At 58.4% G+C, this 230,686-nt stretch carries 211 protein-coding genes and 1 pseudogene (2 of these 212 only partly in view); 126 read left to right on the forward strand and 86 right to left on the reverse strand.

What is annotated here, in order from left to right; all coding sequences use genetic code 11:
* Both ABVN21_RS22730 and ABVN21_RS22735 read right to left on the reverse strand, forming a co-directional pair.
* Positions 1–364 carry the 5' end (the start) of a CaiB/BaiF CoA-transferase family protein gene (locus tag ABVN21_RS22730; protein WP_339556736.1) on the reverse strand. It extends 857 nt beyond the left edge of the window, so 364 of the gene's 1,221 nt are visible here — the first part of the coding sequence; the start codon lies at positions 362–364; the stop codon falls past the left edge of the window.
* Between the two features lie 13 nt (positions 365–377).
* Positions 378–1,559, reverse strand: a complete 1,182-nt coding sequence (locus ABVN21_RS22735; protein WP_339556735.1) for an acyl-CoA dehydrogenase — start codon at positions 1,557–1,559, stop codon at positions 378–380.
* Positions 1,560–1,716: 157 nt separating this feature from the next.
* On the opposite strand from ABVN21_RS22735, the gene ABVN21_RS22740 reads away from it, so the two are divergent.
* From ABVN21_RS22740 to ABVN21_RS22785, 10 genes are all read left to right on the forward strand, one after another.
* Positions 1,717–2,616 carry a LysR family transcriptional regulator gene (locus tag ABVN21_RS22740; protein ID WP_339556734.1) on the forward strand — a complete coding sequence of 300 codons (900 nt, stop codon included), beginning with the start codon at positions 1,717–1,719 and terminating at the stop codon, positions 2,614–2,616.
* A gap of 435 nt (positions 2,617–3,051) precedes the next feature.
* The gene (locus tag ABVN21_RS22745; RefSeq protein ID WP_339556733.1) at positions 3,052–4,173 is read left to right on the forward strand and encodes a Re/Si-specific NAD(P)(+) transhydrogenase subunit alpha; all 1,122 of its coding nucleotides are present in this window, start codon (positions 3,052–3,054) and stop codon (positions 4,171–4,173) included.
* Positions 4,174–4,184: 11 nt separating this feature from the next.
* Positions 4,185–4,541, forward strand: coding sequence for an NAD(P) transhydrogenase subunit alpha (locus tag ABVN21_RS22750; protein ID WP_034149499.1), 357 nt, complete (start codon positions 4,185–4,187; stop codon positions 4,539–4,541).
* Positions 4,538–5,971 (forward strand): NAD(P)(+) transhydrogenase (Re/Si-specific) subunit beta, encoded by a 1,434-nt coding sequence (locus ABVN21_RS22755; protein ID WP_339556732.1) that lies wholly within the window; start codon positions 4,538–4,540, stop codon positions 5,969–5,971. The genes ABVN21_RS22750 and ABVN21_RS22755 overlap by 4 nt, the downstream gene beginning before the upstream one ends.
* A 215-nt stretch (positions 5,972–6,186) precedes the next feature.
* The gene (locus ABVN21_RS22760; protein ID WP_339556731.1) at positions 6,187–7,680 is read left to right on the forward strand and encodes an acetyl-CoA hydrolase/transferase family protein; all 1,494 of its coding nucleotides are present in this window, start codon (positions 6,187–6,189) and stop codon (positions 7,678–7,680) included.
* A gap of 319 nt (positions 7,681–7,999) precedes the next feature.
* Positions 8,000–8,215, forward strand: coding sequence for a DUF1127 domain-containing protein (locus ABVN21_RS22765; RefSeq protein ID WP_007947887.1), 216 nt, complete (start codon positions 8,000–8,002; stop codon positions 8,213–8,215).
* A gap of 336 nt (positions 8,216–8,551) precedes the next feature.
* Positions 8,552–8,869, forward strand: coding sequence for a DUF2388 domain-containing protein (locus tag ABVN21_RS22770; protein WP_339556730.1), 318 nt, complete (start codon positions 8,552–8,554; stop codon positions 8,867–8,869).
* Positions 8,870–8,977: 108 nt separating this feature from the next.
* Positions 8,978–9,295 carry a DUF2388 domain-containing protein gene (locus tag ABVN21_RS22775; RefSeq protein ID WP_339556729.1) on the forward strand — a complete coding sequence of 106 codons (318 nt, stop codon included), beginning with the start codon at positions 8,978–8,980 and terminating at the stop codon, positions 9,293–9,295.
* A gap of 28 nt (positions 9,296–9,323) precedes the next feature.
* Positions 9,324–9,644, forward strand: a complete 321-nt coding sequence (locus ABVN21_RS22780) for a DUF2388 domain-containing protein (protein ID WP_339556728.1) — start codon at positions 9,324–9,326, stop codon at positions 9,642–9,644.
* The gene (locus ABVN21_RS22785) at positions 9,641–11,602 is read left to right on the forward strand and encodes a DUF4105 domain-containing protein (protein WP_339556727.1); all 1,962 of its coding nucleotides are present in this window, start codon (positions 9,641–9,643) and stop codon (positions 11,600–11,602) included. The genes ABVN21_RS22780 and ABVN21_RS22785 overlap by 4 nt, the downstream gene beginning before the upstream one ends.
* Positions 11,603–11,656: 54 nt before the next feature.
* On the opposite strand, the gene ABVN21_RS22790 is transcribed toward ABVN21_RS22785, so the two are convergent.
* The 3 genes from ABVN21_RS22790 to trpB all read right to left on the reverse strand — a co-directional run bounded on the left by ABVN21_RS22790 (position 11,657) and on the right by trpB (position 14,271).
* Complete coding sequence (locus ABVN21_RS22790; RefSeq protein ID WP_339556726.1) at positions 11,657–12,103, reverse strand: anti-virulence regulator CigR family protein; 447 nt, start codon at positions 12,101–12,103, stop codon at positions 11,657–11,659.
* A 120-nt stretch (positions 12,104–12,223) separates the two neighbouring features.
* Positions 12,224–13,036 carry a tryptophan synthase subunit alpha gene (trpA, locus tag ABVN21_RS22795; RefSeq protein ID WP_339556725.1) on the reverse strand — a complete coding sequence of 271 codons (813 nt, stop codon included), beginning with the start codon at positions 13,034–13,036 and terminating at the stop codon, positions 12,224–12,226.
* Positions 13,036–14,271 carry a tryptophan synthase subunit beta gene (gene trpB / locus ABVN21_RS22800; RefSeq protein ID WP_339556724.1) on the reverse strand — a complete coding sequence of 412 codons (1,236 nt, stop codon included), beginning with the start codon at positions 14,269–14,271 and terminating at the stop codon, positions 13,036–13,038. Before trpB ends, trpA begins: the two co-directional genes overlap by 1 nt.
* Positions 14,272–14,383: 112 nt before the next feature.
* On the opposite strand from trpB, the gene ABVN21_RS22805 reads away from it, so the two are divergent.
* Positions 14,384–15,277, forward strand: coding sequence for a LysR family transcriptional regulator (locus ABVN21_RS22805; RefSeq protein ID WP_339556723.1), 894 nt, complete (start codon positions 14,384–14,386; stop codon positions 15,275–15,277).
* Here ABVN21_RS22805 and ABVN21_RS22810 read toward each other — a convergent pair.
* Positions 15,274–15,600, reverse strand: a complete 327-nt coding sequence (locus ABVN21_RS22810; protein ID WP_339556722.1) for a DUF883 family protein — start codon at positions 15,598–15,600, stop codon at positions 15,274–15,276. The two genes, ABVN21_RS22805 and ABVN21_RS22810, sit on opposite strands and share 4 nt — an antisense overlap.
* A gap of 157 nt (positions 15,601–15,757) precedes the next feature.
* Here ABVN21_RS22810 and ABVN21_RS22815 point away from each other — a divergent pair, with 157 nt between their 5' ends.
* Positions 15,758–15,973, forward strand: a complete 216-nt coding sequence (locus ABVN21_RS22815) for a dodecin (RefSeq protein ID WP_007902773.1) — start codon at positions 15,758–15,760, stop codon at positions 15,971–15,973.
* A gap of 125 nt (positions 15,974–16,098) precedes the next feature.
* Positions 16,099–16,320 (forward strand): DUF1161 domain-containing protein, encoded by a 222-nt coding sequence (locus tag ABVN21_RS22820; RefSeq protein ID WP_339556721.1) that lies wholly within the window; start codon positions 16,099–16,101, stop codon positions 16,318–16,320.
* Between the two features lie 65 nt (positions 16,321–16,385).
* Here the strand turns inward: ABVN21_RS22820 and ABVN21_RS22825 are convergent, their stop codons facing one another.
* On the reverse strand, positions 16,386–17,387 hold the full coding sequence (locus tag ABVN21_RS22825; protein ID WP_339556720.1) for an LLM class flavin-dependent oxidoreductase: 1,002 nt from the start codon (positions 17,385–17,387) through the stop codon (positions 16,386–16,388).
* Between the two features lie 240 nt (positions 17,388–17,627).
* On the opposite strand from ABVN21_RS22825, the gene ABVN21_RS22830 reads away from it, so the two are divergent.
* A complete protein-coding gene (locus ABVN21_RS22830; protein WP_339556719.1) occupies positions 17,628–18,059 on the forward strand; it encodes an OsmC family protein in 432 nt (143 codons plus the stop codon).
* A gap of 182 nt (positions 18,060–18,241) precedes the next feature.
* Positions 18,242–18,475 carry a DUF1161 domain-containing protein gene (locus ABVN21_RS22835; protein ID WP_339556718.1) on the forward strand — a complete coding sequence of 78 codons (234 nt, stop codon included), beginning with the start codon at positions 18,242–18,244 and terminating at the stop codon, positions 18,473–18,475.
* A 6-nt stretch (positions 18,476–18,481) separates the two neighbouring features.
* Here the strand turns inward: ABVN21_RS22835 and ABVN21_RS22840 are convergent, their stop codons facing one another.
* Positions 18,482–18,901: a hypothetical protein gene (locus tag ABVN21_RS22840; RefSeq protein WP_339556717.1), complete on the reverse strand. Its 420-nt coding sequence runs from the start codon at positions 18,899–18,901 to the stop codon at positions 18,482–18,484.
* Positions 18,902–18,941: 40 nt separating this feature from the next.
* Positions 18,942–19,364 (reverse strand): hypothetical protein, encoded by a 423-nt coding sequence (locus tag ABVN21_RS22845; RefSeq protein WP_339556716.1) that lies wholly within the window; start codon positions 19,362–19,364, stop codon positions 18,942–18,944.
* Positions 19,365–19,423: 59 nt separating this feature from the next.
* On the opposite strand from ABVN21_RS22845, the gene ABVN21_RS22850 reads away from it, so the two are divergent.
* The gene (locus tag ABVN21_RS22850; protein WP_339556715.1) at positions 19,424–20,500 is read left to right on the forward strand and encodes an aminopeptidase; all 1,077 of its coding nucleotides are present in this window, start codon (positions 19,424–19,426) and stop codon (positions 20,498–20,500) included.
* A 123-nt stretch (positions 20,501–20,623) separates the two neighbouring features.
* Here ABVN21_RS22850 and ABVN21_RS22855 read toward each other — a convergent pair whose 3' ends face one another.
* A complete protein-coding gene (locus tag ABVN21_RS22855) occupies positions 20,624–21,274 on the reverse strand; it encodes an HAD family hydrolase (protein WP_339556789.1) in 651 nt (216 codons plus the stop codon).
* Positions 21,275–21,302: 28 nt separating this feature from the next.
* The gene (locus ABVN21_RS22860; RefSeq protein ID WP_339556788.1) at positions 21,303–21,848 is read right to left on the reverse strand and encodes a gamma carbonic anhydrase family protein; all 546 of its coding nucleotides are present in this window, start codon (positions 21,846–21,848) and stop codon (positions 21,303–21,305) included.
* 62 nt (positions 21,849–21,910) lie between these two features.
* Here ABVN21_RS22860 and prlC point away from each other — a divergent pair, with 62 nt between their 5' ends.
* A complete protein-coding gene (prlC, locus tag ABVN21_RS22865) occupies positions 21,911–23,989 on the forward strand; it encodes an oligopeptidase A (RefSeq protein WP_353637213.1) in 2,079 nt (692 codons plus the stop codon).
* A complete protein-coding gene (locus ABVN21_RS22870; RefSeq protein WP_034149478.1) occupies positions 23,986–24,273 on the forward strand; it encodes a YheV family putative zinc ribbon protein in 288 nt (95 codons plus the stop codon). Before prlC ends, ABVN21_RS22870 begins: the two co-directional genes overlap by 4 nt.
* A 45-nt stretch (positions 24,274–24,318) precedes the next feature.
* Here ABVN21_RS22870 and ABVN21_RS22875 read toward each other — a convergent pair whose 3' ends face one another.
* From ABVN21_RS22875 to ABVN21_RS22885, 3 genes are all read right to left on the reverse strand, one after another.
* Complete coding sequence (locus ABVN21_RS22875; protein WP_339556786.1) at positions 24,319–24,963, reverse strand: tyrosine-protein phosphatase; 645 nt, start codon at positions 24,961–24,963, stop codon at positions 24,319–24,321.
* A gap of 470 nt (positions 24,964–25,433) precedes the next feature.
* Positions 25,434–25,712 carry a hypothetical protein gene (locus ABVN21_RS22880; RefSeq protein ID WP_339556785.1) on the reverse strand — a complete coding sequence of 93 codons (279 nt, stop codon included), beginning with the start codon at positions 25,710–25,712 and terminating at the stop codon, positions 25,434–25,436.
* Between the two features lie 46 nt (positions 25,713–25,758).
* Positions 25,759–26,043, reverse strand: a complete 285-nt coding sequence (locus tag ABVN21_RS22885) for a hypothetical protein (RefSeq protein ID WP_339556784.1) — start codon at positions 26,041–26,043, stop codon at positions 25,759–25,761.
* 196 nt (positions 26,044–26,239) lie between these two features.
* Between ABVN21_RS22885 and ABVN21_RS22890 the strand changes: the two genes are divergently transcribed.
* The 3 genes from ABVN21_RS22890 to ABVN21_RS22900 all read left to right on the forward strand — a co-directional run bounded on the left by ABVN21_RS22890 (position 26,240) and on the right by ABVN21_RS22900 (position 29,893).
* Positions 26,240–27,298 (forward strand): PA0069 family radical SAM protein, encoded by a 1,059-nt coding sequence (locus ABVN21_RS22890; RefSeq protein ID WP_339556783.1) that lies wholly within the window; start codon positions 26,240–26,242, stop codon positions 27,296–27,298.
* 243 nt (positions 27,299–27,541) lie between these two features.
* Positions 27,542–28,273 (forward strand): carbonic anhydrase, encoded by a 732-nt coding sequence (locus ABVN21_RS22895; protein ID WP_090327154.1) that lies wholly within the window; start codon positions 27,542–27,544, stop codon positions 28,271–28,273.
* Between the two features lie 93 nt (positions 28,274–28,366).
* The gene (locus ABVN21_RS22900; RefSeq protein ID WP_339556782.1) at positions 28,367–29,893 is read left to right on the forward strand and encodes a SulP family inorganic anion transporter; all 1,527 of its coding nucleotides are present in this window, start codon (positions 28,367–28,369) and stop codon (positions 29,891–29,893) included.
* A gap of 101 nt (positions 29,894–29,994) precedes the next feature.
* Here ABVN21_RS22900 and ABVN21_RS22905 read toward each other — a convergent pair whose 3' ends face one another.
* Complete coding sequence (locus tag ABVN21_RS22905) at positions 29,995–30,645, reverse strand: hypothetical protein (protein ID WP_339556781.1); 651 nt, start codon at positions 30,643–30,645, stop codon at positions 29,995–29,997.
* 370 nt (positions 30,646–31,015) lie between these two features.
* Here ABVN21_RS22905 and coxB point away from each other — a divergent pair, with 370 nt between their 5' ends.
* The 4 genes from coxB to ABVN21_RS22925 all read left to right on the forward strand — a co-directional run bounded on the left by coxB (position 31,016) and on the right by ABVN21_RS22925 (position 35,406).
* A complete protein-coding gene (gene coxB / locus ABVN21_RS22910) occupies positions 31,016–32,143 on the forward strand; it encodes a cytochrome c oxidase subunit II (protein ID WP_339556780.1) in 1,128 nt (375 codons plus the stop codon).
* Between the two features lie 82 nt (positions 32,144–32,225).
* Positions 32,226–33,812 carry a cytochrome c oxidase subunit I gene (gene ctaD, locus ABVN21_RS22915; RefSeq protein WP_034149470.1) on the forward strand — a complete coding sequence of 529 codons (1,587 nt, stop codon included), beginning with the start codon at positions 32,226–32,228 and terminating at the stop codon, positions 33,810–33,812.
* A 129-nt stretch (positions 33,813–33,941) separates the two neighbouring features.
* Positions 33,942–34,493 carry a cytochrome c oxidase assembly protein gene (locus tag ABVN21_RS22920; RefSeq protein WP_339556779.1) on the forward strand — a complete coding sequence of 184 codons (552 nt, stop codon included), beginning with the start codon at positions 33,942–33,944 and terminating at the stop codon, positions 34,491–34,493.
* A 25-nt stretch (positions 34,494–34,518) separates the two neighbouring features.
* Entirely contained in the window at positions 34,519–35,406 is an 888-nt protein-coding gene (locus ABVN21_RS22925; protein WP_339556778.1) for a cytochrome c oxidase subunit 3, read from the forward strand.
* Between the two features lie 3 nt (positions 35,407–35,409).
* On the opposite strand, the gene ABVN21_RS22930 is transcribed toward ABVN21_RS22925, so the two are convergent.
* The gene (locus tag ABVN21_RS22930) at positions 35,410–35,613 is read right to left on the reverse strand and encodes a twin transmembrane helix small protein (RefSeq protein WP_008064738.1); all 204 of its coding nucleotides are present in this window, start codon (positions 35,611–35,613) and stop codon (positions 35,410–35,412) included.
* A 70-nt stretch (positions 35,614–35,683) separates the two neighbouring features.
* Between ABVN21_RS22930 and ABVN21_RS22935 the strand changes: the two genes are divergently transcribed.
* The 5 genes from ABVN21_RS22935 to ABVN21_RS22955 are packed head-to-tail and all read left to right on the forward strand — an operon-like array spanning position 35,684 to position 39,586.
* Positions 35,684–36,424 (forward strand): SURF1 family protein, encoded by a 741-nt coding sequence (locus tag ABVN21_RS22935; RefSeq protein WP_339556777.1) that lies wholly within the window; start codon positions 35,684–35,686, stop codon positions 36,422–36,424.
* Positions 36,390–36,983, forward strand: coding sequence for a hypothetical protein (locus ABVN21_RS22940; protein WP_339556776.1), 594 nt, complete (start codon positions 36,390–36,392; stop codon positions 36,981–36,983). The genes ABVN21_RS22935 and ABVN21_RS22940 overlap by 35 nt, the downstream gene beginning before the upstream one ends.
* A gap of 10 nt (positions 36,984–36,993) precedes the next feature.
* On the forward strand, positions 36,994–38,067 hold the full coding sequence (locus tag ABVN21_RS22945; protein ID WP_339556775.1) for a COX15/CtaA family protein: 1,074 nt from the start codon (positions 36,994–36,996) through the stop codon (positions 38,065–38,067).
* Positions 38,055–38,954, forward strand: a complete 900-nt coding sequence (gene cyoE / locus ABVN21_RS22950) for a heme o synthase (protein WP_339556774.1) — start codon at positions 38,055–38,057, stop codon at positions 38,952–38,954. Before ABVN21_RS22945 ends, cyoE begins: the two co-directional genes overlap by 13 nt.
* Entirely contained in the window at positions 38,951–39,586 is a 636-nt protein-coding gene (locus ABVN21_RS22955; RefSeq protein WP_223506533.1) for an SCO family protein, read from the forward strand. Before cyoE ends, ABVN21_RS22955 begins: the two co-directional genes overlap by 4 nt.
* A gap of 150 nt (positions 39,587–39,736) precedes the next feature.
* On the opposite strand, the gene ABVN21_RS22960 is transcribed toward ABVN21_RS22955, so the two are convergent.
* From ABVN21_RS22960 to ABVN21_RS22970, 3 genes are all read right to left on the reverse strand, one after another.
* A complete protein-coding gene (locus ABVN21_RS22960) occupies positions 39,737–40,507 on the reverse strand; it encodes a MetQ/NlpA family ABC transporter substrate-binding protein (protein ID WP_339552395.1) in 771 nt (256 codons plus the stop codon).
* Between the two features lie 72 nt (positions 40,508–40,579).
* On the reverse strand, positions 40,580–41,254 hold the full coding sequence (locus ABVN21_RS22965; RefSeq protein ID WP_034149461.1) for a methionine ABC transporter permease: 675 nt from the start codon (positions 41,252–41,254) through the stop codon (positions 40,580–40,582).
* Complete coding sequence (locus ABVN21_RS22970) at positions 41,254–42,261, reverse strand: methionine ABC transporter ATP-binding protein (RefSeq protein ID WP_339552396.1); 1,008 nt, start codon at positions 42,259–42,261, stop codon at positions 41,254–41,256. Before ABVN21_RS22970 ends, ABVN21_RS22965 begins: the two co-directional genes overlap by 1 nt.
* A 209-nt stretch (positions 42,262–42,470) precedes the next feature.
* Between ABVN21_RS22970 and katE the strand changes: the two genes are divergently transcribed.
* Positions 42,471–44,609 carry a catalase HPII gene (katE, locus tag ABVN21_RS22975; protein WP_339552397.1) on the forward strand — a complete coding sequence of 713 codons (2,139 nt, stop codon included), beginning with the start codon at positions 42,471–42,473 and terminating at the stop codon, positions 44,607–44,609.
* 87 nt (positions 44,610–44,696) lie between these two features.
* On the opposite strand, the gene ABVN21_RS22980 is transcribed toward katE, so the two are convergent.
* From ABVN21_RS22980 to ABVN21_RS22995, 4 genes are read right to left on the reverse strand one after another with little or no spacing between them, the layout of a single operon-like run.
* Positions 44,697–45,410: a PA5502 family lipoprotein gene (locus ABVN21_RS22980; RefSeq protein ID WP_339552398.1), complete on the reverse strand. Its 714-nt coding sequence runs from the start codon at positions 45,408–45,410 to the stop codon at positions 44,697–44,699.
* A 37-nt stretch (positions 45,411–45,447) separates the two neighbouring features.
* A complete protein-coding gene (gene znuB / locus ABVN21_RS22985; protein ID WP_090327107.1) occupies positions 45,448–46,236 on the reverse strand; it encodes a zinc ABC transporter permease subunit ZnuB in 789 nt (262 codons plus the stop codon).
* On the reverse strand, positions 46,229–47,014 hold the full coding sequence (znuC, locus tag ABVN21_RS22990) for a zinc ABC transporter ATP-binding protein ZnuC (RefSeq protein ID WP_339552399.1): 786 nt from the start codon (positions 47,012–47,014) through the stop codon (positions 46,229–46,231). Before znuC ends, znuB begins: the two co-directional genes overlap by 8 nt.
* Entirely contained in the window at positions 47,014–47,496 is a 483-nt protein-coding gene (locus ABVN21_RS22995; protein ID WP_339552400.1) for a Fur family transcriptional regulator, read from the reverse strand. Before ABVN21_RS22995 ends, znuC begins: the two co-directional genes overlap by 1 nt.
* Before the next feature lie 66 nt (positions 47,497–47,562).
* Between ABVN21_RS22995 and ABVN21_RS23000 the strand changes: the two genes are divergently transcribed.
* Entirely contained in the window at positions 47,563–48,483 is a 921-nt protein-coding gene (locus ABVN21_RS23000; RefSeq protein WP_339552401.1) for a zinc ABC transporter substrate-binding protein, read from the forward strand.
* 151 nt (positions 48,484–48,634) lie between these two features.
* On the opposite strand, the gene ABVN21_RS23005 is transcribed toward ABVN21_RS23000, so the two are convergent.
* The gene (locus ABVN21_RS23005) at positions 48,635–49,588 is read right to left on the reverse strand and encodes a homoserine kinase (protein WP_339552402.1); all 954 of its coding nucleotides are present in this window, start codon (positions 49,586–49,588) and stop codon (positions 48,635–48,637) included.
* A 57-nt stretch (positions 49,589–49,645) separates the two neighbouring features.
* Positions 49,646–49,936 (reverse strand): DUF2782 domain-containing protein, encoded by a 291-nt coding sequence (locus ABVN21_RS23010; RefSeq protein ID WP_339552403.1) that lies wholly within the window; start codon positions 49,934–49,936, stop codon positions 49,646–49,648.
* A gap of 74 nt (positions 49,937–50,010) precedes the next feature.
* Between ABVN21_RS23010 and polA the strand changes: the two genes are divergently transcribed.
* On the forward strand, positions 50,011–52,815 hold the full coding sequence (polA, locus tag ABVN21_RS23015) for a DNA polymerase I (protein ID WP_339552404.1): 2,805 nt from the start codon (positions 50,011–50,013) through the stop codon (positions 52,813–52,815).
* A gap of 286 nt (positions 52,816–53,101) precedes the next feature.
* Here polA and yihA read toward each other — a convergent pair whose 3' ends face one another.
* A complete protein-coding gene (gene yihA / locus ABVN21_RS23020; protein WP_339552405.1) occupies positions 53,102–53,743 on the reverse strand; it encodes a ribosome biogenesis GTP-binding protein YihA/YsxC in 642 nt (213 codons plus the stop codon).
* A 191-nt stretch (positions 53,744–53,934) separates the two neighbouring features.
* Here yihA and ABVN21_RS23025 point away from each other — a divergent pair, with 191 nt between their 5' ends.
* The 7 genes from ABVN21_RS23025 (at position 53,935) to ABVN21_RS23055 (ending at position 61,262) form a co-directional block, all read left to right on the forward strand.
* The gene (locus ABVN21_RS23025) at positions 53,935–54,225 is read left to right on the forward strand and encodes a c-type cytochrome (RefSeq protein WP_034149449.1); all 291 of its coding nucleotides are present in this window, start codon (positions 53,935–53,937) and stop codon (positions 54,223–54,225) included.
* A 46-nt stretch (positions 54,226–54,271) separates the two neighbouring features.
* Positions 54,272–54,901, forward strand: a complete 630-nt coding sequence (locus ABVN21_RS23030; RefSeq protein ID WP_339552406.1) for a c-type cytochrome — start codon at positions 54,272–54,274, stop codon at positions 54,899–54,901.
* Positions 54,902–55,101: 200 nt separating this feature from the next.
* The gene (gene dsbA / locus ABVN21_RS23035; RefSeq protein WP_339552407.1) at positions 55,102–55,743 is read left to right on the forward strand and encodes a thiol:disulfide interchange protein DsbA; all 642 of its coding nucleotides are present in this window, start codon (positions 55,102–55,104) and stop codon (positions 55,741–55,743) included.
* A 14-nt stretch (positions 55,744–55,757) separates the two neighbouring features.
* On the forward strand, positions 55,758–56,636 hold the full coding sequence (locus ABVN21_RS23040; RefSeq protein ID WP_339552408.1) for an endonuclease/exonuclease/phosphatase family protein: 879 nt from the start codon (positions 55,758–55,760) through the stop codon (positions 56,634–56,636).
* Positions 56,633–58,690, forward strand: a complete 2,058-nt coding sequence (locus ABVN21_RS23045; protein ID WP_339552409.1) for a diguanylate cyclase — start codon at positions 56,633–56,635, stop codon at positions 58,688–58,690. The genes ABVN21_RS23040 and ABVN21_RS23045 overlap by 4 nt, the downstream gene beginning before the upstream one ends.
* Positions 58,691–58,793: 103 nt before the next feature.
* Positions 58,794–59,573, forward strand: a complete 780-nt coding sequence (locus ABVN21_RS23050) for an N-acetylmuramoyl-L-alanine amidase (protein ID WP_339552410.1) — start codon at positions 58,794–58,796, stop codon at positions 59,571–59,573.
* A 75-nt stretch (positions 59,574–59,648) separates the two neighbouring features.
* Positions 59,649–61,262: an EAL domain-containing protein gene (locus ABVN21_RS23055; RefSeq protein ID WP_339552411.1), complete on the forward strand. Its 1,614-nt coding sequence runs from the start codon at positions 59,649–59,651 to the stop codon at positions 61,260–61,262.
* 7 nt (positions 61,263–61,269) lie between these two features.
* On the opposite strand, the gene ABVN21_RS23060 is transcribed toward ABVN21_RS23055, so the two are convergent.
* Positions 61,270–63,060, reverse strand: coding sequence for a KinB sensor domain-containing domain (locus ABVN21_RS23060; protein WP_339552412.1), 1,791 nt, complete (start codon positions 63,058–63,060; stop codon positions 61,270–61,272).
* A gap of 10 nt (positions 63,061–63,070) precedes the next feature.
* Entirely contained in the window at positions 63,071–64,417 is a 1,347-nt protein-coding gene (gene algB, locus ABVN21_RS23065; protein WP_339552413.1) for a sigma-54-dependent response regulator transcription factor AlgB, read from the reverse strand.
* Positions 64,418–64,849: 432 nt separating this feature from the next.
* On the opposite strand from algB, the gene ABVN21_RS23070 reads away from it, so the two are divergent.
* From ABVN21_RS23070 to ABVN21_RS23090, 5 genes are all read left to right on the forward strand, one after another.
* Positions 64,850–65,137 (forward strand): hypothetical protein, encoded by a 288-nt coding sequence (locus tag ABVN21_RS23070; RefSeq protein WP_339552414.1) that lies wholly within the window; start codon positions 64,850–64,852, stop codon positions 65,135–65,137.
* A gap of 72 nt (positions 65,138–65,209) precedes the next feature.
* On the forward strand, positions 65,210–65,374 hold the full coding sequence (locus ABVN21_RS23075) for a DUF1328 domain-containing protein (protein WP_003170804.1): 165 nt from the start codon (positions 65,210–65,212) through the stop codon (positions 65,372–65,374).
* A gap of 2 nt (positions 65,375–65,376) precedes the next feature.
* Entirely contained in the window at positions 65,377–65,841 is a 465-nt protein-coding gene (locus ABVN21_RS23080) for an inhibitor of vertebrate lysozyme family protein (RefSeq protein WP_339552415.1), read from the forward strand.
* A gap of 695 nt (positions 65,842–66,536) precedes the next feature.
* Positions 66,537–67,868: a glutamate/aspartate:proton symporter GltP gene (gltP, locus tag ABVN21_RS23085; protein ID WP_034149439.1), complete on the forward strand. Its 1,332-nt coding sequence runs from the start codon at positions 66,537–66,539 to the stop codon at positions 67,866–67,868.
* 189 nt (positions 67,869–68,057) lie between these two features.
* Positions 68,058–69,287 (forward strand): nucleoside recognition domain-containing protein, encoded by a 1,230-nt coding sequence (locus ABVN21_RS23090; RefSeq protein ID WP_339552416.1) that lies wholly within the window; start codon positions 68,058–68,060, stop codon positions 69,285–69,287.
* Between the two features lie 92 nt (positions 69,288–69,379).
* On the opposite strand, the gene ABVN21_RS23095 is transcribed toward ABVN21_RS23090, so the two are convergent.
* From ABVN21_RS23095 to ABVN21_RS23135, 9 genes are all read right to left on the reverse strand, one after another.
* Positions 69,380–70,006 (reverse strand): ABC-type transport auxiliary lipoprotein family protein, encoded by a 627-nt coding sequence (locus ABVN21_RS23095; protein ID WP_339552417.1) that lies wholly within the window; start codon positions 70,004–70,006, stop codon positions 69,380–69,382.
* Positions 70,003–70,941 (reverse strand): MlaD family protein, encoded by a 939-nt coding sequence (locus ABVN21_RS23100; RefSeq protein ID WP_339552418.1) that lies wholly within the window; start codon positions 70,939–70,941, stop codon positions 70,003–70,005. Before ABVN21_RS23100 ends, ABVN21_RS23095 begins: the two co-directional genes overlap by 4 nt.
* A 1-nt stretch (position 70,942) precedes the next feature.
* Complete coding sequence (locus ABVN21_RS23105; RefSeq protein ID WP_339552419.1) at positions 70,943–71,746, reverse strand: ATP-binding cassette domain-containing protein; 804 nt, start codon at positions 71,744–71,746, stop codon at positions 70,943–70,945.
* Entirely contained in the window at positions 71,743–72,891 is a 1,149-nt protein-coding gene (locus ABVN21_RS23110; protein WP_339552420.1) for an ABC transporter permease, read from the reverse strand. The genes ABVN21_RS23105 and ABVN21_RS23110 overlap by 4 nt, the downstream gene beginning before the upstream one ends.
* Positions 72,892–72,945: 54 nt before the next feature.
* A complete protein-coding gene (locus tag ABVN21_RS23115; RefSeq protein ID WP_339552421.1) occupies positions 72,946–73,974 on the reverse strand; it encodes a DUF5924 family protein in 1,029 nt (342 codons plus the stop codon).
* 131 nt (positions 73,975–74,105) lie between these two features.
* Entirely contained in the window at positions 74,106–75,482 is a 1,377-nt protein-coding gene (locus tag ABVN21_RS23120) for an insulinase family protein (RefSeq protein ID WP_339552422.1), read from the reverse strand.
* Between the two features lie 162 nt (positions 75,483–75,644).
* Entirely contained in the window at positions 75,645–77,303 is a 1,659-nt protein-coding gene (locus tag ABVN21_RS23125; RefSeq protein ID WP_339552423.1) for a Na/Pi cotransporter family protein, read from the reverse strand.
* 352 nt (positions 77,304–77,655) lie between these two features.
* Positions 77,656–78,423: a TerC family protein gene (locus ABVN21_RS23130; RefSeq protein ID WP_339552424.1), complete on the reverse strand. Its 768-nt coding sequence runs from the start codon at positions 78,421–78,423 to the stop codon at positions 77,656–77,658.
* 85 nt (positions 78,424–78,508) lie between these two features.
* Positions 78,509–79,816 (reverse strand): CitMHS family transporter, encoded by a 1,308-nt coding sequence (locus tag ABVN21_RS23135; protein ID WP_339552425.1) that lies wholly within the window; start codon positions 79,814–79,816, stop codon positions 78,509–78,511.
* A gap of 350 nt (positions 79,817–80,166) precedes the next feature.
* Here ABVN21_RS23135 and ABVN21_RS23140 point away from each other — a divergent pair, with 350 nt between their 5' ends.
* Positions 80,167–80,568, forward strand: a complete 402-nt coding sequence (locus ABVN21_RS23140) for a GFA family protein (RefSeq protein ID WP_339552426.1) — start codon at positions 80,167–80,169, stop codon at positions 80,566–80,568.
* Here the strand turns inward: ABVN21_RS23140 and ABVN21_RS23145 are convergent, their stop codons facing one another.
* On the reverse strand, positions 80,569–80,895 hold the full coding sequence (locus ABVN21_RS23145; protein ID WP_339552427.1) for a DOPA 4,5-dioxygenase family protein: 327 nt from the start codon (positions 80,893–80,895) through the stop codon (positions 80,569–80,571).
* 85 nt (positions 80,896–80,980) lie between these two features.
* Here ABVN21_RS23145 and ABVN21_RS23150 point away from each other — a divergent pair, with 85 nt between their 5' ends.
* A complete protein-coding gene (locus ABVN21_RS23150) occupies positions 80,981–81,643 on the forward strand; it encodes an NAD(P)H-binding protein (RefSeq protein WP_339552428.1) in 663 nt (220 codons plus the stop codon).
* On the opposite strand, the gene ABVN21_RS23155 is transcribed toward ABVN21_RS23150, so the two are convergent.
* Positions 81,640–82,590, reverse strand: a complete 951-nt coding sequence (locus tag ABVN21_RS23155; RefSeq protein ID WP_339552429.1) for a LysR family transcriptional regulator — start codon at positions 82,588–82,590, stop codon at positions 81,640–81,642. The two genes, ABVN21_RS23150 and ABVN21_RS23155, sit on opposite strands and share 4 nt — an antisense overlap.
* A 114-nt stretch (positions 82,591–82,704) precedes the next feature.
* On the opposite strand from ABVN21_RS23155, the gene betC reads away from it, so the two are divergent.
* From betC to ABVN21_RS23170, 3 genes are all read left to right on the forward strand, one after another.
* A complete protein-coding gene (gene betC, locus ABVN21_RS23160) occupies positions 82,705–84,219 on the forward strand; it encodes a choline-sulfatase (RefSeq protein ID WP_339552430.1) in 1,515 nt (504 codons plus the stop codon).
* 16 nt (positions 84,220–84,235) lie between these two features.
* On the forward strand, positions 84,236–85,156 hold the full coding sequence (choX, locus tag ABVN21_RS23165; RefSeq protein WP_339552431.1) for a choline ABC transporter substrate-binding protein: 921 nt from the start codon (positions 84,236–84,238) through the stop codon (positions 85,154–85,156).
* Between the two features lie 147 nt (positions 85,157–85,303).
* On the forward strand, positions 85,304–86,872 hold the full coding sequence (locus tag ABVN21_RS23170) for a SulP family inorganic anion transporter (protein WP_339552432.1): 1,569 nt from the start codon (positions 85,304–85,306) through the stop codon (positions 86,870–86,872).
* A gap of 69 nt (positions 86,873–86,941) precedes the next feature.
* Here the strand turns inward: ABVN21_RS23170 and aroE are convergent, their stop codons facing one another.
* Both aroE and hemF read right to left on the reverse strand, forming a co-directional pair.
* Entirely contained in the window at positions 86,942–87,763 is an 822-nt protein-coding gene (gene aroE, locus ABVN21_RS23175) for a shikimate dehydrogenase (protein ID WP_339552433.1), read from the reverse strand.
* 13 nt (positions 87,764–87,776) lie between these two features.
* The gene (gene hemF, locus ABVN21_RS23180; RefSeq protein WP_339552434.1) at positions 87,777–88,691 is read right to left on the reverse strand and encodes an oxygen-dependent coproporphyrinogen oxidase; all 915 of its coding nucleotides are present in this window, start codon (positions 88,689–88,691) and stop codon (positions 87,777–87,779) included.
* Between the two features lie 164 nt (positions 88,692–88,855).
* Here hemF and ABVN21_RS23185 point away from each other — a divergent pair, with 164 nt between their 5' ends.
* A complete protein-coding gene (locus ABVN21_RS23185; RefSeq protein WP_339552435.1) occupies positions 88,856–89,833 on the forward strand; it encodes an NADPH:quinone reductase in 978 nt (325 codons plus the stop codon).
* A 131-nt stretch (positions 89,834–89,964) separates the two neighbouring features.
* On the opposite strand, the gene ABVN21_RS23190 is transcribed toward ABVN21_RS23185, so the two are convergent.
* From ABVN21_RS23190 to ABVN21_RS23200, 3 genes are all read right to left on the reverse strand, one after another.
* Positions 89,965–90,522: an L-threonylcarbamoyladenylate synthase gene (locus ABVN21_RS23190; protein ID WP_339552436.1), complete on the reverse strand. Its 558-nt coding sequence runs from the start codon at positions 90,520–90,522 to the stop codon at positions 89,965–89,967.
* 55 nt (positions 90,523–90,577) lie between these two features.
* Complete coding sequence (gene dprA, locus ABVN21_RS23195; RefSeq protein ID WP_339552437.1) at positions 90,578–91,684, reverse strand: DNA-processing protein DprA; 1,107 nt, start codon at positions 91,682–91,684, stop codon at positions 90,578–90,580.
* Between the two features lie 80 nt (positions 91,685–91,764).
* Positions 91,765–92,790: a LysM domain-containing protein gene (locus tag ABVN21_RS23200; protein ID WP_339552438.1), complete on the reverse strand. Its 1,026-nt coding sequence runs from the start codon at positions 92,788–92,790 to the stop codon at positions 91,765–91,767.
* A 171-nt stretch (positions 92,791–92,961) separates the two neighbouring features.
* On the opposite strand from ABVN21_RS23200, the gene def reads away from it, so the two are divergent.
* The 5 genes from def to ABVN21_RS23225 all read left to right on the forward strand — a co-directional run bounded on the left by def (position 92,962) and on the right by ABVN21_RS23225 (position 97,616).
* Positions 92,962–93,468, forward strand: coding sequence for a peptide deformylase (gene def / locus ABVN21_RS23205; protein WP_034149418.1), 507 nt, complete (start codon positions 92,962–92,964; stop codon positions 93,466–93,468).
* Positions 93,469–93,525: 57 nt separating this feature from the next.
* Positions 93,526–94,485, forward strand: coding sequence for a methionyl-tRNA formyltransferase (gene fmt / locus ABVN21_RS23210; RefSeq protein WP_339552439.1), 960 nt, complete (start codon positions 93,526–93,528; stop codon positions 94,483–94,485).
* Positions 94,482–95,792 (forward strand): 16S rRNA (cytosine(967)-C(5))-methyltransferase RsmB, encoded by a 1,311-nt coding sequence (gene rsmB, locus ABVN21_RS23215; protein WP_339552440.1) that lies wholly within the window; start codon positions 94,482–94,484, stop codon positions 95,790–95,792. The genes fmt and rsmB overlap by 4 nt, the downstream gene beginning before the upstream one ends.
* Before the next feature lie 22 nt (positions 95,793–95,814).
* Positions 95,815–97,188 carry a Trk system potassium transporter TrkA gene (gene trkA, locus ABVN21_RS23220; RefSeq protein ID WP_339552441.1) on the forward strand — a complete coding sequence of 458 codons (1,374 nt, stop codon included), beginning with the start codon at positions 95,815–95,817 and terminating at the stop codon, positions 97,186–97,188.
* A gap of 113 nt (positions 97,189–97,301) precedes the next feature.
* On the forward strand, positions 97,302–97,616 hold the full coding sequence (locus tag ABVN21_RS23225; RefSeq protein WP_339552442.1) for a tetratricopeptide repeat protein: 315 nt from the start codon (positions 97,302–97,304) through the stop codon (positions 97,614–97,616).
* Here the strand turns inward: ABVN21_RS23225 and ABVN21_RS23230 are convergent, their stop codons facing one another.
* The 3 genes from ABVN21_RS23230 to ABVN21_RS23240 form a co-directional block, all read right to left on the reverse strand.
* Positions 97,617–97,856: a PilZ domain-containing protein gene (locus ABVN21_RS23230; protein WP_339552443.1), complete on the reverse strand. Its 240-nt coding sequence runs from the start codon at positions 97,854–97,856 to the stop codon at positions 97,617–97,619.
* A 73-nt stretch (positions 97,857–97,929) separates the two neighbouring features.
* The gene (locus ABVN21_RS23235) at positions 97,930–98,817 is read right to left on the reverse strand and encodes a lysophospholipid acyltransferase (RefSeq protein ID WP_339552444.1); all 888 of its coding nucleotides are present in this window, start codon (positions 98,815–98,817) and stop codon (positions 97,930–97,932) included.
* A 40-nt stretch (positions 98,818–98,857) separates the two neighbouring features.
* Positions 98,858–99,415 (reverse strand): DNA-3-methyladenine glycosylase I, encoded by a 558-nt coding sequence (locus ABVN21_RS23240; protein ID WP_339552445.1) that lies wholly within the window; start codon positions 99,413–99,415, stop codon positions 98,858–98,860.
* 81 nt (positions 99,416–99,496) lie between these two features.
* Between ABVN21_RS23240 and glyQ the strand changes: the two genes are divergently transcribed.
* The 4 genes from glyQ (at position 99,497) to ABVN21_RS23260 (ending at position 103,905) form a co-directional block, all read left to right on the forward strand.
* Positions 99,497–100,450 carry a glycine--tRNA ligase subunit alpha gene (gene glyQ, locus ABVN21_RS23245; protein WP_003213601.1) on the forward strand — a complete coding sequence of 318 codons (954 nt, stop codon included), beginning with the start codon at positions 99,497–99,499 and terminating at the stop codon, positions 100,448–100,450.
* On the forward strand, positions 100,447–102,501 hold the full coding sequence (glyS, locus tag ABVN21_RS23250; protein ID WP_339552446.1) for a glycine--tRNA ligase subunit beta: 2,055 nt from the start codon (positions 100,447–100,449) through the stop codon (positions 102,499–102,501). Before glyQ ends, glyS begins: the two co-directional genes overlap by 4 nt.
* A gap of 6 nt (positions 102,502–102,507) precedes the next feature.
* Positions 102,508–103,041, forward strand: a complete 534-nt coding sequence (gene gmhB, locus ABVN21_RS23255; protein ID WP_339552447.1) for a D-glycero-beta-D-manno-heptose 1,7-bisphosphate 7-phosphatase — start codon at positions 102,508–102,510, stop codon at positions 103,039–103,041.
* A gap of 84 nt (positions 103,042–103,125) precedes the next feature.
* Entirely contained in the window at positions 103,126–103,905 is a 780-nt protein-coding gene (locus tag ABVN21_RS23260; RefSeq protein WP_339552448.1) for a lysophospholipid acyltransferase family protein, read from the forward strand.
* A gap of 180 nt (positions 103,906–104,085) precedes the next feature.
* Here ABVN21_RS23260 and ABVN21_RS23265 read toward each other — a convergent pair whose 3' ends face one another.
* Entirely contained in the window at positions 104,086–105,615 is a 1,530-nt protein-coding gene (locus tag ABVN21_RS23265) for an ATP-binding protein (protein ID WP_339552449.1), read from the reverse strand.
* A 169-nt stretch (positions 105,616–105,784) separates the two neighbouring features.
* Here ABVN21_RS23265 and ABVN21_RS23270 point away from each other — a divergent pair, with 169 nt between their 5' ends.
* Positions 105,785–106,498: a response regulator transcription factor gene (locus ABVN21_RS23270; protein ID WP_339552450.1), complete on the forward strand. Its 714-nt coding sequence runs from the start codon at positions 105,785–105,787 to the stop codon at positions 106,496–106,498.
* Positions 106,499–106,551: 53 nt separating this feature from the next.
* Here ABVN21_RS23270 and gyrB read toward each other — a convergent pair whose 3' ends face one another.
* Genes gyrB through dnaA form a run of 4 tightly spaced genes read right to left on the reverse strand, consistent with a single transcriptional unit; the run spans position 106,552 to position 112,768 of the window.
* The gene (gene gyrB / locus ABVN21_RS23275) at positions 106,552–108,969 is read right to left on the reverse strand and encodes a DNA topoisomerase (ATP-hydrolyzing) subunit B (RefSeq protein WP_034149505.1); all 2,418 of its coding nucleotides are present in this window, start codon (positions 108,967–108,969) and stop codon (positions 106,552–106,554) included.
* A 5-nt stretch (positions 108,970–108,974) separates the two neighbouring features.
* On the reverse strand, positions 108,975–110,078 hold the full coding sequence (gene recF / locus ABVN21_RS23280) for a DNA replication/repair protein RecF (RefSeq protein WP_339552451.1): 1,104 nt from the start codon (positions 110,076–110,078) through the stop codon (positions 108,975–108,977).
* 20 nt (positions 110,079–110,098) lie between these two features.
* Positions 110,099–111,202, reverse strand: a complete 1,104-nt coding sequence (gene dnaN, locus ABVN21_RS23285; RefSeq protein WP_034149405.1) for a DNA polymerase III subunit beta — start codon at positions 111,200–111,202, stop codon at positions 110,099–110,101.
* A gap of 39 nt (positions 111,203–111,241) precedes the next feature.
* Positions 111,242–112,768 carry a chromosomal replication initiator protein DnaA gene (dnaA, locus tag ABVN21_RS23290; RefSeq protein ID WP_339552452.1) on the reverse strand — a complete coding sequence of 509 codons (1,527 nt, stop codon included), beginning with the start codon at positions 112,766–112,768 and terminating at the stop codon, positions 111,242–111,244.
* Between the two features lie 567 nt (positions 112,769–113,335).
* Here dnaA and rpmH point away from each other — a divergent pair.
* From rpmH to ABVN21_RS23420, 26 genes are all read left to right on the forward strand, one after another.
* A complete protein-coding gene (gene rpmH / locus ABVN21_RS23295; RefSeq protein WP_003213577.1) occupies positions 113,336–113,470 on the forward strand; it encodes a 50S ribosomal protein L34 in 135 nt (44 codons plus the stop codon).
* A gap of 16 nt (positions 113,471–113,486) precedes the next feature.
* Positions 113,487–113,888 (forward strand): ribonuclease P protein component, encoded by a 402-nt coding sequence (gene rnpA, locus ABVN21_RS23300; RefSeq protein ID WP_028620331.1) that lies wholly within the window; start codon positions 113,487–113,489, stop codon positions 113,886–113,888.
* Positions 113,881–114,126, forward strand: a complete 246-nt coding sequence (yidD, locus tag ABVN21_RS23305; RefSeq protein WP_003213574.1) for a membrane protein insertion efficiency factor YidD — start codon at positions 113,881–113,883, stop codon at positions 114,124–114,126. Before rnpA ends, yidD begins: the two co-directional genes overlap by 8 nt.
* A gap of 2 nt (positions 114,127–114,128) precedes the next feature.
* Entirely contained in the window at positions 114,129–115,808 is a 1,680-nt protein-coding gene (yidC, locus tag ABVN21_RS23310) for a membrane protein insertase YidC (RefSeq protein ID WP_339552453.1), read from the forward strand.
* A 79-nt stretch (positions 115,809–115,887) separates the two neighbouring features.
* On the forward strand, positions 115,888–117,258 hold the full coding sequence (mnmE, locus tag ABVN21_RS23315; RefSeq protein ID WP_339552454.1) for a tRNA uridine-5-carboxymethylaminomethyl(34) synthesis GTPase MnmE: 1,371 nt from the start codon (positions 115,888–115,890) through the stop codon (positions 117,256–117,258).
* Positions 117,259–117,809: 551 nt separating this feature from the next.
* Entirely contained in the window at positions 117,810–119,708 is a 1,899-nt protein-coding gene (gene mnmG, locus ABVN21_RS23320) for a tRNA uridine-5-carboxymethylaminomethyl(34) synthesis enzyme MnmG (protein WP_339552455.1), read from the forward strand.
* Complete coding sequence (rsmG, locus tag ABVN21_RS23325; RefSeq protein WP_339552456.1) at positions 119,705–120,349, forward strand: 16S rRNA (guanine(527)-N(7))-methyltransferase RsmG; 645 nt, start codon at positions 119,705–119,707, stop codon at positions 120,347–120,349. The genes mnmG and rsmG overlap by 4 nt, the downstream gene beginning before the upstream one ends.
* Positions 120,350–120,367: 18 nt before the next feature.
* A complete protein-coding gene (locus tag ABVN21_RS23330) occupies positions 120,368–121,165 on the forward strand; it encodes a ParA family protein (RefSeq protein ID WP_034149399.1) in 798 nt (265 codons plus the stop codon).
* A gap of 9 nt (positions 121,166–121,174) precedes the next feature.
* The gene (locus tag ABVN21_RS23335) at positions 121,175–122,047 is read left to right on the forward strand and encodes a ParB/RepB/Spo0J family partition protein (protein WP_034149398.1); all 873 of its coding nucleotides are present in this window, start codon (positions 121,175–121,177) and stop codon (positions 122,045–122,047) included.
* 148 nt (positions 122,048–122,195) lie between these two features.
* Positions 122,196–122,603, forward strand: coding sequence for a F0F1 ATP synthase subunit I (locus ABVN21_RS23340; protein WP_047535609.1), 408 nt, complete (start codon positions 122,196–122,198; stop codon positions 122,601–122,603).
* 16 nt (positions 122,604–122,619) lie between these two features.
* Entirely contained in the window at positions 122,620–123,489 is an 870-nt protein-coding gene (gene atpB / locus ABVN21_RS23345) for a F0F1 ATP synthase subunit A (protein WP_007969902.1), read from the forward strand.
* A gap of 133 nt (positions 123,490–123,622) precedes the next feature.
* A complete protein-coding gene (atpE, locus tag ABVN21_RS23350) occupies positions 123,623–123,880 on the forward strand; it encodes a F0F1 ATP synthase subunit C (RefSeq protein WP_003097235.1) in 258 nt (85 codons plus the stop codon).
* Between the two features lie 58 nt (positions 123,881–123,938).
* The gene (locus ABVN21_RS23355; protein WP_034149395.1) at positions 123,939–124,409 is read left to right on the forward strand and encodes a F0F1 ATP synthase subunit B; all 471 of its coding nucleotides are present in this window, start codon (positions 123,939–123,941) and stop codon (positions 124,407–124,409) included.
* Between the two features lie 12 nt (positions 124,410–124,421).
* Positions 124,422–124,958: a F0F1 ATP synthase subunit delta gene (locus ABVN21_RS23360; protein WP_201146557.1), complete on the forward strand. Its 537-nt coding sequence runs from the start codon at positions 124,422–124,424 to the stop codon at positions 124,956–124,958.
* A 21-nt stretch (positions 124,959–124,979) separates the two neighbouring features.
* A complete protein-coding gene (gene atpA, locus ABVN21_RS23365; protein WP_339552457.1) occupies positions 124,980–126,524 on the forward strand; it encodes a F0F1 ATP synthase subunit alpha in 1,545 nt (514 codons plus the stop codon).
* A gap of 50 nt (positions 126,525–126,574) precedes the next feature.
* Positions 126,575–127,435 (forward strand): F0F1 ATP synthase subunit gamma, encoded by an 861-nt coding sequence (gene atpG / locus ABVN21_RS23370; RefSeq protein ID WP_339552458.1) that lies wholly within the window; start codon positions 126,575–126,577, stop codon positions 127,433–127,435.
* Between the two features lie 27 nt (positions 127,436–127,462).
* On the forward strand, positions 127,463–128,842 hold the full coding sequence (atpD, locus tag ABVN21_RS23375; RefSeq protein ID WP_007911961.1) for a F0F1 ATP synthase subunit beta: 1,380 nt from the start codon (positions 127,463–127,465) through the stop codon (positions 128,840–128,842).
* A 45-nt stretch (positions 128,843–128,887) separates the two neighbouring features.
* The gene (locus ABVN21_RS23380) at positions 128,888–129,313 is read left to right on the forward strand and encodes a F0F1 ATP synthase subunit epsilon (RefSeq protein ID WP_007969909.1); all 426 of its coding nucleotides are present in this window, start codon (positions 128,888–128,890) and stop codon (positions 129,311–129,313) included.
* 114 nt (positions 129,314–129,427) lie between these two features.
* Positions 129,428–130,795 (forward strand): bifunctional UDP-N-acetylglucosamine diphosphorylase/glucosamine-1-phosphate N-acetyltransferase GlmU, encoded by a 1,368-nt coding sequence (gene glmU / locus ABVN21_RS23385; protein WP_339552459.1) that lies wholly within the window; start codon positions 129,428–129,430, stop codon positions 130,793–130,795.
* A gap of 191 nt (positions 130,796–130,986) precedes the next feature.
* The gene (locus tag ABVN21_RS23390) at positions 130,987–131,763 is read left to right on the forward strand and encodes a DeoR family transcriptional regulator (protein WP_339552460.1); all 777 of its coding nucleotides are present in this window, start codon (positions 130,987–130,989) and stop codon (positions 131,761–131,763) included.
* A 1-nt stretch (position 131,764) separates the two neighbouring features.
* Positions 131,765–133,597, forward strand: a complete 1,833-nt coding sequence (glmS, locus tag ABVN21_RS23395; protein WP_339552461.1) for a glutamine--fructose-6-phosphate transaminase (isomerizing) — start codon at positions 131,765–131,767, stop codon at positions 133,595–133,597.
* Between the two features lie 124 nt (positions 133,598–133,721).
* Positions 133,722–134,624 (forward strand): LysR family transcriptional regulator, encoded by a 903-nt coding sequence (locus ABVN21_RS23400; protein ID WP_339552462.1) that lies wholly within the window; start codon positions 133,722–133,724, stop codon positions 134,622–134,624.
* A gap of 130 nt (positions 134,625–134,754) precedes the next feature.
* Positions 134,755–135,381 carry a glutathione S-transferase gene (locus ABVN21_RS23405; protein WP_339552463.1) on the forward strand — a complete coding sequence of 209 codons (627 nt, stop codon included), beginning with the start codon at positions 134,755–134,757 and terminating at the stop codon, positions 135,379–135,381.
* 63 nt (positions 135,382–135,444) lie between these two features.
* A complete protein-coding gene (locus ABVN21_RS23410) occupies positions 135,445–137,475 on the forward strand; it encodes a pyridoxamine 5'-phosphate oxidase family protein (RefSeq protein ID WP_339552464.1) in 2,031 nt (676 codons plus the stop codon).
* A gap of 113 nt (positions 137,476–137,588) precedes the next feature.
* A complete protein-coding gene (locus tag ABVN21_RS23415; RefSeq protein ID WP_339552465.1) occupies positions 137,589–138,785 on the forward strand; it encodes a DUF3142 domain-containing protein in 1,197 nt (398 codons plus the stop codon).
* Positions 138,772–140,892: a hypothetical protein gene (locus ABVN21_RS23420; RefSeq protein WP_339552466.1), complete on the forward strand. Its 2,121-nt coding sequence runs from the start codon at positions 138,772–138,774 to the stop codon at positions 140,890–140,892. Before ABVN21_RS23415 ends, ABVN21_RS23420 begins: the two co-directional genes overlap by 14 nt.
* Here ABVN21_RS23420 and ABVN21_RS23425 read toward each other — a convergent pair.
* Positions 140,893–140,973 (reverse strand): annotated as a pseudogene (locus tag ABVN21_RS23425) (LysE family translocator); the annotation flags it as partial.
* Between the two features lie 165 nt (positions 140,974–141,138).
* Here ABVN21_RS23425 and ABVN21_RS23430 point away from each other — a divergent pair.
* Positions 141,139–141,612 carry an Lrp/AsnC family transcriptional regulator gene (locus ABVN21_RS23430; RefSeq protein ID WP_339552467.1) on the forward strand — a complete coding sequence of 158 codons (474 nt, stop codon included), beginning with the start codon at positions 141,139–141,141 and terminating at the stop codon, positions 141,610–141,612.
* Positions 141,613–141,671: 59 nt separating this feature from the next.
* Here the strand turns inward: ABVN21_RS23430 and lpdA are convergent, their stop codons facing one another.
* A complete protein-coding gene (gene lpdA / locus ABVN21_RS23435; protein WP_339552468.1) occupies positions 141,672–143,072 on the reverse strand; it encodes a dihydrolipoyl dehydrogenase in 1,401 nt (466 codons plus the stop codon).
* A 215-nt stretch (positions 143,073–143,287) separates the two neighbouring features.
* Here lpdA and ABVN21_RS23440 point away from each other — a divergent pair, with 215 nt between their 5' ends.
* The 5 genes from ABVN21_RS23440 (at position 143,288) to cfaB (ending at position 150,612) form a co-directional block, all read left to right on the forward strand.
* Complete coding sequence (locus ABVN21_RS23440) at positions 143,288–145,246, forward strand: protease modulator HflK (protein WP_339552684.1); 1,959 nt, start codon at positions 143,288–143,290, stop codon at positions 145,244–145,246.
* Positions 145,243–146,283: a protease modulator HflC gene (locus tag ABVN21_RS23445; protein ID WP_339552469.1), complete on the forward strand. Its 1,041-nt coding sequence runs from the start codon at positions 145,243–145,245 to the stop codon at positions 146,281–146,283. Before ABVN21_RS23440 ends, ABVN21_RS23445 begins: the two co-directional genes overlap by 4 nt.
* On the forward strand, positions 146,280–147,338 hold the full coding sequence (locus tag ABVN21_RS23450; RefSeq protein WP_339552470.1) for a protease modulator HflK: 1,059 nt from the start codon (positions 146,280–146,282) through the stop codon (positions 147,336–147,338). The genes ABVN21_RS23445 and ABVN21_RS23450 overlap by 4 nt, the downstream gene beginning before the upstream one ends.
* Positions 147,335–149,245, forward strand: coding sequence for a cation-translocating P-type ATPase (locus ABVN21_RS23455; RefSeq protein WP_339552471.1), 1,911 nt, complete (start codon positions 147,335–147,337; stop codon positions 149,243–149,245). Before ABVN21_RS23450 ends, ABVN21_RS23455 begins: the two co-directional genes overlap by 4 nt.
* Positions 149,246–149,424: 179 nt before the next feature.
* Positions 149,425–150,612: a C17 cyclopropane fatty acid synthase CfaB gene (cfaB, locus tag ABVN21_RS23460; protein ID WP_339552472.1), complete on the forward strand. Its 1,188-nt coding sequence runs from the start codon at positions 149,425–149,427 to the stop codon at positions 150,610–150,612.
* Here cfaB and cls read toward each other — a convergent pair.
* Positions 150,609–152,048, reverse strand: a complete 1,440-nt coding sequence (cls, locus tag ABVN21_RS23465) for a cardiolipin synthase (protein WP_339552473.1) — start codon at positions 152,046–152,048, stop codon at positions 150,609–150,611. The two genes, cfaB and cls, sit on opposite strands and share 4 nt — an antisense overlap.
* A gap of 132 nt (positions 152,049–152,180) precedes the next feature.
* On the opposite strand from cls, the gene ABVN21_RS23470 reads away from it, so the two are divergent.
* Positions 152,181–152,702: a DUF3617 domain-containing protein gene (locus ABVN21_RS23470; protein WP_020797958.1), complete on the forward strand. Its 522-nt coding sequence runs from the start codon at positions 152,181–152,183 to the stop codon at positions 152,700–152,702.
* 247 nt (positions 152,703–152,949) lie between these two features.
* Positions 152,950–154,155 (forward strand): zinc metallochaperone GTPase ZigA, encoded by a 1,206-nt coding sequence (gene zigA, locus ABVN21_RS23475; RefSeq protein ID WP_339552474.1) that lies wholly within the window; start codon positions 152,950–152,952, stop codon positions 154,153–154,155.
* Positions 154,156–154,159: 4 nt separating this feature from the next.
* Here the strand turns inward: zigA and ABVN21_RS23480 are convergent, their stop codons facing one another.
* Positions 154,160–154,516 (reverse strand): NADH:ubiquinone oxidoreductase, encoded by a 357-nt coding sequence (locus tag ABVN21_RS23480; protein WP_339552475.1) that lies wholly within the window; start codon positions 154,514–154,516, stop codon positions 154,160–154,162.
* 29 nt (positions 154,517–154,545) lie between these two features.
* Here ABVN21_RS23480 and ABVN21_RS23485 point away from each other — a divergent pair, with 29 nt between their 5' ends.
* On the forward strand, positions 154,546–155,511 hold the full coding sequence (locus tag ABVN21_RS23485) for a CobW-like GTP-binding protein (protein WP_339552476.1): 966 nt from the start codon (positions 154,546–154,548) through the stop codon (positions 155,509–155,511).
* A 19-nt stretch (positions 155,512–155,530) separates the two neighbouring features.
* Here the strand turns inward: ABVN21_RS23485 and ABVN21_RS23490 are convergent, their stop codons facing one another.
* The gene (locus ABVN21_RS23490; RefSeq protein WP_339552477.1) at positions 155,531–155,944 is read right to left on the reverse strand and encodes a DUF3301 domain-containing protein; all 414 of its coding nucleotides are present in this window, start codon (positions 155,942–155,944) and stop codon (positions 155,531–155,533) included.
* A gap of 120 nt (positions 155,945–156,064) precedes the next feature.
* Between ABVN21_RS23490 and pdxY the strand changes: the two genes are divergently transcribed.
* Positions 156,065–156,937 (forward strand): pyridoxal kinase PdxY, encoded by an 873-nt coding sequence (gene pdxY / locus ABVN21_RS23495; protein ID WP_339552478.1) that lies wholly within the window; start codon positions 156,065–156,067, stop codon positions 156,935–156,937.
* A gap of 70 nt (positions 156,938–157,007) precedes the next feature.
* Here pdxY and ABVN21_RS23500 read toward each other — a convergent pair whose 3' ends face one another.
* Positions 157,008–157,490 carry an acyl-CoA thioesterase gene (locus tag ABVN21_RS23500; RefSeq protein WP_339552479.1) on the reverse strand — a complete coding sequence of 161 codons (483 nt, stop codon included), beginning with the start codon at positions 157,488–157,490 and terminating at the stop codon, positions 157,008–157,010.
* 290 nt (positions 157,491–157,780) lie between these two features.
* On the opposite strand from ABVN21_RS23500, the gene ABVN21_RS23505 reads away from it, so the two are divergent.
* Positions 157,781–159,544: a cation:proton antiporter gene (locus ABVN21_RS23505; protein WP_339552480.1), complete on the forward strand. Its 1,764-nt coding sequence runs from the start codon at positions 157,781–157,783 to the stop codon at positions 159,542–159,544.
* Positions 159,545–159,565: 21 nt separating this feature from the next.
* On the opposite strand, the gene ABVN21_RS23510 is transcribed toward ABVN21_RS23505, so the two are convergent.
* The 3 genes from ABVN21_RS23510 to uvrD all read right to left on the reverse strand — a co-directional run bounded on the left by ABVN21_RS23510 (position 159,566) and on the right by uvrD (position 163,502).
* Complete coding sequence (locus ABVN21_RS23510) at positions 159,566–159,973, reverse strand: SMI1/KNR4 family protein (protein WP_034149364.1); 408 nt, start codon at positions 159,971–159,973, stop codon at positions 159,566–159,568.
* A gap of 138 nt (positions 159,974–160,111) precedes the next feature.
* Positions 160,112–160,990 carry a Tim44 domain-containing protein gene (locus tag ABVN21_RS23515; protein ID WP_339552481.1) on the reverse strand — a complete coding sequence of 293 codons (879 nt, stop codon included), beginning with the start codon at positions 160,988–160,990 and terminating at the stop codon, positions 160,112–160,114.
* 328 nt (positions 160,991–161,318) lie between these two features.
* Entirely contained in the window at positions 161,319–163,502 is a 2,184-nt protein-coding gene (gene uvrD / locus ABVN21_RS23520; RefSeq protein WP_339552482.1) for a DNA helicase II, read from the reverse strand.
* A gap of 258 nt (positions 163,503–163,760) precedes the next feature.
* Here uvrD and ABVN21_RS23525 point away from each other — a divergent pair, with 258 nt between their 5' ends.
* A complete protein-coding gene (locus tag ABVN21_RS23525) occupies positions 163,761–166,631 on the forward strand; it encodes an EAL domain-containing protein (protein WP_339552483.1) in 2,871 nt (956 codons plus the stop codon).
* 62 nt (positions 166,632–166,693) lie between these two features.
* Here the strand turns inward: ABVN21_RS23525 and ABVN21_RS23530 are convergent, their stop codons facing one another.
* Complete coding sequence (locus ABVN21_RS23530) at positions 166,694–167,008, reverse strand: hypothetical protein (RefSeq protein WP_339552484.1); 315 nt, start codon at positions 167,006–167,008, stop codon at positions 166,694–166,696.
* Positions 167,009–167,358: 350 nt separating this feature from the next.
* Here ABVN21_RS23530 and hexR point away from each other — a divergent pair, with 350 nt between their 5' ends.
* Complete coding sequence (gene hexR / locus ABVN21_RS23535; protein ID WP_025131545.1) at positions 167,359–168,225, forward strand: transcriptional regulator HexR; 867 nt, start codon at positions 167,359–167,361, stop codon at positions 168,223–168,225.
* 211 nt (positions 168,226–168,436) lie between these two features.
* On the forward strand, positions 168,437–168,649 hold the full coding sequence (locus tag ABVN21_RS23540) for a hypothetical protein (protein WP_339552485.1): 213 nt from the start codon (positions 168,437–168,439) through the stop codon (positions 168,647–168,649).
* Here ABVN21_RS23540 and ABVN21_RS23545 read toward each other — a convergent pair.
* On the reverse strand, positions 168,591–169,553 hold the full coding sequence (locus ABVN21_RS23545; protein WP_339552486.1) for a LysR family transcriptional regulator: 963 nt from the start codon (positions 169,551–169,553) through the stop codon (positions 168,591–168,593). The genes ABVN21_RS23540 and ABVN21_RS23545 overlap by 59 nt on opposite strands.
* A 190-nt stretch (positions 169,554–169,743) precedes the next feature.
* Here ABVN21_RS23545 and ABVN21_RS23550 point away from each other — a divergent pair, with 190 nt between their 5' ends.
* Positions 169,744–171,159: an acetyl-CoA carboxylase biotin carboxylase subunit gene (locus ABVN21_RS23550; protein WP_131108079.1), complete on the forward strand. Its 1,416-nt coding sequence runs from the start codon at positions 169,744–169,746 to the stop codon at positions 171,157–171,159.
* 11 nt (positions 171,160–171,170) lie between these two features.
* Entirely contained in the window at positions 171,171–172,979 is a 1,809-nt protein-coding gene (oadA, locus tag ABVN21_RS23555) for a sodium-extruding oxaloacetate decarboxylase subunit alpha (RefSeq protein WP_339552487.1), read from the forward strand.
* A gap of 115 nt (positions 172,980–173,094) precedes the next feature.
* Here the strand turns inward: oadA and ABVN21_RS23560 are convergent, their stop codons facing one another.
* The 4 genes from ABVN21_RS23560 to ABVN21_RS23575 form a co-directional block, all read right to left on the reverse strand.
* Complete coding sequence (locus tag ABVN21_RS23560) at positions 173,095–175,332, reverse strand: autotransporter outer membrane beta-barrel domain-containing protein (protein ID WP_339552488.1); 2,238 nt, start codon at positions 175,330–175,332, stop codon at positions 173,095–173,097.
* A 211-nt stretch (positions 175,333–175,543) separates the two neighbouring features.
* Positions 175,544–176,215, reverse strand: a complete 672-nt coding sequence (locus tag ABVN21_RS23565) for a GNAT family protein (RefSeq protein WP_339552489.1) — start codon at positions 176,213–176,215, stop codon at positions 175,544–175,546.
* A gap of 17 nt (positions 176,216–176,232) precedes the next feature.
* A complete protein-coding gene (locus ABVN21_RS23570; protein WP_339552490.1) occupies positions 176,233–176,679 on the reverse strand; it encodes a GNAT family N-acetyltransferase in 447 nt (148 codons plus the stop codon).
* Positions 176,680–176,689: 10 nt separating this feature from the next.
* Positions 176,690–177,313 (reverse strand): FMN-binding negative transcriptional regulator, encoded by a 624-nt coding sequence (locus ABVN21_RS23575; protein WP_339552491.1) that lies wholly within the window; start codon positions 177,311–177,313, stop codon positions 176,690–176,692.
* A gap of 92 nt (positions 177,314–177,405) precedes the next feature.
* Between ABVN21_RS23575 and ABVN21_RS23580 the strand changes: the two genes are divergently transcribed.
* Positions 177,406–178,971: a PLP-dependent aminotransferase family protein gene (locus tag ABVN21_RS23580; RefSeq protein WP_339552492.1), complete on the forward strand. Its 1,566-nt coding sequence runs from the start codon at positions 177,406–177,408 to the stop codon at positions 178,969–178,971.
* A 22-nt stretch (positions 178,972–178,993) separates the two neighbouring features.
* Here ABVN21_RS23580 and ABVN21_RS23585 read toward each other — a convergent pair whose 3' ends face one another.
* The 7 genes from ABVN21_RS23585 to aspA form a co-directional block, all read right to left on the reverse strand.
* Entirely contained in the window at positions 178,994–182,224 is a 3,231-nt protein-coding gene (locus ABVN21_RS23585) for a DUF6543 domain-containing protein (protein ID WP_339552493.1), read from the reverse strand.
* A complete protein-coding gene (locus ABVN21_RS23590; protein WP_339552494.1) occupies positions 182,214–183,539 on the reverse strand; it encodes a DUF6543 domain-containing protein in 1,326 nt (441 codons plus the stop codon). The genes ABVN21_RS23585 and ABVN21_RS23590 overlap by 11 nt, the downstream gene beginning before the upstream one ends.
* A 28-nt stretch (positions 183,540–183,567) precedes the next feature.
* Positions 183,568–188,151 (reverse strand): hypothetical protein, encoded by a 4,584-nt coding sequence (locus ABVN21_RS23595; RefSeq protein WP_339552495.1) that lies wholly within the window; start codon positions 188,149–188,151, stop codon positions 183,568–183,570.
* Positions 188,152–188,334: 183 nt separating this feature from the next.
* Positions 188,335–189,366: a histone deacetylase family protein gene (locus ABVN21_RS23600; protein ID WP_339552496.1), complete on the reverse strand. Its 1,032-nt coding sequence runs from the start codon at positions 189,364–189,366 to the stop codon at positions 188,335–188,337.
* A gap of 189 nt (positions 189,367–189,555) precedes the next feature.
* The gene (locus tag ABVN21_RS23605; protein WP_339552497.1) at positions 189,556–190,563 is read right to left on the reverse strand and encodes an AraC family transcriptional regulator; all 1,008 of its coding nucleotides are present in this window, start codon (positions 190,561–190,563) and stop codon (positions 189,556–189,558) included.
* A gap of 196 nt (positions 190,564–190,759) precedes the next feature.
* Positions 190,760–191,764, reverse strand: a complete 1,005-nt coding sequence (locus ABVN21_RS23610; RefSeq protein WP_339552498.1) for an asparaginase — start codon at positions 191,762–191,764, stop codon at positions 190,760–190,762.
* A 225-nt stretch (positions 191,765–191,989) separates the two neighbouring features.
* A complete protein-coding gene (gene aspA, locus ABVN21_RS23615; RefSeq protein WP_020797941.1) occupies positions 191,990–193,414 on the reverse strand; it encodes an aspartate ammonia-lyase in 1,425 nt (474 codons plus the stop codon).
* Positions 193,415–193,594: 180 nt separating this feature from the next.
* Between aspA and ABVN21_RS23620 the strand changes: the two genes are divergently transcribed.
* From ABVN21_RS23620 to ABVN21_RS23640, 5 genes are all read left to right on the forward strand, one after another.
* Positions 193,595–194,512, forward strand: coding sequence for a LysR substrate-binding domain-containing protein (locus ABVN21_RS23620; protein WP_339552499.1), 918 nt, complete (start codon positions 193,595–193,597; stop codon positions 194,510–194,512).
* A gap of 307 nt (positions 194,513–194,819) precedes the next feature.
* The gene (gene purE / locus ABVN21_RS23625; protein WP_017341565.1) at positions 194,820–195,311 is read left to right on the forward strand and encodes a 5-(carboxyamino)imidazole ribonucleotide mutase; all 492 of its coding nucleotides are present in this window, start codon (positions 194,820–194,822) and stop codon (positions 195,309–195,311) included.
* Positions 195,312–195,322: 11 nt separating this feature from the next.
* The gene (locus ABVN21_RS23630) at positions 195,323–196,405 is read left to right on the forward strand and encodes a 5-(carboxyamino)imidazole ribonucleotide synthase (RefSeq protein ID WP_339552500.1); all 1,083 of its coding nucleotides are present in this window, start codon (positions 195,323–195,325) and stop codon (positions 196,403–196,405) included.
* Between the two features lie 111 nt (positions 196,406–196,516).
* Positions 196,517–196,762 carry a GlsB/YeaQ/YmgE family stress response membrane protein gene (locus ABVN21_RS23635; protein ID WP_033059272.1) on the forward strand — a complete coding sequence of 82 codons (246 nt, stop codon included), beginning with the start codon at positions 196,517–196,519 and terminating at the stop codon, positions 196,760–196,762.
* An 87-nt stretch (positions 196,763–196,849) separates the two neighbouring features.
* Positions 196,850–197,386 carry a DUF3299 domain-containing protein gene (locus ABVN21_RS23640; RefSeq protein ID WP_339552501.1) on the forward strand — a complete coding sequence of 179 codons (537 nt, stop codon included), beginning with the start codon at positions 196,850–196,852 and terminating at the stop codon, positions 197,384–197,386.
* 75 nt (positions 197,387–197,461) lie between these two features.
* On the opposite strand, the gene ABVN21_RS23645 is transcribed toward ABVN21_RS23640, so the two are convergent.
* Together ABVN21_RS23645 and ABVN21_RS23650 are read right to left on the reverse strand one after the other, a co-directional pair.
* The gene (locus ABVN21_RS23645; RefSeq protein WP_339552502.1) at positions 197,462–198,361 is read right to left on the reverse strand and encodes a D-hexose-6-phosphate mutarotase; all 900 of its coding nucleotides are present in this window, start codon (positions 198,359–198,361) and stop codon (positions 197,462–197,464) included.
* A gap of 72 nt (positions 198,362–198,433) precedes the next feature.
* Positions 198,434–198,838 (reverse strand): hotdog domain-containing protein, encoded by a 405-nt coding sequence (locus ABVN21_RS23650; protein ID WP_007942704.1) that lies wholly within the window; start codon positions 198,836–198,838, stop codon positions 198,434–198,436.
* Between the two features lie 362 nt (positions 198,839–199,200).
* Here ABVN21_RS23650 and ABVN21_RS23655 point away from each other — a divergent pair, with 362 nt between their 5' ends.
* The 8 genes from ABVN21_RS23655 (at position 199,201) to ABVN21_RS23690 (ending at position 209,918) form a co-directional block, all read left to right on the forward strand.
* The gene (locus ABVN21_RS23655) at positions 199,201–200,499 is read left to right on the forward strand and encodes an MFS transporter (protein ID WP_339552503.1); all 1,299 of its coding nucleotides are present in this window, start codon (positions 199,201–199,203) and stop codon (positions 200,497–200,499) included.
* A 232-nt stretch (positions 200,500–200,731) separates the two neighbouring features.
* On the forward strand, positions 200,732–201,733 hold the full coding sequence (locus ABVN21_RS23660; protein ID WP_219094666.1) for a phosphate ABC transporter substrate-binding protein PstS: 1,002 nt from the start codon (positions 200,732–200,734) through the stop codon (positions 201,731–201,733).
* 465 nt (positions 201,734–202,198) lie between these two features.
* Complete coding sequence (locus tag ABVN21_RS23665) at positions 202,199–204,232, forward strand: ABC transporter permease subunit (RefSeq protein WP_339552685.1); 2,034 nt, start codon at positions 202,199–202,201, stop codon at positions 204,230–204,232.
* 15 nt (positions 204,233–204,247) lie between these two features.
* Entirely contained in the window at positions 204,248–205,918 is a 1,671-nt protein-coding gene (gene pstA, locus ABVN21_RS23670; protein ID WP_339552504.1) for a phosphate ABC transporter permease PstA, read from the forward strand.
* 163 nt (positions 205,919–206,081) lie between these two features.
* Positions 206,082–206,915, forward strand: a complete 834-nt coding sequence (gene pstB, locus ABVN21_RS23675) for a phosphate ABC transporter ATP-binding protein PstB (protein WP_007934504.1) — start codon at positions 206,082–206,084, stop codon at positions 206,913–206,915.
* Positions 206,916–206,986: 71 nt separating this feature from the next.
* Positions 206,987–207,748 (forward strand): phosphate signaling complex protein PhoU, encoded by a 762-nt coding sequence (phoU, locus tag ABVN21_RS23680; RefSeq protein ID WP_008064514.1) that lies wholly within the window; start codon positions 206,987–206,989, stop codon positions 207,746–207,748.
* A gap of 168 nt (positions 207,749–207,916) precedes the next feature.
* Entirely contained in the window at positions 207,917–208,813 is an 897-nt protein-coding gene (locus ABVN21_RS23685; protein WP_339552505.1) for a response regulator, read from the forward strand.
* 208 nt (positions 208,814–209,021) lie between these two features.
* Complete coding sequence (locus ABVN21_RS23690; protein ID WP_339552506.1) at positions 209,022–209,918, forward strand: M23 family metallopeptidase; 897 nt, start codon at positions 209,022–209,024, stop codon at positions 209,916–209,918.
* Between the two features lie 68 nt (positions 209,919–209,986).
* On the opposite strand, the gene ABVN21_RS23695 is transcribed toward ABVN21_RS23690, so the two are convergent.
* From ABVN21_RS23695 to phoB, 3 genes are all read right to left on the reverse strand, one after another.
* Positions 209,987–211,327: a hemolysin family protein gene (locus ABVN21_RS23695; RefSeq protein ID WP_339552507.1), complete on the reverse strand. Its 1,341-nt coding sequence runs from the start codon at positions 211,325–211,327 to the stop codon at positions 209,987–209,989.
* 123 nt (positions 211,328–211,450) lie between these two features.
* The gene (gene phoR / locus ABVN21_RS23700) at positions 211,451–212,737 is read right to left on the reverse strand and encodes a phosphate regulon sensor histidine kinase PhoR (protein ID WP_339552686.1); all 1,287 of its coding nucleotides are present in this window, start codon (positions 212,735–212,737) and stop codon (positions 211,451–211,453) included.
* Between the two features lie 81 nt (positions 212,738–212,818).
* Complete coding sequence (phoB, locus tag ABVN21_RS23705) at positions 212,819–213,508, reverse strand: phosphate regulon transcriptional regulator PhoB (protein WP_034149326.1); 690 nt, start codon at positions 213,506–213,508, stop codon at positions 212,819–212,821.
* 152 nt (positions 213,509–213,660) lie between these two features.
* Between phoB and ABVN21_RS23710 the strand changes: the two genes are divergently transcribed.
* Entirely contained in the window at positions 213,661–214,047 is a 387-nt protein-coding gene (locus ABVN21_RS23710; RefSeq protein ID WP_339552508.1) for a hypothetical protein, read from the forward strand.
* A 45-nt stretch (positions 214,048–214,092) separates the two neighbouring features.
* Here ABVN21_RS23710 and ubiA read toward each other — a convergent pair whose 3' ends face one another.
* Both ubiA and ABVN21_RS23720 read right to left on the reverse strand, forming a co-directional pair.
* A complete protein-coding gene (gene ubiA, locus ABVN21_RS23715) occupies positions 214,093–214,983 on the reverse strand; it encodes a 4-hydroxybenzoate octaprenyltransferase (RefSeq protein WP_339552509.1) in 891 nt (296 codons plus the stop codon).
* The gene (locus ABVN21_RS23720; protein WP_339552510.1) at positions 214,983–215,546 is read right to left on the reverse strand and encodes a chorismate lyase; all 564 of its coding nucleotides are present in this window, start codon (positions 215,544–215,546) and stop codon (positions 214,983–214,985) included. The genes ubiA and ABVN21_RS23720 overlap by 1 nt, the downstream gene beginning before the upstream one ends.
* A gap of 199 nt (positions 215,547–215,745) precedes the next feature.
* On the opposite strand from ABVN21_RS23720, the gene ABVN21_RS23725 reads away from it, so the two are divergent.
* From ABVN21_RS23725 to ABVN21_RS23735, 3 genes are all read left to right on the forward strand, one after another.
* A complete protein-coding gene (locus ABVN21_RS23725) occupies positions 215,746–215,913 on the forward strand; it encodes a rubredoxin (protein WP_007954349.1) in 168 nt (55 codons plus the stop codon).
* Between the two features lie 20 nt (positions 215,914–215,933).
* Positions 215,934–217,082, forward strand: a complete 1,149-nt coding sequence (locus tag ABVN21_RS23730) for an FAD-dependent oxidoreductase (protein WP_339552511.1) — start codon at positions 215,934–215,936, stop codon at positions 217,080–217,082.
* Positions 217,083–217,276: 194 nt separating this feature from the next.
* A complete protein-coding gene (locus ABVN21_RS23735; RefSeq protein WP_003213368.1) occupies positions 217,277–217,552 on the forward strand; it encodes an HU family DNA-binding protein in 276 nt (91 codons plus the stop codon).
* Positions 217,553–217,726: 174 nt separating this feature from the next.
* Here the strand turns inward: ABVN21_RS23735 and ABVN21_RS23740 are convergent, their stop codons facing one another.
* The 5 genes from ABVN21_RS23740 to tssI all read right to left on the reverse strand — a co-directional run bounded on the left by ABVN21_RS23740 (position 217,727) and on the right by tssI (position 224,496).
* Positions 217,727–218,125 carry a DUF2388 domain-containing protein gene (locus ABVN21_RS23740; protein WP_339552512.1) on the reverse strand — a complete coding sequence of 133 codons (399 nt, stop codon included), beginning with the start codon at positions 218,123–218,125 and terminating at the stop codon, positions 217,727–217,729.
* A gap of 113 nt (positions 218,126–218,238) precedes the next feature.
* Positions 218,239–219,318, reverse strand: a complete 1,080-nt coding sequence (locus ABVN21_RS23745; protein ID WP_339552513.1) for a hypothetical protein — start codon at positions 219,316–219,318, stop codon at positions 218,239–218,241.
* Between the two features lie 257 nt (positions 219,319–219,575).
* Positions 219,576–219,971, reverse strand: a complete 396-nt coding sequence (locus tag ABVN21_RS23750) for a DUF6124 family protein (RefSeq protein WP_339552514.1) — start codon at positions 219,969–219,971, stop codon at positions 219,576–219,578.
* A 423-nt stretch (positions 219,972–220,394) separates the two neighbouring features.
* Positions 220,395–221,066 (reverse strand): DUF2931 family protein, encoded by a 672-nt coding sequence (locus tag ABVN21_RS23755; protein WP_339552515.1) that lies wholly within the window; start codon positions 221,064–221,066, stop codon positions 220,395–220,397.
* Entirely contained in the window at positions 221,059–224,496 is a 3,438-nt protein-coding gene (gene tssI, locus ABVN21_RS23760; RefSeq protein ID WP_339552516.1) for a type VI secretion system tip protein TssI/VgrG, read from the reverse strand. The genes ABVN21_RS23755 and tssI overlap by 8 nt, the downstream gene beginning before the upstream one ends.
* 479 nt (positions 224,497–224,975) lie before the next feature.
* Between tssI and tssA the strand changes: the two genes are divergently transcribed.
* The 5 genes in view from tssA to tssF are tightly spaced (at most 32 nt apart) and all read left to right on the forward strand, a layout consistent with a single transcriptional unit that may run on beyond the window.
* Entirely contained in the window at positions 224,976–226,532 is a 1,557-nt protein-coding gene (gene tssA, locus ABVN21_RS23765) for a type VI secretion system protein TssA (protein ID WP_339552517.1), read from the forward strand.
* Positions 226,533–226,564: 32 nt separating this feature from the next.
* The gene (gene tssB / locus ABVN21_RS23770) at positions 226,565–227,068 is read left to right on the forward strand and encodes a type VI secretion system contractile sheath small subunit (RefSeq protein WP_339552518.1); all 504 of its coding nucleotides are present in this window, start codon (positions 226,565–226,567) and stop codon (positions 227,066–227,068) included.
* A 28-nt stretch (positions 227,069–227,096) separates the two neighbouring features.
* Complete coding sequence (tssC, locus tag ABVN21_RS23775) at positions 227,097–228,572, forward strand: type VI secretion system contractile sheath large subunit (protein ID WP_339552519.1); 1,476 nt, start codon at positions 227,097–227,099, stop codon at positions 228,570–228,572.
* A gap of 13 nt (positions 228,573–228,585) precedes the next feature.
* Entirely contained in the window at positions 228,586–229,005 is a 420-nt protein-coding gene (gene tssE, locus ABVN21_RS23780; protein WP_339552520.1) for a type VI secretion system baseplate subunit TssE, read from the forward strand.
* A gap of 6 nt (positions 229,006–229,011) precedes the next feature.
* Positions 229,012–230,686, forward strand: the 5' portion of a protein-coding gene (gene tssF, locus ABVN21_RS23785; RefSeq protein ID WP_339552521.1) for a type VI secretion system baseplate subunit TssF. It continues 113 nt past the right edge of the window; 1,675 of the gene's 1,788 nt are visible here — the first part of the coding sequence; the start codon lies at positions 229,012–229,014; its stop codon lies off the right edge, out of view.

Raw genomic sequence — 230,686 nt, forward strand, 5'->3', positions numbered from 1 at the left:
TGATCGCCCTCAACGATTCGTAGTCCAGCCCATAAGCAGCCAAACCACCGACCTTGAAGTTTTCGATCAGGATGTCCGACTTGGACGCCAACTCACGCACCAGCTTCTGACCCTCCGGACGCGTGAAATCGATGGTGACCGATTGCTTGTTGCGGTTGGCCGACAAGTAATAGGCGGCCTCGCTGGTGTTCTCGCCATAAGCGTCTTTAAGGAACGGTGGGCCCCAGGCGCGCGTGTCATCGCCATTGCCCGGGCGCTCGACCTTGATCACTTCGGCACCAAGGTCGGCAAGGATCTGCCCAGCCCACGGCCCGGCCAATACCCGCGATAAATCTAGAACCCGCAGATGCGAAAGCGCGCCCATGGCCGTTCTCCTATTAATAGAACGCCTGGATGCCGGTCTGCGCGCGACCGAGGATCAGCGCATGGACGTCATGTGTACCTTCATAGGTATTGACCACTTCCAGGTTGACCAGGTGGCGAGCAACGCCGAACTCATCGGAGATACCGTTGCCGCCCAGCATGTCACGGGCCATGCGAGCGATGTCCAGAGACTTGCCACAGGAATTGCGCTTCATCATCGATGTGATTTCAACCGCCGCAGTGCCTTCGTCTTTCATGCGACCCAGACGCAGGCAGCCTTGCAGCGCCATGGTGATTTCGGTCTGCATGTCAGCCAGCTTCTTCTGGATCAGCTGAGTGGCGGCCAATGGGCGACCGAACTGCTGACGATCAAGGGTGTACTGGCGAGCGGTGTGCCAGCAGAACTCGGCAGCACCCAGAGCACCCCAGGAAATGCCATAACGGGCCGAGTTGAGGCAAGTAAATGGACCTTTGAGGCCGCGGACATCCGGGAAGATGTTCTCTTCCGGCACAAATACGTTGTCCATGACGATCTCACCGGTGATCGATGCACGCAGGCCGACCTTGCCGTGAATCGCCGGAGCGCTCAGGCCTTTCCATCCCTTCTCCAGAACGAAGCCACGAATGTCGCCAGCGTCATCCTTGCCCCAGACCACGAACACATCGGCGATCGGACTGTTGGTGATCCACATCTTGTTGCCGGTCAGGCTGTAGCCGCCTTCGACTTTACGTGCACGAGTAATCATCGCGCCTGGGTCGGAACCGTGGTTTGGCTCGGTCAGGCCGAAGCAGCCGATCCACTCGCCCGAAGCCAGTTTTGGCAGGTATTTCTGTTTCTGGGCTTCAGTACCGAATTCATTGATCGGCACCATCACCAGCGAGGACTGCACGCTCATCATCGACCGATAGCCCGAGTCAACACGCTCCACTTCACGGGCAATCAGGCCGTAGCTGACATAGTTCAGGCCGCTACCGCCGTACTGCTCAGGGATGGTCGCACCCAGCAGACCTACTTCACCCATCTCGCGGAAGATCGCCGGATCGGTCTTTTCATGGCGGAAAGCTTCGAGCACGCGCGGCGCTAGCTTCTGCTGAGCGAACTGCGCAGCGGTGTCGCGGATCATGCGCTCTTCTTCGGTGAGCTGTTGATCCATCAGCAGGGGATCAATCCAGTTGAAGCTAGCTTTACCGGCCATGAGTGTGTCCTCTCGAAACGGGTCAAATAACGTGGACTGATCCTAGGCCGGGTTCATCTTCTGGGCAAACGAGGATTTCGCATACTGTTGTGCTAATTTCTCACTCCGAAACGTCGCAAAACGCACTTAATGCGATGTATTAGTGAGGTTGATGTACATGCGCAGAAAGATACCCAGTACAACCGCCCTCATTAGCTTCGAGGCAGCTGCGCGCCATGAAAGCTTTACCAAGGCAGCGCAGGAGCTTTCGCTGACACAGGGGGCGATTTGCCGACAGATCGCCAGCCTTGAGGACTTCCTGAGCGTGGAGCTGTTTCGACGCTCCCGGCGCGGCGTCAAGTTGACGGAAGCCGGTCTGTCCTACAGCCGCCGTGTAGCGACGCAACTTGACGCAGTCGAACGGGATACCTTGTCCGTAATGGGTCAACAAGGTGCCAACGTGATCGAACTCGCGGTGGTTCCGACCTTTGGCACCCAGTGGCTCCTGCCTCGGCTTAAGGATTTCCAGCAGAAACACCCGGAAGTGACGGTCAACCTGACCAACCGCACGCGCCCCTTCCTGTTTGCCGATACCGACTTCGATGCCGCGATCTATTTCGGCGATGCGGACTGGTCGGGTACAGAATCGCACCGCCTGATGGGCGAGCATCCGCTACCCGTATGCAGTCCTGACGTATTGGGGAAAAGGACCATTCTGACTGCCGGCGAAATCGCCGAGTTGCCGCTCCTGCAGCAGACCACTCGCCCCTACGCCTGGCGACAATGGTTCGACTCCCAAAACTTGAATGTCCCTCGCGACATGACAGGGCCACGCTACGAGCTATTCTCAATGCTGGCCCAGGCGGCGATGCACGACATGGGCATCGCACTGATTCCGCCGTTCCTGATTCAGCGTGAATTGGCAGAGAAGCGCCTGGTTATTGCGAATCCTCAGACGCTGACCAGCATTAAAGCCTATTACTTGATGATTCCTGAACGAAAGGTCGAATCTGCGTCTTTAAAGGCTTTTCGCGACTGGTTGATAACCCAAGCTCATAGCTACAGCCTAGAAGGATAAAGGCCTAGCACCATTACTTGACCTCGTAGTCAGTAAAATAAAAACCCTACAGATATAAGTATTTGTCGCATTTTGGCAGACTGTATCTGGAAACTGTACAAACGTCCCACAAGCGCCTGACCACGTGGCTTTGAGCCTCTATTTCAATGCGATGCCACATCATTCATATGGCCGATGTGTAAATTGTTGAATTTCGGCCAGACTCCTTGCAAGGCACGGCCTACAAGGGTTTTCTCAGTTTTGTTGCGACATTCGGTCACAGGGTGACTTGTAGTTAATTTTCCGTCACCCGTCATAATCCCTTGAAGGGCGTAAAGTTCGCCTGCAAAATGCCGCGCCCCGCCTGAATTTGGCGGGGTCGTGCTGATCGGCCGCCCCAGCCGCACCATCCGTAGTGCATGGGTTTACTCAATAAGATCACGCAGGAGATTTGACGTGCACATTGGTGTTCCTCTCGAAACCCAGACCGGTGAAACACGGGTTGCTGCAACCCCCGAAACCATCAAGAAGCTAATCGGCCAGGGTCATAAGGTCACTGTACAAAGCGGCGCCGGCGTCAATGCCAGCGTTGTCGACAGTGCCTATGAAGCTGCTGGTGCAGCCATTGGCAGCGCCAGTGACGCATTTGGTGCAGAGCTGATTTTGAAGGTTGTCGCCCCCAGCGACAGCGAGCTTGCGCTGATAAAGAGCGGCACCGTTGTGGTGGGGATGCTCAATCCGTTCAATAACGAAACCATCGCCAAGATGGCCGAGTGCGGCATTACCGCCTTTGCCCTGGAGGCCGCGCCTCGCACTTCCCGCGCCCAAAGCTTGGATGTGCTGTCCTCGCAAGCCAACATTGCCGGCTATAAAGCTGTGCTGCTGGCCGCTCATTACTATCCGCGTTTCATGCCGATGCTGATGACCGCTGCGGGCACCGTTAAAGCGGCGCGCGTGCTGATTCTCGGCGCGGGCGTAGCCGGCTTGCAGGCGATTGCTACGGCGAAGCGCCTGGGTGCGGTTATCGAAGCGTCTGATGTGCGCCCTGCGGTAAAGGAGCAGATCGAATCTCTTGGCGCCAAGTTCGTCGACGTGCCTTACGAGACCGATGAAGAGCGTGAATGCGCCGTCGGTGTCGGCGGTTATGCGCGCCCTATGCCAGCGAGCTGGATGCAGCGCCAGGCCGTGGCCGTGCACGAACGCGCCAAGCAGGCAGATATCGTCATCACCACGGCACTGATTCCGGGTCGCAAGGCACCGACGCTGCTCAGCGCGGAAACCGTGGCACAGATGAAACCCGGCTCGGTGGTCATCGACCTTGCCGCAGCCCAGGGTGGCAACTGCCCGCTGACCGTGGCCGATCAGGTGGTTGTCGAAAACGGCGTGACGATCGTTGGTCCGACCAATCTGGCTGCCGCGGTTGGCGCCGATGCTTCGGCCCTGTATGCCCGCAACCTGCTGGACTTCATGAAACTGTTGTTCGATAAAGAAGGACAACTGGTGATCAACCTTGAAGACGATATCGTCGCCGCGTGCCTGATGTGCCGCGATGGCCAGATCGTGCGCAAGAACGGCTGAGGATAAAAACAATGGAAGACATGCTGATCTCTCACGGTATCTACAACCTGATCATCTTTGTGCTGGCTATCTATGTCGGCTACCACGTGGTCTGGAACGTGACACCTGCACTGCACACCCCGCTGATGGCCGTTACCAACGCCATTTCGGCCATCGTCATTGTGGGCGCCATGCTCGCTGCCGCCCTCACCGTGACCCCGCTGGGCAAGACCATGGGCACCCTGGCCGTGGCACTGGCCGCGGTCAACGTGTTTGGTGGCTTCCTGGTCACCCGGCGCATGCTGGAAATGTTCAAGAAGAAAGCGGCTTCAGCAAAAGCTCCGGCAGCCAAGGCCGAAGCAGTCAAGGCTGAGGTGCAGCAAGCATGAGCATGAATCTGGTTACTTCCCTGTATTTGATCGCCTCGGTCTGCTTTATCCAGGCGCTCAAGGGACTCTCGCACCCAACTACCTCGCGTCGCGGCAATCTGTTCGGCATGCTCGGAATGGGTCTGGCGATCCTCACTACCGTCGGCCTAATCTACAAGCTTGGTTCCGAACTGGCCCATGACGGGATCGTCTACGTGATCGTCGGTCTGCTGATCGGCGGCACCGCCGGTTCGATCATGGCCAAACGCGTTGAAATGACCAAGATGCCCGAGCTGGTCGCCTTCATGCACAGCATGATCGGCCTGGCCGCAGTGTTCATCGCCGTGGCGGCCGTGGTCGAGCCACAGTCGCTGGGCATCGTCCAGCAACTCGGTGACGCCATTCCGGCTGGTAACCGTCTGGAACTGTTCCTCGGTGCAGCCATCGGTGCGATCACCTTCTCCGGTTCGGTGATTGCATTCGGCAAACTGGCTGGCAAGTACAAGTTCCGCCTGTTTCAGGGTGCACCGGTACAGTTTGGCGGTCAGCACAAGCTGAACCTGCTGTTGGGCCTGGCAACACTGGCCCTGGGCGTGACCTTCATGCTCACCGGCGACTACACCGCTTTCGGCGTGATGCTGGCACTGGCCTTCGTACTCGGCGTGCTGATCATCATCCCTATCGGCGGCGCGGACATGCCGGTTGTGGTGTCGATGCTCAACAGTTACTCAGGCTGGGCGGCAGCGGGTATCGGCTTCTCGCTGAACAACTCGATGCTGATCATCGCCGGTTCGCTGGTGGGTTCGTCCGGCGCGATCCTCTCGTACATCATGTGCAAGGCAATGAACCGCTCCTTCTTTAATGTACTGCTCGGCGGTTTCGGCAATACAGCCGAAGCAGGTCCCGCGGGTGCCAAAGAAGCTCGCCCAGTGAAATCCGGTTCGGCTGACGACGCGACGTTCCTGCTGACCAACGCCGACACCGTGATCATCGTTCCGGGCTACGGCCTGGCGGTAGCGCGGGCACAGCATGCGCTGAAGGAACTGACTGAGAAGCTGACCCATCGCGGCGTGACCGTGAAGTACGCCATCCACCCGGTTGCCGGTCGTATGCCGGGCCACATGAACGTCCTGCTGGCCGAGGCCGAAGTGCCTTACGACCAGGTGTTCGAGATGGACGACATCAACTCCGAGTTCGGCCAGGCCGACGTGGTGCTGGTGCTGGGCGCCAACGACGTGGTCAACCCGGCCGCCAAAAACGATCCGAAATCGCCGATTGCCGGCATGCCGATCCTCGAAGCGTTCAAGGCCAAGACTATCATCGTCAACAAGCGCTCGATGGCCAGCGGCTACGCGGGCCTGGACAACGAACTGTTCTATCTGGACAAAACCATGATGGTGTTCGGCGACGCTAAAAAGGTCATCGAAGACATGGTCAAAGCCGTCGAATAAGACCGGCTGGCAACAACAAAACGCCCCGTCTTGTCGGGGCGTTTTTGTTTGCGCAATTAGTAGGGCAATCTATTCTTTTATTACCGATCCGGTAACGGTGTTTTGCTTTATAGGCCCGGAATAGACGCCTCTATTGCGACCTTGGTAGCGGGACAGAACTCGGCGTAATTCACTAGACTGCACGTCCTGCTACCTGCTGCCCGAGATAACAACCCATGTACCGTGACCGTATTCGCCTGACTTCGTTGTTGGACAAAGTGATGAGTGCTGCCGACGCTGCCGCTTTGATTGAGGACGGCATGACCGTCGGCATGAGTGGCTTTACTCGCGCCGGCGAAGCCAAGGCCGTCCCTCAGGCATTGGCCGAGCGTGCCAAGGTCACGCCGCTGAAGATCAGCCTGATGACTGGCGCAAGTCTGGGCAACGACCTCGACAAGCAGCTGACCGAAGCTGGCGTGCTGTCGCGGCGCATGCCGTTCCAGGTCGATAGCACCCTGCGCAAGGCGATCAATGCCGGTGAAGTCATGTTCATTGACCAGCACTTATCGGAAACCGTGGAACAACTGCGCAACCAGCAATTGAAGCTGCCGGACATTGCTGTTATTGAAGCCGTTGCAATCACCGAGCAAGGGCATATCGTGCCAACCACCTCGGTAGGCAACTCGGCCAGCTTCGCGATTTTCGCCAAGCATGTGATCGTCGAGATCAATATGGCGCACAACCCGAATCTCGAAGGTCTGCACGACATCTACATCCCGACCTATCGCCCGACCCGCACGCCGATTCCGCTGGTCAAGGTCGACGATCGCATTGGCAGCACTGCCATCCCGATTCCACCTGAAAAAATCGTTGCCATCGTGGTCACCAACCAGGCTGACTCTCCTTCTACGGTGCTGGCACCGGACGCCGAGACCCAAGCCATTGCCGACCACCTGATCGACTTCTTCAAACAGGAAGTCGCCGCCGGGCGCATGACCAACAAACTAGGTCCGTTGCAAGCCGGCATTGGCACCATCGCCAACTCGGTAATGTGTGGCCTGATCGACTCTCCGTTCGAAGACCTGACGATGTACTCCGAAGTGCTGCAGGACTCGACCTTCGACCTGATCGACGCAGGCAAGCTGAGCTTTGCGTCTGGCAGCTCGATCACCTTGTCGAGCCGGCGCAATGCCGACGTGTTCGGTAATCTGGAACGTTACAAGGACAAACTGGTTTTGCGCCCGCAGGAGATTTCCAATCACCCTGAAGTCGTGCGTCGTCTCGGTATTATCGGTATCAACACGGCGCTGGAGTTCGACATCTATGGCAACGTCAACTCCACTCACGTCTGCGGCACGCGGATGATGAACGGCATCGGCGGCTCGGGCGACTTCGCGCGCAACGCGCACCTGTCCGTGTTCGTGACCAAGTCGATCGCCAAGGGCGGCGCGATCTCCAGCGTGGTGCCGATGGTCAGCCATGTTGACCACACCGAACATGATGTTGACATCCTCGTGACCGAAGTGGGCCTGGCAGACTTGCGAGGTCTGGCGCCCCGGGAGCGGGCCCGGGTCATCATCGATAAATGCGTACACCCGGATTACCGCCAGGCGCTGAATGATTACTTCACTGCTGCATGCGCCATGGGCGGCCACACCCCCCACATCCTGCGTGATGCCCTCAGCTGGCACATCAATCTGGAAGAAACCGGGAAAATGCTGACAAAGTAATTGATACAGATAGCCGCTGACGCAAACACAGTTTCGTCAGCGAACTATTGCCACGCGAGAATGTGGAAAAAACTGTACTGCTGTACTGGTCATTTCCTACAGAAAACTCCTACGCTCAGCTGTGAAAATCACGATATCGCACCATATTAGTGCGCATAGGTACAGTTGCCTCAATTTAGACCAGTACACCCCCTATAAACAGTTAACTGAGCCCTCACAATACAGATGAACTGTATCTACTGAGACTAGGCAAACGAGAGGATCATGGGCACCAGTTAAACCACTACCTAATCCCGCCACAAGCGGAAGGATGAAAACCATGGAACGTACACTCAGTTCCGATCTGTTCTTCGAAGACACCGCTGCAAAAACCCAGGCTTCCATGCCTCTGCGCGTTATCGCCAACCTGATGCTGTGGCAGCGCCGCATCTCCAGCCGCCATCAACTGGCTCGTCTGGATTCGCGTCTGCTGGCTGACGCCGGGATTAGCGAAGCACAACGCTACGAAGAGCTGAGCAAGCCGTTCTGGCGCTAAGTTAGCGTCGCTGGCCCTGACCTTAAGGTCCACCGCCAGCAACCCGAATTGAACAAGCAAAACCCGTCGTGGGAAACCGCGACGGGTTTTGTCGTTTTAAACACAGAAAAAACATAAGCAGTACAGTTTTAATAAATTCAAATTTGACCTTAACAGTTTTGTCGGCAGTCATAACATCACCGGAACTAAACCGCAGCGTTTTTCACTGCCAGGGCTGTCGAAGCGTCACACACACGCCTACTATCAATGCAGAACGTGGCGCGTTCAGCGTGTCTGGCGTCTGACTCTCCAGACACTGCACCACCTTTCAATCGGTTTACCCAAAGGAGTTACACCATGTCCCGTCTTCGTCTGCTCAGCGCTGCAGCCCTGCTTGCCGTGGCTGCCAATTCCCACGCCACCAGCTTCATCGTGACCACCGATGCGGTCGTTGGAGCACTCAAATCCAGTTCCGACGCAACTTCGGATGTCACGTCTTCATTTCATGACGACAAAATCGTGCTCGCCGCCCGAGATGACGCAGCCAGCTTCGTCGCCAGCGAAGGCGCCATCCGCGGTGTGAAACTCGAGAGCGCGCTGGACCATATTCGTCATCAGGCGCCACAGCTGAACGCAACCGACGCACAACTGGCCCAGGCCATCCTGACCATCTAAGCGACGGCTCCGAAAGCGGGACACGCCAAAGGTGTCCCCATATTTCGACGCTGGCTCTAAACCGGGCCTTGCGCTAGCCTTGGGACTCACATTCAACTGTCGAGTCCCATGGGTTTTCCTACACGCCTGCTCACCACTTCAATGATTCTTGCGGCCAGCTACTGCGGTCAGGTCCAGGCTTTCGACGCCTTTAACCTATCCACGCAAGGCACTGTCGCCAGCGGATACGCCACAAGTATGGTGACCTCTGCACCCTTCGACCATAAACTGCTGCTCGCCGCCCAGGATGACGCTGCGGCGTTCATCGCCACTGACGGCCAACTGAGAGGCGCTCGACTGGAATCGGCACTGAATTATCTGCGCCGGACCCAGCCAAAACTTCATGCCAGCGACCTTGAACTGGCACAGGCAATTCTCGTCCAATAGTCATCCCAAGTTTCTCCGGAGTCGTTCCATGCGTAACCCGCTGATTGCCGCCACCCTTGGCCTGCTTTTGTTGGCCGATATGGCCCAGGCCCACACCCTGGTCGCCACCAGTAACATCCTCATTCGCGCCACCCAGCGCACCCTGGATTTCACTTCCGATACCACCACGTCGATCCGCGACTCGAAAATCGTTCGGGAAGCTCAGGACGATGCGGCCAGTTTTGTGGCCAGCGATGGCGACATTCGTGGCGCGCACCTGGAATCGGCTTTTAATCTGCTGCGCACACGAGTCCCGGAAGCTCGCGATGCCAGTGATCAGGATCTCGCCGAAGCCATCCTCGCCCTGTGAAGTCTTCATCTGCCTGGCTATTGGCCGGGGCGCTGTTGCTGCTTGGCAATAGCGCCCACGCCGGCCTTGAACTGCATCTCAAAACCGAAGGCCTGAGCCCGGCGCAACAGCAGGCCAGCCAGGCCCTGCTCGATGAAGCCATGCAGGCGCTGCCACCGCGCTTCATCGAGAAACTCGACCGGCGCATCGACGTCGGTTGGACCGACAACATGCCAAGCAATGCCTACGGCCAGGCGTCGCTGGTGTCCGAGCTCGACCTGAATCGCAACCTGCTGGCAAGTCTCACGGACGGCAGCGCTGCGACCAGGAAAACCTATCGCCCCCACGGCACTGTACGCCGGGAAATGCTGGCGACGGTGCTACACGAACTGACCCATATTTATGACCGCTCGCGACTTTGGCCGGACGCCGAGCGCAAGTTGATCCAGCGTTGTACCCGGCGCAATGCCAGCTCTGGACTGATCGGTATTCCCGACGAATGCCGCAGCCAGTCCGACCGACGCTTTACCCTCAGCGACGATCCGCGCCTGCTCGACCTTGCCGGCTGGCAACAATACGTAGGCCGTCGTGGCGAGCGCGAACAGCACAACCGTCAGATCGCCCGCACCCCGGACATCTACGAGACAAGCAGCGCGAAAGAATTCGTCGCGGTCAACATGGAGTATTTCCTCCTCGACCCAAGCTACGCCTGCCGCCGTCCGGCGCTGTATCGCTATTACAAGGAACACTTTGGCTGGGCGCCCGCCGCCAAGGACGAATGCGGCAAAACCTTCGCCTTCCTCAATGCCGGCAATGACTTTGCCAAAACCCCACTGGGCCAGGTCGATCCGGAACGGGTTTATGCCGTCGATTATCTGCTGGCCGAGGCTAACCAGAATTGGGTCAGTCGCTGGGGCCACAGCATGTTGCGGCTGGTGATCTGCGCCCCGGGCCGACCACGTGGACCGGATTGCCGGCTGGATCTCGATCAGCACTTGGTGCTTTCTTACCGCGCATTCGTCGGCGACGTACAACTGTCGAGTTGGGATGGCTTGGTGGGCAAGTACCCGTCACGCCTGTTCGTGTTGCCATTGGCCCAGGTGATCGACGAATACACCAAGACCGAGTTACGCAGTCTCGCCTCCGTGCCGCTGAACCTGTCACGCGACGAGATCGAAAACCTGGTTGAACGCGCCGCCGAGATGCACTGGAGTTACGACGGCAGCTACTTTTTTCTCTCCAACAACTGCGCCGTGGAAGAGCTGAAGTTACTGCGTAGCGGCACCAACAATTCCAAACTGGTTGCTCTCGACAACATCATGCCCAATGGTTTGCTGGAAGTGCTGAAGGGTCGCGGGCTGGCGGACACCAGCGTGCTGGACAATCCCCGTGAAGCGCTGCGCCTGGGTTATCGGTTCGACTCTTTCCGGGAGCGTTACCAGGCGATGTTCGAGGTTTTGAGAAAGCGCCTGCCGATCAAACAGGAGAAGGTCGAAGACTGGTTGTCCCTGACAGCAGCCGAGCGTCGCCAATGGTTCGATCAGGCTGATTTGCGAGCCAGCGCGGCATTGCTCCTGCTGGAACAGGCAAGTTTTCGCCAGCAGTTGCTCTTGGCTCAGGACGAGGTGAAGCAGCGTTATCTGGGTGCCCGAGAGCTGAAAAATGGCGGGATGGACAAAGCCAACGCGACACTGCGGCAGATTCTCGATAACAGCGGTTTCCTGAGTCGTCCGGCCGAACTTCTCGGCAGCGGCGGGTATGGTCTGCCGCAACCGGCGGAATGGCAACGTCTGGAGTCGGAAAGCAGCCTGCGACAGAAACAGCTTCAGGCATTGACCGGGGATCTGGACAAAGAAGTGAGAGCGCTGCTTGAACCGAGCCGTGCGGCGGAAATGGCCGCCAACGAGGCCAACGTGAAACAGATTGGCGAGCATCTGCGCAAGTTGCACAAGGCCGCCGGTGGGTTGGAATTGCCTTAGATAGAGTCGTTTGTGGCGAGGAGCTGCTCCCTCGCCACAGTTAACCAGTGAGAATCAGTACAGCACCCCCTGCAAGATCTCATAAACAACCCCTGTTGCCGCCGCAATCAACACAACATCGCCGCCTGCGCGGCGCCATTCATAACCCGGGTAATACGGCAGTCGCTCCAGCGCCCGGTTATCCAGGCGCTCGCCGTAATAGCCGTGAGGCAACGGCTGCCCACGCATCAGATGCATTCCTGGCGGCGGCGGCGCACCTCGGACGAAATAGTCGCGGTTATCGTGAATAGTCTGCCGTACAGGGCTGAAGTCACGCGGCGGTGGACCGCCACGGCGATTGTCCTGCCCGCCACGATGATCATCACCGTGGTTATCATAATGGCCCTGCTGCGGGCCGCCGTGGTCGTGATCGTCGCGCTGGTCGGCGCTGGCGTGCAGCAACGGGGTGGCACTGAGCATCAGCACACCCAGGCTGGCAATCAGACGTTTCGGCATTTTCATCAGGTCTTTCCTCACAAACACACAGCAAAAAGGGCTTCAGAACGTAGTCCTGAAGCCCTCGGTCTTGCTGATTAGTCTGTGTTGAGAGGCTCTAATTCCTCTGTATCAGGAACTTTACCTTCAGCTGACGCGAGCCTTACGCACGCCTTCGGACAATGCCGAGCAAAGGCTCAACACGCCATCGATGGCCTGATCCGGCGTCGTGGCATTGGCGATGTGATCAATTAGCGCGGAACCCACCACCACACCATCGGCCAGACGCGCGATGGCGGCTGCTTGTTCTGGCGTACGAATGCCGAAACCGATACTGATCGGCAGATCGGTATGACGACGCAGACGGGCAACCGCCTCTTCGACGTGTTCCAGCGTTGCCGCACCGGCACCGGTCACACCGGCCACCGACACGTAATACACAAACCCGGAGCTGCCATTCAAAACGGTCGGCAGGCGCACATCGTCGGTGGTCGGGGTGGTCAGGCGGATGAAGTCCAGACCGGCAGCCTGGGCCGGGTCGCACAGTTCGCCGTTATGCTCTGGCGGCAGATCCACCACGATCAGCCCGTCAACACCCGCTTCTTTGGCTTCGGCAATGAAACGTGGCACGCCGTACTTGTGGATCGGGTTGAAGTAACCCATCAGCACCAGCGGTGTCTCGTTGTTGTCCTTGCGGAACTCGCGAACCATTTCCAGGGTTTTCGCCAGATTCTGCTTGGCCTCCAACGCACGAATGTTGGCCAGTTGAATCGCCGGGCCGTCGGCCATCGGATCGGTGAACGGCATGCCCAGTTCGATCACGTCGGCACCCGCCGCCGGCAAACCCTTGAGGATCGCCAGGGACGTGTCATAACCCGGGTCGCCGGCAGTGACGAAAGTCACCAGGGCGGCGCGATTCTGTTGCTTGAGTTCGGCAAAACGTGTTTGCAGGCGGCTCATCAGTGTTTCTCCTGCTTGGATTGCTCTGGTTGAGAGTGTTCCATGTGATGCATCACGGTTTGCATGTCTTTGTCGCCACGGCCGGACAGATTGACCACCATCAGGTGATCTTTCGGCAGGCTCGGTGCGCGCTTGAACACTTCAGCCAGGGCATGGGCGCTTTCCAGTGCAGGAATAATCCCTTCCAGACGGCAGCATTTGTGGAACGCGTCGAGCGCTTCGTCGTCGGTTACCGAGGTGTATTGAACGCGACCGATGTCATGCAACCACGCATGTTCCGGGCCGATACCTGGATAGTCGAGGCCAGCGGAGATCGAGTGGGCGTCGATGATCTGACCATCGTCGTCCTGCAGCAGGAACGTACGGTTGCCATGCAGCACACCCGGTACGCCGCCGTTCAGGCTGGCCGCGTGCTTGCCGGTTTCGATGCCATAGCCGGCCGCTTCCACGCCGATGATCTCGACGCTCTTGTCGTCGAGGAACGGGTGGAACAGGCCCATGGCGTTGGAGCCGCCGCCGATGCACGCCACCAGGCTGTCAGGCAGGCGGCCTTCCTGGGCTTGCAACTGGTCACGGGTTTCCTTGCCAATCACGGCCTGGAAGTCGCGAACCATCGCTGGGTAAGGGTGCGGGCCGGCCACGGTGCCGATCAAGTAGAAGGTGCTGTCGACGTTGGTTACCCAATCGCGCAGGGCTTCGTTCATCGCATCTTTCAGGGTACCGGTACCGGCCACGACCGGAATTACTTCGGCGCCCAGCAGCTTCATCCGGAACACGTTGGCCTGCTGACGTTCGATGTCAGTGGTGCCCATGTAGATCACGCAGTCCAGACCAAATCGCGCGGCAACGGTGGCGGTCGCCACGCCATGCATGCCGGCGCCGGTCTCGGCGATGATGCGTTTCTTGCCCATGCGCCGCGCCAGCAGGATCTGGCCGATGCAGTTGTTGATCTTGTGCGCGCCGGTGTGGTTCAGCTCTTCGCGCTTGAGATAGATCTTGGCGCCGCCGCAGAACTCGGTCAGACGCTCAGCGAAATAGAGCGGGCTCGGACGTCCGACGTAGTCACGCTGGAAGTAGGCCAATTCTTCTTTGAATGCAGGATCTTCCTTGGCCGCTTCGTATTCACGGGCCAGTTCAAGGATCAACGGCATCAGGGTTTCGGCGACGTAACGGCCGCCGAACGCGCCAAACAGGCCGTTGGCGTCAGGGCCGTTGCGCAGATTTGTCTCGGTCATGGGGCGCTCCAGTTGAGTGCGTGAACTGATAATGGGGTCCACTCTACCCCTGACGTGCTTGACTGAAAACCGATAAGATCGCTGCAACCTGTCAGGAAAACTCACAGATCCTATGAGCCACGACCTCCCACCGCTGAACGCCCTTCGTGCCTTCGAAGCCACGGCTCGCTTGAACAGCGTCAGTCAGGCCGCCGAACAGCTGCATGTGACTCACGGCGCAGTCAGCCGGCAATTGAAGGTGCTTGAAGAACATCTTGGCGTGAGCCTGTTCGTCAAGGAAGGTCGCGGCCTGAAACTCACAGAAGCCGGCATGCGCTTGCGCGACGCCAGCGCTGAAGCCTTCGAGCGCTTGCGTACTGTCTGCGCAGAACTCACACAAAGCACCGTCGATGCACCGTTCGTGCTCGGCTGCTCGGGAAGTCTGCTGGCGCGCTGGTTTATTCCGCGCCTGGGTCGGTTGAATGCCGATCTGCCTGATCTGCGCCTTCACCTCTCGGCGGGCGAAGGCGATCTTGATCCGCGCCGTCCCGGCCTGGATGCTCTGCTGGTTTTCGCCGAACCACCGTGGCCGGCGGACATGCAGGTGTTCGAACTGGCGAGTGAGCGAATCGGCCCGGTGATGAGCCCTCGATTCATCGGCTACGAACGATTAAAAACCGCGCCCGCCGAGGCCCTGCTGAATGAGCCAGTGCTCCACACCACCTCCCGCCCGCAAGCCTGGCCTGTTTGGGCGCAGCAAAAAGGCCTCGACGCCGGGGCGTTGAAGTTCGGTCAAGGTTTCGAGCATTTGTATTATTTACTGGAAGCCGCCGTAGCCGGGCTGGGGGTGGCGATTGCGCCAGAACCGCTGGTGATCGAGGACTTGAAGGCCGGGCGGCTGGTTGCGCCATGGGGCTTCAGTGAAACCCCGGCGCAACTGGCGTTGTGGCTACCCAAACGCGCCGCTGACGGACGCGCTCGGCAACTGGCGCAATGGCTTAAAAACGAGCTGCGCCAGACGGATTAGTCACCGCGTTTGCATAGCAGGTAAGCCGCTAGCAAACCCAGCGCACCCACAGCGACACCCGCTGTAGTCCAAGGGTGTGCCTGGGCGTAGTCCCGCGTAGCAATCCCGGTTTCGCGGGTTTTGACCTTCACCTCTTCATAGGCATCGCTGAGCAGATGACGCGAATGTTTCAACGCGTTTTCGGCATTGCCTTTGAGCACCTTGAGGGTTTTACGCGACTCGTCCGAGGCGTCGTCCTTCAGGCTTTCCAAGGATTTGAGCAGGCTCTCGATTTCCGCTTCCATGCTTTGCAATGAGGCTTTACGTAACGAACTGTTGGCCATGGTGGCTCTCCTGCATTGTTGATGAGTGGCGTGTGTTGGTTGGGACTTCAGAGGTTCGAGAAAGTGCAGTAAATGTGAACTTCCATGTCGGATCGACCGACAGAAGTAAGAAGGAAAATCACTGCTAGTCTGTATTTCACACCCCAAGGAGAACGCCATGACTGACCATCACACCTACAAGAAAGTCGAACTGGTCGGCTCGTCCACCACCAGCATTGAAGACGCGATCAACAACGCACTGGCCGAGGCCAACAAAAGTCTAAAGTACATGGAGTGGTTTGAAGTGACCGAAACCCGCGGGCACATCAAGGACGGCAAGGCTGCGCATTTCCAGGTGACGCTCAAGGTAGGGTTCCGGATTGCCAGCAGCTGAGTTCGAGATCCTCTTCTGAACTTGCGCGCTGGCCGAGTGCCATAGGGAATGGCAAAGCGCTACCCGAGTGCATCCGGCCAATAGCCGGATGCCCACCCTATTGATCCGACCAGAGATTGCGACCGATGAAGAAGTTTATTTTGGCGGTAGGTCTGTTGAGCCTTGCGGGAGCCGCCTTTGCGGATGGCAAATCGTGTGAAGAGCTTAAAGCCGAAATCGCTGCAAAGCTTGATGCCAAGGGCGTTTCAGGCTACTCGCTGGAAATCGTCGACAAAGGCACCGCTGCCGGCGGTAAAGTCGTCGGCACCTGTGAGAAGGGCTCCAAGGAAATCGTCTACAAGCGCTAGGCTGATTCCATTTTTTATAAAAAAGCCGACACCAAGGGGTCGGCTTTTTATAGTCTTTTTCAGCGTCAGCCCTTCATGACCTGCGCCAGTAACTCGTAGGAATGCAGGCGATCCGAGTGTTCATACAGGTCGCAGGTAAAAATCAATTCATCGGCCTGGGTCTGTTCGATCAGCACTTCCAGCCGGGCGCGGATTTTCTGCGGGCTGCCGATCATCGCCAAACCAAGGAAATCACTGACAGCCTCTTTTTCATGGGGCAGCCACAGACCGTCCATGGTTTTCACTGGCGGGCGCTGCACCAGGCTTTGGCCACGCATCAACGCGAGAATGCGCTGGAACACCGAGGTCGCCAGATAATCTGCTTGTTCATCCGTATCCGCAGCGACCAGCGGCACGCCGAGCATGACGTAAGGCTTGTCCAATACCGCTGAAGGCTTGAAGTGATTGCGGTAGACGCGAATCGCCTCATGCATGAAGCGCGGTGCGAAATGTGATGCGAAGGCGTAGGGCAAACCGCGTTCACCAGCCAGTTGCGCACTGAACAGACTGGAGCCCAGTAACCAGATCGGAACATTGGTCCCTGTACCCGGCATCGCAATAATGCGTTGATCCGGAGTTCGCGGGCCGAGGTAACGCATCAGTTCCGCAACGTCTTCCGGGAAATCATCGGCACTGCCGGAGCGTTCGCGACGCAGCGCACGGGCGGTCATCTGATCGGAACCGGGTGCACGTCCAAGGCCCAGGTCAATCCGTCCCGGATAAAGGCTTTCGAGCGTGCCGAACTGCTCGGCGATCACTAGCGGCGCGTGGTTGGGCAACATCACTCCGCCGGAACCGACACGAATGGTCGACGTGCCGCCGGCCAGGTAGCCGAGCAGAACCGAGGTCGCGGAACTGGCGATGCCGTCCATGTTGTGATGTTCGGCGACCCAAAAGCGGTTATAGCCGAGCTTCTCGACATGCTGCGCCAGGTCCAGCGAATTGCGCAGCGACTGGGCTGGGCTGCCGTTTTCCCGCACGGGGACCAGATCGAGGGTCGAAAACTTGATATCGGACAGTCGTTTCATAAACCTGCTTCTCCAATTGAGGGCGCAGGTTTTTTCTCGTGAACGAAAACCTGCCGAATCTATAAGCGTGTTTCATGCAATGAGGGCATATACCCGAGTTTCAATAGCACGGGGAAAATTCCTACGAAATTGCCGGACCGATCAGATGAGGTGAACTTTGCGCCAGCGTCTATCCTCAGAACCCTAGCAAGCGAAAACCACCCAGGCGCGACGCTCGCGCCGGATTTTGAGGAGACAGGCATGGCTATCATCAAGAAAGCATCGGCTCATTGGGAAGGTGACCTGAAAACCGGCATCGGTTCGATTTCCACGGAAACCGGCGTACTCAGAGAAGCCCCCTACGGCTTCAAGGCGCGCTTCGAAGGCGGAAAAGGCACCAATCCGGAAGAGCTGATTGGCGCAGCGCATGCCGGTTGTTTTTCCATGGCGTTTTCAATGATTCTCGGCGATGCCGGCCTTAAAGCTGACAGCATCGACACCAATGCCGAAGTGACGCTCGACCAGGTCGATGGTGGTTTTGCTATTACGGCGGTGAAATTGATCCTCAAGGCGAAAATCCCTGGCGCCAGCCAGGCGCAGTTCGAGGAGCTGAGCAACAAGGCCAAGGAAGGGTGCCCTGTTTCCAAGGTGCTTAATGCGAAAATCAGCCTGGATGCGACGTTGTTGAGTTAAGTTCGCATTGAAACGAAAAGATCGCAGCCTTCGGCAGCTCCTACCGGGAACGATCCGTAGGAACTGCCGAAGACTGCGATCTTTTTTGATGTACGACAGATTTGCCCAGCCTGTTTGTGGTCGAATAAATGACAGCAGCCAAAATGCAGAATCCTGCATGCTGCCTCAAGGGAGCTTCAACCATGAAACGTTTTGCCTTGGCGGTTATCTGTTGCGCACTGGCCACTTCGGCCCTGGCAGCACCGAAACCCTGCGAAGAACTCAAGGCCGAAATCGAAGCCAAGATCCAGGCCCAAAAGGTTGCGTCCTACACCCTAGAAATCGTCACTAATGACGAAGTGCACGATCAGAACATGGTCGTAGGCTCGTGCGATGGCGGCACCAAGAAAATCATTTACCAGAAGAACGATCGCTGACAGGCCTTACGGCACACAGTTGATCTGGCTTTCTTCGGCAACGATTTGGCGTTTGGCGTTATACAGCCGCGCCTCCGGAGTGAACGCCATGGAACGGGCTTGCAGCAGATAACGCTGACCGGCTTCGAAGTGATCGTACTTGATGATCATGTAGCACAGCCGCTCAGTAGTCCCGCCGAACAAGTCCGAGCCCCCGCCCGGTACTTCAAAATCGAAGCGCACGGTCAGCTCGTGTTTACCCGGCGTGACCTGGAAATAACGCCCGTCACGTAAGCGCTGGTTGTCCAGTCTCTCTGCCATCAACGTTTTATCGTTGGGGAAGGGTGTCGAAAAGTCGACCCAGGCCATCTGCGGATTGACCGCCGGCAATGGACTCGCACAGCCAGTCACCGTGCTTGCAGCGAGCAACAGCATCAACTTGCGCATGATGAATGTCCTGACTAATGAACAATCAGAATAGCGCCGATCAGGTACGTTGACAGCCTGCCGGTGTGCCCTGCCCAATTACTTTTCGCTGCTGATTGTAAAGCTTGGCCCAAGGCCGGAAACCAATATTCCCGGCTTGCAGCTGATATCGCTCACCGGCATTGAACTCGCTGAATTTCACATTCATCTGGCAATCACGCCACAACGGTTCGGCATCGGGACCAATGTTGGTGGGCTGAACCGGGAACTGGTAGCGAACCGTAAGCTCATGACTACCGGGTTGCACCTCGAAATAGCGTTTGTCGGTGGCAGCTTGATTGTCCACCTCCAAGGCTTGCAGGGCCGTGTCTTCCTGCTTCGAATCCAGATCGATCCAGGCTTGCGATGGATCATGGTGAGGTATTCCGAATCCAGCACAACCGGCCAGCATCAGCAGGCCTCCCGTCAGCATCAACTTGCGCATAGCGGAGCTCCAGTCAAGCGGGATAGTCTTGCGAGCAGACTCTCCAGGAATTTTTTATTGTGATCAGGCCGCGTCCAAGCCTTGGGTTACTTGATCGCGTTTTGCGCGTTTTGTTTCCGGGTGTGTTGTTTTTGTTGCTCAACGGTTGCTCCAGCGTCAGCTATTACAGCCAACTGGCCAGTGGTCAGCTGCAATTGCTGCGAGCTCGAGAGCCGGTGTCCAGCGTTGTTGCCGACCCACAGCGCGATGTAAAATTGCGAGCCCATCTGGCTCAATCGCAAAAAGCCCGGACATTCGCCAGCCAACACCTGCACCTGCCGGACAATCAAAGCTACCGCTTGTACGCCGACATTGGCCGCCCTTTCGTCGTGTGGAACGTGTTTGTCACGCCGGAATTTTCCCTGAAGCCACAGAACCACTGTTTTCCCATCGCCGGTTGCGTGGCCTATCGCGGTTATTACAGCCAGAGCGCGGCCCGTGGAGAGGCGGCGCTGCAACGCCTGAAAGGCATGGACGTGTCGATCGGCGGAGTCGAGGCGTATTCGACGCTGGGCTGGTTCAATGACCCGATCATGAATTCGATGATGGGCTGGGGCGATGAGCGGCTGGCCACGCTGATCTTTCACGAACTCGCGCATCAACGTGTTTATGTGAAGGACGACACTGAGTTCAACGAATCATTTGCCACCTTCGTCGAACAGGAAGGCACCCGTCAGTGGTGTGCATTCCGTAATCTTCCTCCGGATAACGGTGCTGAGGCGCAGCGACGGGATCAATTCATTCAGTTGGTGCTCAATACCCGCACACGACTTGAAAAGCTTTACGCCCTGCCACTGCCGCCCGAGCAAATGCGTCAACGCAAAGCCGCCGAATTCGAGCGCTTGCGGGTTGAATACCGAGAGCTGCGCGACAGCCAATGGGCTGGGGATAAACGTTATGACAACTGGATAAACGCCACGATGAACAATGCACGATTGTTGCCGTTTGGGCTGTACGACCAGTGGGTGCCGGCGTTTGCGGCGCTATTCAAGCAAGAGGGGGGGGATTGGGTGAGGTTTTATGCAAAAGTCGAGAAGCTAGGTGCGTTGACCATCGATCAGCGGAAGACGGCGCTACGTAAACTGGTGGAGAAATAAGTCTGTGGCGAGGGAGCTTGCTCCCGCTGGGCCGCGAAGCGGCCCCAGACTATTTTCCAGATAGACATCGTCGATGATTGGCGGCTGCTACGCAGCCGAACGGGAGCAAGCTCCCTCGCCAAATCAACCCTGCAAAAACGCCTGATGCAGCTCTTCCAGCGTTTCGAAATGATAGGCCGGAGCTTCAGCGCTCAACTCTTCCCGACTGCCAAAACCGTACCCCACCGCCGCCGCATCCAGCCCGTTGCTGCGTGCACCGATCAAATCGTGTTTGCGATCGCCAATCATCAGGGTATGGGCCGGGTCCAGGCCTTCTTCGGCGATCAAGTGCGCGATCAGCTCGACTTTATTGGTTCGGGTGCCGTCGAGTTCGCTGCCGTAAATCACTTTGAAGTGTTTGGCGAAATCGAAATGCCGGGCGATCTCACGGGCGAATACCCAAGGTTTGGAGGTCGCGATGAACAGCTGCCGTCCTTGTCCGCCAAGGGTTTCCAATAGCGGTGTAACACCGTCGAACACGCGGTTTTCATACAGCCCGGTGACTTTGAAGCGTTCGCGATAGAAATTCACCGCGTCCCAGGCCTTCGGCTCGTCGAAGTCATAGAACTGCATGAACGCCTGCAACAATGGCGGACCGATGAAGTGTTCGAGCTTGGTCAGGTCGGGTTCATCGATACCCAGTTTACTCAAAGCAAACTGAATCGAGCGTGTGATGCCTTCGCGTGGGTCGGTCAGGGTGCCATCGAGGTCGAACAAAACGGTTTGGTAATGCATGAAAATTCCTGAGCAGTAGCGGGACACTTCAGATCTGGTCGTAGCCTTCGGCCAGATGCAGATCCTTGAGCTTCACGTAGTTCGCCGCGCTGTAGGTGAAAAAGGCTTGCTCCTTGTCCGACAGCGGCCGAATCTGCTTCACCGGACTACCGACATAAAGGAAACCGCTTTCCAGGCGTTTGCCGGGCGGCACCAGACTACCGGCACCGATAATTACGTCATCCGCAACCACGGCGCCATCCATGACGATGCTGCCCATGCCGATCAGCACCCGGCTACCCACGGTGCAACCATGCAACATGACTTTGTGCGCGATGGTCACGTCATCGCCGATCAGCAACGGGAAACCGTCAGGGTTGAACGGCCCGGCGTGGGTGATGTGCAACACGCAGCCATCCTGCACGCTGGTGCGCGCACCGATGCGGATACGGTGCATGTCGCCGCGAATCACCGTCAGTGGCCACACTGAGCTGTCTTCGCCGACCTCGACATCACCGATCACCACCGCCGAACGGTCGACAAAAACGCCTTTGCCGAGCAAGGGTGTGTGGTTCTGATACTTGCGAAGGTTCACGATAGGGTTTCTCTCTGTTGCTGATAGCTGCGGTGAACGTCGATTGTAATTAAGATGGCCGCATGTTTCTTCCAGCCAAGGTGCCAACCGTGAGCGTGAACAACCCTCTTTTGCAGTCCTACGACCTGCCGCCGTTCTCCGCGATCCGTGCCGAGCATGTGCAACCGGCCATTGAACAGATCCTGGCTGACAACCGCGCCGCCATTATCGAGATCCTCAAGACCCAAGGCAAACAGCCAACGTGGGCCGGTCTGGTACTGGCGATGGACGAACTCAACGACCGCCTGGGCGCCGCGTGGAGCCCGGTCAGCCATCTGAACGCCGTGTGCAACAGCGCCGAATTGCGCGAAGCCTACGAGTCTTGCCTGCCAGCACTGAGCGCCTATTCCACCGAACTCGGCCAGAATCGGGAACTCTTCCAAGCCTTCGAAGCCCTGGCGAACAGTCCGGAAGCTGCCGGATTCGATGTAGCGCAGAAAACTATCCTGGAACACTCCCTGCGGGACTTCCGTCTGTCGGGTATTGACCTGCCGGAAGCCGAGCAAAAGCGCTACGCCGAAGTGCAGAGCAAATTGTCCGAACTGGGCAGCCGCTTCTCCAATCAATTGCTCGACGCGACTCAAGCCTGGACCAAGCACATTACCGATGAAGCGGTCCTCGCCGGCCTGACTGACTCGGCCAAGGCGCAAATGGCTGCCGCTGCCCAGGCTAAAGATCTGGAAGGCTGGTTGATCACCCTGGAATTCCCGAGCTACTTCGCGGTGATGACTTACGCCCACGACCGTGCGCTGCGCGAAGAAGTCTACGCCGCCTACTGCACCCGTGCGTCGGACCAGGGCCCGAATGCCGGTCAGAACGATAACGGCCCGGTCATGGAAGAAATCCTCGACCTGCGTCAAGAGCTGGCGAAACTGCTGGGCTTCACCAGTTTCTCGGAGCTGAGCCTGGCCACCAAAATGGCCGAATCCAGCGATCAGGTGCTGAGTTTCCTGCGCGATCTGGCCAAACGCAGCAAGCCGTTTGCAGCCCAGGATCTGGAACAGCTCAAGGCTTACGCCGCCGAGCAAGGCTGCCCGGACCTGCAAAGCTGGGACAGCGGTTTCTATGGCGAAAAACTTCGCGAGCAACGTTACAGCGTTGCCCAGGAAGCCCTGCGTGCCTACTTCCCTATCGATAAAGTGCTGAGTGGTCTGTTCGCCATCGTGCAACGCCTGTACGGCATCGAGATTGCTGAGCAAAAAGGCTTCGACACCTGGCACCCGGATGTCCGCCTGTTCGAAATCAAGGAAAATGGTCAGCACGTCGGACGCTTCTTCTTCGACCTCTACGCCCGCGCCAACAAGCGTGGCGGTGCCTGGATGGACGGCGCCCGCGACCGTCGTCGCACCGCCGAAGGCGTACTGCAAAACCCGGTGGCCAACCTGGTCTGCAATTTCACCCCGGCTGACAGCGGCAAGCCTGCGCTGCTGACACACGATGAAGTGACCACCCTGTTCCACGAGTTCGGCCATGGCCTGCATCATTTGCTGACCCGCGTCGAACACGCCGGGGTTTCAGGCATCAACGGCGTGGCTTGGGATGCGGTCGAGTTGCCAAGCCAGTTCATGGAAAACTGGTGCTGGGAGCCGGAAGGCCTGGCGCTGATTTCCGGTCATTACGAAACCGGCGAACCACTGCCGCAGGACCTGTTGGGCAAAATGCTCGCGGCGAAAAACTTCCAGTCCGGCCTGATGATGGTCCGCCAACTGGAGTTCTCGCTGTTCGACTTCGAGCTGCACGCCACCCACGGCGACGGTCGCAGTGTGCTGCAAGTGCTTGAAGGCGTGCGTGACGAGGTTTCGGTCATGCGTCCGCCGGCCTACAACCGTTTCCCCAACAGCTTCGCCCACATCTTCGCCGGTGGTTATGCGGCGGGTTACTACAGCTACAAATGGGCTGAAGTGCTGTCGGCTGACGCCTTTTCGAAGTTCGAAGAGGAAGGCGTGCTCAACGCCGACACCGGTCGTGCGTTCCGCGAAGCGATCCTGGCACGCGGCGGTTCCCAGGAGCCGATGGTGCTGTTCGTCGACTTCCGTGGCCGTGAGCCATCGATTGACGCACTCTTGCGCCACAGCGGCCTGAGTGAGGACGAAGCAGCATGAGCGAGGGTCCTGTGATTACCAAACGACGCTTTATCGCCGGTGCTGTTTGCCCGGCGTGCAGCGAGCCGGACAAGTTGATGATGTGGAGCGAAGACGACGTGCCGCATCGCGAGTGCGTGGCTTGCGGTTATTCCGACACGCTGAATGAACAAGGTCTGTCTGTGCCCAAGGAATTGGGCACCCGAGTCAACACCGCCGCGCTGAAGGTGCCAGACGCCAAGGTTCAAGCTGTGCAGTTTTTCCCGAACCCTAAGCTGAAGAAAAAGCCTGACGAGCAACACTGAGTAGCGAAATTTGCCTTCCACTGCGCAATGCAGTGGAAGGCATTGCTACTGGACATTCGCCGAGTTGAACCAATTTTTCATCGAACAGGCCGCGAACGGGCTTGTGCTGCAATCTCCATTGGCCAGCGCAGTGCGCAGCTTGTCGACATCAGCCTGCATCATGTAACGAACACCATCCCTGAAATGCGTGCTGTCCCCAAAGCCACCCTGGGTCATTTCACTCAGCGCATCTTCCTTGCTCCAGCCCTGCACGATCACCCGGTACATCGCCGCGATAAGACCGGTTCGGTCGGACCCGTGTTTGCAATGCATCAGAACCGGGCCATTGGCTTCGGCGGATTGAATGGTGCGCAGGGCTTTGAGTATGTCGGCGTCATCCACATGATTAGTACGATACGGCAGTTGAACCAAGGCAATTCCAGGTGTGGACAACCAACTCGAATCCGACTCCGGAAGAAAACTGATCACCGTTCCGACCTTGAGTTTTTCCAGTAGCGAAACCGCTCCACTGTCCGGCAGTGCACTGCGATAAAGCGTCGGCGACATTTGAAACAGGTTGTATTGCACCTCGATCGGTTGCGCCCACTCTGCCGGGCGGGGCGACGCAGTGTCGTCGGCGAGAACGGATGTCAGGGTGAAAATCGCGACCAGCGACAGGCACATCGCAGGGATAAAGCGCGGTAAGGACATACTCGGTTGGCCGTTGAGGAATAGGTTGGATGTTGGCGTTCAGCTTCAACCCCGAGCGGTCAAAGGTCTGTCAGGCAGGCGTGAATGAAATGTGAAACGCTGCTGCCGGGACCACATGACAGAATCAACAGGGCACCCGGCAGACTTCAGGCGACGCAGGCTTACAATTTCAGCTTGAAGAACGCTTTAGCAAGGTCTTCCAGACCAGGCGATTCTTCGGAATTGTAGGCGTTGGAGAGAATTTTCCTGACTGAAAAACTAGCCCCCTCATCGAAAGACTCGGCATTGAATGACGAGTCGATTTCCGGCTCCTGACTATCCTCCAGATCCAGTACTTCAATTCGAACGACGTGTCTCAACGGCGCGACAGGTTTAATTGGTTTCTCAGGATCAAAAACCTCGACGAGCTCGACGCAACCTAGCGAAAGAAAAGCTGCAAATTCCGGGCGTATTATTGACTGACGGTAAAATTAAAGCCCAACTTCAGTGATCGCATTGATATCTTTTTCATCAATGCTTCCGTCCGGAATAACATTTATGTCCGACCATGGATCGAAATCGAGCCTGTACTCTTCGGCACCACCGACCTTTATGTGCAAGACCATGACTGTAACTTTGTCAAAGCGATCTGACCATTTCAGATTATCCGCCTCTTCAGTTTGCGCCCTTACCAATTTAATAATTATTTTATTACTTTCATTGGTTTTTACTCGCTGAAGGTAAACGCCTTTTGTATGGGGCTCCCACATGATTTTACCTGTCTACCATCCCTTTTGCGTTTATTCGGAAAGGCCATTATGGATTGACGATACTCGCATAGGCCTTGGCCAGCGCCAGCATCCTGGCCTTGTCTTCATTATCGATATCGCCATCATCATCTACATCCTTCGCCTTGCTAATACTGAAAGACTTACCACCATCGTAAGACGACGCAATGTAGATACTGGAGTCCAACAACTTGTCACCATCCTCACCTGGTTCTTTCAGAGCGAATTGCATCGAAACCAATACTTCATTTGGATCAACGATGGTAGGACCAAGCTTTTGAAGAAAGATGCCACGACGATTAAAATACGACATTGTAAAATCCTTTTAATTAAACTTATATTTAGGTTTGCTGCGAGAAAAGAATACCGGCATTTTCAACATATAAACCAGTTCTTATATGTTTCTCTTAATTGCCTCGCCAATATATAAAGTAAAAAGGTGCCGAACGGCAGTAGCACGTCGACGGATCTCACGATACTGTATGTGCATACAGCATCAGGATTATCCCATGCAGACGACTTTGCCCCCTCGCGGTCGCGGCACCGCGACCAACCCGCACAACCGCTTCGCCCCCAATCATTCGGTGGCCGAGGACGACGGCTGGTATCAGGAAGTGCCGATGACCCAAGGCACCGAGGTGCGCATCGAGACGGCGAAAACCATCATCACCCGTAACAACTCGCCGGACCTTCCCTTTGACCGCTCGATCAATCCCTATCGCGGTTGCGAGCATGGGTGCATTTATTGTTATGCACGACCCAGCCATGCTTATTGGGACATGTCGCCGGGGCTGGATTTCGAAACCCGATTGATCGCCAAGACCAACGCGACGGATGTGCTGGAACAACAGCTGTCCAAACGCGGTTATCAATGCGCGCCAATCAACCTCGGTTCCAACACCGATCCTTATCAGCCGATCGAACGCGAATACAAAATCATCCGACAAACCCTCGAAGTACTGCTGCGATACCGCCATCCCGTGACCATCGTCACCAAAGGCTCGCTGATCCTTCGCGATCTGGACTTGCTGACCGAACTGGCACAGCAAAATCTGGTGGCGGTGATGATCAGCCTGACCACCCTGGACGACGAACTCAAACGCACCCTCGAGCCTCGCGCCGCAGCGCCCAAGGCACGACTGCGAGCGATCCGGGTAATGCGCGAGTCAGGGATACCGGTGGGGGTGCTGTGTTCTCCGATGATTCCAATGATCAACGACAGCGAACTCGAAAGCCTGCTCACCGAGGCCCATGCAGCCGGGGCGCAGAGCGCTGCCTACATGATGCTGCGCTTACCGCTGGAAGTGGCACCGTTGTTCGAGGAATGGCTGGCTGCCCACTATCCGCAACGTGCCGCTCATGTCCTGAGCCTGATTCGCCAGAGCCGTGGTGGTGAGCTCTACGACAGTCGCTTTGGCGCCCGGATGCGCGGCGAAGGGCCTTTTGCAGACCTGTTGGCGCAGCGCTTTGCCAAAACCATCAAGCGGCTGGGGCTCAACCATCGGGAAGGTTTCAACCTGGACTGCGAAGCCTTCTGTCCGCCGGGTCGCCAAATGTCGTTGATTTGAGGACAATTGGCCTATGGTTGAGTATTGGGCAACGCGCCCAAGACTTAAGCTGGTCACGTTTTTTGTGACCTGGAACACACGTTCTAGAGCGATTGATTCAGTTTGAATTAAGATTCGGCCGCTACCTTGTTCATCGAGTGACTGACGGGTCGAGACCATTGACCTGGATGTTTTTTAACCAGCCACTGGCTTCACACCGGACAAACGGGAAAATTCCCCTGACTCCGCCAAAGAGGATGAATCATGAGTGACAAGGATAAACAGCCGTTGGCTGCGTCGGCTTCAGCCCAACCCGAGGCGGAAACCGCCGATGCAGCGCTGCAGCATATCGTTGACGGCTTTTTGCATTTTCATCACGAGATCTTTCCGCAACAGGAAGAACTCTTCAAAAAACTCGCCACCGCCCAGCGGCCGCGGGCCATGTTCATCGCCTGCGCCGACTCGCGCATCGTTCCTGAGTTAATCACTCAAAGCGCCCCCGGCGACTTGTTCGTCACTCGCAACGTTGGCAACGTCGTGCCGCCGTATGGGCAAATGAACGGTGGTGTTTCCACAGCTATCGAGTACGCCGTGCTGGCCCTCGGCGTGCATCACATCATCATTTGCGGGCATTCCGACTGTGGCGCGATGCGCGCAGTACTCAACCCGCAAAGCCTGGAAAAAATGCCCACGGTCAAAGCCTGGCTGCGGCATGCCGAAGTGGCGAAAACCATGGTCCAGGACAACTGCAACTGCGCGAACGAAAGCGAAAGCATGCACATCCTCACCGAAGAGAATGTGATCGCCCAATTGCAGCATTTGCGCACTCACCCATCGGTGGCTTCGCGCATGGCCAATGGTCAGTTGTTTATCCATGGTTGGGTCTACAACATCGAAACCAGCGAAATCAAAGCCTACGACGCTGATCAAGGTTGTTTCCTGCCGCTCAATGGCAGTCTGCCAATACCGGTGGCGACGCCTAAAGCGCGCTTCTAAATACTCCTAAAAATCCCCCGTGTGGGTTAGCCGTGGCTGCCGATCAGGCAGCCTGGCTTTGCCATGCCTGAAGAAAACTTCGGGAGAATCATTATGCGTGCTTCGCAACTCAAAGCTGTTCTGCCACGGGAGTTATTGGCTTCGGTGGTTGTGTTTCTGGTCGCCCTGCCCTTGTGCATGGGCATCGCGATCGCTTCGGGACTTCCCCCGGCAAAAGGCCTGATCACCGGGATCATCGGTGGTTTGGTAGTGGGCTGGTTGGCCGGTTCGCCTCTGCAAGTCAGCGGCCCTGCGGCGGGACTCGCGGTGCTGGTGTTCGAACTGGTGCGCCTGCATGGTGTGGTCATGCTCGGGCCGATCCTGCTGCTGGCGGGCTTTCTGCAATTGGTGGCCGGCCGGTTGAAACTGGGCTGCTGGTTTCGAGTGACGGCGCCAGCCGTTGTTTACGGCATGCTCGCTGGTATTGGCGTGCTGATCATCTTGTCCCAGGTGCACGTGATGCTCGACGCCGCGCCGAAACCTTCGGGGATGGATAACCTTGCAGCGTTCCCGAGTGCCGTGGCTCAAGCCTTGCCTTCGTTAGGTTGGCAGGCCGGTCTGCTCGGGCTGGGGACGATCGCCGTGATGTGGCTGTGGGAAAAATTGCGCCCACATGCCCTGCGTTTCGTCCCCGGCGCGCTGCTTGGGGTCGGGCTCGCCACTGTCGCCAGCCTGGCCCTGGCGTTGCAGGTTAACCGAGTGGAAGTCCCGGCCAACCTGGCCGAAGCGATTGACTGGCTGAAACCGGCGGACTTGCTGAACCTGGCTGACCCCACATTGCTGATCGCAGCGTTCGCAGTGGCCTTTATCGCCAGCGCAGAAACCCTGCTTTCGGCCGCCGCAGTTGACCGTATGCACAGCGGCGAGCGTTCAGATTTTGATCGCGAACTGTCAGCCCAAGGGGTCGGCAATATGCTCTGCGGATTGCTCGGAGCGTTGCCGATGACCGGTGTGATCGTGCGCAGTTCGGCCAACGTGCAGGCCGGTGCCACTACCCGGTACTCGACGATTTTCCACGGGTTGTGGCTGCTGGCGTTCGTGCTGTTGCTGTCGAGTGTGCTGCAAAGCATTCCGGTGGCGAGCCTGGCCGGCGTGTTGGTGTACACGGGATTCAAACTGGTGGATCTCAAGGTCTTTCGGGGGTTGGGGCGTTACGGCCGGATGCCGATGTTCACTTACGCCGCGACGGCGCTGGCGATCATATTCACTGACTTGCTGACCGGCGTGCTGATCGGCTTCGGCCTGACCCTGGCCAAACTGGCGTGGAAAGCCTCGCGATTGAAGATAAGTCTGATCGACTTGCCACAGGACGGCGAAATGGAGTTGCGGCTTGTGGGTGCAGCGACCTTTCTCAAGGTGCCGGCGTTGACACAGGTACTGGGCAGCATTCCTGCCGGCGCGACGGTGCATGTGCCGCTCAATAATCTGAGCTACATCGATCATGCGTGCCTGGAGTTGCTGGAGGAATGGGGGCGGGCGAATGCGGCGAAGGGGTCGAAGCTGTTGATTGAGGCGCGGGGGTTGAAACGTCGGCTTGAAGGGCGGATGCGCACCACCGCCGGAGTGGGTTCAATCGGATAAGCCTTGCAGGAGCCCGACTTGCCGACGATGAACGATAACGCGGTTGACCTGAAAACCACATCGTTCATCGCCGGCAAGCCAGCTCCCACAGAAATCTGCGCTTATGCTACCGGCTGATCCAGCTCCAGGCCTACGCCCAGACGGCGTGACATGCACGGCCAACGCTTCCACGCGGCGCCGGTGTCCGGGCTGCTGAGCTTCTCGCGGTAGGCTTCCACCGACTCCAGTGCAAAGCTGTCTTCGTCGAGCATCTCGTCAATGGCGTGATGCACCGCCTCGTCCAGTTGGTTGGCAAATTCCTCACCGATCAATTGGTGGGCAATCAGGTTGGCGACAGTCATGTCCAAGGGGATCAGTGGCTGGCCGAAATGCTTGATGTACAGGTCGTTGACCTCTTCGACAAAACGGTGCGCCAGATAGGCTTCGTCCAGCAGGCTGTCGAGCCCGACGTGCCCGGCCATGATGGCGGGCGGCTGGAGGAAGTACTGTTCGGCGATTTTCAGCACCGGTTTGATCTGTGACTCGATACCCGCTTCCCTGGCGACTTCATTGGCTGCATCCAGCAGATCAGGAACTTCATCGATATAAGCGGCGACAAAACGCGTCAGCACGCCATTGGCGTCGTTCTCCGGCAATTGGATCGCCGGGTGTAAATGAGGCAGTTTGCTTTCCAGCTGACGAGTCAGCAGTCCGGTTTCGGCTTCGTGTTGTTGGGCTTTTTGGATCTGCTCGCGCAATGCGGCGGTGTTCATGAAAACTCCAGGAAACAAGGCAATGAAATAGGGAAGACATAACTTAGCTGGCTTACGAAATTTGCTAAGACGCTTTTGTCATAATTATTTCATCCTTGAGACGTCGTCGTTATATCCATTAGCCACCACTCGTCTGCATCCTTCTCCATTCGTGACCTGCAATGCAAGTTAATGCTGTTTCATTTGATTTACGCCTTCACATTGCGAGGTGAGAGTCGCTGTCTATACTCGGGTTGGAATGGAGTTAGCTGATGACGCCCGACTGCATATGCAGCAAGGCCCGGCGATTCAAGTTCGTAGTCTGAAACAGCCGCTCCCTTGCCGCAGGTGAAAGCCGGCGGGATAACAAGAACGATAAGGGGAACCCGCAATGATGCGACATCCACATGTCTGGATGGGCCTCCTGTTGTGGTCGATTTTCAGCCAGGCGCAAGCGGCCTGGACTGTGAATATGGCGCCTGGAGCGACTGAAATCAGTCACGCTGTTTTTGACCTGCACATGACCATTTTCTGGATCTGTGTAGTGATCGGCATCATCGTCTTTGGCGCGATGTTCTGGTCGATGATCCTGCACCGCCGCTCGACCGGGCAGGTGGCGGCAAAATTTCATGAAAGCACCACCGTCGAAATCATGTGGACCATCGTGCCCTTCATCATTCTGGTGGCCATGGCGGTGCCCGCGACGGCGACCCTGATCAAGATGTACGACGCCAGTGAGCCGGATATCGATATCCAGGTCACCGGCTACCAGTGGAAGTGGCATTACAAATACCTGGGCCAGGACGTCGAGTTTTTCAGCAACCTGGCCACGCCCGCCGACCAGATCCACAACAAGGAAGCCAAGAACGAGCACTATTTGCTCGAGGTCGACAAGCCTTTGGTGCTGCCGATTGGCGCCAAGGTGCGCTTCCTGGTGACGTCCGCCGACGTGATCCACTCCTGGTGGGTGCCGGCCTTCGCGGTCAAGCGTGATGCGATCCCGGGGTTCGTCAACGAAGCCTGGACCCGCATCGAAAAGCCCGGCATTTACCGTGGCCAGTGCGCCGAGCTGTGCGGCAAGGACCACGGCTTCATGCCGATCGTGGTCGAGGTCAAGGAAAAGGCCGATTACGAAAAATGGCTGGGTGAGCGCAAGGCGGAAGCCGCGCAGCTCAAGGAGCTCACCAGCAAGGAATGGACCCTCGACGAACTCAAAGAGCGCGGCGACAAGATCTATCACACCACGTGCGTGGCCTGTCACCAGTCCGAAGGCCAGGGCTTGCCGCCGATGTTCCCGGCACTCAAGGGCTCCAAAATCGCCACCGGGCCAAAAGAAGGCCACCTGAGCATTGTCTTCCACGGCAAGCCTGGCACCGCGATGGCGGCGTTCGGCAAGCAGCTCTCGGAAGTCGATATCGCGGCGGTCGTGACCTACGAACGTAACGCCTGGGGCAACAACAAGGGCGACATGGTCACTCCGAAAGAAGTGCTGGAGCTGAAACAGGCGGAAAGCAAATGACCCGGTCTATTGCGCACGTAAGCAACCGGCCGGGGCAGTATGCCCCGGCCCGCCGAGCCCATTCGTTGACAGGAGAAAGGCCATGAGCGCCGTCATCGATGACCATGGTCATGCCGACCACGCCCACGGCCCCGCCAAAGGCCTGATGCGCTGGGTGCTGACCACTAACCACAAGGACATCGGCACGCTGTACCTTTGGTTCGCGTTTTCCATGTTCCTGCTCGGCGGCTCGTTCGCGATGGTGATTCGCGCCGAGCTGTTCCAGCCGGGACTGCAAATCGTCCAGCCGGAATTCTTCAATCAGATGACCACCATGCACGGTCTGGTGATGGTGTTCGGTGCGGTGATGCCAGCCTTCGTCGGCCTCGCCAACTGGATGATCCCGCTGATGATCGGCGCGCCGGACATGGCCCTGCCACGGATGAACAACTTCAGCTTCTGGCTGTTGCCGGCGGCGTTCATCCTGTTGGTGTCGACCCTGTTCACCCCCGGCGGCGGTCCTAACTTCGGCTGGACGTTCTACGCGCCACTGTCGACGACCTACGCGCCGGAAAGCGTGACCTTTTTCATCTTCGCCATCCACTTGATGGGGATCAGTTCGATCATGGGTGCGATCAACGTGATCGCGACCATCCTCAACTTGCGCGCCCCCGGCATGACGCTGATGAAAATGCCGCTGTTCGTCTGGACCTGGCTGATCACCGCGTTCCTGCTGATCGCGGTGATGCCGGTACTGGCCGGGTGCGTGACGATGATGCTGATGGACATCCACTTCGGTACCAGTTTCTTCAGTGCTGCTGGTGGTGGCGACCCGGTGCTGTTCCAGCATGTGTTCTGGTTCTTCGGCCACCCCGAGGTGTACATCATGATCCTGCCGGCCTTCGGTGCCGTCAGCTCGATCATCCCGACCTTCTCGCGCAAGCCGCTGTTCGGCTACACCTCGATGGTCTACGCCACGGCGAGCATCGCGTTCCTGTCGTTCATCGTCTGGGCGCACCACATGTTCGTGGTCGGCATTCCGCTGGTGGGTGAGCTGTTCTTCATGTACGCCACGCTGCTGATCGCAGTGCCGACGGGCGTGAAGGTGTTCAACTGGGCCAGCACCATGTGGCAAGGCTCGCTGACCTTCGAAACGCCAATGCTGTTCGCCGTGGCGTTCGTGATCCTGTTCTCCATCGGCGGTTTCTCCGGGTTGATGCTGGCCATCGCTCCGGCGGACTTCCAGTACCAGGACACCTACTTCGTGGTTGCGCACTTCCACTACGTGCTGGTGCCGGGCGCGATCTTCGGGATCTTCGCCTCGGCCTACTACTGGCTGCCGAAATGGACCGGCCACATGTACGACGAAACCCTCGGCAAGCTGCACTTCTGGCTGTCGTTCATCGGCATGAACATGGCCTTCTTCCCGATGCACTTCGTGGGGCTGGCGGGGATGCCACGGCGGATTCCGGACTACAACCTGCAATTCGCCGACTTCAACATGGTGTCGTCGATTGGCGCGTTCATGTTTGGCACCACGCAGCTGTTCTTCCTGTTCATCGTGATCAAGACCATTCGCGGCGGCCCGCCCGCACCGGCCAAACCGTGGGATGGGGCTGAAGGCCTGGAGTGGAGCATTCCGTCACCGGCGCCGTATCACACCTTCACCACGCCGCCGGAAGTGAAATGAACACTTTCTGCCTTGTGGAAATTCCTGTGGGAGCTGGCTTGCCAGCGATGGGATCACCGCGGTGTGTCAGGCATGCAGCCATCGCTGGCAAGCCAGCTCCCACAGGGTTCTCGGTAGAGGGCATAGGTCATGGCTGATTCAATTTCGATGAAGAAGCTGGTCACTCGTCTGTTGCTGGTGGTGGTGGCGATGTTTGTGTTCGGGTTTGCCCTGGTGCCGATCTACGACGTGATGTGCAAGGCGTTCGGCATCAACGGCAAGACTGCCGGGCAGTACGAGGGTGAGCAAACGGTCGATACCTCACGTCAGGTTCGCGTGCAGTTCCTGTCGACCAACTCCGCCGACATGTCCTGGGATTTCTATCCCAGGCACGATGAGCTGACAGCCAACCCCGGGGCGGTGAACGAGATGATCTTCATTGCCCACAACCCCACCAACAAACCGATGAGTGCCCAGGCAGTGCCAAGCATCGCACCGAGCGCGGCGGCGGCTTATTTCCACAAGACCGAATGTTTCTGTTTTACCCAGCAAGTGCTGCAGCCCGGTGAACGGATTGAGATGCCGGTACGTTTCATCGTTGACCGTGACATGCCCAAGGATGTGAAGCACCTGACGCTGTCCTACACGCTGTTCGATATCACCGCCCGACATCCACCGGTCGCTGTAAACACTGGCGGTTGAGCGTGCCCGATAAGGAGAACAATAAATGGCAACTCATGAACACTATTACGTCCCGGCCCAGAGCAAATGGCCGATCATCGCCACGGTCGGGATGTTCGTCACCGTATTCGGCCTGGCCACCTGGTTCAACGATCTGAAAGCGGCGCGGCCGGAATCCCACGGCCCGCTGATCTTTTTCGTCGGTGGCCTGCTGCTGGCCTACATGCTGTTTGGCTGGTTCGGCACGGTGATCAAGGAAAGTCGCGGCGGCTTGTACAGCGCCCAGATGGACCGCTCGTTCCGCTGGGGCATGAGCTGGTTCATCTTCTCGGAGGTGATGTTCTTCATCGCCTTCTTCGGCGCGCTGTTTTATGTGCGTCACGTCTCCGGCCCGGCACTTGGCGGTGAAGGCGCCAAAGGCATTGCGCATATGCTGTGGCCGAGCTTCGAGTTCACCTGGCCACTGCTGAACAACCCGGATTCCAAACTATTCCCGCCCCCCAAAGACGTCATCAGCCCCTGGGGCCTGCCGCTGCTCAACACCGTGCTGCTGGTGAGTTCCAGCGTCACCGTGACCATCGCCCACCACGCGCTGAAAAAGGGCCATCGCGGCGCGTTGAAACTCTGGCTGGCGATCACTGTTTTGCTGGGCTGCGCGTTCCTCGGCTTTCAGGCTGAAGAGTACATGCACGCCTATCACGAACTGGGCCTGACCCTTGGTTCGGGCATCTACGGCGCGACGTTCTTCATGCTTACCGGGTTCCACGGCGCCCACGTGACCATTGGCACCATCATCCTGTTCGTGATGCTGATGCGGATCATGCGCGGGCACTTCGACAACGAGCACCAGTTCGGTTTCGAGGCGGCGAGTTGGTACTGGCACTTTGTGGATGTGGTGTGGATCGGGCTGTTCGTTTTCGTCTACGTACTCTGAGCGCTACCACGGCGCATGTGACACCAACTGGCCGCTGAAAAAACCCCAGGCAATCAAGCCGACGGTAATGGCGGCCAGAGCGACACGGACACTCAAGGCAATGACGAGGCGGTTCGAGCTGCTGTCGTCCTTGACCAGAAAAAACAGGCCGCTGAACAGGCTGACAACCGTGGCAATCAGCATCAGGACGATGGCTGCTTTGAGCATGGTGAGACTCCGGGGGAAAAGCGATGCACTTGAGTATAGCTATCGCGATGACCGACTTTCTGGCGACGCCATGAAGCGCTTTCGGCCGGGCATTGTGCCGACGCTGGTGGTAGCGCTGTTGCTGCCGTTGCTGGTGTCACTCGGGTTCTGGCAATTAAGTCGGGGCGCGGAAAAAAGCGCGCTGCTGCAAAGCTACGCCGAGCGTCGGGCAGCCGAACCGATGGCCAGCACCGAGCTGCAACACACCGCAGACCCAGCCTTCCGCCGGGTACGCCTGCACGGCCAGTTCGACGCCGCCCACAGTCTGTTGCTGGATAACCGCCAGCGCGACGGCAAGGTCGGGGTCGAGTTGCTACAACCGTTTCAGGATCAAGCCACCGGGTTGTGGCTGCTGGTCAATCGCGGCTGGCTGCCATGGCCGGACCGTCGCACTCCCCCGCAATTCACCACGCCGACCAACGCCTTGAGCCTCGACGCCTGGGTCTACGTGTCTCCAGGTGCGACTTTTCAATTGCATGCGGACCCGAGCACTACGGCCTGGCCTCAACTGATTACCGCCGTCGAACCGGCCAAGCTTTGGACCGCCCTCGACCGCGAAGGCTTCGCCTACGAATTACGCGCAGAAACCGGAGCCGCTACCTATCAGGCGGATTGGCCTGTGGTCGCCATGGGCCCGGAAAAACACATCGCTTATGCCGTGCAGTGGTTCGCCATGTCGATCGCCCTGCTCGGTCTTTATCTCTACCTCGGCTGGCACAACGCAAAGGAGAAACACCATGGGAGCGGCCATGAATCCACCCAGCATGTCTGAGGCGAAAACGCCGGCGAACCGGCGCAAGGGCCGTTTGCAGCTGCTGTTGATTCTGCTCGGGGTGATCGGTCCGATGATCCTCGCCACCGGCATGTACAAATTGCAGTTCTGGGTGCCGGAAGGCCGCAGTTATCACGGCGAACTGATCGGCAACGGCCAGACCCGCGCCGACCTTGGGGTGCAAGCCGAGGAACAGCGCTGGCAATTGCTGGTGACGGCGCCCAAGGATTGTTCGGTGGACTGCCAGCAACTGGTGTACCTGGCACGGCAGGTCCAGATCGGTCTCGGTCGCGATGCCGGGCGGGCCAGTCACGCATTGGCGGCGGCACAACCTCTGAGCACTGTTTACGACGCCAAGCTCACTCGTGAATATCCGCAATTGCAACGCTATCCCATGGACCTGACCACTTTCAGCAAGGCCACAGGTGACCAGGCCGTGCCGCAGCTGTGGATCATCGACCCCCACGGCAACCTGGTGCTGCGCTACGACCCGTCGGTCAAGGGCAAGGACCTGCTCAACGACCTGCGTCACCTGCTGAAACTGTCGAACATCGGATAAGGGCATCGTCATGGCCAAACCTGGATTTCGCCTCGCGCTGTTTGCCACCTTGCTGGCACTGATTGTGGTGTTGCTCGGCGCCTACACTCGCCTGACCCACGCCGGCCTCGGTTGCCCGGATTGGCCGGGCTGCTACGGCTTCATCAGCGTGCCGAAAAGCGAAGCCCAACTGGCCCATGCCGAACTGCATTTTCCGGATACGCCCGTTGAAGCGCACAAGGGCTGGAACGAGATGATCCACCGCTACTTCGCCGGTACGCTCGGGTTGCTGATCTCGGTGTTGGCCGGGCGGGCCTGGGTTCATCGTCGGCATCCAGGACAACCGGTGAAATTGCCGTTGTTCCTGCTAGGGGTGGTGTTCGGCCAAGCCGCGTTCGGCATGTGGACGGTGACGCTCAAGCTATGGCCGCAAGTGGTTACCGGGCACTTACTCGGCGGATTCGCCACGTTGAGCCTGCTGTTTCTGCTCACCCTGCGCCTGTCCGGCGTGCTGCCGGCGCTGACCGTTCCACGGCGTTTGCAGTATTGGGCGACTGCCGGGCTGTTGCTGGTGATCGGACAAATCGCCCTCGGTGGCTGGGTCAGCTCCAACTACGCCGCCGTAGCCTGCATCGACTTTCCCACCTGCCACGGCCAATGGCTGCCGCCTGCCGATTTCGCGAATGGTTTTCATCTGACCCAACACATCGGCCCGAATTACCTCGGCGGACAACTGGACAGCGATGCCCGCACCGCGATTCACCTGACTCACCGCATTGGCGCACTGCTGGTAACCCTTGTGCTGCTCGGTCTGGCCTGGCAACTGAAAGTCGTCGGCATGACGCGCCTGGCGGGCCTGGTACTGATTGCCCTCGCCGCGCAAATCACCCTGGGTATCAGCAACGTGCTGTTCCATCTGCCGCTGCCAGTGGCCGTCGCGCACAACGCCGGTGGCGCCGCGCTGCTGCTGACGATGGTGCTGGTCAATTATCACGCGCGAACCAGCCTGGTTCGGGTCAAGCAGCCGACACGCTGGCGCTTCAGCCCGCGTAAACATTCAGCCGGGCCCATAACAATAAAAGGAGAGATGCCATGGCGATTCTGATCGGCGAACGTCACAGTCAGGCGATCTGGCGTGATTACCTGGAACTGACCAAACCGAAAGTGGTGGTGCTGATGCTCATCACCTCGCTGGTGGGGATGTTCCTCGCGACCCGCGCCGGGGTGCCATGGACCGTGCTGGTATTCGGCAACCTGGGGATAGGCCTGTGCGCCGGTGGCGCGGCAGCGGTCAATCATGTGGTGGACAGGCGGATCGATGCCGTCATGGCCCGCACCCATAAACGGCCACTGGCCGAAGGTCGGGTGTCACCGGCCGCCGCACTGACCTTTGCCCTGGTGCTGGCGTTGCTTGGTCAGGCCTTGTTGCTGGCGTTCACCAATCCGCTGACCGCATGGCTGACCCTCGCCTCACTGCTCGGTTACGCGGTGGTCTACACCGGTTTTCTCAAACGCGCGACGCCACAGAACATCGTCATCGGTGGCCTGGCCGGTGCCGCCCCGCCGCTGCTCGGCTGGACCGCCGCGACCGGACACGTCAGCGCCGAACCATTGCTGCTAGTGCTGATCATCTTCGCCTGGACCCCGCCGCACTTCTGGGCACTGGCGATCCACCGCAAAGAGGAATATGCAAAGGCCGACATTCCGATGCTGCCGGTCACACACGGCGAGCATTACACCAAGGTCCATATCCTGCTTTATACCGGCGCGTTGCTGGCCGTCAGCCTGATGCCGTACGTAATCCATATGAGTGGCCTGCTCTACTTGATTTGCGCCATCGGCCTGGGCGCGAGGTTTCTGCAATGGGCCGTGGTGCTGTACCGTGGCACTCGGCCGCACGCGGCGATCAACACGTTCAAGTACTCTATTTATTACTTGTTCCTGCTGTTCATCGCCCTGCTCGTAGACCACTACTTATTGTTGAACCTATGACCCGAACCCAGAAAACCGTCTTCATTCTCGTCGCCCTGATCGCGCTGGTCCTGGGCCTGACCATCAATAAAGTGCTCTCAGGCAAAGGCCAGGGCGATCCGACGGCTCTGATCGACGCGGGCATCATCCTGCTGCCACAAAGCCGCAACCTGCCGGACGTGACGATGACCGATCAGGACGGCAAGCCTGTGGCTATCAACGAACTGAAAGGCAAGTGGAGCCTGCTGTTCTTCGGCTACACCTTCTGTCCGGACATCTGCCCGACCACCCTCGCCCAACTGCGCCAGATCAAAAGCGAGTTGCCGCCTGAGGCTGTGGACAAGTTGCAGATCGTGCTGGTCAGCGTCGACCCGAATCGCGATACGCCCAAGCAACTCAAGCAATACCTGGGCTACTTCGATCCGCAGTTCATCGGCCTGACACCGACGTCTATCGAAGAACTGCAAAAAGTCGCCAATGCCGTGAGCATTCCGTTCATTCCGGCGGACACCAGCAAGCCGAATTACACCGTCGACCACAGCGGCAATCTTGCGGTGATCGGACCGGACGGCACCCAGCGAGGATTCATTCGCGCGCCGTTGAACAATGTGAAGTTGGTGGCGCAGTTGCCGGTGATGCTCAAGCGTCAGTAAAAACACCGCGAAACCTGTAGCAGCCCGGCTTGCCGGCGATGGCGATCTCAAGGACGCCATCGCCGGCAAGCCGGGCCCCTACAGGGTCCGTATTTCAGGCAAAAAAAAGGGGCGCATTCAATGCGCCCCATTTTTTGTTACAGCGTCAGATCAGAACGCCGGCACGACCGCGCCTTTGTACTTCTCAAGAATGAACGCCTTCACTTCCGGGCTGTGCAGCGCAGCAATCAGTTTCTGCATCGCGGCACTGTCCTTGTCGTCCGGGCGGGCAACCAGGATGTTCACGTAAGGCGAGTCGCTGCCCTCGATGACCAGCGCATCCTTGGCCGGATCAAGCTTGGCTTCCAGCGCGTAGTTGGTGTTGATCAGCGCCAGGTCGACCTGGGTCAGCACGCGCGGGATAGTGGCGGCTTCCAGTTCACGGAACTTGAGGTTCTTCGGGTTGACGGTGATGTCCTTGACGGTCGACAGGATGTTGTTCGCATCCTTCAACTGGATCACGCCAGCCTTGGCCAGCAACAACAGCGCACGACCGCCGTTGGTGGCGTCGTTCGGGATCACCACGGTGGCAGTGCTTGGCAGCTCTTCCAGGGTCTTGTACTTGCTGGAATAAGCACCCAGCGGTTCCAGGTGCACGCCAGCGACGGAAACGAGGTTGGTGCCCTTGGCCTTGTTGAATTCATCAAGGTATGGCTGGTGCTGGAAGAAGTTGGCGTCCAGGCGTTTCTCGGCAACCTGCACGTTCGGCTGGATGTAGTCGGTGAAGACTTTGACATTCAGGTCGACGCCTTCTTTGGCCAGCGTCGGTTTCACGAATTCGAGGATTTCCGCGTGTGGGACCGGGGTCGCCGCGACAGTCAGGGTGTCGGCGTGGGCGGAAAAGGCTGCAACAGCAGCGAATGCGACGAGTAGTTTTTTCATTCAGCTAACTCCTTGTGGGTGCCCGCTTGCGGCGCCCGTTTGGCGCCCGCCAGCGAATGGCCGGCTCATTTGTCATTTACGAGAAAAGTGGACAACCAGTTTGTCGCCGACGGTTTGCAGAACCTGCACCAGCACCAGTAGCAATACCACCGTGACCACCATTACGTCAGTCTGGAAACGCTGGTAACCAAAACGGATTGCCAGGTCACCCAGACCGCCCGCGCCGACTACACCGGCCATTGCCGTGTAGGAAACCAGTGTAATGGCTGTCACCGTAATCGCCGCGAAGATGCCTGGACGGGCTTCAGGCAGCAAGGCATTGGTGATGATCTGCCGCGTCGTTGCGCCCATGGACTGGGTCGCTTCAATAATGCCGCGATCCACTTCACGCAACGCGGTTTCCACCAGTCGTGCGAAGAATGGCGTAGCGCCTACTACCAGCGGCGGGATCGCGCCCGCGACACCGAGGGACGTGCCGGTGATCAGGACAGTGAACGGAATCATCACGATCAGCAAAATGATGAACGGCAGCGAACGCAGGATGTTCACCACCAGCGACAGCATCGCGTAGACGCCTTTGGCCTCGAGCAACTGACGCGGGCTACAGAGGAACAGCAACACGCCGAGCGGCAGGCCCAGCAATACGGTGAATAACAGCGAACCGCCGAGCATCAGCAAAGTGTCGCCGGTGGCCAGCCAGATCTCGAACCAGTCGATGTTGGCGAAGAATGTGGTCAGGGCTTCCATTATCGCAGCACCTCCATGTGGACGTCGGCTGCGGTGAAGCGGGCGAAGGCCGCTTCCATGTCACCGCCGGTCACGGCCAGGGTCAGTTGGCCGTAAGGGATGTCTTTGATGCGGTCGATACGACCGGCCAGGATGCTGTAGTCCACACCCGTTTCGCGAGCGACGGTGCCCAGCAGCGGCGCGTAGGTCGCTTCGCCCTGGAAGGTCAGACGTACGATGCGACCCGGCACGTGAGCGAAGTCATCGCGCTGTTCGCCTTCGTCGATCTGCTCGTCTTCTTGTACGAAGCGCTTGGTGGTCGGGTGTTTCGGATGCAGGAACACATCGGCCACCGAACCGAGCTCGACGATCACGCCAGCGTCCATCACCCCGACCCGGTCGCAGACCCGGCGGATCACGTCCATTTCATGGGTGATCAGCACGATGGTCAGCTTCAGCTCACGATTGATCTCAGCCAGCAATTGCAGGACCGACGCCGTGGTTTGCGGGTCGAGGGCGCTGGTGGCTTCATCGCACAGCAGAATTTTCGGCTTGGTCGCCAGGGCGCGGGCAATGCCGACGCGCTGCTTTTGCCCGCCGGACAGTTGCGCCGGATACTTGTTGGCGTGGTCGGACAAACCCACCCGCGCCAGCAATTCGGCAACGCGCTGGTCGATTTCTGCGCGGGACATTTCACCGGCCAGCGTCAGCGGCAGCGCGACGTTGTCGGCAACGGTCTTGGACGCCAGCAGGTTGAAGTGCTGGAAGATCATCCCGACCTGTTGACGAAAACGGCGCAGGCCGTTGGCATCGAGCGCGGTGACTTCTTCGCCGTCGACGAAGATCTTGCCGCCACTGGAGTTCTCCAGGCGATTGATCAGACGCAGCAGGGTACTTTTTCCCGCACCGGAATGGCCGATCAGGCCGAACACCTGACCGTTCTCAATCGTCAGACTGGTCGGGTGCAGGGCGGGGATATCCTTACCGGCGACGCGGTAGGTTTTATGGACGTTTTGAAACTCGATCACGTAGCGAACCTTGTGGGGCGCGTTGGAAAAGGATCAGCGGTTAGCCGGGCGCGCATTTTAGCCTGTCCGTATAGAGGTTCTTAGCATTTATTTCGCATTCATCCAGTCATTTGGCAATAACGCGATCAAAGGTCAGATAAAAGGAACGGCTAAAAACCTCATCAGTCACTACATAAGCATCTCGAAAATACCCCGAGGAGTTACGCCTGATGAGCACGAAAAAGCCTGCCGCCCCCAAGAGCGCACTGGCCGGGACCGATACCCCGGACCGCAGCAACACCAACACCAAACTCGAAAGCCTGGAAAATTTCCGCTCCGACGCCACCGGCCAGGCCTTGCGCACCAACCAGGGCGTGAAGGTTGCGGATAACCAAAACACCTTGAAAGTAGGTGCCCGCGGGCCGTCACTGCTGGAAGATTTCATCATGCGTGAAAAGATCACGCATTTTGACCATGAACGCATTCCCGAGCGAATCGTCCATGCCCGCGGTACCGGTGCCCATGGTTTCTTCCAGTCCTACGAGAATCATTCCGTACTGACCAAAGCAGGTTTCCTACAAGATCCAGGCAAGCAAACACCAGTATTCGTACGCTTTTCTACTGTGCAAGGTCCCCGTGGTTCAGGCGATACCGTGCGCGATGTACGAGGGTTTGCCGTGAAGTTCTTCACCGACGAAGGCAACTTCGACTTGGTGGGCAACAACATGCCGGTATTTTTCATCCAGGACGCCATCAAGTTTCCGGATTTCGTCCACGCGGTAAAACCCGAACCGCACAACGAAATTCCTACCGGCGGCTCGGCCCACGATACGTTCTGGGACTTTGTCTCTCTGGTCCCGGAATCAGCGCACATGGTGATCTGGGCCATGTCCGACCGGGCCATCCCGAAAAGCCTGCGCAGCATGCAAGGCTTTGGCGTGCATACCTTCCGCTTGATCAATGCCGAAGGTAAATCGCGTTTCGTCAAATTCCACTGGCGTCCTACAGCCGGCACTTGCTCTCTCGTGTGGGACGAAGCGCAGAAACTGGCGGGTAAAGACACTGATTACCACCGTCGTGATCTCTGGGAAGCCATCGAGATGGGGGACTATCCGGAATGGGAACTGGGCGTCCAGGTGATCGAGGAGGAAAACGAACACGCCTTCGACTTCGACATCCTCGACCCCACCAAGCTTATTCCCGAAGAGCTCGTTCCCATTACGCCGCTGGGGAAAATGACGCTCAACCGCAACCCGGACAACTTCTTCGCTGAAACCGAGCAGGTCGCCTTTTGCCCGGGGCATATCGTGCCGGGGATCGATTTCTCCAACGATCCGCTGCTGCAAGGCCGGCTGTTTTCCTACACCGATACGCAGATCAGCCGACTCGGTGGACCGAATTTTCACGAAATTCCGATCAACCGTCCGGTGGCGCCGTTCCACAATGGACAGCGGGATGCGTTGCACCGCACCACCATCGATAAGGGCCGCGCCTCCTACGAACCGAATTCCATCGACGGCGGCTGGCCGAAAGAAACGCCGGCCGCTGCCCAGGACGGCGGCTTCGAGAGTTATCCGGAACGTATTGACGCCAACAAGATCCGCCAGCGCAGTGAGTCGTTCAGCGACCACTTCTCCCAGGCGCGGCTGTTCTTCCACAGCATGAGCAAGCATGAGCAAGAGCACATCATTTCCGCCTATAGCTTTGAGCTGGGCAAAGTTGAGCGGGAGTTCATCCGTGCGCGTGAAGTGAACGAGATCCTCGCCAACATTGATTTGGAATTGGCCAAGCGCGTGGCGCAGAACCTCGGCTTGCCCGCACCAAAAGCCGGAACCGTCGACGTACCGAAGATTTCTCTGGAGCGTTCGCCCGCCCTGAGCCAGGCCAACTTGCTGCCGGGCGATATCAAAACCCGGAAAGTGGCCATACTGGCGGCCAATGGCGTTGATGGTGCAGCGATTGATGCAATGAAAAAAGCGCTGGAAGCCGAAGGTGCGCACGCCAAATTGCTCGGCCCTACCTCGGCGCCGGTCACCACTGCTGACGGCAAAATGTTGCCGGTAGATGCATCGATGGAGGGCATGCCGTCCATTGCCTTCGACGCGGTGTTCGTACCCGGTGGCGCGGCGTCGATCAAGGCGCTGAGCGCCGATGGCGTGGCGTTGCACTACCTGCTTGAGGCCTACAAACACTTGAAAGCGATCGCACTGCATGGCGAAGCGAAGCAGTTGCTGGATGTGTTGAAGCTGGAGGCTGATGCGGGGTTGATCGTGGGCACGAATGGCAAGTTGACCAAGCCGTTTTTCGCGGCGATCGGGCAGCATCGTGTTTGGGATCGGGAGCCGAAGGCTAAAGCGATTCCGGCTTAATAAAGCAAAAGATCGCGGCCTGCGGCAGCTCCTACAGAGTAATTACCACACTCTGTAGGAACTGCCGCAGGCCGCGATCTTTTCTTTTTAAGGTTTACGCCGACTCAACACCATCTGCGCTGGAACGCTGCGAATAATCTGCCGCTCCAGCTTCAGATCAAACTCAGGATCAAGCTTCTTCACCCGCTTGGTCAGCAAGTTGGCCAACCACGGATAGTCGTCCGTACGCGGCGCTTGAATGCTCACATCACATTGAAAATTCACCACATCGGCGGCGATGGCATCCAGTTGTCGACGCAGCTTGGCCATATCGTTGATGTTCAAAGCAACCGTGGTGCTTTCGGCCGTCAGGTCAATGACCTTGGCCTTTGGCTGGGCTTCTGCAGCTTTGAGGGCGGCTTCGGCTTTTTCCAGCTCAGCCTTGCGGGCTTGAGCGATTGAGCCGTTGACTCCACCGGTCAGCGCCGGAGCTTTGGGCATCAGCGCACGGGCACGAGCCAGGGCCGTGGCGGCGGCATTCACATCGCCTTTTTGCAACACGATCTGGCTGCGCATCAAATAGGCTTCGGCCAGTTGACGCTGGTATTGCTCAAGGGATTGATCATTCGGCGACTCGGCCTGCAACGCCGCCAGCTGACCTTCGGCCGTGGCCAATTCGCTGCTGGCGAGGCTTTGCTCAAGCTGTGCAATGGCCGTGGCCCGCGCATCCGGGACCTCGGTGGCCGCCGGTGGCGTGCTTTGGCAAGCGCCCAGCAGCAAAGAAAATGCGACAAGGAGCAGATAACGGGAGGCAAACTTCATTCCTGCGACTCTCTATTTGCGCAAAAAACGAGCAAGTCTACACCCCTCGACGGGGCAGAACAAAACTCAGCAGAAACAGTGCGGCGGCGGCCACCACGATCGATGGACCAGCCGGGGTGTCCTTGAACCAGGACAGCGCCAGCCCGCCGCATACGGCGAGTATGCCCAACAGGCTCGCGCCCAGTGCCATCTGCTCCGGCGAGCGAGCGTGACGTTGTGCCGCAGCCGCCGGAATGATCAGTAACGAAGTAATCAGTAATACACCGACGATTTTCATCGCTACGGCAATCACCACGGCAATCAGCAGCATCAACGCCATGCGCAACCCGGCCACGGGCAGGCCTTCGACCCGGGCCAGTTCTTCGTGCACGGTGATGGCCAGCAACGGTCGCCACAACGCAACCAGCAACGCCAGGACGGCCGCGCTGCCGCCGAGAATCCAGGCCAGATCAGTCGGGCTGATCGCCAGCAGGTCGCCGAACAGATAGGCCATCAGGTCGATCCGCACTTCGTGCATGAAGCTTAGTACCACTAGCCCCAAAGAGAGGGTGCTCGGTGCGAGAATTCCCAAAAGCGTGTCAGACGCCAGCGGCTGGCGCTGTTGCAATGTCACCAGCAACACCGCCAGGAGCAAGCAGCCTACAGTGACCGCGACGGTCGGGCTGACATCCAGCAGGAAGCCCAGCGCCACACCCAGCAACGCCGCGTGGGACAGGGTGTCGCCGAAATAGGCCATGCGCCGCCAGACCACGAAAGAACCCAGCGGTCCCGCGACCACCGCCAGAGCCAGACCTGCAAGCAGGGCGTAAAGCAGAAAATCAGCCATGCTTGCAGCTATCTCCGTGGACATGGTTATGGCCCGACGCGGGCGCCTTGACCACCGAACCGTGCAGATCGTGGGCGTGGTCGTGATGGTGGTGATAGATCGCCAGGCTCTGTGCGTTTTTTCCGAACAACTCGACGAAGGCCGGATCGCCGCTGACCTGCTCAGGGTGGCCGGAGCAGCAGACGTGGCGATTCAGGCACACCACCTGGTCGGTAGTGCTCATCACCAGATGCAAATCGTGGGAAACCATCAATACTCCGCAACCATGGCGGTCACGCAGCCGGGTGATCAGGCTGTAGAGCTCGGCCTGGCCGGCCACGTCGACGCCTTGCACAGGCTCGTCGAGCACCAACAGTTCAGGCTCGCGCAGCAAGGCGCGGGCGAGCAACACACGTTGCATTTCACCACCGGAAACACTTTGCACCGGGCTGTCGATCACCTGCTCGGCGCCGACTTCCTTGAGTGCCGACAACGCCATCGCACGGTCGACCCCGGGTACGAGGCGCAAGAAGCGCAGCACCGAGAGTGGCAGGGTCGGATCGACGTGAAGTTTTTGCGGCATGTAGCCGATGCGCAGTTTCGGCTTGCGCCAGACAGTGCCGCTGTCCGGTTTCAACAGGCCGAGTACGGCGCGCACCAGGGTGGTCTTGCCAGCGCCGTTGGGGCCGATCAGGGTGACGATCTGCCCCGGCTCGACGCTCAACCCGATGTTATCCAGCACACTTTGCCCGGCAAACGTGACGGCAACCTGCTCGAGACGGATCAGCGCATTGCTCATCAAGCCCCCTGGCAACCGGAGCAGAGACCAATCACCTCGACGGTCTGGGCTTCGACGATAAACCCGACATCCCTGGCGCTGTGGATGATCGCGTCGCTGATGGATTTCTGTTCGAGTTCAATGGCGGCGTGGCAGTCACGGCAAATCAGGAATTGCCCCTGATGCGCGTGCTCCGGGTGATTGCAGCCGATGAAGGCGTTGAGCGAGGAAATGCGGTGAACGAGGCCGTTGTCCAGGAGGAAATCCAGCGCGCGGTACACGGTCGGCGGCGCGGCGCGGCGGCCGTCCTGCTCGCTGAGCACGGCGAGGATGTCATAGGCGCCCAACGGTTTGTGGCTTTGCCACACCAGTTCCAGCACCCGCCGACGCAAAGCGGTCAGACGCAGCCCTTGGCGTGCGCACAGGGCATCGGCCTCGGACAAAGCGCTGTGGACGCAATGAGAGTGGTCGTGAGGACGGCTGGCAATCGGTGTTTTAGGCATGGGCGGCGACGAGTTTTGTGAGAGACGTTATTATGTTACCCGTTCTCGCCTCTTCGAGTAGTCATCGTGCCCCGACTTTTTCCTATCTTTGTCGCATTTTTCGCAAGTTTTCTGCTGATCGGTTCAGCCCAAGCCGAGGTCAAGGTCCTCACCAGTATCAAGCCCCTGCAGCTGATCGCTGCCGCGGTGCAGGACGGCGTGGCGATTCCGGAAGTCTTGCTTCCACCCGGCGCCTCACCTCACAACTACGCCTTGCGCCCGTCCGACGTACGGAAGGTGCAATCGGTGGATTTGCTGTACTGGATCGGACCGGACATGGAAGGTTTCCTGCCGCGCGTGCTCAATGGTCGTACGCTGCCAAGCGTTGCCGTGCAGGATCTACCCGGCCTCAAGCTTCGCCATTTCGCCGAAGACAACCATTCCCATGCCGAAGAAGCCGACGAGCATGACCACGATCACCGTCCGGGCACCCTCGATGCGCATTTGTGGTTGTCACCGATCAATGCCCGCGTCATCGCCACGAAAATGGCAGCCGACCTGAGTGCGGCCGATCCGGAAAATGCCGTGCGCTATCAGAGCAACCTCAAAGCCTTCGATGAACGTCTGGATGCGCTCGATTTGCGACTGAAGAAACGTCTGGCTGGAATTGAGGGCAAACCCTACTTCGTGTTCCACGAAGCCTTCGACTATTTCGAAGACGCCTACGGCCTCAAGCACGCCGGCGTGTTCAGTGTCGCGGCCGAAGTGCAACCCGGCGCCCAACACGTGGCGGCCATGCGCGCGCGTTTGCAGGAAGTGGGCAAGACTTGCGTGTTCAGCGAACCACCGCTGCGCCCACGCCTGGCGGAAACCCTGGTGGCAGGCCTGCCGGTGAAACTGGCGGAACTGGATGCGCTGGGTGGTTACACGCCAGCGACTGCCCAGGGCTACGAGCAGGTATTGGAAAAATTGGGGAATGATTTGGCGGGATGCCTGGAGTCGTTGTAACCCCCAAAAAAGATTACAGCCCTTGTAGGAGCCGGCTTGCTGGCGATGGACTCAAGGGCGCTGCGTTTATCCGTGTCCCTACGCGTTATCGCTAACGGCCATCGCCAGCAAGCCGGCTCCTACAGAGTTACGCATATCTGATTTTTTGCGTTTAGAGCGCGAAAGGCAGCGGTGTATTGACCTTCTGCCGCTGCGCCAGGCGCAACTGAAACTCCATCGGATCGTGAATCAACACGTCCTGCCCTGCAAAAGACTCCGCCGCAATCAAGCGTGACAACCAGAACCGCACGCATGCCACCCGCAGCATGGTCGGCCACAACTCTGCCTCGGCAGCGGTGAACGGACGCAGTGCCGCATAAGCTCCCAGCAACGCCCGAGCCCGTGGCCCGTCGATCAAACCATCGTCGTCCGAACACCAGTCATTCAAGGCAATCGCCACGTCGTAGAGCATTGGCCCCGAGCAGGCGTTGTAGAAATCGATCAACCCGGTCAGGTGCGTGCCTTCGAACATCGCGTTATCGCGGAACAGGTCGGCGTGAATATTTGCCCGTGGCAGCGCCAGAATTTTTTCTTTCTGCTGAGTGATTTCGTCCAGCGCCCGCTGCAGCAGCGCTCGCGGTTCGTCATTCAAGTGCGACAGAAACTGCGTGCCCTCTTCCAGCATCCAGTCCAGACCGCGATCGGTTTTGCGCTTGATCATGTTTCCGGCCTGGGTGGCCAGGTGCAGATGTGCCAGCAAATCGCCCACCTGCGCGCAATGTTGCGCGTTGGCCTGCTTGATGTGTTTGCCAGCCAGGCGTGGCTGCAACAGCGCAGGCTTGCCAGCCAGTTCGCGCAAGGCCACGCCGTCGGTGGTGCGCAGGGCGTACGGCACCGGCAGGTCGGCTTCATGCAGCACATCGAGCAGTTCGATGAAGAACGGCATCTCCTGAACCGGGCCGCGCTCAACCAGCGTCAGGACGAATTCGCCCTGCTCCAGGCTGATAAAGAAATTGGTGTTTTCGCTACCGGCGGCAATCCCCTGGAAATCAAGCAGGCGGCCGAGGCCATAAGGGGCGAGAAAAGCTTCCAGCTCGGGCCGAGCCAGGGGGGTGAACACAGACATGATTAAACTGCCAGTACGGGCGCCGCTCTAGGGCCAGCGCCGATTGAAATTAAGAAACTATTTCCACTCAAAGATCTTCCACGACGGAATCAGCATATCCGGCTGATCCGAGCGGATAAAGTTTGCATCGGTTCCGTCCGCACGTACCAGAAAGTACGGTTTGCCGCCCTTGGGAGTGACCTGGATGGCGTACAGGAAGCCATTCTGGCGGTACTCCTTGATCGTATTGTCGCCTTCCGTGCGAATGGTTACATCCGGTTCCGGTGATGGCGCATCGTCCGCCGCCATCACGGCCAACGGTGTGATTGCAAACAAGCCAGCCAGCAACAGGCGATTTAGTGTGCGCATGATAACCTTGTCCCTTTGTCGTCAACGGTCCCGCTATTCTAGCGCCGGACCCGCCGAAAAGGTTGATCCTGCTCATGAGCCAAGCCCCCCTCGTCCTGGTGGACGGTTCTTCTTACCTCTACCGCGCCTTTCACGCGCTGCCACCGCTGACCACCTCCAAAGGCCTGCCGACCGGTGCGGTCAAGGGCGTGTTGAACATGCTCAAGAGCCTGCGCAAGCAGTATCCGGACAGTCCGTTCGCCGTGGTGTTCGACGCCAAGGGTGGGACTTTTCGCGATGACATGTACGCCGAATACAAGGCCAACCGTCCGAGCATGCCAGACGACATGCGCGTGCAAATCGAACCCTTGCACCAGAGCGTGATCGCGCTGGGCTTCCCGCTGCTGTGCGTCGAAGGCGTCGAGGCCGATGATGTGATCGGCACCCTGGCCCGCAGCAGCGCGGCTGCCGATCGCCCGGTGATCATCTCCACCGGCGACAAAGACATGGCGCAACTGGTCGACGGCCACATTACCTTGGTCAATACCATGACCGGTAGCAGCATGGACGTGGAGGGCGTGAAGGAGAAATTCGGCGTCGCTCCCGAGCAGATCATCGATTATCTGGCACTCATGGGCGATTCTTCGGACAACATTCCGGGCGTTCCGGGTATCGGTCCTAAGACCGCTTCCGGTTTATTGGTGGGGGTGAATGGCGGTCTGACCGAGCTCTATGCGCAACTCGACATCGTACCAACCCTGCCGATTCGCGGCGCCAAGACCCTGCCGGCCAAGCTCGAAGAACACAAGGAAATGGCGTTCCTGTCCTATCAATTGGCGACCATCAAGGTCGACGTGCCGTTGGACATCGGCCTCGATGACCTGCAAATGGGTGCGGAAGATCCGGACAAGCTCTACGAGCTGTATACCCTGCTGGAATTCAAGAGCTGGCTGAACGACCTCGATCGCGACGCCAAGCGTCTCGAGCTGAGCAGTGCCGCCGAGCCTGCGCCAGTCGCTGATTTGTTCAGCGCAACCGAGGCCGAAACGCCGGTTGCCGTTGCTGAGGCCGCTTATGAAACCATCCTCGACCAGGCTCGTTTCGACGTCTGGCTGGAGAAACTGAACAACGCCAAGCTGTTCGCCTTCGACACCGAAACCACCGGCATCGACGCGCAGCAGGCGCAATTGGTGGGTCTTTCTTTCGCCGTGCAGGCCAATGAAGCGGCTTACATTCCGCTGACGCACTCCTACATCGGTGTACCCGAGCAACTGGATCGTGACACCGTATTGCGCGCCCTCAAGCCGATTCTGGAAGATCCGAACAAGCTCAAGGTCGGCCAACATGCCAAGTTCGACATGAACATACTGGCCAACTGCGCCATCGGCGGCGATCAGGCCAACGGCATCACCGTGCGCGGCATTGCCTTTGACACCATGCTTGAGTCCTACGTGCTCAACTCCACGGCCACTCGCCATGACATGGACAGCCTGGCTCTGAAGTACCTGGATCACACCACCGTGAGTTTCCAGGACATCGCCGGCAAGGGCGCGAAACAGCTGACGTTCGACCAGATCGCCCTGGAACAGGCCGGCCCGTATGCCGCCGAAGACGCCGACATCACTTTGCGTCTGCATCAGACACTCTTCGAAAAGCTGAACGCGATCCCGAGCCTCGCCAGTGTGCTGACCGACATCGAAATTCCTCTGGTGCCAGTGCTGGCGCGTATCGAGCGCCAGGGCGCTTTCGTCGATGCTGCCCTGCTCGGCGTGCAAAGTATCGAACTGGGCGACAAGATGGTCGCGCTTGAGCGCGAAGCCTTCGAAATTGCCGGTGAAGAATTCAACCTGGGTTCGCCCAAGCAGCTCGGCGTCATTCTCTACGAGAAGCTTGGTTTGCCGGTGCTGAAGAAAACCGCCAAGGGCCAGCCGTCCACCGCCGAAGAGGTGCTGGCCAAACTCGCCGAGGACGATTACCGCTTGCCTAAAGTGCTCATGGAATACCGTTCCATGAGCAAGCTGAAAAGCACGTACACCGATCGCTTGCCGGAACAGATCAATCCGCGCACCGGGCGCATCCACACTTCGTACCACCAAGCCGTGGCGTCCACCGGTCGTCTGTCCTCCAGCGATCCGAACCTGCAGAACATCCCGGTACGCACCGCTGAAGGGCGTCGCATCCGTCAGGCATTCGTCGCACCGACCGGCTACAAACTGCTGGCGGCGGACTATTCGCAGATCGAATTGCGGATCATGGCGCACCTGTCCAAGGATGAAGGCCTGATGAACGCCTTCCGCCACAATCTGGACGTGCACACCGCAACCGCCGCCGAGGTGTTCAAGGTCGAACTCACTGAAGTGACCTCCGACCAGCGCCGCAGCGCCAAGGCGATCAACTTCGGCCTGATCTACGGCATGGGCGCGCAGAAGCTCGGCAAAGACATCGGGGTCGACACCAAGACCGCCAAGGCCTATATCGATACGTACTTCGCCCGTTATCCCGGCGTGCGCGAGTACATGGACCGCACCCGTGCGCAGGCGGCAGATCAGGGCTTCGTCGAAACCTTCTTCGGCCGCCGGTTGTACCTGCCGGAGATCAACTCCAACAAACCGCAAGAGCGCGCCGCTGCCGAGCGCACGGCGATCAACGCCCCGATGCAGGGCACCGCGGCGGACATCATCAAGAAAGCCATGGTCGCAGTGGATAACTGGCTGACCTCTTCCGGCCTCGATGCCAAGGTCATCCTGCAAGTGCACGATGAATTGGTACTTGAGGTGCGTGAAGACCTTGTCGACCAGGTCAGCGAGGAAATTCGTCTGCACATGAGCGGCGCGGCGAAGCTGGATGTTCCGCTGCTGGTTGAGGTTGGTGTTGGAAATAATTGGGATGAGGCGCACTAAACCGTCTGAAATGCGCGCTCTGCTGCGGCAAAGTGCCGCGGCGGAAGAGGCATAAGGCATTTAGTCCAGTAAACGCTTTGGCTTATTCCAAAGACGTTAGAAAATATTCTGAACTAATCCGGGGTTTCGCTACTCAGAGTTACTGAATGGCTGGTGAAGCCCTTCGATGCTCCTATGTTGTGTTAAGTGTTGGCAGATATCTGGACCCCGCCCTAGCGGTCTAGAACTTGGACCCCGAACTTCCCCCTCCCCATAAGAAGTCCGGGGTTTTTTTTGCCTGTAGCTTTTACTCGCCCACCTCGGCGCCCTTGTCCGCCAGTTCCATCCAGCCTGCCAATACAGTGTAGGCGTCTTCCAGACCCATGCGTTTTGGCGCCGAAAAAAGCTGAATCGTGACGGCATCGCCCCAACCCTTGCGAATTTCCGACTGAACCTTGAGCAGCGTATTCTTGGCCGCGCCGTAAGTCAGCTTGTCCGCTTTGGTCAGCAGAATGTGCATCGGCATACCGCTGGCAACCGCCCAATCGAGCATCAACAAGTCGAAGTCGGTCATTGGATGACGGATGTCCATCATCAAAATCAGACCCTTCAAACTCTCGCGGCTTCCCAGATACGCTTCCAGGTGGCGCTGCCAGTGTTGCTTGAGCGGAATCGGTACTTTTGCATAACCGTAACCCGGCAGGTCGACCAGACGACGTTCATCGTCTAGCTTGAAGAAGTTCAACAGCTGAGTGCGACCCGGAGTTTTCGAGGTACGCGCCAGGCTGGCATGGGTCAGTGTGTTAAGCGCACTGGACTTGCCGGCGTTGGAACGCCCGGCGAAGGCGACTTCGAAACCTTCGTCATCCGGACATTGGTCGACTTTGGCGGCGCTGAGCATGAAGGTGGACTGTTGGCACAGACCGAGGATGGGATTCTTGAGTTGCATGGGATTTCCGATGTGGGAGGCGCCGGGAATGGGCGCGGCAAGCAGTGTCGCTTCCGTTTCAGTGACGCCAGTATATAATGCCGCAGATTTTGTGTGCGCTTTGTCCCAGCGTAGGATGAAGTTCACGAGAGCGACAGACCTTGATTGCGCATTAGAACGCAGCACGCTCTCAACCCTGAAAAGGTCGTTTTATGACGAAATGGCTGCTAGCTGCCGGTGTCTTGATGCCGCTTTACAGCGCTCAGGCTACACAGGATCCGGAAGCTGTGTACAACCGTGTTTGTGGTGCCTGTCATTCCGGCCAACTACCCATGGCGCCCCGCAAGGGCGATCAGGAAGCTTGGACGCCGAGGTTGGCGAAAGGTATGGAGACGCTGGTGCAACACGTGACCCAGGGTTTCAAGGCGATGCCGCCGCGTGGTTTGTGCATGGACTGCAGTGCCGAGGATTACCAGGCCATCATCCACTGGATGAGCGAGTGATCCCGGTCCATAACTCTTTAACCCTTAGCCGTAGTTGGATTAGCTGATGAACAAATTGATCGTGAGTCTGCTGTTGACCGTGGGAATCTCCGGCATTGCCCATGCTGCAGGTGAGCCAGTAAAACCTGGTGACGCCGCCGCAGGCCAGGCAAAAGCCGCCGTATGTGGTGCCTGCCATGGCCCGGATGGCAACAGCATGGCGCCAAACTTTCCAAAACTGGCAGGGCAAGGTGAACGCTACCTGACCAAGCAGCTGCACGACATCAAGTCGGGCAAGCGCACCGTTCTGGAAATGACGGGCCTGTTGACCAACCTGAGCGACCAGGATCTGGCGGACATCGCCGCCTATTTCGCCAGCCAGAAAGGCAGCGTCGGCGCCGCCGACCCGAAAATCGTGGCTCGCGGTGAAGCCCTGTTCCGCGGCGGCAACCTTGCCGAAGGCCTGCCATCGTGCACCGGTTGCCACTCGCCAAACGGCGCAGGCAACGCGGCCGCCGGCTTCCCGCATCTCGGTGGACAACACGCTCAATACGTCGCCAAGCAACTCACCGACTTCCGCAAGGAAGAAGGGGGTCGCAACAACGACGGCGATACCAAACCAATGCAAAGCATTGCCAAAAAGCTGAGCGACGAAGACATCGCCGCACTGTCCAGCTACATTCAGGGCCTGCACTAAGATCGGCGAATCGGGCGTTGATCGGGACGTACATCTCCTGCAACGTTAACGCTCGATTAATCCGTCGCAGCAAGTATAAAAAGGGTGGCTTTGGCCGCCCTTTTTTGTGGCCGCTGCCGTTACACTACAGAACTCAGGCCCGCCATGACCTGTCTGAAAACAGGTCGCGCGAGGCGATAAAATTTGTCCAGGAGTAAAGCATGCGTAATCTGATCATCAGCGCCGCACTCGTCGCTGCCAGCCTGTTCGGCATGACTGCCCAGGCCGCCGAAGCACCCGCTGCCCCTTATGTTGAACTGAGCAATCCGGTTCCGGTTGCCGTGCCTGGCAAGATCGAAGTAGTAGAGCTGTTCTGGTACGGCTGCCCGCACTGCTACGCGTTCGAACCAGTGATCAATCCTTGGGTCGAGAAGCTGCCTTCCGACGTGAATTTCGTTCGCATCCCTGCCATGTTCGGCGGCCCTTGGGACGCGCACGGCCAAATGTTCCTGACCCTCGAAGCCATGGGTGTCGAGCACAAGGTGCACGCTGCGGTGTTCAATGCCATTCAGAAAGAACACAAGAAGCTGGTCGACAAGAACGAAATGGCGGACTTCCTGGCTACTCAGGGCGTAGACAAGGACAAGTTCCTGGCCACGTTCGACTCCTTCGCCATCAAGGGCCAGATCAACAAGGCCCGCGAACTGGCCAAGAAATATGAAATCACCGGGGTTCCGACCATGATCGTCAACGGCAAATACCGTTTTGACGTGGGTTCTGCCGGCGGAGCTGAACAAGCCCTGCAACTGGCCGATAAACTGGTCGATCAAGAGCGAGCGGCTAACAAGGCTGCCGCCAACTAAGCGAGACGCCTGCCATGCGCCGCTGGGGAACTGAACGCGTCGTTGGCCTGCATGATCCGCGGGTCAACGAACATCACCTGGAATCCACGGGCCTGCCCGCAGATAGCCGTCTGCGCTTGCTCAGTTTCAACATCCAGGTCGGTATCAGTACCGAGCGCTATCGGCATTACCTGACCCGAAGCTGGCAACACTTGTTACCGCATATCGGGCGCGGGGACAATCTGCAAAAAATCGGCAGCCTGCTGGGCGACTTCGATCTGGTCGCCTTGCAGGAAGCCGATGGCGGCAGTCTGCGTTCCGGCTACGTCAATCAGGTCGAACACCTGGCGCAGCTCGGCGCTTTTCCCTACTGGTATCAACAACTCAATCGCAATCTCGGTCGACTCGGCCAGCACAGCAATGGCGTGCTCAGCCGCCTGCGTCCGTGGGCGATTGAAGATCATCCGTTGCCGGGGCCCAAGGGTCGCGGGGCGATTCTGGTGCGCTTCGGCGAAGGCCCGGAAGCCTTGGTCGTGGTGATGATGCACCTCGCACTGGGCGCTCGCGCCCGTAGCCTGCAACTGGCTTACATCCGCGAATTGATTGGTGGCTACAAACACCAAGTGTTGATGGGCGACATGAACACCCATGCCAGTGACCTGCTGCAAAACTCTCCGTTGCGCGACCTCGGCCTGCTGGCCCCGCAACTGGAAGCGACATTCCCCAGCTGGCGCCCACAGCGTTGCCTGGACCACATTCTTCTGAGCCCGAGTCTGACCCTTGAAAAGGTCGAGGTGCTGGCCCAACCCATTTCCGATCACCTGCCGGTCGCGGTAGAGATACGTCTGCCGGGTTCGCTCACGGCTGATGCATTCCCCGCGTTGAGTCCTGCCCTTCGCGGAACCCCTGAATGAGCGACGAAACACAGCGCTGGAAAGAGAAATACCTCAAAAGCATCGAACAACAGGAAAAACTCGAACGTCGCTGGGATGCCCGGCTCGACTTGTTGCGTCGTGGGCTGGTGCGTAGCACCCTGGCTGCGGAAGGTACGGACCGCGCGGTTGACCAATGCATGAAGGAAATGCGCGAAGTCGTGCGCACCGACGACATGGATGCCGGCCTGGCCGCCCTGCTCCCGCGCCTGGAAAAGGCCGTCCTGGATTCCGAGCAGCGTCGTGAAACCCGAGTTAATCAGACCAGCGCCGCGCTGACCGCCCTGGTCACTCAGCTGCAAAAATTACCGCTACCGCGAGAAGTGCGCCGCCCCCTCAAGAACTTCGCCAAACAGCTGGATAACCGCGTCAGCCAGGCTCGCGAGATCCCATTGCTGCTCAGTGAACTGAGCGGGTTGCAAGGCAAAGCCCTGAGTCAACTGGAGAGCCCGGCGGAATCCAGTCGACCAGGCTTGTTGCAGCGGTTGTTCGGGCACCGTGATTCCGAGGAGGAGACAACTCCAGCCGCCGCCCCATCGGCGCAACCCTCCCTCGCCCAGTCTGCTGAAGGCCTTACGGCTGGCGAGACATCGCCCTCCATCGTCGATCTTCAACCAATCGCGCATGAGCCTCACACGAAGCCTGCGGCCGAACACCCTGCCGCTATCGAACATCACTCGCCGCAATCATTGCCCGAGGCGCCAGAGCCTCCCGTTGCTGCGGTATTTGCTCCACCCGTTCCAGAACCTCAGCCGGACCCTGCCCCAACACTTGAGCCACTGGCTCAACTGGAAACCCAGCAACCCAAGGACGCGGCGCACTCTCCATCCACTTCAGCGCCTACGACTGAAGGCATTAACCCCGATGAACTGACTCGAACCGTCATACTGGACAGCCTGCCTGTTCCCTCCGTGATGGCCGTGGACACCATCCATCCAGAGCAATCCGACCACGATGTGCTGTATGCCTTGCCGGACTCGCCTGAGCCTTCTTATAGCTCGGTGGCCAAACACATCGAAGAAACACTGTTGGGTCTACTCGACGACCTGGCGCTGCCCGAGCGTCATCGCCCGCAAGCTGAATCGATGCGCGATCGCCTGAAAAATGGCTTGAACTGGTACGAACTGCTGCCGATTCTCGATGACCTTGCGACGTTGATGCTGGCGATCTCAGACAGCGGTCAGCACGAATTCGAGGCTTACTTGCAGCGGCTCAACGAACGCCTCGAGTCGTTCCAGAGCAATTTGCAAGCCGCCAGTGCCGGTCACGCCGACAATCGCTCTGCCGCACAGGCGATGGATACACAAATCCGCGAGCAGGTCGACGGTCTGCAGAACAGCATGCACGAAGCCGCTGACCTGGACGACCTCAAGCATGTGTTGGAAAACCATCTCGAAGGCCTGCTTGGCACCATGGATCAACACCGCCAGCAGCGGGATGAGCGTGAGCAAGAGGTCGCGGCCCGCCTGCAGAGCCTGGCCGAACGCGTTGCCCACATGGAGCAGGAAGCCCTGGGCTTTCGCGAACATCTTGAGGAGCAGCGCCAGAAAGCCTTGATCGATCCGCTGACCGGCCTGCCCAATCGTGCAGCCTGGAGCGAACGCCTTGATCATGAAATCAACGAGTGGCAGCAACACGGCAACACGCTGATGCTGGCCATGCTCGACCTCGATCACTTCAAGCGTATCAATGATAACTATGGTCACCTCGCGGGCGACAAGGTCCTGAAAATCATTGCTACCGTTGTGCGCAAGCGCTTGCGCGGGACAGATTTCATTGCCCGGTTCGGCGGTGAAGAGTTTGTGCTGTTGATGCCCTGCACGGTGCCGGCCGCAGGCATGAAACTGCTCGAAACCCTGCGCGCCGCCGTTGAAGCGTGCCCTTTCCACTTCAAGGGTGAGCCGGTGACGATCACGGTGTCCATGGGGCTGACCACTTTCAAAGCCGGTGAACACAGCGATGTGACGCTGAAAAGAGCCGATCAGGCGCTATATCGAGCAAAAAATGCCGGACGCAACCGGGTCGAACTGGGCTGATCGGCAATTGTTCCATTTTGTTTAAATCATCGCGATAGACCTACGTGCGCGGAGCAGTACGTTACACTGTTGCATTACTGTCCTGCGTGTATTGCCTTCCGCCATGAAATATTTCGCTCTCATCGTGTCACTGATGCTGCTGGCCGGTTGCGCCAGCGGTCCCCGTATCGACACCAGTCACGTTTCGGCCAATCACGACAGCCGCATACAGTTCGTGGTGATGCATTACACAAATGCATCTCTTGAACGCTCGTTGCAGTTGTTGACCCACGGCGAGGTCAGCAGCCATTACCTGATCGGCGACGACAAGAACGCAACCATCTACAAGTTAATGGACGAAAACCTGCGCGCCTGGCATGCCGGTGAAAGCCAATGGCAAGGTCGGACGTGGCTGAACTCCAGCTCTATCGGCATCGAAATCGTCAACCCGGGTTTCACCGACACGCCAACCGGGCGCCTCTGGTATCCCTACAGCGATGCGCAAGTCCAATCCATGATCTTCTTGCTAAAGGACATCAGCAAACGCTACGCCATCAACCCTCGCAGCATCATCGGCCACAGTGACATTGCACCACTGCGCAAGCTGGACCCGGGGCCGTTGTTCCCCTGGAAGCGCCTCGCGGAAGAGGGCATTGGCATCTGGCCAAACGAGCAAAGCGTCGCGCGACAACAGGCACAGTTCCAAACACAACTGCCCAGCATCAGCTGGTTTCAAACACAGTTGGCCCGCTTTGGTTATGACACACCGCAAACCGGTGAACTGGACGTAGCCACCCGACATGTCATCGCAGCCTTTCAGATGCACTTTCGACCATCCCGTTTCGACGGTACGCCGGACGCGCAAACGGCAGCATTGCTACAGGTGTTGAATCAGACAAAATAATGACGACCGCTCGACGGTGCGGGCGTTTTCTCAACCAGCAGCTATAACTCATTGGTAATTCGCCGGATATTCCATATGACTGCTGCTCGAGTGAGGATTCGTAGTTGGTTCTATCGCCCTTGGTTTCTGGCGATGCTGGCTGCTGCCTTGAGCGCATCACTGCTGTTGGCCGGCAGCCTGTTCGTCGCGATACACCAGGTCGAGCAGAACGAAAGCCAGGAAATGAATGCCCAGGGCGAACGCTTTCTCGCCCGCCTGGAGCAACTTTTCGGCCAGTTGCGCGAAAGCCTCGACGATCTGGAGGCTCAGCCGCTGCGAGGCTGCGACGACGAAATGATCGCGACCTTGCAGCAGGTCAGCTTCAATTACCGCTTTGTTTACGAAGCGGCTTATATGGACGCCTCGCGAATCTGTTCCAATCGGCCGCGCCAGGAAGGCTTGTCTCTCGCACGACCGCCAGACATCAAAGGTCCCACCTACAGTTACTGGCTGAACACCACCACCGAACCCGATGAAAATCGCGCCGCCCTGATGCTCGGGCGCGGCAATTTTCGCGTGGCGACATCTCGCGGGCACCTGACCGACATGGTCGACCTGTCACCGGGAAGCAGCCTGCTGGTGGTACTCGATCACGGTACCCGGGCGATTCCGGTATTAGGCGTCGAGCAAGCCTGGCCGCCAACCGAGGCCTGGCCACCGAAAAGCCGCGATGCGTTGCAAGTCACCCATCGTCGGTTGATTTACCGCATGCCCACTGACAACCCGGAGTACCAACTGGTGCTCATCACTCCGCGCAGCGGTGCGCATATTCCGCCGATGTGGTGGTGGTTGCTGCCGGCCAGCCTGGTGTTGGCCGCGTGCGTGGGCTTTCTGGTGTTTCTGCTGGTGCGTCAGCGCCAGTCGCTGGATGCTGAGCTGACAGGCGCGATACGTCGCGGCGAGTTACAGGTGTTGTATCAACCGATTTTCGACCTCGACAGCCGCAACTGCGTGGGGGCCGAGGCCTTGCTGCGCTGGCGAAGGCCGGACGGCACCCTGACCAGTCCCGATCTGTTCATTCCGATGGCGGAGAACACCGGACAAATCCGCCAGATGACCGACTTCGTCCTGCAACGCCTGCTTGAGCAGCTGGGGCAATTACTGCGGGCGAATCCGCAGTTGTACATTTCGGTCAACCTCGCGGCGTGTGATGTCATGGTCCCGCGCATCGGCCAGGTGATGGCGCGCCTGCTGACCCTGCACCGGGTCGCGGCGAAGCAAATTGCCTTTGAGGTCACCGAACGGGGCTTGATCGATGTAGTGGTGGCACGGGAAAACCTGCAAGCCTTGCGTGACGTCGGGCATCAGGTGCTGATCGATGACTTTGGCACCGGTTATTGCAGCCTCGCCTATCTGCAAACCCTGCCGGTGGATTGCCTGAAAATCGACAAAGCCTTTATCGATGCTTTGGGCCATGACGCCGCAAGCAGTGGCGTGGCGCCGCACATCATTCACATGGCGCAGTCACTGCATCTCAAGGTGATTGCCGAGGGCATCGAGCATGAAGCCCAGGCAGCACTACTGAGCAGTGAAGGAGTGAAGTTTGGTCAGGGCTGGTTGTTTGCCCATGCCTTGAGCGCGGTGCAGTTCATCGAACTGATTACCCGTGGTCGCCGGTTAGCCCAGCGACGTCTGGATGACGAAGCGTAAACGTGCGCTATACCGTCAACGCCATGTAGAACTGAGTACCCTGCCCCGGCCGGGAATAGACGCCCATCCGCCCGCCGTGCAATTGCACGATTTCCTTGCACAACGCCAGGCCAAGCCCGGCGCCACCTTTCTTGCGACCGACCTGCACAAAAGGCTCGAAAATCCGCCCCTGTTGCCCGTAGGCGATGCCTTCGCCATTGTCCTCGACGCTGATGATCACCCGGTCGCCATGGCGCCGGGCCTGCAAGCGTATCAGCCCTCCTGGCGAGGTGTGACGCAGGGCGTTGTCGATCAGGTTGTCGAGCACCCGGTCCAACTGCGGTTGATCGGCCTGCAAACGCGGCAAAGGCCCCTGCGCTTCCACCAACAGATCGATACCCTGCACTGCCGCAGCGTCGGCAAAACGTAATTGTGCCTGCTCGAGCAAGTCCTCGATGGAGCACGGCGCCAGCGTCAGTTTTTGCAGGCCATTCTGATAACGAGAGAAATTCAGCAGGTCGTTGATCAACTGCATCAAGCGCTGCATTTCTTCGTTTACCGTGTCCAGCAGATCGGCTTCACGAGAGTCTTGGGGAAAATGCGCGCGTTCGCGGAAGAGGCCGAACGCCATGTGCATGCCGGTGACCGGTGTGCGCAACTCATGGGAGGCACGCAGCACGAACTCGCTGCGCACCCGTTCGAAGGCGCGCTGTTCAGTGACGTCGTGCAACACCATCACCGCACCGAGAATATGGCCTTGGGTATGACTGACCGGCGTCAGGCTATAGGTCAACAAGCGCGACTCACCATCGACTTCGATGCTCAGGTCCTCCGGCGCTCGCTCCAGCGTGCCGCCACGCAGCACCAGCTGCAGCTGTTCATCGAGCTCGGGACGCTCCAACGCCGTGCCCAGCCCTTGCCCGAGTCGATCGCTGTCCCATCCCAACTGGCGCTGCGCCACCGGGTTGAGGTGCTCCAGATGACCTTCACGATCGATCATCAGCAATCCGTCATCGATGCTATCGAGCACCGCTTGCAGACGCTGCTGCCCCGCGAGCAGCTCATCGACATTGGTCGCCTGATGCTCGCGCAGGGCCTCGGCCATGATTCCGAAGCGCCGGGTCAGCTGATTCAATTCCACCGCCGAAGAGATCGGCAACGTGACGTCGAATTTGCCCTGGCCGATATGGTCCGCCGCCTGCGCCAAGGCCTCAATGGGCTCCCCAAAGCGCCGTGCGATGGCATGAGCGGTGACGAAACCGATGATCAATACCGCCAACCCGACCATGCCGAGCAACCCGGCAATCAGCAGCGCGCGCTCACGGGCGCGCCGTTCGATGTCGTTGATGTTGTCCAGTGCACGCTTGTGTTCGGCGATCAAACCACTGCGCAGCGCATTAAATTTTTCGGTGAGCTCGTCGTTGCCGCTCAGCACATGTTTGGGGTCAGGCGACACCTCATACGCCTGAATAAAGCTCAGGTAATCCGCCTTGGCTTTCTTGAAACCGTATTCGCTGCCGATGCCCGATGGCTCTTGGGCAATGCCCTCCTCCAGCAGTTCGAAGTATCGCTTTTTGGACGCGTCGAAGGCAGCGGAATCCGGTTGTTCGCTGAGCATGAGGATCAGCTGATCACCCAGTGTCTGGCGCAGTTTCAAGCCCACGTCCAGGGTAACGAAGTTGTTGCGCACCAGCGCTTCTTGCGTCCCGGCCATCTGCATGACGCTGACGAGCCCAAGCAGAAGCCCGAGCAGTGCGACGGTGATCAGCGCGGAAATACTGAGAAACAGCCGGGTCCGCAACTTCATCGCCAGTTTCATCGCTGGCGACTCACAAGTTGTACTGTTTGCGTTTGCGGTACAGCGTCGATGCGTCGATACCCAAGGTCTTGGCGGCCTGGTCCAGCGTGCCGGCGGTGGCGAGCACTGCGCCGATGTGGGCTTTTTCCAGCTCATCGAGACTCAGGGCGGCGCCGATGCGTGGAGCGTTATTGATCGGGGCTTCGGACATGCCCAAATGGCTGATTTCAACCCGTTCCTGCGGACAGATGATGCTCGCCCGCTCGACCACGTTGCGCAGCTCACGAATATTTCCCGGCCAACGATAGCCAAGCAGCGCTTCACGGGCTTCGTCACTGAAACCCCGAGCCGGGCGGGCGTATTCCTTGACGAACCGGGCCAGAAAACGGTCGGCCAGGTTGAGAATGTCTTCCCGGCGTTCGCGCAGTGGTGGCAGGTGCAAGGTGATGACGTTCAGGCGATACAGCAGGTCTTCGCGAAAACGGCCGTCGCGAACCATGTCTTCCAGGTTCTGGTTAGTCGCCGCGAGAATGCGCACATCGGCGCGGCGGGTAACCGGATCCCCTACCCGCTCGTATTCTTTGTCCTGAATAAAACGTAGCAATTTTGGCTGCAAAATCAGCGGAAAGTCGCCGATTTCGTCGAGAAACAGTGTGCCGCCATCGGCTTGATTGACACGACCCAAGGTACTTTCGCTAGCCCCGGTAAACGCGCCACGACTGTGGCCAAACAGCTCGCTTTCCATGAGTTCGGCAGTTAGCGACGGACAGTTAATGGTGATGCATGACTTCTTCGCCCGCTTGCTCCAGCCGTGAATCGCCTGGGACAGCTCGCCTTTACCGGTGCCGGATTCGCCGAGAATTAAAATGTTGGCATCAGTCGTGGCGACCTGGCGTGCCGTTTCCAGCACCACTTTCATCGCCGGGCTATGCGAGTCGAGGCCATCCTTGGGTTTGCGCACCTCGCCTTCCAGCGCTTCCAGGCGCGCCGATAGTTGCCGCACTTCCAGCTGCTTGGCGGTAGCCAGGCGCAGTTGATCCGGGCTGCATGGCTTGACCAGATAATCGGCAGCTCCCGCCTGGATTGCATCTACGGCAGTGTCTACGGCTGAGTGAGCGGTGACGATCACCACGCGCATCCACGGCGCTTGAATGCGCATCTGCGCCAGCACGTCGAGGCCATTGTCTTCACCCAGGCGCAAATCGAGGAAGCACAGGTCGAAGACCTGGCGTTGCAACAACGCATCGGCTTGCGTAGCGCTGTTGGCCGTCGCCACGCTGTAGCCTTCGTCCTCAAGGCAATAACGAAAGGTTCGCAGGATGGCGGACTCATCATCCACCAAAAGAATACGGCCTTGGTGCTCAGTGGCAGATTCCATTTTCCTACGCTCCTTTATATGAATGATGTTGGTTAGCCCCGGAAAAATCGGGCAAGTTGCATGGTTTATTCTGATGCATTCCCGCCATGCCAGGGTAGCTATCTGTAGCCCTTCGGAAATCGCCTAATTTTTTGAGCTTTTCAAAGCAAGCCTCTCATCTGCAGACGCCTTACGTTCATCTCTGACATCTGCGCCCTCCTCTCAATTCAAAAATATTGCGACACCCCTGCGATAGATCGTGCATATCGCACGACCGCGCGAGGGCCCATCGTGCAGGATGCGTACGAAGCGTTTTGCACAACATCTGTAACAGATTGATTTACAAGGGTTTTTTAATCTAAAAAATCTGGCATGACGGCTGCAATACCTTGGATAACGCAGGGCAAAAACAAATGCCCCCAACCGATTTCCCCGCGTGGGAGGAGCTCCAGGATGATTCGCCAACGTGCCGCCCAATTGCATCTTTCATCACTGCATTTGCAGCAAGGGCTTTTTGCTGTTTTTGCCCTGCTGGTCACTTTGTTTGGCGGTCAGCAATTCCTGCGCTGGGAGCAGAGTCAACAGCAAGAAGCCCCGCGCATCTCATTTGAGCGCCCAGTCCAGACTCACTTCAGCGCTGCAAAAAGCGGCGTGGCCGATAGTGCCGCCATGCGAATGATGGATGTCGACCAGGCTCAGCCTGCGGATCAGATGCCTCGTCAGGAACGCTGGGTTTTTTAAATTCAAACACTTGGCGCGCTCGTTGCGCCGGGATATGCAACACCTCTAAATAGAAGCGTAAGGAGAATCACCATGTTGAGCTGGGCAATCACATTCTTGATCATTGCCATTGTCGCTGCCGTTCTGGGCTTCGGTGGTATCGCGGGCACCGCCACGGGTATCGCCAAGATTCTCTTTGTCGTGTTCCTGGTGATGTTCATTGCTTCCTTCTTCTTTGGCCGTCGCGGTCGAGGTTAGACATGAGCGGTTCGTTAAGAACAATGGCAGCCGCCCTGCTACTGGGCGGTAGTGCCATGGCAGTCGCTGCCAATGATGGGCAGGCTCGGGTCAACGAGTTGCTGAACGCAGACCCGCAATACAGGGAAACCTGGCAAGGCGTTGTGAAGAAGGAAGAGCGCTTGCCGGAATGGGTGATGAATTTGTCCGGTGATGCCGAACAGATGAATGCCGTTGAAGAGGATGGCGACAAGTATCTGGTGGGCCCGCTCTGCGAGTCGCAAAAGAGCTGCCTCAATGAACGCTTGATCGTCGCCGTCAGTTTCGACAAAAAGGACGCCTACGCCATGCTGGTCGAAGTACCGACAGGGTTACCGGCCGACAAGTCGCCGACCCGGCACGCCAACTATCGTTTTATCGGCCAACCGGATCAGGGCATGCAGGATTTGCTAATGCAACAGCTGAAAAAAGATCCAAACTGGTATTGAACTGAATTGAAACTACGAAAGAAGCGTTGCTTCTTTCACAGTGCGCCACCCGAGGAAGGCAAGGCGCATGACCAAGGGGTCGGGACGTTCTACCTGTTTCAGGGGTGGAGTGACCTACGGGTACAGGGAGTGCCTGCGCAAGGGCCGGGTCAGGAAAAAGCTGCGACGCAAGTTCGCCAGTCATCATGATTTGACGAACTTGCGAAGAGCTTGTGCGCGCAAAGCGCCGAGCTAAAAAGGTTACTCTTTCAATCCTCCCTCCTGCGTAAACCCGCCAGATACCGTTTCTTAACAAACCGTATATCGAGAAATGGGGTCTTTTTGCGGCCGCGACTTCTCTTCGTCCGTTGTAGGATTTTCCCGAAATATCTCGTCTATTCTCTTGATCAAAAAACAATCAACCTGCTCTGTGATGGCCGGTTCACGGCACTTATGCCTGCTGAAATGTCATATTCGAACTGTTTGCGACGTCACTTTCTGCAAAATAGCCTCATGCCGATTCGGCATAGGGTAGTCGTTTACGGCATTAGACGTCACTCTCTTGCATCGGAATAGTTGCGCCTTTTTTCGCCTGCCAGAGAGCCACTAACAAGCGCTCCGGGGCTCCTTATACGGGGGCAGATGCACAGGACTTTTCGCCACAAGCGATGCGTTTCGTGCCACTGCTCGAGTCAAACTGAAGTAAGGGTAAAGATATGAAGAAGGCAAAGCTTAGCCTCGCCTGGCAGATCCTCATCGGTCTGGTATTGGGGATTGCAATTGGTGCGCTGCTCAACCATTTCAGTGCCGAAAAAGCCTGGTGGATCAGTAACGTCCTGCAACCGGCGGGCGATATCTTTATCCGTCTGATCAAGATGATCGTGATCCCGATCGTGATCTCGTCGCTGATCGTCGGCATTGCTGGCGTCGGCGACGCGAAGAAACTCGGGCGCATTGGCCTGAAAACCATCATCTATTTCGAAATCGTCACCACCATCGCCATTCTGGTCGGTCTGGTGCTGGCCAACGTGTTCCACCCGGGCTCAGGCATCGACATGAGCACCCTGGGTACTGTGGACATCTCCAAGTACCAGGCGACTGCCGCCGAGGTTCAGCATGAACACGCGTTCATCGAAACCATCCTCAACCTGATCCCGTCCAACATCTTCGCGGCCATGGCCCGCGGCGAGATGCTGCCGATCATCTTCTTCTCCGTACTGTTCGGCCTCGGTCTATCGAGCCTGCAAGCGGATCTGCGCGAGCCGCTGGTGAAGATGTTCCAGGGCGTGTCGGAAAGCATGTTCAAAGTTACCCACATGATCATGAACTACGCCCCGATCGGCGTTTTCGCACTGATCGCGGTGACCGTGGCCAACTTCGGCTTCGCCTCCCTGCTGCCGCTGGCGAAACTGGTGATCCTGGTTTACGTCGCCATCGCCTTCTTCGCCTTCGTGGTGCTGGGCCTGATCGCCCGCCTGTTTGGCTTCTCGGTGATCAAGCTGATGCGCATCTTCAAAGATGAGCTGGTGCTGGCCTACTCCACCGCCTCCTCCGAAACCGTGCTGCCACGTGTGATCGAGAAGATGGAAGCCTACGGCGCGCCGAAAGCCATTTGCAGCTTCGTGGTACCGACCGGTTACTCGTTCAACCTCGACGGTTCGACCCTGTACCAGAGCATCGCGGCAATCTTCATTGCCCAGCTGTACGGCATCGACCTGTCGATCAGCCAACAATTGCTGCTGGTGCTGACCCTGATGGTTACTTCCAAAGGCATTGCCGGTGTACCGGGCGTGTCCTTCGTGGTACTGCTGGCGACTCTGGGCAGCGTCGGAATTCCGCTGGAAGGCCTGGCGTTCATCGCCGGTGTCGACCGCATTATGGACATGGCGCGTACCGCACTGAACGTCATTGGTAACGCTTTGGCCGTACTGGTCATCGCGCGTTGGGAAGGCATGTACGACGATGCCAAGGGCCAGCGCTACTGGAACTCGCTGCCGCACTGGCGCAGCAAGGAAAAACTGCCGGCTGGCGAGATTTCCAAGAACTGACGACCGCTGAATGAGCCGGCTTGCTGGCGATGAACGATAACGCGGTGTGACAGCTACACCGCGACGCGACAATCGCCAGCATGCCGGCTCCTACAGTTGGTAGCGCATAGATAAACCCCGGAGAAATCCGGGGTTTGTCGTTTCTGGCCACCCCGCTATCATTCGCGCATCTTTTGGGGGATTTGACTGATGCTTAATGGCCTGTGGCTTGGCTTTTTCATCGTGGCTGCCGTGTCGGCACTGGCGCAATGGTTGATCGGCGGCAACGCCGGGATCTTCGCGGCGATGGTAGAAAGCATCTTCGCTATGGCCAAATTGTCGGTCGAAGTCATGGTGTTGCTGTTCGGCACCCTCACCCTCTGGCTGGGTTTTCTGCGGATCGCCGAGAAAGCCGGGATCGTCGAATGGCTGGCCAAGGCCCTCGGTCCGCTGTTTTTGCGCCTGATGCCGGAAGTCCCGCCCGGCCACCCTGCCATCGGCCTGATCACCCTGAACTTTGCCGCCAACGGCCTGGGCCTGGACAACGCCGCCACGCCAATCGGCCTCAAGGCCATGAAAGCCCTGCAGGAGCTCAACCCCAGCGCCACCATCGCCAGTAACGCGCAGATCCTGTTCCTGGTGCTCAACGCGTCCTCCCTGACCCTGCTGCCGGTGACGATCTTCATGTACCGCGCCCAGCAAGGCGCGCCCGACCCGACGCTGGTGTTCTTGCCGATCCTGCTCGCCACCAGTAGCTCAACCATCGTTGGCTTTCTCTCGGTGGCGTTCATGCAACGCCTGCGCGTCTGGGACCCGGTGGTGCTGGCGTATCTAATTCCCGGCGCCCTCGCCCTCGGTGGATTCATGGCGCTGCTGGGGACAATGTCAGCCGCCGCGCTGGCGGGTTTGTCGTCGATCCTCGGAAATTTGACGCTATTTGGCTTGATCATGCTGTTTTTGATCATTGGCGCGCTGCGCAAAGTGAAGGTTTATGAAGCATTCGTCGAAGGTGCCAAGGAAGGCTTCGACGTGGCGAAGAATCTGCTGCCGTATCTGGTAGCAATGCTTTGCGCTGTGGGCGTGTTGCGGGCATCGGGGGCGCTGGATTTCGGCCTGGACGGGATTCGTCATCTGGTGGAGTGGGCCGGTTGGGACACGCGCTTCGTCGATGCGCTGCCGACCGCGATGGTCAAACCGTTTTCCGGCAGCGCCGCCCGGGCGATGCTGATCGAAACCATGAAGACCTCCGGCGTGGACAGCTTCCCGGCATTGGTCGCGGCGACGGTGCAGGGCAGTACCGAAACCACGTTCTATGTGCTGGCGGTGTACTTCGGTGCCGTGGGTATTCAGAGGGCGCGGCATGCGGTGGGGTGTGCGTTGTTGGCCGAGTTGGCCGGCGTTCTGGGCGCCATCGGGGTTTGCTACTGGTTCTTTGGGTGAATCCAGAATTTATCGCTGGCAAGCCAGCTCCTACAGGTTACAGCGCGGTCTCTGTGGGAGCTGGCATGCCAGCGATAAGGTCCGCAGGACCTTCAAGGTCTCGCCGGCGGCGCTAACTTTTGCCCTTGCTCAACCGCCCAACCTACCACCTGCGACGTCAACTGATCACTGGCCTGGCCAAACCCCGTCACTACCGCCGGCACCTTCACGTCACTCAACGGTTGGCGCACTTCAAAGCGTTTGCTGGCGAGGATTCGCTGGTCATATCCCCGAACCAATAAAGCATCCAGGCGCACGACCACGCTGGCGCTGGTGCCCTGATACTCGGTCTGAAACGCCTGCAAACCGCCGCCTAATTCCAAGTCCGCCTGGAAGTTGCTGTCGTCGGTGCTGAGCAAAGTCACTCGACCATCACGCTGAAAACCATCAAGCAGGCGATTGCGCAGCAAAATGGGCGCCGGGTCGCTCCAGCGCGAGGCCTTGTAACTGATCATCACGTCGCCCTGGGGGATAACGGCAATGTTCGGGCTGTTCAACGCTTCGCTGGCCTGAAGTTTGTTCAGGCGCAATGACCAGCGCTGCGGCGTGCCGTGACTGGCTGCCGCGCTGTTCTGAGCCGAAGGCAATCGATAGACATCGAACGGCTCGGGTTTGGGCAGGATTGAGCAAGCAGCGAGCAGCGTGAAGCTGGCGAGGAGGGCGAGGTGAGTCAGCTTCATGGGGTAAATTCCTTGTTCTTGTCACTGCCCAGCAAGTAACCGCTGGGGTTGGCCTCCAATCGTTCGGAAATGGCGCGCAACGAGCTCAAAGTCTCGCGAAACTCCCGTACCGCCGGCGCCAGGCCATTGAGGCCCTGCATGCCGTTGTTGAGCGAGTCCTGATTGGCGGCGAGCAGCTTGTTGATGGTCGCACTGCTTTGCTCCAGCGACTTCATGGCCTGCTCGGCGCTGCCGAACATCTGTTTGCCCTGGTCATTGAGCAAACCGTTGGCGTTGCGCATCAGCGCCGATGTCTGTTCCATCATGGTGCTGGCCTGCTTGCCCACCGATGCCAGTTGCTTCATCGCCTGACTCAGGTCGTCGCGCTGATCGGCAATGGTCCCGGTGGTGACTTCCAGATGCTCCAAGGTCTTGCTGACGCGCTCGATGTTTTCGGTGGAAAACATCAGGTTGACGTTGTGCATCAGCGTGTTCACACCGGCCATCAAGTCGTTGCTGTCGTTAAGCAAACGGGCGATGGGCGAGGGCGATGCGACGATCAGCGGCAGTTTGCCGTCCTTGCCCTTGAGTGGCGGACTTTGCGGCGTACCACCGCTGAGCTGGATGATCGACGTCCCGGTCACGCCGGTCAGCGCCAGTTTGGCCTGGGTGTCTTCCTTGACCGGCGTATCGCCACCCAGGCGAATCCGCGCCAGCACCCGGCGCGGGTCTTTCGGGTCCAGGCGCAGCAACACCACGTCGCCGACCTTGATCCCGCTGTACTGCACGGAGCTGCCCTTGGACAGGCCGCTGACCGCTTCATTGAAGACGACTTCGTAGTCCTTGAATTCGGTGTCGACGCTGGACTTGGCCAGCCACAGGCCGAAGAGCAGGGCGCCCGTCACCACAATCACGGTGAACAGGCCGATCAATACATGATGGGCTCGGGTTTCCATGTCAGACCTCGTTGAGCTGTTGAGCGGCACTCAGCGCCGCGCGGCCGCGAGGGCCATGGAAGTATTCGTGGATCCACGCGTCGTCGGTTTCCGAGACGACATCGATGGCATCCGCCACCAGCACTTTCTTCTGCGCCAGCACCGCCACCCGGTCAGTGATGGTGTAGAGCGTATCGAGGTCGTGGGTCACCAGGAACACACTCAGGCCCAGAGCATCGCGCAGGGTCAGGATCAATTGGTCGAACGCTGCGGCGCCAATCGGATCGAGCCCGGCGGTGGGTTCGTCGAGAAACAGGATGTCCGGGTCCAGCGCCAAGGCCCGCGCCAGCGCCGCACGCTTGATCATGCCGCCGGACAGGGACGCGGGGTATTTGTCCGCCGCCGACAAAGGCAATCCAGCCAGGGCCAGTTTCACCGCCGCCAGGTGCTCGGCATCGTCGCGACTCAGGCCGGCGTGTTCGATCAGGGGCAGGGCGACGTTCTCGGTCACGGTCAGCGAAGAGAACAGGGCGCCTTTCTGGAACAGCACGCCGAAGCGCCGTTCGATCAGGGAGCGTTCGTGTTCGGGCAGGGTCGGCAGGTTTTTGCCAAAGACCTTCACCTCACCTTCGCTGGGCTGGCGCAAGCCGACAATGCTGCGCAGCAGCACCGACTTGCCGCTGCCCGAGCCACCGACCACGGCGAGGATTTCACCTTTGTACAAATCCAGATCGAGGTTCTCGTGCACGCTCTGACTGCCGAAGCGATTGCACAGCCCACGGACTTCGATCACCGCCTCGGCGGGCACTCGGGGTAGACGACTCACCAGCCCATCTCCATGAAAAACAGCGCGGCCACGGCGTCGAGTACGATCACCACGAAAATCGACTGCACCACGCTCGATGTGGTGTGCGCGCCGACGGACTCGGCGCTGCCGCTGACCTTGAAGCCTTCCAGGCAACCGATCGCGGCAATCAGGAAAGCGAAGATCGGCGCTTTGACGATCCCCACCAGAAAATGCTGAACGCCGATGTCCGATTGCAGCAGCGACAAAAACATCGCCGGCGAAATATCCAGCGACACGGCGCAGACCACGCCACCGCCGACAATCCCGGAAAGCATCGCCATAAAAGTCAGCATCGGTAACGCGACCAGCAGGGCCAGCACGCGCGGCACCACCAGCAATTCAATGGGGTCGAGGCCCAAGGTGCGAATGGCGTCGATTTCTTCGTTGGCCTTCATCGAGCCGATCTGTGCGGTGAACGCACTGGCAGTACGGCCGGCCATCAGGATTGCGGTGAGCAGCACGGCGAATTCGCGCAGAAAGGAAAATGCTACCAGGTCCACGGTGAACACCGTGGCGCCAAAACTGGCCAGCACCGTTGCGCCGAGAAACGCCACCACGGCGCCCACCAGGAAGGTCAGCAGGGCAACGATGGGCGCGGCGTCGAGGCCGGTCTGTTCGATGTGCGCGACCATCGGCGTGATGCGCCAGCGCTTGGGCTGGAACAGCCCGCGGACGATGGTTTCCAGTATCAGGCCGACAAAACCGAGCAGCTGCAGCGTGTCTTGCCAGACCGTATCCACCGCACGACCGATGCGGGTCAGCAGTTGAATGCCGACGCTGATTTCCGGTTCCTTGATCGGGACGCAGAAGTCAGTCAGAGAGCGGTAGACCGTTTGCAGCAATGCGCGGTCGGCGGAGGAAATGGTGCAATCGGGGTGCTCGGCGGACCGACCGAGACGCTCGGAGCCCAGGAGTTCCACCAACAGCGAGGCGCCCGCGGTGTCGAGGGCGCCGAGACCGTTGAGATCAATGCGGGTGCTGTCGTCGTATTGGCCTTCGAGCTTTTCGCTCAAAAGCTTGAGGTCGGCGTAATGGACGAGCGTCCAGTCCCCGGTGACCCGGATCTGAGGCGGGGTGAGCGAGGTGTCCAATTGGGCATTACCGGCCACTGTGCTGCTGGTCATAAGCTCCGTGCTTTTTCGGCTGTTACGCAGATCTACGTAATAGCACGAACTGCCTTACTTTTCTTTGACCGGTGTGCTGTCGGTAATCTTGAAACGCAGAACGCCGATCAACTGGCCATCTTCGGTCAACACTCGCACCTGCCATTTGCCCGCCGGGTTGCCGGGGAAGTTCTGCTTGTGGGTCCAGGCGCGGTAGCCTTCCTTGCGCCCGCCGTGGATATCGAGCGGAATGCGGTCGACCTCTTTGCCGTTGAACTGCCAGACGTGATAAATCCGCTCGTCCAGGCCACGGGGGGCATTGATCGCGGTATAGGCGTACAGGCCGCCACCGCGAATCTGCTCGGCGCTGACTTCTTCGAGGCTGTCGCCGGGGGTGCGATCCTGCATTTGCGTGCTGATCGCCACGTTGGTCATCCACAGGGTCGCCGGAGGCACCCACGAACGCAGCACCCAGCCGACGCCGCCAATGCCGAGGGTGATACTCAGGATCGCCACGGCGTTGCGCACGGTGCGGATCGGGAAGATCGACGCCAGGCTCGGGAATGACAGCAAAACGGCGATGCCCAGTGCCCATTTGAAACTTTGCGCGGTGGTCAGGTGCATGATTACCGGCAACGCGGTGAGCAGGGCGGCGAACAACGTCAGGGTATGCAGCGCGAGGAACGCCCAGCGCCGTGGCGCGAGCCATTTGTAGTAGAGCGGATCGATGATCGAGATCAGCGCCGCGATGGCCAACAGCCCGGTGAAAAACAACTGGCCGCTGTTCCACGTGGTGGTGATGAAAAAGAACGGCAGGACGAAGAACAGGCTTTCCTGGTGAATCATCTGCGTCGCGTAACGCAGCAGGGGCTGGGGAATTTCCCGTTTGAAGATTCGGGTGAACAGCTTGGTCAGGCTGTTTTCCAGCATCAGCCAGATCCAGCTGATCAGCATGATCGTGGTGATCCAGCTCGCGAGGCCTTGTTGGCGATCGACCAGAATGAAACTGCCGATCCCGGAGATGAAACCACCGAGCGCAATGACCCCCGGATAGCGCTTCATCAATTCGAGGATTCGCTGTACGAACAGGGTCAGGGTTTGCATTCGGGCGGTTCACAATAGTCGTAGGAAAAATCCTCGACAGGTTACCGCTGGCGCGTTGGCGTGGCGAGGGTGCCGGTCATTTCCGTTAAACACAGCCCTTCAGAGAATAGGGGCTTTTTGTGGCGAGGTTGCTATCGCCTGCGGTAAATCTGCCAGCCCAATAGCGCTAAAACCAACGCCCCCAACACTCCACCAATCGACCACATCAACTGGTCATAACTCATCAACGGCTTCTCGATTCGGACATATCCCGGTTGCAGGAGCAATTCGCGCATGGCTTTGTTCGCTTCCGCCAGCGTCACCCCTTGCAACTCTTTGACCGGGTTGGCGAAGCGACCGTCTTCGTAGTCACCCAGGGCGCTCCAGTAATAATCGGCCAGCGCGCTATTGCCTTGCACGGCCCAGGACTGGCGGGCGATGGCGGCCTGTTTGAGGCGGTTAAAGGTCTCGGCATTGAGCCCCTCTTTGAGCAAATCGGCCTTCAATTCGTCAAGCACCTTTTGTGCTTCGCCTACGTCGTCGCGCTCCAGGTCGGCGTTCAGGCTCATGAAACCAACGCCGCCGAACACCTCGCGCTCGGCCCAGGGGCCATAGGACAAGCCGTGCTCCAGGCGCAACCGGCGATAAAGCGCCCAGTCCAGGTAGTCCTTGAGCAGGTCGAACGTTTCGTCGTGCTGATCCTCCAGCACCGGTTCCGGCACCAGCCAGTGCAGCTTGGCACTGCCGCCGACCAAGCCATGAATCAAGTTGCGCTCATGGGCGGCACTGGCCTGGATTTGCGGCAGGGGCGGGTGCTCGGACGGGTTGATGGCGGTCAGCGCGCCATACGCCCGATCCAGATAGGCCGGCAGCAAACGTTCGAGGTCGCCGACAATGATCAGCGTCATGTTGTTGGGGGCGTACCAGTCCTTGCGCACATTCTCCAGCTGTTCGCGGGTCAGGTGATCGACTTCCGCGCGCTCGGGGCATTTGAGGCCCAATTCCACGGCCAGTTGTTTGCTGGCGGTGTTGCCCAGGTCCTGGCGATCCAGCCAGCGTTGCAGGTGCGTGTAGTGACCGCCGTCTTCACGCTCGACCACTTGCTTGGCGGCGTTGATGGCGTCTTCGTCGAAATGGGTCTGGGTCAGCAGAGCCAAAAGCAGATCAAGCACCTTGCGCTGGTTTTTCGCCGGCGCTTCGATCACGAACGTGGTGTCGGCGTTGCTGGTAAAGGCATTCCACTCGCCCCCAAGCTCCTGCATGCGTTCTTCCAGGCCACCTTCACCGCTGGCGTCGATGCCGCTGAAAAGCAAGTGTTCCAGCAGGTGCGGAAGCTCTTTATCGGCGCAACTGAAATCATCCAGACCGACTCCGACCACCAGCCGAATCGCCACGTGACCGCGTTCAGTGCCGGGCTTGAGCAGCAATTGCAAACCGTTGCGCAGCGTGTAGCCCTCGACCTGGAAGCGGTCCAGGGCAAACGAAGGGAGTGAGCCAAGCAACAGACAGGCGAATAACAGACAACGCATAACGAGCTTCCCGGCAACCAATCGGAGATCCGTTTCGTCCTTCAGACCGCCATCGCGGGCAAGCCCGCTCCTACAGATCTTCGCGGACCTGTGGGAGCGAGCCTGCTCGCGATGATTGTGAGCCCGAAACCAATGTTACTGACTGACCACCGTGCCAGACGTTCAAGGCGAATGCGTGATGTCAGCCAAATCGTCCACAGCCAGCGCGCCGGTGTCGGACGTTTCCAATACCACGTAGGCACTGCTGCAAAACAGCGAATTCAGACGCTTCATGTCAGCGATCAACTCCAGGTGCAGCGAACTGGTCTCCAGACTTTGCACGATCTTACGTTGCAAACGGCTGACATGAGCGTGGGCCAGGCGGCGTTCCTGTGCGCGAAAACGACGTTTTTCACGTAGCAACTGGCGGGCACTTTCCTTGTCAGCACTGAGGAATACCGACAAACCCAGGCGCAGGTTGGAGATCAACTGGCTGTGCAACCCGGCCAACTCCTCCACACCCACCTCGGAAAACGACCGGCGTTGCGAAGTTTTCTGCTGCTGCACCTTGCGCAGCATGCGTTCGATCAAGTCGCTGGCGAGTTTGAGGTTGATCGCCAGCTCAATGATTTCCGCCCAGCGCCGGCTGTCCTGATCGCTGAGGTCTTCCCGGGGCATTTGCGCCAGATACAGCTTGATCGCGCTGTAGAGCGCCTCGACATCGTCGGTCAGACGGCGCATTTCCTGGGTCACGGCTGTTTGCTTGCCGTGCAGCACGTCGAGCATGGCCTCGAGCATGTTGTCGATCAGATCGCCCATGCGCAGGGTTTCCCGGGCCGCGTTGGCCAGCGCCAGGCTTGGCGTGACCAACGCCGTCGCATCAAGGTGCCGGGGTTTGGCCATGCCGTTGGTCTGCGGGCGCTCCGGCAATATCCACGCGCAGAACCTGGCCATCGGCCCGACGCTGGGCAACAGGATCAGGCAGCGTGCGGTGTTGTAGAGCAGGTGAAAGCCGATGACCATTTCCTGAGGGCTGTAGTCGAGGCTGTCGATCCAGTGCACCAACGGGTCGAGCACTGGAATGATCAGCAGCAGCCCGATCAGTTTGTACAACAGGCTGCCCAGCGCGACCTGGCGCCCGGCGGCGTTCTGCATGCTGGTGCTGAGGAACGCGAGGATGCCGCTGCCGATGTTGGCACCGATCACCAGACCGATGGCCACCGGCAGGCTGATCACGCTGGCGCCGGCCAGGGTCGCAGTCAGCAGGACCGCCGCCAGGCTGGAGTAGGAAACCATCGCGAACACGGCGCCGACCAGGGCGTCGAGCAAAATGTCGCCGGTGAGCGAGGCGAAAATCACTTTCACCCCTTGAGCGTGGGTGATCGGCGTGGCTGCCTCGACGATCAGTTGCAACGCCAGAATGATCAACCCCAGGCCGATGCTGACGCGGCCCATTTGCCCGAGCCGCGTCTGCTTGCGCGAAAGGAAGAAAATCACCCCGAGAAAGATCAGCAGTGGCGACAGCCAGGACAGGTCGAAAGTCAGCACTCGCGCCATCAGCGCCGTACCGACGTCGGCCCCGAGCATGGTCGCCAGCGCCGGAGTCAGCGCCATCAGGCCTTGACCGACAAACGATGTGACGAGCATCGCCGTGGCGTTACTGCTTTGGACCATCGCGGTCACGACGATCCCCGCGATAAACGCCAGCCAGCGCTTGGACATGTTCTGGCCGATGACGTGGCGCAGGTTGGAACCGTAGACCCGCAAGATGCCGGTTCGGACGATGTGCGTGCCCCAGATCAGCAAGGCCACGGCTGAGAGCAGATTGAGCAGGGTGAGCATACTGGCCCCCTGTGGTGGTAGCGCCCCAAAGGAGCAAGTTGACGGTGCCGCGCGACTTTCTACGTTCTGTACTTAAGCTGTAGTTGGCTAACGGTCTGGGCGCCAGCATCGCATAGCTAAAGAAGTGATTGAAACAAAACTGTCATGAAATCAGCTCCGTGCGGAAAATGAACAAGGGACCCGAAGGTCCCTTGTTCACTGCATGACTGTGGCGAGGGAGATTGCTCCCGCCGGGTCGCGTAACGGCCCCGTTACCGGCAGGTCCGATACGTTTACGCCTGCTGCGCAGTCGAGCGGGAGCAAGCTCCCTCGCCACAAAGCTCGTTTACCACAGAGCTTTTTCTCCTCCGGGTTACTGGCCCGGAATGTCCTTGCGCAGTTTCACCGGGTCTTGCTGCTTTTTCTTTTTCGCAATCGCGGTGCGCATTTTGATGTTGATCGCCTCTACCGCCAGCGAGAACGCCATGGCGAAGTAGACGTAGCCTTTTGGTACATGCACGTCCAAAGATTCGGCAATCAGCACCATACCGACGATCAAGAGGAACGACAGCGCCAGCATCTTCAGCGAAGGGTGCTTGTCGATGAACGCGCTGATCGTGCCCGAGGCCAGCATCATCACCAGTACCGCTACGACGATCGCCGCGACCATGACCGGTACATGGGAGACCATGCCGACGGCGGTGATCACCGAATCCAGCGAGAACACGATGTCGATGATCGCGATCTGGATGATGGTGTAAAGGAAGTTGCCGCCCTTGAGGTTTGGCTCGTCGTCGGTCTCGTCTTCACCTTCCAGCGCGTGGTACATCTCTTGCGAGCTCTTCCACAGCAGGAACAGACCACCGAAGAACAGGATCAGGTCACGCCCGGAGATACCCTGGCCGAACACTTCGAACAAGTCGGCAGTGAGGCGCATGACCCAAGTGATCGACAACAGCAACAGGATCCGCGTGACCATGGCCAGCGCCAGGCCGAAAATCCGGGTGCGCTGTTGCATGTGCTTGGGCATGCGGCTGACCAGGATCGAAATCATGATGATGTTATCGATACCCAGGACGATTTCCAGGGCGGTCAGGGTAAAGAAGGCAACCCAGATTTCAGGGTTGGTCAGCCATTCCATGTGTATTCCTTTGAGCGAGTGTTAAACCACAAAGGGTCCGGGCTTCAAACCGCGAAGCCTGGACCCGAAGTGGTGAGTCTTGGGCTTATAGAGTGCTGAACAGCGGAAAAATCCCCATCAGCAATGCAGCAATCAGTATGCACATGCAAACCAGCACGGCCCATTTCAGGGTGAAGCGCTGGTGATCACCAAAATCAATGCCGGCCAGGGCCACCAACAAGTAAGTCGAGGGTACCAGCGGGCTCAACAAGTGGACGGGCTGACCGACGATCGAGGCACGTGCCATTTCCACCGAGGTTATACCGTAGTGGCTGGCGGCTTCCGCAAGTACCGGTAACACGCCGTAATAAAATGCGTCGTTGGACATGAAGAAGGTGAACGGCATGCTCACCAACGCCGTGATCACAGCCAGGTACGGGCCGAGGAAATCCGGGATCACCGCCAACAGACTTTTCGACATGGCATCGACCATGCCGGTGCCCGACAGGATACCGGTGAAGATACCCGCGGCAAAGATTAGTCCGACAACCGCCAGCACGCTACCGGCGTGGGCCGCGACGCGATCCTTCTGCTGTTGCAGGCACGGGTAGTTGACGATCATCGCGATACTGAAAGCCACCATGAACAGCACTGGCAACGGCAACAGGCCGGCGATCAGGGTGCACATCAGGCCCAGGGTCAAGGCGCCGTTGAACCAGATCAGTTTCGGACGACGGGCGTCCGGGAACTGCGACACGCTGATTTCGCTGTGATCGATTTCGTCGCCGACCAGGTGCAGCTCACCCAGACGCGCACGCTCACGTTTACCGTAGAAAAAAGCAATGGCCAGGATCGCCACCACACCGGCCGCCATCGCCGGAATCATCGGCACGAAGATGTGCGACGGGTCCACGTGCAGCGCACTGGCGGCGCGGGCGGTCGGGCCGCCCCATGGCGTCATGTTCATCACGCCACCGGCGAGGATGATCAGGCCGGCCATGATCCGCGGACTCATGCCGATGCGGCTGTAGAGCGGCAGCATGGCGGCCACGCAGATCATGTAGGTGGTCGCGCCGTCACCATCGAGGGAAACGACCAGCGCCAGTACGGCGGTGCCGACCGACACTTTCAACGGGTCGCCCTTGACCATTTTGAGGATCTTGCGCACGGCCGGGTCGAACAGGCCGGAGTCGATCATCAAGGCGAAGTACAGAATGGCGAACATCAGCATCACGCCGGTCGGCGCGAGCTTGGTGATGCCTTCGAGCATCATCGGGCCGATTTTCGGGCCGAAACCGCCAAACAGGGCAAAGACGATTGGAATGATGATCAAGGCGATCAGCGCGGACAGGCGCTTGGTCATGATCAGGAACATGAACGTGATGACCATGGCGAAGCCAAGGAAAGTCAGCATGGGAATACTCCAGGCGTAGCGCGGCTAGGGAATGGGCGGACCGGGCGAGATCAGCGCAGAACGGGAAGCACGAAGCGTACGGGCGGAGTTGCAGCGAAGCGGCGGATAGAAGAGGACATCAGAATCACCATTGTTGTTGTTAAATGGGCTGTGCGAGCGATATAGCGCTGGCATTGGCCAACCGGTCTGTTGCCGGCAGTGAGGGGATCCTAATCGGGGAAGCTTTCAGCCAGCTTTCGCTGGTGAAAGCATTGACCGGATGTGCGACCGGTCGTCGGAGCGCGTTGAGGCCTTCGCGCACATTGCGGCACGGATCATCCCTGTAGGAGCACGGATCAGGAGGAACAGGCATGGTCAAATTTCATACAGGCGGCTGTCACTGCGGGCAACTGCGCTATCAATTCAGCGGGCCTCTGCACGATATCGCCCACTGCCATTGCTCGATTTGCCGGCGGGTCAGCGGCGGAATCGTGACGACATGGATCACCGTTCCAGCATCGGCGTTTCAATGGCTGGCCGGGACGCCAGCGCGGTACGACTCTTCACCAACCTGCGCGCGATATTTCTGCGGCCACTGTGGGGCGCAACTGGCGCTGGTGACACACCTGAGCCCAGAAAGCATCGACGTCACCATCGCCACCCTCGATCAGCCCGAACAGGCGCCCGCCGAGCGGCACATCTGGACCGACAACCGCTTGCCGTGGCTGCACCTGGACGAGCACTTGCCGGGTGAGGCCGAAGAAACGATTTGATCAAAAAATAGACAGGTTCAGCGGCCGAACCGCACCCATCCAGATCGCGTGCTCGCTGTGGTCCAGCAAATCGTCGCCAGTGTCCGGGTGCAGGAACACCACTAAACCCTTGCGATTGAGCGCCAGCCACGGCAGTACATCGCCGATCAGCTCCGGGCCGAAGGCCAGTTGGCAGCTCCAGTCCGGGTGCGGGCCGACCGGGCGTTCATGAACGCGGCCCATCTTCAGCGGGAACAACTGCGCCGCTTGCTCACACAAAGACCGTGCCTGATCAATCGTGCTGGCATCGAAATAGACATGAGCGTGATAGCCCTTGATCCGGTGCATGTGAATCCCTCTAAATCTCAGTCGAACCCTTATCGTTCCGTGCATGTCACACGACATATACGCAGAAAAACAAGGGAGTTCAGCCATGAAAAACGCCGAAACGCCGGTGGTGAAAGTGGTGCTTTATGGTGCCATGAGTAGCCTGGGGAGTGCGCTAATGGCTGAAATGCTTCGGCGCCAACATGAAGTGATCGCCATTCTCGATGACCTGACCGCGCTGGCACCGCGTCCGGGTTTGCGTACCAAGACGGGTGATCTGTTCGAGGCAGAGCGGGTGAAGCAAAGTGTGGCCGGAAGTTCGGTTGTCATTTGTTTACTGGACGCACCAGGGCTGCCATTCAACAGTGAGTACGTGGAGAAAACCATCGTGCCCGGCCCGGTCGAGCAGGTGCTGGCGGTGGACGCGTTGATTGAAGGCATGCAAGCGGCGGGTATCGCGCGGTTGTTTCTGGTGGGGGATTTTGAGGTTCTGGACGATCCAGAGATAGAAGACGGGTTGCAACGCCACGCCGCCGAAGAAATCCGCGAAGCGCTGCAAAGCAGTGCCTTGCACTGGACGATGGTAAACGCCCCACGCGGCGTGCCGGGTTTGACCATTGAGCACTTCAGTCAGATTGGCGGCAATCTTGAGCCGGGTCTCGCCGAACCGCTCGCTCGCCTGGCGCGTACGGCGGTGGGAATCGCTGATGAGCTGCAGTTGAACCTGCATATCGGTGACCACGTCAATTTCATCGCGACCGACAGCTAAACCGCAATGGAGGGTAGCGCCATACCGGCCAGCGATTGCGCACTGCTGGCCTGTTCAGCCATCAACCAATCGACAAATTGCTGAATCAACGCGCCCCGTCGTTTGCGCTGTGGCAGTACTACGTAGTATCCCAGCCTGGAAATCACCGTTTCGGCAATCGGTCGACACAACAAGCCTTGCGCCAGCAAGTTATCCACAAGGTGCCGCCAACCGATAGCCACACCCTGACCGCCAATCGCGGCCTGAATCAGCAAAGTGTAATTGTCGAAGCGCAACTGGCCCGGGGCCGGTGGCGACGTGATGCCCAACTCGCGAAACACGCCGCTCCAGTCGAACCAGTTACTGCTGTTCTCCCCGCGCAGGTGCAGCAGTGGCAGCTCCAGCAAAGTCTTGGCAGGCAAGGGCAGGGGACGTTCGGTCAACAGTTGCGGACTGCAAACCGGGAACACTTCTTCGCTGAACAACCAATGGCTTTCACCCTGTTTGAAGCGGCCATCACCGAACAATACGGCCACGTCGATATCGGTACGCAGCATGTTGTGGCTGCGCTCGCTGGTCACCAGACTGACATCCACTTGCGGATTGGCCGCGTGAAAGCGATGCAGGCGAGGCATCAGCCAATAAGCGGCGAAGGCGAAATCGGTAGCGACTTGCAGCACTTCATGCTGATTCTGAGTACTGATTGCGTTCAAACCTGCGTCGATATTCTGCAAACCGAGCTGAACCTGTTCGAAAAGAATCGTTCCGGCCTCGGTTAATTCGATGCCACGATAGATGCGGTCGAATAATCGCGTTGCCAGTTGTTCTTCCAGCCGTTTGATCTGCTGGCTGATGGCCGGTTGCGTCGTACCCAACTCAACGGCCGCCGCCGTGAAGCTTCGTTGGCGCGCGGCGGCTTCAAAAGCACGAAGCAAATCCAGGGACAGGTCACCGAGGGCGTCATACATAAGCTGTGCTTATCCTAGTCATTGCTACGCATGGGCTTTACCGCAAACTGTGCGGAATCCATGCTCGATCGCAGCACTTTCGCATAAATATTCACTATGGAATGCCGCGATCACATGAAGCGCAAGAATATTCTTTTCATCATGGCCGATCAGATGGCCGCGCCAATGTTGCCGTTCTACGGTCCTTCGCCCATCAAATTACCCAATCTCAGCCGCCTCGCCGCCGAAGGCGTGGTGTTCGACGCCGCTTATTGCAACAGCCCACTGTGCGCGCCGTCGCGTTTTACCCTGGTCAGCGGCCAATTGCCGAGCAAGATCGGCGCCTATGACAACGCGGCCGATTTCCCTGCGGATGTGCCGACTTATGCCCATTACCTGCGTCGCCTCGGCTATCGCACGGCACTGTCGGGCAAGATGCATTTCTGCGGCCCCGACCAATTGCATGGCTACGAAGAACGCCTGACCAGCGACATCTACCCGGCCGATTATGGCTGGGCGGTAAATTGGGATGAACCGGATGTGCGCCCGACCTGGTATCACAACATGTCGTCGGTGCTGCAAGCAGGCCCGTGCGTGCGCACCAACCAGCTGGATTTCGACGAAGAGGTGGTGTTCAAGGCCCAGCAATACTTGTTCGATCACATCCGCGAGGACGGCGATCAGCCGTTTTGCCTGACTGTTTCGATGACGCACCCGCACGACCCGTACACCATTCCCAAGGCATTCTGGGATATGTACGACGACGCCGACATCCCTTTGCCCACAACCCCCGACCAGCACGACCTCGATCCCCATTCCCAGCGCCTACTCAAGGTTTACGACCTGTGGGATAAACCGCTGCCTGTGGATAAGATTCGTGATGCGCGCCGCGCTTATTTCGGAGCATGCAGCTATATCGACAGTCACGTCGGCAAACTCCTGCAAACGCTCGAAGAAACCGGGCTGATCGATGACACCATCATCGCGTTCTCTGGCGATCATGGCGACATGCTCGGTGAGCGGGGCCTCTGGTACAAAATGCACTGGTACGAGATGGCCGCTCGCGTCCCCCTGTTGATAAGTGCACCAGGGCAGTTCGGCGCCGGCCGGGTCAGCGCCTCGGTGTCCACTGCCGACCTGTTGCCAACCTTCGTTGAACTGGCCGGCGGCTCTCTGGACCCGGGTCTGCCGCTGGACGGACGTTCTTTGGTGCCACACCTGCAAGGGCAGGGTGGTCACGACGAAGTATTCGGCGAGTACATGGCCGAAGGCACTATCAGCCCATTGATGATGATTCGCCGCGGCCCATACAAATTCATCTACAGCGAAGACGACCCTTGCCTACTCTTCAATGTACACAACGACCCGCGCGAACTGGAAGAACTCAGCCAGTCACCGCAACATCGCCAGCTATTCGACGATTTTCTCGCCGAAGCGCGGGCCAAATGGGACATTCCGGCGATCCACCAACAGGTGCTCGCGAGCCAGCGGCGTCGGCGCTTCGTTGCCGATGCCCTGACCATCGGCAAGCTGAAGAGCTGGGATCACCAGCCATTGGTGGACGCCAGTCAGCAATACATGCGCAACCACATCGACCTTGATGACCTGGAGCGCAAAGCACGTTATCCACAACCCTGCCAAAACCAATAATGTTAAGGGGAAGTCCATGCAAAGGTTATCCACAGTACTGACGATCGGGCTTTTGGCTCTGGGCAGCGCGTCGGCGAATGCCGATCAAAGCTGCGATACGGTGAAAATGGCCGATCCAGGCTGGAGCGACATCGCCGCGACGAACGCCATCACCGGGTTTCTGCTGGACGGCATGGGCTACAAGGCCAAGGTCGACACCCTCGCGGTGCCGATCACCTTTGGCGGGTTGAAGGACGGTCAGGTCGATGTGTTCCTGGGTAACTGGATGCCGGCACAACAGGGCTTCTACGATAAATTCGTGGCCACGGGCGACGTTACTCAGCTGGCGAAAAACCTCGATGGCACCGAATTCACTCTCGCCGTTCCGGACTACGTGTGGGACGCGGGTGTGCATAACTTTGCCGACCTGAACAAGTTCGCCGACAAGTTCGATCACAAGATCTACGGCATCGGCTCCGGGGCACCGGCGAACATCTCGCTGCAGGAAATCATCAAGAAAAACGATTTCGACATGGGCCAGTGGAAATTGGTCGAGTCCAGCGAGCAGGCGATGCTGGCCGAAGTCTCCCGCGCGGTGAAAAAACAGAAGTTCGTGACCTTCCTCGGCTGGACCCCGCACCCGATGAACGTGCAGCTGAAAATGCATTATCTGAAGGGCGGAGAAAAATACTTCGGCGACACCGGAAGCGTTCACACCCTGACCCGCAAAGGTTATGCACAGGCCTGCCCGAACGTCGGCAAGCTGCTGACCAACCTGAGTTTCACCCAAGAGATGGAGAACAGCATCATGGCCGAAGTGGTGAACAAGAAAGTCAGCAATGCCGATGCGGCCAAGGCGTGGATCAAGGCCAACCCGGCGGTGCTGGATAAATGGCTGGATGGCGTGAAGACCGTGGATGGCAAGGATGCGTTGCCGGCAGTCAAAGCCAAGCTCTGACGCGATCTGCTGATCGTTCCCACGCTTCACGTTCGGCTTTGGATGGGGCGCGGGCCCTGGGAACGATCACATCTGTAGGCGCCGGCTTGCTCAACTCCGTGCTTCGTCCTGTTACCCTTGCGCCCAAACCCCACCCGAGAGGACCCAATGGCCCTTCCCAGCCGCCATTCACTCTTCCCCTTTCTCACCTGGCTACCCCGGCAAACCCGTGCCAGCGTCGGTCGTGACCTGATCGTCGGCCTCAGCGGCGCGATTCTCGCGTTGCCGCAATCCATTGCCTACGCCCTGATTGCCGGTCTCCCACCTGAGTACGGCTTGTACGCGGCGATCATCCCGGTGTTGATCGCTTGTCTCTGGGGCTCGTCGTGGCATTTGATCTGCGGTCCTACAGCCGCCATCTCCATTGTCCTCTACGCCAGCGTCAGTCCTCTGGCCGTTCCCGCGACACAGGATTACGTCACCCTGATTCTGTTGCTGACGTTGCTGGCCGGGATTTTCCAGTGGCTGCTGGGTTTGCTGCGCTTTGGCGCGCTGGTGAATTTCGTATCTCATTCGGTGGTGCTCGGCTTCACCCTCGGTGCAGCGGTGGTGATTGCCATCGGCCAATTGCCTAATTTGCTGGGTCTGGATTTGCCCAGCCAGGCCACTGCCCTGGATAGTTTTATTGCCCTGTTCCAGCACCTTGGCGAGGTGGACAAGCCTTCGCTGATCCTGGGCCTGGCTACCGTGGTGGTCGGCGTAATCCTGAAGCTGATGTTGCCGCGCTGGCCGACACTGTTAATGACACTGGTGCTGGGCGCGTTGCTGGTCTGGATCTGGCCCTCGATGTTCGGACACGTGCAATTGGTCAGCGCGTTCGCCGGCAAGTTGCCGCCGTTCAGTCCGCTGCCGCTGGACCTGGACATGATCCTGCGCCTGCTGCCCAGTGCCGTGGCGGTCGGCATGCTCGGGCTGGTGACCAGCCTGTCGATTGCCCGTTCCTTGTCGGCGCGTTCTCAACAGTTGCTCGATGCCAATCAGGAAGTGCGCGCCCAGGGACTATCGAACATCGTCGGGGCGTTTTTTTCCGGATCATTGTCGGCCGGGTCTTTCACCCGTTCGGGCCTGAGTTACGACGCGGGTGCCTGTTCGCCATTGGCGGGGATTTTTTCGGCGTTATGGGTGGCGCTGTTTGCGGTTTTCGGCGCAAGCCTGATCGCACACATTCCGATCCCGGCCATGGCTGGCAGTATTTTATTGATCGCTTGGGGCTTGATTGACCATCGCGGTATCCGCGCGTTATTGCGGGTCAGCCGCGCTGAATTCGTGGTGATGGCCCTGACGTGTGTCGCCACGTTGCTGTTGGAGTTGCAAACGGCAATCTATGCCGGCGTACTGGCTTCGCTGTTCTTCTACCTCAAGCGCACCTCGCAACCGCGGGTTCAGCATGTGCGCGACGGCGATGACGACATCCTGCGGGTTGGCGGCTCGATATTTTTCGGCGCCAGCCATTACCTGCAAGTACGCCTGCAACGGATGCACGGTGCGCGCGTGGTGATCGAAGCGCAGCAGATCAACTTCATCGACTATTCGGGGGTGGAGATGCTGCATCAGGAAGCGCGGCGGCTGTTGCGCCAGGATCGCAGTTTGACCTTGCGCCGGGCGAGGCCGCAGGTGGTGGAGGAATTGCGCAAGCTCGAAGGTGCCGAGAAATGTCCGATCCGGTTTGAGGATTGATTCATCACACTGCGCCATACGCGCCGAACCACTGTGGCGAGGGAGCTTGCTCCCTCGCCACAAAAAAGCTTATAGCGCCAGCTGCCGGCGCAGTTCGGCCAGTACCGGCGCCGTATCCGGGCGCACGCCGCGCCACAGGAAGAACGCCTCCGCCGCTTGCTCGGCGAGCATCCCCAAGCCATCCATCGCCACCGCCGCCCCATTCTCGCTGGCCCAGCGACAGAACGAAGTCGGCTCCTTGCCGTACATCATGTCGTAACACAGCGTCTTGCCCGGTTCGATCAGGCTGGTGGCAATCGGCGGGACATCGCCCGATAAACTGGCGGACGTCGCGTTGATGATCAGGTCCACCGACTCCTGCAACCAGTCGTAACCACTGGCCGACACCGGTCCCAGATCGCAGAACAGTTCCGCCAGCAACTCGGCCTTGTCCACAGTGCGGTTGGCGATGACCACCGACGCCGGTTGCTCGGCCAGCAAAGGCTCCAGCGCCCCGCGTACCGCGCCGCCAGCGCCGAGCAGCAGGATGCGTTTGCCCTTGAGGCTGAAACCGGCGTTCACCGTAAGGTCCCGCACCAGACCGGCACCGTCGGTGTTATCGCCCAACAACGTGCCATCTTCGAGCTTGCTCAGGGTATTCACCGCCCCGGCCCGCTGCGCCCGCGCAGTCAGGCTATCGGCCAGGCGATAGGCTTCTTCCTTGAAGGGCACCGTCACATTCGCCCCGCAACCTTCGAGGAAAAACGCCCGGGCGCAGCCGGAAAAGTCGTCGAGGGGTGCCAGCGAAGTGCTGTAGTCGAGTTTCTGCGCGGTCTGCTCGGCAAACAGGCGATGAATCAACGGCGATTTGCTGTGGCCAATCGGGTTACCGAATACGACGTAACGGTCCATCAGGATTCCTCGTTCAGGCCTCGGCCAACCAATCGCGATCTTGCAGGAAGTAATCAGTCAGGCGCGCTTCTTCGCTGCCAGGCTCGGCTTTCCAGTCATAACCCCAGCGCACTTGTGGCGGCAGGGACATCAGGATCGACTCGGTACGCCCACCCGATTGCAGGCCGAACAAGGTGCCACGGTCGTAAACCAGGTTGAACTCGACGTAACGCCCACGGCGGAATTCCTGGAACTCCCGCTGCTTGGCGGTGAACGCATCGTTCTTGCGACGCTGCACGATCGGCAGATATGCCTCGATGTACGCGTCGCCGATGGCGCGCATGAAGGCGAAACTGGTGTCGAAATCCCACTCGTTCAGGTCATCGAAAAACAGGCCACCGATGCCCCGTGGTTCGTGGCGATGCTTGATGTGGAAATAGCTGTCGCACCAGGCTTTGTAGCGCGAATAGACATCGGGACCGAACGGCGCGCAGGCCTGCTCGGCGACGCGGTGCCAGTGCACGCAGTCTTCTTCGTTGCCGTAATAAGGAGTCAGGTCGAAACCGCCGCCGAACCACCAGACCGGTTCTTCGCCTTCTTTTTCGGCGATGAAAAAACGCACGTTGGCGTGGGAAGTCGGTACATGCGGGTTGTGCGGGTGGATCACCAGCGACACGCCCAGGGCTTCGAAGCCGCGCCCGGCCAGTTCCGGCCGATGGGCGCTGGCGGATGGTGGCAAACCACTGCCGAAGACGTGGGAAAAGTTGACGCCACCCTTTTCGATGACCGTGCCGTTCTCGATCACCCGCGTACGGCCGCCTCCGCCGGCAGGCCGGGTCCAGGCGTCTTCGACGAAGCGCGTGCCACCGTCTTCGGCTTCCAGGGCAGCACAAATGCGGTCTTGCAGGTCGAGCAGATAGGCTTTTACGGCCTCGGTGCGGGTAGTCATGGCATCACCTTGGATCGGGCAAAACTACGCGGCGCTCCATTGGAGCTCTGCCTGCGCAAATGGGCGCGTAGCATACCACCGCCGATGCACTCGTCGCAGTTGACGAAGGTCAAGGTTAGGAGTCCGATAGGGCGCTTCGTATCGACGAATCAAGGAGAAGGCAGATGGCAAAGCGAATTCAGTTCCGCGCCCATGGCGGTCCCGATGTACTCGAGTATGTGGATTACCAACCCGCCGAGCCCGGCTCCAAGGAAGTGCGCCTGAGCAACAAGGCCATCGGCCTGAACTTCATCGACACGTACTATCGCAGCGGCCTCTATCCACCACCGTCCCTGCCATCGGGCGTGGGCTCGGAAGGTGCGGGCGTGGTCGAGGCGGTGGGCAGCGAAGTGACCCGGTTCAAGGTTGGCGATCGCGTGGCTTATGGCAGCGGTCCGTTGGGCGCCTATAGCGATGTTCACGTTTTGCCCGAGGCCAACCTGGTGCATCTGCCGGACGCCATCAGCTTCGAAACGGCAGCCGGGGTGATGCTTAAAGGCCTGACGGTGCAGTATCTGCTGCGCCAGACCTATGAGCTCAAGGGTGGCGAAACCATTCTTTTCCACGCTGCAGCTGGTGGTGTCGGCTCTTTAGCCTGCCAATGGGCCAAGGCCCTGGGCGTCAAGCTGATCGGTACGGTGAGCTCAGCGGAAAAAGCCGCACTGGCCAAGGCCAACGGTGCGTGGGCGACCATCGACTACAGTCATGAAAACGTCGCACAACGTGTACTGGAATTGACTGACGGCAAAAAAGTCCCGGTGGTGTACGACGGCGTCGGCAAGGACACCTGGCTGACCTCGCTCGACAGCGCAGCGCCGCGTGGGCTGGTGGTGAGTTTCGGCAATGCGTCGGGCGCGGTGGACGGGGTGAACTTGGGGATTCTGGCGGGGAAAGGCTCGCTGTATGTCACCCGGCCGACCCTGGGGACGTACGCCAACAATGCGGAAAACCTGCAGCGGATGGCGGACGAACTGTTCGAGATGATCATCAGCGGCAAGCTGATTGTGGATATCAGCCAGCGTTATCCATTGGCTGATGCGGCGAAGGCGCAGACCGAGTTGTCGGCGCGGCGCACGACGGGGTCGGTCATTCTGTTGCCTTAAGATTTTCCGCGCTTGCCGGGGCCTCATCGCTGGCAAGCCAGCCCCCACAGTGATTTATGGTGTTCACAATATTTGTATTCACCGCCGAAACCTGTGGGAGCTGGCTTGCCAGCGATTGCGACGACGCGGTCTTAATCCGGCCGCACGACATGCCCGGTCGCCAGATCCCGAATCACGCTCGGGTTCTTGCGCCCACCCAGATTCCCGCCCAGCACCAGATCAATCTGTCCACGAAAATACTGCTCGACACGAATCCGTGTGCGCGCCGCCGGCCGGCCCTGCGGATTGGCGGACGTCGACACCAGCGGCCCGACCAGTGCGCACAAGTCCCGTACTTGCGGGTGATCGCTGACCCGCAGCGCCACGGTTTCATGCACGCCGGTAATCCACTGCGGCAACATGTTCTGATGCGGCACCAGCCAGGTGTTCGGTCCCGGCCAGGTACTGGCCATGCGGTCCATCCACAGCTCGGGAAAATCTTCGAACAGGAAGTCGAACTGGCGAATGTTGTCGGCAACCAGGATCAGGCCCTTATCCACAGACCGGCCCTTGATCATCAGCAAACGATCCACTGCCTCTTCGTCCCACGGGTCGCACCCCAGACCCCAGACAGCTTCGGTTGGGTAGGCAATCACCGCCCCGGCGCGAACTGCTTGCGCGGCTTGTTGCACACGCCAACTGTTGACCATGAATAAACTCTCCAGAATAAGGCTCTGCGCAGTTTACCGATCTTCCTTATAAAACCTAGCTCACCCGCGCAAACCAGCGACCGTTTTCGCACACGGCTCGGCCGTCCATTTCCAGCTCCGTCAACGCCGCCAGCACTTTGGGCAAGGTCCAACCACTGGCGTCGGCCAGCATTTCACTGGTTTGGGGTGCGGCGTGGAGCAATTTCAGCAACGGATGGCTCACCACTCCCACCGATGCATTGGTGGAAAGCGGCAGCCGTTGCCAGCCTCGCAACGCTTCGAGTATGTGATCGATGGTTTCCACCAACACCGCGCCATCGCGTATCAACTGGTGGCAACCCTTCGCGCCCGGGTGATGGATCGATCCCGGAATCGCATACACCTCGCGCCCTTGTTCCGCCGCCAGCCTCGCGGTGATCAATGAACCGCTGGCGATACTGGCCTCGACCACCAACACACCGAGGGACAAACCGCTGATGATTCGGTTGCGTCGGGGGAAGTTGCTGGCGGTCGGCCCGGCGTCCAGCGGGAACTCCGAAAGAACCGCGCTACCAGAGGCAATCATCGTATCGGCCAGCCGTCTATTACGCTGTGGATAAAACTTTTCAAGTCCCGTGCCAAGTACACCGATCGTTTGCCCGCCAACGTCCAGCGCCGCCTGATGCGCGGCGGCGTCGATACCGAGCGCCAGACCGCTGGTGATGACAAAACCGGCGCCGGCCAGGCTGCGGGAGAACGACGCGGCGGTATCCATCCCAGGCCGGGAAGCACGACGACTGCCCACCATCGCCAGTTGCGGTTTTTCCAGGATGCCGGGGTCGCCAGCCACGAATAACAACGGCGGTGCATCGCTGATTTCCTTCAGCAGCGCCGGGTAATCGTGTTGGTCAAACATCAGCAAATGCTGGCCCCGATGCTCTAGCCACTCCAACGCGTGACTCGCGCCATCGCGGATTTCTGCGCTGCGCCGAGCCTCGGCGCAAGACAGCGGCAGGCCCAACGCACACCAGGCGCTGGCCGGTGCGCTGATGGCTTTGGACGCGGATCCAAAGGCTTCCAGCAGTTTTTTGAAACGCGCCGGGCCAAGTTCAGGTAACCGGTGAAGACGTAGACGAGCTTCCAGTTCCGCAGGGGAAACCGGTGTAACAGCAGGCATCGACATGGATCATCCTTGATCGTTATGAGCACCCGTACAAACGGGAATAAGCTGTGGATAACTCTGTTGGTAACTTGTGAAGACAGCTAAGGGTTTCGCACCTTGTCCATGACCGCCAGCGAACGTGACGCGGTCAGCACCAACCCGTAGCTGAGCTTGTCGTAGGTGCGGAAAACCATCAGCAACCCGGCGCGCTCATCGGGAATTTTCAGCGGATGACCGGAAATCCGGTCGCGCACGGTCTCACCGGTTTTCATCACCACCAGTACATTGCCCTCGGCCAGACCGTCGCGCTGACCCTTGTTCAGCGTAACGACGTCCAGCGCGCCAATCTGGGTAACCCCGCGCGGCACATCGATGATCAAGCCATTGATGTCGGTTTTTGGCGCACTGGGCATGAAGGTCGAGTTGATCGAACGCTCTTCACCGCTGAACAAACGGTCGCCGAGGCGCACTTCCTGTGTAGTGCGTTGCAGCGCCAGCGTGGCAACGTCGCCTTCGGTCGCGACAATTTCGCCGCCGCCGATGTCATCGGCGTTGATCCCCAGAAATTCCTGGGTTTGCGGATCGGTGTAGACCTTGCCCTGACGGAAGATGCCGTAGACCGGATGCGCCGGGTCGAAGTGGCCACGGGCGAAGATCCGGTCACCGATGCCGCTGAGGACCCGTTCGGCATCGCCCGCGACGATGTAAGGCGCCTTGTCGAAATCCTCAACCTTGTCGACGATGCGATTGCTCAGCAGGAAGCTGTTGATGGATTTCAGTGGAATGCTCGGGATCGCCTCGGCCACCGGACTACTGCGCACGCGCGGTGAGAGCTTGATGGTGCCTCGGGACGCGCCGCGATTGAGGGTAAGCCGCGGTTGGCCGTTGACGTAGACCAGCGACAGCGAATCGCCGGGATAGATGAGGTTGGGGTTTTCGATCTGCGGATTGGCTTGCCAGAGCTCCGGCCACTGCCACGGTTCGCGGAGGAATTTCCCCGAGACACCCCAGAGTGTATCGCCCGCTATAACGGTGTATTGCTGCGGAAAACCTTCCTTGAGTTGCACTTGCCCGTGCGCCAAACCGGCCGAGGCCAGAAGGAGCAAGGCGAGTAGTGATTTCCTCATGCGGTGAATCCCTTTATTATGTACGTTCGCGTGAAACGTCAGAGCCGTCAGTGGCTCGCTCCCGGCTTGCTTTTGAAAAGAAGGGAGCTACGTTTTACAACGGTAGCCTGCATCTTCGGACCCGCCAGGCCATCGACCCGACCTTACTTCACACGTGCAGTCATCAAGCTTATGGCCATTTTGAACATCCTCGAATTCCCTGACCCGCGCCTGCGCACTATCGCCAAACCGGTGGCCGTAGTGGACGACGAAGTGCGTCAGTTGGTCGATGACATGTTTGAAACAATGTATGAAGCACCGGGCATCGGCCTCGCCGCGACCCAGGTCAACGTGCACAAACGTATCGTCGTGATGGACCTCTCCGAAGACCGCACCGAGCCGCGAGTGTTCATCAACCCCGAGCTCGAACCGCTGACCGACGACATGGGCCAATACCAGGAAGGCTGTCTGTCGGTACCGGGCTTCTACGAAAACGTCGATCGCCCGCAACGGGTCAAGGTCAAGGCTCTGGACCGCGACGGCCAGCCTTACGAACTGATCGCCGAGGATTTGCTCGCGGTGTGCATCCAGCACGAATGCGACCACCTCAATGGCAAATTGTTCGTCGACTACCTGTCTACGCTCAAACGCGACCGCATCAAGAAGAAACTGGAAAAGCTCCATCGCCAGAACGCCTGATGCCCATCTTCAAAGGCTTGCTGCGGCAAGCCTTTTTCTTTTCAAGAGACTTCATGAATGACTGAGCCACTGCGCATCGTCTTTGCCGGCACCCCGGAATTCGCCGCCGAACACCTCAAGGCCTTGCTCGACAGCCCTTACGAGATCGTCGCCGTCTACACCCAACCGGACCGCCCGGCAGGTCGTGGGCAGAAGCTGATGCCGAGCCCGGTCAAGCAGCTTGCTCTGGAGAACAACATTGCGGTGTTGCAACCGCCAACGTTGCGCAACGAAGAGGCTCAGGCCGAATTGGCCGCGCTGAAGCCGGACTTAATGGTGGTAGTCGCCTACGGCCTGATCCTGCCACAAGTGGTGCTGGATATTCCGCGCCTGGGCTGCATCAACAGCCACGCTTCGCTGCTGCCGCGCTGGCGCGGTGCGGCGCCGATCCAGCGCGCTGTCGAAGCGGGCGACGCCGAAAGCGGCGTGACCGTGATGCGCATGGAAGCGGGGCTCGACACCGGGCCGATGCTGCTCAAGGTCACCACGCCAATCAGCGCTGAAGACACTGGCGGCAGCCTGCACGACCGTTTGGCCGAAATGGGGCCGCCCGCCGTCATTCAGGCCATCGCCGGCCTGGCTGCCGGAACGCTGGAAGGCGAAGTGCAGGACGACAGCCTCGCCACTTACGCGCACAAATTGAACAAGGACGAAGCCCGCATCGACTGGACCCGTCCGGCAGTTGAACTAGAGCGTCTGGTCCGTGCCTTCAACCCGTGGCCGATCACCCACAGCACCTTGAACGGCGAAGCCCTGAAAGTCCTGGCCGCGAATCTTGCCGACGGCAAGGGCGCGCCAGGTGAAATCCTCGGCGCAAGTAAGGATGGCCTGATTGTCGCCTGTGGTGAGCAGGCGCTGTGTTTGACCCGTCTGCAATTGCCCGGCGGCAAGGCGCTGAATTTCAGCGATTTGTTCAACAGCCGCCGTGAGAAATTCGCCCTCGGCACCTTGCTCGGTCAAGCGGCGGACGCTCAATGAATCCGCGTCTGGCCGCCGCCAAGGCACTGGCTGCTGTTCTCAGCGGTAAAGCCTCACTCAACAGTTCACTGCCGACGCAATTGGACAAGGTCGAAGACCGCGATCGCGGGTTCACCCAAGACCTGGCCTTCGGCACCGCGCGCTGGCAGCCGCGTTTGTCGGCGCTGGCGGCCAAGCTGTTGCAGAAGCCGTTCAAGGCTGCGGACGCTGATGTCGAAGCGCTGCTGCTGGTCGGCCTCTATCAATTGCTCTACACCCGTGTCCCGGCCCACGCCGCCATCGGTGAAACCGTCGGTTGCGCCGACAAGCTGAAAAAGCCTTGGGCCAAGGGTTTGCTCAACGCCGTGTTGCGTAACGCGCAGCGCGAGAGCGAAACGATTTTCGCCGAGCTGGAACGCGACCCTGTGGTGCGCACCGCTCACCCGCGCTGGCTGCAAAAATCCCTCAAGGCCTTCTGGCCTGAGCAGTGGGAAGCCATTTGCGCGGCGAATAATGCGCACCCGCCGATGATTCTGCGGGTCAACCGTCGCCATCACAGCCGTGATGCCTATCTCGGATTGCTGAGCGAAGCGGGCATCGCCGCCACGCCGTGCGTTTACAGCCGTGACGGCATCATTCTCGACGCCGCCGCCGATGTACGCAGCCTGCCGGGCTTCGCCGAGGGCTGGATCAGCGTGCAGGACGAAGCTGCGCAACTCGCCGCAGATTTACTGGATCTGGCGCCTGGCCAACGGGTACTCGACGCCTGCTGCGCTCCCGGCGGCAAGACCTGCCATATCCTCGAAGCCGAACCTGCACTGGCCGGTGTAGTGGCCGTGGACCTGGAAGCCAAGCGTCTCGTGCGCGTGCGGGAAAACCTCGAACGCCTGGGCCTGAGCGCCGAACTGATCGCCGCCGACGGTCGCGACACGCAGGCTTGGTGGGACGGCAAACCATTCCAGCGCATCCTGTTGGACGCTCCGTGCTCGGCCACCGGCGTGATTCGCCGTCACCCGGACATCAAACTCACCCGCCAACCGGATGACATCGCCGCATTGGCATTGCTGCAAGGCGAGTTGCTGGATGCCATGTGGATAACTCTGGAAGTGGGGGGCATCTTGCTCTACGCCACCTGTTCCACGCTGCCGACCGAAAACACCGAAGTCATCGAAGCCTTCCTCGCCCGCACACCGGGCGCCCGTGAACTGGACCTCGCTACCCAGGCCGGCATCAAGCAGCCCCATGGTCGTCAATTGCTGGCCCAGGAAGGCGGGCACGACGGCTTCTACTACGCCAAGCTGATCAAGATCGCCGCCGCGCGCGGCTAAACGGATTCAATGGAGTGACTGGATGAAAATCATCATCCTCGGAGCAGGGCAGGTCGGCGGTTCGCTGGCGGAACACCTGGCCAGCGAGGCCAACGACATCACCGTGGTCGACACCGATGGCGAGCGCCTGCGCGACCTCGGCGATCGGCTGGACATCCGCACGGTGCAAGGTCGTGGCTCGCTGCCGACGATTCTGCGCCAGGCCGGCGCAGACGACGCCGACATGCTGGTCGCCGTGACCAGCAGCGACGAAACCAACATGGTGGCCTGCCAGGTCGCCCACACCCTGTTCCACACGCCTACCAAGATCGCCCGGGTCCGTGAAGCCTCCTACCTGACCAAGACCGAACTCTTCGACAACGAAGCGATTCCGGTGGACGTATTGATCAGCCCGGAACAAGTGGTCACCAACTACATCAAGCGCCTTATCCAGCATCCGGGCGCCTTGCAGGTGATCGACTTCGCCGAAGGCAAGGCGCAACTGGTCGCGGTGCGCGCCTATTACGGCGGGCCGCTGGTAGGCCAGCAACTGCGGCAGTTGCGCGAACACATGCCGAATGTCGAAACCCGCGTCGCGGCGATATTTCGTCGTGACCGGCCGATCCTGCCGCAAGGCGATACGGTGATCGAGGCGGATGACGAAGTGTTCTTCATCGCCGCCCGAGCGAATATTCGTGCAGTCATGAGTGAAATGCGCCGCCTCGACGAGACTTACAAACGCATCGTTATCGCTGGCGGCGGGCAAATCGGCGAACGCTTGGCCGAGGCCATCGAAAGCCGTTACCAGGTGAAGATCATCGAGATGAACCCGGCGCGCTGCCGCCATCTCTCGGACACCCTCGACAGCACCGTGGTATTGCAGGGCAGCGCCTCGGACCGCGACCTGCTGCTGGAAGAGAATATCGCCGATGCCGATATTTTCCTGGCCCTGACCAACGACGACGAAGCCAACATCATGTCGTCGCTGCTGGCCAAGCGGCTGGGCGCGAAAAAGGTGATGACCATCATCAACAACCCGGCCTACGTCGATCTGATCCAGGGTGGCGATATCGACATCGCCATCAGCCCGCAGCTGGCGACCATCGGCACCTTACTGGCCCACGTGCGGCGTGGCGATATCGTCAGCGTGCACTCACTGCGCCGGGGCGCGGCAGAGGCTATCGAGGCGATTGCCCATGGTGATGCGAAATCCAGTAAGGTCATCGGCAAGGCCATCGAGAACATCGGCTTGCCGCCGGGTACCACCATCGGCGCGATTATTCGGGATGAAGAAGTGATCATCGCCCACGATGACACCGTGATCCAAACGGGCGACCACGTGATTCTGTTCCTTGTGGATAAAAAGCATATTCGGGATGTGGAAAAGCTGTTCCATGTGGGGTTGAGCTTTTTCTGAATGCTTTAGACCGGCATCGCTGGCAAGCCAGCTCCTGCAAGATCGCGAACCCGTAGGAGCCGGCTTGCTGGCGATGCTACTTCGAAAAACGACACTGACCTGGAAACGTTTCCATGATCGAATCCCTGGAAAAAATGCTCGCCAAGGGTGTGGATAACTCATTGCTGCGCTTTGGCCTGGGCAAGGGTTATCTGGATCTGGGGGACAACGCCAAGGCTGTGGAGCATTTCCAGCGTTGCGTGGAAATCGATCCAAAGTATTCGGCGGCGTGGAAGCTGTTGGGCAAGGCTCACCTGGCGATGGCGAACCATGCAGGTGCGCGTCAAGCCTGGGAGCAAGGCCTGGAAGCCGCCAAAATCCATGGCGACAAGCAGGCCGAGAAGGAAATGACGGTATTCCTTAAGAAACTCGACCGTCAGGCGCCCTGATCAGAGGTAGCGCAAATCAATGCCTTCGGCATCCACTTGCACCACTTCCATACGCACCCGCGGCGCGCTTGTGGGTAAGTCCTGCACCTGGCCGTAGACCACCGCGCCCCTGGGCAGGGCCGACAAAGCCGGATGCTTGACGTAGACACCCGTGGTCGAGAGATTGCGAGTCTGGCCGAGGCAATCGCCGAAGCTTTCGTGACTGATCTTGATGCGAAATGACTTGCGGTGTTCGGACATCTTCTGCGCCCTTTAATGAACGGTTGTGAATAACCCCGAGATTTGAGGTTATCCACAGATCATGCCAATCGACTTAGTACCAGCGCTCTTCGCCCGGCGGACGCTTCTTGAAGCGCTTCATGCTCCACATATACTGGCTCGGATACGCTCGCACATAGCGCTCGACCACTTGGCTCATGGCCGCGCAGGAAGTCTCGGTATCCGTGCTGTACATGGCTTCTGGCGCAGCTTCGAGGATCACTTTGTAACCGGAACCATCGGGCAGGCGCAGGGCATGCAGGAACACGCCGACCGCCTTTCCGCCAGCGAGCATGTTTGGCACAAATTTACTGGTCAGCGCCTGAGTGGCGAAGAACGGCACGAAGATCCCGGCGGATTCAGCCGGTTCCGGGTCAGCGGGAATGCCGACTGCACCACCTTTGCGCACTTCCTTGATGACGCTGAGGATGCCTTCCTTGGTGGACGCGGCAACCTTGTTGCCCAGTTGCACCCGTTGCTTTTGCAGCAACTCATCCACCGCTTTCAATTTCGGCGGGCGGTAGAAGATGATCGGTTTGCACTGGCTGCAATAGAAGTGGTTGAGCACTTCCCAGTTGCCCAGGTGGCTGGTGATGCCAACGACGCCTTTGCCGGAGGCAAGGGCTTCCTTCAATACGTCGAGGCCTTCGACTTCTCGCACGAGATCGATGGAGCGTTGGGCGGGCCAGATCCAGGCGCAGGCGCTTTCGGTCAGTGACTTGCCGATGTCCTTCAGGCTCTGGCCGACCAGGCGCTCACGCTCGGCGGGGTCCATTTCCGGAAAGCATTTGGCGAGGTTGATCCGCACCACATCGCGGGAGCGGTTGGGAAATTTCCACATACACCAGCCAATCGCCGAACCGGCCGCCTGCACCGCCCGCCACGGGAGCAGGGCAAACAGCCGCAGAGCGCCTACCAGCAAGGCGCCTTTTAACTTATCCACAGGTCACTCCTGATCTTGTGCTGTGCGCGAGGCGGCTATTCTAACCGCCGTTCGCCAGCAGCGCGTAGCGGTCGCAATCCTGCGTGTGGTCCATGACCATGCCCGAGGCCTGCATCAACGCATAGCAAATGGTCGGGCCGACGAAAGTGAAGCCGGCCTTTTTCAGGCCTTTGCTCATTTCGATCGCCTCGGGCGTGATGGCCGGGACTTCGGTGCGATCCTTGAAATGATTGATCTTCGGCACACCGCCGACAAACGACCAAAGAAACGTCACCGGATCTTCCAGCGCCAGCCAGGCCTGGGCATTGCGCCGGGCCGCATTGAGTTTGAGGCGATTGCGGATGATGCCGGGGTCGAGCATCAATTCATCGATTTCGGCGTCGCTCATCTGCGCCACGCGCTGCACGTCGAAACCGTACATCACCTGGCGATAATGCTCGCGTTTGCGCAACACGGTGATCCAGGAAAGCCCGGCCTGGAACCCTTCGAGCAAAAGCAACTCGAACAAACCCTGCGCATCGCGTAGCGGAGTGCCCCACTCCTGATCGTGATAAGCCATGTACAGCGGATCTTCGGAACACCAAAAGCAGCGTGGCATAAGGCTCCAGGGGGCGTGCGCAGCAATGAATCGGGTATACTCCCGCTCTTTAAATCGCAGCCCAAGAAACAGGTGAATTTCGTGAGCCAGCCTACGCCAGCCGTGCGTACCTTCCAAGACTTGATCCTCGCCCTCCAGCAATACTGGGCCGAGCAAGGTTGTGTGGTACTTCAGCCCTACGATATGGAAGTAGGCGCCGGCACTTTCCACACTGCTACATTCCTGCGCGCCATTGGCCCGGAAACCTGGAACGCCGCCTACGTGCAGCCAAGCCGTCGTCCAACTGACGGCCGCTACGGCGAAAACCCGAACCGCCTGCAGCATTACTACCAGTTCCAGGTAGTGCTCAAGCCGAACCCGGACAACTTCCAGGAACTGTACCTGGGCTCCCTCAAGCACGTTGGTCTGGACCCGCTGGTCCACGACATCCGCTTCGTCGAAGACAACTGGGAATCGCCGACCCTCGGCGCCTGGGGTCTGGGCTGGGAAGTCTGGCTCAACGGCATGGAAGTGACGCAGTTCACTTACTTCCAGCAAGCGGGCGGCATCGAGTGCTACCCGGTGACCGGCGAGATCACCTACGGTCTTGAGCGTCTGGCCATGTACCTGCAAGGCGTGGACTCGGTCTACGACCTGGTCTGGGCTGACGGTCCGTTCGGCAAAGTGACCTACGGCGACGTGTTCCACCAGAACGAAGTGGAGCAGTCGACCTACAACTTCGAACACGCCAACGTCGAGAAGCTGTTCGAGCTGTTCGATTTCTACGAAAGCGAAGCCAAGCGCCTGATCGAACTCGACCAGCCGCTGCCGTTGCCGAGCTACGAAATGGTGTTGAAGGCGTCCCATACCTTCAACCTGCTGGATGCACGCCGGGCGATCTCGGTGACCGCGCGTCAGCAATACATTCTGCGTGTGCGCACCCTGGCGCGTTCCGTTGCGCAAGCCTACCTGCTGGCTCGCGCCAAGCTGGGCTTCCCGATGGCGACCCCGGACCTGCGTGACGAAGTACTGGCCAAGCTGGAGGCTGCACAATGAGTGCTCTGGATTTTCTGGTTGAACTGGGCACTGAAGAACTGCCACCCAAGGCCCTGAACACCCTGGCCGAGGCGTTCCTTGCCGGTATCGACAAGGGCCTGCAAGCCGCCGGCCTGAACTACGAGACCAAAACCGTTTATGCCGCGCCGCGCCGTCTGGCGGTGCTGATCACCTCGCTGGCGACCCAGCAGCCGGATCGCAGCATCAACCTCGATGGCCCGCCACGTCAGGCCGCTTTCGATGCCGAAGGCAACCCGACCCAAGCGGCACTGGGTTTTGCCAAGAAGTGCGGCGTCGACCTGAGCGAAATCGATCAGAGCGGCCCGAAACTGCGCTACAGCCAGAGCATCGCCGGCAAGCCGACCGCGAGCCTGTTGCCGACCATCGTCGAAGATTCCCTGAACGACCTGCCGATTCCCAAGCGCATGCGCTGGGGCGCACGCAAGGAAGAGTTCGTTCGCCCGACCCAATGGCTGGTAATGCTGCTCGGTGACCAGGTCATCGACTGCACCATCCTCGCCCAGAAGTCCGGCCGCGATTCCCGTGGTCACCGCTTCCATCACCCGGAAAGCGTGCGTATCAGTTCGCCGTCCAGCTACCTGGCCGACCTGCGTGCCGCTTATGTGTTGGCCGATGCCAACGAGCGTCGCGAGATCATCAGCAAGCGCACCGAAGAACTGGCGACCCGTCAGGAAGGCACCGCGATCGTGCCACCAGATCTGCTCGACGAAGTGACCGCGCTGGTCGAGTGGCCAGTGCCGCTGGTGTGCTCGTTCGAGGAACGCTTCCTTGACGTGCCACAAGAAGCGCTGATCACCACCATGCAGGACAACCAGAAGTACTTCTGCCTGCTGGATGCCGACGGCAAGTTGCTGCCACGTTTCATTACCGTGGCCAACATCGAAAGCAAAGACCCACAGCAGATCATCGCCGGTAACGAGAAGGTGGTTCGCCCACGCCTGACCGACGCCGAGTTCTTCTTCAAGCAAGACAAGAAGCAGAAACTCGAAGACTTCAACCAGCGCCTGCAAAACGTGGTGTTCCAGGAAAAACTCGGCAGCGTCTATGACAAGGCTGAACGTGTTTCCAAACTGGCCGCGTTCATTGCACAGCGCATCGGCGGCAACGCTGCATGGGCTGCTCGTGCAGGCTTGTTGTCCAAGTGCGACCTGTCGACCGAGATGGTCGGCGAGTTCCCGGAGATGCAAGGCGTCGCCGGTTACTACTACGCCCTCAACGACGGCGAGCCGGAAGATGTTGCACTGGCACTGAACGAGCAATACATGCCGCGCGGTGCCGGCGCTGAACTGCCGTCCACCCTGACCGGTGCGGCCGTGGCCATCGCCGACAAGCTCGACACGCTGGTCGGCATTTTCGGCATCGGCATGTTGCCGACCGGCAGCAAAGACCCGTACGCACTGCGCCGTGCTGCGCTGGGTGTGCTGCGTATCCTGATCGAGAAACAACTTGATCTGGACCTGAACGACGCCGTGGCTTTCGCCGTGAATGCGTTCGGCGCCAAGGTCAAGGCCACCGGCCTGAACGATGCGGTGCTGGAATTCATCTTCGACCGTCTGCGTGCCCGTTATGAAGACGAAGGCGTCGATGTCGCGACTTACCTGTCGGTACGTGCCCTGAAGCCGGGTTCAGCTTTGGACTTCGACCAGCGCGTACAAGCGGTACAAGCCTTCCGCAAATTGCCGGAAGCCGCGGCCCTGGCAGCGGTGAACAAGCGCGTATCGAACTTGCTGAGCAAGGTTGAAGGCTCCGTTCCGACCGTCGTCGAAGCCAAGTACTTCGACAATGCCAACGAGTTCTCCCTGTACTCGGCGATCCAGCAAGCCGACCAGGCTGTTCAGCCAATGGCTGCTGCCCGTCAGTACAGCGAGTCGCTGGCACGCCTGGCTGCCTTGCGCGAGCCGGTGGATGCGTTCTTTGAAGCGGTGATGGTCAACGCGGATGACGCCAATGTGCGCGCCAACCGTTATGCACTGCTGGCGCGTCTGCGTGGCTTGTTCCTCGGCGTCGCCGATATTTCGTTGCTGGGGTAAGACTGTTTGAAACTGCTGATACTCGATCGGGACGGGGTGATCAACTTTGACTCCGACGCTTACATCAAGTCGGTGGAGGAGTGGATTCCACTTCCAGGTTCGATCGAAGCCATCGCGCAGTTGAGCAAGGCCGGCTGGACGGTAGCGGTCGCTACCAACCAGTCCGGCATCGCTCGCGGCTATTACGACATCGCCACCCTGGACGCCATGCACGAGCGCTTGCGCTCGCTGGTGGCGGAGCAGGGCGGCGAAGTCGGGCTGATCGTCTACTGCCCCCATGGGCCGGACGAGGGTTGTGATTGCCGCAAGCCAAAACCCGGGATGCTGAAAAGCATCGCCGCTCATTACAACGTATCGCTGACCAGTCTCTGGTTCGTCGGCGATAGTCTCGGTGACCTGGAAGCCGCCAAAGCCGTCGATTCACAGCCAGTTTTGGTAAAGACCGGGAAAGGCGAAAAGACTTTGGGCAAGACCCTTCCGGCTGGCACATTGATTTTTGACGATCTGGCGGCGATTGCCGCAGAACTTATCCACAATTAGAGTGCTTCTGATATTTCCTGATAAAGGATTGGTCAGGAGTGCGCTTTATACAGGCGGGTGTTGCCCGCAACGGTAAACGTCACCATGTCGATATTGCAGGCCATCAGAACCTTTCTCTTTTACCTGCTGCTGGGCACCAGCTCCTTGCTGTGGTGCAGCCTGAGTTTTTTTATCGCGCCCTTTTTGCCGTTCAAGGCGCGTTATCGCTTCATCAACGTTTACTGGTGCCGATGCGCCTTGTGGTTGAGCAAGGTGTTCCTGGGTATCCGCTACGAAGTGAAGGGCGAGCACAACGTGCCGGCTCGTCCCTGCGTGATCCAGTCGAACCATCAAAGCACCTGGGAGACGTTTTTCCTCTCCGCCTATTTCTCACCGCTGAGCCAGGTGCTCAAGCGTGAATTGCTCTACGTTCCGTTCTTTGGTTGGGCCATGGCCATGCTGCGGCCGATCGCCATCGACCGTGACAACCCGAAAGCCGCTCTCAAGCACGTAGCGAAGAAGGGCGACGAGCTGCTCAAGGACAACGTTTGGGTGCTGATCTTCCCCGAAGGCACACGCGTTCCCTACGGCACCATCGGCAAATTCTCCCGGGGCGGCACCGCATTAGCGGTCAATGCCGATCTGCCGGTGCTACCGATTGCACACAATGCCGGCAAGTTCTGGCCGAAAACCGGTTGGAAGAAGAACCAAGGTGTCATCACCGTGATCATCGGCGAACCAATGTATGCCGAAGGCAGCGGCCCTCGAGCCATCGCCGATTTGAATGATCGGGTCCAGGCCTGGAACGAACAAATGCAACGGGAAATGGGCTCTCTCCCACCGGCTCCGCAAGCCCCGGTTGCCAACGACCAAGTGGTTGTCTGAGGTTCTGTGGATAACCTGTGTACCGTTTGTGAGAAAAGCGCTGCAATTTGTAGTTATGATATTGATTTATATACATATTTCTTAAACAGATAAATTTCCGAAAAACGTGCATAAGTTTTTTTCGGGTGTAAAAAAACCGGCTGATATAGCCGGTTTTTTTATACCTGCGATTTGGGCGAATCACTCTTCGAATAGTGGGAACCGAAGCTTGAAACAAGTACCTTCACCCACCACGCTGCAGCATTCGATCTGCCCACCGTGACGATCCATTACAGCCTTAACCATGGACAGTCCCAAGCCCACTCCATCAATGCCTTGAGCGGAGGAAAAGCGTCGGTACTGGCTGAACAACTCGGGTAGTTCATTGGGGGCGATGCCCTTACCCTGATCGATCAGTTCACAGCACAGCCAGCCTTCGCTGCAGTTGACCGTTAAACTGACACGGGTGCCGCAGGCGCTGTACTTGATGGCGTTTTCCAGCAGATTGAACAACGCTCGGGTCAGTAAGGCCTGATCCGCCATGATCAAACTTTCCTGCGCCTCTTCATCTATTTGCTGGACCAGTTCGATCCGCTTCTGCTGGGCAATGGGCAACGCCTGGTCGAAGACATCCAGCACCATCATCGCAAACAGGCTCGGTTGAAACTCATACGCTTCGGATTCGGCCTTCGCCAGTTGCACGAAGCCGTCGGTAAGATCCAGTGCCCGGCGCACTTGAAGCTCGATCTGATCAAACAACTGCAAGTCACCCCCGACCTGGTGGCGATGCACATCCAGCAGGGCGAGAATCGCCGAATGGGGTGCCCGCAGGTCGTGTGACAGGAAGCGCAACAACACACCGCGTTGTTCTTCAGCGTCGCGTTCGACGCTAAGGTCAGTCAGATTCAACAACCAACCCACTGGCGTTTCCCCGTCTACCGGCAGCAACGGCGCGCGCTCTAGACGCAAACTGCGATCATTGAAGTCGCGGAACTCCAGCAGCGATAGTTCGGATAAAAGAGCCGGTGCCCCTTGAAGCAATTCCGGATAGCCCAATCGTGCCAGTTGCTCAAGAACGTCCCCGCCCACCAAATCACTACTGAACAGTTCGCGCGCCTTGCCGTTGCCCAATAGAATCCGGCCCATCGGGTCACTGATCAAGGTGGCCACCGGGAGGTATTCCAAGCTGTCCGCAATAAAGCGATGGGTGTCGCGAGCGCGGCTCATGGCTTGCTCCAGCGCCATGATCTGTCCCTGTAAGCGATCGCCGGTGGGGAACGGCGTGCGCCGACGTTCAGGGAATATTTTCGGTTCAACGTCCAGGCGCGCCAATTCCCATCCGAAGTAGGTCAATACCACACTGAGACGCCGCCAATTCCAGATCAGGTAGGCCAACAGCATCCCCAACACGCTCGGAATCGGTGACCACCAAGGTTGCAATTCTGCCAGACCGAAATCGACTAGCAACGCACAAGCCATGCCCCCTAGGGTCATCCACAGCTTCATACGCGGCAACCACAGCAGCAGCCCCAATACGCACATCACCAGCACAACCGAGAGTGCGACCCCCAACGTCGGAGTGCCATCGTGCAAGTTAACTTGCGCGCGGTAGGAGAGCAGTGCAGTCAACGGTAATAGCAGAAGACTTATCCACATCCATTCGCGCAGCAATTGCTTGAAGAGCCGCTGCACCTGCGTCGGTTTACGGCTTCCCCGCCGGCGATCATTCATTATTGGTATCACTGACGTAGCAGGAAAATTCGTCCATGGTTCACCGGTTCGAATGAATGATCGAAATCATAGCGGACGCCGACCAACGGCGGGCTGCTTTTACTTTCGTTATCCGAGTAGCTATTGTCTGTTCACAACGGACCGCCCCAGAGCCAAGGAATTACCGCACATGCGTGTCGCGATACTGGACGATGAACCGGCTGAACTGCGCCGGGTTGAACAGACCCTTCATCAGATGGCCGAACCGGGGGATGATGCCTGGTCCTTGCACAGTTTCGAGAGGGGAGAAGACCTGTTGCGCCAGCTGCGCCGGGAAACGTTCGATCTGCTTATCCTCGACTGGCAATTGCCTGATCTGAGCGGTCTCGAACTGCTGCGCTGGACCCGCGAACACATGGAAGTGCCGCCAGCGGCCATCATGCTCACCAGTCGCGATACCGAGAGTGACATCGTCCAGGCCTTGAATGCCGGTGCCGATGACTATGTCAGCAAACCTTTCCGACCCAATGAACTAAAAGCACGTGTCGCGGCGGTACTGCGTCGGCACAGTCAGCAACGCAACGCAGCGGTCGACGTGCTGAGTTTCAACGACCTGGTATTCGATGATGGCGAGTTGACCGTCAAGCGAGGCGGCAGCCCCATTGTCATGACGGAACGGGAGTATCGATTGGCGCGCTGCCTGTTTACCAATCTCGGACGGCCGTTGTCCCGGGAATACCTCTATCAACGATTCTGGACGCACGAAGAAATGGATTCTTCGCGACCGCTGGACACGCACATTTATCGCCTGCGCAACAAACTTGGGCTGACCGCCGACCGTGGTTGGCAGCTGCTGACGATTTATGGGTATGGGTATCGGTTGGAGAGTGTGTCCAGCGCATAAAAAAAGGCCAACGCATGAGCGTTGGCCTTTTTTCGTTTGGCGGGCTTACCGGATCAGAAGTCCAGGTTGGAAACCGCCAATGCGTTGCTTTCGATGAAGTCACGACGAGGTTCGACCGCATCACCCATCAGGGTGTTGAAGATCTGGTCCGCGCCAATGGCGTCTTCGATGGTTACTTTGAGCATGCGACGCGAGCCTGGGTCCATGGTGGTTTCCCACAGCTGATCCGGGTTCATCTCACCCAGACCTTTGTATCGCTGGATGGTGTGGCGCTTGGTGCTTTCGGCCATCAGCCACTCAAGGGCTTCCTTGAACTCGGTGACCTGTTTCTTGCGTTCGCCACGCTGGATGTACGCGCCGTCGTCCAGCAAGGTGCTCAGCTGAGCGCCCAGGGAAACCACGGTTTTGTAGTCGTTACTGCCGAAGAAGTCGCGGTTGAAGGTGACATAGTTCGACAGGCCGTGGGAAATCAGCTCGACCTCTGGCAGCCAGACGTTTCGTTCACGGTCTTCACGCAGGCTAGCCTTGTAGACCAGACCCGACTTCTCGACGGTGCGCAGGCGCACTTCGTACTGGGCCAGCCAATCCTGCATGGCTGCGTGATCAGATAGCTGCTCCAGGCTCACGGCTGGCAGGTAGATGAAGTGCTCGGTCAGTTCCTGTGGGTACAGGCGCGACAGGCGCTTGAGGGTCTTCATCACCAGGCGGAAATCATTCACCAGGCGCTCGAGGGCTTCGCCGGAGATCCCCGGGGCTTCCTCGTTCAGGTGCAGGCTCGCATCTTCCAAGGCCGACTGCGTCATGTACTCTTCCATGGCGTCGTCGTCTTTGATGTATTGCTCTTGCTTGCCCTTCTTGACCTTATACAGCGGCGGTTGAGCGATGTAGATGTAGCCACGCTCGATCAGCTCCGGCAGCTGACGGAAGAAGAAGGTCAGCAGCAGGGTACGGATGTGAGAACCGTCGACGTCGGCATCGGTCATGATGATGATGTTGTGATAGCGCAACTTGTCGATGTTGTACTCGTCGCGGCCGATGCCGCAACCCAGCGCAGTGATCAAGGTGCCTACTTCCTGGGAAGAGATCATCTTGTCGAAGCGTGCTTTCTCGACGTTCAGGATTTTACCCTTGAGGGGCAGAATGGCCTGGGTCTTGCGGTTACGTCCCTGCTTGGCGGAGCCGCCAGCAGAGTCACCTTCCACGAGATACAGTTCGGAAAGAGCAGGGTCCTTTTCCTGGCAGTCAGCCAGTTTGCCCGGCAGGCCAGCGATGTCCAGCGCGCCTTTACGGCGAGTCATCTCGCGGGCCTTGCGCGCTGCTTCACGGGCACGGGCCGCGTCGATCATCTTGCCGACAACCAGTTTGGCTTCGTTCGGGTTCTCCAGCAGGAAGTCGGAGAAGTACTTGCCCATTTCCTGTTCGACCGCGGTCTTCACTTCGGAAGAAACCAGCTTGTCTTTGGTTTGGGAGCTGAACTTCGGATCCGGCACCTTCACCGAAATAATCGCGGTCAGGCCTTCACGGGCATCGTCACCAGTGGTCGCGACTTTGTGCTTCTTCGCCAGACCTTCTGCTTCGATGTAGGTGTTCAGGTTTCGCGTCAGTGCAGATCGGAAACCCACCAGGTGAGTACCGCCATCGCGCTGTGGAATGTTGTTGGTGAAGCACAACAGGTTCTCGTTAAAGCTGTCGTTCCACTGCAGGGCGATTTCTACGCCGATGCCGTCTTCGCGCTGGATGTTGAAGTGGAACACCTGGTTGACCGGGGTCTTGTTGGTGTTCAGGTATTCAACGAACGCGCGCAGGCCGCCTTCATATTTGAACAGCTCTTCCTTACCGCTGCGCTCATCCTTGAGGACGATGCCGACACCGGAGTTGAGGAACGACAGCTCACGAATCCGCTTGGCCAGTATGTCCCAGCTGAAGTGGATGTTCTTGAAGGTTTCGCTGGAAGCCTTGAAGTGAATCTGGGTACCGGTGGTTTCGCTGTCGCCCACGATTTTCATCGGCTCTTGCGGAACACCGTGAACGTAGGTCTGTTCCCAAATCTTGCCGCTACGACGTACAGTCAGGACCAGTTGTTCGGACAGGGCGTTAACTACGGAAACACCTACACCGTGCAGGCCGCCGGAAACTTTATAGGAGTTGTCGTCGAACTTACCGCCGGCGTGCAGCACGGTCATGATGACCTCGGCTGCGGAGACACCTTCTTCTTTGTGCACGTCTACCGGGATACCACGACCGTTGTCGCGAACGGTGATGGATTCATCCGGGTGGATGATGATGCTGATGTCGTCGCAGTGGCCGGCGAGAGCTTCGTCGATCGAGTTATCGACCACTTCGAACACCATGTGGTGCAGGCCGCTACCATCGTCGGTGTCGCCAATGTACATACCGGGACGTTTGCGTACGGCATCCAGGCCTTTCAGCACTTTAATGCTCGTTGAGTCGTACGTATTTTCTTCGCTCAATGCCTTCACTCCCGATGGTCGTGGGTCTGGGTGATACGGCCCTGTTCCACGTGGAACAGAGCGACTGGCGTTTCCGTCTGCCAGCCTTCCCTCAATAATTCGTGATCTACACAGGTGATAAACACCTGGCAGCGTAAGTCTTCCAGCAAGCGGCAAAGCGCGCGGCGGTGCTGCTCGTCCAGTTCCGACGGCAAGTCATCCACCAGATAAATACACTGACCGCGACGGGCTTGGCTGACCAAGTGCCCTTGGGCAATCCTCAATGCACAGACCACCAACTTCTGCTGTCCGCGGGACAAGATGTCCGCGGCATTGTGTGCGCCCAATCTAAGACGCAAATCAGCCCGTTGTGGTCCGGCCTGGGTGTGACCCATTTGCTGATCCCGCTGCAGGGCCCCGGCGAGCACAGCGCTCAGCTCACGGTCTTTGTCCCAACCTCGGTAATAGCTGAGCGTTAAGCCCTCGAGCTCAACCAGTTCGCTCAAGGTCTGTTCAAAGACTGGTTTCAAAGCCTTTATGTAAGCGCGGCGGTATTCATCAATTTCGGCGCTGGCCTGGCACAGTTCCCTGTCCCAAACCGCTTGCGAAACGGCGTCAAGTGTACCATGCCGCAGCCAAGAGTTTCTCTGACGCAGGGCCTTCTGCAAGCGTTGCCAGGTGGACATGAATCGTGGTTCCACGTGGAACACGCCCCAATCGAGAAACTGCCGGCGAATCTTTGGTGCACCTTCCAGCAAGCGGAAGCTGTCAGGGTTGATCAACTGCAAGGGCAGGATCTCTGCCAACTGCGCGGCGCTGCGGGCGTTCTGCCCGTCAATGCGGATCTGGAACTCGCCCTGACGGTCCCGGGAGATACCCAGGGCGCTGTGTCCACCTTCGGCCAACTCGACCTGCCCGAATACCGTGCACGCCAATTGCTCGTATTGAATGACCGGTAGCAGACGGGTACTACGGAAGGAACGCGCAAGCCCCAGCAGGTGGATGGCTTCCAGAACACTGGTTTTGCCGCTGCCGTTAGCGCCGTAAAGAATGTTGATTCGGGGAGAGGGGGAGAAGGTCACCGGGTGCAGATTGCGCACCGCGGTGACCGAGACGCGACTTAAAGACATCTAGCTTCTGCTGAGCATGATTACAGACGCATCGGCATGACAACGTAGGCCGAATCGTCATTGTCGGACTCTTGTACGAGCGCACTGCTGTTCGAGTCGGACAGGATCAGACGAACCTGCTCGGTGGTCATCACGCCCAGTACGTCGAGCAAGTAGCTCACGTTGAAGCCGATTTCCAGAGAACCGCCGTTGTACTCAACGCCCACTTCTTCTTCCGCTTCTTCCTGCTCCGGGTTGTTTGCCTGGATTTTCAGTTGACCATTGGCCAACTGCAGACGGATGCCACGATACTTCTCGTTGGACAGAATCGCAGTACGGCTGAACGCTTCGCGCAAAGCCTGGCGATCGCCGAGTACCAATTTGTCGCCACCTTTAGGCAGAACACGCTCGTAATCCGGGAATTTGCCGTCCACCAGTTTCGAGGTGAAGGTGAACTCACCGGTGGTCGCACGAATGTGATGCTGACCCAGGACGATGCTAACTATACCGTCCGGTTCCGTCAGCAGACGCGCAAGCTCAAGAATGCCTTTACGCGGCACGATGACCTGATGGCGATCCGGCTGGCCGATATCTGCCTGCATCGAGCACATCGCCAGACGGTGACCGTCGGTGGCTACCGCGCGGATGATGCCTGCGGAAACTTCCAGCAACATACCGTTCAGGTAGTAACGCACGTCCTGCTGGGCCATGGCGAAACTGGTACGTTCGATCAGGCGACGCAGCTTGCTTTGCTCGAGGCTACAAGTCAGCGAGCCCGGGCCTTCTTCCACAGTCGGGAAATCGTTGGCCGGCAGCGTCGACAAGGTGAAACGGCTACGGCCAGCCTTGACCACCAGCTTCTGCTCGTCGACCTTGATGTCGATCAGCGCATCGTTCGGCAAGCTTTTGCAGATATCCATCAGCTTTCGCGCAGGCACGGTGATGGAACCTGGCTCGGCAGGCTCTTCGAGTTGAACACGACCGACCAGCTCGACTTCCAGGTCAGTACCGGTCAGCGACAGTTGCTGGCCTTCGACAACCAGCAGCACGTTGGAGAGCACCGGCAAGGTCTGGCGGCGCTCGACGACGCCTGCGACCAGTTGCAGGGGTTTCAACAGGGCTTCGCGTTGAATGGTGAAATGCATGGTCTAGTCCCTTGCCTTAATAAGCTGCGCTGGTGTTCATCAAGTGGTCAGTGTACGCAGCAGGTTCTTGTAGTCCTCGCGGATGTCCGCGTCGGATTCCTTAAGTTCATTGATCTTGCGGCAGGCGTGCAAAACAGTCGTATGGTCGCGCCCGCCAAACACGTCGCCGATTTCCGGCAGGCTGTGGTTGGTCAGTTCCTTGGACAACGCCATGGCGACCTGACGCGGACGAGCAACCGAACGCGAACGACGTTTGGATAACAGGTCGGAGATCTTGATCTTGTAGTACTCGGCGACCGTGCGCTGAATGTTATCCACAGAGACCAGTTTGTCTTGCAGCGCCAACAAATCTTTCAGGGACTCGCGAATCAGCTCGATGGTGATATCGCGGCCCATGAAGTGCGAGTGGGCAATCACGCGTTTGAGCGCGCCTTCCAGTTCACGAACGTTGGAGCGAATGCGCTGGGCAATGAAGAACGCCGCATCGTGGGGCAGTTCGACCTTGGCCTGATCGGCCTTTTTCATCAGGATCGCCACACGGGTTTCCAGCTCTGGCGGTTCGACAGCAACCGTCAGGCCCCAGCCGAAGCGGGATTTAAGGCGTTCTTCAAGGCCTTCGATTTCTTTTGGGTAGCGGTCACTCGTGAGAATGACCTGCTGTCCGCCTTCGAGCAGAGCGTTGAAGGTGTGGAAAAACTCTTCCTGGGAACGTTCCTTGCGAGCGAAGAACTGAATGTCGTCGATCAGCAAAGCGTCTACCGAACGGTAGAAACGTTTGAATTCGTTGATCGCGTTCAGCTGCAACGCCTTGACCATATCCGCTACGAAGCGCTCGGAATGCAGGTACACGACCTTGGCGTTCGGGTTCTTCTTTAACAGGTGGTTGCCCACGGCATGCATCAAGTGGGTTTTACCCAGGCCCACGCCACCATAAAGGAAGAGCGGGTTATAGCCATGCTTGGGGTTATCCGCCACTTGCCAGGCCGCAGCCCGGGCCAGTTGGTTGGACTTACCCTCGACGAAGTTTTCGAAGGTGAAGGTGCGGTTGAGATAGCTGGTGTGCTTGAGCGCGCCTTCAACCTGCACGGTGCGTTGCTCCGAGCGAACCGGAGCCTGCTGGGAGCTGGCGCCGGCCATTGGGTCGAAGCTGTCACGGGAAGGTTCTTCCTCGGTGACGTCGGCAACTTTCTGAGTGGCTCGCTTGGTCGATGTAGCCGATGGCGTTGGTGCTGGCGTGCTGGCCGGTGCCGAAGAAGCTTGGGCCTGATTGGCTGCCGCAGCGGCCAATGGAGCGTTCGGTGCGGCGCGCGGTGCCGAACTGCGTTTGCTGCCTATTAATAAGGAGAGCGCTGGCGCCATGCCATTGCCGTGCTCATCCAGCAGCTCAATCACGCGACCGAGGTATTTTTCGTTGACCCAGTCCAGAACAAAACGATTGGGTGCGTAAACACGCAACTCGTCGCCTTCGGCTTCGACCTGTAGTGGACGGATCCAAGTGTTGAATTGTTGGGCAGGCAGCTCATCGCGCAAAAGCTCCACGCACTGCTGCCAAAGTTCCACTGACACGGATATCCCCTAAGTTGAAAGCCGGTGAGGCAAAAACAAGCGGCCATTGTAGCGACCAGACGCTGACTTATCCACACGAAGGTTGCGCATCAACCGGGATGAATCAACGATTTATACGCAAAAAAGACGACCAATGGTCTGTGCATAAGCTCTGTGGATAACCGGGGCTGAGCTCATTGCACAACTGGGGGTGAAACTCGGTGGATAACCTGGCTGTGGATAACCGACCGTTTCACACACAGGTTATCCGACAGCACAGCACAGGCTGAACACGGTTTTCCACTGTAGTTGTCATTCTCTGTACATCAGGATAAATAAGGGCTGCTGGTAGTTATCCACAGACAACAGTGTCTCTAGCTTTTATAAGCTTTACAGAAAAGCTTTAAATACTCTCCTTCTTTATTTTTATGTTTAGCGACGGAGCTGCACGGCGCAAAACCGCTGGAGATCTATTTAGAAGGAAACGTTGGTTGGAAATTGACCTAGAGGCTTGCTTTCTCTAGAATCCCCGGTCTCTTAAAACGGGGGCCATTCCGGCCCGTTGTGGACGAACCAGGTAACACGACAATGAAACGTACTTTCCAACCAAGCACTATCAAACGCGCTCGTACCCACGGTTTCCGTGCTCGCATGGCTACCAAGAACGGTCGTGCCGTCCTGTCGCGTCGTCGCGCCAAAGGTCGTGCGCGTCTGGCAGTTTGATAATCCGGCACTGGAGGTGAGTCAGGACTTCAGTCGGGAAAAGCGTCTGCTTACCCCCCGGCATTTCAAGGCAGTCTTTGACTCCCCTACCGGCAAGGTTCCGGGGAAAAATCTCCTGCTCCTTGCGCGCAACAACGATCTTGATCACCCCCGTCTCGGGCTGGTTATCGGCAAAAAGAGCGTAAAGCTCTCCGTCGAGCGCAATCGCCTCAAACGTCTGATGCGCGAATCGTTTCGTCTGAACCAGGATTCTCTGGTCGGCTGGGACATTGTTATCGTCGCGCGCAAAGGTTTGGGCGACGTAGAAAACCCCGAATTGATTCAGCATTTCGGCAAACTCTGGAAGCGTCTGGCACGCAGCACGCCGGTACCAGCAGTCAAAACCGAAACTGTAGGGGTAGACAGTCCAGATGCGTAAACTGGCACTCGTTCCGATCCAGTTTTACCGCTATGCCATTAGTCCCCTGATGGCCAACCACTGTCGTTTCTACCCCAGTTGTTCCTGCTACGCGTTAGAAGCCATCGAAAATCATGGCCTTCTGCGCGGTGGCTGGCTGACCTTTCGTCGTTTAGGTCGCTGTCATCCGTGGAATCCCGGTGGTTATGACCCGGTTCCACCTATCCCTACCTCCCGTTCTTCTTCGATGGCCGAGTAATCATGGATATCAAACGCACGATCCTGATCGTCGCCCTGGCAATCGTGTCCTACGTTATGGTTCTTAAATGGAACCAGGACTATGGCCAGGCTGCCCTGCCGACTCAGAATGTTGCTTCCAGTACGACCGCACCGGGCCTTCCGGATACGGCAACTGGCAATAAAGCGTCCGTCAGTGACGACATTCCACACGCCGCAAACGATACCAGCGCACCTGCCGAAACTCCGGTAGCCGTGAGCACCGACCTCATCCAGATCAAAACGGATGTGCTCGATCTGTCCATCGACCCACAAGGTGGTGATGTCGCCCAGCTGAAATTGCCGCTGTATCCACGTCGCCAGGACCATCCGGAAATTCCATTCCAGTTGTTCGACAACGGCAACGAGCGCACTTATCTGGCTCAAAGTGGCCTGATCGGCAGCAACGGTCCGGACGCAAGTCCAGCCGGTCGTCCGGTTTACTCCTCGGAGAAGAAGGTTTATCAACTGGCTGACGGTCAGGACCAATTGGTCGTAGACCTGAAATTCAGTAAGGACGGCGTCAACTACATCAAGCGTTTCACCCTGAAACGCGGCCTGTACGACGTAACCGTTTCCTACCTGATCGACAACCAGAGTGCTCAGCCTTGGTCCGGTGCGATGTTCGCGCAACTGAAGCGTGACGCCAGTTCCGATCCTTCATCCAGCACCGCCACCGGCACGGCGACTTACCTGGGCGCTGCCCTGTGGACAAGTTCCGAGCCGTACAAGAAAGTGTCCATGAAGGACATGGACAAGGCGCAGCTGAAAGAAACCGTTACCGGTGGTTGGGTAGCCTGGCTGCAGCACTACTTTGTGACCGCGTGGATTCCGGCGAAGGGCGAAAACAACGTCGTCCAGACCCGTAAAGACAGCAAAGGCTACTACATCATTGGTTACACCGGCCCGTCTTTGACTGTTGCGCCAGGTGCCAAAGCTGAAACCAGTGCTGTTCTGTACGCCGGTCCGAAAAGCCAGGCTGTGCTGAAAGAGTTGTCCCCAGGTCTGGAGTTGACCGTTGACTACGGCATCCTGTGGTTCATCGCTCAACCGATCTTCTGGTTGCTGCAACATATCCACGCCATTGTGGGTAACTGGGGTTGGTCGATCATCTTCCTGACCATGCTGATCAAAGGGATCTTCTTCCCATTGTCGGCCGCCAGCTACAAATCCATGGCGCGCATGCGTGCAGTAGCTCCGAAACTGGCTGCACTGAAAGAGCAACATGGCGACGACCGGCAGAAAATGTCGCAAGCCATGATGGAGCTCTACAAGAAAGAGAAGATCAATCCGCTGGGTGGTTGCTTGCCAATCCTCGTGCAGATGCCGGTTTTCCTCTCGCTGTACTGGGTTCTGCTGGAAAGCGTCGAAATGCGCCAAGCGCCGTTCATGCTTTGGATTACTGACCTGTCGATCAAGGATCCGTTCTTCATTCTGCCGATCATCATGGGTGCAACCATGTTCATCCAGCAGCAGTTGAACCCGACTCCACCGGATCCGATGCAGGCCAAGGTGATGAAGCTGATGCCAATCATCTTCACCTTTTTCTTCCTGTGGTTCCCGGCTGGTCTGGTGCTGTACTGGGTAGTGAACAACTGCCTGTCGATCGCCCAACAGTGGTACATCACTCGTAAGATCGAAGCGGCTACTAAAGCGGCTGCCTGATTTACACTGTGGATAACCACTCAAAACGCCCCCTAGTGGGGCGTTTTGCTATCTGTCACTTTTGTCTGGATACCGGTTTATGAGCGCTCCTCGTGAAACCATTGCCGCTGTCGCCACCGCACAAGGTCGCGGCGGTGTTGGCATCGTCCGTATTTCGGGACCGTTGGCCAGCGTTGCGGCCAACGCCTTCAGTGGTCGAGAACTCAAGCCGCGATTTGCCCACTATGGTGAGTTTTTCGGTGAAAACGATGAGGTGCTGGACCAGGGCATCGCCCTGTATTTCCCCGGTCCTAACTCGTTTACTGGCGAGGACGTACTGGAACTGCAAGGTCATGGCGGACCGATTGTTCTGGATATGTTGCTCAAACGCTGCCTGGAACTGGGCTGCCGTCTGGCTCGGCCGGGAGAATTCAGCGAACGCGCTTTTCTCAATGACAAGCTCGACTTGGCTCAAGCCGAAGCAATTGCCGACTTGATCGAAGCCAGTTCGGCACAGGCCGCCAGAAATGCCCTTCGTTCCTTGCAAGGCGCATTTTCGACACGTGTGCATAACCTCACCGAGCAACTGATCGGCTTGCGTATCTATGTCGAGGCGGCGATCGACTTCCCTGAAGAGGAAATCGATTTCCTCGCCGATGGCCATGTGTTGAGCATGCTCGACAAAGTTCGCGTCGAGTTATCCACCGTCATCCACGAAGCCGGGCAGGGTGCTTTGCTGCGTGATGGCATGACCGTGGTCATCGCCGGTCGTCCGAATGCCGGTAAATCCAGCTTGCTCAACGCGTTAGCTGGTCGCGAAGCGGCCATCGTGACCGAGATTGCCGGTACCACCCGTGACGTTCTTCGTGAACATATTCACATCGACGGAATGCCCCTGCACGTCGTCGATACAGCGGGTCTGCGCGATACCGACGACCATGTGGAAAAGATTGGCGTCGAGCGGGCATTGAAAGCCATTGGCGAAGCCGATCGCGTGCTTCTGGTAGTTGATGCGACGGCACCCGAAGCGCTTGATCCCTTTGCTTTGTGGCCGGAATTCCTTGAAACCCGCCCTGATCCGGCAAAGGTCACACTGATCCGCAACAAGGCTGATCTGACAGGCGAAGCGATGGCCCTGGAAGTCAGTGACGATGGCCACGTCACCATCAGCCTGAGCGCCAAGTCTGCAGGTGTCGGTCTGGACCTGCTGCGCGAGCATCTCAAAGCCTGCATGGGTTATGAACAGACCTCGGAAAGCAGCTTCAGCGCCCGCAGGCGTCACCTTGAGGCGCTGCGTCATGCCAGTGCATCCCTTGAACACGGTCGCGCGCAGCTGACGCTGGCTGGTGCCGGCGAGTTACTCGCTGAAGATTTGCGCCAAGCTCAACAATCCCTGGGTGAAATCACCGGCGCATTCAGCTCCGATGATCTGTTGGGCCGGATCTTTTCCAGCTTCTGCATCGGTAAATAGCTTTCCCGCTGTCCACAGACAGGCCATTCGTGCCTGTCTGTCCTCTCCTTTTCCTGAAATATACCTCCAGTGCTGAGCCGATAGATTCTGCTTGAGCGGATTTTGCGTGCCGGGAATTCGTTCATCCGGCGCTTTTCTGTGAATTAAGCCCTGTGAATAACCGTGGCTAAGGGCAGTTGATAACAGGGCCTAAAAACTGAATATAACCGCCCTTGTGGATAACCATCACTTTAATCCACAGGCTTACATCGGTTATCCAAGGGCCTCATTGGCACATGACCACAGGGTTTTGAATCTCTGTACATATTGAATATAAAGGGCTGTATCAATCTATCCACAGAAAGTCGTGTCAGTAGAAATAAACATAAAAACAAAGATTTAATAAATTTCTTTCTTTTTAATTTCTATAACCCCGACTTCTCCACAGCTGGTTAAATTTTGTGCAAAGGGTTCTTTAGGAAGGGCGAAGTCCCTATACTTGCCGACCAGGTCCAAAAACCTGAGCTCAAACTATTCCTGAATTACCTACTTAAGCAGGCACGAGGTGCGTGGTGGATTTCCCTTCCCGTTTTGAAGTGATCGTCATCGGCGGCGGTCATGCCGGTACCGAGGCAGCACTGGCCTCAGCACGTATGGGGGTCAAAACCCTGTTGCTGACGCATAACGTGGAAACCCTCGGTGCCATGAGTTGCAATCCGGCCATTGGCGGGATCGGCAAAAGCCATCTGGTCAAGGAAATCGATGCCCTCGGCGGCGCGATGGCCATCGCCACCGACAAGGGTGGTATCCAATTTCGCGTGTTGAACAGCCGTAAAGGCCCGGCCGTGCGCGCAACCCGTGCTCAGGCAGACCGGATTCTGTACAAGGCTGCTGTCCGCGAAATCCTGGAAAACCAGCCGAACCTGTGGATATTTCAACAGGCCGCTGACGACCTGATCGTCGAGCAAGAACAAGTGCGCGGTGTCGTCACGCAGATGGGTCTGCGTTTCTTGGCTGATTCGGTGGTTTTGACCACTGGCACGTTCCTTGGTGGACTTATCCACATAGGTTTGCAGAACTTTTCCGGCGGGCGTGCTGGTGATCCGCCATCGATTGCTTTGGCTCATCGTCTGCGTGAATTGCCATTGCGAGTCGGTCGCTTGAAAACCGGAACACCGCCGCGAATCGACGCCCGGTCTGTGGATTTCTCGGTGATGACCGAGCAAGCCGGCGATACGCCAATCCCGGTAATGTCGTTCATGGGCTCCAAAGAGCAGCATCCGCGGCAAATCAGTTGCTGGATTACCCACACCAACGCCCGCACCCACGAAATCATTGCCGCGAACCTCGACCGTTCGCCAATGTATTCCGCAGCAGGTGAAATCGAAGGCATCGGCCCGCGCTACTGCCCGTCGATCGAAGACAAGATCCATCGTTTTGCCGACAAGGAAAGCCATCAGGTCTTTATCGAACCGGAAGGTTTGACGACGAATGAGCTTTATCCGAACGGGATATCCACATCCCTGCCGTTCGACGTGCAGTTGCAGATCGTGCAATCGATCCGTGGCATGGAAAACGCGCACATCGTGCGTCCGGGTTACGCCATCGAGTACGACTACTTCGATCCGAGGGACTTGAAGTACAGCCTGGAGACCAAAGTCATCGGCGGTCTGTTCTTCGCAGGGCAAATCAACGGCACCACCGGTTACGAAGAAGCCGGCGCCCAAGGTTTGCTGGCCGGGACCAACGCGGCACTGCGTGCACAGGGCAAAGATGCCTGGTGTCCGCGTCGCGATGAAGCGTACATCGGGGTGTTGGTCGACGACCTGATCACCCTCGGTACCCAAGAGCCGTACCGGATGTTTACATCTCGTGCCGAATACCGCCTTATCCTGCGCGAGGACAACGCTGACCTGCGCTTGACCGAAAAAGGTCGCGAACTGGGTCTGGTGGACGACGTGCGTTGGGCGGCTTTCTGCAAGAAACGCGAAAGTATTGAACTGGAAGAGCAACGACTGAAAGGAACCTGGGTTCGCCCCGGCACTGAGCAGGGCGATGCGATTTCGGAAAAATTCGGTACGCCGCTGACCCATGAATACAACTTGCTCAATCTCCTGAGCCGTCCGGAAATCGACTACGCTGGTCTGATCGCCGTGACTGGCGGCGGTGCAGAAGATCCACAGGTCGCCGAGCAGATCGAAATCAAGACCAAATACGCCGGCTACATCGATCGTCAACAGGATGAAATTGCTCGTCTGCGGGCCAGCGAAAATACAAAACTGCCTGTGGATATCGATTACACAAACATTTCCGGTCTCTCCAAAGAAATCCAGAGCAAGCTTGGTGCGACCCGTCCGGAAACCCTGGGCCAGGCGTCGCGGATCCCGGGTGTTACGCCGGCCGCCATTTCGCTGTTGATGATTCATTTGAAAAAACGCGGCGCGGGCCGTCAGTTGGAGCAAAGCGCTTGAGTTCGTTGGTCACCTCGCAACATGCAGAAGAGTTATCCACAGGCGCTCGCCAGCTCGGTGTCACTCTGACTGAAACCCAGCACTCACAGCTGCTGGGTTATCTGGCCCTGTTGATCAAATGGAACAAGGCCTACAACCTGACTGCCGTCCGTGATCCCGATGAAATGGTCTCTCGCCATTTGCTCGATAGTCTCAGCGTGATGTCGTTCGTCGAAAATGGTCGCTGGCTCGATGTGGGCAGCGGTGGCGGCATGCCGGGTATTCCTTTGGCCATCCTGTTTCCAGAGTCCCAAGTGACGTGCCTGGATAGCAATGGCAAGAAAACTCGCTTCCTGACTCAGGTCAAACTCGAACTCAAACTGGATAATCTGCAAGTTATCCACAGTCGCGTCGAAGCGTTCCAGCCTGCGCAGCCGTTCAACGGGATTATTTCCCGGGCGTTCAGCAGCATGGAGAACTTCAGCAACTGGACTCGCCATCTTGGCGACACCGATACACGTTGGCTGGCAATGAAGGGCGTTCATCCCGCCGATGAGCTGGTAGCATTGCCGGCAGACTTCCACCTCGATAGCGAACACGCCCTGGCCGTACCCGGTTGCCAAGGCCAACGCCATCTGCTGATACTGCGCCGCACGGCATGATTGGGAACACAAGCAAGAATGGCTAAGGTATTCGCGATAGCGAACCAAAAGGGTGGTGTGGGCAAGACCACCACCTGCATCAACCTCGCAGCATCCCTGGTCGCGACCAAGCGTCGGGTATTGCTGATCGATCTCGATCCACAGGGCAACGCCACCATGGGCAGCGGTGTGGATAAGCACGGCCTGGAAAACTCGGTCTACGACCTGTTGATCGGCGAATGCGATCTGGCTCAGGCCATGCATTACTCCGAACACGGCGGTTACCAGTTGTTGCCGGCCAACCGCGACCTGACCGCCGCCGAAGTGGTTCTGCTGGAAATGCAGATGAAGGAAAGCCGCCTGCGCAGCGCGTTGGCGCCGATCCGGGAAAACTACGATTACATCTTGATCGACTGCCCGCCGTCGCTGTCGATGCTGACATTGAATGCGCTCGTCGCGGCCGACGGGGTAATTATCCCCATGCAGTGCGAGTACTTCGCACTTGAAGGTCTGAGTGACCTTGTGGATAACATCAAGCGCATCGCTGAACTGCTGAACCCGAACCTCAAGGTCGAAGGCCTGCTGCGGACGATGTACGACCCGCGTCTGAGCTTGATGAACGACGTCTCGGCGCAGCTCAAGGAACATTTTGGCGATCAGCTTTACGACACCGTCATTCCACGCAACATCCGTCTGGCCGAAGCTCCAAGCTATGGCATGCCGGCGCTGGCGTACGACAAATCATCGCGCGGAGCTGTTGCCTACCTGGCACTGGCGGGCGAAATGGTTCGTCGTCAACGCAAAAACTCACGCATCGCCGCTGCCCAGCCAACTTAAGGAATCCCCATGGCCGTCAAGAAACGAGGTCTCGGACGTGGACTGGATGCACTGCTGAGTGGTCCGACTGTCAGCTCGCTCGAAGAACAAGCGGTGCAAGCCGATCAGCGTGAGTTGCAACACTTGCCACTGGACTTGCTCCAACGCGGCAAGTATCAACCACGTCGCGACATGGACACCCAGGCGCTCGAAGAACTGGCACAGTCGATCAAGGCCCAGGGCGTCATGCAGCCGATTGTGGTCCGTCCTATCGGCAGCGGTCGTTTCGAAATCATTGCCGGTGAGCGCCGCTGGCGTGCCAGCCAGCAAGCGGGCCAGGAAACCATCCCGGCGATGGTTCGCGATGTCTCGGATGAAACCGCGATCGCCATGGCATTGATCGAGAACATCCAGCGCGAAGACCTCAATCCGATCGAAGAAGCCGTAGCCTTGCAGCGTTTGCAGCAGGAATTCCAGCTGACCCAGCAACAAGTCGCCGAAGCGGTCGGTAAGTCACGGGTGACCGTGGCCAACCTGTTGCGGTTGATTTCGTTGCCGGAAGTCATCAAGACCATGCTGTCCCACGGCGACCTGGAAATGGGACATGCCCGTGCTTTGCTCGGTTTGCCGGATAATCAACAGGTTGAAGGGGCGCGACATGTTGTCGCACGTGGCCTTACCGTGCGCCAAACTGAGGCACTCGTTCGGCAGTGGTTGAGTGGTAAACCGGAGCCTGTCGAAGCGGCAAAACCAGACCCGGATATTGCCCGTCTTGAACAGCGTCTGGCTGAGCGCCTAGGCTCTGCGGTGCAGATTCGCCATGGGAAGAAAGGAAAAGGTCAGTTGGTGATTGGCTACAACTCCCTGGATGAACTTCAAGGTGTGCTCGCACATATCCGCTGAAACATTTCCTCATGTAGCGCGCAGTCGGAAATCACTACCTGACAGTTGAATAGGGGCTGAACCGCCCCTATACTCTGCGCGCATTTTGTCGGCACAAATTATGCCAAGTTATTGAATTCTGGCAGCCGACCATTGGAGAGCAATAGTGATGGAAACCCGCACGCCAAACCGCTTGCCGTTCCATCGTTTGGCAGTTTTTCCGGTGTTAATGGCTCAGTTTGTCATTTTGCTGATTGCCGCTTTGGCGCTCTGGCAATGGTATGGAGTCGTTGCCGGGTACTCGGGACTCTGCGGAGGCCTGATAGCCTTGCTGCCCAATGTTTATTTCGCTCACAGGGCATTTCGGTTTTCCGGCGCCCGAGCAGCTCAAGCCATCGTCCGGTCATTTTATGCTGGCGAGGCGGGCAAACTGATTTTGACGGCAGTGCTCTTTGCATTGACGTTTGCAGGTGTGAAGCCATTGGCGCCGTTAGCAGTATTCGGCGTCTTCGTTCTGACCCAACTGGTCAGCTGGTTCGCGCCCCTGCTGATGAGAACAAGACTTTCGAGACCTTAGGGCGTTTGAGGCAACCATGGCAGAAACAACCGCTTCGGGCTATATCCAGCACCACTTGCAGAACCTGACTTTCGGTCAGCACCCTACCGGCGGCTGGGGCTTTGCCCACACCGCAGCAGAAGCCAAAGAAATGGGCTTCTGGGCTTTCCACGTCGATACTCTCGGCTGGTCGGTCGCATTGGGTCTGATCTTCGTTCTTCTTTTCCGCATGGCGGCGAAGAAAGCGACTTCGGGTCAACCAGGTGCATTGCAGAACTTCGTTGAAGTATTGGTCGAATTCGTCGATGGCAGCGTGAAAGACAGCTTCCATGGCCGTAGCCCGGTGATTGCACCGCTGGCACTGACCATCTTCGTCTGGGTGTTTCTGATGAACGCCGTCGACCTGGTACCGGTCGACTGGATTCCTCAGCTGGCCATCCTGATCTCCGGCGACCACCACATCCCGTTCCGTGCCGTGTCGACTACCGACCCGAACGCGACCCTGGGCATGGCGTTCTCGGTTTTCGCACTGATCATTTTCTATAGCATCAAGGTCAAGGGCCTCGGCGGCTTCATCGGCGAGCTGACCCTGCACCCGTTCGGCAGCAAGAACATCTTCGTTCAGGCCCTGCTGATCCCGGTGAACTTCCTGCTGGAATTTGTGACCCTGATCGCCAAACCGATTTCCCTGGCTCTGCGTCTGTTCGGCAACATGTATGCCGGCGAGCTGGTGTTCATTCTGATCGCCGTGATGTTCGGCAGCGGTCTGCTCTGGCTTAGTGGCCTGGGCGTAGTTCTGCAGTGGGCGTGGGCTGTGTTCCACATCCTGATCATCACTCTGCAGGCGTTCATCTTCATGATGCTGACCATCGTTTACCTGTCGATGGCGCACGAAGAAAACCATTAAGACCAGTCTCGACTAGTCTGATGTCCTTCCCGGTCAAACGGGAAGGGGCTCCTCACGGGGCATCTGAAACGATTTGTTTTACCGCTTTAATCTAAAAAACCTAAACCATACGACGTAAAAGTCGGGAGGAAAGATGGAAACTGTAGTTGGTCTAACCGCTATCGCTGTTGCACTGTTGATCGGCCTGGGCGCACTGGGTACCGCAATTGGTTTCGGCCTGCTGGGCGGCAAGTTCCTGGAAGGCGCAGCGCGTCAGCCAGAAATGGTTCCAATGCTGCAAGTTAAAATGTTCATCGTTGCCGGTCTGCTCGACGCCGTAACCATGATCGGTGTTGGTATCGCTCTGTTCTTCACCTTTGCGAACCCGTTCGTTGGTCAGATCGCTGGCTAATTACTCGGATCTTCCGGGTAATTTGGTGTGATGGACAACGTAACTGCGAGGTGTTGGCGTGAACATTAATGCGACCCTGATTGGCCAGTCCGTTGCGTTCCTGATTTTTGTACTGTTCTGCATGAAGTTCGTATGGCCTCCGGTCATCGCGGCACTGCACGAACGTCAAAAGAAGATCGCGGATGGACTGGACGCTGCCAGCCGAGCAGCTCGCGACCTGGAGTTGGCCCAAGAGAAAGCGGGTCAACAACTGCGCGAAGCGAAAGCTCAGGCAGCTGAAATCATCGAGCAAGCCAAGAAACGCGGTAACCAGATCGTTGAAGAGGCTGTTGAAAAAGCCCGTATCGACGCTGACCGTGTGAAGGTTCAGGCTCAGGCCGAGATCGAACAGGAACTGAACAGTGTCAAAGACGCGCTGCGTGCCCAAGTGGGCTTGCTGGCAGTCGGCGGCGCCGAGAAGATCCTGGGTGCCACAATCGATCAAAACGCGCACGCAGAGCTGGTAAACAAACTGGCTACTGAAATCTAAGCGAGGGCGATCATGGCAGAACTGACCACGTTGGCCCGACCTTACGCTAAGGCGGCCTTCGAGCACGCTCAGGCCCACCAGCAACTGGCCAATTGGTCAGCCATGCTCGGCCTGGCAGCAGCGGTGTCGCAAGACGACACCATGCAGCGCGTGCTCAAGGCCCCGCGACTGACGAGCGCAGAAAAGGCCGCCACGTTCATTGACGTGTGCGGCGACAAGTTTGATGTGAAGGCACAGAACTTCATCAACGTCGTTGCCGAAAACGACCGTCTCCCGCTTCTGCCGGAGATCGCCGCTCTTTTCGACCTGTACAAGGCCGAACAAGAGAAATCGGTAGACGTTGAAGTGACCAGTGCTTTCGCATTGAACCAAGAACAGCAAGACAAACTCGCCAAGGTTCTCAGTGCACGACTCAACCGGGAAGTGCGCCTGCAAGTCGAGGAAGACAAATCCCTTATTGGGGGCGTTGTCATCCGCGCCGGCGACCTGGTTATCGATGGCTCGATTCGCGGCAAAATCGCGAAACTTGCCGAAGCATTGAAATCTTGAGTTTGAAGGGGCAGCAGAGCAATGCAGCAACTCAATCCTTCCGAAATAAGTGAAATTATCAAGGGCCGCATCGACAAGCTCGATGTGACCTCCCAAGCCCGTAACGAAGGCACTGTCGTCAGCGTATCTGACGGTATCGTGCGGATTCACGGTCTGGCCGACGTTATGTACGGCGAGATGATCGAGTTTCCGGGCGGCGTCTACGGTATGGCCCTCAACCTGGAGCAAGACTCCGTAGGTGCTGTTGTACTGGGCGCTTACCAGTCTCTGGCTGAAGGCATGAGCGCCAAGTGCACCGGCCGCATCCTCGAAGTTCCGGTTGGTAAGGAACTGCTGGGTCGCGTAGTCGACGCACTGGGTAACCCTGTTGATGGCAAAGGTCCGCTGAACAACACCGAGACCGACGCGGTCGAGAAAGTTGCTCCAGGCGTGATCTGGCGTAAGTCGGTAGACCAGCCTGTACAGACTGGCTACAAGGCTGTCGATGCCATGATCCCTGTCGGCCGTGGCCAGCGTGAGCTGATCATCGGTGACCGTCAGATCGGTAAAACCGCTCTGGCGATCGACGCGATCATCAACCAGAAAGACAGCGGCATTTTCTGCGTCTACGTCGCGATCGGTCAGAAACAATCGACCATCGCCAACGTGGTTCGCAAGCTGGAAGAAAACGGCGCCCTGGCCAACACGATCATCGTGGCTGCCAGTGCTTCGGAATCTCCTGCGCTGCAGTTCCTGGCACCGTACTCCGGTTGCACCATGGGCGAATACTTCCGCGACCGCGGTGAAGACGCGCTGATCGTTTATGACGATCTGTCCAAGCAAGCAGTGGCTTACCGCCAGATTTCCCTGCTGCTGCGCCGTCCACCAGGCCGTGAAGCTTACCCAGGCGACGTGTTCTATCTCCACTCCCGTCTGCTGGAGCGCGCATCCCGCGTTTCGGAAGAGTATGTAGAGAAGTTCACCAACGGCGCAGTGACCGGCAAAACCGGTTCCCTGACCGCACTGCCGATCATCGAAACCCAGGCTGGCGACGTTTCCGCGTTCGTTCCGACCAACGTGATTTCCATCACCGACGGTCAGATCTTCCTGGAATCGGCCATGTTCAACTCGGGCATCCGCCCTGCAGTGAACGCCGGTGTTTCGGTATCCCGTGTGGGTGGTGCCGCTCAGACCAAGATCATCAAGAAGCTGTCCGGTGGTATCCGTACCGCTCTGGCTCAGTACCGTGAACTGGCGGCATTCGCTCAGTTCGCTTCTGACCTGGACGAAGCGACCCGTAAGCAACTTGAGCATGGTCAGCGCGTTACCGAGCTGATGAAGCAGAAGCAATACGCACCAATGTCGATCGCTGACATGGCGCTGTCGCTGTATGCCGCTGAGCGTGGGTTCCTGACTGACGTTGAAATCGCCAAAATCGGCAGCTTCGAGCAAGCGCTGATTGCTTTCTTCAACCGCGATCACGCCGATTTGATGGCGAAGATCAACGTGAAGGGTGACTTCAATGACGAAATCGACGCTGGCATGAAAGCCGGTATCGAGAAGTTCAAGGCCACCCAAACCTGGTAAGCCGCAGCGGGAGCCGCAAGGCTCCCGCTTGCTAACCTGATAGGTGTTACATGGCAGGCGCAAAAGAGATTCGCAGTAAGATTGCGAGCATCAAAAGCACGCAAAAGATTACCAGCGCCATGGAAAAAGTGGCGGTCAGCAAAATGCGCAAGGCACAAATGCGCATGGCTGCTAGCCGTCCTTATGCGGAGCGTATCCGACAGGTAATTGGGCATCTGGCCAACGCCAACCCGGAATACCGCCATCCATTCATGATCGACCGCGAAGTTAAGCGTGTCGGTTATGTCGTGGTGAGCAGTGACCGTGGTCTGTGCGGCGGCTTGAACACCAACCTGTTCAAGGCCCTGGTCAAGGACATGGCGGTAAACCGCGAAAACGGCGTCGAGATTGATCTGTGTGTGATTGGTAGCAAGGGTGCGGCTTTCTTCCGCAACTTCGGCGGTAACGTCGTAGCAGCTATCAGCCACCTGGGTGAAGAGCCGTCGATCAATGATCTGATCGGCAGCGTCAAGGTGATGCTGGATGCCTACCTGGAGGGCCGTATTGACCGCCTGTCCGTGGTGTCCAACAAGTTCATCAACACCATGACGCAACAGCCTACTGTGGAACAATTGGTTCCGCTGGTGGCAACCCCGGATCAAGAACTCAAGCACCACTGGGACTATCTCTACGAACCGGACGCCAAAGAGCTGCTTGACGGCCTGATGGTGCGTTACGTGGAGTCGCAGGTGTACCAGGCGGTGGTCGAGAACAACGCGGCTGAACAGGCTGCGCGGATGATCGCAATGAAGAACGCTACCGACAACGCCGGTGATTTGATCAGCGATTTGCAGCTGGTCTACAACAAGGCGCGTCAGGCTGCGATCACCCAAGAGATCTCGGAAATCGTCGGCGGCGCTGCCGCGGTTTAACGGTTCAAATATTCAGAGGATCCAGCTATGAGTAGCGGACGTATCGTTCAAATCATCGGCGCCGTTATCGACGTGGAATTTCCACGCGACAGCGTACCGAGCATCTACAACGCGCTGAAAGTAGTGAGCGCGGCTGAAACCACCCTGGAAGTTCAGCAGCAGCTGGGCGACGGCGTGGTTCGCACCATTGCGATGGGTTCCACCGAAGGCTTGAAGCGCGGTCTGGAAGTTACCGATTCTGGCGCAGCCATCTCCGTACCGGTCGGTAAAGCGACTCTGGGCCGGATCATGGACGTCCTCGGTAATCCGATCGACGAAGCTGGCCCGATCGACACCGAAGAGCGTTGGGGCATTCACCGTCCAGCGCCTTCGTTCGCTGAACAGGCAGGCGGCAACGACCTGCTGGAAACCGGCATCAAGGTTATCGACCTGGTTTGCCCGTTTGCCAAAGGCGGTAAAGTTGGTCTGTTCGGTGGTGCCGGTGTAGGCAAAACCGTAAACATGATGGAACTGATCCGTAACATCGCCATCGAGCACAGCGGTTATTCCGTGTTCGCCGGTGTGGGTGAGCGTACTCGTGAGGGTAACGACTTCTACCACGAGATGAAGGACTCCAACGTTCTGGACAAAGTGGCACTGGTTTACGGTCAGATGAACGAGCCGCCGGGAAACCGTCTGCGCGTAGCTCTGACCGGCCTGACCATGGCCGAGAAGTTCCGTGACGAAGGTAACGACGTTCTGCTGTTCGTCGACAACATCTATCGTTACACCCTGGCCGGTACTGAAGTATCCGCACTGCTGGGCCGTATGCCTTCCGCAGTAGGTTACCAGCCGACCCTGGCTGAAGAGATGGGCGTTCTGCAAGAACGTATCACTTCGACCAAGGAAGGTTCGATCACTTCGATCCAAGCGGTATACGTACCTGCGGACGACTTGACCGACCCGTCGCCAGCGACCACCTTCGCCCACTTGGACGCTACCGTCGTTCTGTCCCGTGACATCGCTTCCCTGGGTATCTACCCAGCGGTCGATCCACTCGACTCGACTTCGCGCCAGCTGGATCCGAACGTAATCGGCCAGGATCACTACGACACCGCTCGCGGCGTCCAGTACGTTCTGCAACGTTACAAAGAGCTGAAAGACATCATCGCGATCCTGGGTATGGACGAGCTGTCGGAAGCCGACAAACAGTTGGTAAACCGTGCTCGTAAGATCCAGCGCTTCTTGTCGCAGCCGTTCTTCGTGGCTGAAGTCTTCACCGGTGCTTCGGGTAAATACGTTTCCCTGAAAGACACCATTGCTGGCTTCAAAGGCATCCTCAACGGTGACTACGACCACCTGCCAGAACAAGCGTTCTACATGGTTGGCGGCATCGAAGAAGCGATCGAGAAAGCCAAGAAACTGTAATCCCGGCGCCCGGCAACGGGCGCTAATTTAGGTTGAGGCAATCAGATGGCTATGACAGTCCATTGCGATATCGTCAGCGCGGAAGGGGAAATCTTTTCCGGTCTGGTCGAGATGGTGATTGCGCACGGTGCACTGGGTGATCTTGGTATCGCTCTGGGTCACGCGCCGCTGATCACTAATCTGAAGCCAGGTCCGATCCGCCTGGTCAAGCAGGGCGGGGAAGAGGAGGTGTATTACATCTCCGGCGGTTTCCTCGAGGTTCAGCCGAACATGGTCAAGGTTCTTGCCGACACCGTGCAACGTGCTGCCGACCTGGACGAAGCCTCCGCTCAGGAAGCCGTAAAGGCTGCCGAGAAGGCCTTGCATGAGCGGGGAGCGGAATTCGATTACGGTTCTGCTGCCGCACGTCTGGCCGAGGCCGCAGCTCAGCTGCGCACCGTCCAGCAGATCCGCAAGAAGTTTGGCCACTAAGCCAGCGCTTGTTGTGTGATTGATTAAAAAGGGTAGCCTCGGCTACCCTTTTTTCTTTTACGACGTTCATCACTCTGGTCGCAGTTGTTGACCACCCAGGATTGGTAGCCTGCCATGTCTCTCGAAATCGTTATCCTCGCTGCTGGTCAAGGCACGCGTATGCGCTCGGCGTTGCCGAAAGTCCTGCACCCGATTGCCGGCAACTCGATGCTTGGCCATGTTATCCACAGCGCCCGGCAACTTAATCCACAGCGCATCCATGTGGTGATAGGTCACGGCGCCGACGCCGTACGTGAACGTCTGGCCGCTGATGATCTGAATTTCGTCCTTCAGGACAAACAACTCGGCACAGGCCATGCGGTGGCCCAAGCCGTACCTTTCATTAAATCCGACACGGTGCTGATCCTTTATGGCGACGTACCGTTGATCGAAGTGGAAACCCTTCAACGTCTGCTCAAGAAGGTCGAGCCTCGGCAATTGGGCTTGCTCACTGTCGAGCTGGACGATCCAACCGGGTATGGCCGTATCGTGCGCGACGGGGCTGGCAACGTGGTCGCTATCGTCGAACAGAAAGACGCCAGTGAGGCCGAGCGTGCGATCACCGAAGGCAACACCGGTATTCTGGCCCTGCCTTTCGAAAGTCTTGGCGACTGGATGAGCCGCCTCTCCAACAACAATGCCCAAGGCGAGTATTACCTCACTGACGTGATTGCCATGGCGGTGAGCGACGGCCTGGTGGTAGCCACCGAGCAACCTCACGATGCAATGGAAGTACAGGGCGCCAATGATCGCAAGCAGCTTTCCGAGCTTGAGCGCCACTATCAATTGCGCGCAGGTCGCCGTTTGATGGCTCAGGGCGTGACCCTGCGCGATCCGGCCCGTTTCGATGTCCGCGGTGAGGTCACTGTTGGTCGCGACGTGCTGATCGATATCAACGTGATTCTCGAAGGCAAAGTTGTCATTGAAGACGACGTGGTGATTGGTCCGAACTGCGTGATCAAGGACAGCACCCTGCGTAAAGGTGTGGTGATCAAGGCGAACAGCCATATCGAAGGCGCCATTCTCGGTGAGGGCAGCGATGCCGGTCCGTTCGCCCGCTTGCGTCCAGGCTCTGTGTTGGAAGCGCGGGCACATGTGGGTAACTTCGTCGAACTGAAAAACGCGCACATGGGCGAAGGCGCCAAGGCCGGACACCTGGCCTATTTGGGCGATGCCGAAATTGGCGCAAGAACCAACATTGGTGCCGGCACCATCACCTGCAATTACGATGGCGCCAACAAGTGGAAAACGGTGCTGGGTGCAGATGTGTTCATCGGTTCGAACAATTCGTTGGTGGCGCCTGTGGATATCCTCGATGGTGCAACCACTGCAGCAGGTTCGACCATCACCTCGACTGTGGATAAATCCCAGTTGGCCGTAGGTCGTGCTCGTCAGAAAAACATCGATGGCTGGAAGCGGCCGGAAAAGATCAAGAAGACCTGAGTTATCCACAGACCCTGTAGGATCTGGCTTGCCAGCGATAGTGACTTGCCTGATTTCCGAGTCGTTCCCATCGCCAGCATGCCGGTTCCTACTCGTTATCCACCGTACTTTTTATCGTCCCACGCTTGACGAAGTTTCGCTGATAGGTTTTGATTGATTACGTTATCTTTCGAATCGAAACTTACCAAACCATGTCGAAACGCAATACGCCACAACGCCGCCACAACATCCTCGCCTTGCTCATTGAGCAGGGCGAAGTCAGTGTGGATGAGTTGGCCAAGCGCTTCGAAACTTCGGAAGTTACGATTCGCAAGGATCTGGCGGCACTTGAAACCAACGGTCTGTTGCTGCGTCGTTATGGTGGCGCAATCACCATGCCTCAAGAACTGGTGGCTGACGTCGGTCTGCCAGTCTCCAAGTACAAGCAGGCTATCGCCCGTGCTGCCGTGGCGCGAATTCGCGAACATGCGCGGATCATCATCGATAGCGGCAGCACCACTGCTTCGATGATCCCGGAACTTGGTCAACAGCCGGGACTGGTGGTTATGACCAATTCCCTTCACGTTGCCAACGCGTTGAGCGAACTGGAGCATGAGCCGGTGCTTTTAATGACTGGCGGTACTTGGGACCCGCATTCCGAATCCTTCCAGGGTCAGGTTGCCGAGCAGGTACTACGCTCCTACGACTTTGATCAGTTATTCATTGGGGCCGATGGCATCGATCTGGTTCGTGGGACAACTACCTTCAATGAGTTGCTGGGTTTGAGCCGGGTCATGGCTGAAGTCGCCCGCGAAGTAGTCGTCATGGTCGAGGCCGACAAGATCGGCCGCAAGATTCCCAATCTGGAGCTGCCCTGGAGTAGCGTCCATACCCTCATTACCGATGATCGCCTGCCGCTCGAGGCCCGCGATCAGATTCAAGCCCGCGGCATCACTTTGATATGCGCGGCTGTCAGTCAGGAGAAATAGTATGTGTGGCATTGTCGGCGCAGTCGCAGAACGTAACATCACCGCCATCCTGGTCGAAGGCCTGAAGCGTCTGGAATACCGTGGGTATGACAGCGCTGGCGTGGCGGTCTACACCAATGACGCAACACTCGAACGCGTGCGTCGACCGGGTAAAGTCAGTGAGCTGGAACTGGCGTTGGCTGAAACGCCGCTGGTTGGTCGTCTGGGCATTGCTCATACCCGCTGGGCGACTCACGGTGCGCCGTGCGAGCGCAACGCACACCCGCATTTGTCCGGTGATTTGGCAGTTGTGCACAACGGCATCATCGAAAACCATGAAGCCCTGCGCGAACAACTCCAGGCGCTGGGTTACGTGTTCACCTCGGACACCGATACTGAAGTCATCGCCCATCTGCTGAACCACAAACTCAAGGATTTACCTGACCTGACTCTGGCTCTCAAAGCGGCGGTCAAAGAGTTGCATGGCGCTTATGGCTTGGCAGTGATCAGTGGTCAGCAGCCCGATCGCCTGGTGGCAGCCCGCAGTGGTAGCCCGCTGGTGATCGGCCTGGGCCTGGGTGAAAACTTCCTCGCCTCGGATCAGTTAGCCCTGCGCCAGGTCACCGACCGCTTTATCTACCTGGAAGAGGGCGATATCGCCGAAATCCGTCGTGACAGCGCGCAAATCTGGGACGTTAACGGCCAAGTCGTCGAGCGCGAAATCGTGCAGTACCGCGACAGTGCCGAAGCGACGGAAAAAGGTACGTTCCGCCACTTCATGCTCAAGGAAATCCACGAACAACCGTCCGTAGTTCAGCGCACTTTGGAAGGTCGCCTTAGCCAGGATCAAGTGTTGGTGCAGGCGTTCGGCCCGCAAGCAGCCGAGCTGTTTGCCAAGGTGCGTAATGTGCAAATCGTGGCGTGTGGCACCAGTTATCACGCCGGCATGGTTGCCCGTTACTGGCTTGAAGAACTGGCCGGCATTCCGTGCCAGGTCGAAGTCGCCAGCGAATTCCGCTACCGCAAAGTGGTGGTGCAGCCCGACACTCTGTTCGTCACCATCTCCCAATCCGGCGAAACCGCTGACACGCTGGCTGCCCTGCGCAACGCCAAGGAACTGGGTTTCCTCGCCAGCCTTGCCATTTGCAACGTTGGTATCAGCTCCCTGGTGCGCGAATCCGACTTGACGCTGTTGACCCAGGCCGGTCGCGAAATCGGTGTGGCCTCGACCAAAGCCTTCACCACCCAATTGGTTGGCCTGTTGTTGCTGACCCTGTCCTTGGGTCAGGTTCACGGCACGCTGGGCGAAGGCGTTGAAGCAACGCTGGTAGAAGAGCTTCGCCGCCTGCCGACCCGTCTGGGTGAAGCATTGGCAATGGACAGCACTGTGGAGAAAATCGCCGAGCTGTTCGCCGAGAAGAATCACACCCTGTTTCTCGGTCGTGGTGCGCAATTCCCGGTAGCGATGGAAGGAGCACTCAAGCTTAAAGAGATTTCCTACATTCACGCCGAAGCTTACCCGGCGGGCGAGCTGAAACATGGTCCGTTGGCCCTTGTGGATAACGACATGCCAGTGGTGACCGTTGCGCCGAATAACGAGCTGCTCGAGAAGCTGAAGTCCAACCTTCAGGAAGTCCGCGCCCGTGGTGGTCAGTTGGTGGTCTTTGCTGACGAGAAGGCCGGCATGAGTAATGGTGAGGGCACGCACGTTGTGCACATGCCGCACATCCACGACATCCTGTCGCCGATCCTCTACACCATTCCGCTGCAATTGCTTTCGTATTACGTGGCGGTGTTGAAAGGTACGGACGTTGACCAGCCGCGCAACCTGGCGAAGTCGGTGACTGTGGAATAAGTTATCCACAGATAGCCGAAAGTAAAAAAGATCGCAGCCTGCGGCAGCTCCTATAGGGAATTGATATACACCTGTAGGAGCTGCCGCAGGCTGCGATCTTTTGATTTTTAACGAGGGTTCCTTAATGGACCGCTTCCAGGAAATGCAGGTCTTCGCCGCTGTCGCCCAAGACCAGGGCTTCTCTGCTGCGGCTCGACGTTTGGGCCTGTCGGCGGCCAGCGTTACCCGGGCGGTTGCGGCGTTGGAGAAGCGGATTGGCACGCCGTTGCTTACTCGCACCACGCGCAGCGTTCATTTGAGCGAGGCGGGCCAGCGTTACCTGGAGGATTGTCGGAGAATTCTCGCCGAGGTGCAGGAAGCCGAGGATTCGGCAGCGGGCAGTCACGCCCAACCCCGTGGGCAACTGACAATCACTGCACCGGTGTTGTTTGGTGAGTTGTTTATCACGCCGCTGATGGTGAGTTTTCTGACGCAATTCCCCGACGTGACGATCAATGCGCTGCTGGTTGATCGGGTGGTGAGCGTGGTCGAGGAGGGCGTTGATGTCGCCATTCGTATCGGTGAACTTCCGGATAGCAACCAGCATGCGATCCAAGTTGGCGAAGTTCGGCGGGTGATCTGTGCATCACCAGAATTTTTGGCAACCCATGGACGGCCAAAGCATCCGCAAGAACTGGCCGAAGCGCCGATCATTGCGACATCCGCGATCGGCCAGTTGAAAAGCTGGCCGTTCCTTGAAAGTGGCGAGCTAATGAGTGTCCGGGCTGAACCGAGACTGACCGTGACGGCGAATCAAGCGGCCATTACCGCCGCAGCCCTCGGTTTGGGTTTCACTCGAGTGTTGTCTTATCAGACGGCGAGCAAAGTAGCGGCCGGGGAGCTGGAAATCGTTCTGGCGAATTTCGAAATGCCGCCCTTGCCTATCCATGTGGTCTATCAGGGAGGGCGCAAAGCTGCGGCGCGGGTTCGCAGTTTTGTCGACTTTACCGTTAAGGCGCTTCGAGAGCACCCGGCGTTGCAGAGCTGATTGATTGTTTCATCGGAAGAAATAATGGATTGCGCTTGTTGGCTATTCTGTTGTTTTGGTGAGTGGCGGAAGATGGCCGCCACAGGTGCTGATCTATCCCGAACGGCACTAATCACCCGCGGAGTCGACTATGCAAGCCATCAAACTCTACAACTTTCCTCGTTCCGGCCACGCTCACCGTGTGGAACTGATGCTCTCACTGTTGCAACTTCCAACCGAGTTGATCTTCGTAGACTTGGCCAAGGGTGAGCACAAGTTGCCGGAATTCCTGGCACTCAATGCGTTTGGCCAAGTGCCCGTGCTGGATGACAACGGTGTGGTGTTGGCGGACTCCAACGCGATCCTGGTTTATCTGGCGCAAAAATACGGCAACGGTCGCTGGTTGCCAGCCGATCCGGTTGGCGCGGCAAGAGTGCAGCGCTGGTTGTCCGCCGCCGCGGGCCCCATCGCTTTCGGCCCGGCCAGGGCGAGACTGATCACCGTGTTTGGGGCGCCATACAAAGCTGAAGAAGTGATTCCTTACGCCCACTCCGTCCTCAAGGTAATCGACCAGGAACTGGCCAACACGCCTTATCTGGCCGGCAACGAGCCAACCATTGCCGACGTCGCGGCCTATAGCTACATCGCCCACGCGCCAGAAGGCAATGTTTCGCTCGATGACTACGCCAACATCCGTGCCTGGCTGGGTCGTGTCGAAGCCTTGTCTGGTTTCGTCGGCATGCCGCGCACCGTTGCTGGCCTGCAAACAACTGCCTGATGCCTTCGGCCCGATTATGTCGGGCCTTTCATGCTGTGCCATTGGCGCAGGGGAGAAGCCGTAATGGATTATTCACCGTGGCATGCCGGCGAAAAACAGTTGCAGGCGCATGTAGGTGTTGTCGAGCGAATGGAGTCGTTAGGCCGTAGGGTTATTCGCCGCGAAATGCCTGACCAGCACCGCAAGTTCTATCAGCAACTGCCGTTCATGCTTTACGGCGCGGTGGATGCGGACGGTAATCCCTGGGCCAGTGTGCTGGAAGGTGAGCCGGGTTTTGCTCATTCACCTGAGCCGGGGCTGTTGCATTTCAGCAGCCTGCCAGGTGCCGATGATCCCGCGCATTTGAGCGATGGTGCGGCAATTGGCCTTCTGGGAATCGAACTGCACACCCGGCGGCGCAACCGGATCAATGGGCGAGTCGGTGCGATGACGGCAAGTGGATTCGAGGTGACGGTGGATCAGTCCTACGGCAATTGTCCGCAGTACATCCAATTGCGGCAGTTTCGTTCGGCTCCGTTGGCAGACCCGGCGACGCGGATCGTACAGCACCTCAGCGAACTGGATGACGCGGCTACTGCAGTGATCGCCAAGGCTGACACATTTTTTGTCGCCAGCTACGTAGATGTGGAGGGCGAGCGTTCGGTGGATGTTTCACACCGCGGCGGCCAGGCAGGTTTCGTTCAGGTTGAGGGGAATTGCCTGACCATCCCGGATTTCGCCGGCAACCTGTTCTTCAATACCTTGGGCAACCTGTTAATTAATCCGAAGGCCGGTTTGTTGTTCATCGATTTCAATTCCGGTGACCTGCTACACCTTAGCGGGCGCACCGAAATTATCCTTGAAGGTCCTCAGGTCGAGGCCTTTCAAGGCGCTGAACGTTTGTGGAAGTTCCACGTGGAACAATTAGTGCGTAGACCTGCTTCATTGTCTTTGCGCTGGCGCTTCGACGGCGTGTCACCCACCAGTTTGCTCACCGGCACCTGGGACCAAACGAAGGCGCGCCTGCAAGCCAAAGCCTTGGGCGATCAATGGCGGCCATTGCGAGTGGTGCGCATAGAAGCGGAGAGTCATAACATCCGCTCGATCTATATGGAACCTGCCGACGGAGCTGGTTTGCCGTTGTTCCAGGCCGGGCAGCATTTGCCGCTGCGATTCAATATTGATGGCGAGGTGCATATACGCACCTACAGTTTGTCGAGCGCGCCGTCCGATGATTTTTTCCGCATCAGCGTGAAGCGTGGAGGGCGCGTGTCTTCGCACCTGCATGAGCAGATTTCTGTGGGTGATTTGTTGGAAGCTCGCCCGCCTCAAGGGCATTTCACTGTGGCGCCGCATGAGCGTCGACCATTGGTATTGCTGGCTGCTGGTGTTGGCATTACGCCGCTGCTGTCGATGTTGCGTGAGGTGGTTTATCAAGGGTTGCGTACCCGGCGTATTCGGCCGACCTGGTTTGTGCAAAGTTCACGGACTTTGGCCGACCAGCCGTTTCGTCCCGAACTGGATCGCCTGCTTGAGAGTGCCGGTGATGCCATCAGGGTCGTGCGCCTGCTCAGCCAGCCGGAGGCGGATACCCGAGAGGGCGAAGATTTCGATTTGACCGGGCGTATCGATGTCGCATTGCTTCAGGATTTGCTTGAGGTCGACGACTACGATCAGCTGGACTTTGTTCTATGTGGTCCCGGCAGTTTTACTCAGGCGATGTATGACGGCCTTCGGGAACTCGATATCCGTGACGCAAGGATTCATGCTGAAACGTTCGGTCCATCGACACTGCGCCGACAACCTGATCCCGATGCGGTGGTTATCGATCAACCGCCCGCCGCAATAACGTCTGTGCCGGTGGTGTTTCAGCGTTCGGCAAAGGAAGCACGCTGGCAACCCGGTGGCGGGAGTTTGCTGGAGTTGGCGGAAAGCCGTGGGATGCATCCTGAATTCAGTTGTCGCGGCGGTTCTTGTGGGACGTGCACGACCCGACTCATAAGCGGCCAGGTGAACTATCCACAGCCCCCTGCGGAAATGCCGGATAAAGGGCAAGTTCTGATTTGTTGTGCGATTCCGGCTCAAGGAACGCAGCCCTTGGTCCTGGATATCTGAGGGATCGCAGCGAGCCGGCATTGCCCATTGGTCGATGGCTGAGTAGGGTGTGCGCAGAACGAAAAAGGGCCTTAAAAGGCCCTTTCTGCATTTCAGGGACAGGCGTTTTCAGAATGGTTTCTTTCACCCGATTGATCGTTTCGTTGTCGGCTCTTGTGCTGCTCAATGGTTGCGAGCGACAGGACGGGCCAGCGCTCGATCAACAACTCTACATCTGGCAGCGACAGTGGACGCCAGGCCATGACGCCGCGCTGAGGGATAGTCGTGCAGACTTTTCGACCCTGCGTGTGCTGGCGTTACAGGCTTTCCCGCAAGCGGGTTGGAGTCGGGCGAGAATTGATCCTCTGCTGCTCAAGCGTGATGGGCGGCCGCTGATTGCGGTGATTCGCCTTGATGGTCAGCTGCCATTGCTGAATAAAGACGAAGTGACGGTACAGATTCAGCAGGTGATCAGCGATTGGCAGGCACAAGGACTGACCCTCGCCGGTGTAGAAATCGACCACGATGCGGGTAACGCTCGGCTCACTGCCTATCGCGAATTTCTCACGCACTTGCGCGTGCTTTTACCCTCCACTTTGCCGTTGAGCATTACTGCTTTACCGGCCTGGCTCGACAGTTCGGAATTGCCTGCGTTGTTATCCACAGTCGATAGCAGCGTGTTACAGGTGCATGCGGTGAACGATCCGCGTCGCGGTTTGTTTGATGCGCATCAGGCTCAGCGATGGGCCGAGGCCTGGAGCCGCATTACAACGAAACCTTTCTATCTGGCACTGCCCGCCTATGGCGTGGCGTTGTTGCCAGGCGCCAGCGGAGCGCCGATTGTGGAAAGCGAAGTGGTGCTCGACCGTGGTGGCGAGCGCCGGGAACTACTGGCCGACCCGCAGCAGTTAAGCAAACTCGGAAAAGAGTTGCGCAACGATCCGCCAGCTCACCTGGCCGGGCTGATCTGGTTTCGCCTGCCACTGTCCAATGACCGTAGAGCCTGGAGCCTGACAACATTGCGCGCGGTGGCTCGTGGTGATGTGTTGCATAGCCGGTTGGCGCTGAAACTCTCGTCGCAGGGCGACCTCTATGACATCGCCATCAGGAACGAGGGCAACCTCGACAGTGCCTGGCCCAAGCGCCTGACCCTGGTAGTGCAGGGTTGTGAAGGTGCCGATGCGCTGGCCGGTTATGCATTGCAACAGCAACCGGGTCTGCTTACCTTCACCCGCCAACGCGATGGCAGGATAGCGGCCGGTGCGCAGCGTGCCATCGGTTGGGCCCGCTGCGAAAAAATTGATCAAGGAGCGTCAAATGTTTACCCGTAACTGGCCGCGTCATTTTCTTTGCCTGAGCCTCAGCCTGCCGCTGGGTTCGGCGGTGGCCTGCGGGCCGGATTTCCCCATCCGGCTGTTGGACAACCGTGGCCAATCGCTGGCGGAACTGCCGGAAGGCAATTTCAGTTTCGAGGTCAGCCGTCTCGGCCACGCGATTGCTGGTTTGAAGAATGTCTCGTCAGGCGCTTACAGCAGGGAAGCGTCCGAATATGTGACGCAACGGGACGAGGCCGAGCAGGCCGGTTTGACGGCGGATCAGCAAGCACAGGTGAAACAGTTGCGTGGTCTGACCGATGCGCGTCTGGTTGAAGTGCAGGGCGCAAGTTTGCCTGCCGAGCTAAATCTTTACCTGGCCGGAGCCGTGGGGTTCCGCTCCGGTGATTACGCACTGGCGGCAGAATACTTCCAGAAAGTGCTGGCACTACCGGCCGAACAACGCCGGTCGCGCAGCACCTGGGCCGCGTACTCGATGGGCCGGTCGTTGTTCGCCATGAGTGCGGAGGCGGGCGCGGCTCCCGACCTGCTGGCGCAGTCACGCAAGGCCTTCGAGCAAACACGTCAATTGAGTCTCGACGGTTTCAGCGATCCGCTTGAACTGGGTGTTGCCAGTCTCGGTGAAGAGGCTCGCGCTGCCCGTACCGAGGGTGACTGGAACAGCGCGATTGAGCTCTACGCCACGCAGAACATTCATGGTTCGGCGGTGGGTTACTCCTCGCTGAAGCTGTTGATGACCGAACTGGCGGCGATGCCAGAGGATCAACTGCGCGAGTTGCTCAAAGGCAAGCAGGTACAGCAATTGGTCACCGCGTCGTTGATCAGTCGACTCGGTTGGTCATTCGGTGATCAACCGTCGAATGAACAGAAGTTGATCAAACGCCTGCAAAGCAGCACGCGCGGTAGCCTCGATAATGCAGATCGACTGGCAGCGATGAATTATCAACAGGGTGATTACGCCAGTGCCAAGGCTTTCCTCGAACATGCTGGGGATGGCGGTCTGGCGTGGTGGCTGCGGGCCAAACTGGCCATGCGCGACGGCGATAAAAGTGCTGCGACGGCCGCTTATGCGAAGGCGGCTCAGGCCTTCCCGCAGAGTGAATCCTGGGGCGATCGGAGAACGCCGGACTACGATTACGAAACGCTGCAGCCCAAGTGTCGGGTCGAAGGTGAAAGCGCGATCCTGGCCCTGCAACGCGGCGATTACCTGCAAGCTTTTGATCAGCTGTATCGCAGCAACGACATTTACTGGTTCGATGCCGCAACGGTCGCCGAGCGTGTGTTGACCGTCGATGAGCTCAAGCATTACGTCGACACCCAAGTGCCGTCGCCGCCGTCACTGACTCAGCAGGATCGCGATAACTATGTGCCGTTACCGGTCGCTGCCAAGCTACGCAACTTGCTCGGGCGGCGCTTGTTGCGCGAAGGTCGATACGACGAGGCTCCAGCGTATTTCGACAACGATCAGTTACAACACAAGGCTACGTGGTACGGGCAGCTACGCCACGATGCAGAAACCAAATGGTGGCCGACCAAGCGCGCTTTTGCTTATTTCTATGCTGCCCAAGTGGCCCGTTTCGACGGAATGGAGCTGTTGGGTTACGAGATGGCCCCGGATTACGCGACTTTTGGGGGAAATTACAGTCTCGAAAGTAGCGAACTCCAGGTCGGGCCATTAGTGGCTGAAGAGGAAGTCAAACGTCAGCAGGCCAGCGCGGCTCAACCCGATCAGCGTTACCACTACCGATACGTCGCAAACGCATTGGCCAGCCACGTTGCCGACAACTTGCCCCACACCAGCCAGGCTTTTGCGGCGGTACTGTGTGCGGCGGCGGGATGGAATGGCGGCGCGCAAGAAAAGGGCGCTTTTTACCAGCGTTACGTCAAACAGGGACCGTACGTGGATTGGGCATCGTCCTTTGGTGAGCGATGCCCGTCCCCGGATTTCCAGAATGCTGACAAGCGTTACGTGACACAAGCTGTAGCTCCCGTCCGATCGGCACTTCGTCCTTACAAGAAGCCGTTGCAGTACGGCACCGTGATTGGGGTAGCGGGCTTGGCGTTGCTACTGATTCATCGTCGCAAGCGCAAAAAATTGGTGTAATCAGGCCTGTTCAACAAAGGTCAGGCGAACGGCAAAACCGATTAACAAGCTGCCAAATAGCCACTGCTGCAGGCGTTGCGCAAAAACAGCCACAGTCCAGCCATGTTGCACCCCGTTCGTTGTCGATTTGGTATGACCAGTCTATTGCGCCAACGCAGGGGGGCTTGCGTTGTTTGCTTCTAATACGAGGATAGTTGGCATAACCTGCTACTAATCGAACGCTGGACTAACGGGATCTGCCAAACCATGAAACTGGATGCCTACGACCGGAAAATTCTGGCCGCGCTGCAACGGGACGGACGCCTGAGCAATGTGCAACTGGCAGAGCAAATCGGACTGTCGGCTTCACCCTGTTTGCGTCGGGTACGGATGCTTGAAGACGCCGGGGTGATTCGTGGCTATCAGGCCAATCTGGATCGCGATGAGGTCGGGCTGGGATTGACCGTATTTGTCGGGGTCAAGGTGGAACGCCACAACGATGAGCAGGCAGAATCTTTTCGTTTGGCCGTAACGGCGTTGCCAGAGGTGATTTCGGCGTTTCTGGTATCAGGGGAATCGGATTTTCTTTTGCAGGTGGTGGTGCCGGATCTACGCGCCTACGACCGTTTTCTCACGGGATGCTTGTTGAAGCTGCCCGGAGTGAGCGATATCCGCAGCAACTTTGCCATTCACACCGTGAAGACGCCGGGGGCGTTGCCTTTGGGGCACTTGCCAAGCTGAAAGTCGAAAAGACCGCAGCCTTGCAGGCGCTGCCGAAGGCTGTGGTCTTTTGATTTTTATTACATCTGCGTCGCCATCCCCTCTACGTTCATCGCCGCCTGGCGCAAGGCCTCGGAGCGGGTTGGGTGTGGGTGGCAGGTCAGGGCAATGTCCTCGGCGGAAGCACTGAATTCCATCGCCACGCAATATTCGCCAATCATTTCACTGACGCTCGGGCCCACCAGATGCACGCCGAGGATTTCGTCAGTGCGTTCATCGGCCAGCACTTTGGCGAAGCCTTCTGTTTCGTGATTGATCTTCGCCCGGCTGTTGGCGGTGAATGGGAATTTGCCGACTTTGAATGCGCGACCCTCGGCCTTCAGTTGTTCTTCGGTCTTGCCGACGCTGGCCAGCTCGGGTTTGGTGTAGATCACGTTGGGAATCAGATCGTAATTGACCTCGCCAGCCTTGCCGACGATCTGCTCGACGCAGGCCATGGCTTCGTCTTCCGCCTTGTGGGCGAGCATGGGGCCCGACGTTACGTCGCCGATTACCCAGACACCGGAGGCTTCGGTGCGGTGACCCTTGTTGGCGAGCATGCCGCGTTTGTCGGTGGCGAGGTCGACGTTCTCCAGCCCCAGGCCCTGTGTATAAGGTCGACGTCCGATGGCCACCAGCACGTAATCGGCTTCGAGTATTTCGGCGGCACCACCCGCAGCGGGCTCCACGCTGAGCTGGACGCCGGTGGTGGAGGTGGTGGCGCTGGTCACTTTCGAACTCAGCTTGAAGCTGATGCCTTGCTTGGCTAGCGAGCGCTGGAGGGTTTTGCCTGCTTCACCGTCCACACCGGGGCAGATGCGATCGAGAAACTCGACCACCGTCACTTGTGCGCCAAGGCGTCGCCACACCGAGCCCAGCTCCAGTCCGATCACGCCTGCACCAATCACCACCAGATGTTTGGGGACTTCCGTCAGCGATAGTGCGCCGGTGGAGTCAAGGATGCGCTGGTTATCGATGTCCACGCCGGGCAGGGGAGTGGGTTCGGAACCCGTTGCGATGATGATGTCCTTGGCGTTGAGTTCGGTCTTGCCACCGGCGTCGTCCGTCACCGTGACTTTGCCTAGCCCGTCGATATGACCCCAACCCTTGATCCAGTCGACTTTGTTTTTGCGAAACAGAAACTCGATGCCCTTGGTCAGCCCGGTCACGCTTTCATCTTTCTGTTTCATCATTTGCGCGAGGTTGAGCGTGGGTTTGACCTCGATCCCCAGGTTAGCGAATTCCGCACCCATGGCCGCATCGTAAAGTTCGGAGGCGTGCAGCAATGCTTTGGACGGCATGCAGCCGACGTTCAGACAGGTGCCGCCGAGGGTGGCGCGTCCTTCTACACAGGCCGCTTTCAAACCCAATTGGCCGGCACGGATCGCTGCGTTGTAACCACCGGGGCCACCGCCGAGTATCACGACGTCATAAGTGCTCATGGATTGACTCCTGGATTGAAGAGGATCGGAAGGGGTAAAAGTAGTCTTTGGCTAAAATTACGAGCGTAATATGTAGGTTTCCGCGTATTTCGGTCAAGGCTTCAGCCAAGCGACAGGTTGGGCGTTTTTAGATAGCGCATTGAATACGAAAATTTCATTGTTTGCGTTATATCGTAACGAATTGCGATGTGAGCGAAGTTAAGTGCCGGGGTGGTATGCAAGTCGATCTCGATGTTGATGGAACCGAGGTATCCGCGCTGCCGCGGTTCCAGCAGGCGGTTTTCCAAGGGCGACGGTTGCTCCGGTTGGCCATTGTCTTGGGTGCGCTGGCGGCGTTGGGGCTGGTATCGGGTTTTTTTGTCGGCCTGTTTGCTCCGCAATCACTTTTGCCTGCCTTGCTGTTCAATCAGAGCGCCGGGTTGCTGGTGGTGGTCGGTGGCCTGCAATCCGCCTGGTGGGTGACGAAATGGCGTGCGCGAGCAATAAATCCCGTGATGCCGGTGGACATGGCTGAAGAAATTGAAGCCCCGGTCGGCTGGTATGAACGGTTGCTGGATCGGCTCGTCCAGCGCTGGCGCAGAATGCTCAGGCAGATAGGGGCTCCTACGTTGTGGTTGGGCGGCTGGGCGTTGTTGGCCCTGCTGTGCGTCGATCAGGCTTGGAATCCTGCTTTAACGCCCGCTGCGCTGGGTTTGTCGGCGACTGTTGGCGCGTCTTTCGCGTTATTGCTTGCATTCGGTTTGTTGGTGCTGGAGCGACAACTGGCCCAGGAAAACACCGCGCAATGGCCCGAAGCCGCAGCGTTGGCGCAATTGACGCGGGTCGCCATCATCAGCTTGGCGCTCGGCGCGTTGTGCCTGTTGTTTGGCAATGAAACCTCGGTCTGGCCTGTGCGTTTAGCCGTGTTGATCGGCCTGCTGCCCGGACTCGTCGCGGTCGAGTTGTTACTGCGTGCGGTGCTGTCTTTGTTCAGCCCTCGCCAAGAACAAATGGAACCGGCCTTGCTCGCGCGCAGTTTTGTCGCCGATACCTTGCGCTGGCCGCCGCAACCGCTACTCGCGTTGCAGCACGAATTGCACAATCACTTCGGTATCGACCTGCGGCAGATCTGGGCTTTTACTTACATGCGCCGGGCGTTTTTACCGGTGCTGGGCGTTGTCGCGATCGTTGGTTGGGCACTGACCGGAATGCACGAAATTCCGCTGCAAGGGCGCGGCATCTACGAACGCTTTGGCAAACCCGTGGCGGTGCTCGGCCCGGGTTTGCACGCCGGTCTACCGTGGCCATTGGGTCGGGTACTCAGCGTCGAGAACGGCGTAGTTCATGAGTTGACCACCAGCGTTGGTGAAATGTCGGCACCCGCGCAGCTCGATCCTGCGGAAGGCCCGGCGCCGATCACCGCCAATCGGTTGTGGGACGCGAGCCACGGGAACGACAAGTCCCAAGTGATCGCCAGCAGCCGTGCCGACAAGCAGAGCTTTCAGATCGTCAACATGGATGTGCGCTTCGTCTATCGCATCGGCCTCAGCGATCAGGCCGCGTTGGCCGCGACCTACAACAGCGCCGACGTGCCTACGCTGATCCGCAGCACAGCCAGCCGAATTCTGGTGCACGACTTTGCTTCGCGAACCCTCGACGGTTTGCTCGGCGAGGACAGGGTAGGGCTCGCTGAAGAGATCGGCCGGGCTGTTCAGGCCGATCTGAACACCCTCGACAGCGGCGTGGAAATTCTCGCCACGGTGATTGAAGCGATTCATCCACCGGCAGGTGCAGCCAATGCTTATCACGGTGTACAAGCGGCGCAGATCGGCGCGCAAGCGTTGATTTCCCGTGAGCGCGGCGCCGCTGCCCAAGTGACCAACCAGGCGCAATTGCAGGCCAGCGTTGCACAGGATCAAGCCACCGCTAGCGCCCATGAAATCAATGCAAACGCACAAGCGGCAGCGCTCAAATTCAACGCCGAACAAAAAGCTTATGCCAGCGCCGGGCAGGCTTTTGTGCTGGAGCAATACCTCAGTCAACTTTCCCAAGGCCTGGCCAATGCCAGGTTGCTGGTGCTCGATCACCGTCTCGGTGGCAGCAGCAATGCGCCGACCATCGACCTCCGTACATTCACGTTTCCGGTTGACCCTGCGCCGTCCCGTCAAACCGCTCAGCCTGGAGCCGCCCATTGAGCCAGCTATCTACCCACGATCACGATGACCACAGTGACCACGATCATGGTCATGGTGGGCATCACCACCACGGCCATCACCATCATCACGGCGATCCGCTAGAGGCCGGCCCATTCCCTTGGCGACGTATGGGATGGGCGGTTTTGCTGGTGGCGTTTGCGGTGGCAGCCGCGAGCCTTGTGCAAGTGCGTTCGGGCGAAGCCACGGTGATCACGCGCTTCGGCAACCCATCACGCGTTTTGCTGGAACCGGGCCTGGGTTGGCGCTGGCCGGCACCGTTCGAAGCGGCGATCCCGGTGGATCTGCGGCTGCGCACCACGTCCAGCGGTTTGCAGGATGTGGGCACGCGGGACGGGTTGCGCATCATCGTCCAGGCGTATGTTGCCTGGCAGGTGCAGGGCGATCCGGACAACGTCCAGCGCTTCATGCGCGCCGTGCAGAATCAGCCGGATGAAGCGGCGCGACAAATTCGCACGTTTATCGGCTCGGCGCTCGAGACCACGGCCAGCAGTTTCGACCTGGCCAACCTGGTGAACACCGACGCCAGTCAGGTGCACATCGCAGATTTCGAAGCGCAACTGCGTCAGCAAATCGATCAGCAATTGCTCACGACTTATGGTGTGCGCGTGCTGCAAGTGGGCATTGAGCGTTTGACCTTGCCTTCGGTCACCCTCACGGCAACGGTTGATCGAATGCGCGCCGAGCGTGAAACCATCGCCACCGAACGCACCGCCATTGGCAAACGCGAAGCCGCGCAAATTCGTTCCGCGGCAGAACGTGATGCGCGGATCGTGCAAGCCGATGCCACGGTGAAATCGGCTGAAATCGAAGCGCAATCCCGAGTCGAAGCCGCGCAGATTTATGGTCGCGCTTATGCCGGTTCGCCGCAGCTCTACAACTTGCTCCGTTCCCTCGACACCTTGGGCACGATTGTCACGCCGGGTACGAAAATGATTCTGCGCACCGATGCCGCGCCATTCCGGGTGTTGGTGGACGGTCCACCAAGTCTGGAAAATAAGCCCGGATCGCAGCCATGAGTCTGGTTCCACGTGGAACAAATGATTTGAGCAGTCCATGGATTCAGGCCGGACGCTTGGCGTTTCTAGCGCTGTACGCGGTTACGGTATTGGCCGCTTTGGTTTGGGCGTTCTCCAACGTACGGCAAATCGAGCCTCAAAATCGCGCAGTGGTTTTGCATTTCGGCGCGCTGGATCGCATTCAAAATGCCGGGTTGTTGCTGGCGTGGCCGCGACCGTTTGAGCAGGTGATTTTGTTGCCGGCGGCAGATCGGGTAATTGAACGTCGAGTGGAAAATCTGCTGCGCAGTGATGCCGCATTACAAGCCGATCGCGTGGCCGGTTTCGCCACGCCAATCAGTGATGCACTGGCGGGCTCCGGTTATCTGCTGACCGGCGATGCCGGAGTGGTGCAGCTGGATGTGCGTGTTTTCTACAAAGTCACTGAGCCGTACGCGTTTGTGCTCCAAGGCGAACACGTGCTGCCGGCGCTGGATCGACTCGTCACCCGAAGCGCCGTGGCACTGACTGCTGCACGGGACCTCGACACTATTCTGGTCGCACGACCGGAACTGATCGGCGCGGATAATAACGCCGCCGAACGACGGGAACGTCTGCGTGGTGATTTGGCGCAAGGCATTAACCAACGGCTATCCGAACTGGCGGCGACAGGGCAGGGACTTGGGATTGAAGTGGCTCGGGTCGATGTGCAATCAAGTTTGCCCGGCCCGGCAGTGAACGCCTTTAACGCCGTTCTGACCGCCAGTCAGCAAGCGGATAAAGCTGTGGCCAACGCGCGTACTGAAGCCGAGAAACTGAGCCAGAACGCCAACGAGCAAGCCGACCGCACAGTGCAAGTTGCCCATGCCCAAGCGAGCGAACGGCTGGCGAAAGCCTCGGCGGATACCGCCACGGTATTGAGTCTGGCCAAAGCGCAACAACAAGGCACTGATCCGCAAATGTTGCTGCGCATCTACCGTGAACGGATGCCGAAAATTCTCGGCCAGGCCGGCTCGGTGACCACGGTTGATCCGAAAGACGATTCCCGCCTGATCATTCAGGGAGCTGCCCAATGACCACGCAAACCACCGTTGCACCGAGCCTGTTGTCGTCGGCCGAACAACGCCGTGCTGCCCGTGAACTGACCTTGGCCATGCTTGCGCTAGGATTGCTCGCACTCGGTCTTGTATGGCGCTGGTTGTCTGCGGAGCAGATGAGTGTCAGTCAAATGCTGCTGGGTTTTGCGTCCTTGTTGGTGGCCGTGCCAGTGATGCGTTCGGCTTGGTACAGCCTGCGGTATCCAAGCCTGCATGGCATCACCGATCAGTTGATCGCCCTGGCGATGCTCGGTGCCTGGGCGACCGGCGATCTGCTCACGGCGGCGTTGCTGCCTATCATCATGATCTTCGGCCACGTGTTGGAAGAACGCAGTGTGATCGGTTCGCAGGAGGCCATTCGCGCGCTCGGCAAATTGACACGCAGCCAGGCACGAAAGATCCAGGCGGACGGCTCCATCGTCGAAGTCGACAACGGAACGCTCATGGCTGGCGACCGGGTGGAGGTGCGCGCCGGTGATCGTGTGCCGGCGGATGGTCGCGTGTTGTCCGGTCAGGCGAGCCTGGACACAGCGTCCATTACCGGTGAATCAGTGCCGTTGGAGGCGGTAGTCGGTATGCCAGTGTTCGGTGGCGCCATCAACCTTGACGGCCTGCTGCGTATCGAGGTTACGCGCACCGGTCGTGAGTCGACCCTCGGCAAAGTCATCGCCCTGATGCAAAACGCCGAGCGCTCCAAGCCGCCAATCACCCGGTTGCTCGAACGCTACGCGGGTAGCTACATGGTGCTGGTGTTGCTGCTGGCCGCGGTGACCTGGTTCGTCACCAACGACGCGCAAGCCATGCTCGCGGTGTTGGTGGCGGCGTGTCCTTGTGCGTTGGTGCTGTCCGCACCGGCCACGGCGATTGCCGGGGTGGCCGTGGCGGCGCGGCACGGCATTCTGATTCGCAGTTCGGCGTTTCTTGAGGAATTGGCTGACCTGACCTCACTGGTGGTCGACAAGACCGGAACCCTGACCTTCGGCACTTTGCGCCTGCAATCCATCGAGAGCCCGTTGGAAGATCGCAGTCATGTGATGAAACTCGCCGCCAGTCTTGGCTCTGCCAGCAGTCATCCGGTCAGCCGAGCGTTGGCGGAGTTGGTGACGCAGGAGCATTTTTTGCTGCTCACGGACATTCATGAGCGTCAGGGCCTGGGCGTGGTCGCGATGACCGAGCAGGGCGAGGCTGCGCTTGGAGGACCTGAGTTGTTCGCCCAGTTGAACATCCCCACTTCAGCCGTTCCTGACCACGATGGGCCCATTGCCGGCCTCGCGCTCAACGGCGAATTCCTCGCTTGGCTGTTGCTGGCGGACAGTGTCAAACCGGAAGCCAGATTCGCCTTGAGTGAGTTGCGTGAGCTCGGATTGAACCGCCAGCTGTTGCTCACAGGGGACCGACGAAGTGTCGCGCATACACTCGCACGTGATGTCGGGATCAGCGATGTCGAGGCTCAGGCGTTGCCCGAGGACAAGCTCAATCGCGTGCTGAAAGAAATCGGTAACGGCTTTCGTCCTATGGTGGTGGGCGACGGCATCAATGATTCTCTGGCGCTTAAGGCCGGGGTGGTCGGCGTGGCCATGGGCGCCGGCGGGGCGGACATTGCGCTCGCCTCGGCGGACATCGTGCTCATTGGCAGCGACCTGCGCCGTCTCGGGACGTGTGTGCGGTTGAGCCGTCAATGTCGGCGGACCTTGCAGATCAACGTCATCATCGGTCTGGGCTGGACACTGGCGATTGTTGCATTCGCCGCGTTCGGCTGGCTCGGTGCGGCAGGGGCGATGATTGCGGCGTTATTGCATAACCTCAGCACATTGCTGGTGCTGGGTAACGCCGGCCGCCTGCTGCGGTTTCAAGAGCCGCTACTCAAGCTCAACGACGAGTTTTGACAGGACCTACATTTATAGAACTGTGCGCTGCTATTGCAGTCATCTAGGGTAACAGCGGTCACTTCTGTGAATTTGGAACACCCTTGGACTTATAGAAAGACGCTATTAATTCGATAGTCAGCTATTTTTCCAGGATGGTCTAACCTCTCCTCAGACGTCTGAAACAAGGGGGATTTTCCATGCTCGCGCAACTTCCACCGGCCTTACAGAATCTGCAGTTACCGCTACGCCTGCGACTCTGGGACGGCCATGAATTTAATCTGGGGCCGACGCCCAGCGTTACGATTGTGGTCAAGGACCCACAAATGGTTACCCAGTTCACCCATCCAAGCCTGGATGCGCTCGGTGCGGCGTTTGTCGAAGGCAAACTGGAGCTCGAAGGTTCCATCAGCGACGTGATCCGCGTCTGCGATGAATGGAGCCAGGCGTTGCTCAAGGAAGACGGCGACAACCAGCCAGTGCGTACCGTTCACGACAAGGAGACCGACGCCAAGGCGATCTCTTACCACTACGACCTCTCCAATTCGTTCTATCAGCTGTGGCTCGACAGTGACATGGCGTATTCCTGCGCCTATTTCGAGACCGGCAGTGAAAGCCTTGAACAAGCCCAACAGGCTAAATTCCGCCATTTGTGTCGCAAGCTGCGCCTGCAACCGGGCGAATATTTGCTGGATGTAGGCTGCGGTTGGGGTGGGTTGGCGCGCTACGCGGCGCGCGAGTTCGGCGCGAAGGTTTTCGGCATCACTCTTAGTAAGGAGCAATTGGACTTGGCCCGGGAACGGGTTAAAGCAGAGGGCCTGGAGGACTTGGTTGAGCTGCAGTTGCTCGACTATCGGGACCTGCCTCAAGACGGTCGCTTCGACAAAGTGGTCAGTGTCGGCATGTTCGAACACGTCGGCCACGCTAATCTGGCTGAGTACTGCAAAACGCTGTTCGGCGCGGTGAAAGAGGGTGGCCTGGTGATGAATCACGGGATCACCGCCAAGCACACCGATGGCCGTCCAGTAGGTCGCGGTGCTGGCGATTTCATCGAGAAGTACGTATTCCCCAACGGCGAGCTGCCGCACCTGTCGATGATCTCTGCCGAGATTAGCGAAGCAGGGCTTGAGATCGTCGATGTGGAGAGTCTGCGCCTTCATTACGCACGCACCCTGGATCATTGGAGCGAACGACTGGAGGATAACCTCGACGCCGCTTCTAAATTGGTACCGGAACAAGCGTTGCGCATCTGGCGCCTCTACCTCGCCGGTTGTGCTTATGCGTTTGCCAGGGGCTGGATCAACTTGCACCAGATTCTCGCAGTGAAAGCTCACGCCGATGGCAGCCATGAACTGCCATGGACCCGCGACGACATCTACACGCCTTAAAGAATCGGCGAAATAAGCCGGGCGACTCGCATGCCCACCTGTTGCAGGCGTGCGGTCTCCCGGCCTTCTTCCTTGGCGATTTCGTGAGCCTGGTCGAAGTCATTGTTGAGCATCTGCGCCACTTCGGCGGCAAACGCGCTGTCGACCGTCAGCAACATCACCTCAAAATTCAGGCGGAATGAGCGGTTGTCCATATTGGCGCTGCCGATCGCGCTGATCTCGCTGTCGATCAACACGACTTTCTGATGCAGAAATCCGGGGTTGTAACGGAACACCCTCACCCCGGCGCGCACGGCGTCGAAGGCGTACAGGCTGGAGGCAGCGTAGACGATTCTGTGATCAGGCCGAGAGGGCAGCAGAATCCGCACATCCACCCCGCGCAGAACCGCGAGCCGCAGTGCAGCGAGAACGGCTTCATCGGGAATAAAATACGGAGTGGTGATCCATACCCGTTCCGTCGCTGCGTGGATGGCTTCGACGAAGAATAACGAACAGGTCTCGTAGGAATCTGCCGGGCCACTGGCGAGCAATTGGCAAAGCACGCCGTCTTCCGGGTAGACCTCCGGCAGGATCAACGGCGGTAGCGAGCGGGCTGCCCAAAACCAGTCTTCGGCAAATGACTCCTGCATGCAGGCCACCACTGGGCCACGAACTCGCACATGGGTATCGCGCCAGGGTGCCAGTGGGGGTTTCTCACCCATGTATTCGTCGCCGACGTTATGCCCGCCAACGAAGCCGAGGATGCCGTCGACCACCACGATCTTGCGGTGATTGCGGAAGTTGACCTGGAAACGATTGAGCCAGCCACTGCGTGTGGCGAAAGCTTTGACCTCGACGCCGCCATCACGCAAAGGTTGTACATAGCTGTGGGGTAGGGAATGGCTGCCGATTCGATCGTAGAGCAGATAAATCGCCACGCCTTCGGCGGCTTTTTCCAACAAAAGTTTATGCAGACGCTGGCCGAGGCGATCATCGTGGATGATGAAAAACTGAATCAGCACCGCTTCTTTGGCATGGCGGATAGCGTCGAAAATGGCATCGAAGGTGGCTTGGCCGTTGATTAACAATTGCACTTCGTTGTTGGCCAGGCATGGCATGCGCCCCAACTTTGGCATGGCCCGCAAGGACGCATAAGCAGTGGAGGCGCGAGCCGTCAGAGCTTCTTCAACCCAAGGTCGCCAGTTGAGCTCGGAGATGGCCTTGCGCATTTCCTCGTTGGCCTGGCGTCGAGCCTTGATGTAGCCATCGAAGGTACTGCGGCCAAATACCAGATAGGGAATGAGCGTCAGGTAGGGCATGAAAAACAGCGACAAGGCCCAGGCTATCGAGCCTTGGGCAGTGCGAACCGTCAACACGGCATGAATCGCTGCGATCATGCCCAGAGAGTGCAGAAGTGCGATGGTGTAGCCGAAGATGTGCGGTCCAAAATAATCCATGGGGGCAGCCTTGCTCCTGAAGATTCAATGCTTAAAAGACCATGTTCCGGGCAGAATGTCGCTAATTAATTGGCCCATGAACCGAAGCCAACGGCTGACGTCTAACGGCCACTACTGATCAGGAGTTACACGATGAATGTTCGTCTGCTGGGTTTGGCCATGGCATTTGGTTTAGCACTTCCTGTGGCTGCTCAGGCGCAGATGCTCCAGCCAGGTTTGTGGGAATTGACCTCGAGCAACATGAAAGTCGACGACCAGAACCTGCCGGACCTGCAACTGATCCTCGGCCAGATACAGAGCCAGATGACCCCTGAACAGCGTGCGCAACTGGAAAAACAGGGCATCACCATGGGCGGTAAGGGAATACGGGCGTGTCTCACGCCTGAGCAGGTCAAGTCCGACAATATTCCGCTGACCGACCCGCAGTCGGGTTGCAAACAGGAAATCACCGAGCGCACCGGCAACCAGTGGAAATTCCGCTTCAGTTGCCCGAAAGCTCAAGGGGCGGGTGTGGCGACGTTCCTGAGTGACCGCGAGTTCACCACCAAGGTTAACGGTACCTTCAACGCTACCGGTATTCAGCAGAAAGGTAGCCTCGATACTCGCGCTGTTTGGTTGGGTCAGGACTGCGGCACGGTCAAACCAAGAGCTTAAAAGATTCGCGGGCGGGCTCGCTCCCACGGGTTAGGTACTTATCCTGGGGCGCGAGCCTGACTGCGAACGCGGCGCCATACATCCGCACATGGAACCTCTAGGAATAAGCAACATTGATTTTTAGTTCCACGTGGAACATAGCGTTAGTGGGTTTGATTCGGTGTGTTATGGTATAACAATATAGTTATAACATAACACTAATCGAGCCCGACGACCGCACCGGGCATCCCCAGTGAGGAAATACCTGATGCCCAATCGCCTTCCCGTTACTGTTCTGTCTGGCTTTCTCGGCGCTGGAAAAAGCACGCTGCTCAACTACGTGTTGCGTAACCGCGAGGACTTGCGGGTCGCTGTAATCGTCAATGACATGAGTGAAATCAATATTGACGGCGAGGAAGTCCAGCGCGATGTCAGCCTGAACCGCGCTGAGGAAAAACTCGTGGAAATGAGCAACGGCTGCATCTGCTGCACATTGCGCGAAGACTTGCTGGTGGAGGTGGGGAAGCTCGCCAGAGACGGTCGCTATGACTACTTATTGATCGAATCCACAGGAATTTCAGAACCACTGCCCGTGGCGGAAACCTTCACTTTCCGCGATGAGAACGGTCAGGGCCTCGCGGACATCGCCCGGCTCGACACCATGGTCACCGTGGTCGATGGCATGAACTTCCTGCTCGACTACCAGGCCGCCGAAAGCCTCGCGTCCCGTGGCGAAACCCTCGGAGTAGAGGACGAACGTTCGATCACCGACCTGCTGATCGAGCAGATCGAATTCGCAGACGTCATCCTGATCAGCAAAATCGACCTGATCAGCAGTCGTGAACGTGAAGAGCTGATCGCGATACTCGAACGGCTCAATGCCCAGGCTGAAATCATCCCGATGGTCATGGGCGAAGTGCCGCTCAGGAGGATCCTCAACACCGGTCGATTCAACTTCGAAAAAGCCGCCGAAGCGCCGGGCTGGTTACAGGAAATGCGCGGCGAACATTCGCCCGAAACCGAAGAGTACGGCATCGCCTCCAGCGCATACCGCGCGCGCCGACCCTTCCATCCGCAGCGCTTTTTCAGCTTCATCAATCAGTCGTGGGTGAACGGCAAACTGCTACGCTCCAAAGGATTTTTCTGGTTGGCGAACAAACACTCGGACGCCGGCAATTGGTCCCAGGCCGGAGGCTTGATGCGCTACGGTTTCGCCGGGCACTGGTGGCGTTTCGTGCCGAAATCCCAGTGGCCGCAAGACGAAGAAAGCACCGCCGCGATCATGAAAAACTGGGTGGCTGCCACCGGTGATTGTCGCCAGGAACTGGTGTTTATCGGCCAGCACATTGACTTCGCGCAACTGACTGCAGAGCTCGACAACTGCCTGCTGACCGATGACGAAATGGCGTTGGGCGAGGAAGGATGGCAGCTAATGCCGGACCCGTTCGGCCTTTGGTATGAAGAAGCGAGCTAACAACTCACGGCTTGAGCCAGGAACCCTGGCTCTGGTTTTCGCAAAACGGTTTCAAATACGCCGTGTCCGTGGCGATACCGTAATAGTGAATATCCTGACGGTAAGGCATATTGGCGACTTGAGCGTTGCTACACACGCCGAATGCGCCGCTGGGGCACTGGTCGACGTACTGCACCTCGACCGTCTGCCCGGCAAGGCTCGGCTGGCAGAAACCGTCAGCGAAGAGTTTTTCCGGGATGTTGCGGTTCTGCTGGCATACTTTTACGTCGAGTCTTTCCGCTGTGCTATGTACTACGCAGGCTTGGGCCAGCGCTTGCGTCGAAACGAGCGCCAGTAGCAACGACAGTCCCATACACCTCATTCTTCCTACCTCCTCAGATAACGTCGACCATGCTGCAGAACATTCCAACCCACGTCATCGCCGGGCCTTTGGGCGCCGGCAAGACCAGCCTGATCAAACATCTGCTGGCGCAACGCCCGGACAGTGAGCGTTGGGCGGTGCTGATCAATGAGTTCGGCCAGATCGGTATCGATGCTGCGCTGCTGACCCGTGATGCCGATGGTATCTCACTGGGCGAAGTGGCCGGCGGCTGTTTGTGTTGCGTCAACGGCGCGCCGTTTCAGATCGGACTCGGCCGTTTGCTGCGCAAGGCGAAACCGGATCGGCTGTTCATTGAACCGTCCGGGCTGGGGCATCCGGCGCAGTTACTGAGACAGTTAAGCGAGGCGCCGTGGCAAGGTGTACTGAGCGTTCAGCTATGTGTACTGGTGCTGGATTCCCAGGCGCTGGCCGTTGGCAAACCGTTGCCTGAAGCTCAAGAGGAGGCACTTGAAAGTGCCGGGCTATTGCTGATGAACAAGTCTGAAGGTCTCGACGATGCTGATCGCCGGCGGATAGCGGCGAAGTTGCCGATACGCCCGGTGTACTGGACGCAGCAAGCTGTTCTGCCGTTGAGCGAGTTGCCCGGTCTTGATGCTAAGGCGGTGGTGGGTGTGGATAACTTCATCCCACCCAAAGGACTGGCACAGATTCCGGCAATCTGGACTGACCCGGCTTTGCCGATTTGTGTGAGTCAGAGACAGGAAGGTGGCTGGAGCATTGGCTGGCGCTGGCATCCGAGTCAGATATTCGATGCAACGCTTGTCGGCCGATGGCTTGAAAGCCTCGCTTGGCGGCGGGCTAAACTGGTTATCCACAGCGTCGAGGGCTGGGTCTCGGCGAATGCGCTGGATAATTCTGCCCCGCAATGGCAGTCCAGCGAATGGCGACAGGATTCGCGAATTGAACTGATATTCGGTGAGCCGCAAGATGTTGAAGTGTTGCAAGTAGATCTGGCTGACTGCCGGGTAGGCTAAAAATCAAAAGATCGCAGCCTCAAGGCCGCCACTTGGTGTGTTCCTGCCGCCAATGGCTCAGTTCGATGATTTCCGCGCTGGGCTTCGCTACATCGACGACCGCAGGTGTGTCGTCGAACGGCATTGGGTAGGGAGCCAGTTCGATCTGCGCACTGTGGGCTCCAAATTGCGTGATCGTGCCGTTGTGACGGGATTCGCCGGTCACGGTGAATTCGAAGTTATACACTCGGGCCAGACGTCGACGACCGTTGGCATCCTTGATCAAGGCGATTTTTTTCAGTGCCACGTTGCCATCCAGCAACTCGATCCCGAGTTTGCTGCAATGCTGCTTGACCCTCTCCAGTGCACGTTCGCGCAAGCCGTGGTTGTGCCAAAGCCAGGCGCCGCCGGTGGCGAGCAGCATCAGCACGAAAATATTTCCAAGGGTCAGCATTAACAGGGTGCTCCAACAAGATAGTGTCAGCTTAACTGCGTCGCCGGTCTGTCGTACAGGCTGCGTTTAGTCGCATACTGCGTGGCTCGAATTTCAATCGTTTTACGGATAACTCACCGCATGAAACGTACGCCCCATCTGCTCGCTATCCAGTCCCACGTGGTGTTCGGTCACGCCGGCAACAGTGCCGCGGTTTTCCCGATGCAGCGGGTTGGAGTGAATGTCTGGCCGCTCAATACCGTACAGTTCTCCAACCATACCCAGTACGGCCAATGGACGGGAGAGGTGTTGGCACCCCACCAGATTCCGGATCTGGTTGAAGGCATTGCGGCGATTGGCGAGTTGGGCAATTGCGATGCGGTGTTGTCGGGCTATCTGGGTAGTGCTGCCCAAGGTCGGGCCATTCTCACGGGGGTGGCGCGGATCAAGTCGATGAATCCCAAAGCGCTGTATTTGTGCGACCCGGTAATGGGGCATCCGGAGAAGGGCTGCAGCGTACCGGCGGAAGTCAGCGATTTCCTGCTGGAAGAGGCTGCCGCCGTGGCCGACTTCATGTGCCCTAATCAACTGGAACTCGACAGCTTCTCGGGACGCAAGCCTCAGTCGCTTTTCGATTGCCTGGCGATGGCGCGAGCGCTGCTGGCGCGTGGCCCGAAAGCGATACTGGTCAAGCACCTGGACTATCCTGGAAAAACCCCGGACGTCTTCGAAATGCTGCTGGTGACGACCGAAGGCAGTTGGCTTCTGCAGCGTCCGATGCTGGCATTTCCGCGGCAGCCGGTGGGCGTGGGCGACCTGACTTCCGGGCTGTTCCTGGCTCGCGTGTTATTGGGCGATAGCCTGGTGGCTGCTTTTGAATTCGCCGCGTCGGCGGTGCATGAGGTGTTGTTGGAAACTCAGGCCTGCGCCAGTTATGAACTGGAACTGGTGCGCGCTCAGGATCGGATTGCCCACCCGCGGGTGCGGTTCGAGGCGGTGGCAATCAGTTTGTAATCAGGTCACGGCGAAGAGATCGTAGTCTGCGGCTGTTCCAAAGAGCTGCCGCAGGCTGCGATCTTTTGCTTTAAGCGTCGCCCTTGATTTCCTGATAGCGCTTTTCCAGTTCCTGACGAATCTGGCGACGCTGCTGCGCCTGGATAAAGCGGCGCTTGTCTTCGCTGTTCTGCGGTTGCAACGGCGGCACGGAGGCGGGTTTGCGCTGGTCATCCACCGCCACCATCGTAAAGAAGCAACTGTTGGTGTGGCGCACCGAGCGCTCACGGATATTTTCAGTCACCACCTTGATACCCACCTCCATCGAGGTATTGCCGGTGTAATTGACCGAAGCGAGGAAGGTCACCAGTTCGCCGACATGGATCGGCTCACGGAAGATCACCTGATCCACCGACAGGGTTACCACATATCGGCCGGCATAACGGCTGGCGCAGGCGTAAGCAACTTCGTCGAGGTATTTGAGCAGGGTCCCGCCGTGAACATTGCCAGAGAAGTTGGCCATGTCGGGGGTCATCAATACCGTCATCGACAGTTGGGCGTTTCCGGGTTCCATAGCGTTCTCACGGATCAAGGCAAGGTTTGAGGGACGCACCTCTGCGGGTGCCTGCGCGGTTTTTTCAAACCAACAGTTATCGGGACGCCGGGCGATTGATCGCCGTCACGCCGGATCGATCTGTTTCCATATATTGCACCGCCTTTCTGCCGGAAGTCGCGGTGTTACCCTGCAAAAGCCCAGCCCAAAGGGCAAATTCCTACGCGGAATGCGGATTTTTTACTCTGCTCGATCGGACATTTCCCTCGTTCGGCGGTTGAGCGTTTGTCACCCAAAAAGGAGCCGACACCATGCATGCCATCAGTTTCATTCAGGATCTGGCAGTGATCATGTTGGTCGCAGGTGTGGTGACGGTGCTTTTCCACCGCCTCAAACAGCCAGTGGTCCTGGGTTACATCGTGGCCGGCTTCATCATTGGCCCGCATACCCCGCCGTTCGGCCTGATCCACGACGAAGAAACCATCAAGACCCTGGCCGAACTCGGGGTGATTTTCCTGATGTTCTGCCTCGGTCTGGAGTTCAGCCTGCGCAAGCTGTTCAAGGTCGGCGCTACAGCGTTTATCGCGGCGTTCCTGGAAATCGTGCTGATGATCTGGATCGGCTATGAAATCGGCCGCTGGTTTGAATGGAATACCATGGATTCGCTGTTCCTCGGCGCGATTCTGGCGATTTCCTCGACCACCATCATCGTCAAGGCACTCAACGATCTGAAGATGAAGAATCAGCGATTTGCGCAGTTGATCTTCGGTGTACTGATCGTCGAAGACATCCTGGGTATCGGCATCATCGCCTTGCTATCAAGCATCGCAGTCAGCGGCACCGTAAGCTCCGGCGAAGTGTTTTCCACCGTTGGCAAACTTTCACTATTCATGATCGTCGCGCTGGTCATTGGCATTTTGTTGGTGCCGCGTTTGCTGGCCTACGTGGCCAAATTCGAAAGCAACGAAATGCTGCTGATCACGGTGCTGGGCCTGTGTTTCGGCTTCTGCCTGCTGGTGGTCAAACTCGAATACAGCATGGTGCTCGGCGCGTTTTTGATTGGCGCGATCATGGCCGAATCCCGACAGTTGCTGAAGATCGAGCGCTTGATCGAACCGGTTCGCGACTTGTTCAGCGCCATTTTCTTTGTCGCCATCGGATTGATGCTCGATCCGATGATCCTCCTGCAATACGCTTGGCCGATTGCGGTGATCACCGTAGCCGTAGTGCTGGGCAAAATGCTGTCCTGCGGCCTGGGTGCTTTTATCGCTGGCAATGACGGACGCACCTCACTGCGCGTCGGCATGGGTCTTTCACAGATTGGCGAATTTTCTTTCATCATTGCTGCGTTGGGCATGACCCTGCAGGTCACCAGTAACTTCTTGTATCCGGTGGCCGTGGCGGTTTCTGTGATCACCACGTTGCTCACGCCCTACTTGATTCGTGCCGCAGACCCGTTGTCGATCAAGCTTGCCGCCGTGATGCCGCAGCGACTGGGCCGAGTGTTGGGGATGTATGGTGAATGGCTGCGCAGTATCCAGCCGCAAGGTGAGGGTGCTTTGCTGGCTTCGATGATTCGACGCATTTTGCTGCAGGTGGGCGTCAATCTGGCGCTGGTGATTGCGATCTTCTTCGCAGGCGCCTACTTCGCCGAACGCATGTCCAGTTACCTTCAAGGCTGGATCAGCGACCCGAGCTGGCAGAAAGCGTTGATCTGGGGTGGAGCGCTGCTGTTGTCACTGCCATTCCTGATTGCCGCGTATCGAAAGCTCAAGGCGCTGTCGATGTTGCTGGCGGAAATGGGTGTGAAGCCGGAGATGGCCGGCCGCCACACACAGCGAGTGCGTCGGGTGATTTCGGAAGTAATCCCGATCCTTTCGCTGCTGGTGATTTTCCTGCTGTTGGCAGCCTTGTCGGCCAGTATTCTGCCGACCAACAAGTTACTGGTGCTGATCGCCGTAGTCGCGGCCGCCGTGGCGGCGCTGCTATGGCGCTGGTTTATCCGCGTTCACACGCGGATGCAGGTGGCTTTGCTGGATACCCTGGACAACCACAAGGATTCCCCGGGGCATTGACCCGATGGGCCGTCAGCTGACTTAACTTTCCAGCCAGACGTCCCGCGCCCAGTGCCACACCGACTCCCAGGTTTCTTCGGCGATCAGCTCTTCTTCGGCCTGCCAAAGCACCACGGTGCCGTCTTCTTCGACGCAGTAGTAATCATCACCGTCCTGACAGATCGGGATCAGGCTGCGATCAACGCCAGCGTCCCACGCATTGGCTGCAACGTCCGGCAAATAGGTATGGGATTGCGGGTCGGTGACGGTCACCGGCTCCAGGCTGCCGTAGACCACGTCGCTGACAGTCAGCAAAAACTCTCTGAAGACGAACGGAATGTCGATGAACAGTTGTTCTTCGATTTCTACCAGCATGTCTTCGTCAGGCAGCTCCAAGGGGACCGGTACCGGTTCGTTGGCTTCACGCAGTTGTTCGATGATTTCTTCCACGTCCGGGATCCTCTTGCTTGTATGGCGCGGTTTATATGGGGCGGTTTATACAGTAGCTCGCTATAGATGCAACCGCGAAATAGAAAACCCCGGCCGAGGCCGGGGTTTTTATTACAGCAAATGAAGCGCGGAGGGGAATCAGCCGTTCTGGCGGATACCGGCGACCAGCCAAGGCTGGTTCTCGCCTTGTGCACGCTCCATGTTCCAGCTTTCGCTGAACACTTCGCCCTGATCGAAACGCGAGGTTTTCGACACACCGCTGAAGGTCAGGGTGGCGATGGTCTTGTCGGCACGATCATCCACGCCGTCCAGTTGTACAACAAGGTTATCGATGTAGGTGGACTGGAAGCCGTCGCCCAGATCGGCACGTTCGCGTTTCAGGAACTCCAGCATCTGCGGGGTCACGAACTCGGAAATCTTGTCCATTTCGTTGGCGTCCCAGTGTTGCTGCAGGGACTGGAAGTGGTTGCGGGCTGCTTCGACAAAATTCTTTTCATTGAACCAGGCCGGAGCATTGATGACCGGACGAGCGGCAACCGGTGCAGCCGAACCACCGAAGATCGAACCGCCTGCAGGCTTGTGTTCGAAAGCTTCACGCTGCATCGGCGCATGGCCAGCCGGAGCGTATTGCTCGTGCTGCTTGCGACGACGTGCGGCGATGAAACGGAAGACCAGGAAGGCGATGACCGCCATGATCAGGATGTCGAAGATCTGCATGCCCTGGAAACCGTCGCCCATGAACATGGACGCCAGCAACCCACCGGCGGCGATACCGGCCAGAGGGCCGAGCCAGCGCGAAGCGCCACCGGCCTTGGCTGCGGCGCCAGCGGCACCGGCTGCACCAGCGGTCGCCGCAGCGCCGCCCATGCCTGGAGAAGAAGGAGCCATCTGGCTGGTTTGGTGAGTCGGCGCAGCGCCGGCGCTTTTGCCACCACCGAAGCGCTTGGCGGCATTGACGTCGAGACTCATCGTCAGGCCGATGCACAACGCCATGGCGATGCTAAGAAAACGTTTCATAAAGGGAATTCCCATTTGTGGAAGGCACGCGCGCCATGTTGCACAGCTGAAGTGTTACTGGCTAGCGGCAGAGTGTTTCGGGCTTTTGCCTGACAGGTCGCATTCAGCTTCAGTCAGAGCAATAAGGCTTGTTAACTTTGGTCTGTAGGATGAGTGGATAAGTTCTGTAGGAGGGATGAGTAGCGGCACAGCGCCAACAGGATCATGTCGGATTAACTGTGTGAGCGAGTCTGCTCGCGATGACGGATTCTCGATCAAAAAATAATATCGACTGATTGTGCGCTATCGCCAGCAGGCTCGCTTCCACAGAAGGACGACCCGGCAGCCCTTAGATCGCTTCCAGCTTCGCATAACCCAGCATCAGCCACTTGCTGCCTTCGCTGAAATTCACCTGCACCCGAGCCGCCGCCCCGGCGCCTTCGAAGTTGAGGATCACGCCGTCACCGAATATCGAGTGGCGCACGGTCTGTCCCAAGCTGAAGCCGGTTTGCGGGATTTCGCTGCCGCTGAACAGGCTGCCACCGCTCATCGACTGGTTACCACCAAACGGACGACTGACGCTGTTAGAGAGTCGAACTTCCTGAATCAGGCCTTTCGGCACTTCGCGTACGAAGCGCGACACCTTGTTGTAGGTCTCGCTGCCATAAAGGCGTCGGGTTTCAGCATAGGTCATCACCAGGTTCTGCATGGCCCGGGTAATGCCGACATAGGCGAGACGGCGCTCTTCCTCAAGACGGCCGGGTTCTTCCAGGCTCATCTTGTGCGGGAACAGGCCTTCTTCCATGCCCACCAGGAACACGTAAGGGAATTCCAGGCCTTTGGCACTGTGCAGGGTCATCAACTGAATGCTGTCTTCGTGCTCGTCGGCCTGGGTATCACCGGCTTCAAGCGAAGCGTGTCCGAGGAACGCCGCCAATGGCGTCAGATCCTCGTCTTCTTCGCTGTTTTCGAAGTTGCGCGCGGCGCTGACCAATTCCTCAAGGTTTTCTACTCGCGCCTGACCTTTCTCGCCTTTTTCCGCTTCGTGGTAGGCGATCAAACCTGACTGCTCGATGACAGTCTGGGTCATCAGGTGCAGCGGCATCTCCATGCACTTGGCGGCGAGGTTTTCGATCAGCTCGATAAACGCCCCCAGCGCACTGGCTGCGCGGCCGGTAACGCCCTTGTTGGCCACCAGTTGACGCATCGCTTCCCACATCGACAGATCGCTGTGGCGCGCATGGTCGCGAATCGCTTCGACGGTTTTCTCTCCGATGCCACGGGCCGGTACGTTGATCACCCGTTCCAGCGCGGCATCGTTGCCACGGCCTTCGAGCAAGCGCAGGTAGGCCATGGCGTTTTTGATTTCAGCCCGTTCGAAGAAGCGCTGACCGCCATAGATGCGGTACGGGATGCGTTCGCGCAGCAAGGCTTCTTCCAAAACCCGAGATTGGGCGTTGGAGCGGTACAAAATCGCGATATCGCTGCGAGCCAGGCCAGTTTTCAGCGCGCTTTCGATGGTTTCGACAACGTAGCGAGCCTCATCGTGTTCGTTGAAAGCGGCGTACAGATTGATCGCTTCACCGTCGCCGCCATCGGTCCACAACTCTTTGCCCATGCGGCCGGTGTTGTTAGCAATCAAGGCGTTGGCGGCTTTCAGGATGCCAGCCGTAGAGCGGTAGTTTTGCTCCAGGCGAATGATCTCTGCATCCGGGAAATCGTCGGAATACTGATAAATGTTCTCGATTTTCGCGCCACGCCAGCCGTAGATCGACTGATCGTCATCGCCGACCACCATCAGGCTGTCGCCGCCCTTGGCCAGTAGCCGCAACCAGGCGTACTGCACGGCGTTGGTGTCCTGGAACTCGTCCACCAGAATGTGACGGAAGCGTTTCTGATAGTGCGCCAGCAAGCCTGGGTGATCGCGCCACAGATCAAGAGCACGCAACAACAGTTCGGAGAAGTCGATGACGCCGGCGCGCAAGCACGCGGCCTCGTAGGCTTCATAGATGCTGCGCATGGTCGCCAGGAACAAATCGCCACTGGCTTGAATGTGTTGCGGGCGCAGACCTTCGTCTTTCTGCCCATTGATGAACCACTGGGCTTGACGGGCCGGCCAGCGTTGCTCGTCCAGCCCAAGCTCGCGGATCACCCGCTTGACCAGCCGTTGCTGGTCATCGCTGTCGAGGATCTGGAAGGTCTGGCTCAGCCCGGCTTCCTGCCAGTGCGCCCGCAACAAGCGGTGCGCCAGGCCGTGGAAGGTGCCGACCCACATGCCGGCCGGGTTGATACCCATCAACTGCTCGATGCGATGACGCATCTCGGCGGCAGCCTTGTTGGTGAACGTCACCGACAGGATGGAGTGGGGGGAGGCGTTCTCGACCTGGATCAACCAGGCGATACGGTGCACCAGCACTCGGGTTTTACCGGAGCCAGCACCGGCCAGGACCAACTGACGACCCACGGCGGCAGCTACGGCCTGGCGTTGGGCATCGTTGAGGGAGTTCAGCAGAAGGGAGAGATCATCGCGCATCGGGGCATTCTAGGGGGCCGCGCCACACCGGGCAAACATCGCTTTGCTTTAGCCGATGAAAGATACGCGAGGGACGACCGGTCAGTCATTGGCTGCAAACATTGATGGGGCTCGTCCGGCGGGTTTTGTGCACGGTCCGGGGGTCGAAACTTTTGTCTGTTTTTTGATCGGGAGCAGTTTGGTCCGGGCACTTGCTTGTGTATGCTCCGTCGACGTTTCGGGCCCATGCTCATCATTATAAGAACAAGAACATTGCCTATGACCCTCAGCTTCGACCTGTCGGGCCCTACTGTGGAGCCCCGGGTTATCCGCAAGCAATACGCCATGGAAATGGCGGTTGAACGCACGCGCCTGCTTTATCAGGGCTCATTGCTGCCCACCCTGTTCATGTTGATCAATGGTCTTGTCTGTGCCGGATTACTCTGGAGTCCGCAGCGTTATTTCCTGGTCACCGTTTGGCTGGTGTGGTTGCTGTCGCTGGTGGCGTTGCGTGTGATCCAGGTGGCGGCCTTCGACTCGGCGATTCCCAACCGTCAGGCCCATCCGATCTGGCGACGGATGTTTCTGCTGGGTTCCGGGCTCACTGGCCTGACCCTGGCCGGCGCCGGCATCGCGCTGGTGCCCGCCGACAATTTCATCCAGCAAGCCTGGGTTTTCGGCCTGATCGGCGCGGCGGCCCTTTCGGCCAGCGTGGCCTACGCGGTCAGCCTGCCGGCATTCCTGTCGTTTACCTTGCCCTGCCTGTTGCCGGCCATTGCTTATATGTTCTGGGGTGGTGACGAACAACAGCAGGGATGGGGCTGGTTCGGCCTGATTTTGCTGGGCGCGTTGAGTGTCGTGGCCTGGCAAGTCAATCGGCTGATCGACAGGGGCTTGATGCGACGCTTTCAGAATCAGTCACTGATCGAACATTTGCAGCAAGCGCAGAACCGCAGCGACCAGCTCAATCAGAAATTGGCAGAAGAAGTCGAGCAGCGGCGGCGCGCCGAGGACGAATTGCGCGAAATCCAGGTCGATCTGGAAAACCGGGTCGCCCAGCGCAGTCTGGAGCTGGATGCCGCCAACCAGGCGCTAAGCAAAAGTGAGGCGCGTCTTGGGCTGGCGTTGAAGGCCAGTGAGCTGGGGCTGTGGGACTGGAACCTGCAAACCGACGAGGTCCATCACACACAGATTCAGGAATTGTTCGGCCTGGAGCCGGAATTCGTGACGGCAATGCTCCGCCACCTAAAGCCACGCCTGCATCCCGAAGATCTTCCGGTATTGAGAAGAGCGCTGGTTGATCATTTGAAAGGGCGTACCGAGGATTATCAGGTCGAGTACCGCGTGCGTCATAGCGACGGCCATTGGGTGTGGATCGAGGACCGGGGGCGAGCGGTCGAGCGCGACGAAAACGGCCGGGTGATCCGCATGGTCGGCACCCGCCGCGACATCAGTGTCAGCAAGGCGCTGGAGGAGCAGCGGCAATTGGCAGCCACCGTATTCGAGGCGGCCAGCGAAGGCATCGTGATTTTCGATCCGAATTACGCCCTGATCGCGGTCAATCAGGCGTTCAGTCGTGTGACCGGCTACGACATCGAGGACATGCTCGGACGCAGCGTGGTCGAGCTGCCATGCAGCCGTGATGCCCGCCGGCACTACGCAGTGATTCATCAGGCACTGGAACAGCATGGCAGCTGGCAGGGCGAACTGGTGGAAACCCGCAAGAACGGCGAGATGTATCCGCAATGGCTACAGTTGAGCGCGGTGCGCGATACGCGAGGGAAAGTGAGCCATATCGTCGGCTTCTTCGCCGATCTTTCTGCCCGGCGCGAGTCCGAGGAGCGCATGCGCTACCTGACCCATTACGACGAACTCACGGGCCTGGCCAACCGATCGATGTTTCGTGAACGGCTTAACGAAGCACATCAGCGCGTGCGCCAGGGCGGCTATCGCAGCCTGGCGTTGCTGCACATCAACCTGGATCGATTCAAACAACTCAACGACAGCCTCGGCCATGAAGTCGCCGATCAGCTGTTGCAGAAAATGGCCCGGCGATTGATCAACGCGTTGCCCGAGGCCGACACCATCGCGCGTTTGTCGGGCGACGAGTTTGCCGTGCTGTTCAATTCGTACGGCAACCTTTCGAGTCTGGCGCGTGTAGCGACACGCCTGGCCACGAAATTGCGTTTGCCGGTGACTGTCGAGGGGCATGAACTGGTGATCAGCGCCTCCATGGGCATCAGCCTGTTGCCGGACAACGCGCGGGAAATCTCCGCGTTGGTCAGCCAGTCGAACATGGCCATGCAACACGCCAAGCATTTGGGTGGCGACAATTTCCAGTTCTACACCGATAGCCTGCAAGCCAGCACGCTGGAGCGATTGCAGTTGGAAAACCACCTGCGCAAAGCTATTGAAGAGAAACAGTTGAAGGTGTTTTACCAACCGAAACTTTGCCTCGTCACGGGCAAGCTGAACGCCGCCGAGGCGTTGGTACGCTGGGACCACCCGACCATGGGTCGCGTGCCGCCGGGAGATTTTATCGGTCTGGCGGAGGAAACGGGGTTGATCGGGCCGATCGGCGAGTTCGTGTTGCGCCAGGCCTGCTGGCAAGCCTGTGAGTGGCAGCGCCAGGGGCTTGAGCCGATTCGCGTTTCGGTCAATTTGTCGGTGCATCAGTTGCGTCAGGGCAAATTGGTCAGCCTTGTACGTCAGGTGCTGGAAGAAACCGGGCTTGCGCCGCATTACCTGGAATTGGAACTCACGGAAAGCCAGTTGCTGGACAGCGTCGAACACATTATCGCGACGTTCCAACAGTTGCGTGATCTGGGGGTGAAACTGGCTATCGACGATTTTGGTACCGGTTATTCGTCCTTGAGCTACCTGAAACGAATTCCTGTCGATTACGTGAAGATCGATCAGGCGTTCATTCGTGGCTTGGGCGAGGGCAGTGAAGACGCGGCGATTACGCGGGCAATCATTGCCATGGCTCACGGTTTATCGCTGAAGGTAGTGGCTGAAGGGGTAGAACGGCCGGAGCAGCTTGAATTCCTTAAAAACGAGCGCTGCGACGAGGTGCAGGGGTATTTGATCAGTCGACCCATCGAGGCTGAGGGATTGGCGACTCTGCTTAGGGCACAGTGCTCAGATTAGCGGGAAAATTTCCCGTCGGACTCATTTGAAAGCCGACGGGAAGTCAGGAAGCAGCAGTGTTATTAGTGAGTAATTAGAACTTTATCAATATGGTGAATCAATTCGCCTTCGTAGAAAATGCTGACGCCAGTAACATTGGAGTTACCGATCGCTTTGTATTCTACAAATTTTTCGGTTTCTACTTGTATTGCAACTTCGTCGGTTGTTTCCATAGTCAGGATCAGCCGCAGATCAAAGGATTTATCCTGTAGCGGACTAAATTCCAGTTTTGGCGCAATGCCCGCGTGGGCAACCGTTACGGTGCCATAGGTGCGGAAAGATGGGGCGCCAGGCATGCGGTCGATTTGTGCAATCCAGTCTTTTGTTTTAATGCTCATAGTGTGTAGATCCTTTAATTAAGATTATTGCTTCCTGCGGTTGAATATAACTATCTTAGTTGCTTCGTGGGTGAGTTAATTTTATTGGAGTTGTAAGGTTATATATGTTGTTTGTTGGAGGGTGCATAGATAGCGCTCGTTTTGAGCGAAGTGATTAATGGACAAGACGTTTATTGAAGGATTTGTGAAGGTGGCCCGCCGGCGCGATGAAAACGACTGCTACATGAGGTGCGGGCACCTGAAATCGAGGGATATGGTTACGCATTGAGCAGGCAAAAAGCCGATTCATGTAGTATAACTACAAGCGTGCTACATCCCCGGCAACTGCCAATAACAAAGAGTCCAGCCCTTTGAATCTGCTGCAACACATCGCCCAGTCACGTCACCTGTTACGCAAGTCGGAGCTCAAGGTCGCCGATCATGTGCTGCTTGACCCGGCGGCTGTGATGCACAGTTCCATGGCCGACCTGGCCCACAGCGTGGGCATCAGCGAACCGACGATCGTGCGTTTTTGCCGCGCCATCGGTTGTTCCGGGTTTCAGGACCTGAAGTTGAAGCTGGCCCAGAGCCTCGCAGCCGGCGCCAGCTTCGGCCAGTTTGCGATCCATGAAGATGATTCGGTCGCCGACTACAGCCTGAAAATTTTCGACACCACTCTGCACACCCTGATGGAGGTTCGCGAGAAACTCGATCCGGTGGAATTGCAGCGAGCAGTGACGCTGATGTCCCAGGCCCAGCGTGTCGAGTTTTATGGTTTCGGCGCGTCGGGCGCGGTAGCGGCGGATGCCCAGCACAAGTTCTTCCGATTGCTGCTGACCGCTGCAGCGTATTCCGATCCACACATGCAGGCGATGTCGGCCGTCACCTTGAAGCCGAGCGATGTAGCGATCTGCATTTCCCAGTCCGGGCGCTCCAAGGACCTGCTGATCACCGCTAACCTGGTACGTGAAAGCGGGGCCTCGCTAATCACTCTTTGCCCGAGCCAGACTCCGTTAGCGGAGCTGTCGACCGTTAACCTGGCAATCGATGTGCACGAAGACACCGAAATCTATACGCCGCTGACCTCGCGTATCGCTCACCTGGTGGTGATCGACGTGTTGGCGATGGGCGTGGCCATGGCGCGCGGGCCGAGCCTGGTCAACCACCTCAAGAGCGTCAAGCGCAGCCTGCGCAGCTTGCGGTTGTCACCTAAGTCGGTGAAAGCGCTCGACGACTGATCCAAGATTGACGCGGACGTTGTGGCGAGGGAGCTTGCTCCCGCTGGACTGCTCAGCAGGCCCATTTTTTGGGCCGCTACGTGCCCAGCGGGAGCAAGCTCCCTCGCCACAGTACCCAACAAACTTTCATCAGTCTGTAACGCTTGAGCCGCCAAACCGTCATCCCCCGCGCCTATCGTGAAACTCCCGTACTCGTCTTGGGAGACTCGAAATGGCCCTGCCTTACGAAGAACGCAACAGCGCTGTCAAAACCCGTCGTCAGCAAGAAGACCAGCGCCGCATGGAATTCCGCCGTGCTATCGAAGATCGCTGCGAGCGCCGTCAACTTCTGGCCGAGATTGGCGATTATCCTGACGAGCTCGAACTCAATTACTGGCAGGCCGCACCGACAGCTTCCCGTCGAAACGCTCAACCAGGCCGCTGATCTGCACTCGCTCGCTGCGCACAAACGCAAGGAATGCGTGGGCCACCGGTGACAATCGTTTGGCCTTGGCCTGAACCAGGCACCAACTGCGGAACAGCGGCAGCTCTTCGACCGGTAACTCGATCAACCCGCCGGTCGCCAGTTCCAGGTTCAGGGCGTGGCGCGTCAACAGCGCAACGCCCAGGCCTGCCAGCACGCACTCACGCTGAGCTTCGGCTGACGAGACTTCCTGGGTCTGGTTGAAGTGCACGCGCTTCTCTTTGAAGTACTCCTCGCAAGCCATCCGCGTCCCGGAACCGGGTTCGCGCAACAACAGCGTATAAGGTTCAAGATCCTGCAAGCGCAGCGGTCCCATGTGGCACAGCGGATGATTCGGCGGGGCGACCGCGACAATCGGATTGTTGAGAAACGGCAGGAATTCCAGCCCCATGTCCTGCGGCACCATGGACATGATCACCAAGTCATCGCGGTTGTCCGACAGGCGTCGAATCACTTGCCCGCGATTGACCACTGTCAGTTGCAGGTTCACTTCCGGATGCTGGCGCTTGAACGCGGCGAACAGGTGCGGTACGAAATACTTGGCGCTGGATTCCACCGCCAGTTTCAATTGGCCCTGCAACGACCCTTGCATGTCCGACAGCTGCATATCGAGGTTTTCCAGGCGCCCGAAAATGTCTCGACTGGCGCGCTGTAACGCTTCAGCGGCTTCCGTCATGTAGAGCTTTTTGCCAACGTAATCGAACAAAGGCTGACCAATCAGCTCTTCAAGTTGACGAATCTGTAGGCTGACGGCGGGTTGCGTGAGCGACATTTCGTCGGCTGCTCGGCTGTAGGAACGCAAATCACAGACTTCGTTGAAAATTTGCAGCTGACGCAATGTCATACGCATCAATGACTTACGCATTATCTGAACGCTCCCACCTTAGGCTGACGCATCAACTATAAGTCTTTACTTATGCATGACCCAATAATTATTCATTTTTGTTAATTCCTTGTGGGCGCTAGTGTTGAGCCGCGACCAAATTGAAACATTTGGTCACGCGTCGACCTGGTCTAGCAGGTCGTGGGTACCACCGGCTCAAGGGAAACTCCAAGTGATAACAAAGATCCTGATCGCCAACCGTGGTGAGATTGCCGTACGAATCGTGCGTGCCTGCGCCGAAATGGGCATTCGCTCGGTCGCGATCTATTCCGACGCCGACCGTCATGCCTTGCATGTGAAGCGTGCGGATGAGGCCCACAGCATTGGTGCCGAGCCACTGGCCGGCTACCTGAACCCGCGCAAGCTGGTGAACCTGGCGGTGGAAACCGGTTGCGATGCGCTGCACCCTGGCTACGGCTTCCTTTCGGAAAACGCCGAGCTCGCAGACATCTGCGCCGAACGCGGAATCAAATTCATCGGTCCATCGGCTGAAGTGATTCGCCGCATGGGCGACAAGACCGAAGCGCGCCGCAGCATGATCAAGGCTGGCGTGCCGGTGACCCCGGGCACCGAAGGCAACGTGTCTGGCATCGAAGAAGCGCTGACCGAAGGCGACCGTATCGGTTACCCGGTCATGCTCAAGGCCACCTCCGGTGGTGGCGGTCGCGGCATCCGTCGCTGCAACAGCCGCGAAGAACTCGAACAAGCTTTCCCTCGCGTGATCTCCGAAGCCACCAAGGCGTTCGGTTCCGCGGAAGTGTTCCTGGAAAAATGCATCGTCAATCCAAAGCACATTGAAGCGCAGATCCTCGGCGACAGCTTTGGCAACGTGGTTCACCTGTTCGAGCGCGACTGCTCGATCCAGCGCCGTAACCAGAAGTTGATCGAGATCGCCCCGAGCCCGCAACTGACCCCGGAACAGCGCGCCTACATCGGCGACCTGTCGGTGCGTGCAGCCAAGGCTGTGGGTTACGAGAACGCCGGTACCGTGGAGTTCCTGCTCGCCGAGGGCGAGGTGTACTTCATGGAGATGAACACCCGGGTGCAGGTGGAACACACCATCACCGAAGAAATCACCGGCATCGACATCGTTCGCGAGCAGATTCGCATCGCGTCCGGCCTGCCGCTTTCGGTGAAACAGGAAGACATTCATCACCGTGGTTTCGCCCTGCAATTCCGCATCAATGCCGAAGACCCGAAAAACAACTTCCTGCCGAGTTTCGGCAAGATCACCCGTTACTACGCACCCGGCGGCCCCGGTGTTCGTACTGACACAGCGATCTACACCGGCTACACCATCCCGCCATTCTACGACTCCATGTGTCTGAAACTGGTGGTGTGGGCGTTGACCTGGGAAGAGGCGATGGACCGTGGCTTGCGTGCCCTCGATGACATGCGTCTGCAGGGGGTCAAGACCACCGCCGCGTACTACCAGGAAATCCTGCGTAACCCGGAATTCCGTAGCGGCCAGTTCAACACCAGCTTCGTTGAAAGCCACCCTGAACTGACCAACTACTCGATCAAGCGCAAACCCGAAGAGCTGGCCCTGGCCATCGCCGCCGCCATCGCCGCCCACGCAGGCCTGTGAGGAATAGAACAATGAGCAAGAAAATCCACGTTACCGACACGATCCTGCGCGACGCCCACCAATCGCTGCTCGCCACCCGCATGCGCACCGAAGACATGCTGCCGATCTGCGACAAGCTCGACAAAGTCGGCTACTGGTCGCTGGAATGCTGGGGCGGCGCAACCTTCGACGCCTGCGTACGCTTCCTCAAAGAAGATCCGTGGGAGCGTCTGCGCCAACTGCGCGCGGCGCTGCCTAACACCCGTCTGCAAATGCTCCTGCGTGGACAGAACCTGCTGGGCTACCGTCACTACAGCGACGACGTGGTCAGAGCCTTCGTCGCCAAGGCTGCGGTCAACGGCATCGACGTGTTCCGCATCTTCGACGCCATGAACGACGTGCGTAACCTGCGCGTGGCCATCGAAGCGGTGAAAGCGGCCGGCAAGCATGCCCAGGGCACCATCGCCTACACCACCAGCCCGGTGCACACCATCGACGCGTTCGTAGCGCAAGCCAAACAGATGGAAGCCATGGGTTGCGACTCGGTGGCGATCAAGGACATGGCCGGTCTGCTGACCCCGTACGCCACCGGCGAACTGGTCCGTGCGTTGAAAGCCGAGCAGTCGCTGCCTGTGTTCATCCACTCGCACGACACCGCTGGCCTGGCCACGATGTGCCAACTCAAGGCGATCGAGAACGGCGCCGACCACATCGACACTGCGATCTCCAGCTTCGCCTCGGGTACCAGCCACCCGGGTACCGAATCGATGGTTGCTGCCCTTAAAGGCACCGAGTTCGATACCGGCCTCAACCTGGAACTGCTGCAAGAGATCGGCCTGTATTTCTACGCCGTGCGTAAGAAGTACCACCAGTTCGAAAGCGAATTCACCGCCGTCGACACCCGTGTTCAAGTCAACCAGGTACCGGGCGGGATGATTTCCAACCTGGCCAACCAGTTGAAAGAGCAGGGCGCCCTGAACCGAATGAGTGAAGTGCTGGCGGAAATCCCGCGCGTTCGTGAAGACCTTGGCTTCCCGCCGCTGGTGACCCCGACCTCGCAGATCGTCGGCACCCAGGCGTTCTTCAACGTGCTGGCTGGCGAACGCTACAAGACCATCACCAACGAAGTGAAGCTGTACCTGCAAGGCGGCTACGGCAAGGCGCCGGCCCCGGTGAACGAGCAACTGCGTCGCCAGGCCATCGGCAGCGAAGAAGTCATTGACGTGCGCCCGGCCGACCTGCTCAAGCCGGAAATGGCCAAGCTGCGTGCCGACATCGGCGCCCTGGCCAAGTCCGAAGAAGACGTGCTGACCTTCGCCATGTTCCCGGACATCGGTCGCAAGTTCCTCGAAGAGCGCGCTGCGGGCACCCTGACGCCAGAAGTGCTGTTGCCGATTCCAGAAGCCGGCGGCGTCGCCTCGGCCGGTGGTGAAGGCGTGCCGACCGAGTTCGTCATCGACGTCCACGGCGAAACCTACCGCGTCGATATCACCGGTGTCGGCGTCAAGGCCGAAGGCAAGCGTCACTTCTACCTGTCCATCGACGGCATGCCGGAAGAAGTGGTGTTCGAACCGCTCAACGAATTCGTCAGCGGCGGCAGCAGCAAGCGCAAGCAAGCCACTGCGCCGGGCCACGTCAGCACCACCATGCCGGGCAACATCGTCGACGTGCTGGTCAAGGAAGGCGATACCGTCAAGGCTGGCCAGGCTGTCCTGATCACCGAAGCGATGAAGATGGAGACCGAAGTCCAGGCAGCCATTGCCGGCAAGGTAACCGCCATCCACGTTGCGAAGGGCGACCGGGTGAACCCGGGCGAAATCCTGATCGAGATCGAAGGCTGAGTTAACAGCCTCGATACAACGCTTTAAACCTCGGGGGGGCATGTGCTCCCCTTTTTTTTGCCTGAAAATTCGTTCCTGAAACGCCTCACACAGGGTGGGTTGGGTCAGTGGCTAATCAGAATGCCATCCGCCATTGACCCGTCACGCCGTGGCTGCGGTTGTCACTCGCGATTTCGCCGTTATAGCCGACACCCAAGGTATGCCGAGGCGAAAGCCTCAGGTCCAGACCTGCATCCACCATCAGGCTGTCACGGTCCAGAGGTGCACCGGTGACGGTGTAGTTGCGCCCGCCGGTGATCAAGCGTTGGTGGGTTTCAGTGGCGACCTCGCCGTACGTGTGTTTCCAACTGGCGCTGAAACGGGGTGTCAGCTGCATTCCGTTTTCCAGCCTGTTGATTTTTGCCAGGCGCAGGCCAAATGTGCTGCTGAGGATGTTCTGCGATTGGTCATGGACTTTCAGCACGGCGGCACCGCCATTTTCCGTGTAGCCATTGCGCTGATAGCGTTGAAAGCCGAGGCCTGCAAAGGGCTCGATGCTGACGTTGGCCCGGCCTAGGTTGTACCCGGCTTCAGCGAATGCTTGCCGAGTGCTGGCGTCGTACCTGCCTTTGGGCCGGTCACTGAAACCATTGAAGGCCACCTGACGTTGGGTCTTGCCGTCGTGATTGCTGTAGCTGGCACCAAGACGCAAAGACATTGGGCCGTTCTGACGCAAGGCATATGCCCCCAAATGCCAGCTATCGAGGTCGCCATCGAGGTCACGGCTGTTCAGGCGAGTCTGTGATTTAGCGCCCATCACACCGATGCGCCATTCTTCGCCAATTGCCCAGTCCGCTCCCAAAACCAGACCTTGGGTCGCGTATTTCAAGGCGTCGTAGTCGCGATCCAGTGTGCCGTCATAGTTCAACGCTTGGAGCCAGACTCGGTGATCACGTTCGTTGCCCGCTGCCTGGCGGGGTCCCCGTTTCTGACTGCTGGAGTCTGCGTCACTGCCTAACTGGCGCATCGCCGAGAGCATCGTGGCGCTCACGGAACTGTCACTGTTCAGCGTCGCTTTGGCGAGGTTGGCGGTGGTGCCTGCGGCCAACCGCTCGATCGCGTGAGAGGCGGTGCTTTTGTCGGTGCCGAGCAAGGCTGCGACAGCTGCGTTCGCGGGATTGGGTGGTTTGGGAGTGCTGGCTGTCGGGCTTGAAGGCGTTGGTGATACCGGAGGGGTCAACGTTGTTTTGGTGAGGGTGTTGGATGTTGAAGGCAAAGTAGAAGACTCAGTTGTCGCCGGCGGTGTGGAAGCGGTTTCGGGAGCCGCGGGGGTTGCTGGCGGATTCTGAACGATAGCGTCGGGAGTCACCCCGTCAGATGATGCCTGGGTCAACGGTGACTCGGCATGTTCATCAATGCTTTGAGTGAGCTCCTTCCCGTTTTCAGTGATCGCGAGATCCCCGAACGGTACGTCGTTACGTGCATAGGTGAGCTCGACGGTTTTTACTTCGTAATGCGCCTTTGGCGTCATGAACGCGAGGTTGTTTTCGACCTTGGCAAATCGCCCTTCGACCTTACCGGCTTCGATAACGGTGTAATGGCTCCCAGGTGGGTATTCACTGTCTATGGCGAGGACTTTCAGGGTCGCGCCCTCAACATTGGCTATACCATCGACCTTGATTGTTTCACCACGACCCGCCGCGTTGATCTCATAAGTCAGCACGGCCTTGTCGTGCAGCTTCAGGTCGCCCGCGACGGTCGGCGCACCGTGCAAATGATTGGCGACGAGAGCGCCGTGTACGTTCAGCGAACCCACACGACCTGCGCCGCTGAAGGTGCCTGATTCGTCCACCTCGACGCTGCCGTCAATCGACCCGTGGTTGACCAACGAACCCTGAACGACGGCACGCCCCTCGATGTGTCCGTTATTGGTCAGCGCTGCCTTTGGGCGTATCAAAGCGGCTTCGCTAAAGTCTCTGGAACCCGCCAGGGTCCAGGAGCCCTGTCTGACATCCAGTCGCTGGAATTGACGGGTGTCTCCCAGGTTGCCACCTCTAGCGGCATCGAGTTGCAGAACGTTTTGACCTCCCCCGCCGTCCAGCAGGCCGGTGAGATTGCCGCGAGGGCTGATCGTGATCCAGTCATTGCGATCGTCCAGTTGCAGGCTTGTGCCGTTCGTGGCTCTTTTGATCTGGAACGGTACGGTGTCTGCGGCTTTGATGAAGGCATCCAGATCGGCGATCAGAGCGGCCGATACCGTGTGCGCCGGGGTGGATGTCTCGGGTTGTTGGGCTGTTGCAACGTCAGCGCAACCCAAGGCCAGTGCAATCGCCAAGGTGAGTTGTTGCGGTGGGTGTTTGTGTTGAATGGGCATGGGTTTGGCCTCGTTTTACGGAAGACCAAACTCTAAGAGGAGGGCTGTCGGCACCGATGTCAGGCGGTTCCTGCGGTGGTGCGGGGAGTGTCAGATAGCTATGCGGAAAACGCCCGTCCGCTCGAAGAAGACAGCTTTTTGTCGCTTCGAACAGACGTTTTTTCTTACAACAAATCGGGATCGGGACGGCTGTCGCAGGCCTGGAAGCAATTTACCCGCGACACTCCACCAACCCTTTCACCTGTCCGGATTCCGCCTGGTTCTCATCGCTCAACCAGCGCTCGAAACCTGCCCCAATCGCCGGCCACTCCGAGTCAAGGATCGAGTACCACGCGGTGTCACGGTTCTGGCCCTTGACCACCATGTGTTGGCGAAACACACCTTCAAAACTGAATCCCAAGCGCTCGGCCGCGTATTTGGAGCGGGCGTTGCCGTTGTTGCATTTCCATTCCAGGCGGCGGTAGCCGAGGGCGAACGACTCTTTGGCCAGCAGGTAAACCGCTTCGGTGCTTTTTGGTGAGCGCTGCATCGGCGCGCCGAAGGTGACGTGGCCAATTTCGATGCGGCCCTGGGCCGGGACGATCGACATCAGGCTGAGGATGCCTTGCACGTCGCCGCTGGCACGGTCGATCACGCTGAAGAAGTACGGATCGCTATTGGCCGCATGATTGTTCAGCCAGTCATGGAAAGCGCTGCGCTCCGGGAAGGGACCATAAGGCAAATAGTCCCAGAGCTTTGGATCGGCGCCGGGGCCTTGCAGGGCATTCCACAAACCGTCGCCGTGACGCGCCGGGTCGAGTTTTTCCAGGCGGATGAAACGCCCTTCGATCGTTTTAACCGTCGGGGCCGGGACGCCTTTCCAGTCCGTGAGTGATGTCGACATACTGTTCTCCTTGAACCTTAAATGGCTTTGCGAAACTGGATGAAACCGGGGCGCTCGGCGATGCGCTCGTAGAGCTGGATCGCGGTGGCGTTGGTTTCGTGGGTCAACCAGTGAACCTTGCAGCAACCATCGGCCTTGGCCGTGGCGTAGACGAATTCGATCAGCTTGCGGCCAACGCCAGTGCCACGGGTTTCGGGCGATACCAACAAGTCTTGCAGGTAGCAGGAGTTTTCGATGCTCCAGTTCGAACGATGGTAAATGAAATGCACCATGCCCACCGCTTTGCCGTCGGCCCAGGCCAACGCCGCGTGGGTCGGTTCGTTCGGGTCGAGCAGGCGTTGCCAGGTGCTTTGGCTGACGGCGTCCGGCAACTCGGTGTTGTAAAAGCGCAGGTAGGCCTGCCACAGCGGTAGCCACGCGGCGTGGTCGTCGGCGCTGACCTGGCGGATCTCGATCTGACTCATGGTGATTTCCTTAGCGCATCAATTGGGCGAGGGTTTGGTCGTTGACGTCGGGGCTGGCGGCCAGCCCTTCGCGCACGCCGGCGATGTCGGCGGGGCTACGGTTCTGGCTGAGCTTGCGCTTGCCTTCGAGACGGTCGATAGGAATGGCGAAACCGACAATGGCCTTGAGCATGCCGTCGATGTAATCGGCGGGGGCATCGGCCACTGACCACGGTTGGGCGCGGCCAGCTTCATGGCGGTCGGTGAGGGTGCTGACGATGTCGAGCAGCCGCCCGCCATCGCTGAAGGTTTCGGCGCGGCCATAAGCGTGAACGGCGACGTAGTTCCAGGTGGGCACGACCTTGCCGTGTTCGGCCTTGCTCGGGTAGAAGCCAGGGCTGACGTAGGCGTCGGGACCGGCAAAAATCAACAGGGCTTCGGCGCCATCTCGCAGGTCTTTCCACTGCGGATTGGCTTTGGCCAGATGCCCGTACAACGTGCCGTTCGAGCCTTGTTCGCAATGCAGCAGCACCGGTACATGACTGGCTTGCAGGCCGCTTTCACCGTGGGTCACCAAAATGGCGAGACGGCTGGCGAGGATCAGTTCATGCAGCTGGGACAACTCGTCGATGGCAAAAGCACGTGGCGTGTACATGGAGATATTTTCCTTGGCGAATGTGTTCATCCTAGGCACGCTATTGGTCTGTTGTAAGAGCCATTAACGACCAATTTCATAGGTCCATTGTCATGACCAGCGAACCATTGTCCTTGTCGTTCAACCCGGCAGGTATCGAGCTTGATCGCCGTCAGGGCTTGAGTCGTCAGCTCTATCAGGCATTGCGCGTGCGAGTGCTGGATGGACGATTGGCCGGCGGAACCCGTCTGCCGGCCAGCAGGGATTTGGCGGCGGCGCTGGCGATTTCCCGTAACAGTGTGGTGCGCGCCTACGATCAGCTCTACGCGGAAGGCTTCATCGAGGGACGCGTCGGCGACGGGACTTATGTCGCGCAACTGCCACAAAACGCATTGCCGGTGAAAAAACTATCCACAAAAGTATCCACAGGGTTTTCAACAGGCTTACCCACAACCTTATCCACAAATTGCCTGGATTTGCCTGTGGTTTCATCCAGTAAAGTTATCCACAGCGTCGCGCTCGCAAGGGTTGAAAAGAACCATTTACCGAGTCCACCGAGCGGTCCGCCACGGGCATTTCGCGTCGGAGTTCCGGCGTTCGATCTGTTTCCCTTTGAGGTCTGGGCCAAACTGAATGCGGCTTTCTGGCGCAAACCGGATTTGCAGCAGCTGTGTTATGGCGACCCGGCCGGCGATGCGCGTTTGCGCGGGATGATCGCAGCTTACTTGCGCAGTTCGCGCGGCATGCAGTGCACGGCTGAGCAAATTGTGATCACCAGTGGTGCGCAGCAGGGGATTAGCCTTTGTGCACAGTTGTTGCTGGAGCCAGGAGACGGGGTGGCGATCGAGAATCCGGGCTACCGCGCGGCGGGTCATGCGTTCTCCGTCGCAGGTGCGCGACTGCACGGGGTATCAGTGGATAGCGAAGGCATCGATTGCGGCGAACTGGCGAAACTCAGTGATTGCCGTCTGACTTATGTCACGCCGTCCCATCAGTATCCGACTGGGGTAGTGATGAGTCTTGCCCGACGTCTGGAATTGCTGGCCTGGGCCGAGCGCGCCCAAGGCTGGATCGTCGAGGATGATTACGATGGCGAATACCGCTACAGCGGTGCACCGCTGGCACCGTTGGCGGCACTCGATCGTCATGGTCGGGTGCTGTACGTCGGGACCTTCGGCAAGGTCGCTTTTCCGGCGCTGCGTCTGGGTTATCTGGTGTTGCCAATGGGCCTTGTGGACGCGTTTTCACGGCGTCGCGCAGTGGACGTCCGCCATTCCGAGGTCAGCACCCAAGCGGTGATGGCCGAGTTCATGGCTGCGGGACATTTCCAGCGGCATATCCGTCGCATGCGCCGTGCGGCGTTGAGTCGGCTTAATGTCCTGCTCAACGGTTGGCCGCAGGATATTCCCGGCGTCGGCCAGTTACCCACGGTCGCCGCCGGTCTGCACATGACCGTGCCGGTCGAGAGCGTGGCGCGTGAACAGGAACTGATCGAGTTGGCGCGCAGCGTCGATGTCGAGATCAACGGTTTGAGCAGTTATTGGCTACCGGAGTCCAGCACCCCGATCGATCAGCGTGCCGGACTGGTGCTGGGTTTTGCTGCGGTTCCCGAGAGCGAGATCGACACGGCGCTGAAGTGCTTGCGGGCAGTGTGGCGTGTTCGCCAAGCGGGCGGATGATCAGTCCGCCCGCACGTGAGTACTAGGGTTGTGGTTCCAGTTTCAGGAACAGATTCGGGTCGCCAATCCGGCGCAGCACATAGTCGAGTGGCGTCAGGCTCGTCAGTGCCTGACGACGTTCGGCAGTGAGCTGCTTCAAATGTTCATCGGCGATTTTCAGGTGCGCCGCTGTGAACTGCTCCGGCGGGGCTTGCGGCGAATCGTAGTGGAAGTGCGCCAGCCACAACGGCTGATTGCGGCTCGTGGAGTCGAGCACCTTGTACTCCTGAAAGTAGTCCTGGCGCTTTTTGGTCTTGATCCGGCCTTGTTCGTTCCTGACGATCCGGACCAGGTTGTTGTCCAGCAGCCATTGCACATACGCCTGGCGAGGCTGCCGATCCTTGAGCATGCTGGCGCGGATGCTGATGCCTTCAGCGCGTAACCGGACAGCGGCGCTATTGAGCTCCGCGCTCAAGGTGCCCACCGGTAACGGTGATTTGCCTGCCGCGCGGAGGCGCGCCTGGGTCTGGTCGACATTGATCGCGCTTTGCTCCAGCCGTTGGGCTTGGTGATCGAACAAGTCCTGCATGTCCGCCGCAATACGATTGGGCCTGAAGGCATCACGACGAGTCCGATCAATAAAGCTCTGCACATCCACATTCAGGTCCAGGGCATTGGCAATGATGTCGGTGTCGTCCAGGTCGGCCACTGGGGCGGGACCTGACCGGGACGGAAGAATTTCCTCAAGGGGCGGTTCACTGGGTGCCGAAACTCTGGTGGGCGCAGGATCACGAGGTCGGCTCTTGGTGACTTTGCCAACGAGACGGGAAGGGCCCGCAACAGGTGCTTTGGGCGTCATCGGTATTGCCCTTGCCCCGCTCTCGGGCAGCAGCGCACTCAGTTGCTCCTGTGCCAATTGCCTGAACTCGCCGATCAAGCTGCGTACCCGCGCAAGTTCGGTCGGTTCCACCATGCCGGGGAATTCGCCGGGAAGGTCTTGAAGACGCTGATCAGCATCGATGTAGACATCGATCAGCCTGCTCAGACGTTCAATGCGAAGTGCGCTGGCTTCACCGCTGTCGGACGTTCTGATCAAGGCGGCATGTCGATGGGTGGCGGTTGCTGCTTCGATAATCAACAAGCCTGCCGCTTCGCGAGCCGATTCGGTATCTCCTGTGGGGAGCTCACGCATGCACAGCTCATGAGACATGCCAATCTCATTGGACTTCAAGTCCCACTGCGTAAACGTCGGGAGCAGGTTGCGCAGCCGTTGCGCGGTAGTCATGCCCGCGCTGCCGGTGGCGTCGAGGGTTTCCAGGGATGTGCGGTACAGTTGCAGGCGAGCGATCATGTCATGGCTCAAAGCCAAGGCCTGCCTGACTTCCTGGATGTGGGTCTGCAAGGAAGTGGCTGAATCAATGACATTGTTCTGAGCGAGTTTATGGGTGAGTGTCGCGTAGGCATTGCGCTTCAGGACGAACCACAGGCTGAGGTTTTTATGCAGCAAGGTGGTCATGCGCTGCAAATCAGTTAAATAACCTTCGCTCCCGCCCTTGAGACGCCATTGCCCGAGTTTGTTCAGGGCATCGTCGTAATCGCCGATCAGTTTTTCCAATTGGTCGAGGTAATGCTGTGTCGCCTGTTCGTGCGGTTGTCCGGTGGCGGCCATCAGCTCTGCCTGGGCTTTTTCTAACGCGGTATTACGGGTGACCTCCAGTTTTTTGAACGCCTCCAAGGCAATGCCCAATTGTTTCCTTTGTTCCTCCTTTTCCTTGCGTTGTGCCTTGAGCTGACTTTGCAGGCTGGTGCCACCGGCGCCACCGCGCAGACGCAATCGAGTATCGACGATCCATTGTCCTTGCCGGTTGTGAATCAACAGTGGACCGGTTTTCGAGGGCATTCGCGGGTAAACGATTTGTACCTGCTGGTCATCGTTTTCCGTGACGCGGAACCAACGCTCACCGACTTGTGCGTAGGTCTTTGCATCGATTCGATAGAGCGTCCCCTTTTCGCGCAGCAGGGTTTCCAGGGCCGTGGAAGTGAGGTCGGGTGCAGGCACCGTCAGCGTGTTCAGATAAGTCGCTAGTGCCGTAGGGGTGCGATGGGGTACTGAGCCGTAGGCCTCAAGTGAGGAGTAATGGTTGGGCGCAAGATCACCGGTCAGCGTCGTGGTGAGCTGCGTCACCGTGGACAACGCTGGCTTCACCGAGGGCGTGCCTATGGCCTCGGACAGCGTCTTTTCGCCCTGCCTTATTAGCGTTCGCGGGACGCCTTTGCGGCGTGTGGCCGCGTGATGGGCAAGGATCATCCCCAAATTCAGCAGCATATCGGCTACGGCGCTCCATTCGGCGTGAGAGTCACCGCGGTTGTGGGCGTCCACTACTTCCTCTATTTCGCTGATGCTTTGCCAGACCCAAACCGCCGCCCCCGCGGTGCCGCAGAGAAAGTTCGCGGTGACGTTGAACAGCGCCCAGCCACTGTCTCGCAGCAAGGCCCAGCGACGTTGGGCGTTGGACTGTGATTGCCGGTCGGCGAGTTCCGCCATAGCCTGCGCGTGGGTCTTGAACAGCACCGGGAAAACATCGCCGGTCAGCTCTTTGGAGGAGAGTTCGACCGGGCCAGCCCAGTCCACAGACGTCCACGGCTCGGAGAGCAGCTGTGCGCCCAGCCAAAGACTGGGCAGGCCGACGGGGAAGATGTATTGGGCGTATTTGAAGCGGGTGGCCGAGTCGGGTAGCCATGCCAGTATCGAGTCCCTGATTTCACCCGGTTGATGCAAGGCGTACAGCAGGTTTTGTGGTGAAGGAAACTGCAACAACGGCTGGTCGAGCAACGGTCGATACAACAGGCACGGCCCGGCTTCTGGCTGGCGCGGGGCGATGATGAACATATTGGCAACGGTGTCGCCATCGGTTTCGCCGGAATGGACGAAGGTCAGGGGACGAATGACGATGGGCTGCGGGTGACCGGGAGTTGGCTTGAGCCATTCACGAATATAGCGATAACCCTGGTCATCAACGCCGCCGACACGACGTATCTTGCACTCCAGCGCAATCAGCGGCAGCAAGGCGCGCAACTGTCTGATGTAAAAGTGCATCTGTAAGGGCGCCTGTACCGGATCATCGATCAGGTTGTCCTTGATTAGTGTGGGATACGCGTCACCGATGTCGACCAGATTGGCCACCTTCGTCAGGTAGGCTACATCCAACCACTCGGGGACCGGTTGTGGTGGGTTGAATTGAAGGGTGGCCTGATACGGCGCGCTATTGTGCAAAGGCGTATTCGCCCAGCGTTTCGATGTGGACGTCGAGCGGATTGGGAAGCGTCAAACCACCTGTTTCAAAGCTGTTGGTGACTGTAATGTCCAGGCTGTCCAATGGCAGCGAAGCGGCCGACGGCTTGTCGGCAATGATCGCTTCGCGCATGCGGTTTTGCGCGTAGGTGGTGATAGGCGCAATGCGCAACAGTGTTTTATCGGTCTGCTTATACAACATGCCCAGCGCATTGATGGACTGGCTGTACTGATCCAGATCGGCAGCCGAAGCACCGAACAACCAGTCGGGAATTGAACCATCAAGGCGGGTGAGCACGTTTTTTTCCGGGCCACTGGTGTGCTCGACCACGGGGGCGGAGGCGATGTCGTCATCCGCTTCGGCGACGAGGCTTTCACGAGAAATCGCGGTAATAGCGTCCAGCTGGGTTGCGATCAACGCCCAGGCCATGTGGTCGAAAAAATTGCCCTCGGGCTCGAACAGCTGCCATTGAAGGTTCTGCCCGGCAGGTTGCACATCGATACGCGCTGGTAATGAATCACCCAGTTTCTTTAAGGAGTCGAACGTTTCGTAGCCCTTTTCCACTGTGTACATCATCACCAGGTCACGCTGTTTATAGCGCCCGGTAACGACGGCGGCACCGCCGAGTATCAGGTGTCGGACCTTGCCTTGGGCATCGACGGTGTCAATGTCGATCAGGCAGACCTGGATAGCCGAGAGGGTTGGGTCATGGTTTTGGCGCGACTGTTTATCGGGATGACGCGAGACCGCCCGGGCCACCCGACACTGGTCATCATCCCAACCATCGGCGCCCTGTACATGCAGGGCTTTGCGCAACGCCGCGGAAAGTTCCTGCCAGTGCGGTACCTGATGCCGGGTGCTGTTCCAATAGTCCAGTTGGCGCTCCCCGAACGCAACGAACAGCAGGGGTGAGTAGTCATTGAGTAACCCGGCAATGGCTTCGACGTCGATGTCCAGATGCACCACGGGCGTGGCTGTGGGGTTCACTGTGAGGAAGTGTTCGCCTTCCAGATAATTGGCGGTGGAAGCACTGAAGAATTGCCGTACCAGTGCGTGGGTCAGCGATTCAAACTGCGTCGGCATGGCCACGAGATGACCCTCTACCGCTTGCCATTGAGGTGTGCCGATCATGGTTCGGTCGGGGTCGATGTCGCGTTTCGGATACAGGCTTCTCAGCGCCTGACGCAGTATTTGGTGGGCGACTTCATCAACCGTGGGTCCACGGCTGGTCTGGTGAATGATCTGGCTTTTTTTTAGCAATTCGCGGGTTTCGGAGGTTTCTGAATGCTCGGTCATCGTCATTTTCCTTTTTGACGTCCGGGGTTTATGAAAAGAACAGGGCGCGTGCCAGCTGCGGACTGATCTCGCTGCGATAGATGGCGATGACTTGCGGGTTGGTGGTGGCCGAGCGCAAGTCGAATGCGCCGGCCATTCGACGTTGCTCCTGCAATTTCAAATGGGCGGCGGTGAATGCGTCGACAGGCGCGTCGAGGCTGGCGTAATGGAAGTGTGCGTACCACAACGTGTTCTGGGTGCGTCGCTCGCGAATCTCGTATTCCTGCAAGTAATCCTTGCGCGGGCCCTTGAGGCGACGTCGATCACCGCCGGGCACAATGTCGATTTCATCTTTGCTCAACAGCCATTCGATACGGGCTGCCGTGGGCGGTTGCCGTTTAATCATCTCAACCCGTATCCGGTAACCTTCGGCGTAGAGTCGATCGCGTGCCGTGTTCATCTCGGCGATCAAGGCCGGTGGCTCGTCGGTTGTATTCGCACGCAGTCGGGCCTGTTCCAGGCTCCGCGCGCGCTCGTCCAGCTGGTCAGCTTTGTGTTGGAACAGTTCTTCGATTTCCACCGGGATTCGACCAGGTTTTTTCGCGCTCGCTTCGGTTTGCTCGATGAAGTTTTCCACACTGTCCAGCAGCGTCTGGCCTTGAGTGATTTGCGTGTTGAGGTCAGGCGCTTGCGCTGTCGGACGGCGACGCCTGGGTTGGACGCGCTCAATCCAGACCCCGGGCGTTTTCTCGTGAAAGGTGGCGATCACGTTGCCGGTCATGGGCGCTTTCACGTCCAGAAGAATCGGTTGACCCGGTGCTGATGGACGTACTTCACCAACGACCGTGCCCCTGAAGCGAGTTTTGATCACCCGTTTACGCGAGGCGGGCGCGGGCCTTGAAGGGCCTGCTCGAGGCTCCAATGGCCGTTGCTCGAGTAGCAAGTGCGCCAGGTATTTTTCGGTTTGCTGCTGGAATTCGCTGACTCGGCTTCGTATCTGTTTTAGCGGCTGCTCCAGGACAGCATCTTTGTGATTGACGCCGAAGTCTTCGAAAGACTGGTCGATGGCGGCAAACTGTTCGAGCATGTCACTGAGGCCTTCGCTATGTTCGCTCGCAACGAGCGCGCGCTCCTCCAGAACCAGGTCCTGTGAGGTCTGAATAATCAGATCGGCCGTGTCAATCAGGCGTACGAATTCATTTTGGGCCTGGATCAGCGCAGTGGTGTTTCCCTCTTTCAGACAGACATCACGAGCCAGCGAAACTTGAAGCGCCTTGAGGTCATTGAGGCTGAATTTGGGCAATTTATTGCGATAGGTGGAGGCAATTTCGGCAGCGCTTTTGCCCAGTCGGCTCAACTCCTGGAAGCGCGTTTGGGCAAACTCGATTTTGCCAATCATGCCCTCGGTCAAATCGAACATTTTCTGGCATGTCGCACGGCTGCCAGTCCCTCCGCCCGTTTCTTGCGCCGCAAGCAATACCAGGGTTTCTCTCAGGGTCTGAGTGAAGGTTGGATCGCGCTGATCGAGCCATGTCTGGTTGAAGAACAGCTGGGTGCCGAGCATTTCGGTCATGGCGGTTCGATAGTTGGGAACCGTATCCAGCAGGTTGAGCTTTTTCAGCTGTTCGAGCGGAGCTTCGTACTCTCGAGTGCGGCGCTCGAGCGTCTCCAGGAATATCGCTTGTTCGGTCAGCAGTGCGTCATCGCTGGCCGCTTTCATTGCATTGTGAGCGGCCGTCAACTCTTTGCGCGCCCGCTCGCGCTCGTTATCGAATTCGGCCAGTTGCTTTTTCAACTCGGCGATGCGCTCGCGATTTTGCTGTTTCTGAGCCTTGCGCCGACTCGACAAGCCACCTCCCCGCAGGCGCAAGCGTGTGTCGACGAACCACTCCCCGCGCTGGTTGTTGATTAGCGTCGGGCCGATACGTTCGGGTTGCTGACGTGAGTCGATGATCGATACTTCACCCGTTTCTCCGACGGCCACTTCGAACCAGCGCTCGCCCACCGGTGCGTAATATTTTTGTTGATGACGGTAGAGGTGGCGATAGAAGCCGGTTTCCCCGGTGGGCGGGGTGAGTTGCTCGGGTCGGCTAATCGCAAAGCGATCCAGGGTTTTGGCCAGGCTCAGGGCGGGACCCGTTGCCAAAGAAGTTTGGTGTTGCGCAGGATGCTCGCCGATCACATCCGGCTGTTGAACGATGTTCACAGGGGGCGGTGCCGGCTCTTCCTTGATCTCGGCAGCAAGGGTTGTTGGCGTTTTTTCCTCGATTCGGCGGGCCGTCGAGTTGCGAGTGCTGGCGTGGTGAGCGAGGACCATGGCCAGGGTCAGCAACAGATCGGTCATCGCGGTTTTCTGCTGCTCGCCGTTGCCTGCCTCACCGGCATCAAGGGTCTGTTGCAGATCATCCAGTACCTGCCAGATCCAGGCGGCCGTCCCGACCGTGCGACCGAGGAAGGGCAGCGCTGCGTTGAAGATCAGCCAGCCCGCGTGCTTGAAGGTCTCCCAGCGATTTTTGGCATTGGACACCGATTGCCGTTGCGCCAGTTCTACCATTGCACTGACGTTGGCCTTGAACAAGGAGGCCAGGTAATCACCGGCGATAAGCTGTGTACCCAAGTTGAGCGTGCCGCTCATCTGCAGCGAGGTCAGTGGGTCGGCCAGCAGCAGTGAGAGGGTCCAGACCGAAGGCCGGTCGTCGGTAAACACATAGTTGGCGTAATTGGCGCGTGCGCCATCCGGCAGCCAGGCGAGTACCGATTGGCGCAACTTCGGGGAATGCTTGATGGCATAGACCAGGTTGGCCGGTGTCGGGAACTGGCTCAATGGCTGGTCGAGTAATGGCCGGTAAAGCAGGCACGGCCCCTTGTCCATCTGCCGGGGCCCGATGACGAACATGTTGGCCACTTCATCCGTTGCGGCACCCACGCGCCAACCGGGGCTGAAGGCCAGCGGGCGGATGACAATCTCCTGACCGTCCACCCAGCGATTGGCATCGAGTACCTGGACGACGGCCGCGACATAGCGGTAACCCAATTCGTCGATGCCGTTCTGTGCGCGAATCTTCTGCTGCAAGGCCAGCAACGGTAACTCGACGCGCAGCCGGCTGGTGAACAGATTCTGGCGCCGCAGACTTTCAAGGGGATCGTCGAGCAGTTTGCTTTTGATCAGCTCCGGGTAGGACTTGCCGATGTCGACGCTGACGATCAACGTTTCTAGGTAAGTCGCCGTCAACCATGCCGGAAGCGTTGCGCCGCTGGTGCTGCGTACGGACTTGTTGCCCAGCGGCAGGGCAATCAGGTTTTGCAGTGCCAGATCCAAGATGCTTAGAGTGGTGCGTTCCGGCCCCACCAGCGGGGTAAAACTGCCCCAGACCACCACGCTGTCGACCACGATGTCGATCTCGGTCAGGTTTAGCTCTGCGGCGTCGGCGTGCTGCTTGAGCATGGCCTCGCGCAGTTGCTCGAGAGCGTACTCACGGATCGGTATGATGCCGTCCTGAAAGGATTTGTGAGCGTTCTGGGTTTGAACCTGTGCCAGCTCCATCAAATGCCGGCTGAACGCGGTGAGGTCGCTGGAAGTGGCGTTGGCCATCCAGTCCGGCAAGGCTTGCTCAACCCGATTGAATCTCGAAGGCGCCTGTTTGTCCGTCGGATCGAGTTCGTTGGTCGTACGGCTGATGTGCGGTGCCAGGTCGGGATGCGGCGTCGCGGTTTCATTAGCCAGCGCCCCAATCGAGTCGGCTTGCAGGGCAATCAGGTTGCATGCCAGATGATCGAAATAATTGCCCTCGGGCTCGATCAGACGCCATTGCAAAGTGTTGCCCGGCATCGGCCCGCCACCGTAGCTGCGCAAGGACTCGCCCAGTTCCTGCAAAGAATCGTAGGTCTCGAAGCCCCGGGTGATGGTGTGACAGAGGATTAAGGTGCGGGGGCCGGCAGTTCCGATCAGTACCGCCATGTCGAGGATGTTGAGGTGAGTCGAGGCCCCTTCCTTAATGCAATCGAGATCAATCAGGCAAGCACGCGACCGAAACCGATCGTGAAGGGTGCGGGTATTTTTCTCCGGATAAGCGAACAGGTTACGCGCCATGGCGCACAAGTCGTTGCTCCATTGCGGGTTCGTCTCGATGTTCCACAATTCGCGCAGGGACTTGGACAATCCCTGCCAGCGCGGGGCCGAGGCGCGGGTGAACTGGTTCCAGTAATCGACCTGCTGTTCTTGAAACGCGATAAACAGAAGTGGCGCCAGTTCATTGAGCAGCCTCGCGATGGCGTCGATGCTGACGGGCAGTTGCGCCGGCGTTTGTTCCTGAGCTTGCAGGGTGAGGTAATGCTCGCCATCGAGGTAGACCGCCGATGTGCCCGCCACACCATGGCGCACCAAGGCATCGGTCAGTGATTCGAAGTGTCGCGGCCCGGAGACGACCTGTTGCTCGTGAAAGCGCCAGCTCGGTGTTACGACCATCGCCAGCCGAGGGTCGATAGACAATTGCGGGTAAAGGGTTTTCAACGCCGGTTGCAGGGCATGGGTGGCGACTTCCCTGATTGAGGGGCCGGCCACCAATTGGGTGAGCAGGGCATCCTGATCCGTAGAAAGGCCCGGGCCAAAAGAAGGGTTGGAAGTATCTATCATCGTCACATCCTTTGTGGTGGGACAGGCACCGTGGAAGGTTCGGTGCGCGATCCATTGCAAAGTAGTGACGGGCAGAGCGACGTTGGCGGTAAATAAATATCGCGGGCAAAAAAAGACCTGCGCAAGCGCAGGTCCTGATGACGACGGCGATCAGGTGCGGGACTTGATCATTGTTTTAATTGCTCATTGAGCGGTTTCAAAACCTTCGAGAACGTTCACCGCGTTGATGCCGATTTCTTCGACCGCATACCCGCCTTCCATCACAAACAGCGTCGGCACGCCGAGCTTGGCGATGCGCTCGCCCATGGCCAGGTAATCAGGGCTGTCGAGCTTGAATTGCGAGATCGGATCGTCCTTGAAGGTGTCGACGCCCAGGGAAACGACGACGATGTCGGCACCGTAGCGTTCGATCTCTTTGCAGGCCTGTTCCAGTGCTGCGCTCCAGGTGTCCCAACCGCTGCCTGCCGGCAATGGATAGTTGAAGTTGAAACCTTCACCGGCGCCTTCACCCAGCTCATCGTCGTAGCCGAGGAAGAACGGAAATTCGGCTTCCGGATGACCGTGGATCGAAGTGAACAACACGTCGCTGCGTTCGTAGAAAATCGACTGGGTGCCGTTGCCGTGGTGGTAGTCGACGTCGAGGATCGCGACCTTTTTGTGGCCTTGGTCGAGGAATGCCTGGGTCGCGATGGCGGCGTTGTTGAGGTAGCAATAACCGCCCATCAAGTCCCCGGCGGCGTGGTGTCCCGGTGGACGGCACAGGGCGAAGGCACTGCGGGCGCCGCGTTGAATTTCCGCTTGGGCAGTCAATGCCACTTGCGCCGCACTGTAGGCCGCTTGCCAGGTGCCGGCGGTGATCGGTGCGCCGCCGTCGAAGCTGTAATAGCCGAGTTCGCCGTGCAGGCTGGTGGGTTTGATGCGACGCAGAGTTCGCGCTGGCCAAGTGTAGGGCAGCAGGTCACCGTCGGTGTTGAATTCGGTCCAGCGTGCCCACGCACCCTTGAAGAAATCGAGGTAGTCGCGGCTGTGGATGCGCGCAATCGGGTCGAGGCCGAAATCCTTGGGCGCCTCCACGGAGCCGAGGTTCTGCTTTTGCACCCGCGACAGCACGTGATCGGCACGGGATGGCATCTCGAAGCAGGGCTTGAGTTGCCCGTCGATGAGTTCGCAACGACCGTGGTGCAGGTGGTGATCGTCCGAGTAGATCGTCAGCATTTGTTGTTCTCCGCAGGCGGGTTCGGTTGCACACAGTCTTGCGGCGCGAACGGTTTTGGAGAACGACAGGAAAGGCCAAAAAGGGATTAATGTGGCCAAAAAAACTGACCGAAATTCGCCCCTATGCCAGGCCAAGCACGACGCCGTTGCGACTGAGGTGTAGCGGCCTCATCGCTGGCAAGCCAGCTCCTACAAGGGGCGGTGCTGCGGGCGGAATTGGCTGGGCGCGACTCCGCTCCAGCGCACAAACGCGTGGCGGAAACTGGCGGTTTCGCTGAAGCCCAGCGCCTCGGCGATTTGATAGATCGGCAGTTGATCCTCACAAAGCATTTGCTTGGCTTGATCAAAGCGCAATTCGTCGAGCAATCCCTGATAGCTGCAACCCATGTCCTTGAGATGCCGGCGCAATGTCCGCGCCGAGCAATTCATCTGTTCGGCCAGGCCTTCGAGGCCTGGCGCCGCATTCAACTGCGCGCTGAGTATTTGCCGAATCCGTCCCAGCCAGGCCTGGCGTCCAGTGAACTCCAGGTTCTGTTTGCGGCAACGTTCGGCCATGGCCTGATGGGTGATGACATCGGCCAGTGGCAATGGCTGATCGAGCCAGCGCTTGTCGAAGGCAAAGGCGTTGTCCCGTGCTCCGAAGTGCAGCGGGCAGTTGAAGTGCTCGGCGTAGGATGCTTCATAGTCGGGCGCGGGGTGTTCGAAGCGCGCGCCCAGCAGCGGTAACGAATGGCCCAACAGGTCGTCGCAGATGACTTTCAGCGAAACCAGGCAGAACTCGGCGTTGAACACAGCCATCGCCGGGCTCTCGCGGTAATCGGCCGCGACGAACCAGATGCGCTCGCCATCGTCTTCCAGGCTCAGCCTGAAAAGTGTTCCCAGCAGCGCCGGATAACGTATCGCCAGGCGCAAAGCGTCACCGAAGGTGGCACTGGTGAGCAGCGCATAACCGAGCATGCCATAGCAGGAAACGTGCATCCGTTGGCCTAACTCAAGGCCGATGTCACGCTTGAGTGCAACGGCGTTGGCACAGACCTGCATCTCTTGATTGGTGGTGATACGCGTGTCGGACCGGTGCAGATCCGCGGCACCGATGCCACTTCCAGCCAGCAAGGCATCGCTGGTCAACCCTTCGGCCTTGAAGGTGTTGAGGATCAGCGAAACGGCGTTGAGCGTCGTGAGGTGTGAGTGGAGCATGGGCAGTACCCGTCATTGTTTGATCGGGACGGAGCAAGTAGCGTGCCGTGATCAGCACCCTCGCTTTGGCGAGGGTGCTTGGTCGTTACCAGCCGGGCCATGCCTCCAGGCAGCTTCCATGCTAGGAAAGTCACGATTCGGGGAGGGTGGTAATTATGTATATCGTTGTGGTGTCAGCATCGTGCAGGTGTGGAATTCAGCTCAGTTCGCCGCACAGATCCAGTTCAACCAGGCGTCGTACTTCAGCGCTGTCCAGCCCCGCGCCCAACAGCGCATGCAGTTTGCCGAACGCGGCTTCACGGGTCATGCCGCCACCGGACAGTACACCCGCGCCACGCAAGCGGCTGCCGGCTTCGTAGACATCCAGCTCGACACCACCTTCATGGCATTGCGTGACCGCCACCACAACGATGCCCTGATCCTGCGTACGCTTGAGGCTGGCGAGAAATTCGGGGTTGTCACTTGGCCCGGTGCCGCTGCCGTAGCACTCCAGCACCAGACCCTGAATGCCGCTGGCGAGCAAGCCATCCAACACCTCGGCGCTGATGCCGGGAAACAGCGGCAGCACCGCGACGTTCGCCAATTGCCTGGGCTGGTTGTAATTGAGTTGAAGTGGAATCGAAGTCGCTTTGGCACCGCCACCCTGACGCTCCAGTCGCTTGAACGGATGCCGACCAAAACTGCGCACTTTGGCGCAACGGGACGGGCCCAGTAATTCGCCGTGGAAGTACAGGTGCACGCCTGGCGCCAGGCCTTGGCCCAAAGCGACCAATGCGCCGCCGAGGTTTTCCCAGGCATCACTGTTGGTGACGCCGGCCGGCAGCATCGAACCGGTGAAGCACACGCGGGCGTTCAGGCCGAGCAATTGAAAACTCATGGCCGCAGCGCTGTAGGCCAGGGTGTCGGTGCCGTGCAGGATCAGCACGCTGTCGCAGCCCTGGACATCCACCGCGTCGACCACCGCTTCACGCAGTTGCTGCCAATAAGCCGGCGTCATGTTGGCGCTGTCGATCAGCGGCGACATCTCGCGAAAGCGCCACTGCGGCACCACAAGATCGGGCTGGCTGAGCAGGTACTCGCGCATTCGCGCTTCGAAACCGGACGCCGGGGCCAGGCCGTTGGCGCTGGCTTGCATGCCGATGGTGCCGCCGGTGTAGAGCACCATGACGTGCTGGGCGGCAGGGTAGGTCGAGGAATTCATGGAGCTGCTCCTGCATGGGGTTCTGCACTTTAACCGAACAGCGTCGCCGGTAAGATCAAAAAAACGCAGGTTCGCCTTCCCCGTAGCGGCTGCCGAAGGCTGCGATCTTTTGACTTTTTCGGGCAGACAAAAAAAAGGGCCTGGAGATTGATCTCCAAGCCCTCAAAAGGTGAGAGGTGTCTAGTCCCTCGACCTGGTGAGCGGTGCTACCAATAACGCGTCGGATCAGGCTTTAAGCGGAACCAGACGCGGAGCAATCATGTTTTCCGGGCGCAGGATGTCGGCGAGCATGGCGTCGTCGAGCAAGCCTTCTTCGCGCACCAGTTCCAGCACGCCGCGGCCGCTTTCGAGGGCGATACGGGCGATGCGGGTGGCGTTTTCATAGCCGATGTACGGGTTCAGCGCAGTCACTAGACCGATCGAATGCTCGACCAGTTCACGGCAGCGCTCTTCGTTGGCGGTGATGCCGGTGATGCAGTGTTCGCGCAACATGTCCATGGCGCGTTGCAGCAGGCGGATCGAGTCGAAGATCTTGAACGCGATCAGCGGCTCCATCACGTTCAGTTGCAGCTGGCCGCCTTCGGCCGCGATGGTCAGGGCCAGGTCGTTGCCAATGATCTGGAACGCTACCTGGTTCACCGCTTCCGGGATAACCGGGTTGACCTTGCCTGGCATGATCGAGCTGCCTGGCTGACGCGCCGGCAGGTTGATTTCGTTGATGCCGGTGCGTGGCCCGCTGGACAGCAGACGCAGGTCATTGCAGATCTTCGACAGTTTGACCGCGGTGCGCTTGAGCATGCCGGAGAACAGCACGAAGGCGCCCATGTCGGACGTGGCTTCGATCAGGTCGGCGGCTGGAACCAGCGGGTGGCCGCTGATGGTCGCCAGACGCTGAACGGCCAGGTGCTGGTAACGCGGGTCGGCGTTGATGCCGGTGCCGATCGCGGTGCCACCCAGGTTCACTTCTGTCAGCAGTTCAGGTGCCAACGTTTTCAGGCGCGCCAGGTCTTCGCCCAACGTTGTGGCGAAAGCACGGAATTCCTGGCCAAGGGTCATCGGCACGGCGTCTTGCAGCTGGGTACGACCCATCTTCAGGACGTGGCTGAATTCTTCACCTTTGGCGGCGAACGACTGGATCAGGCTGTCGAGGCTGGCCAGCAGCGCGTCGTGACCCAGCAGCAGACCCAGGCGGATCGCAGTCGGGTAGGCGTCGTTGGTCGACTGCGCCATGTTCACGTCGTTGTTCGGGTGCAGGTACTGGTATTCGCCTTTCTGGTGACCCATGGCCTCCAGCGCGATGTTGGCGATCACTTCGTTGGCGTTCATGTTGGTTGAAGTGCCAGCGCCGCCTTGAATCATGTCCACCACGAACTCTTCGTGGAAATCGCCGCGGATCAGACGTGCACAGGCTTCGCTGATGGCAGCGTGCTTGGCTTCGCTCAGATGACCCAGCTCGCGGTTGGCGTCAGCGGCGGCTTGCTTGACCATCGCCAGGCCGACAACCAGTTTCGGGTAATGCGAAATCGGAACGCCGGAGAGACGGAAGTTGTTCACCGCTCGAAGGGTCTGGATGCCGTAATACGCTTGAGCCGGTACTTCGAGTACGCCAAGCAGGTCTTTTTCTGTGCGGAATGATGCAGCGGAGGACATGATAGAAATCATCTCAATATGGACCCGGTCTATGCCGGAACACTGCAAATGCTAGGCTTGTGGAGAATTTTGGGCCAATGCTGTTAAACACTGGCCTATGCACATTCGGCATAATGCCTGTGTGACGCCGTGTGGGCGGCGAGCGTGTGACCTAAATTGGTGCGTGTCCGGGAGGACGTGATGAATCTGGAAAGTAAATGGCTCGAGGACTTCAGTGCCCTGGCCGCCACCCGCAGCTTCTCCCAGGCGGCGGAGCGTCGCTTCGTGACCCAACCGGCCTTCAGCCGGCGGATTCGTAGCCTGGAAGCCGCGCTGGGGCTTACGTTGGTCAACCGTTCACGCACGCCGGTCGAACTGACAGCGGCGGGGCAGTTGTTCCTGGTCACCGCGCGGACTGTGGTCGAACAACTCGGTGAAGTGTTGCGCCACCTTCATCACCTGGAAGGCGGGCAGGGTGAAGTGATGCAAGTTGCGGCGGCGCACTCACTGGCGCTGGGTTTCTTCCCGCGCTGGATCGCGCAACTGCGCAACGAAGGCTTGAATATCGCTACGCGGCTGGTCGCGACCAACGTGGGCGACGCGGTGCATGCGCTGCGTGAAGGCGGTTGCGACTTGATGCTGGCGTTCTACGACCCGGACGCAGCCATGCAGATGGACCCGGAGATCTTTCCGTCGCTGCACCTGGGTAACACCGAAATGCTGCCAGTCTGTGCGGCAGACGCCGACGGCAAGCCATTGTTCGACCTGGAAGGCGAGGGCAGTGTGCCGCTGCTGGCCTACAGCGCCGGTGCCTTCCTCGGGCGTTCGGTGAACATGCTGCTGCGCCAGCGGGCGCTGCGATTCACCACGATCTACGAAACCGCCATGGCCGACAGCCTCAAAAGCATGGCGCTGGAAGGGTTGGGGATTGCCTGGGTGCCGCAACTCAGCGTGCGCGCGGAACTGGCTCGCGGTGAACTGGTGGTCTGCGGAGGCCCGCAATGGCATGTGCCGTTGGAGATTCGTTTGTACCGCTGCGCACTGGTACGCAAGGCTAACGTTCGATTGTTGTGGCGCAAGCTTGAGGGCGGTGCAGCGCAAACCCCCACCGCCCTGTAGGAGCCGGCTTGCTGGCGATCCAGGCGACGCGGCCCGCCTGACACACCGCTCGACTGGATTGCCAGCAAGCCGGCTCCTGCATCGGGATTTGCGGTGTGTGTTGGCTGACCTGCGAGTCAATAAAACCGCTGCTTTGCGCCGTATGACGGATGGTCGCCACGGGGGCTGTTTATCTGCTCCATTGAGGTATACTGCGCGGCCTTCGGCCGGTTCGCCCGGCCATAATTCGTACAATCAAGCCACGCATTTTGCGTGGCTTGTTGTTTTTTGATGCGCCTGCGGGCGCCCAGAGAGAAGAGGCACGACGATGAGTGCATTGGTTGGCGTGATCATGGGCTCCAAGTCCGATTGGTCCACCCTTAGCCACACCGCCGATATGCTGGAAAAGCTCGGCATCCCTTACGAGGTGAAAGTGGTCTCTGCCCACCGCACCCCTGACCTGCTGTTCCAGTACGCTGAAGAAGCCGAGGCGCGTGGCATCGAGGTGATCATCGCCGGTGCCGGCGGCGCGGCGCACTTGCCTGGCATGTGTGCGGCCAAGACCCACCTGCCGGTGCTGGGCGTGCCGGTGCAGTCGTCGATGCTCTCGGGCGTTGATTCGCTGCTCTCTATTGTGCAGATGCCGGCGGGCATTCCGGTCGCTACCCTGGCGATTGGCAAGGCGGGCGCGATCAACGCAGCGTTGCTATCAGCGAGTATCCTTGGCGCCAAGCACCCGCAGTTCCACGCGGTGCTGAAAACCTTCCGTGCTGAGCAGACAGACAGCGTCCTGGAAAATCCAGACCCACGCATCGCCTGAGGTTGTTGACGATGAAGATCGGTGTAATCGGTGGCGGCCAGTTGGGCCGCATGTTGGCGCTGGCGGGTACCCCGCTGGGCATGAACTTCGCTTTCCTGGACCCGGCCCCGGACGCCTGCGCCGCTGCATTGGGCGAGCACCTGCGCGCCGATTACAGCGATCAGGACCACCTGCGTCAGCTGGCCGATGAAGTCGATCTGGTGACCTTCGAGTTCGAAAGCGTCCCGGCGGAAACCGTGGCATTCCTCTCGCAATTCGTCCCGGTCTACCCGAGTGCCGAAGCCCTGCGCATCGCTCGTGACCGCTGGTTCGAAAAGAGCATGTTCAAGGACCTGGGGATTCCAACCCCGGCGTTCGCCGACATCCAGTCGCAAGCTGATCTGGACGCCGCCGTGGCTTCCATCGGTCTGCCGGCGGTGCTCAAGACTCGCACCCTGGGTTACGACGGCAAGGGCCAGAAAGTCCTGCGTACGCCTGAAGACGTGGTCGGTACGTTCGCCGAGCTGGGCAGCGTCGCTTGCCTGCTGGAAGGCTTCGTGCCCTTCACCGGTGAAGTCTCGCTGATTGCCGTGCGTGCTCGCGATGGCGAAACCAGGTTCTACCCGCTGGTGCACAACACCCACGACAGCGGCATCCTCAAGCTGTCCGTGGCCAGCACTGACCATCCGCTGCAAGCCCTGGCCGAAGATTATTCCAGCCGGGTGCTCAAGCAGCTGGACTACGTCGGCGTGATGGCGTTCGAGTTCTTCGAAGTCGACGGTGGCCTCAAGGCCAACGAAATCGCCCCGCGCGTGCACAACTCCGGGCACTGGACCACCGAAGGCGCCGAGTGCAGCCAGTTCGAAAACCACCTGCGGGCGGTTGCCGGTCTGCCATTGGGCTCGACGGTCAAGGTTGGCGAAAGCGCGATGCTCAACTTCATCGGTAAAGTACCGGAGACCGAGAAGGTCCTGGCCATCGCCGATTGTCATCTGCATCACTACGGCAAGGCGTTCAAGGTCGGCCGCAAGGTTGGTCACGCCAACCTGCGTTGCGCAGACCGCGAAACGCTCGCCGCGCAGATCCTCAAGGTCGAAGCGCTCATCGCCGAGTAAAACAGTTTCATGTGGCAGCGGCGGAACCATTGAGGGCCCGCCGTTCTCTCATGGCAGGATGCGAAAGTCTGACTAGGCTTTCGCATAACTATCCATACAGAGGGAAATGCCATGGGAATTATCGGAACCATCTTTATCGGCTTGATCGTCGGCCTGCTGGCGCGGTTCCTGAAACCGGGCGATGACAGCATGGGTTGGATCATGACCATCCTGCTCGGTATCGGCGGTTCGCTGGCGGCCACTTATGGCGGCCAGGCCCTGGGCTTCTACCAGGCTGGCCAAGGCGCAGGCTTCCTCGGCGCACTGGTTGGCGCGGTGATTTTGCTGGTGATCTACGGCCTGATCAAAAAGAACTGATTCAGCGACAAAGCCCTCTCTGCCAAATACGCAGGGAGGGCTAGAATGCTCGGCGTTCCACTGTCCTCTTCTTTGCCGAGCACGTTTATGCGCCGTCTTCTGTTGTCTCTTCTTCTCCTGGGTACAGGCCTCGCCCACGCCGGCGAATTGCCGGAAACCGACTGGCTCGAACTGATGCCAAAGTCGGATCAAAAGGCCCTTGAGGCCATGCCTGAAATCGACCACAACTCCCCCGAAGCCACTGGCACCTTTACCGAAAAAGGTGGCATGAAGCAGAGCAAAGGCTTGCCGGCGGTGATGTATTCAACCAAGACTGTGGCGTCGATGAACGACAAGAACATCCGTCTCGGGGGTTATCCGGTGCCGCTGGAATCCGACGCCAAGGGGCGCAGCACGTTGTTCTTCCTCGTGCCATATCCGGGCGCCTGCATCCACGTGCCACCGCCGCCACCGAATCAATTGGTGCTGGTGCGTTATCCAAAAGGTTTGAAACTGAACGACATCTACACGCCGCTGTGGGTGACCGGCACGCTGAAGATTGAGAAGGTCAGCAATGATTTGGCCGATGCGGCGTATGCGCTGGATGCGGCGAAAGTGCGGGTGGTGAAAGAGTCAGACTTGTAGAAACACGGTAGGAGCCGGCTTGCCGGCGATAGCGATCTTGAGGACGCCATCGCCGGCAAGCTGGCTCCCACAGATTTAAAGCGGTTTGCTGCCGATGCTCACACCCAACGTATGACTCGCACCCGGCGCCAGGTTCACCACATCCCCCATCACATTCGCCGTCTCGATACACAGCATGCGCTGCCAGCCATCGTCGGCCATGTCGCTGAATGCTGCAGCGCGGTCGATCCAAGGGTTCCAGATCACCGCCGAGCGCGAACCACTGCTGGTCAGCTCGATGCGCCGTTCCCATTGCGGGTCGACGATGCTCAGCCGTGCGGGTGTATCGAGGTAAATGCGATCCGTCTCGCCGGCAAAGTGCAGATCACCGGTCTGAGTGACGGTTTTCCAGTCTTCCAGCGTCTCGATGTAACTCAAGCCATCCAGCCCTTCGACATGCACGTTGCGCACGTCACTGACCGCGAAGTAGCTGTGCAGCGCCTGGCTGATAGTGACGTTTTCTGCGCCCTGATTGTGGCTGGTCAGGCTGATGTGCAGCTGTTCATCCAAGCGAATGTTCAGCTTCAGGTCCACTTGGTGCGGCCAGCCCGGCAGGCCACTTTCAGGGTAGGGCAGGAGGAATTCGACCTTCAGACTTTCGCCCTCGGCTTCGATGCCGCCCAATTCCCAATCCATCGCTCGCACCAGACCATGCGCTGCCGCCGGTTCGTTGCTGACGCGCATCGCCTGAACGCTCTGCGGGTTGCGCGCCAGGTTACCGAACCATGGCCAGCACACCGGCACACCGGCACGGATGCTTTTGCCGGTCTTGAACACCGCCTCGTCGTTGAGCCAGATGATCGGTGGCTGGCCAGCCAATTGATAACTGAGGATGTGCGCGCCTTGTTGGGCAACCAGCAATTCGGCCTGACCGTGGCGGATGCGCCAGCAGTTCAGTTCATCCAGTTTCACGGCTTCAACGTTGGGCGTGTTCATGAGACAGCTCTCGATCAGTAACAGGAGTGCAATGGACCGCGAAGCAGTCGTCGGGTTTAACGCAGCCCTGGTTTAACGAGCTCTAGGCGGAACCGATCGGGTGCGGCCGCTGCCATCGATGGCCACGAACACGAACACCGCTTCGGTCACTTTACGCCACTCGCTGGACAGCGGATCGTCGCTCCAGACCTCGACCATCATCTTGATCGAGCTGCGGCCGATTTCCAGTGCCTGGGTATAGAAGGAGAGCTGAGCGCCCACCGCTACCGGAACCAGGAACGCCATGCGATCGATCGCAACCGTCGCCACGCGACCACCGGCCACCTTGCTGGCCATCGCCGTGCCGGCCAAATCCATCTGCGCCACCAGCCAGCCGCCGAAAATATCGCCAAAGCCGTTGGTTTCGCGAGGAAGTGCGGTGATTTGCAGGGCCAGGTCGCCTTGCGGGATCGGATCTTCTTGTTCGAGCTCTATCATGCCGGGGGTGCCTCTGACCCGTGACTCTTCGTTGGTAGTGCTGGTGGTAGCCGTCTTCAGGAAAAACGATTTAGCACCGAACATACTACGTTCGTCACGTTTTCCATAAGGCGCCTAAAGGGAAACTCTGCGAAATCGCCTATGAACCTGAGAGGCGTTTTCGCACAGCAACCCTTTCAAACTGCAGCAAGATTGCGAGTATATCGGTCGATAGACTCCGATACGACCGTCCGGTTCTAATTTTGACTGCCTTACAGGCGCTCTATGTTCTTTTTCGAACAATTTGCTATCTTGCCGATCCTGCCCGAGCCCTTGCCAGAGTTGTTGGGGCGGCAGACTTGACTCTAAGAGAAGCCCTTGCCATGACCACAGCGCCCTCGAGTATCGCGCAGCCGAGCCAATCTGCACGTCCGCTGACCCGCAACGACTATAAAACCCTATCGCTGTCGGCCCTGGGTGGTGCATTGGAGTTTTACGACTTCATCATCTTCGTATTTTTTGCCACCGTGGTGGGCAAGCTGTTCTTCCCGGCGGACATGCCCGAATGGCTGCGCTTGATGCAGACCTTCGGCATCTTTGCCGCCGGCTACCTGGCACGGCCGCTGGGCGGCATCGTGATGGCGCACTTCGGCGACCTGCTGGGGCGCAAGAAGATGTTCACCCTGAGCATTTTCATGATGGCCGTGCCGACCCTGATCATGGGCCTGCTGCCGACTTATGCGCAGATCGGCATGTGGGCACCTATCCTGTTGCTGGTGATGCGAGTGATCCAAGGCGCGGCGATTGGTGGTGAAGTACCGGGCGCCTGGGTCTTCGTTTCCGAACACGTGCCGCAACGGCACATCGGTTACGCCTGCGGCACGCTGACCAGCGGCCTCACGGCGGGCATCTTGCTCGGTTCTCTGGTCGCCACGGCGATCAACAGCATCTACACCCCGGCGGAAGTGGCGGATTACGCCTGGCGGATCCCGTTCCTGCTGGGCGGTGTGTTCGGCCTGTTCTCGGTGTACCTGCGCCGCTGGCTGCACGAAACCCCGGTATTCGCCGAGCTGCAACAGCGCAAGGCCCTGGCCGAAGAAGTGCCGCTGCGCGCCGTGCTGCGCGACCATCGTGGTGCGATCGCGATCTCCATGTTGCTGACCTGGCTGCTGTCCGCCGGCATTGTGGTGTTGATCCTGATGACACCCACCGTATTGCAAACCGTCTACCACTTCTCGCCAACCACTGCTTTGCAGTCCAACAGCGTGGCGATCGTATTCCTGAGCATCGGCTGCATCGTTTCCGGTGCTCTGTCGGATCGCTTTGGCGCGGGCCGGGTGTTCGTGTTCGGGTGCGCCGCGTTGCTGGCCAGTTCCTGGACCTTCTATCACAGCCTGGCTGAGCATCCCGACTGGCTGTTCCCGATGTACGCCTTGACCGGCTTGCTGGTGGGCACCATCGGTTCGGTGCCGTATGTGATGGTCAAGGCCTTCCCGCCGGTGGTGCGCTTCAGCGGTTTGTCTTTCTCCTACAACGTGGCCTACGCGATTTTCGGTGGCTTGACGCCAATGATCGTCAGCTTGCTGCTCAAGGAAAGCCCGATGGGCCCGGCGTATTACGTGGCGGTGTTGTGCGGGGTGGGGATTCTGGTGGGTGCTTATCTCTGGAAGAAGGGTCGCTGATCCCGAAAACATTCATTGCTGTACCGGCCCTATCGCCAGCAGGCTGGCTCCCACATTGAAATGCATTCCAATGTGGGAGCCAGCCTGCTGGCGATCAGGGGGGCATGATTATCCCGGTAAAAACTCGAATACTGGCCTTTCATCCAATTGTCATATTTCAGCCATAGAGTGTTCACACGGCCTGCTGATACTTGGCCCCGACTTAACACACCCTATCTGCTAGGAGTAAGGCATGAAACTGAAGCGTTTGATGGCGGCAATGACTTTTGTCGCTGCTGGCGTTGCGACTGCCAACGCGGTTGCCGCTGTTGACCCTGCTATCCCGAGCTACACCAAGACCACTGGTGTGTCGGGCAACCTGTCCAGCGTTGGTTCCGACACCCTGGCCAACCTCATGACCCTCTGGGCTGAGAACTACAAAAAAGAATACCCGAACGTAAACATCCAGATTCAGGCCGCTGGCTCCGCCACTGCGCCACCTGCGCTGACTGAAGGCACCTCCAACCTGGGCCCGATGAGCCGCAAGATGAAGGACACCGAACTGGCCGCCTTCGAGCAGAAGTACGGCTACAAGCCAACCGCCATCCCGGTTGCCGTGGATGCCCTGGCTGTGTTCGTACACAAAGACAACCCGATCCAGCACCTGACCATGGAACAAGTCGACGCGATCTTCTCGTCCACTCGTCTGTGCGGCGCTAAAACCGACGTGAAAACCTGGGGCGACCTGGGCGTGACCGGCGACCTGGCCAACAAGCCAGTTCAACTGTTCGGCCGTAACTCGGTATCCGGCACCTACGGCTACTTCAAGGAAGAAGCCCTGTGCAAAGGCGACTACAAGCCAAACGTCAACGAACAACCAGGCTCGGCTTCGGTCGTGCAGTCGATCAGCTCCTCGCTGAACGGCATCGGTTACTCGGGCATCGGCTACAAAACCGCTAGCGTGAAGACTGTGGCCCTGGCCAAGAAAGGCAGCACTGACTTCATCGAAGACACCGAAGAAAACGCCCTGAACGGCAAGTACCCGCTGTCGCGCTTCCTCTACGTGTACGTCAACAAAGCCCCGAACAAGCCTCTGGCCCCGCTGGAAGCTGAGTTCGTGAAACTGGTTCTGTCGAAACAGGGCCAGGAAGTTGTAGTGAAAGACGGCTACATCCCGTTGCCAGCCAAAGTTGCTGCAAAAGCACTGGCTGACCTGGGTCTGCAGGAAGGCGGCGCCGAAGTCGCAAAAAAGTAAAACCCTGATCCGGGGCTAGCCTCGGATCTGTAGGAGCCGGCTTGCTGGCGATGGCACCACCGCGGTGAGCCCGTCGGACAGAGTCGACAGGATCGCCAGCGAGCCGGCTCCTACAACCCCCAAATTCTCTATCCACTGCCAGTAACCGCTGGCGGCGGATTTGTTGCGTCACTGCACTGTCATCTTTCTGTCATACAGGATCGCTAGGGTGTGCGAATGAATGATCTGGCCAATTCCACAATGACTACTAATCCCCCCAAGCGAATTGACTTCAATACGCCTGAGCTGCAACGCAAGCGCCGCATACGCGCGCTTAAGGATCGCTTCACTCGTTGGTACGTCCTAATCGGCGGCCTGGCGGTGCTGGCAGCCATCACACTGATTTTCTTCTTCCTCGCCTACGTGGTTGCGCCCCTGTTCCAGGGTGCCAGCCTGACTGCGAACGATGCCATCACCCCTGCCTGGATGCAGGATGCCGGCAAGCCGCTGATGATCTCCCTCGAAGAGCAGAACCAGGTGGCAATGCGGGTTTCCGACAAGGGCCAGGCGTTATTCTTCGACATCGACAGTGGCGCCGAACTCAAGCGCGTCGATCTGCCTGTTCCGGCCGGCACCGCCGTCACTTCCATCGCTGAAGACCAGCCAGGTCATCCGCTGGTGGCCGTCGGCCTGTCCAACGGCCAGGCACTGGTGTTCCGTCACACTTATAAGGTCAGCTACCCGGATGGCAAGAAAACCATCACCCCGGCCGTGGAGTACCCGTATGGCGAAGCGCCAATCGCGGTGAACGAAGCGGGTGGTGCGCTGGAGCATGTCAGCCTCAACGCCAACGATTCGACCTTGATTCTGGTGGGCGCCACCGGTTCACAACTCAACGTTCTGTCGCTGACCAGCGAAGAGAACATGATGACCGGCGAAGTGACCAACGAGCAGAAGCGCATCGACTTGCCGCAGATGAACGAGCCGGTGAAGAACATCTTCGTGGACCCGCGTCAGCAGTGGCTGTATGTGGTCAACGGTCGTGCCCAGGCCGACGTGTTCAGCCTGCGTGACAAGAGTCTCAACGGTCGCTACAAACTGCTTGAAGACGGTGAAGCTCAAGTCACTGCCAGCACCCAGCTGGTGGGCGGCATTTCGCTGATCGTAGGCGACTCCAGAGGTGGCCTGGCCCAGTGGTTCATGGCTCGCGATCCCGATGGCGAGCAACGCCTGAAGCAGATCCGAACCTTCCAGATGGGCACCACGCCGATCGTTGAAATCACCGCTGAAGAGCGCCGCAAGGGCTTCGTTGCCCTCGACGCCTCCGGCAAGCTCGGCGTCTTCCACAGCACCGCCCACCGCACTTTGCTGGTGGACCAGGTGGCCGAAGGCCAAGGCGTTTTCGGTCTGTCGCCACGGGCCAACCGCGTGATCGTGGAAGCCGGCGGCAAGCTCCACCCGCTGCTGCTCGACAACCCGCACCCGGAGGTTTCGTGGAGCGCGTTGTGGAGCAAGGTCTGGTACGAGAACTACGACGAGCCTAAATACGTCTGGCAATCGACCGCCGCCAACACCGATTTCGAACCCAAGCTGAGCCTGTCGCCGCTGACCTTCGGTACCCTGAAAGCCGCGTTCTACGCCATGCTGCTGGCCGCACCTCTGGCCGTTGCCGCAGCGATCTACACCGCGTACTTCATGGCCCCGGGCATGCGCCGCAAGGTCAAACCGGTGATCGAGCTGATGGAAGCGATGCCGACGGTGATCCTCGGTTTCTTCGCCGGCCTGTTCCTCGCACCCTATGTAGAAGGGCATTTGCCGGGCATCTTCAGCCTGCTGATGCTGCTGCCGATCGGTATTCTGGTCGCCGGTTTCATCTTCAGTCGCCTGCCTGAATCGATCCGCCTGAAAGTGCCCGACGGCTGGGAAAGCGCGATCCTGATCCCGGTGATCCTCTTCGTGGGCTGGCTCTCGCTGTACATGAGCCCGTTCATGGAGAACTGGTTCTTCGGCGGCGACATGCGCATGTGGATCTCCCACGACCTGGGCATCACCTACGACCAGCGCAACGCACTGGTGGTGGGCCTGGCCATGGGCTTCGCAGTGATCCCGAACATCTACTCCATCGCCGAAGACGCCGTGTTCAGCGTTCCGCGTGGCTTGACCCTCGGTTCCCTGGCCCTGGGTGCCACGCCGTGGCAGACCATGACGCGCGTGGTGATCCTCACCGCCAGCCCGGGCATTTTCTCGGCGCTGATGATCGGCATGGGCCGCGCGGTCGGTGAAACCATGATCGTGCTCATGGCCACCGGTAACACCCCGGTCATGGAAATGAACCTGTTCGAAGGTCTGCGCACCCTGGCCGCCAACGTCGCGGTGGAAATGCCGGAGTCGGAAGTCGGCGGTAGCCACTACCGCGTGCTGTTCCTCTCGGCGCTGGTGCTGCTGTTGTTCACCTTCGTCATGAACACCCTGGCAGAACTGATTCGTCAGCGTCTGCGCAAGAAATACTCTTCGCTTTAAGAAAGGTAGAAGTCTGTGAAACAGAACTCCCTGAAAGGATGGTTCAAGAGCGGCGCCCCCGGCGTCTGGATCAGCGGTGGCGCGGTGTCCATCGCGGTCATCATGACCATTGGCCTGCTGGCAGTGATTGCCGTGCGCGGCCTGGGTCACTTCTGGCCGGCGGATCTGATCCACGCCAGCTACGACGTGCCGGGCCAGGCCAATCACCTGGTCATCGGCGAAGTGGTACAGAAAGAAGAAGTGCCACGTGCGCGTCTGAAGAGCGCTGGCCTGCCGGTGCCGGACGAAGGCCCGGAATTCATGACCCGCGAGCTGATCAAGGTCGGCAACCGTGACCTGAACGGCAACGACTTCACCTGGATCGTCGGCGAGTGGCTGACCAACCAGAAAACCCCGGTCGAACTGATGGCCATCGAGCGTCGCGAGTGGGGCAACTTCTACGGCTACCTGGTCAACGTCAAACAGGACGGCAAGGTCATCGCTGAAGGCGAAGCTGCATGGCCCGAGCTGCAAGCGCGGATCAACCGTGTGAATCAGTTGGCTGCGCAGCTCAAGACCCTGGAAAAGGTTGATATCGGTGCAATCAACGCCGGTCTCGAACGCATCCGTCTGCACGGCCGCAAACTGGAACTCGATGGCAAGCTCGACGCAACGGCGCAAGCGGACATGGAATCCGAGCGCGCCGAGCTCAATGCTCGCTATCAGGACATCGAAGCGCGTCTGAGTGACCTGCACGCGCAGTTCAACCGCGACGCCTTGACCGCTCGTGATGCCAACGGCAAAGAGATCGAAATCGGCTTGGGCAAAGTGGTTCATGCCTACCAGCCGAACGCCATGGGTACTTTCACCAAGATCGGCTTTTACTTCAGCAAGGTCTGGGAATTCCTGAGCGACGACCCGCGTGAAGCGAACACCGAAGGCGGGATCTTCCCGGCCATCTTCGGCACCGTGATGATGACCCTGATCATGGCGATGATCGTGACTCCGTTCGGCGTATTGGCGGCGGTGTACTTGCGTGAATACGCCAAGCAAAACGCGTTGACCCGGATTATCCGCATCGCCGTGAACAACCTGGCGGGCGTTCCGGCGATCGTGTACGGCGTGTTCGGCCTGGGCTTCTTCGTTTACGTGCTCGGTGGCTCGCTCGACCGCTTGTTCTTCCCTGAAGCCTTGCCGGCGCCGACCTTCGGTACGCCGGGTCTGCTCTGGGCTTCGTTAACCCTGGCACTGCTGGCGGTGCCGGTGGTGATCGTGGCCACCGAAGAAGGCCTGGCGCGGATTCCTCGCACTGTGCGTGAAGGCTCGCTGGCCCTCGGCGCAACCAAGGCTGAAACCTTGTGGAAGATCGTGCTGCCAATGGCCAGCCCGGCGATGATGACCGGCATGATCCTCGCCGTAGCCCGCGCTGCCGGTGAAGTGGCGCCGCTGATGCTGGTGGGTGTGGTGAAACTGGCGCCGTCACTGCCGCTGGACGGTAACTACCCGTACCTGCACCTTGACCAAAAGATCATGCACCTGGGCTTCCACATCTATGACGTCGGCTTCCAGAGCCCGAACGTCGAAGCTGCACGACCGCTGGTTTACGCCACGGCACTGCTGCTAGTACTGGTGATCGCCACGTTGAACCTGTCGGCGGTGTACATCCGTAACCACCTGCGCGAGAAGTACAAAGCGCTGGATAGCTAACCGACCTGTAGGCGCTGGCTTGCCAGCGATGGCCTCACCGCGGTGAGCCTGCTGGACCGAGTTGCCAGCATCGCCAGCAAGCCGGCGCCTACAAAAGAATTGTGTAACCCGCAGGCCCAACCTGCGGCAACCGAACCGAATTTGTTAGCACAGGGAGCCTCCCATGCAGCACGAAGCACATACCCACGGCATCAACATGTCGGCCCTGGGTCGCGACAAACAGAGCCTGAGCCTCGAGCAGGAAACCGTGGCCATCGAAGTGCCGGGCCTGAGCCTGTTCTACGGCGAGAAACAAGCGCTGTACGACGTCAGCATGAACATCCCGAAACAGCGCGTGACCGCCTTCATCGGCCCGTCCGGCTGTGGCAAGTCCACGCTGCTGCGTACGTTCAACCGCATGAACGACCTGGTCGATGGCTGCCGTGTCGAAGGCGCGATCAACCTGTACGGCAACAACATCTACCGTAAAGGCGAAGACGTGGCCGAGCTGCGTCGTCGCGTCGGCATGGTGTTCCAGAAGCCCAACCCGTTCCCGAAAACCATCTACGAAAACGTGGTTTACGGCCTGCGCATCCAGGGCATCAACAAGAAGCGCATCCTCGACGAAGCCGTTGAGTGGGCGTTGAAAGGCGCGGCATTGTGGGACGAAGTCAAAGACCGTCTGCACGAGTCGGCACTCGGCCTTTCCGGTGGTCAACAGCAACGTCTGGTCATCGCTCGCACCATCGCCGTGGAACCGGAAGTGTTGCTGCTCGACGAACCGTGCTCGGCACTCGACCCGATCTCGACGCTGAAAGTCGAAGAGCTGATCTACGAACTCAAATCCAAGTTCACCATCGTCATCGTGACCCACAACATGCAGCAGGCCGCGCGGGTTTCCGACTACACGGCGTTCATGTACATGGGCAAACTGGTTGAATTCGGCGATACCGACACCCTGTTTACCAATCCGGCGAAGAAGCAGACCGAAGACTACATCACCGGTCGTTACGGCTAGGAAGCTGTGGTTGCTCACAGAACTGACGCTGCGGCCCACCGCACCTTACCGGACGCTCCAAGGACGCCAACATGATTAGTAAAGAAGGCCTTACCCACCACATTTCCGCACAGTTCAACGCCGAGCTCGAGGAAGTGCGCAGCCACCTCCTGGCCATGGGCGGGCTGGTCGAGAAGCAGGTCAACGACGCAGTCACTGCGCTGATCGAGGCCGACTCCGGCCTGGCCCAGCAGGTGCGCGAGATCGACGACCAGATCAACCAGATGGAACGCAACATCGACGAAGAATGCCTGCGCATTCTGGCCCGTCGTCAGCCGGCGGCTTCCGACTTGCGCCTGATCATTAGCATCTCCAAATCGGTGATCGACCTGGAGCGCATCGGTGACGAAGCGACCAAGATCGCCCGTCGCGCCATTCAGTTGTGCGAAGAAGGCGAAGCGCCGCGCGGTTACGTCGAAGTGCGCCACATCGGCGACCAGGTGCGCAACATGGTCCGCGATGCGCTGGACGCTTTCGCCCGCTTCGACGCCGACCTGGCGTTGTCGGTGGCGCAGTACGACAAGATCATCGACCGCGAATACAAGACCGCCCTGCGCGAGCTGGCGACCTACATGATGGAAGACCCACGCTCTATCTCGCGGGTTCTGAGCATTATTTGGGTGCTGCGTTCGCTGGAGCGCATCGGCGACCACGCGCGCAATATCTCGGAGCTGGTGATTTACCTGGTGCGCGGCACCGACGTGCGTCACCTGGGGCTCAAGCGCATGAAGGAAGAAGTTGAAGGAACCAGCGGCGAAACCGCTAATGTTCCGGGCAAATCTGACGATAAGTAAGATTGCCCAAGTAAAGCGCCCGGCCTTTTGGCCGGGCGTTTCTGTTTGTGGTTTGCGAATTTCAAAAGCAGCACCCGCGAACGAAAAGTCCCGGCGTGACTGAAGGTTTTTGGCAATGTGCCATCAGCAAGACGGTATGCTTGCCGGGATTTTTTAAAGGGGTTATGGATGAGTAAGGTCAGTGTGTTGGTCGTGGACGATGCCTCGTTCATTCGTGACCTGGTGAAGAAATGCCTGCGTAACTATTTCCCGGGTATGCAGATCGAAGATGCGGTCAACGGCAAAAAGGCTCAAGCCCTGCTGAGCCGGGAGGCGTTCGATCTGGTCCTGTGCGACTGGGAAATGCCGGAAATGTCCGGCCTCGAACTGCTGACCTGGTGCCGCGAGCAGGAAACGCTCAAGGCCATGCCATTCGTGATGGTGACCAGTCGCGGCGACAAAGAGAACGTCGTCCAGGCGATCCAGGCCGGCGTTTCCGGCTACGTCAGCAAGCCCTTCACCAACGAACAACTGATTACCAAGGTCAAGCAAGCGCTGCACAAGGTCGGCAAACTCGACTCGTTGATGAGCGTTGCCGCGACCAAAACCAGCTCTGCCTTCGGCAACGATTCCCTGAACGCATTGACCGGTGGCAAGGCTGCCGTGGTCGCGCCATCGCCTGTCGCTGCACCGTCCCGTGGCTTGCTCAACAGCCCGCCGGTCAAGGCACCCGTAACCGCAGCCAGCGGCGGACGTGGCCAGGGGCAATTGCGTTTGCCCAACGGCATTCAATCCTGCGTCATCAAGGCGCTCAGCCTCAAAGAAGCGCTGCTGGTGGTGAAACGCACGGAAACGCTGCCGCAAGTCCTCGACAGCGCTGTACTGGACCTGGAGCAGGGCGACAACGCCGAAACTGCTCGTCTGAATGGCTACCTGCACGCCGTTGTCGCCCACGAGCCGAAGCCCGACAGCGACTGGCTGCAACTGACCTTCCGTTTCGTCGATCAGGACGCACAGAAACTTGATTACATCTCGCGCCTGATTGCACGGGGTACGGCGCAGAAGCACTTTATTCCTGGCGCTTGAGTCTGGTCATCGCCTGTCAGGCCGCTATCGCGGGCAAGCCCGCTCCTACAGGTTCTCCACCGTACTTGTGGGAGCGGGCTTGCCCGCGATGGCACCGGAACAAACACCGCACATCAGCGTCACTGCCAATCTTGAAACATCTGCCGACTACACAGGTCAATTCCGACTGCTAGGCTCAATCCAGACCCTACTCGACAGAACCCCGCCCATGCTTGCGCGCCTGCTGCTTTTCTGTGGACTGTTCATGGCCGCCTCCTCGGCGATGGCCACGACGATCTACAAGTCCACCGACGCCAATGGCGTGGTCTCCTACAGCGACCGCCCCACGAAAGGCTCGACGGTGTTCACTTTTCGCGATCGCATGGTCGAGCACCTTGAGCGTCAGGTGTACCTGGTGATCATGAAGAAGGAAGGCGTGGACAGCGTGTATGTACGCAATGACTTGTATGCGCCGGTCGAGATCGAATTGAGTTTTGCCGGGTTGAAGAACGTCAGCGGCGCGCCGAGCCGGCCGATTCGCCGGGTGATGCCGGCGCGCAGCAGCATCCGTCTGGCGATGCTCACGGCGACGCAGGCCGAAAGGCCGATTGCCTACATTCCCAAGTTCGAATATTCCCTGGGCGACCCCGCAGGTGCCTCCATGGCCTATCGATACCCGTTGCCCTGGCGTGGCGGGCCGTTTCGAGTGAGTCAGGGCGCCAATGGCCAATACAGTCACTTCGGGCCGAAGAGCCGTTACGCCATCGACATCGCCATGCCCGAGGGCACGCCGATCATTGCCGCGCGCGGCGGGGTGGTGATCAAGACTGAAAACAGCCAGGACGGGCGTGGCACCGACGCGTCGGGCAATTTTGTGCGAGTGCTGCACAACGATGGGACCATGGGCGTGTACCTGCACCTGAAAAAAGGCTCGGTCAGTGTTCGGGAAGGGCAGCGGGTGGCAGTGGGCAGCCCACTGGCGTTATCGGGCAATACCGGCAACAGCACCGGCCCGCACCTGCACTTCGTGGTGCAGCGCAATACCGGGATGGGGCTGGTGTCGATTCCGTATCAGTTCAACCAATCGATGGGCGCGTTGCCCAACTTTGTGGTGGGCAAGCAATAACGAGGGCTTGCGAAGACTTACTGTGGGGAGGGAGCAAGCTCCCTCGCCACAAGAGCCGATCGCTTCACTCAGTCCAGCATCAACACCTTGGCCAGCACGATCTTCGGCCCTTTCATCTTCTTGATGATGATCCGCAGACCTTCGACTTCCAGCACTTCTTCCTCTTCCGGCACTCGCTTGAGGCTTTCGTAAACCAGCCCGGCGAGGGTTTCAGCTTCAACGTGATCCAGATCGATACCCAACAAACGCTCGACCTTGAACAACGGCGTATCGCCCCGCACCAGCAGTTTGCCCGGCTGATACGCGAGGATGCCGCGCTCGGCCTTGCGGTGTTCGTCCTGAATGTCACCCACCAGCACTTCCAGCACGTCTTCCATGGTCAGGTAGCCGATGATGTTGCCGTCGGCCTCTTCGACCACGGCGAAGTGCGAGCCACCCTTGCGGAACTGCTCCAGCAGTTGCGACAGCGGCATGTGCCTGGACACACGCTCCAGCGGACGGGTCAGCTCAGCCAGGTTGAACGACTCGGGAATGTGGTCCAGTGCCGCCAGCTCTAGCAGCAAATCCTTGATGTGCAGCAAGCCGACGAACTCCTGGCGCTCGCTGTCGTACACCGGATAACGGCTGAACTTGTGGCGACGGAACATCGCCAGGATTTCCTTGAGCGGTGCGTTGAACTCCAGGGTCACCAGGTCTTCGCGGGAGTTGGCCCAGTCGACCACTTCCAACTCACCCATTTCCACCGCCGAGGCCAATACGCGCATGCCCTGATCGCTCGGGTCCTGGCCACGGCTGGAGTGCAGGATCAGTTTCAGTTCTTCTCGGCTGTAGTGGTGCTCGTGATGCGGGCCCGGTTCACCCTGGCCGGCGATGCGCAAAATCTGGTTGGCGCTGGCGTTGAGCAAGTAAATGGCCGGGTACATGGCCCAGTAGAACAGGTACAACGGCACGGCGGTCCACAGCGACAGCAGCTCGGGTTTGCGGATAGCCCAGGATTTTGGGGCAAGCTCGCCGACCACGATGTGCAGGTACGAAATGATGAAGAACGCGGTGAAGAACGACACCGCCTTGACCACCTCGGCGGATTGCACGCCGACGGTTTCCAGCAACGGCTCCAGAAGGTGCGCGAACGCCGGCTCACCGACCCAGCCGAGGCCAAGGGAAGCGAGTGTGATACCCAATTGGCACGCCGACAGGTAGGCATCGAGCTGACTGTGCACGGTGCGCAGGATGTGCCCGCGCCAGCCGTGTTGTTCAGCGATGGCTTCGACCCGGGTCGAGCGCAGTTTGACCATGGCAAATTCCGCCGCAACGAAAAAGCCGTTGAGCAGTACCAGGATCAGAGCAAAAAGAATCATGCCGAAATCGGCGAATATTGTTGCGAGGGTCAAGCCAGGGGAAGGGTCCATGATGGAGTTTTGCGGGTTCCGTGAATTCGAAAGGGAAGAAAAATGTGTACCTGAAAGGCAGGCACAAGTCAGCCAATGTAGCGGCTGACCAGTCGATTGCCTAGTGGCGCGTGCTGGCCGGTATCACTCAGCCGGGCTGATGACCCTGGATTGGCTAACTTGAGCAGGTGCGAAATGGCAAGTAAAGGTACTGCCGTGGCCCGGCACGCTGCTGATTTCCATGCGTGCGCGATGGCGCAACAGCACGTGCTTGACGATCGCCAGGCCCAGGCCGGTGCCGCCGGTGTTGGAGTTGCGGCTGGAGTCGACGCGGTAGAAACGTTCGGTCAGGCGCGGCAGGTGTTTGCTGTCGATACCAATCCCGGAATCCTGCACGCTCAGGTGCGCGCCTTGCTCGTCACCCCACCAGCGAATGCGAATATTGCCTTCAGCCTGGGTGTATTTCACGGCGTTGAACACCAGGTTTGAAAACGCGCTGCGCAATTCGGGTTCACTGCCCTTGAGCAGAATCGTCGGGTCGGCTTCCAGGGTAATACGCTGATTCTTCTGGCCGGACAGCTGTTGAGCGTCACTCTTGATCGATTGCAGCAAACCGTCGATGGCCACCGGCTGGTTGTCCGACGGGTAATCGGTGGCTTCCAGTTTGGCCAGCAACAGCAAATCGTTGAGCAACGTCTGCATGCGCCCGCCTTGCTGCTGCATTTGCTGCAGGGCGCGGGTCCAGCGGGGGTTCACTTCCTCGACATTGTCGAGCAGGGTTTCCAGATAGCCGCAAATCACCGTCAGCGGCGTGCGCAATTCATGAGACACGTTGGCGATGAAGTCTTTGCGCATCTGTTCCAGCTGATGGATGCGCGTCACGTCGCGCACCAGCATCAAGTGCTCGTTGTTGCCGTAGCGAGTGATGTACAGCTGAATGCGCATCCGGTCGTTGGTCGGCGAGGGGATTTCCAGCGGTTCGGCGTAGCTGTCCTGCTCGAAATATTCCTTGAAGCGCGGGTGGCGCACCAGGTTGGTCACAGGCTGGCCGCTGTCTTGTGGCGTCTTGAGGCCCAGTAATGTTTCAGCGGCGCGGTTCCACCATTCCAGGTTGCCATCGCTGTCGAGCATGACCACGGCGTCTTTCAACGCGGCGGTGGATTCCTGGACGCGGTCGATCACCGCTTGCAAGCGCCCGCGAACCCGTTGGTCACGACGTTGCAGATGGTAGATGCTGTCGAACACTTCACCCCACAAGCCGTAGCCATCGGGCGGCGCTTCATCCGGTTGATGCAGACGCAACCATTCGTGCAGACGCAGCAACTGCTTGAGGGTCCAGGCCAGGTAAAGACCCAGGCCCGCGGCGAGACTCCAGCCGTAGTAGCCGGTGATCAGACCGATCACCAGGCAGGCGGTGACCAGCAGCAGCATGTGGCGAATCAGGGTGCCATGCCAGTTTTGGTTCACTTGAACGCGCGTCCTTGTCAGCTTGTCGTGCAGTAACGGTCGGGATCAGGCTTTCGTGGAAAACCGGTAGCCAGTGCCGCGCACGGTTTGTACCAGGTTTTCGTAGGCATCGCCGAGGGCTTTGCGCAGGCGGCGGATGTGCACGTCCACGGTGCGCTCCTCAACATAAACGTTGCCGCCCCAGACCTGATCCAGCAACTGGCCGCGAGTGTAGGCGCGTTCCTGGTGGGTCATGAAGAATTGCAGCAGACGGTATTCAGTCGGCCCCATTTCCGCCGGTTTGCCGTCGATGGTCACGCGGTGGCCAATAGGGTCCAGCAGCAGGCCACCGACTTCAATCGGCGCCTCGCCATCGGTAGGCCCGGCCCGACGCAATACGGCTTTGAGGCGTGCGACCAGTTCACGGGGGGAAAACGGTTTGGTGATGTAGTCGTCAGCGCCGACTTCCAGGCCCTGGATCTTGTTGTCCTCTTCGCCCTTGGCGGTGAGCATGATGATCGGGATATCCCCGGTCAGCTCATCACGCTTGAGGCGGCGGGCCAACTCGATGCCGGAGGTGCCGGGCAGCATCCAGTCGAGCAGGATCAGGTCCGGTTTGCGATCGACGATAATGGCGTGGGCCTGCTGGGAGTTCTCCGCCTCCAGGCAGTCATAGCCGGCCATTTCCAACGCAACGGCGATCATTTCGCGAATGGGCGCTTCGTCGTCGACGATCAGAATGCTCCTGCCAACCATGCCTTAATCCTCTTGTCATTTAACTGTCTTGCGCCGCATTAGATAACGGAATTATTGCAGTCGTGTGACAGTATTTTAGTCGCACGGCGATTGTCATGAACCTGGACTAAGCTCTAAGTCCGAATCCTGACAACCACAAAAGGAAGGTTTCCATGAATCACCTTGCTCAATCCTGGAAGGCTCTTCTGGTTACTGCGGCGCTAACGCTGCCGACCATGGCTTTCGCCGCCGAACCGGCGATGATGAAAGACGGCATGATGGTCGACCACAAAGGCATGACCCTGTACACGTTCGACAAGGACTCTGGCGGCAAGTCGATGTGCAACGACGATTGCGCCAAGAACTGGCCACCGATGATGGCGCCGGCGGGCGCTACGGCCGAAGGCAAGTGGAGCGTGATCAAGCGTGACGACGGCAAGATGCAGTACGCCTACGACGGCAAGCCGCTGTATACGTTTGTGAAAGACACAAAACCTGGAGACATGACCGGCGACAAGATGAAAGACGTCTGGCACGTTGTTCACGAGTCGCAGAAGTAATCTTTACGGCTGCAAATCTGCCCCCGTTTGCGGGGCAGATTTCGTTTAGCGCAACGCGTAATCCAGCACGATCCCGACAAAAATCGCCAACCCGGCCCAATGGTTGTGCAAAAACGCCTTGAAGCAACGCATCCGGTCCTTGCCACGGGTGTACCAGAACTCCCAGGCAAAACATCCCGCCGCGACCGCCAACCCAAGGTGGAACCAGCCACCGAGCTCGAATTTAGACCCGGCCAGCAACAGACAACCCAGCGCCAGGCCTTGCAGCGTCAGGATGATCACCCGGTCCGCCTCGCCAAACAGAATCGCCGTGGATTTCACCCCGATCTTCAAATCATCGTCGCGATCAGTCATCGCGTAATAGGTGTCGTAACCCACCGTCCACATCAGGTTGGCGATCCACAGCAGCCACGCCGCGGCCGGCAGTTCACCGGTTTCAGCGGTGAACGCCATCGGCATCCCCCACGAAAACGCCGCGCCCAGCACCACTTGCGGGTAATAGGTGTAACGCTTCATAAACGGATAGGTGAAGGCCAGCGCCAGCCCGCCCAATGACAACCAGATCGTCGGCGCATTGGTGCACAGCACCAGCAGAAAACTCACGCCCATCAGCAGCGCAAAAAACACCAGCGCCTCTTTCGAGCTGATCTTGCCGCTGGCCAGTGGACGTTGCGCGGTGCGTTTGACGTGACCATCGACCTTGCGGTCGGCCCAATCGTTGATCACACAGCCACCGGCGCGGGTCAGCACCACGCCAAGGACGAAAATCACGATGTTGGCCAGTGATGGCGAGCCTTTGCCGGCAATCCACAGCGCCCACAGCGTCGGCCACAGCAGCAGGTAAATGCCGATCGGCTTGTCCATGCGCGTCAGCTGAATGAAATCCCAGGCCCGGGGGTTCAAGCGGTTCAGGGACTTGAGCAGGCTCTGGTACATCAACGGCTCTCCGGTTGGGCGCCAGCGGCGTTCCACAGGGTCGGAAGGAATATCTCTGCCACCAATATGCTTAACGCGCCACGATCGAAGCGCGAACGACGGCCCCACAATTCGGGTGCCCGCACTTCGCTTGGCAGCCATGCCTGAGGGTAATGGCAAACCTCGATGGCCTGACGCTGGAAGGCGCGGTCGCAAAACAGTAGTTCGCCCAGGGAGCGGCTGCCCAACTCATCCATGTGCAAACCGTCGCCCTGCAAGGCGCTGCGCCCCGCCACACTGCGGGCAAAAACCAATGCTTCGCCGTGACCGCGCAAATACACCTCGCGTACCCAGCCTTCACTGCCTTCGGCCAGGTCCAGTGCGGCGCATTCATCCGCGCGCAGGGGCTGCCAGCCTTCGTACAATGGCGTGACGCTGAAGGCGTCATTCGTAAGATGAATGAGGCGCCTGGTCAGCGAGCCATTATCGAACAACCAGTCGAGAATAGACGGGGCGGGCAGAGGCGACAGCTGGCTTTGAGGGAGCCAGAGTGGGGGCGGGGATAGGCGTTTTGTGTGTTGCACAATGAGTCATTATTGGCAGCAAAGGAGGCGGCGAGCTTACCATGTCAGCCTGTGAATTTGAGGGGCCGGGCTGCTCGTTGCGCCGAACAGGCTTGCATCTGCGCGGCCCCATCAGTACAAAACGCCCTGAGCCGGACGGCAGCGCTGCACTCATCGACCGTTCGTGCCAGCAAAACGCCTGAACTGAGGAAGTACCTGAATGAAAAAGTGGCAATGTGTGGTCTGCGGCCTGATCTACAACGAAGCCGACGGCTGGCCGGATGACGGCATTGCGCCGGGCACCCTGTGGCAAGACGTGCCGGAAGATTGGCTGTGCCCGGATTGCGGCGTCGGCAAAATGGATTTCGAAATGATCGAAATCAACTAAGACACCCAGAGGAGTAAGGAATGAACGCACCTGTTGTCATCATCGGCACCGGCCTGGCTGGCTACAACCTGGCCCGCGAGTTTCGCAAACTCGATGGCGAAACCCCGCTGCTGCTGATTACCGCCGATGACGGGCGCTCCTACTCCAAGCCGATGCTCTCCACCGGTTTCGGCAAAAACAAGGACGCCGACGGCCTGAGCATGGCCGAACCTGGCGCGATGGCCGAGCAATTGAAAGCCGAAGTGCGCACCCACACCCGCATCAGCGGCATCGACCCGGGCCACAAGCGCCTGTGGATCGGCGAAGAATCGGTCATCTATCGCGACCTGATCCTGGCCTGGGGCGCCGAAACCGTGCGCGTGCCCATCGAAGGTGACGCGGCGGACTGCGTATTCCCGATCAACGACCTGGAAGACTACGCACGCTTTCGTGCGGCTGCTGCGGGCAAGCGTCAGGTGTTGCTGCTCGGCGCCGGCCTGATTGGCTGCGAGTTCGCCAACGACCTGAGCCTGGGCGGCTACGAAGTGCAACTGGTGGCGCCGTGCGAACAAGTCATGCCGACCCTGCTGCACCCGGCAGCGGCCGCTGCGGTGAAGGCCGGGCTGGAGAGCCTCGGCGCACGCTTCCACCTCGGGCCGGTGCTCAATCGCCTGCAACGCGTTGAAGACGGGCTGGAGGCGCATCTGTCCGATGGCCAAGTCATCCCGTGCGACGTGGTGGTGTCGGCCATTGGCCTGGGCCCGCGCATCGACCTGGCTGCCGCGGCTGGCCTGCAAGTCAATCGCGGCGTAGTGGTCGACCGTCACCTGCAAACCTCCCACGCCAACATCTACGCCCTGGGCGACTGCGCCGAGGTCGATGGGCTGAATCTGTTGTACGTAATGCCCCTGATGAGCTGTGCGAGAGCGCTGGCGCAAACCCTGGCCGGCAACCCGACGCTGGTCAACTACGGCCCGATGCCCATCACCGTCAAAACGCCGGTGTGCCCATTGGTGGTATCCCCGCCACCACGGGGTACGGAGGGTGTCTGGACCGTCGAAGGGCAGGGCGCCGACATCAAGGTTTTATGCCGTGATGCCAGCGGCAAATTGCTTGGATATGCCCTGACTGGCGCGGCCGTGATGGAAAAACTGGCCCTGAACAAAGAGCTTCCGGCACTACTGGCGTAAATACCGGTCGTTCTGTCGGAATCACCCCCCTTTTGCCCCTACATTGGCCGCGTCGACACTGGCGCGGCACCTCGCTGCGTGCCATCCTCACTCCCGTCTGCCGCAGAGTAGAGCACCTGCGGCGCTTTGGGCGCTGCTCCACAGAGAGCAGCACGGACATAACAACAAAAAACCGTCAAAGGGGCTTCACTAATATGCGTAAACCAGAACTCGCCGCAGCAATTGCTGAAAAAGCAGACCTCACCAAAGAGCAGGCCAACCGCGTTCTCAACGCCGTCCTCGAAGAAATCACTGGCGCCCTGCACCGCAAAGACAGCGTGACGCTGGTAGGTTTCGGCACCTTCCTGCAACGCCATCGCGGCGCCCGCACCGGCAAAAACCCGCAAACCGGTGAGCCCGTCAAAATCAAGGCCAGCAACACCGTTGCCTTCAAACCAGGCAAATCGTTGAAAGACAGCGTCAATCCGTAATCCGTCTGCACCGCCCGCGTAGCGGGGGAGCAGAATAAAAAATGGGCACGCCAACCAAAGTTGGGTGCCCATTTTTTGTGCCTGGAATCCAGCATTTGTAGGAGCCGGCTTGCTGGCGATGGCGTTGTTGAGAGCGCTTAAGTAGTTCCTTTCAATTGCCAGGTGCTTTGTTGCTCATCCATAGGTGGCTAACACCATGTGCGCAAATTCTAATTTGCTTGGCTGAAGATCAGCGTGCTGCTCCAGATGCCTGCGCCATGCAGATTCAAGCATGGGTCCATCGAAATCGCCGTCAGTAGCGAGATAAGCAGCGGCATCGTCTTTCACTGCTTGGGAAAAGTATTTCGAGTGGCTATCTGAAGTGGCATCTGAGGTCACAACAAACGGCGAAAACGGAGTGGCTAATGTGAAGAGCAACCCATACCCAGTGACTGCCGAGTACTCAAAGAAACCGTTAGCCAATTTGCAGTGATTTCCGCTACAAATTTCAGCCCGAAGAGAGGCACTGGTTATTAGTGTGGACATGGCCAACCCGAATGCCACTGCAAATTTTTTATTCTGTCGAGTCGTCATGACTTGATTGAACTCCTGTGGCGCCGCAAGGGTGGGCGGCTGCGATAAGCGATATGCCAACCGGCCCAAAACATTGACTCGCGCGCCGATAACCAAAAGAGAAAGGGGGGTTATCAGCGGCGAAAGCACGCTTTGCCAGAGCCAAAATCCACCGCCAGGCAATTGGGCTCAATCTTTAATTGAAGGTCGTCGAACAAGACTCCCAAATTGCTTTCATTTTGGTTGGCCACTAGATCCCAACCAAAAATCAGCCATCGATCCGAAGGTGCGACATCAAACCACTTTATGGCTGTGGAATCGCCCTGCGAGCGCATGCCGATCTTTTGTAAGGTTTGAGTTGCATCGAAGGGAAGGGTTAACAGGGTTTGATTGAAGTCGGTCCACACGGTTTGTTGTGTAGAGCCATCCTTAAACTGCCAGTACAAATCGATCGGTTTTATCTTGGGCGGGATAACGTCGTAGACCAACCGAATGGGGTAGTTGTTCTTCAGACGTTCTGTTGCATCTGGACTGTTTCGCAGGTATCGCTGCGCTGCAAAAAGGTCCATTTCCTCAAATATTTCATAGGAAGTGGGGAGGTTCTTTGGTGTCTTCCACGCAAGGATTAACGCACGAGTGGTGGGTAAAACGTCATGCCACGACGTTGGCCCTGAGTGTTCATTGGTCCCGAAGCCAATTTTTTTTAGGGTCCTCTGCGGATCGAAGGGTAGCCAAAACTCTCCCTCCGTTGGCGAACTCAAGACAACTTGGCTTGAGGGGCCATGAGTAAACTCAAAATGAGCATAAACAGGTTCAAAGTCCGAGCTCATAACCGGACGGCTGAAAACCATCTGCGCGACATAGTTGTCACGTACGGGCTCGAAGAATTTGTCGTGCGGGAGATCCGCTTCGAAATCTTCAATGTTGCGTTGGCTGAGAACAGAAAACTTCATTTCCTTTGGGAGTCTGGAGTCAGGATCAGTCGTTAGCGTTACGCGGCCGGCCTCGGCATGCCAGTTCCCTTTGGCATTACCGCCAGCGCTTCCATAGGCAATCCCAGCGGCAAACGTGCCGTCTGCTCGCAACAGCATCTCCGCTCCCATTTCCATTGCTCCGTGCAAGTAGTAATGCCCGTCTAGCGGGGCGGACTCTGCGGTGGCGTAAAAGGCTGGCAACCACATAGCGGTTGCGAAGAACAATGTTCTTAACTCCATGTATTAACTCTCCTTACCGAGGTTTCGGACTGCGTATATCGCACCGCTTTGTACTGAGTTGTACTTGTTCAAAATGCCGAAGCACAGAGGCACATTAAGACGAAGTAGAGCGAATCGGACGCGTCCTACCTGCGTTTCGGAAACGGGGAAGTGAACTGTGCTGTGTTTGTGCTCTGAACTGATTGCGAGGTGCCGTGACAAGAAAAACCCCGATGGAGAGGAACGCTCCAATCGGGGTTTGATGACTTCTGGGCGAGTTAGCTGGCTCGGCTATGTTGCTTGGCGAGTATCGCCGACATTTCAGGTTCATCCAGATGATCCAGCGCTTGCTCCACTAACAAATGCACCCCGTCGGCCATGCGGCTGAGCGCCAATGCTACGGAACGGCGCGAGCCGTCTACGTCATCAGCGAGGTCGGCGGCGATGGCGCTGATGGAGAGCAGGTCTTCGGAGGCGTTGGCGAGGAGGGCTTCGGTGTTGATGTCCGGGCAGACGCTGAAGAGTTGGCCGGTGCGTTTTGTTGGAGCGGGCTTGGGTGGGGCGAGATGGTGATCGAGGGCGCGTTCAGCGGCTTCGTGGAGTTTCTTTGAATCGAAGGATTCGTAAGGGGTTGTTGCTGGATCTTCAGGCGGGTTTGGCGTTGGCTTGATCATAGATGCATCCCGATATGTGTAATTAAGGGACTGACACCGTTTCGCTTGCATTCGAAATGATGGTGGCAGCCGTACGCGGGTGTGCAAGACCGGGCATATCGGACCCCGGCAGACCCCAAAGGGACCTCCCACGCACAGCTGCCATAAAAGCGATCCAAAAAGGATTTAAATGCTCTATAGGTTGCGAGGCATCTGCGCGGCGATATGTACCGGACTTGCACGTCCGTGTCACCGTTTTTTGCGGTGACGAACAGAGGTTATCTGCCTATTTCCAAGGCGCCTAGTTCATGGATGCCCTACTTTTCGAAGGAAAAGTCTGAGAAGGCTGAGGGTTTTTGGCGCTAAATCGCACACCCCTTAAACAGCCTTGTATTGAGGCCGGCAGGCGGTGTCAGTCTTTAGCGCTATGGTCTTGTCCTCGACTCACCAACTTCCAAACGGAATCCCGAATTTATCGATGTAGGCTTGGGATTCCGGCGACAGAGGCAGCGCATATCGGCCCTTATTTTTTCCCTGAGACGGCCCTTGCTTGTTGATGGTGCCCACGACACGAGCAATCTCCACCGACTTCAGACAGGGACCGCCCAACCAGACTTTGGCGATGCCGCCGGGTGCCAGACCAATACCGATATCGTCTCGGTAGTCGGTAATCCATTTGGCATCCGCTCTACAAAATGCCTTTTCGGGTTTGCGCATGATTTTCCGCGCTGACTCGGGGATGACGATGTAGGCCTCATAGGTTTGCGGTTCGGCCAGCGATTGCCAACGAACGTAGATCAGCCTCGGTAAATCGGCGCCTGTGACGTCGCGGCCGGCACCTCTACCGGGACTTTTGGGCCAACCGGCAGGCTGCCCCTTGTTATCGCTGGGCGCGAATACCGATGCGATCCCGGATCCGGCTCGCCGAAAGACGCGCTCCCGGATATCCACAACGTCCGCTGTTTCAACCCACACTTCCATGTAGTCCGGAGCCCCGAAGCCCAATGACCACGTTTCGGCGTAGCTTGATTGCGCAAAGCTTTGTGCGCTGGTGAGAAACACCATTCCGAAAAGTAGTTCTGCGCATTTTTTGACAAGGCAGGCAACGTTATTCATTAGGATGCACCACGCGTTGGCTTTTTTCCGCAGGCCGATTGATAAAAACAATGCTCACGTCGCTACTGTTCAGGCCCTTGGCTGCATTCCAGTTCGCGGAAAGATGGATGTAGCGGGTGCGTAACAAAATAGTTTCTTCACTCGTCAGCCCCATAACCAATGATTCGCCCAAGGCGTATGCCTGGAGTTTCCTGTGGATCGGCACCAGATCATCGGGCAACCGCAAAGCTGGGACATCAGGGATCAGCTTGAAGGGCACATCATGCCTAACCGCCAGCTCACGCATGATCCGCAAATACACTAGCGACAGTTCACCATGCACAATGCGTTCAATGGCTGCTGCTGCAAAAACCGTTTTCTGCGGTTCGGAGGTGGATTTACTCCAGTGGCCTGTGTGGGGCACGGGTCTTTCCCATAGCGTCACGCCCACTTCGGTACCAGTGACGTTGAATCCAGTGACGCCTTTGTTGTACCACTCTAAAACTTCCTTTTCGGCCTTTCGAAAAGCGTCGCTAACAGTCGGCTCCGTACTACTTCTGATTTCACTCGTGATGGGTTTACCCAGCAGAAGTTTTTCCTTGGCCCTTGGTAAGTACCCGCCACCGAGGTCCGAGTGCACCCCGGGCAAAACCAAATCCAGCTCACCAAGGCTGTTTAGAGCGAAGTTTTCACGGACCTCATCACGGGCAACAAGATGCACCACCTTATTCGCGCATCCTTCGGGAAGCGTGAGATTGATGCCGGGGTTTCTACTGTTGGCACCTGTGAAATCGAACCGCCAAGGGTTGGCAATGGATGCGACGGTATCGAACAGGCCGATGAAGTTGATGGCGACTTCGGACGTAAGGCGCCATTCAAATCTTCTGGGCAAGATCGGAGAGCCGGGCGGCAGCGCTTTCGCCAGAATGCTGTGCTCGCCCTTGAGTACTTCGTTCGCAAAATGTCGCGCGGCCGCCGCACCTCGGCTGAAACCGAAGATGTCAAATTCTATTTTTTCGATGACTACTTCGGGATTTCCCTCTTGGAGCAATCGAATTTGTTTCAATATCGCTGCCGGACTCTGTTCAACACGCGCACCTACACCCGTTTCGCCTAGGCCTGTCGCCTGTGAGTAGAGTGAGTCTTCGCCGTTGCCTCTAGTGCCGATGCCTTCAATATAGACGCGCAAAAAGGCTTTTTCTGCGCTTTCTGGCATAGGTTTTGAAGAGTGATCGGGGTACAGCTCGTACAGCCGAACAATATTGCTCACATCATTCCCATAACTATTATCCGGCGAGCTCCCATTACCGTCGTACCCATACGCCGCGCAATGCCGCTGTATCTCCTCAGCCGCCTCAGCCAGGTTGGCATCCGGCGCATAGCAAGCCGCGACCGTTTCACTGTTGGCTTTGTTGTTGCCCGTGCCATCGAAGAAAACGCCGATTCGCAAGGTGATCGCTTGCAGCTCGACCTCTTCTTCCTCTTCCTCAAGTTCTGCCGATTCCTCCTCTCCCAGCGACGCAGGCGCGACCGACTGCAACAAACCGACGGCTGCCCCCAACTGCACGGCATGAGCGTTCATGCCCACCACCGGAGAACCGCCAATCTCAATCTCGCTGCTGCTGAAAATCCCGTCAGCATTGATCACAAGATGCTGACCACCCACCTTCAAGGAAATGCTCTCGCCCCCGTCCAGCACGATGTGCGCACCTGCCTTGATGTGCAGTTGCCCGCCGGCCTCGACTACCAGTTCTTTGCCAATTCGGCTGTGGCTGCTGCCATCGACCTGTAGATAATCGCTGGCCTTGAGCTGCACCTTGCGATCCGCCGCGACAGAGCGATGTTCTTCAGCCTCCAGCACCGTGATGCTGTGGCCCCTGATGGTTTCCCGGCGCTCGTTACCCACCTCCAGTCGGCTGTCGTTTCCGACTTTTTGCTCCATATCCCGCTGGGCACGCAGGTAGATCAATTCGCGCCCGGCGCGGTCTTCAATCGACAATTCGTTGTAGCCGCCCGTGCTGGGTGAGCTGTGGCTGCGCAGTACGGTTTTGGTCTTGTTTTCGGGTAAGGGGTAGGGCACGGGCGTGAGCGTGTTCGGCAAGCAACCGGTGATCAAGGGATTGTCCGGGTTGCCTTCGAGATAGCTGACGATGACTTCCATGCCGACTCGCGGAACGGTCACCGCACCGTAATCTCGTCCAGCCCAGCCGGTTGATACCCGGAGCCAACAACTGCTGTGTTCGTTGTTGCGTTCGGCCCGGTCCCAGTGGAACTCGACTTTGACGCGGCCGTATTCGTCGCAGTAGATCTCCTGGCCGGCCGGCCCGGTGACACGGGCGGTCTGGCATACCAGTGGGGTTCTTCGTGAAGGAAGCGGCGGCCGGTAAAACACGTCCCAGGGCATGGCGCTGAAGCTGTTTCGATAACCTTGGGTGAAACCATCCTCTGGCTTGGTATCGTCGATGACGGACTCTTCCCATACCTGCGGTTGTTTGCCCGTGTGGGTCACACTGAGCAGGAGCCACAGATCGTTGTACGTTACGCGCGGATGTTGCGTCAGGTCGAAAAAGTGCCCGCTGCGCAGTGTTGGTTGGTCGCTCTTGCCTTCGGCCAATTGGTAGTCGGCACGGTGTCTCTCCAAAGCCTGCCGAGCGAGCTGTTTTCCGTGGTCTTCGCTCTCGCTGAACAGCGGGTAACGATAGTCTTCAAGTGCAGGACTGAGCTTCGTGTTATCGCGACCTTCGAGCAAGCGGTTCGGGCGTTTCAGGTCGTAATGGCGGTTCGTGGTACTGCCGGTGCGCGTGTTGAAACGCTTGGAAAAATGCATGACGACCGGGTGCTCTGCCACCATGCCAGAATCTTGCAGATAGGAAGTCTCGCCCAGTTTTGGAAAGAAGGTCTGATCGTCGGTGAACACCAACAGATGACCTTCGCGGGAATGTTGGTGATGCCACGCAATTCCATCCTCGGCGCATAGGCGCCGGACGAACTCGAAATCGGTTTCCCCATACTGGGTGCAGTATTCGCGCTTGGCGCTGGTTCTTACGTGGAAAGTATGAGCATCCGCCAGGATGCCATGCCGCTTGAGAACCTGAGCGATGATTTGCGGCACCGTCAGGTCCTGAAAGATTCGATGGTCGCGGCTGAACTGCAAGTAGTGAAGTGCCGGTACCAGGCTCACGCTGTAACGGCTCAGACGCTTGCCAGCATCATGGGCGCACACCTCTTCCAGATGGCCATGCAAACCTTCGCCATTAAGGCCGAATTGGAGAAAGGCAGACCGGCCTAGCAAGCTCTCCAGATCGAGATTGGGATATTCGCTGACCAGATCAACCTTAATTGAGTACAAAGAGCTGATGGCTTCAGTGCCATTAAAGGCCAGCACTTTAAAGTCGTTGTGAATTTCGGGGATTGCCAGCGAGAAATAGGCTGATTTAGCCGTGGCGAGCATGCGCTTATCCTTTTGCTTTTCATAAGTTCATCCTTGAACTGGAAGTGAAAAATATGCCTGAAGAGCGAGCCTTTGTGGGGCCGTTCGTGGAGGCACGCTAACAATGCATTGGAATAATTAATGTAGGAATACTCATCAGCTTTAGTCGGAAGCTTCCCTTATTTCGGAATGTAACTTCATTGCCTGATGAGGCCAGATTTAAACGTGTTGTTTGATTTTAAATCGACTTGTTGATCTGGCAGGGAATGTTTCTCGTTAAATTATTTGATAAGTAGTGAGGTGCGTGATGTAACTTTTCCTACCGAATTATGTAATTAGTACGACAGCGTTTGGCTTTCTGCCTTTATATGTATGCTTTTTCAGAAGCGTCCTACATTTTTCATTATTTATTTTTGTCATGCTTTGTCGCAGCTTCGGCTACAGGTCCGTCGTTATTGAAACTCCAATCGACGAATGCCGTAATTCTTAGAAGGCCATTGATGTCTTACTCAAGCAAACTTTCCACTCATTACCTTGAACTCGCTAAAGCCTCTGTTTCCATAGAGAGTTTTGTGGGCGAGGACGTTCGCTTTTCCGGCGAATACGAGGCGTTGGAAAGCGAGTTGGGCAAAGCTCAATCCATGCATGAACGTGGTCAGGTCGACTGGCTGAAAATCCGTGACAACAGCGAAAACATTCTACGAACCCAGTCCAAGGATTTGCGCGTCGGCGTTTGGATGACCTGGGCGCTCTATCAGCGCGAATCGTTCCAGGGTTTGTTGGCTGGCCTTGGGTTGCTTCATTACCTGTGCGAAAACCATTGGGCCGAGATCTACCCGAAAAAGCCCCGTACCCGTTCCGCGGCCATCAGTTGGTTGGCAACGCGTCTTGAAGGGGTATTGAACGAAAATGTGGCGGTCAAAGAGCAACTGCCATTGTTCCATTGCCTGGTGCATTGCCTGGAACGTCTCGATGCTATTTTCACCGAGCACTTGGGTAGCGATGCACCGTTATTGCTGCCGATTTCCCGTCGATTGAAAACCATGGTGCAACGCGCCATTGATCATCTGCCGGTGCCTGGTGTTGTGGAGTCCGCAGTGGCTCAGGTCAAACAGGTCGCTGCGCAGTTGTTCAACCCTGAGGCACCCATCGACAACGAGAAAGACGCCAGTAAGGCGTTGCGTGCCCAGCAGGACAGTGCACGGTTGCTTTGTGTTTGGTGGCTGAAACAAAAAGCTACGGACCCGCGCGCGTTACGCCTGAATCGTACGATGCTCTGGCTCTCCATCGATACGCTGCCGGAACGCAACGCCGAACAGATCACCACGCTGCGCGGGTTGCCTGCCGATAAGCTCAAGCTCTATCAGGAACGCTTCGATCAGGCCGTGTACGCCGATTTACTGGTGGAGCTTGAAGCCAGTGTGGCCAAGGCGCCGTTCTGGTTCGATGGCCAGCGTATGGTCTGGGAATGTCTTCAAGGCCTGAACGCAGAAATGGCCATGCGCGAGGTGGAAGTCCATTTCGCACTTTTGATTCAGCGGCTGCCTGGCATTCTCGAATTGCGTTTTCATGACGGCACTCCTTTCGCCGACCCGCCCACCCGCTCATGGGTTGATACCCATGTCATGCCACATGTGCGGAGTCCTGATGCACCTCGCCCCGTTGAAATGTCGGGGGCTCTCCCGCCGTGGGAGGTGGCCCTGGAAGAAGTCCAGCCGATTCTGCGCAAGGACGGCCTCAAGGCCGCCGTGCAAATCCTCAAGCTGGGCCTGCAACGTGCCCAAGGCTCACGTGAGCGTTTTTTCTGGCAGTTCGCCCTCGCACGTTTGTGCTTGATGGCCAGGAAATTCGAACTGGCCAAAACCCAACTTGAAACTCTTGACCAGACATTGCAGGACGCTGGACTCCACGCTTGGGAGCCGGACCTCGCGTTGCAAGTACTGCAACTGCTGCACAGTTGCTGCGAGGTGTTACCGCAGAATCATGCGGTACGCGAACGCAAGGAAGAGATTTATCGCAGGCTGTGCCATCTCGATCTCGAATTGGCGCTCGATTAGGCCCCCGGGCCACAACCGCAAGGAGAAAAGCCATGGCCAAAGAAGGCTCGGTAGCCCCCAAGGAACGCATCAATATCACTTTCAAACCCGCCACCGGCGGTGCCCAGGAAGAGATTGAACTGCCATTGAAATTACTGGCTATCGGTGACTACACCCACCGTAAGGACGAACGCAAAGTTGAAGATCGCAAGCCGATCAACATCGACAAGATGACTTTCGACGAAGTGTTGGCCAAACAAGAATTGAAGCTGACCTTGAGCGTCCCGAACCGGCTTCAGGATGTCAGCAGCACTGAAGAGCTGGCGATGAATCTGCGCGTCGACTCGATGAAAGACTTCACCCCGGCCAACCTGGTCGAGCAAGTGCCTGAGTTGAAAAAGTTGATGGAGCTGCGCAACGCACTGGTGGCTCTCAAGGGGCCACTCGGTAACGCCCCTGCGTTCCGCAAAGCCATCGAAGGTGTTCTCGCCGACGACGAGTCCCGCGCTCGCGTGCTGGGAGAGCTCGGTTTGTACGCCGCAGCCCAAGACGCCTGAGTCTCCATCCGCCAAGGAAGCCAACACTATGAGCACGAGTGCAGCGCAGCAAAAAAGTAACGAGAACGGCGAGTACAGCATTCTCGACAGCATCATTGCCGAAACCCGACTAACGCCGGATGACGAAGCGTACGACATCGCCAAACGCGGTGTGTCAGCGTTCATCGAAGAGCTGCTCAAGCCGCAGAACAACGGTGAGCCGGTCAAAAAAGCCTTGGTTGACCGCATGATCGCCGAGATTGATACCAAACTTGGCCTTCAGATGGATGAAATTCTGCACCATCCCGACTTTCAGTCTCTGGAGTCCGCATGGCGTGGTTTGCAGTTGCTGGTCGATCGCACCAACTTCCGCGAAAACATCAAGATCGAAATCCTCAACGTCTCCAAGGAAGACCTGCTGGATGACTTCGAAGACTCGCCGGAAGTGATGCAGGCAGGCTTGTACAAGCACGTTTACACCGCTGAATACGGGCAGTTCGGTGGTCAGCCGGTCGGCGCGATCATCGCTAACTACTTCATGTCGCCGAGCTCACCGGACGTGAAACTGATGCAGTACGTATCCAACGTTGCCTGTATGTCCCACGCGCCGTTCATCGCAGCGGCCGGACCGAATTTTTTCGGCCTGGAAAGCTTCACTGGCCTGCCGGATATCAAAGATCTGAAGGATCATTTTGACGGCCCGCAATTCTCTAAATGGCAGAGCTTCCGTGTATCAGAGGACGCCCGTTATGTTGGCTTGACCGTTCCTCGCTTCCTGCTGCGTAACCCATATCACCCGCAAGAAAACCCGGTGAAATCGTTCATGTACAAGGAAACCGTCGCCAACAGCCATGAGCATTACTTATGGGGCAATACGGCTTTCGCATTCGGCACCAGGCTGACTGACAGCTTCGCAAAATTTCGCTGGTGTCCGAACATCATCGGTCCGCAGAGCGGTGGAGCGGTTGAAGACCTGCCACTGCACCATTTCGAAAGCATGGGCGAAATCGAAACCAAGATTCCTACTGAAGTGCTTGTGTCCGACCGCCGCGAGTATGAACTGGCTGAGGAGGGATTCATCGCCTTGACGATGCGCAAGGGCAGCGATAACGCAGCGTTTTTCTCCGCCAGTTCCGTTCAGAAGCCGAAAAACTTTGGCATCGGCGCCGACGGCAAGGTTGCAGAGCTGAACTACAAACTCGGCACGCAATTGCCGTACATGATGATCGTCAATCGACTGGCCCACTATTTGAAAGTACTGCAGCGCGAGCAGTTGGGTTCGTGGAAAGAGCGCACCGACCTCGAGTTGGAACTCAACAAGTGGATTCGTCAATACGTGGCCGATCAGGAAAACCCGAGTGCCGAAGTCCGTGGTCGTCGGCCATTGCGCTCAGCCCAGATCATTGTCAGCGATGTCGACGGTGAGCCTGGCTGGTATCGCGTCAGCCTGAATGTGCGCCCTCACTTCAAATACATGGGAGCCGACTTCACCTTGTCTCTGGTTGGCAAACTGGACAAAGAGTAGGTGGAGCTGACTCATGACCGGATATGGCAGCCTCTTTGAACGCCTGGGCGGCGACGCGCAAGAGCGTGTCGGCTGGAGCCGTGAGATGTCCGCCACGGCGTCTGTGGCTGCCCATCTTGCCAAGATGCTCAGTACCCGCGCGGGCAGTGTGCAAACATTGCCCGATTACGGGTTACCCGATCTCAATGACATGCGCCTGAGCCTGCACGACTCGTTGAGCCAGGCACGCCTGACCATCGAAAACTTTATCGAGGCTTATGAGCCGCGGCTGAGCAAGGTTCGTGTGTGTTCCAACCCGCGTAACGACGACCCACTGCGCCTTTCTTTCGGTATCGAGGGCCTGCTGACAATTGACGGGATCAAGCGTCAGGTCAGTTTCGCCGCGTACCTGCATGGCAGCGGTCAAGTCGGGGTGAGTTCATGTCAACGGTAAGTTCCCATGTCCTTTAACCATTACTACCAAAGCGAACTGACCGCACTTCGAGAGTTAGGCCGTCGGTTCGCCGAACGTAGTCCGGCCCTGGCGCCTTTCCTGGGGCAGGCTGGCCGGGATCCGGATGTAGAGCGATTGCTTGAAGGTTTCGCTTTCTTGACCGGGCGGTTGCGGCAGAAGCTCGATGACGAACTGCCTGAACTTAGCCATTCGTTGATGCAATTGCTATGGCCCAATTACATGCGGCCGCTACCCGCGTTCAGCATGTTGCAGTTCGCCCCATTGACCCGCTCGGAACCCGCGTCGATGGTCGAGCGCGATACACCAGTGGAGAGTGTTCCGATTGAAGGCGTGCGCTGCCGTTTCCGCACGTGTTACTCAACTGAAGTTTCAGCACTGGATCTTGTCGCACTGAACTATTCGGTCAAGGGCAATGGTTCGCTATTGAGTCTGCGGTTGGGAATGACGGCTGACGGGCATTTTGGCGAGCTGGAACTGAAGCGTTTACGCCTGCACTTTGCCGGCGAGCGATACATCAGTCAGATGCTTTACCTGAGCCTCTTGCGCAACCTGGAAGGCATCGAACTGATTCCGCTGGACAGTGCGGGCAAGCCTGTCAATGGGGCGAATGAGGCTCCGTTGACACTCAAGTTGTCTGGCGATCGCGTGCAACCGGTGGGCTTTGCCGAAGATGAAGCGTTGATGCCGTATCCGCTGAATACCTTCCGTGGTTATCGCTACTTGCAGGAGTACTTTGCGTTTCAGGACAAGTTCCTGTTCGTCGATATCAACGGCCTCGACCTGCTCAAAACCTTGCCCGAGAACAGCCTCAAGGAAATCCGTGGCCTGGAGTTGCGCTTCGATATTAACAAGAGCGGAGTTCAGCGACTGCGTCCGACCCTGGAGAACGTGAAGCTCTTCTGCACACCTATCGTGAATTTGTTCAAGCATGACGCGTTGCCCGTTCGACTCGACGGTAAGCAGGATGAGCACCTGCTGTTACCGGCCCGGTATGACCTGGAAAACTGCGGGGTGTTCTCGGTGGAATCGGTCACAGGTTGGAGGCCGGGTGGCCTGGGTTATCGAAACTATGTGCCATTCGAATCCTTTGAGCACGACCCGAGTTTCGACGTACCTGTCAGCAGTCCCCATTACAGCGTCCGCCAGCGTTCTTCGATGCTGCACGATGGACTCGATACGTACCTGAGCTTCGGTTTTGGTCATGGTGAAGTACAGGAAACCTTGTCGATAGAGCTCACGTGCACCAATCAAAACCTGCCACGCAAGCTAAAACCCGGAGACATCAATCAGGCATGTGAACAGACCCCTGCATATCTGGGCTTTCGCAATATCACGCCGGTCACGTCATGTTTTGCGCCGCCACTGAATCATGACTTCCTCTGGAAGTTGATCAGCAACATGTCGCTTAACTACCTGTCCTTGGCTGACGTCAATGCGTTGAAGGTGATTCTCGAAACCTATGACCTGCCACGTTACTACGATCAACACGCAGAAAAAGTCAGCAAACGGCTACTCGATGGCCTGAAGTCGATCAAGCATCAGCACGTCGACAGATTGCATCGGGGGTTGCCGGTCCGCGGATTGCGCACTGAGCTGACCATCGATCCGCAAGGGTACATCGGTGAGGGTGATCTGTTCGTGTTCGCTTCAGTACTCAACG

The organism is Pseudomonas sp. MYb327 (assembly GCF_040438925.1).
Taxonomy (GTDB): Bacteria; Pseudomonadota; Gammaproteobacteria; order Pseudomonadales; family Pseudomonadaceae; genus Aquipseudomonas.

Bases quoted from the DNA above. Each gene is read 5' to 3' on its own strand.
- ABVN21_RS22735 (WP_339556735.1), bottom strand. From the start codon at position 1,559: ATGGCCGGTAAAGCTAGCTTCAACTGGATTGATCCCCTGCTGATGGAT.
- ABVN21_RS22740 (WP_339556734.1), top strand. From the start codon at position 1,717: ATGCGCAGAAAGATACCCAGTACAACCGCCCTCATTAGCTTCGAGGCA.
- ABVN21_RS22750 (WP_034149499.1), top strand. From the start codon at position 4,185: ATGGAAGACATGCTGATCTCTCACGGTATCTACAACCTGATCATCTTT.
- ABVN21_RS22755 (WP_339556732.1), top strand. From the start codon at position 4,538: ATGAGCATGAATCTGGTTACTTCCCTGTATTTGATCGCCTCGGTCTGC.
- ABVN21_RS22760 (WP_339556731.1), top strand. From the start codon at position 6,187: ATGTACCGTGACCGTATTCGCCTGACTTCGTTGTTGGACAAAGTGATG.
- ABVN21_RS22765 (WP_007947887.1), top strand. From the start codon at position 8,000: ATGGAACGTACACTCAGTTCCGATCTGTTCTTCGAAGACACCGCTGCA.
- ABVN21_RS22770 (WP_339556730.1), top strand. From the start codon at position 8,552: ATGTCCCGTCTTCGTCTGCTCAGCGCTGCAGCCCTGCTTGCCGTGGCT.
- ABVN21_RS22775 (WP_339556729.1), top strand. From the start codon at position 8,978: ATGGGTTTTCCTACACGCCTGCTCACCACTTCAATGATTCTTGCGGCC.
- ABVN21_RS22780 (WP_339556728.1), top strand. From the start codon at position 9,324: ATGCGTAACCCGCTGATTGCCGCCACCCTTGGCCTGCTTTTGTTGGCC.
- ABVN21_RS22790 (WP_339556726.1), bottom strand. From the start codon at position 12,103: ATGAAAATGCCGAAACGTCTGATTGCCAGCCTGGGTGTGCTGATGCTC.
- trpA (WP_339556725.1), bottom strand. From the start codon at position 13,036: ATGAGCCGCCTGCAAACACGTTTTGCCGAACTCAAGCAACAGAATCGC.
- trpB (WP_339556724.1), bottom strand. From the start codon at position 14,271: ATGACCGAGACAAATCTGCGCAACGGCCCTGACGCCAACGGCCTGTTT.
- ABVN21_RS22805 (WP_339556723.1), top strand. From the start codon at position 14,384: ATGAGCCACGACCTCCCACCGCTGAACGCCCTTCGTGCCTTCGAAGCC.
- ABVN21_RS22810 (WP_339556722.1), bottom strand. From the start codon at position 15,600: ATGGCCAACAGTTCGTTACGTAAAGCCTCATTGCAAAGCATGGAAGCG.
- ABVN21_RS22815 (WP_007902773.1), top strand. From the start codon at position 15,758: ATGACTGACCATCACACCTACAAGAAAGTCGAACTGGTCGGCTCGTCC.
- ABVN21_RS22820 (WP_339556721.1), top strand. From the start codon at position 16,099: ATGAAGAAGTTTATTTTGGCGGTAGGTCTGTTGAGCCTTGCGGGAGCC.
- ABVN21_RS22825 (WP_339556720.1), bottom strand. From the start codon at position 17,387: ATGAAACGACTGTCCGATATCAAGTTTTCGACCCTCGATCTGGTCCCC.
- ABVN21_RS22830 (WP_339556719.1), top strand. From the start codon at position 17,628: ATGGCTATCATCAAGAAAGCATCGGCTCATTGGGAAGGTGACCTGAAA.
- ABVN21_RS22835 (WP_339556718.1), top strand. From the start codon at position 18,242: ATGAAACGTTTTGCCTTGGCGGTTATCTGTTGCGCACTGGCCACTTCG.
- ABVN21_RS22840 (WP_339556717.1), bottom strand. From the start codon at position 18,901: ATGCGCAAGTTGATGCTGTTGCTCGCTGCAAGCACGGTGACTGGCTGT.
- ABVN21_RS22845 (WP_339556716.1), bottom strand. From the start codon at position 19,364: ATGCGCAAGTTGATGCTGACGGGAGGCCTGCTGATGCTGGCCGGTTGT.
- ABVN21_RS22855 (WP_339556789.1), bottom strand. From the start codon at position 21,274: ATGCATTACCAAACCGTTTTGTTCGACCTCGATGGCACCCTGACCGAC.
- prlC (WP_353637213.1), top strand. From the start codon at position 21,911: ATGTTTCTTCCAGCCAAGGTGCCAACCGTGAGCGTGAACAACCCTCTT.
- ABVN21_RS22870 (WP_034149478.1), top strand. From the start codon at position 23,986: ATGAGCGAGGGTCCTGTGATTACCAAACGACGCTTTATCGCCGGTGCT.
- ABVN21_RS22875 (WP_339556786.1), bottom strand. From the start codon at position 24,963: ATGTCCTTACCGCGCTTTATCCCTGCGATGTGCCTGTCGCTGGTCGCG.
- ABVN21_RS22880 (WP_339556785.1), bottom strand. From the start codon at position 25,712: ATGTGGGAGCCCCATACAAAAGGCGTTTACCTTCAGCGAGTAAAAACC.
- ABVN21_RS22885 (WP_339556784.1), bottom strand. From the start codon at position 26,043: ATGTCGTATTTTAATCGTCGTGGCATCTTTCTTCAAAAGCTTGGTCCT.
- ABVN21_RS22890 (WP_339556783.1), top strand. From the start codon at position 26,240: ATGCAGACGACTTTGCCCCCTCGCGGTCGCGGCACCGCGACCAACCCG.
- ABVN21_RS22895 (WP_090327154.1), top strand. From the start codon at position 27,542: ATGAGTGACAAGGATAAACAGCCGTTGGCTGCGTCGGCTTCAGCCCAA.
- ABVN21_RS22900 (WP_339556782.1), top strand. From the start codon at position 28,367: ATGCGTGCTTCGCAACTCAAAGCTGTTCTGCCACGGGAGTTATTGGCT.
- ABVN21_RS22905 (WP_339556781.1), bottom strand. From the start codon at position 30,645: ATGAACACCGCCGCATTGCGCGAGCAGATCCAAAAAGCCCAACAACAC.
- coxB (WP_339556780.1), top strand. From the start codon at position 31,016: ATGATGCGACATCCACATGTCTGGATGGGCCTCCTGTTGTGGTCGATT.
- ctaD (WP_034149470.1), top strand. From the start codon at position 32,226: ATGAGCGCCGTCATCGATGACCATGGTCATGCCGACCACGCCCACGGC.
- ABVN21_RS22920 (WP_339556779.1), top strand. From the start codon at position 33,942: ATGGCTGATTCAATTTCGATGAAGAAGCTGGTCACTCGTCTGTTGCTG.
- ABVN21_RS22925 (WP_339556778.1), top strand. From the start codon at position 34,519: ATGGCAACTCATGAACACTATTACGTCCCGGCCCAGAGCAAATGGCCG.
- ABVN21_RS22930 (WP_008064738.1), bottom strand. From the start codon at position 35,613: ATGCTCAAAGCAGCCATCGTCCTGATGCTGATTGCCACGGTTGTCAGC.
- ABVN21_RS22935 (WP_339556777.1), top strand. From the start codon at position 35,684: ATGAAGCGCTTTCGGCCGGGCATTGTGCCGACGCTGGTGGTAGCGCTG.
- ABVN21_RS22940 (WP_339556776.1), top strand. From the start codon at position 36,390: ATGGGAGCGGCCATGAATCCACCCAGCATGTCTGAGGCGAAAACGCCG.
- ABVN21_RS22945 (WP_339556775.1), top strand. From the start codon at position 36,994: ATGGCCAAACCTGGATTTCGCCTCGCGCTGTTTGCCACCTTGCTGGCA.
- cyoE (WP_339556774.1), top strand. From the start codon at position 38,055: ATGGCGATTCTGATCGGCGAACGTCACAGTCAGGCGATCTGGCGTGAT.
- ABVN21_RS22955 (WP_223506533.1), top strand. From the start codon at position 38,951: ATGACCCGAACCCAGAAAACCGTCTTCATTCTCGTCGCCCTGATCGCG.
- ABVN21_RS22960 (WP_339552395.1), bottom strand. From the start codon at position 40,507: ATGAAAAAACTACTCGTCGCATTCGCTGCTGTTGCAGCCTTTTCCGCC.
- ABVN21_RS22965 (WP_034149461.1), bottom strand. From the start codon at position 41,254: ATGGAAGCCCTGACCACATTCTTCGCCAACATCGACTGGTTCGAGATC.
- katE (WP_339552397.1), top strand. From the start codon at position 42,471: ATGAGCACGAAAAAGCCTGCCGCCCCCAAGAGCGCACTGGCCGGGACC.
- ABVN21_RS22980 (WP_339552398.1), bottom strand. From the start codon at position 45,410: ATGAAGTTTGCCTCCCGTTATCTGCTCCTTGTCGCATTTTCTTTGCTG.
- znuB (WP_090327107.1), bottom strand. From the start codon at position 46,236: ATGGCTGATTTTCTGCTTTACGCCCTGCTTGCAGGTCTGGCTCTGGCG.
- znuC (WP_339552399.1), bottom strand. From the start codon at position 47,014: ATGAGCAATGCGCTGATCCGTCTCGAGCAGGTTGCCGTCACGTTTGCC.
- ABVN21_RS22995 (WP_339552400.1), bottom strand. From the start codon at position 47,496: ATGCCTAAAACACCGATTGCCAGCCGTCCTCACGACCACTCTCATTGC.
- ABVN21_RS23005 (WP_339552402.1), bottom strand. From the start codon at position 49,588: ATGTCTGTGTTCACCCCCCTGGCTCGGCCCGAGCTGGAAGCTTTTCTC.
- ABVN21_RS23010 (WP_339552403.1), bottom strand. From the start codon at position 49,936: ATGCGCACACTAAATCGCCTGTTGCTGGCTGGCTTGTTTGCAATCACA.
- polA (WP_339552404.1), top strand. From the start codon at position 50,011: ATGAGCCAAGCCCCCCTCGTCCTGGTGGACGGTTCTTCTTACCTCTAC.
- yihA (WP_339552405.1), bottom strand. From the start codon at position 53,743: ATGCAACTCAAGAATCCCATCCTCGGTCTGTGCCAACAGTCCACCTTC.
- ABVN21_RS23025 (WP_034149449.1), top strand. From the start codon at position 53,935: ATGACGAAATGGCTGCTAGCTGCCGGTGTCTTGATGCCGCTTTACAGC.
- ABVN21_RS23030 (WP_339552406.1), top strand. From the start codon at position 54,272: ATGAACAAATTGATCGTGAGTCTGCTGTTGACCGTGGGAATCTCCGGC.
- dsbA (WP_339552407.1), top strand. From the start codon at position 55,102: ATGCGTAATCTGATCATCAGCGCCGCACTCGTCGCTGCCAGCCTGTTC.
- ABVN21_RS23040 (WP_339552408.1), top strand. From the start codon at position 55,758: ATGCGCCGCTGGGGAACTGAACGCGTCGTTGGCCTGCATGATCCGCGG.
- ABVN21_RS23045 (WP_339552409.1), top strand. From the start codon at position 56,633: ATGAGCGACGAAACACAGCGCTGGAAAGAGAAATACCTCAAAAGCATC.
- ABVN21_RS23050 (WP_339552410.1), top strand. From the start codon at position 58,794: ATGAAATATTTCGCTCTCATCGTGTCACTGATGCTGCTGGCCGGTTGC.
- ABVN21_RS23055 (WP_339552411.1), top strand. From the start codon at position 59,649: ATGACTGCTGCTCGAGTGAGGATTCGTAGTTGGTTCTATCGCCCTTGG.
- ABVN21_RS23060 (WP_339552412.1), bottom strand. From the start codon at position 63,060: ATGAAACTGGCGATGAAGTTGCGGACCCGGCTGTTTCTCAGTATTTCC.
- algB (WP_339552413.1), bottom strand. From the start codon at position 64,417: ATGGAATCTGCCACTGAGCACCAAGGCCGTATTCTTTTGGTGGATGAT.
- ABVN21_RS23070 (WP_339552414.1), top strand. From the start codon at position 64,850: ATGATTCGCCAACGTGCCGCCCAATTGCATCTTTCATCACTGCATTTG.
- ABVN21_RS23075 (WP_003170804.1), top strand. From the start codon at position 65,210: ATGTTGAGCTGGGCAATCACATTCTTGATCATTGCCATTGTCGCTGCC.
- ABVN21_RS23080 (WP_339552415.1), top strand. From the start codon at position 65,377: ATGAGCGGTTCGTTAAGAACAATGGCAGCCGCCCTGCTACTGGGCGGT.
- gltP (WP_034149439.1), top strand. From the start codon at position 66,537: ATGAAGAAGGCAAAGCTTAGCCTCGCCTGGCAGATCCTCATCGGTCTG.
- ABVN21_RS23090 (WP_339552416.1), top strand. From the start codon at position 68,058: ATGCTTAATGGCCTGTGGCTTGGCTTTTTCATCGTGGCTGCCGTGTCG.
- ABVN21_RS23095 (WP_339552417.1), bottom strand. From the start codon at position 70,006: ATGAAGCTGACTCACCTCGCCCTCCTCGCCAGCTTCACGCTGCTCGCT.
- ABVN21_RS23100 (WP_339552418.1), bottom strand. From the start codon at position 70,941: ATGGAAACCCGAGCCCATCATGTATTGATCGGCCTGTTCACCGTGATT.
- ABVN21_RS23110 (WP_339552420.1), bottom strand. From the start codon at position 72,891: ATGACCAGCAGCACAGTGGCCGGTAATGCCCAATTGGACACCTCGCTC.
- ABVN21_RS23115 (WP_339552421.1), bottom strand. From the start codon at position 73,974: ATGCAAACCCTGACCCTGTTCGTACAGCGAATCCTCGAATTGATGAAG.
- ABVN21_RS23120 (WP_339552422.1), bottom strand. From the start codon at position 75,482: ATGCGTTGTCTGTTATTCGCCTGTCTGTTGCTTGGCTCACTCCCTTCG.
- ABVN21_RS23125 (WP_339552423.1), bottom strand. From the start codon at position 77,303: ATGCTCACCCTGCTCAATCTGCTCTCAGCCGTGGCCTTGCTGATCTGG.
- ABVN21_RS23130 (WP_339552424.1), bottom strand. From the start codon at position 78,423: ATGGAATGGCTGACCAACCCTGAAATCTGGGTTGCCTTCTTTACCCTG.
- ABVN21_RS23135 (WP_339552425.1), bottom strand. From the start codon at position 79,816: ATGCTGACTTTCCTTGGCTTCGCCATGGTCATCACGTTCATGTTCCTG.
- ABVN21_RS23140 (WP_339552426.1), top strand. From the start codon at position 80,167: ATGGTCAAATTTCATACAGGCGGCTGTCACTGCGGGCAACTGCGCTAT.
- ABVN21_RS23145 (WP_339552427.1), bottom strand. From the start codon at position 80,895: ATGCACCGGATCAAGGGCTATCACGCTCATGTCTATTTCGATGCCAGC.
- ABVN21_RS23150 (WP_339552428.1), top strand. From the start codon at position 80,981: ATGAAAAACGCCGAAACGCCGGTGGTGAAAGTGGTGCTTTATGGTGCC.
- ABVN21_RS23155 (WP_339552429.1), bottom strand. From the start codon at position 82,590: ATGTATGACGCCCTCGGTGACCTGTCCCTGGATTTGCTTCGTGCTTTT.
- betC (WP_339552430.1), top strand. From the start codon at position 82,705: ATGAAGCGCAAGAATATTCTTTTCATCATGGCCGATCAGATGGCCGCG.
- choX (WP_339552431.1), top strand. From the start codon at position 84,236: ATGCAAAGGTTATCCACAGTACTGACGATCGGGCTTTTGGCTCTGGGC.
- ABVN21_RS23170 (WP_339552432.1), top strand. From the start codon at position 85,304: ATGGCCCTTCCCAGCCGCCATTCACTCTTCCCCTTTCTCACCTGGCTA.
- aroE (WP_339552433.1), bottom strand. From the start codon at position 87,763: ATGGACCGTTACGTCGTATTCGGTAACCCGATTGGCCACAGCAAATCG.
- hemF (WP_339552434.1), bottom strand. From the start codon at position 88,691: ATGACTACCCGCACCGAGGCCGTAAAAGCCTATCTGCTCGACCTGCAA.
- ABVN21_RS23185 (WP_339552435.1), top strand. From the start codon at position 88,856: ATGGCAAAGCGAATTCAGTTCCGCGCCCATGGCGGTCCCGATGTACTC.
- ABVN21_RS23190 (WP_339552436.1), bottom strand. From the start codon at position 90,522: ATGGTCAACAGTTGGCGTGTGCAACAAGCCGCGCAAGCAGTTCGCGCC.
- dprA (WP_339552437.1), bottom strand. From the start codon at position 91,684: ATGTCGATGCCTGCTGTTACACCGGTTTCCCCTGCGGAACTGGAAGCT.
- ABVN21_RS23200 (WP_339552438.1), bottom strand. From the start codon at position 92,790: ATGAGGAAATCACTACTCGCCTTGCTCCTTCTGGCCTCGGCCGGTTTG.
- def (WP_034149418.1), top strand. From the start codon at position 92,962: ATGGCCATTTTGAACATCCTCGAATTCCCTGACCCGCGCCTGCGCACT.
- fmt (WP_339552439.1), top strand. From the start codon at position 93,526: ATGACTGAGCCACTGCGCATCGTCTTTGCCGGCACCCCGGAATTCGCC.
- rsmB (WP_339552440.1), top strand. From the start codon at position 94,482: ATGAATCCGCGTCTGGCCGCCGCCAAGGCACTGGCTGCTGTTCTCAGC.
- trkA (WP_339552441.1), top strand. From the start codon at position 95,815: ATGAAAATCATCATCCTCGGAGCAGGGCAGGTCGGCGGTTCGCTGGCG.
- ABVN21_RS23225 (WP_339552442.1), top strand. From the start codon at position 97,302: ATGATCGAATCCCTGGAAAAAATGCTCGCCAAGGGTGTGGATAACTCA.
- ABVN21_RS23230 (WP_339552443.1), bottom strand. From the start codon at position 97,856: ATGTCCGAACACCGCAAGTCATTTCGCATCAAGATCAGTCACGAAAGC.
- ABVN21_RS23240 (WP_339552445.1), bottom strand. From the start codon at position 99,415: ATGCCACGCTGCTTTTGGTGTTCCGAAGATCCGCTGTACATGGCTTAT.
- glyS (WP_339552446.1), top strand. From the start codon at position 100,447: ATGAGTGCTCTGGATTTTCTGGTTGAACTGGGCACTGAAGAACTGCCA.
- ABVN21_RS23260 (WP_339552448.1), top strand. From the start codon at position 103,126: ATGTCGATATTGCAGGCCATCAGAACCTTTCTCTTTTACCTGCTGCTG.
- ABVN21_RS23265 (WP_339552449.1), bottom strand. From the start codon at position 105,615: ATGAATGATCGCCGGCGGGGAAGCCGTAAACCGACGCAGGTGCAGCGG.
- ABVN21_RS23270 (WP_339552450.1), top strand. From the start codon at position 105,785: ATGCGTGTCGCGATACTGGACGATGAACCGGCTGAACTGCGCCGGGTT.
- recF (WP_339552451.1), bottom strand. From the start codon at position 110,078: ATGTCTTTAAGTCGCGTCTCGGTCACCGCGGTGCGCAATCTGCACCCG.
- dnaN (WP_034149405.1), bottom strand. From the start codon at position 111,202: ATGCATTTCACCATTCAACGCGAAGCCCTGTTGAAACCCCTGCAACTG.
- rpmH (WP_003213577.1), top strand. From the start codon at position 113,336: ATGAAACGTACTTTCCAACCAAGCACTATCAAACGCGCTCGTACCCAC.
- yidD (WP_003213574.1), top strand. From the start codon at position 113,881: ATGCGTAAACTGGCACTCGTTCCGATCCAGTTTTACCGCTATGCCATT.
- yidC (WP_339552453.1), top strand. From the start codon at position 114,129: ATGGATATCAAACGCACGATCCTGATCGTCGCCCTGGCAATCGTGTCC.
- mnmE (WP_339552454.1), top strand. From the start codon at position 115,888: ATGAGCGCTCCTCGTGAAACCATTGCCGCTGTCGCCACCGCACAAGGT.
- ABVN21_RS23330 (WP_034149399.1), top strand. From the start codon at position 120,368: ATGGCTAAGGTATTCGCGATAGCGAACCAAAAGGGTGGTGTGGGCAAG.
- ABVN21_RS23335 (WP_034149398.1), top strand. From the start codon at position 121,175: ATGGCCGTCAAGAAACGAGGTCTCGGACGTGGACTGGATGCACTGCTG.
- ABVN21_RS23340 (WP_047535609.1), top strand. From the start codon at position 122,196: ATGGAAACCCGCACGCCAAACCGCTTGCCGTTCCATCGTTTGGCAGTT.
- atpB (WP_007969902.1), top strand. From the start codon at position 122,620: ATGGCAGAAACAACCGCTTCGGGCTATATCCAGCACCACTTGCAGAAC.
- atpE (WP_003097235.1), top strand. From the start codon at position 123,623: ATGGAAACTGTAGTTGGTCTAACCGCTATCGCTGTTGCACTGTTGATC.
- ABVN21_RS23360 (WP_201146557.1), top strand. From the start codon at position 124,422: ATGGCAGAACTGACCACGTTGGCCCGACCTTACGCTAAGGCGGCCTTC.
- atpA (WP_339552457.1), top strand. From the start codon at position 124,980: ATGCAGCAACTCAATCCTTCCGAAATAAGTGAAATTATCAAGGGCCGC.
- atpG (WP_339552458.1), top strand. From the start codon at position 126,575: ATGGCAGGCGCAAAAGAGATTCGCAGTAAGATTGCGAGCATCAAAAGC.
- atpD (WP_007911961.1), top strand. From the start codon at position 127,463: ATGAGTAGCGGACGTATCGTTCAAATCATCGGCGCCGTTATCGACGTG.
- ABVN21_RS23380 (WP_007969909.1), top strand. From the start codon at position 128,888: ATGGCTATGACAGTCCATTGCGATATCGTCAGCGCGGAAGGGGAAATC.
- glmU (WP_339552459.1), top strand. From the start codon at position 129,428: ATGTCTCTCGAAATCGTTATCCTCGCTGCTGGTCAAGGCACGCGTATG.
- ABVN21_RS23390 (WP_339552460.1), top strand. From the start codon at position 130,987: ATGTCGAAACGCAATACGCCACAACGCCGCCACAACATCCTCGCCTTG.
- glmS (WP_339552461.1), top strand. From the start codon at position 131,765: ATGTGTGGCATTGTCGGCGCAGTCGCAGAACGTAACATCACCGCCATC.
- ABVN21_RS23400 (WP_339552462.1), top strand. From the start codon at position 133,722: ATGGACCGCTTCCAGGAAATGCAGGTCTTCGCCGCTGTCGCCCAAGAC.
- ABVN21_RS23405 (WP_339552463.1), top strand. From the start codon at position 134,755: ATGCAAGCCATCAAACTCTACAACTTTCCTCGTTCCGGCCACGCTCAC.
- ABVN21_RS23410 (WP_339552464.1), top strand. From the start codon at position 135,445: ATGGATTATTCACCGTGGCATGCCGGCGAAAAACAGTTGCAGGCGCAT.
- ABVN21_RS23415 (WP_339552465.1), top strand. From the start codon at position 137,589: ATGGTTTCTTTCACCCGATTGATCGTTTCGTTGTCGGCTCTTGTGCTG.
- ABVN21_RS23420 (WP_339552466.1), top strand. From the start codon at position 138,772: ATGTTTACCCGTAACTGGCCGCGTCATTTTCTTTGCCTGAGCCTCAGC.
- ABVN21_RS23430 (WP_339552467.1), top strand. From the start codon at position 141,139: ATGAAACTGGATGCCTACGACCGGAAAATTCTGGCCGCGCTGCAACGG.
- lpdA (WP_339552468.1), bottom strand. From the start codon at position 143,072: ATGAGCACTTATGACGTCGTGATACTCGGCGGTGGCCCCGGTGGTTAC.
- ABVN21_RS23440 (WP_339552684.1), top strand. From the start codon at position 143,288: ATGCAAGTCGATCTCGATGTTGATGGAACCGAGGTATCCGCGCTGCCG.
- ABVN21_RS23450 (WP_339552470.1), top strand. From the start codon at position 146,280: ATGAGTCTGGTTCCACGTGGAACAAATGATTTGAGCAGTCCATGGATT.
- ABVN21_RS23455 (WP_339552471.1), top strand. From the start codon at position 147,335: ATGACCACGCAAACCACCGTTGCACCGAGCCTGTTGTCGTCGGCCGAA.
- cfaB (WP_339552472.1), top strand. From the start codon at position 149,425: ATGCTCGCGCAACTTCCACCGGCCTTACAGAATCTGCAGTTACCGCTA.
- cls (WP_339552473.1), bottom strand. From the start codon at position 152,048: ATGGATTATTTTGGACCGCACATCTTCGGCTACACCATCGCACTTCTG.
- ABVN21_RS23470 (WP_020797958.1), top strand. From the start codon at position 152,181: ATGAATGTTCGTCTGCTGGGTTTGGCCATGGCATTTGGTTTAGCACTT.
- zigA (WP_339552474.1), top strand. From the start codon at position 152,950: ATGCCCAATCGCCTTCCCGTTACTGTTCTGTCTGGCTTTCTCGGCGCT.
- ABVN21_RS23480 (WP_339552475.1), bottom strand. From the start codon at position 154,516: ATGAGGTGTATGGGACTGTCGTTGCTACTGGCGCTCGTTTCGACGCAA.
- ABVN21_RS23485 (WP_339552476.1), top strand. From the start codon at position 154,546: ATGCTGCAGAACATTCCAACCCACGTCATCGCCGGGCCTTTGGGCGCC.
- ABVN21_RS23490 (WP_339552477.1), bottom strand. From the start codon at position 155,944: ATGCTGACCCTTGGAAATATTTTCGTGCTGATGCTGCTCGCCACCGGC.
- pdxY (WP_339552478.1), top strand. From the start codon at position 156,065: ATGAAACGTACGCCCCATCTGCTCGCTATCCAGTCCCACGTGGTGTTC.
- ABVN21_RS23500 (WP_339552479.1), bottom strand. From the start codon at position 157,490: ATGGAACCCGGAAACGCCCAACTGTCGATGACGGTATTGATGACCCCC.
- ABVN21_RS23505 (WP_339552480.1), top strand. From the start codon at position 157,781: ATGCATGCCATCAGTTTCATTCAGGATCTGGCAGTGATCATGTTGGTC.
- ABVN21_RS23515 (WP_339552481.1), bottom strand. From the start codon at position 160,990: ATGAAACGTTTTCTTAGCATCGCCATGGCGTTGTGCATCGGCCTGACG.
- uvrD (WP_339552482.1), bottom strand. From the start codon at position 163,502: ATGCGCGATGATCTCTCCCTTCTGCTGAACTCCCTCAACGATGCCCAA.
- ABVN21_RS23525 (WP_339552483.1), top strand. From the start codon at position 163,761: ATGACCCTCAGCTTCGACCTGTCGGGCCCTACTGTGGAGCCCCGGGTT.
- ABVN21_RS23530 (WP_339552484.1), bottom strand. From the start codon at position 167,008: ATGAGCATTAAAACAAAAGACTGGATTGCACAAATCGACCGCATGCCT.
- ABVN21_RS23540 (WP_339552485.1), top strand. From the start codon at position 168,437: ATGGCCCTGCCTTACGAAGAACGCAACAGCGCTGTCAAAACCCGTCGT.
- ABVN21_RS23545 (WP_339552486.1), bottom strand. From the start codon at position 169,553: ATGCGTAAGTCATTGATGCGTATGACATTGCGTCAGCTGCAAATTTTC.
- oadA (WP_339552487.1), top strand. From the start codon at position 171,171: ATGAGCAAGAAAATCCACGTTACCGACACGATCCTGCGCGACGCCCAC.
- ABVN21_RS23560 (WP_339552488.1), bottom strand. From the start codon at position 175,332: ATGCCCATTCAACACAAACACCCACCGCAACAACTCACCTTGGCGATT.
- ABVN21_RS23565 (WP_339552489.1), bottom strand. From the start codon at position 176,215: ATGTCGACATCACTCACGGACTGGAAAGGCGTCCCGGCCCCGACGGTT.
- ABVN21_RS23570 (WP_339552490.1), bottom strand. From the start codon at position 176,679: ATGAGTCAGATCGAGATCCGCCAGGTCAGCGCCGACGACCACGCCGCG.
- ABVN21_RS23575 (WP_339552491.1), bottom strand. From the start codon at position 177,313: ATGTACACGCCACGTGCTTTTGCCATCGACGAGTTGTCCCAGCTGCAT.
- ABVN21_RS23580 (WP_339552492.1), top strand. From the start codon at position 177,406: ATGACCAGCGAACCATTGTCCTTGTCGTTCAACCCGGCAGGTATCGAG.
- ABVN21_RS23590 (WP_339552494.1), bottom strand. From the start codon at position 183,539: ATGACCGAGCATTCAGAAACCTCCGAAACCCGCGAATTGCTAAAAAAA.
- ABVN21_RS23595 (WP_339552495.1), bottom strand. From the start codon at position 188,151: ATGATAGATACTTCCAACCCTTCTTTTGGCCCGGGCCTTTCTACGGAT.
- ABVN21_RS23600 (WP_339552496.1), bottom strand. From the start codon at position 189,366: ATGCTGACGATCTACTCGGACGATCACCACCTGCACCACGGTCGTTGC.
- ABVN21_RS23605 (WP_339552497.1), bottom strand. From the start codon at position 190,563: ATGCTCCACTCACACCTCACGACGCTCAACGCCGTTTCGCTGATCCTC.
- ABVN21_RS23610 (WP_339552498.1), bottom strand. From the start codon at position 191,764: ATGAATTCCTCGACCTACCCTGCCGCCCAGCACGTCATGGTGCTCTAC.
- aspA (WP_020797941.1), bottom strand. From the start codon at position 193,414: ATGTCCTCCGCTGCATCATTCCGCACAGAAAAAGACCTGCTTGGCGTA.
- ABVN21_RS23620 (WP_339552499.1), top strand. From the start codon at position 193,595: ATGAATCTGGAAAGTAAATGGCTCGAGGACTTCAGTGCCCTGGCCGCC.
- purE (WP_017341565.1), top strand. From the start codon at position 194,820: ATGAGTGCATTGGTTGGCGTGATCATGGGCTCCAAGTCCGATTGGTCC.
- ABVN21_RS23630 (WP_339552500.1), top strand. From the start codon at position 195,323: ATGAAGATCGGTGTAATCGGTGGCGGCCAGTTGGGCCGCATGTTGGCG.
- ABVN21_RS23635 (WP_033059272.1), top strand. From the start codon at position 196,517: ATGGGAATTATCGGAACCATCTTTATCGGCTTGATCGTCGGCCTGCTG.
- ABVN21_RS23640 (WP_339552501.1), top strand. From the start codon at position 196,850: ATGCGCCGTCTTCTGTTGTCTCTTCTTCTCCTGGGTACAGGCCTCGCC.
- ABVN21_RS23645 (WP_339552502.1), bottom strand. From the start codon at position 198,361: ATGAACACGCCCAACGTTGAAGCCGTGAAACTGGATGAACTGAACTGC.
- ABVN21_RS23650 (WP_007942704.1), bottom strand. From the start codon at position 198,838: ATGATAGAGCTCGAACAAGAAGATCCGATCCCGCAAGGCGACCTGGCC.
- ABVN21_RS23655 (WP_339552503.1), top strand. From the start codon at position 199,201: ATGACCACAGCGCCCTCGAGTATCGCGCAGCCGAGCCAATCTGCACGT.
- ABVN21_RS23660 (WP_219094666.1), top strand. From the start codon at position 200,732: ATGAAACTGAAGCGTTTGATGGCGGCAATGACTTTTGTCGCTGCTGGC.
- ABVN21_RS23665 (WP_339552685.1), top strand. From the start codon at position 202,199: ATGCAGGATGCCGGCAAGCCGCTGATGATCTCCCTCGAAGAGCAGAAC.
- pstB (WP_007934504.1), top strand. From the start codon at position 206,082: ATGCAGCACGAAGCACATACCCACGGCATCAACATGTCGGCCCTGGGT.
- phoU (WP_008064514.1), top strand. From the start codon at position 206,987: ATGATTAGTAAAGAAGGCCTTACCCACCACATTTCCGCACAGTTCAAC.
- ABVN21_RS23685 (WP_339552505.1), top strand. From the start codon at position 207,917: ATGAGTAAGGTCAGTGTGTTGGTCGTGGACGATGCCTCGTTCATTCGT.
- ABVN21_RS23690 (WP_339552506.1), top strand. From the start codon at position 209,022: ATGCTTGCGCGCCTGCTGCTTTTCTGTGGACTGTTCATGGCCGCCTCC.
- ABVN21_RS23695 (WP_339552507.1), bottom strand. From the start codon at position 211,327: ATGGACCCTTCCCCTGGCTTGACCCTCGCAACAATATTCGCCGATTTC.
- phoR (WP_339552686.1), bottom strand. From the start codon at position 212,737: ATGCTGCTGCTGGTCACCGCCTGCCTGGTGATCGGTCTGATCACCGGC.
- phoB (WP_034149326.1), bottom strand. From the start codon at position 213,508: ATGGTTGGCAGGAGCATTCTGATCGTCGACGACGAAGCGCCCATTCGC.
- ABVN21_RS23710 (WP_339552508.1), top strand. From the start codon at position 213,661: ATGAATCACCTTGCTCAATCCTGGAAGGCTCTTCTGGTTACTGCGGCG.
- ubiA (WP_339552509.1), bottom strand. From the start codon at position 214,983: ATGTACCAGAGCCTGCTCAAGTCCCTGAACCGCTTGAACCCCCGGGCC.
- ABVN21_RS23725 (WP_007954349.1), top strand. From the start codon at position 215,746: ATGAAAAAGTGGCAATGTGTGGTCTGCGGCCTGATCTACAACGAAGCC.
- ABVN21_RS23730 (WP_339552511.1), top strand. From the start codon at position 215,934: ATGAACGCACCTGTTGTCATCATCGGCACCGGCCTGGCTGGCTACAAC.
- ABVN21_RS23735 (WP_003213368.1), top strand. From the start codon at position 217,277: ATGCGTAAACCAGAACTCGCCGCAGCAATTGCTGAAAAAGCAGACCTC.
- ABVN21_RS23740 (WP_339552512.1), bottom strand. From the start codon at position 218,125: ATGACGACTCGACAGAATAAAAAATTTGCAGTGGCATTCGGGTTGGCC.
- ABVN21_RS23745 (WP_339552513.1), bottom strand. From the start codon at position 219,318: ATGGAGTTAAGAACATTGTTCTTCGCAACCGCTATGTGGTTGCCAGCC.
- ABVN21_RS23750 (WP_339552514.1), bottom strand. From the start codon at position 219,971: ATGATCAAGCCAACGCCAAACCCGCCTGAAGATCCAGCAACAACCCCT.
- ABVN21_RS23755 (WP_339552515.1), bottom strand. From the start codon at position 221,066: ATGAATAACGTTGCCTGCCTTGTCAAAAAATGCGCAGAACTACTTTTC.
- tssI (WP_339552516.1), bottom strand. From the start codon at position 224,496: ATGCTCGCCACGGCTAAATCAGCCTATTTCTCGCTGGCAATCCCCGAA.
- tssA (WP_339552517.1), top strand. From the start codon at position 224,976: ATGTCTTACTCAAGCAAACTTTCCACTCATTACCTTGAACTCGCTAAA.
- tssB (WP_339552518.1), top strand. From the start codon at position 226,565: ATGGCCAAAGAAGGCTCGGTAGCCCCCAAGGAACGCATCAATATCACT.
- tssC (WP_339552519.1), top strand. From the start codon at position 227,097: ATGAGCACGAGTGCAGCGCAGCAAAAAAGTAACGAGAACGGCGAGTAC.
- tssE (WP_339552520.1), top strand. From the start codon at position 228,586: ATGACCGGATATGGCAGCCTCTTTGAACGCCTGGGCGGCGACGCGCAA.